This window comes from Pseudomonas sp. RIT-PI-AD (genome assembly GCF_025642785.1).
In the GTDB taxonomy this organism is placed as follows: domain Bacteria; phylum Pseudomonadota; class Gammaproteobacteria; order Pseudomonadales; family Pseudomonadaceae; genus Pseudomonas_T.
This window is the reverse complement of sequence record NZ_JANZKU010000003.1, coordinates 1-225,626: the sequence shown is the minus strand read 5'-3', so window position 1 is coordinate 225,626 and position 225,626 is coordinate 1. Positions and strand designations below refer to the sequence as shown.

General features: G+C 67.1%; 203 protein-coding genes, 3 tRNA genes and 1 pseudogene (1 of these 207 running past the window's edge). 91 read left to right on the top strand and 116 right to left on the bottom strand.

The features are described 5' to 3' along the window. Positions 1-208, top strand: partial view of a siderophore-interacting protein gene (locus OGL92_RS04105; protein WP_263140821.1) — the final stretch only. 743 nt of this gene lie to the left of the window's left edge; the window shows 208 of its 951 coding nt (coding positions 744-951); the start codon falls outside the window, past its left edge; it ends in the stop codon at positions 206-208. A 130-nt stretch (positions 209-338) separates the two neighbouring features. After that, positions 339-605: a DksA/TraR family C4-type zinc finger protein gene (locus OGL92_RS04100; protein ID WP_263140976.1), complete on the top strand. Its 267-nt coding sequence runs from the start codon at positions 339-341 to the stop codon at positions 603-605. Between the two features lie 8 nt (positions 606-613). Here OGL92_RS04100 and ureC read toward each other — a convergent pair whose 3' ends face one another. The 28 genes from ureC to OGL92_RS03960 form a co-directional block, all read right to left on the bottom strand. Further along, positions 614-2,314, bottom strand: a complete 1,701-nt coding sequence (gene ureC / locus OGL92_RS04095) for an urease subunit alpha (RefSeq protein WP_263140818.1) — start codon at positions 2,312-2,314, stop codon at positions 614-616. A gap of 255 nt (positions 2,315-2,569) precedes the next feature. Further along, the gene (locus OGL92_RS04090; protein ID WP_263140817.1) at positions 2,570-2,878 is read right to left on the bottom strand and encodes an urease subunit beta; all 309 of its coding nucleotides are present in this window, start codon (positions 2,876-2,878) and stop codon (positions 2,570-2,572) included. Then, entirely contained in the window at positions 2,875-3,408 is a 534-nt protein-coding gene (locus tag OGL92_RS04085; RefSeq protein ID WP_263140814.1) for a GNAT family N-acetyltransferase, read from the bottom strand. The genes OGL92_RS04090 and OGL92_RS04085 overlap by 4 nt, the downstream gene beginning before the upstream one ends. A 135-nt stretch (positions 3,409-3,543) precedes the next feature. Continuing rightward, positions 3,544-4,056, bottom strand: coding sequence for a GNAT family N-acetyltransferase (locus OGL92_RS04080; RefSeq protein ID WP_263140812.1), 513 nt, complete (start codon positions 4,054-4,056; stop codon positions 3,544-3,546). Positions 4,057-4,064: 8 nt separating this feature from the next. Continuing rightward, complete coding sequence (locus OGL92_RS04075) at positions 4,065-4,367, bottom strand: urease subunit gamma (protein ID WP_263140809.1); 303 nt, start codon at positions 4,365-4,367, stop codon at positions 4,065-4,067. 238 nt (positions 4,368-4,605) lie between these two features. After that, complete coding sequence (locus OGL92_RS04070; protein ID WP_263140974.1) at positions 4,606-5,460, bottom strand: urease accessory protein UreD; 855 nt, start codon at positions 5,458-5,460, stop codon at positions 4,606-4,608. A 29-nt stretch (positions 5,461-5,489) separates the two neighbouring features. Continuing rightward, positions 5,490-5,942, bottom strand: coding sequence for a GNAT family N-acetyltransferase (locus OGL92_RS04065; RefSeq protein WP_263140807.1), 453 nt, complete (start codon positions 5,940-5,942; stop codon positions 5,490-5,492). A 211-nt stretch (positions 5,943-6,153) separates the two neighbouring features. Further along, positions 6,154-6,852 carry an urea ABC transporter ATP-binding subunit UrtE gene (urtE, locus tag OGL92_RS04060; RefSeq protein WP_263140805.1) on the bottom strand — a complete coding sequence of 233 codons (699 nt, stop codon included), beginning with the start codon at positions 6,850-6,852 and terminating at the stop codon, positions 6,154-6,156. Between the two features lie 481 nt (positions 6,853-7,333). Continuing rightward, positions 7,334-8,194, bottom strand: coding sequence for an urea ABC transporter ATP-binding protein UrtD (gene urtD, locus OGL92_RS04055; protein ID WP_263140801.1), 861 nt, complete (start codon positions 8,192-8,194; stop codon positions 7,334-7,336). Then, positions 8,191-9,270, bottom strand: coding sequence for an urea ABC transporter permease subunit UrtC (urtC, locus tag OGL92_RS04050; RefSeq protein WP_263140798.1), 1,080 nt, complete (start codon positions 9,268-9,270; stop codon positions 8,191-8,193). Before urtC ends, urtD begins: the two co-directional genes overlap by 4 nt. Before the next feature lie 265 nt (positions 9,271-9,535). Next, positions 9,536-11,107 carry an urea ABC transporter permease subunit UrtB gene (gene urtB / locus OGL92_RS04045; protein ID WP_263140795.1) on the bottom strand — a complete coding sequence of 524 codons (1,572 nt, stop codon included), beginning with the start codon at positions 11,105-11,107 and terminating at the stop codon, positions 9,536-9,538. 229 nt (positions 11,108-11,336) lie between these two features. Next, a complete protein-coding gene (urtA, locus tag OGL92_RS04040; RefSeq protein WP_263140789.1) occupies positions 11,337-12,599 on the bottom strand; it encodes an urea ABC transporter substrate-binding protein in 1,263 nt (420 codons plus the stop codon). Positions 12,600-12,992: 393 nt separating this feature from the next. Beyond that, positions 12,993-13,589 carry a MarC family protein gene (locus OGL92_RS04035; protein WP_263140783.1) on the bottom strand — a complete coding sequence of 199 codons (597 nt, stop codon included), beginning with the start codon at positions 13,587-13,589 and terminating at the stop codon, positions 12,993-12,995. A gap of 71 nt (positions 13,590-13,660) precedes the next feature. Continuing rightward, entirely contained in the window at positions 13,661-16,444 is a 2,784-nt protein-coding gene (locus tag OGL92_RS04030) for a hybrid sensor histidine kinase/response regulator (RefSeq protein ID WP_263140781.1), read from the bottom strand. A gap of 162 nt (positions 16,445-16,606) precedes the next feature. After that, complete coding sequence (gene purD, locus OGL92_RS04025) at positions 16,607-17,899, bottom strand: phosphoribosylamine--glycine ligase (RefSeq protein WP_263140780.1); 1,293 nt, start codon at positions 17,897-17,899, stop codon at positions 16,607-16,609. Positions 17,900-18,059: 160 nt separating this feature from the next. Further along, on the bottom strand, positions 18,060-19,667 hold the full coding sequence (gene purH / locus OGL92_RS04020) for a bifunctional phosphoribosylaminoimidazolecarboxamide formyltransferase/IMP cyclohydrolase (RefSeq protein ID WP_263140777.1): 1,608 nt from the start codon (positions 19,665-19,667) through the stop codon (positions 18,060-18,062). 87 nt (positions 19,668-19,754) lie between these two features. Beyond that, the gene (gene fis / locus OGL92_RS04015) at positions 19,755-20,075 is read right to left on the bottom strand and encodes a DNA-binding transcriptional regulator Fis (RefSeq protein ID WP_263140775.1); all 321 of its coding nucleotides are present in this window, start codon (positions 20,073-20,075) and stop codon (positions 19,755-19,757) included. Then, the gene (dusB, locus tag OGL92_RS04010) at positions 20,072-21,067 is read right to left on the bottom strand and encodes a tRNA dihydrouridine synthase DusB (protein WP_263140772.1); all 996 of its coding nucleotides are present in this window, start codon (positions 21,065-21,067) and stop codon (positions 20,072-20,074) included. Before dusB ends, fis begins: the two co-directional genes overlap by 4 nt. Positions 21,068-21,235: 168 nt before the next feature. Next, positions 21,236-22,609 carry a DUF3426 domain-containing protein gene (locus OGL92_RS04005; RefSeq protein WP_263140769.1) on the bottom strand — a complete coding sequence of 458 codons (1,374 nt, stop codon included), beginning with the start codon at positions 22,607-22,609 and terminating at the stop codon, positions 21,236-21,238. 121 nt (positions 22,610-22,730) lie between these two features. Next, positions 22,731-23,618, bottom strand: a complete 888-nt coding sequence (gene prmA, locus OGL92_RS04000) for a 50S ribosomal protein L11 methyltransferase (protein WP_263140768.1) — start codon at positions 23,616-23,618, stop codon at positions 22,731-22,733. Positions 23,619-23,687: 69 nt separating this feature from the next. Next, the gene (locus OGL92_RS03995) at positions 23,688-24,122 is read right to left on the bottom strand and encodes a hypothetical protein (RefSeq protein ID WP_263140766.1); all 435 of its coding nucleotides are present in this window, start codon (positions 24,120-24,122) and stop codon (positions 23,688-23,690) included. After that, positions 24,116-24,727 (bottom strand): N-acetylmuramoyl-L-alanine amidase, encoded by a 612-nt coding sequence (locus OGL92_RS03990; RefSeq protein ID WP_263140761.1) that lies wholly within the window; start codon positions 24,725-24,727, stop codon positions 24,116-24,118. The genes OGL92_RS03995 and OGL92_RS03990 overlap by 7 nt, the downstream gene beginning before the upstream one ends. 303 nt (positions 24,728-25,030) lie before the next feature. Continuing rightward, positions 25,031-26,374: an acetyl-CoA carboxylase biotin carboxylase subunit gene (accC, locus tag OGL92_RS03985; RefSeq protein ID WP_263140752.1), complete on the bottom strand. Its 1,344-nt coding sequence runs from the start codon at positions 26,372-26,374 to the stop codon at positions 25,031-25,033. A 17-nt stretch (positions 26,375-26,391) separates the two neighbouring features. After that, the gene (accB, locus tag OGL92_RS03980; RefSeq protein ID WP_263140749.1) at positions 26,392-26,856 is read right to left on the bottom strand and encodes an acetyl-CoA carboxylase biotin carboxyl carrier protein; all 465 of its coding nucleotides are present in this window, start codon (positions 26,854-26,856) and stop codon (positions 26,392-26,394) included. A 23-nt stretch (positions 26,857-26,879) separates the two neighbouring features. After that, positions 26,880-27,323, bottom strand: a complete 444-nt coding sequence (gene aroQ, locus OGL92_RS03975) for a type II 3-dehydroquinate dehydratase (protein ID WP_263140746.1) — start codon at positions 27,321-27,323, stop codon at positions 26,880-26,882. Between the two features lie 113 nt (positions 27,324-27,436). Continuing rightward, positions 27,437-29,245, bottom strand: a complete 1,809-nt coding sequence (gene dsbD / locus OGL92_RS03970) for a protein-disulfide reductase DsbD (protein ID WP_263140744.1) — start codon at positions 29,243-29,245, stop codon at positions 27,437-27,439. Positions 29,246-29,368: 123 nt separating this feature from the next. After that, a complete protein-coding gene (locus OGL92_RS03965; protein WP_263140742.1) occupies positions 29,369-31,336 on the bottom strand; it encodes a methyl-accepting chemotaxis protein in 1,968 nt (655 codons plus the stop codon). An 81-nt stretch (positions 31,337-31,417) separates the two neighbouring features. Further along, positions 31,418-33,049 carry a PleD family two-component system response regulator gene (locus tag OGL92_RS03960; RefSeq protein ID WP_263140740.1) on the bottom strand — a complete coding sequence of 544 codons (1,632 nt, stop codon included), beginning with the start codon at positions 33,047-33,049 and terminating at the stop codon, positions 31,418-31,420. A gap of 344 nt (positions 33,050-33,393) precedes the next feature. Here OGL92_RS03960 and OGL92_RS03955 point away from each other — a divergent pair, with 344 nt between their 5' ends. From OGL92_RS03955 to speA, 4 genes are all read left to right on the top strand, one after another. Beyond that, positions 33,394-34,461 carry a DUF2333 family protein gene (locus OGL92_RS03955; RefSeq protein WP_263140739.1) on the top strand — a complete coding sequence of 356 codons (1,068 nt, stop codon included), beginning with the start codon at positions 33,394-33,396 and terminating at the stop codon, positions 34,459-34,461. Positions 34,462-34,464: 3 nt separating this feature from the next. Next, on the top strand, positions 34,465-35,007 hold the full coding sequence (locus OGL92_RS03950) for an NUDIX hydrolase (RefSeq protein ID WP_263140737.1): 543 nt from the start codon (positions 34,465-34,467) through the stop codon (positions 35,005-35,007). 176 nt (positions 35,008-35,183) lie between these two features. After that, positions 35,184-35,555, top strand: coding sequence for a translation initiation factor Sui1 (locus OGL92_RS03945; RefSeq protein ID WP_263140733.1), 372 nt, complete (start codon positions 35,184-35,186; stop codon positions 35,553-35,555). 133 nt (positions 35,556-35,688) lie between these two features. After that, positions 35,689-37,602 carry an arginine decarboxylase gene (gene speA, locus OGL92_RS03940; RefSeq protein ID WP_263140731.1) on the top strand — a complete coding sequence of 638 codons (1,914 nt, stop codon included), beginning with the start codon at positions 35,689-35,691 and terminating at the stop codon, positions 37,600-37,602. Positions 37,603-37,658: 56 nt separating this feature from the next. Here the strand turns inward: speA and OGL92_RS03935 are convergent, their stop codons facing one another. Then, positions 37,659-39,086: a PLP-dependent aminotransferase family protein gene (locus OGL92_RS03935; protein WP_263140729.1), complete on the bottom strand. Its 1,428-nt coding sequence runs from the start codon at positions 39,084-39,086 to the stop codon at positions 37,659-37,661. A 127-nt stretch (positions 39,087-39,213) separates the two neighbouring features. On the opposite strand from OGL92_RS03935, the gene OGL92_RS03930 reads away from it, so the two are divergent. After that, positions 39,214-39,645, top strand: coding sequence for a carboxymuconolactone decarboxylase family protein (locus OGL92_RS03930; protein ID WP_263140727.1), 432 nt, complete (start codon positions 39,214-39,216; stop codon positions 39,643-39,645). Between the two features lie 16 nt (positions 39,646-39,661). Here the strand turns inward: OGL92_RS03930 and OGL92_RS03925 are convergent, their stop codons facing one another. Continuing rightward, positions 39,662-40,231, bottom strand: coding sequence for a DUF2799 domain-containing protein (locus tag OGL92_RS03925; RefSeq protein WP_263140722.1), 570 nt, complete (start codon positions 40,229-40,231; stop codon positions 39,662-39,664). Next, positions 40,228-40,683, bottom strand: a complete 456-nt coding sequence (locus OGL92_RS03920; RefSeq protein ID WP_263140719.1) for a DUF2214 family protein — start codon at positions 40,681-40,683, stop codon at positions 40,228-40,230. Before OGL92_RS03920 ends, OGL92_RS03925 begins: the two co-directional genes overlap by 4 nt. A 120-nt stretch (positions 40,684-40,803) precedes the next feature. Between OGL92_RS03920 and OGL92_RS03915 the strand changes: the two genes are divergently transcribed. Beyond that, positions 40,804-42,162, top strand: coding sequence for a CoA transferase (locus OGL92_RS03915; protein ID WP_263140718.1), 1,359 nt, complete (start codon positions 40,804-40,806; stop codon positions 42,160-42,162). 3 nt (positions 42,163-42,165) lie between these two features. Here the strand turns inward: OGL92_RS03915 and OGL92_RS03910 are convergent, their stop codons facing one another. Continuing rightward, positions 42,166-43,503, bottom strand: coding sequence for an MATE family efflux transporter (locus OGL92_RS03910; protein WP_263140716.1), 1,338 nt, complete (start codon positions 43,501-43,503; stop codon positions 42,166-42,168). Positions 43,504-43,872: 369 nt separating this feature from the next. Here OGL92_RS03910 and OGL92_RS03905 point away from each other — a divergent pair, with 369 nt between their 5' ends. From OGL92_RS03905 to OGL92_RS03895, 3 genes are all read left to right on the top strand, one after another. Further along, positions 43,873-48,798: an alpha-2-macroglobulin gene (locus OGL92_RS03905; protein WP_263140715.1), complete on the top strand. Its 4,926-nt coding sequence runs from the start codon at positions 43,873-43,875 to the stop codon at positions 48,796-48,798. 82 nt (positions 48,799-48,880) lie between these two features. Next, positions 48,881-51,223 (top strand): peptidoglycan glycosyltransferase PbpC, encoded by a 2,343-nt coding sequence (pbpC, locus tag OGL92_RS03900; RefSeq protein WP_263140714.1) that lies wholly within the window; start codon positions 48,881-48,883, stop codon positions 51,221-51,223. A gap of 161 nt (positions 51,224-51,384) precedes the next feature. Then, the gene (locus tag OGL92_RS03895) at positions 51,385-53,838 is read left to right on the top strand and encodes a glycogen/starch/alpha-glucan phosphorylase (RefSeq protein ID WP_263140713.1); all 2,454 of its coding nucleotides are present in this window, start codon (positions 51,385-51,387) and stop codon (positions 53,836-53,838) included. A gap of 89 nt (positions 53,839-53,927) precedes the next feature. Here OGL92_RS03895 and OGL92_RS03890 read toward each other — a convergent pair whose 3' ends face one another. Together OGL92_RS03890 and OGL92_RS03885 are read right to left on the bottom strand one after the other, a co-directional pair. After that, positions 53,928-55,562 (bottom strand): methyl-accepting chemotaxis protein, encoded by a 1,635-nt coding sequence (locus tag OGL92_RS03890; protein ID WP_263140711.1) that lies wholly within the window; start codon positions 55,560-55,562, stop codon positions 53,928-53,930. Between the two features lie 157 nt (positions 55,563-55,719). Next, positions 55,720-56,166: a DMT family transporter gene (locus tag OGL92_RS03885; protein WP_263140708.1), complete on the bottom strand. Its 447-nt coding sequence runs from the start codon at positions 56,164-56,166 to the stop codon at positions 55,720-55,722. A 684-nt stretch (positions 56,167-56,850) separates the two neighbouring features. Here OGL92_RS03885 and OGL92_RS03880 point away from each other — a divergent pair. Continuing rightward, positions 56,851-56,988 (top strand): hypothetical protein, encoded by a 138-nt coding sequence (locus OGL92_RS03880; RefSeq protein ID WP_263140706.1) that lies wholly within the window; start codon positions 56,851-56,853, stop codon positions 56,986-56,988. 66 nt (positions 56,989-57,054) lie between these two features. After that, positions 57,055-58,026, top strand: a complete 972-nt coding sequence (locus tag OGL92_RS03875; RefSeq protein WP_263140703.1) for a leucyl aminopeptidase — start codon at positions 57,055-57,057, stop codon at positions 58,024-58,026. A 292-nt stretch (positions 58,027-58,318) separates the two neighbouring features. Here OGL92_RS03875 and OGL92_RS03870 read toward each other — a convergent pair whose 3' ends face one another. Next, positions 58,319-58,873 carry a DUF4136 domain-containing protein gene (locus OGL92_RS03870; protein WP_263140701.1) on the bottom strand — a complete coding sequence of 185 codons (555 nt, stop codon included), beginning with the start codon at positions 58,871-58,873 and terminating at the stop codon, positions 58,319-58,321. 302 nt (positions 58,874-59,175) lie between these two features. Between OGL92_RS03870 and OGL92_RS03865 the strand changes: the two genes are divergently transcribed. The 10 genes from OGL92_RS03865 (at position 59,176) to OGL92_RS03820 (ending at position 68,707) form a co-directional block, all read left to right on the top strand. Further along, positions 59,176-60,255: a methyl-accepting chemotaxis protein gene (locus tag OGL92_RS03865; RefSeq protein ID WP_346659482.1), complete on the top strand. Its 1,080-nt coding sequence runs from the start codon at positions 59,176-59,178 to the stop codon at positions 60,253-60,255. Between the two features lie 13 nt (positions 60,256-60,268). Beyond that, on the top strand, positions 60,269-60,634 hold the full coding sequence (locus tag OGL92_RS03860; protein ID WP_263140693.1) for a response regulator: 366 nt from the start codon (positions 60,269-60,271) through the stop codon (positions 60,632-60,634). 3 nt (positions 60,635-60,637) lie between these two features. Beyond that, positions 60,638-60,967 carry an STAS domain-containing protein gene (locus tag OGL92_RS03855; RefSeq protein WP_263140685.1) on the top strand — a complete coding sequence of 110 codons (330 nt, stop codon included), beginning with the start codon at positions 60,638-60,640 and terminating at the stop codon, positions 60,965-60,967. Further along, entirely contained in the window at positions 60,968-63,175 is a 2,208-nt protein-coding gene (locus tag OGL92_RS03850) for a chemotaxis protein CheA (RefSeq protein ID WP_263140683.1), read from the top strand. Positions 63,176-63,185: 10 nt separating this feature from the next. Continuing rightward, a complete protein-coding gene (locus tag OGL92_RS03845) occupies positions 63,186-64,823 on the top strand; it encodes a methyl-accepting chemotaxis protein (protein ID WP_263140681.1) in 1,638 nt (545 codons plus the stop codon). A gap of 10 nt (positions 64,824-64,833) precedes the next feature. Further along, positions 64,834-65,358 carry a chemotaxis protein CheW gene (locus OGL92_RS03840; protein WP_263140678.1) on the top strand — a complete coding sequence of 175 codons (525 nt, stop codon included), beginning with the start codon at positions 64,834-64,836 and terminating at the stop codon, positions 65,356-65,358. Between the two features lies 1 nt (position 65,359). Next, positions 65,360-66,172 carry a CheR family methyltransferase gene (locus OGL92_RS03835; RefSeq protein ID WP_263140677.1) on the top strand — a complete coding sequence of 271 codons (813 nt, stop codon included), beginning with the start codon at positions 65,360-65,362 and terminating at the stop codon, positions 66,170-66,172. Beyond that, positions 66,169-66,660 carry a chemotaxis protein CheD gene (locus OGL92_RS03830; protein ID WP_263140674.1) on the top strand — a complete coding sequence of 164 codons (492 nt, stop codon included), beginning with the start codon at positions 66,169-66,171 and terminating at the stop codon, positions 66,658-66,660. Before OGL92_RS03835 ends, OGL92_RS03830 begins: the two co-directional genes overlap by 4 nt. Further along, a complete protein-coding gene (locus OGL92_RS03825) occupies positions 66,657-67,751 on the top strand; it encodes a chemotaxis response regulator protein-glutamate methylesterase (RefSeq protein WP_263140673.1) in 1,095 nt (364 codons plus the stop codon). The genes OGL92_RS03830 and OGL92_RS03825 overlap by 4 nt, the downstream gene beginning before the upstream one ends. Positions 67,752-68,050: 299 nt before the next feature. Further along, the gene (locus OGL92_RS03820) at positions 68,051-68,707 is read left to right on the top strand and encodes a response regulator transcription factor (protein ID WP_263140671.1); all 657 of its coding nucleotides are present in this window, start codon (positions 68,051-68,053) and stop codon (positions 68,705-68,707) included. A 13-nt stretch (positions 68,708-68,720) separates the two neighbouring features. Here the strand turns inward: OGL92_RS03820 and OGL92_RS03815 are convergent, their stop codons facing one another. The 5 genes from OGL92_RS03815 to OGL92_RS03795 form a co-directional block, all read right to left on the bottom strand. Then, positions 68,721-69,341 carry a DUF4136 domain-containing protein gene (locus OGL92_RS03815; RefSeq protein WP_263140668.1) on the bottom strand — a complete coding sequence of 207 codons (621 nt, stop codon included), beginning with the start codon at positions 69,339-69,341 and terminating at the stop codon, positions 68,721-68,723. A 25-nt stretch (positions 69,342-69,366) separates the two neighbouring features. Then, the gene (locus OGL92_RS03810) at positions 69,367-70,116 is read right to left on the bottom strand and encodes a methyltransferase domain-containing protein (protein WP_263140664.1); all 750 of its coding nucleotides are present in this window, start codon (positions 70,114-70,116) and stop codon (positions 69,367-69,369) included. Then, complete coding sequence (locus OGL92_RS03805; RefSeq protein WP_263140656.1) at positions 70,113-70,418, bottom strand: nucleotide pyrophosphohydrolase; 306 nt, start codon at positions 70,416-70,418, stop codon at positions 70,113-70,115. Before OGL92_RS03805 ends, OGL92_RS03810 begins: the two co-directional genes overlap by 4 nt. Positions 70,419-70,487: 69 nt before the next feature. Next, positions 70,488-71,342, bottom strand: a complete 855-nt coding sequence (locus OGL92_RS03800; RefSeq protein ID WP_263140652.1) for a MaoC/PaaZ C-terminal domain-containing protein — start codon at positions 71,340-71,342, stop codon at positions 70,488-70,490. 194 nt (positions 71,343-71,536) lie between these two features. After that, positions 71,537-72,892: a 3-oxoacyl-ACP reductase gene (locus OGL92_RS03795; RefSeq protein ID WP_263140650.1), complete on the bottom strand. Its 1,356-nt coding sequence runs from the start codon at positions 72,890-72,892 to the stop codon at positions 71,537-71,539. 145 nt (positions 72,893-73,037) lie between these two features. Here OGL92_RS03795 and OGL92_RS03790 point away from each other — a divergent pair, with 145 nt between their 5' ends. From OGL92_RS03790 to OGL92_RS03775, 4 genes are all read left to right on the top strand, one after another. Next, entirely contained in the window at positions 73,038-74,315 is a 1,278-nt protein-coding gene (locus tag OGL92_RS03790) for an acetyl-CoA C-acetyltransferase (protein WP_263140648.1), read from the top strand. A gap of 103 nt (positions 74,316-74,418) precedes the next feature. Continuing rightward, the gene (locus OGL92_RS03785; RefSeq protein WP_263140647.1) at positions 74,419-75,225 is read left to right on the top strand and encodes a helix-turn-helix transcriptional regulator; all 807 of its coding nucleotides are present in this window, start codon (positions 74,419-74,421) and stop codon (positions 75,223-75,225) included. A gap of 88 nt (positions 75,226-75,313) precedes the next feature. Beyond that, the gene (locus OGL92_RS03780) at positions 75,314-78,832 is read left to right on the top strand and encodes a transporter substrate-binding domain-containing protein (protein WP_263140646.1); all 3,519 of its coding nucleotides are present in this window, start codon (positions 75,314-75,316) and stop codon (positions 78,830-78,832) included. 102 nt (positions 78,833-78,934) lie between these two features. Then, the gene (locus tag OGL92_RS03775; RefSeq protein WP_263140644.1) at positions 78,935-80,131 is read left to right on the top strand and encodes an HD domain-containing phosphohydrolase; all 1,197 of its coding nucleotides are present in this window, start codon (positions 78,935-78,937) and stop codon (positions 80,129-80,131) included. Between the two features lie 11 nt (positions 80,132-80,142). Here the strand turns inward: OGL92_RS03775 and OGL92_RS03770 are convergent, their stop codons facing one another. Both OGL92_RS03770 and OGL92_RS03765 read right to left on the bottom strand, forming a co-directional pair. Next, on the bottom strand, positions 80,143-80,430 hold the full coding sequence (locus OGL92_RS03770) for a DUF2218 domain-containing protein (protein WP_263140643.1): 288 nt from the start codon (positions 80,428-80,430) through the stop codon (positions 80,143-80,145). Between the two features lie 69 nt (positions 80,431-80,499). After that, positions 80,500-81,138: an NAD(P)-dependent oxidoreductase gene (locus OGL92_RS03765; RefSeq protein ID WP_263140640.1), complete on the bottom strand. Its 639-nt coding sequence runs from the start codon at positions 81,136-81,138 to the stop codon at positions 80,500-80,502. 111 nt (positions 81,139-81,249) lie between these two features. Here OGL92_RS03765 and OGL92_RS03760 point away from each other — a divergent pair, with 111 nt between their 5' ends. The 4 genes from OGL92_RS03760 to OGL92_RS03745 all read left to right on the top strand — a co-directional run bounded on the left by OGL92_RS03760 (position 81,250) and on the right by OGL92_RS03745 (position 84,758). Next, positions 81,250-82,143, top strand: coding sequence for a LysR family transcriptional regulator (locus OGL92_RS03760; RefSeq protein ID WP_263140637.1), 894 nt, complete (start codon positions 81,250-81,252; stop codon positions 82,141-82,143). A gap of 81 nt (positions 82,144-82,224) precedes the next feature. Further along, entirely contained in the window at positions 82,225-83,115 is an 891-nt protein-coding gene (locus OGL92_RS03755; RefSeq protein ID WP_263140635.1) for a PA4780 family RIO1-like protein kinase, read from the top strand. 126 nt (positions 83,116-83,241) lie between these two features. Further along, the gene (bfr, locus tag OGL92_RS03750; protein WP_263140630.1) at positions 83,242-83,706 is read left to right on the top strand and encodes a bacterioferritin; all 465 of its coding nucleotides are present in this window, start codon (positions 83,242-83,244) and stop codon (positions 83,704-83,706) included. Between the two features lie 170 nt (positions 83,707-83,876). Beyond that, a complete protein-coding gene (locus OGL92_RS03745; RefSeq protein ID WP_263140627.1) occupies positions 83,877-84,758 on the top strand; it encodes an EamA family transporter in 882 nt (293 codons plus the stop codon). A gap of 220 nt (positions 84,759-84,978) precedes the next feature. Here the strand turns inward: OGL92_RS03745 and OGL92_RS03740 are convergent, their stop codons facing one another. The 5 genes from OGL92_RS03740 to OGL92_RS03720 all read right to left on the bottom strand — a co-directional run bounded on the left by OGL92_RS03740 (position 84,979) and on the right by OGL92_RS03720 (position 91,561). Further along, a complete protein-coding gene (locus OGL92_RS03740; RefSeq protein ID WP_263140625.1) occupies positions 84,979-87,375 on the bottom strand; it encodes a TonB-dependent siderophore receptor in 2,397 nt (798 codons plus the stop codon). 155 nt (positions 87,376-87,530) lie between these two features. Then, positions 87,531-87,980, bottom strand: a complete 450-nt coding sequence (gene cueR, locus OGL92_RS03735) for a Cu(I)-responsive transcriptional regulator (RefSeq protein WP_263140623.1) — start codon at positions 87,978-87,980, stop codon at positions 87,531-87,533. Continuing rightward, on the bottom strand, positions 87,977-90,376 hold the full coding sequence (locus tag OGL92_RS03730) for a heavy metal translocating P-type ATPase (RefSeq protein WP_263140621.1): 2,400 nt from the start codon (positions 90,374-90,376) through the stop codon (positions 87,977-87,979). Before OGL92_RS03730 ends, cueR begins: the two co-directional genes overlap by 4 nt. Before the next feature lie 63 nt (positions 90,377-90,439). After that, a complete protein-coding gene (locus tag OGL92_RS03725; protein WP_263140620.1) occupies positions 90,440-90,970 on the bottom strand; it encodes a cytochrome b in 531 nt (176 codons plus the stop codon). 195 nt (positions 90,971-91,165) lie between these two features. Beyond that, positions 91,166-91,561 carry a hypothetical protein gene (locus OGL92_RS03720; RefSeq protein ID WP_263140618.1) on the bottom strand — a complete coding sequence of 132 codons (396 nt, stop codon included), beginning with the start codon at positions 91,559-91,561 and terminating at the stop codon, positions 91,166-91,168. A 162-nt stretch (positions 91,562-91,723) separates the two neighbouring features. On the opposite strand from OGL92_RS03720, the gene OGL92_RS03715 reads away from it, so the two are divergent. Then, positions 91,724-91,921 carry a cation transporter gene (locus OGL92_RS03715; RefSeq protein WP_263140616.1) on the top strand — a complete coding sequence of 66 codons (198 nt, stop codon included), beginning with the start codon at positions 91,724-91,726 and terminating at the stop codon, positions 91,919-91,921. Positions 91,922-91,952: 31 nt separating this feature from the next. Here OGL92_RS03715 and OGL92_RS03710 read toward each other — a convergent pair whose 3' ends face one another. Then, a complete protein-coding gene (locus OGL92_RS03710; RefSeq protein WP_263140613.1) occupies positions 91,953-92,585 on the bottom strand; it encodes a TetR family transcriptional regulator in 633 nt (210 codons plus the stop codon). 147 nt (positions 92,586-92,732) lie between these two features. Here OGL92_RS03710 and OGL92_RS03705 point away from each other — a divergent pair, with 147 nt between their 5' ends. The 3 genes from OGL92_RS03705 to OGL92_RS03695 all read left to right on the top strand — a co-directional run bounded on the left by OGL92_RS03705 (position 92,733) and on the right by OGL92_RS03695 (position 98,429). Then, positions 92,733-93,917, top strand: a complete 1,185-nt coding sequence (locus OGL92_RS03705; protein ID WP_263140610.1) for an efflux RND transporter periplasmic adaptor subunit — start codon at positions 92,733-92,735, stop codon at positions 93,915-93,917. After that, a complete protein-coding gene (locus tag OGL92_RS03700; RefSeq protein ID WP_346659481.1) occupies positions 93,914-97,069 on the top strand; it encodes an efflux RND transporter permease subunit in 3,156 nt (1,051 codons plus the stop codon). The genes OGL92_RS03705 and OGL92_RS03700 overlap by 4 nt, the downstream gene beginning before the upstream one ends. Positions 97,070-97,250: 181 nt before the next feature. Next, on the top strand, positions 97,251-98,429 hold the full coding sequence (locus tag OGL92_RS03695; protein ID WP_263140604.1) for a multidrug effflux MFS transporter: 1,179 nt from the start codon (positions 97,251-97,253) through the stop codon (positions 98,427-98,429). A 111-nt stretch (positions 98,430-98,540) separates the two neighbouring features. Here OGL92_RS03695 and OGL92_RS03690 read toward each other — a convergent pair whose 3' ends face one another. Together OGL92_RS03690 and OGL92_RS03685 are read right to left on the bottom strand one after the other, a co-directional pair. Continuing rightward, complete coding sequence (locus OGL92_RS03690) at positions 98,541-102,452, bottom strand: EAL domain-containing protein (RefSeq protein WP_263140600.1); 3,912 nt, start codon at positions 102,450-102,452, stop codon at positions 98,541-98,543. A gap of 128 nt (positions 102,453-102,580) precedes the next feature. Next, the gene (locus OGL92_RS03685; protein ID WP_263140597.1) at positions 102,581-103,594 is read right to left on the bottom strand and encodes a zinc-binding alcohol dehydrogenase family protein; all 1,014 of its coding nucleotides are present in this window, start codon (positions 103,592-103,594) and stop codon (positions 102,581-102,583) included. A gap of 158 nt (positions 103,595-103,752) precedes the next feature. Here OGL92_RS03685 and OGL92_RS03680 point away from each other — a divergent pair, with 158 nt between their 5' ends. Beyond that, entirely contained in the window at positions 103,753-104,679 is a 927-nt protein-coding gene (locus tag OGL92_RS03680) for a LysR family transcriptional regulator (protein ID WP_263140596.1), read from the top strand. 3 nt (positions 104,680-104,682) lie between these two features. Here the strand turns inward: OGL92_RS03680 and OGL92_RS03675 are convergent, their stop codons facing one another. The 3 genes from OGL92_RS03675 to OGL92_RS03665 form a co-directional block, all read right to left on the bottom strand. Then, positions 104,683-105,633, bottom strand: coding sequence for an adenosine deaminase (locus OGL92_RS03675; protein WP_263140594.1), 951 nt, complete (start codon positions 105,631-105,633; stop codon positions 104,683-104,685). Positions 105,634-105,715: 82 nt separating this feature from the next. Further along, complete coding sequence (locus OGL92_RS03670) at positions 105,716-106,684, bottom strand: 2-oxoglutarate and iron-dependent oxygenase domain-containing protein (RefSeq protein WP_263140592.1); 969 nt, start codon at positions 106,682-106,684, stop codon at positions 105,716-105,718. A 120-nt stretch (positions 106,685-106,804) separates the two neighbouring features. Further along, a complete protein-coding gene (locus OGL92_RS03665) occupies positions 106,805-107,887 on the bottom strand; it encodes a BMP family ABC transporter substrate-binding protein (protein WP_263140590.1) in 1,083 nt (360 codons plus the stop codon). Positions 107,888-108,092: 205 nt separating this feature from the next. Here OGL92_RS03665 and OGL92_RS03660 point away from each other — a divergent pair, with 205 nt between their 5' ends. Beyond that, on the top strand, positions 108,093-109,178 hold the full coding sequence (locus OGL92_RS03660; protein ID WP_263140588.1) for a calcium:proton antiporter: 1,086 nt from the start codon (positions 108,093-108,095) through the stop codon (positions 109,176-109,178). Between the two features lie 220 nt (positions 109,179-109,398). Here OGL92_RS03660 and OGL92_RS03655 read toward each other — a convergent pair whose 3' ends face one another. Next, entirely contained in the window at positions 109,399-110,760 is a 1,362-nt protein-coding gene (locus OGL92_RS03655; RefSeq protein WP_263140585.1) for an 8-oxoguanine deaminase, read from the bottom strand. A gap of 575 nt (positions 110,761-111,335) precedes the next feature. Continuing rightward, the gene (locus tag OGL92_RS03650; RefSeq protein ID WP_263140580.1) at positions 111,336-111,701 is read right to left on the bottom strand and encodes a MerR family transcriptional regulator; all 366 of its coding nucleotides are present in this window, start codon (positions 111,699-111,701) and stop codon (positions 111,336-111,338) included. An 80-nt stretch (positions 111,702-111,781) separates the two neighbouring features. On the opposite strand from OGL92_RS03650, the gene OGL92_RS03645 reads away from it, so the two are divergent. Continuing rightward, a complete protein-coding gene (locus OGL92_RS03645; protein WP_263140578.1) occupies positions 111,782-112,201 on the top strand; it encodes a hypothetical protein in 420 nt (139 codons plus the stop codon). Between the two features lie 232 nt (positions 112,202-112,433). Then, positions 112,434-112,826 carry a transposase gene (locus tag OGL92_RS03640; RefSeq protein ID WP_346659480.1) on the top strand — a complete coding sequence of 131 codons (393 nt, stop codon included), beginning with the start codon at positions 112,434-112,436 and terminating at the stop codon, positions 112,824-112,826. A gap of 148 nt (positions 112,827-112,974) precedes the next feature. On the opposite strand, the gene OGL92_RS03635 is transcribed toward OGL92_RS03640, so the two are convergent. From OGL92_RS03635 to OGL92_RS03605, 7 genes are all read right to left on the bottom strand, one after another. Next, the gene (locus OGL92_RS03635) at positions 112,975-113,901 is read right to left on the bottom strand and encodes an ABC transporter permease (protein ID WP_263140575.1); all 927 of its coding nucleotides are present in this window, start codon (positions 113,899-113,901) and stop codon (positions 112,975-112,977) included. Between the two features lie 53 nt (positions 113,902-113,954). Next, on the bottom strand, positions 113,955-115,058 hold the full coding sequence (locus OGL92_RS03630; RefSeq protein ID WP_263140574.1) for an ABC transporter permease: 1,104 nt from the start codon (positions 115,056-115,058) through the stop codon (positions 113,955-113,957). 163 nt (positions 115,059-115,221) lie between these two features. Further along, complete coding sequence (locus OGL92_RS03625) at positions 115,222-116,757, bottom strand: ABC transporter ATP-binding protein (protein WP_263140573.1); 1,536 nt, start codon at positions 116,755-116,757, stop codon at positions 115,222-115,224. Between the two features lie 553 nt (positions 116,758-117,310). Then, entirely contained in the window at positions 117,311-117,895 is a 585-nt protein-coding gene (locus OGL92_RS03620; protein ID WP_263140572.1) for a YigZ family protein, read from the bottom strand. A gap of 130 nt (positions 117,896-118,025) precedes the next feature. After that, positions 118,026-118,682, bottom strand: coding sequence for a TetR/AcrR family transcriptional regulator (locus OGL92_RS03615; RefSeq protein WP_263140571.1), 657 nt, complete (start codon positions 118,680-118,682; stop codon positions 118,026-118,028). A 124-nt stretch (positions 118,683-118,806) separates the two neighbouring features. Next, the gene (locus OGL92_RS03610; RefSeq protein WP_263140570.1) at positions 118,807-120,189 is read right to left on the bottom strand and encodes a solute carrier family 23 protein; all 1,383 of its coding nucleotides are present in this window, start codon (positions 120,187-120,189) and stop codon (positions 118,807-118,809) included. 183 nt (positions 120,190-120,372) lie between these two features. Continuing rightward, positions 120,373-121,293, bottom strand: a complete 921-nt coding sequence (locus OGL92_RS03605; protein ID WP_263140568.1) for a LysR family transcriptional regulator — start codon at positions 121,291-121,293, stop codon at positions 120,373-120,375. A 136-nt stretch (positions 121,294-121,429) separates the two neighbouring features. Here OGL92_RS03605 and OGL92_RS03600 point away from each other — a divergent pair, with 136 nt between their 5' ends. The 4 genes and pseudogenes from OGL92_RS03600 (at position 121,430) to OGL92_RS03585 (ending at position 125,890) form a co-directional block, all read left to right on the top strand. After that, a complete protein-coding gene (locus OGL92_RS03600; protein WP_263140567.1) occupies positions 121,430-122,776 on the top strand; it encodes an aspartate aminotransferase family protein in 1,347 nt (448 codons plus the stop codon). 1 nt (position 122,777) lies between these two features. After that, a pseudogene (locus tag OGL92_RS03595) lies at positions 122,778-123,069 on the top strand (cupin). 185 nt (positions 123,070-123,254) lie between these two features. Then, positions 123,255-124,748, top strand: a complete 1,494-nt coding sequence (locus OGL92_RS03590; RefSeq protein WP_263140566.1) for a CoA-acylating methylmalonate-semialdehyde dehydrogenase — start codon at positions 123,255-123,257, stop codon at positions 124,746-124,748. 674 nt (positions 124,749-125,422) lie between these two features. Beyond that, on the top strand, positions 125,423-125,890 hold the full coding sequence (locus OGL92_RS03585) for a GNAT family N-acetyltransferase (protein WP_263140564.1): 468 nt from the start codon (positions 125,423-125,425) through the stop codon (positions 125,888-125,890). Between the two features lie 211 nt (positions 125,891-126,101). Here the strand turns inward: OGL92_RS03585 and OGL92_RS03580 are convergent, their stop codons facing one another. The 6 genes from OGL92_RS03580 to OGL92_RS03555 all read right to left on the bottom strand — a co-directional run bounded on the left by OGL92_RS03580 (position 126,102) and on the right by OGL92_RS03555 (position 129,747). After that, entirely contained in the window at positions 126,102-126,497 is a 396-nt protein-coding gene (locus tag OGL92_RS03580) for a hypothetical protein (RefSeq protein ID WP_263140562.1), read from the bottom strand. Then, a complete protein-coding gene (locus OGL92_RS03575) occupies positions 126,498-126,857 on the bottom strand; it encodes a hypothetical protein (RefSeq protein ID WP_263140559.1) in 360 nt (119 codons plus the stop codon). It abuts the gene before it with no gap. Beyond that, entirely contained in the window at positions 126,854-127,471 is a 618-nt protein-coding gene (locus OGL92_RS03570; RefSeq protein ID WP_263140555.1) for a DUF2778 domain-containing protein, read from the bottom strand. The genes OGL92_RS03575 and OGL92_RS03570 overlap by 4 nt, the downstream gene beginning before the upstream one ends. A 337-nt stretch (positions 127,472-127,808) precedes the next feature. Continuing rightward, complete coding sequence (locus tag OGL92_RS03565; RefSeq protein WP_263140551.1) at positions 127,809-128,564, bottom strand: DNA-formamidopyrimidine glycosylase family protein; 756 nt, start codon at positions 128,562-128,564, stop codon at positions 127,809-127,811. Between the two features lie 161 nt (positions 128,565-128,725). After that, on the bottom strand, positions 128,726-129,073 hold the full coding sequence (locus OGL92_RS03560) for a zinc ribbon domain-containing protein YjdM (protein ID WP_263140549.1): 348 nt from the start codon (positions 129,071-129,073) through the stop codon (positions 128,726-128,728). A 143-nt stretch (positions 129,074-129,216) separates the two neighbouring features. Further along, positions 129,217-129,747: an LEA type 2 family protein gene (locus tag OGL92_RS03555; protein WP_263140547.1), complete on the bottom strand. Its 531-nt coding sequence runs from the start codon at positions 129,745-129,747 to the stop codon at positions 129,217-129,219. 268 nt (positions 129,748-130,015) lie between these two features. On the opposite strand from OGL92_RS03555, the gene OGL92_RS03550 reads away from it, so the two are divergent. Together OGL92_RS03550 and OGL92_RS03545 are read left to right on the top strand one after the other, a co-directional pair. Further along, positions 130,016-130,393 (top strand): BPSL0067 family protein, encoded by a 378-nt coding sequence (locus OGL92_RS03550; RefSeq protein WP_263140544.1) that lies wholly within the window; start codon positions 130,016-130,018, stop codon positions 130,391-130,393. Next, on the top strand, positions 130,380-130,721 hold the full coding sequence (locus OGL92_RS03545) for an STY0301 family protein (protein ID WP_263140541.1): 342 nt from the start codon (positions 130,380-130,382) through the stop codon (positions 130,719-130,721). Before OGL92_RS03550 ends, OGL92_RS03545 begins: the two co-directional genes overlap by 14 nt. Before the next feature lie 274 nt (positions 130,722-130,995). Here OGL92_RS03545 and OGL92_RS03540 read toward each other — a convergent pair whose 3' ends face one another. After that, complete coding sequence (locus OGL92_RS03540; protein WP_263140539.1) at positions 130,996-132,375, bottom strand: glycoside hydrolase family 5 protein; 1,380 nt, start codon at positions 132,373-132,375, stop codon at positions 130,996-130,998. Positions 132,376-132,525: 150 nt separating this feature from the next. Then, positions 132,526-133,317, bottom strand: coding sequence for an outer membrane protein OmpK (locus tag OGL92_RS03535; RefSeq protein WP_263140537.1), 792 nt, complete (start codon positions 133,315-133,317; stop codon positions 132,526-132,528). A gap of 500 nt (positions 133,318-133,817) precedes the next feature. Between OGL92_RS03535 and OGL92_RS03530 the strand changes: the two genes are divergently transcribed. Further along, complete coding sequence (locus OGL92_RS03530) at positions 133,818-134,825, top strand: SDR family oxidoreductase (protein WP_263140536.1); 1,008 nt, start codon at positions 133,818-133,820, stop codon at positions 134,823-134,825. Between the two features lie 150 nt (positions 134,826-134,975). On the opposite strand, the gene OGL92_RS03525 is transcribed toward OGL92_RS03530, so the two are convergent. Then, entirely contained in the window at positions 134,976-135,191 is a 216-nt protein-coding gene (locus tag OGL92_RS03525) for a TIGR02450 family Trp-rich protein (RefSeq protein WP_263140533.1), read from the bottom strand. Beyond that, on the bottom strand, positions 135,188-136,174 hold the full coding sequence (locus OGL92_RS03520; protein ID WP_263140528.1) for an FAD-dependent oxidoreductase: 987 nt from the start codon (positions 136,172-136,174) through the stop codon (positions 135,188-135,190). Before OGL92_RS03520 ends, OGL92_RS03525 begins: the two co-directional genes overlap by 4 nt. Positions 136,175-136,435: 261 nt before the next feature. Here OGL92_RS03520 and OGL92_RS03515 point away from each other — a divergent pair, with 261 nt between their 5' ends. Together OGL92_RS03515 and hemH are read left to right on the top strand one after the other, a co-directional pair. Continuing rightward, a complete protein-coding gene (locus OGL92_RS03515) occupies positions 136,436-137,344 on the top strand; it encodes a TIGR01777 family oxidoreductase (protein WP_263140523.1) in 909 nt (302 codons plus the stop codon). After that, a complete protein-coding gene (gene hemH / locus OGL92_RS03510; RefSeq protein WP_263140517.1) occupies positions 137,341-138,363 on the top strand; it encodes a ferrochelatase in 1,023 nt (340 codons plus the stop codon). The genes OGL92_RS03515 and hemH overlap by 4 nt, the downstream gene beginning before the upstream one ends. 60 nt (positions 138,364-138,423) lie before the next feature. Here the strand turns inward: hemH and OGL92_RS03505 are convergent, their stop codons facing one another. Continuing rightward, positions 138,424-138,864 carry a PAS domain-containing protein gene (locus OGL92_RS03505; RefSeq protein WP_263140515.1) on the bottom strand — a complete coding sequence of 147 codons (441 nt, stop codon included), beginning with the start codon at positions 138,862-138,864 and terminating at the stop codon, positions 138,424-138,426. 102 nt (positions 138,865-138,966) lie between these two features. Here OGL92_RS03505 and OGL92_RS03500 point away from each other — a divergent pair, with 102 nt between their 5' ends. Together OGL92_RS03500 and OGL92_RS03495 are read left to right on the top strand one after the other, a co-directional pair. After that, the gene (locus tag OGL92_RS03500) at positions 138,967-139,422 is read left to right on the top strand and encodes a flavodoxin (RefSeq protein WP_263140513.1); all 456 of its coding nucleotides are present in this window, start codon (positions 138,967-138,969) and stop codon (positions 139,420-139,422) included. Next, entirely contained in the window at positions 139,422-139,889 is a 468-nt protein-coding gene (locus OGL92_RS03495) for a cupin domain-containing protein (protein ID WP_263140509.1), read from the top strand. The genes OGL92_RS03500 and OGL92_RS03495 overlap by 1 nt, the downstream gene beginning before the upstream one ends. A gap of 58 nt (positions 139,890-139,947) precedes the next feature. On the opposite strand, the gene OGL92_RS03490 is transcribed toward OGL92_RS03495, so the two are convergent. Continuing rightward, positions 139,948-140,829 (bottom strand): LysR family transcriptional regulator, encoded by an 882-nt coding sequence (locus OGL92_RS03490; RefSeq protein ID WP_263140508.1) that lies wholly within the window; start codon positions 140,827-140,829, stop codon positions 139,948-139,950. A 113-nt stretch (positions 140,830-140,942) separates the two neighbouring features. Between OGL92_RS03490 and OGL92_RS03485 the strand changes: the two genes are divergently transcribed. From OGL92_RS03485 to OGL92_RS03460, 6 genes are all read left to right on the top strand, one after another. Next, on the top strand, positions 140,943-141,329 hold the full coding sequence (locus OGL92_RS03485; protein ID WP_263140506.1) for a CidA/LrgA family protein: 387 nt from the start codon (positions 140,943-140,945) through the stop codon (positions 141,327-141,329). Next, a complete protein-coding gene (locus OGL92_RS03480) occupies positions 141,319-142,005 on the top strand; it encodes an LrgB family protein (protein WP_263140504.1) in 687 nt (228 codons plus the stop codon). Before OGL92_RS03485 ends, OGL92_RS03480 begins: the two co-directional genes overlap by 11 nt. Positions 142,006-142,123: 118 nt before the next feature. Continuing rightward, complete coding sequence (locus OGL92_RS03475) at positions 142,124-142,891, top strand: class II aldolase/adducin family protein (RefSeq protein WP_263140966.1); 768 nt, start codon at positions 142,124-142,126, stop codon at positions 142,889-142,891. Then, entirely contained in the window at positions 142,891-143,838 is a 948-nt protein-coding gene (locus tag OGL92_RS03470) for an alpha/beta hydrolase (RefSeq protein ID WP_263140502.1), read from the top strand. Before OGL92_RS03475 ends, OGL92_RS03470 begins: the two co-directional genes overlap by 1 nt. A 56-nt stretch (positions 143,839-143,894) precedes the next feature. Next, on the top strand, positions 143,895-144,806 hold the full coding sequence (locus OGL92_RS03465) for an SDR family oxidoreductase (RefSeq protein WP_263140498.1): 912 nt from the start codon (positions 143,895-143,897) through the stop codon (positions 144,804-144,806). 98 nt (positions 144,807-144,904) lie between these two features. Further along, the gene (locus OGL92_RS03460; RefSeq protein ID WP_263140495.1) at positions 144,905-145,492 is read left to right on the top strand and encodes a nucleotidyltransferase family protein; all 588 of its coding nucleotides are present in this window, start codon (positions 144,905-144,907) and stop codon (positions 145,490-145,492) included. 74 nt (positions 145,493-145,566) lie between these two features. On the opposite strand, the gene OGL92_RS03455 is transcribed toward OGL92_RS03460, so the two are convergent. The 4 genes from OGL92_RS03455 to OGL92_RS03440 all read right to left on the bottom strand — a co-directional run bounded on the left by OGL92_RS03455 (position 145,567) and on the right by OGL92_RS03440 (position 149,744). Further along, positions 145,567-145,677 (bottom strand): DUF2474 family protein, encoded by a 111-nt coding sequence (locus OGL92_RS03455; RefSeq protein ID WP_263140492.1) that lies wholly within the window; start codon positions 145,675-145,677, stop codon positions 145,567-145,569. Further along, a complete protein-coding gene (gene cydB / locus OGL92_RS03450; RefSeq protein WP_263140485.1) occupies positions 145,677-146,681 on the bottom strand; it encodes a cytochrome d ubiquinol oxidase subunit II in 1,005 nt (334 codons plus the stop codon). The genes OGL92_RS03455 and cydB overlap by 1 nt, the downstream gene beginning before the upstream one ends. Beyond that, complete coding sequence (locus OGL92_RS03445; RefSeq protein WP_263140484.1) at positions 146,671-148,158, bottom strand: cytochrome ubiquinol oxidase subunit I; 1,488 nt, start codon at positions 148,156-148,158, stop codon at positions 146,671-146,673. The genes cydB and OGL92_RS03445 overlap by 11 nt, the downstream gene beginning before the upstream one ends. A gap of 461 nt (positions 148,159-148,619) precedes the next feature. Next, positions 148,620-149,744: a class I SAM-dependent methyltransferase gene (locus OGL92_RS03440; protein WP_263140482.1), complete on the bottom strand. Its 1,125-nt coding sequence runs from the start codon at positions 149,742-149,744 to the stop codon at positions 148,620-148,622. A 95-nt stretch (positions 149,745-149,839) separates the two neighbouring features. Between OGL92_RS03440 and OGL92_RS03435 the strand changes: the two genes are divergently transcribed. Next, a complete protein-coding gene (locus OGL92_RS03435; RefSeq protein WP_263140479.1) occupies positions 149,840-150,616 on the top strand; it encodes a ferredoxin--NADP reductase in 777 nt (258 codons plus the stop codon). A 33-nt stretch (positions 150,617-150,649) separates the two neighbouring features. Here OGL92_RS03435 and mscL read toward each other — a convergent pair whose 3' ends face one another. After that, the gene (gene mscL, locus OGL92_RS03430; RefSeq protein ID WP_263140476.1) at positions 150,650-151,090 is read right to left on the bottom strand and encodes a large-conductance mechanosensitive channel protein MscL; all 441 of its coding nucleotides are present in this window, start codon (positions 151,088-151,090) and stop codon (positions 150,650-150,652) included. A 94-nt stretch (positions 151,091-151,184) separates the two neighbouring features. Then, positions 151,185-151,934, bottom strand: coding sequence for an EAL domain-containing protein (locus OGL92_RS03425; protein WP_263140474.1), 750 nt, complete (start codon positions 151,932-151,934; stop codon positions 151,185-151,187). Between the two features lie 349 nt (positions 151,935-152,283). Between OGL92_RS03425 and OGL92_RS03420 the strand changes: the two genes are divergently transcribed. Further along, entirely contained in the window at positions 152,284-152,562 is a 279-nt protein-coding gene (locus OGL92_RS03420) for a DUF465 domain-containing protein (RefSeq protein WP_263140473.1), read from the top strand. Positions 152,563-152,681: 119 nt separating this feature from the next. Continuing rightward, positions 152,682-154,046 carry a DNA repair protein RadA gene (gene radA, locus OGL92_RS03415; RefSeq protein ID WP_263140471.1) on the top strand — a complete coding sequence of 455 codons (1,365 nt, stop codon included), beginning with the start codon at positions 152,682-152,684 and terminating at the stop codon, positions 154,044-154,046. A gap of 66 nt (positions 154,047-154,112) precedes the next feature. Here radA and OGL92_RS03410 read toward each other — a convergent pair whose 3' ends face one another. Further along, complete coding sequence (locus OGL92_RS03410) at positions 154,113-154,481, bottom strand: PilZ domain-containing protein (protein WP_263140468.1); 369 nt, start codon at positions 154,479-154,481, stop codon at positions 154,113-154,115. A gap of 220 nt (positions 154,482-154,701) precedes the next feature. Continuing rightward, positions 154,702-155,163, bottom strand: a complete 462-nt coding sequence (locus OGL92_RS03405; protein ID WP_263140463.1) for an isoprenylcysteine carboxylmethyltransferase family protein — start codon at positions 155,161-155,163, stop codon at positions 154,702-154,704. 120 nt (positions 155,164-155,283) lie between these two features. Between OGL92_RS03405 and OGL92_RS03400 the strand changes: the two genes are divergently transcribed. The 4 genes from OGL92_RS03400 (at position 155,284) to yjiA (ending at position 159,314) form a co-directional block, all read left to right on the top strand. Continuing rightward, on the top strand, positions 155,284-155,790 hold the full coding sequence (locus tag OGL92_RS03400; RefSeq protein ID WP_263140460.1) for a DUF3015 domain-containing protein: 507 nt from the start codon (positions 155,284-155,286) through the stop codon (positions 155,788-155,790). Between the two features lie 163 nt (positions 155,791-155,953). Next, entirely contained in the window at positions 155,954-158,020 is a 2,067-nt protein-coding gene (locus OGL92_RS03395; protein ID WP_263140452.1) for a carbon starvation CstA family protein, read from the top strand. A gap of 52 nt (positions 158,021-158,072) precedes the next feature. Further along, positions 158,073-158,276 carry a YbdD/YjiX family protein gene (locus tag OGL92_RS03390; protein WP_263140451.1) on the top strand — a complete coding sequence of 68 codons (204 nt, stop codon included), beginning with the start codon at positions 158,073-158,075 and terminating at the stop codon, positions 158,274-158,276. A gap of 51 nt (positions 158,277-158,327) precedes the next feature. Beyond that, the gene (yjiA, locus tag OGL92_RS03385) at positions 158,328-159,314 is read left to right on the top strand and encodes a GTPase (protein ID WP_263140449.1); all 987 of its coding nucleotides are present in this window, start codon (positions 158,328-158,330) and stop codon (positions 159,312-159,314) included. Positions 159,315-159,702: 388 nt separating this feature from the next. Here yjiA and glyA read toward each other — a convergent pair whose 3' ends face one another. After that, positions 159,703-160,956 (bottom strand): serine hydroxymethyltransferase, encoded by a 1,254-nt coding sequence (gene glyA / locus OGL92_RS03380; RefSeq protein WP_263140448.1) that lies wholly within the window; start codon positions 160,954-160,956, stop codon positions 159,703-159,705. Positions 160,957-161,072: 116 nt separating this feature from the next. Continuing rightward, the gene (locus tag OGL92_RS03375) at positions 161,073-165,191 is read right to left on the bottom strand and encodes an EAL domain-containing protein (protein WP_263140964.1); all 4,119 of its coding nucleotides are present in this window, start codon (positions 165,189-165,191) and stop codon (positions 161,073-161,075) included. A gap of 346 nt (positions 165,192-165,537) precedes the next feature. Between OGL92_RS03375 and ettA the strand changes: the two genes are divergently transcribed. After that, positions 165,538-167,202, top strand: a complete 1,665-nt coding sequence (gene ettA, locus OGL92_RS03370) for an energy-dependent translational throttle protein EttA (RefSeq protein WP_263140447.1) — start codon at positions 165,538-165,540, stop codon at positions 167,200-167,202. Between the two features lie 424 nt (positions 167,203-167,626). Here ettA and OGL92_RS03365 read toward each other — a convergent pair whose 3' ends face one another. The 3 genes from OGL92_RS03365 to OGL92_RS03355 all read right to left on the bottom strand — a co-directional run bounded on the left by OGL92_RS03365 (position 167,627) and on the right by OGL92_RS03355 (position 171,705). Then, positions 167,627-168,160, bottom strand: coding sequence for a gluconokinase (locus tag OGL92_RS03365; protein WP_263140445.1), 534 nt, complete (start codon positions 168,158-168,160; stop codon positions 167,627-167,629). A gap of 242 nt (positions 168,161-168,402) precedes the next feature. Continuing rightward, positions 168,403-169,629 carry an RtcB family protein gene (locus OGL92_RS03360; protein ID WP_263140442.1) on the bottom strand — a complete coding sequence of 409 codons (1,227 nt, stop codon included), beginning with the start codon at positions 169,627-169,629 and terminating at the stop codon, positions 168,403-168,405. Positions 169,630-169,890: 261 nt separating this feature from the next. Continuing rightward, positions 169,891-171,705 carry a DUF4105 domain-containing protein gene (locus tag OGL92_RS03355; protein ID WP_263140962.1) on the bottom strand — a complete coding sequence of 605 codons (1,815 nt, stop codon included), beginning with the start codon at positions 171,703-171,705 and terminating at the stop codon, positions 169,891-169,893. 249 nt (positions 171,706-171,954) lie between these two features. Here OGL92_RS03355 and OGL92_RS03350 point away from each other — a divergent pair, with 249 nt between their 5' ends. The 4 genes from OGL92_RS03350 (at position 171,955) to OGL92_RS03335 (ending at position 176,464) form a co-directional block, all read left to right on the top strand. After that, entirely contained in the window at positions 171,955-174,516 is a 2,562-nt protein-coding gene (locus OGL92_RS03350; RefSeq protein ID WP_263140440.1) for an AAA family ATPase, read from the top strand. Positions 174,517-174,705: 189 nt separating this feature from the next. Beyond that, the gene (locus OGL92_RS03345) at positions 174,706-175,047 is read left to right on the top strand and encodes a hypothetical protein (RefSeq protein WP_263140438.1); all 342 of its coding nucleotides are present in this window, start codon (positions 174,706-174,708) and stop codon (positions 175,045-175,047) included. Positions 175,048-175,254: 207 nt separating this feature from the next. Continuing rightward, the gene (locus OGL92_RS03340; RefSeq protein WP_263140436.1) at positions 175,255-175,749 is read left to right on the top strand and encodes a TIGR00645 family protein; all 495 of its coding nucleotides are present in this window, start codon (positions 175,255-175,257) and stop codon (positions 175,747-175,749) included. Between the two features lie 97 nt (positions 175,750-175,846). Continuing rightward, entirely contained in the window at positions 175,847-176,464 is a 618-nt protein-coding gene (locus OGL92_RS03335) for an FKBP-type peptidyl-prolyl cis-trans isomerase (RefSeq protein WP_263140433.1), read from the top strand. 272 nt (positions 176,465-176,736) lie between these two features. Here the strand turns inward: OGL92_RS03335 and OGL92_RS03330 are convergent, their stop codons facing one another. After that, positions 176,737-176,979: a hypothetical protein gene (locus tag OGL92_RS03330; protein WP_263140432.1), complete on the bottom strand. Its 243-nt coding sequence runs from the start codon at positions 176,977-176,979 to the stop codon at positions 176,737-176,739. A 132-nt stretch (positions 176,980-177,111) separates the two neighbouring features. Beyond that, the gene (locus OGL92_RS03325; RefSeq protein ID WP_263140427.1) at positions 177,112-178,080 is read right to left on the bottom strand and encodes a polyprenyl synthetase family protein; all 969 of its coding nucleotides are present in this window, start codon (positions 178,078-178,080) and stop codon (positions 177,112-177,114) included. Positions 178,081-178,323: 243 nt separating this feature from the next. On the opposite strand from OGL92_RS03325, the gene rplU reads away from it, so the two are divergent. From rplU to OGL92_RS03300, 5 genes are all read left to right on the top strand, one after another. Beyond that, positions 178,324-178,635 carry a 50S ribosomal protein L21 gene (gene rplU / locus OGL92_RS03320; RefSeq protein WP_263140417.1) on the top strand — a complete coding sequence of 104 codons (312 nt, stop codon included), beginning with the start codon at positions 178,324-178,326 and terminating at the stop codon, positions 178,633-178,635. Positions 178,636-178,674: 39 nt separating this feature from the next. Next, the gene (rpmA, locus tag OGL92_RS03315; RefSeq protein WP_263140415.1) at positions 178,675-178,932 is read left to right on the top strand and encodes a 50S ribosomal protein L27; all 258 of its coding nucleotides are present in this window, start codon (positions 178,675-178,677) and stop codon (positions 178,930-178,932) included. A 133-nt stretch (positions 178,933-179,065) separates the two neighbouring features. After that, positions 179,066-180,286: an Obg family GTPase CgtA gene (cgtA, locus tag OGL92_RS03310; RefSeq protein ID WP_263140414.1), complete on the top strand. Its 1,221-nt coding sequence runs from the start codon at positions 179,066-179,068 to the stop codon at positions 180,284-180,286. Between the two features lie 108 nt (positions 180,287-180,394). Beyond that, entirely contained in the window at positions 180,395-181,513 is a 1,119-nt protein-coding gene (gene proB, locus OGL92_RS03305) for a glutamate 5-kinase (protein WP_263140404.1), read from the top strand. A 22-nt stretch (positions 181,514-181,535) separates the two neighbouring features. Then, positions 181,536-181,991, top strand: a complete 456-nt coding sequence (locus tag OGL92_RS03300) for a CreA family protein (protein WP_263140961.1) — start codon at positions 181,536-181,538, stop codon at positions 181,989-181,991. A gap of 79 nt (positions 181,992-182,070) precedes the next feature. Here OGL92_RS03300 and rpsT read toward each other — a convergent pair whose 3' ends face one another. Next, on the bottom strand, positions 182,071-182,349 hold the full coding sequence (gene rpsT / locus OGL92_RS03295; protein WP_263140399.1) for a 30S ribosomal protein S20: 279 nt from the start codon (positions 182,347-182,349) through the stop codon (positions 182,071-182,073). 233 nt (positions 182,350-182,582) lie between these two features. Between rpsT and murJ the strand changes: the two genes are divergently transcribed. The 6 genes from murJ to ispH all read left to right on the top strand — a co-directional run bounded on the left by murJ (position 182,583) and on the right by ispH (position 190,035). Then, positions 182,583-184,121, top strand: a complete 1,539-nt coding sequence (gene murJ / locus OGL92_RS03290; protein WP_263140392.1) for a murein biosynthesis integral membrane protein MurJ — start codon at positions 182,583-182,585, stop codon at positions 184,119-184,121. Between the two features lie 106 nt (positions 184,122-184,227). After that, on the top strand, positions 184,228-185,184 hold the full coding sequence (gene ribF / locus OGL92_RS03285; protein ID WP_263140391.1) for a bifunctional riboflavin kinase/FAD synthetase: 957 nt from the start codon (positions 184,228-184,230) through the stop codon (positions 185,182-185,184). Further along, positions 185,181-188,012 carry an isoleucine--tRNA ligase gene (gene ileS / locus OGL92_RS03280; protein WP_263140388.1) on the top strand — a complete coding sequence of 944 codons (2,832 nt, stop codon included), beginning with the start codon at positions 185,181-185,183 and terminating at the stop codon, positions 188,010-188,012. Before ribF ends, ileS begins: the two co-directional genes overlap by 4 nt. A gap of 39 nt (positions 188,013-188,051) precedes the next feature. Next, positions 188,052-188,555, top strand: coding sequence for a signal peptidase II (gene lspA, locus OGL92_RS03275; RefSeq protein ID WP_263140385.1), 504 nt, complete (start codon positions 188,052-188,054; stop codon positions 188,553-188,555). Continuing rightward, positions 188,548-188,985: a peptidylprolyl isomerase gene (locus OGL92_RS03270; RefSeq protein WP_263140383.1), complete on the top strand. Its 438-nt coding sequence runs from the start codon at positions 188,548-188,550 to the stop codon at positions 188,983-188,985. Before lspA ends, OGL92_RS03270 begins: the two co-directional genes overlap by 8 nt. 105 nt (positions 188,986-189,090) lie before the next feature. Then, complete coding sequence (gene ispH / locus OGL92_RS03265; RefSeq protein ID WP_263140380.1) at positions 189,091-190,035, top strand: 4-hydroxy-3-methylbut-2-enyl diphosphate reductase; 945 nt, start codon at positions 189,091-189,093, stop codon at positions 190,033-190,035. Positions 190,036-190,409: 374 nt separating this feature from the next. Here the strand turns inward: ispH and OGL92_RS03260 are convergent, their stop codons facing one another. The 7 genes from OGL92_RS03260 to OGL92_RS03230 all read right to left on the bottom strand — a co-directional run bounded on the left by OGL92_RS03260 (position 190,410) and on the right by OGL92_RS03230 (position 197,578). Beyond that, a complete protein-coding gene (locus tag OGL92_RS03260; RefSeq protein WP_263140378.1) occupies positions 190,410-190,817 on the bottom strand; it encodes a type IV pilin protein in 408 nt (135 codons plus the stop codon). 2 nt (positions 190,818-190,819) lie between these two features. After that, positions 190,820-194,563, bottom strand: a complete 3,744-nt coding sequence (locus tag OGL92_RS03255) for a PilC/PilY family type IV pilus protein (protein ID WP_263140376.1) — start codon at positions 194,561-194,563, stop codon at positions 190,820-190,822. A 19-nt stretch (positions 194,564-194,582) separates the two neighbouring features. Continuing rightward, positions 194,583-195,134 (bottom strand): PilX N-terminal domain-containing pilus assembly protein, encoded by a 552-nt coding sequence (locus OGL92_RS03250; RefSeq protein ID WP_263140375.1) that lies wholly within the window; start codon positions 195,132-195,134, stop codon positions 194,583-194,585. Further along, positions 195,131-195,955: a PilW family protein gene (locus tag OGL92_RS03245; RefSeq protein ID WP_263140373.1), complete on the bottom strand. Its 825-nt coding sequence runs from the start codon at positions 195,953-195,955 to the stop codon at positions 195,131-195,133. Before OGL92_RS03245 ends, OGL92_RS03250 begins: the two co-directional genes overlap by 4 nt. A gap of 7 nt (positions 195,956-195,962) precedes the next feature. Further along, positions 195,963-196,469 (bottom strand): type IV pilus modification protein PilV, encoded by a 507-nt coding sequence (gene pilV, locus OGL92_RS03240; protein WP_263140368.1) that lies wholly within the window; start codon positions 196,467-196,469, stop codon positions 195,963-195,965. Beyond that, positions 196,466-196,957, bottom strand: a complete 492-nt coding sequence (locus tag OGL92_RS03235) for a GspH/FimT family pseudopilin (RefSeq protein WP_263140960.1) — start codon at positions 196,955-196,957, stop codon at positions 196,466-196,468. Before OGL92_RS03235 ends, pilV begins: the two co-directional genes overlap by 4 nt. Positions 196,958-197,068: 111 nt before the next feature. Then, positions 197,069-197,578, bottom strand: a complete 510-nt coding sequence (locus OGL92_RS03230; protein WP_263140365.1) for a GspH/FimT family pseudopilin — start codon at positions 197,576-197,578, stop codon at positions 197,069-197,071. 116 nt (positions 197,579-197,694) lie between these two features. Between OGL92_RS03230 and thiO the strand changes: the two genes are divergently transcribed. Further along, entirely contained in the window at positions 197,695-198,795 is a 1,101-nt protein-coding gene (gene thiO, locus OGL92_RS03225; protein WP_263140361.1) for a glycine oxidase ThiO, read from the top strand. Positions 198,796-198,802: 7 nt separating this feature from the next. Here the strand turns inward: thiO and OGL92_RS03220 are convergent, their stop codons facing one another. From OGL92_RS03220 to OGL92_RS03205, 4 genes are all read right to left on the bottom strand, one after another. Continuing rightward, entirely contained in the window at positions 198,803-200,143 is a 1,341-nt protein-coding gene (locus OGL92_RS03220) for a sigma-54 dependent transcriptional regulator (protein ID WP_263140356.1), read from the bottom strand. A gap of 2 nt (positions 200,144-200,145) precedes the next feature. Beyond that, positions 200,146-201,741: an ATP-binding protein gene (locus tag OGL92_RS03215; RefSeq protein WP_263140355.1), complete on the bottom strand. Its 1,596-nt coding sequence runs from the start codon at positions 201,739-201,741 to the stop codon at positions 200,146-200,148. Beyond that, complete coding sequence (locus OGL92_RS03210) at positions 201,731-201,970, bottom strand: PP0621 family protein (protein WP_263140958.1); 240 nt, start codon at positions 201,968-201,970, stop codon at positions 201,731-201,733. The genes OGL92_RS03215 and OGL92_RS03210 overlap by 11 nt, the downstream gene beginning before the upstream one ends. Positions 201,971-202,146: 176 nt before the next feature. Further along, positions 202,147-203,163: an outer membrane protein assembly factor BamD gene (locus OGL92_RS03205; protein WP_263140353.1), complete on the bottom strand. Its 1,017-nt coding sequence runs from the start codon at positions 203,161-203,163 to the stop codon at positions 202,147-202,149. Between the two features lie 147 nt (positions 203,164-203,310). On the opposite strand from OGL92_RS03205, the gene rluD reads away from it, so the two are divergent. From rluD to clpB, 3 genes are all read left to right on the top strand, one after another. Further along, on the top strand, positions 203,311-204,285 hold the full coding sequence (rluD, locus tag OGL92_RS03200) for a 23S rRNA pseudouridine(1911/1915/1917) synthase RluD (RefSeq protein WP_263140350.1): 975 nt from the start codon (positions 203,311-203,313) through the stop codon (positions 204,283-204,285). Beyond that, positions 204,285-205,025, top strand: coding sequence for a peptidoglycan editing factor PgeF (gene pgeF / locus OGL92_RS03195; RefSeq protein WP_263140348.1), 741 nt, complete (start codon positions 204,285-204,287; stop codon positions 205,023-205,025). Before rluD ends, pgeF begins: the two co-directional genes overlap by 1 nt. A 139-nt stretch (positions 205,026-205,164) precedes the next feature. Next, complete coding sequence (gene clpB, locus OGL92_RS03190; RefSeq protein WP_263140347.1) at positions 205,165-207,729, top strand: ATP-dependent chaperone ClpB; 2,565 nt, start codon at positions 205,165-205,167, stop codon at positions 207,727-207,729. Positions 207,730-207,793: 64 nt separating this feature from the next. Here the strand turns inward: clpB and OGL92_RS03185 are convergent, their stop codons facing one another. Next, entirely contained in the window at positions 207,794-208,126 is a 333-nt protein-coding gene (locus OGL92_RS03185; RefSeq protein ID WP_263140345.1) for a PilZ domain-containing protein, read from the bottom strand. A gap of 9 nt (positions 208,127-208,135) precedes the next feature. Further along, positions 208,136-210,391: a DUF1631 domain-containing protein gene (locus OGL92_RS03180; RefSeq protein ID WP_263140343.1), complete on the bottom strand. Its 2,256-nt coding sequence runs from the start codon at positions 210,389-210,391 to the stop codon at positions 208,136-208,138. A 205-nt stretch (positions 210,392-210,596) separates the two neighbouring features. Here OGL92_RS03180 and OGL92_RS03175 point away from each other — a divergent pair. From OGL92_RS03175 to OGL92_RS03165, 3 genes are all read left to right on the top strand, one after another. Next, positions 210,597-210,672, top strand: a tRNA-Asn gene (locus OGL92_RS03175). A gap of 9 nt (positions 210,673-210,681) precedes the next feature. Next, positions 210,682-210,758, top strand: a tRNA-Pro gene (locus OGL92_RS03170). A 9-nt stretch (positions 210,759-210,767) separates the two neighbouring features. Continuing rightward, positions 210,768-210,843, top strand: a tRNA-Lys gene (locus OGL92_RS03165). 233 nt (positions 210,844-211,076) lie between these two features. Here the strand turns inward: OGL92_RS03165 and OGL92_RS03160 are convergent. The 5 genes from OGL92_RS03160 to OGL92_RS03140 all read right to left on the bottom strand — a co-directional run bounded on the left by OGL92_RS03160 (position 211,077) and on the right by OGL92_RS03140 (position 217,046). Next, a complete protein-coding gene (locus OGL92_RS03160) occupies positions 211,077-211,706 on the bottom strand; it encodes a YdcF family protein (protein WP_263140339.1) in 630 nt (209 codons plus the stop codon). Position 211,707: 1 nt separating this feature from the next. After that, positions 211,708-212,379: an HAD family phosphatase gene (locus OGL92_RS03155; RefSeq protein ID WP_263140337.1), complete on the bottom strand. Its 672-nt coding sequence runs from the start codon at positions 212,377-212,379 to the stop codon at positions 211,708-211,710. A 1-nt stretch (position 212,380) separates the two neighbouring features. After that, positions 212,381-213,556: an MFS transporter gene (locus OGL92_RS03150; RefSeq protein ID WP_263140331.1), complete on the bottom strand. Its 1,176-nt coding sequence runs from the start codon at positions 213,554-213,556 to the stop codon at positions 212,381-212,383. A gap of 73 nt (positions 213,557-213,629) precedes the next feature. Further along, positions 213,630-215,351 (bottom strand): carbamoyltransferase C-terminal domain-containing protein, encoded by a 1,722-nt coding sequence (locus tag OGL92_RS03145; protein WP_263140329.1) that lies wholly within the window; start codon positions 215,349-215,351, stop codon positions 213,630-213,632. 447 nt (positions 215,352-215,798) lie between these two features. Further along, positions 215,799-217,046, bottom strand: a complete 1,248-nt coding sequence (locus tag OGL92_RS03140) for an MFS transporter (protein WP_263140320.1) — start codon at positions 217,044-217,046, stop codon at positions 215,799-215,801. Positions 217,047-217,187: 141 nt separating this feature from the next. On the opposite strand from OGL92_RS03140, the gene OGL92_RS03135 reads away from it, so the two are divergent. Further along, positions 217,188-217,640, top strand: a complete 453-nt coding sequence (locus tag OGL92_RS03135; RefSeq protein ID WP_263140317.1) for a helix-turn-helix domain-containing protein — start codon at positions 217,188-217,190, stop codon at positions 217,638-217,640. On the opposite strand, the gene OGL92_RS03130 is transcribed toward OGL92_RS03135, so the two are convergent. The 8 genes from OGL92_RS03130 to OGL92_RS03095 form a co-directional block, all read right to left on the bottom strand. Further along, positions 217,637-218,011: a VOC family protein gene (locus OGL92_RS03130; protein WP_263140313.1), complete on the bottom strand. Its 375-nt coding sequence runs from the start codon at positions 218,009-218,011 to the stop codon at positions 217,637-217,639. The two genes, OGL92_RS03135 and OGL92_RS03130, sit on opposite strands and share 4 nt — an antisense overlap. Before the next feature lie 76 nt (positions 218,012-218,087). Then, complete coding sequence (locus OGL92_RS03125) at positions 218,088-218,819, bottom strand: YafY family protein (protein ID WP_263140311.1); 732 nt, start codon at positions 218,817-218,819, stop codon at positions 218,088-218,090. Between the two features lie 216 nt (positions 218,820-219,035). Further along, a complete protein-coding gene (locus OGL92_RS03120) occupies positions 219,036-220,235 on the bottom strand; it encodes a CaiB/BaiF CoA-transferase family protein (protein ID WP_263140308.1) in 1,200 nt (399 codons plus the stop codon). A 180-nt stretch (positions 220,236-220,415) separates the two neighbouring features. After that, complete coding sequence (locus tag OGL92_RS03115) at positions 220,416-221,714, bottom strand: NAD(P)/FAD-dependent oxidoreductase (protein ID WP_263140306.1); 1,299 nt, start codon at positions 221,712-221,714, stop codon at positions 220,416-220,418. 60 nt (positions 221,715-221,774) lie between these two features. Further along, a complete protein-coding gene (locus OGL92_RS03110) occupies positions 221,775-221,948 on the bottom strand; it encodes a DUF3094 domain-containing protein (protein WP_263140304.1) in 174 nt (57 codons plus the stop codon). A gap of 30 nt (positions 221,949-221,978) precedes the next feature. Next, on the bottom strand, positions 221,979-222,467 hold the full coding sequence (locus OGL92_RS03105; protein WP_263140300.1) for an MOSC domain-containing protein: 489 nt from the start codon (positions 222,465-222,467) through the stop codon (positions 221,979-221,981). Beyond that, positions 222,464-223,090 (bottom strand): DUF1780 domain-containing protein, encoded by a 627-nt coding sequence (locus tag OGL92_RS03100; RefSeq protein WP_263140295.1) that lies wholly within the window; start codon positions 223,088-223,090, stop codon positions 222,464-222,466. Before OGL92_RS03100 ends, OGL92_RS03105 begins: the two co-directional genes overlap by 4 nt. Before the next feature lie 18 nt (positions 223,091-223,108). Further along, positions 223,109-223,531 carry a thermonuclease family protein gene (locus OGL92_RS03095; RefSeq protein ID WP_263140289.1) on the bottom strand — a complete coding sequence of 141 codons (423 nt, stop codon included), beginning with the start codon at positions 223,529-223,531 and terminating at the stop codon, positions 223,109-223,111. Between the two features lie 128 nt (positions 223,532-223,659). On the opposite strand from OGL92_RS03095, the gene OGL92_RS03090 reads away from it, so the two are divergent. From OGL92_RS03090 to OGL92_RS03075, 4 genes are all read left to right on the top strand, one after another. Further along, positions 223,660-224,082 (top strand): GNAT family N-acetyltransferase, encoded by a 423-nt coding sequence (locus OGL92_RS03090; RefSeq protein ID WP_263140281.1) that lies wholly within the window; start codon positions 223,660-223,662, stop codon positions 224,080-224,082. After that, positions 224,079-224,558, top strand: a complete 480-nt coding sequence (locus tag OGL92_RS03085; RefSeq protein ID WP_263140280.1) for an FAD/FMN-containing dehydrogenase — start codon at positions 224,079-224,081, stop codon at positions 224,556-224,558. The genes OGL92_RS03090 and OGL92_RS03085 overlap by 4 nt, the downstream gene beginning before the upstream one ends. Next, positions 224,555-225,244, top strand: coding sequence for an energy-coupling factor ABC transporter permease (locus OGL92_RS03080; protein ID WP_263140279.1), 690 nt, complete (start codon positions 224,555-224,557; stop codon positions 225,242-225,244). The genes OGL92_RS03085 and OGL92_RS03080 overlap by 4 nt, the downstream gene beginning before the upstream one ends. A 116-nt stretch (positions 225,245-225,360) precedes the next feature. Beyond that, positions 225,361-225,576: a hypothetical protein gene (locus OGL92_RS03075; protein WP_263140277.1), complete on the top strand. Its 216-nt coding sequence runs from the start codon at positions 225,361-225,363 to the stop codon at positions 225,574-225,576. Positions 225,577-225,626 lie beyond the last annotated feature (50 nt).

Below are 225,626 nucleotides of genomic sequence, written 5' to 3'. Positions count from 1 at the left end.
CGGCAAGCGTCGGCTCGAGGACATCGACCTGGACCAGCGGATTCTCTGGGAAAGCGCGTCCCGCGCCGACCGCGGCTTCTACGCCTGGGTCGCCGGGGAGTCGGCGGCGGTGATGGCCATCCGTCGCCACCTGATCGGCGAGCGTGGCCTGGACAAGCGCGCTTGCAGCTTCATGGGCTACTGGCGCCATGGCAAGCGGAACGACTGAGCCCGCGCATCGTCGGATTCCATAGGGGGCGGCCCGCGCCGCGAGCGGTAGCAAGCGGGTGGCGCTCCCCGGCGGCGGGCCGATCGGCGCGCCGACCCATCCGATGCAGAACGAACCCGTGGAGGACACCATGGCCGGAGGTTGGAGCAACGACGGCGCGGTGCAGGAACAAATCGACAGCACCCTGGCGGACGCCGTGCAGCGCGCCCGCAGCCAACTGCCCAAGGGCGAGAGCCTGACCCACTGCGAGGAATGCGACGCGCCGATCCCGGAAGCGCGGCGCCGGGCGGTACCGGGCGTGCGCCTGTGCGTGAAATGCCAGGCGGCCCACGACAAGGAGCAGGCGGCGTTCAGCGGCTACAACCGCCGCGGCAGCAAGGACTCCCAACTCCGCTAGATTCGGACTCAGAACAGGAAATAGCGCTGGGCCATCGGCAGCACCTCGGCCGGTTCGCACCAGAGCAGTTGGCCGTCGGCCTTGACCTGGTAGTTCTGCGGGTCGACCTCGATGTCCGGGGTGTAGTGGTTGTGGATCAGGTCCTTCTTCTGCACCGAGCGACAGCCTTTGACCACCCCGATGCGTTTTTTCAGGCCGAGCCGCTCCGGTACCCCGGCCGCCACGGCGGCCTGGCTGAGGAAGGTCAGGCTGCTGGCGTGCAGCGACCCGCCGTAGCTGCCGAACATGGGGCGGTAATGCACCGGTTGCGGCGTCGGGATGGAGGCGTTGGCGTCGCCCATCAGGCTGGCGGCGATCACCCCGCCCTTGAGGATCAGGGTCGGCTTGACGCCGAAGAACGCCGGGCGCCAGAGCACCAGATCGGCCCATTTGCCCACTTCGATGGAGCCGACCTCGTGGGCGATGCCGTGGGTGATCGCCGGGTTGATGGTGTACTTGGCGAGGTAGCGCTTGACCCGGAAATTGTCGTTGCCCGGGGCGTCCTCCGGCAGGGCGCCGCGTTGCTTCTTCATCTTGTCGGCGGTCTGCCAGGTACGGGTGATCACCTCGCCGACCCGGCCCATGGCCTGGCTGTCGGAACTGATCATCGAGAAGGCGCCGAGGTCGTGGAGGATGTCCTCGGCGGCGATGGTCTCGCGGCGGATACGGCTTTCGGCGAAGGCCACGTCCTCGGCGATGCTCGGATCGAGGTGATGGCAGACCATCAGCATGTCCAGGTGCTCGTCGATGGTGTTGCGGGTGAACGGCCGGGTCGGGTTGGTCGAGCTGGGCAGCACGTTGGGCAAACCGCAGGCCTTGATGATGTCCGGCGCGTGGCCGCCGCCGGCCCCCTCGGTGTGGTAGGTGTGGATGGTGCGGCCCTTGAACGCGCCCAGGGTGGTCTCGACGAAACCGGACTCGTTGAGGGTGTCGGTGTGGATCGCCACTTGCACGTCGTACCGGTCGGCGACCGACAGGCAGTTGTCGATGGCGGCCGGGGTGGTGCCCCAGTCCTCGTGCAGCTTGAGACCGATGGCGCCGGCCTCGATCTGCTCGATCAGCGGCTCCGGCAGGCTGACGTTGCCCTTGCCGGTGAAGCCGATGTTCATCGGGAAGGCCTCGGCGGCCAGCAGCATCCGCGCCATGTGCCAGGGGCCGGGGGTCACCGTGGTGGCGTAGGTGCCGGTGGCCGGGCCGGTGCCGCCGCCGATCAGGGTGGTGGTACCGCTCATCAGGGCTTCTTCGATCTGCTGCGGGCAGATGAAATGGATATGGCTGTCGATGCCGCCGGCAGTGAGAATCATGCCCTCGCCGGCGATGACTTCGGTGGCGCCGCCGATGGCGATGGTCACGTCCGGCTGGATGTCCGGGTTGCCGGCCTTGCCGATCGCGGCGATGCGCCCGTCCTTGAGGCCGACGTCGGCCTTGACGATGCCCCAGTGGTCGAGGACCAGCGCGTTGGTGATCACCGTGTCGACCACGTCGGCGGCGCACAGCTGGCTCTGGCCCATGCCGTCGCGGATCACCTTGCCGCCGCCGAACTTCACTTCGTCGCCGTAGGTGGTGAAGTCCTTCTCCACCTCGATCCACAGGTCGGTGTCGGCCAGGCGCACCTTGTCGCCGAGGGTGGGGCCGAACATGTCGGCATAGGCTTGGCGGGAAATCTTCATCTTTCCGATCCTTTGAGGGCTTGAGCGGATATCTGTGGGAGTGGCCTCAGCCACGGGCTGTTCTGTCGTGGCTAACGCCACTGCCACAGAGGTTGTTCATCTTTTCGCGGCTGAAGCCGCTCCCAGGTTTCAGGTGGCTCGTGGGTGGGGTTGGCCAAATCCATCTGGTTGCCGAAAGTAGGGTCGACCTGTGGGAGTGGCTTCAGCCACGAACTGCCTGTCATGGCTAGAGCCGCTCCTACAGAACCACGGTGATCACGCCAGGTCGCCCATCACGCGCCCGGCGAAGCCGAATACCCGGCGTTTGCCGGCCAGTTCGACCAGTTCGACCTCGCGGCTCTGCCCCGGCTCGAAGCGCACCGCGGTGCCGGCGGGGATGTTCAAGCGCATGCCGCGGGAGGCTTCGCGGTCGAAGGCGAGGGCATCGTTGACCTCGAAGAAATGGTAATGGGAGCCCACCTGGATCGGACGGTCGCCGCCATTGGCGACGCTGAGGCTCAGGGTGCGGCGGCCGACATTGAGTTCGATGTCGCCGTCGGCGATCTGGTATTCGCCGGGGATCATGGGCGGCTCCGGAGTTGTTTGTAGTAGAGGGCGGTGGGGTGGTAGCGGCCGTCGGGGTTGGCCGCGTAGTCGGGGATTTCGCCAACGCGCTGGTAGCCGAGTCGCCGGTAGAAGGGTTCGGCCTCGGAGCCCGCGAGGGTGTCCAGGTGCAGCAGGCCGCGGCCGAGCCCGGCGGCATGGGCCTCCAAGGCCTCCATCAGACGGCGGGCGATGCCGCGGCGACGGGTGCCGCGCAATACCAGCAGCTTTTGCACCTCGGCGCGGTTCAGGCCGTTGCGCTTGGTGGCGAGTGCCAGTTGCACGCTGCCGAGCACCTCGCTGCCCTCCAGCGCCACCCAGAGCGACACCTTGCCCTGGCCGAGGCCATCGGCGACTTCGTCCCAATAGGCGGCGATCTCCGCGTCGTCCAGGTCGGCGAGAAAACCCACCGAGGCCCCGCCGTCGACGCTGTCGCGTAACAGTTCGGCGAGGCCTGCGCGGTAGCGCGGGAAGTCCGCGGCGGCGATCCGTTTCAGGTCGAAGTCAGGCATGCGGGCTCCGGAACGAGGGGCATGGAAAGGGGGAGAGACCGTCGAGGCGCCGCCGTCGACGCCTTCGCACAGGGGGTCGGCGAGGCCGCGCGGTCGGGCGGGTAGTCGGCGGCGCCGCGCCGTTTCGGTTCGAGGTCAGGCATGCGCCGGCTCCAAGATGAGTTGCATGAAGGTCAGGTCCAGCCAGCGGTCGAACTTGTACCCGACCTCCGCCATCTGCCCGCTGACGACGAACCCGAGGCCTTGGTGCAGGCGGATCGAAGGGGCGTTGCCGCTTTCGATGGCGGCGACCATCACGTGCAGGCCCTGGGTCCGCGCGCGCTCGATCAGCGCCCGCATCAGGTTGGCCCCGATCCCCTGGCCGCGCCGTTCGGGGTGCACGTAGACCGAATGCTCCACGGTGTACCGGTAGCCCTGGAACGCACGCCAGGGACCATAGCTGGCATAGCCGAGGAACGCGTTCCCGGCATCCCGGGCGACCAGCACCGGGTAGCCCTGGGCGGTGCGTTCGGCGAGCCAGCGTCGACGGTCTTCCAGGTCCACCCGGGTTTCGTTCCAGATCGCCGTGGTGTGCTGCACCGCGTCGTTGTAGAGGGCGAGGATGTCCGGCAGGTCGGTGTCCCGGGCGTCGTCGAGGCGGCAGGTCATGGCGGGTCTCAGGCAATGGGCTGGTGCACGGTGACCAGCTTGGTCCCGTCGGGGAAGGTGGCTTCCACCTGGATTTCCGGGATCATTTCCGCCACCCCGTCCATGACTTGCTCACGGCTGAGCAAAGTGGTGCCGTAGTGCATCAGGGCGGCGACGGTCTGGCCGTCGCGGGCGCCTTCCAGCAGCGCGGCGGAAATCAGCGCCACGGCTTCCGGGTGGTTGAGCTTCACGCCTCGGGCCAGCCGCCGCTCGGCCACCAGGCCGGCGGTGAAGATCAACAGCTTGTCTTTTTCGCGGGGGGTGAGGTCCATCGATTGCTCCAGTCTTTGGGGCCGCCGGCTAGGGGCTTCCCGATTGCCATGGGGAAAGCGCCCGTGTCGGGCGCCTGGGGCCGGCTGAAAAATCAGCCCGGTCGAAAATACTCGGTGCCAACGGCGCCGCGCGGCTCGCAGGGCGAGGTTCCAGGGGAAGGCTGACTTCATCGAGCGCCGGCTCCAACGGCTTTCGACTCGATGGGCGATCCTTCGTATGGGCGGCTTGGCATGGACGCTAGGTGCTCCAGATCCGCGGCGCCAGCGCCGCGCGCCCGAGCAGGGCAGGGCGTAGCAGGCGCCAGAGTTCGATCAGCCAGGCGCGGGCGTGCAGCGCCTCGCGGGCGAGGCAGCGGGCGACGAGCAGGCCGGGCAGTTGGCTGAGGTCGCCGCGCAGCCGTCCTGGGAAAAGGCCGGCCTGTGCGCGGCAACGGTCGAGCAGCTCGGCGTCGATCTCGCCGCTGACCAGCAGGGTGGCGAACACCGGTTGGCCGGCGAGGCCGATGGGCGAATCCAGCAGGCCGTCGTCGCCCTCCAGGCGCTGCCGCTCGTGCCAGAGCAGGCGGCCGTCGCGGCGGATGTCCAACTGCGCCTGGAAGTGTCCGGCGGCGAAGCGCTCGCCGCAGGCCGGGCGGCCGAGAGCGACCATGTCCCAGTAGAACAGGCGGGCGTCCGTGGCCAGGTCGATGCGGGTTTCCAGTTCGGCGCGGGCGCCGGAAAACACGATGGTTTCCTGGGGCAGCCATTCCAGGGTGGCGCCGGCCTCGACGCGTAGGTTCAGCCGTTGCCGCGCGCTGGCGCCGGCGCGGTACCACTTGGCCGCGCCGGGGCTGGTGAGCTGGGCCCAGGCCTGGGGGCCGAGGCGGATGTCCAGGTCGAGGGTGTCGCCCCCGGCGATCCCGCCGGGTGGGTGCACGACGATGTGCTGGCACACCTCGGGGCCTTCCGGGTAGAGGTGTTTCTGCACCCGCAGCGGACCCTGATGACGGCGCATGACCGGCCGCGTGGCCGCGCCGACGCGGGCATAGGCCAGCTCCAGTTCGGCGTGCCAGGCGGGATGGAAGGGCGCGTTGGCGTCCAGTGCCGCCCGCACCGGCCAGGGGACGAGGCCAGCCTGCGCGGTCACGGCAAGGGTTTCCGCATGAACACCCGGGGAAAGCCGTCTTCCTCGCGGCGCGCGTATTCCCGGTAACCGGCCCGCTCGTAGAAAGCGATGTTCTCGCGCATGCGCTGGTGGGTATAGAGGTACAGCGAGGCGTAGCCCTGCGCCCTGGCGTGGCGCTCGGCGGTTTCCAGCAGGAAGTGGCCGATGCCGCGGCCCTGGCAGGCGGGGGCGACCGCCAGGTTTTCCAGCAGCAACCCTTCGTCGGTGACCTTGAGCACCAGCACGCCGGCCAGTTGCCCGGACCACTCCGCGAGGAAGACCTGCTGGCGCTCGATCGCCTGCGCGTAATCCTGGCCCATGGGCGCGGGCTCGCGGCCGAGGCGCGCGATCCAGGGCGCGTAGGCGTCGCGTACGCAGGTGGCGACGCGCGCGGCGTCCGCGGGAGTGGCTGGGCGTAGGGCGATGGGCATGCGCGGGGTCCTGGCTGTGGGCGTGACCGCTGGAGACGGCCGGCTCGGTTGGAGAGGGGGCGAGCGCGGCGGATGCGGGTCGCGGCGTGCGACCACCAACGCGTTCCGGGGCGGCCGTCGTGGCTGAGCGCGCCGCTGCATGGGCATCCCGTGGCGATCGGCCTCCGGGGCATGCTGCTCCCGCGCTCGGGGAATTGTCCACAAATTCACGTCAGATCGTCACCAAACCCCGCACCCCTTCCTGCGCCATGTCCGCCCCTCGTCCGCGCTGGACGATTTCGCCCCGCGCCATGACCAGGTATTGGTCGGCCAGCTCGGCGGCGAAGTCGTAGAACTGCTCCACCAGCAGGATCGCCATGTCGCCGCGGGCGGCGAGGGTGCGGATCACCCCGCCGATCTCCTTGATCACCGAGGGTTGGATGCCCTCGGTGGGCTCGTCGAGGATCAACAGGCGCGGTTGGCTGGCCAGCGCGCGGCCGATGGCGAGTTGCTGCTGCTGGCCGCCGGAAAGGTCGCCACCGCGACGGCCCCTCATGTCCAGGAGCACCGGGAAGAGTTCGTAGATGAACGCCGGCACGCGCGTCGCTTGGCTGCCGGAAAAGCGCGAGAGGCCCATCAGCAGGTTTTCCTCGACGCTCAGGCGCGGGAAGATCTCGCGCCCCTGGGGCACATAGGCGATGCCGGCGTTGACCCGCTGGTGCGGCTTGAGGCCGGCGATCGGCTTACCTTCCCAATTCACCGCGCCTTGCTTCGCCGGGATCAGGCCCATCAGGCATTTCAGCAGGGTGGTCTTGCCCACCCCGTTGCGCCCGAGCAGGCAGGTCACCTCACCCACCCGGGCCTCGAAACTCAGCCCGCGAAGGATATGGCTGCCGCCGTAGTATTGGTGCAACGCGTCGACTTGCAGCATGGGTACGTCCTCATGGCGCGGATGGCGCTTCACCCATCCACCGTCCGGGTTTTTGGTGGATGAAAAGAGCGTCATCCACCCTACGATCTCGCCTCCCGCCTCGGTGCGGGCATGTCTTGTAGGGTGGATGTCGCTTCACCCCTCCACCATTCGGTTTTGGTGGATGAAAAGAGCGTCATCCACCCTACGATCTCGCTTCCCGCCTCGGTGCGGGGTCATGCCCTGTAGGGTGGATGGCGCTTCACCCATCCACCATCCGGGGTTTTGGTGGATGAGAAGAGCGTCATCCACCCTACGATCTCGCTTCCCGCCTCGGTGCGGGCAGGTTTTGTAGTCTTGTAGGGTGGATGTCGCTTCACCCATCCACCATTCGGGGTTTTGGTGGATGAGAAGAGCGACATCCACCCTAGGATTTCGCTTCCCGCTTCGGTGCGGGGATGTCTTGTAGGGTGGATGGCGCTTCACCTCTCCACTAAACGGGCTAACGACCCAGGTAGACCTCGATCACCCGTTCGTCCGCCTGTACCTGTTCCAGCGAGCCTTCGGCCAGGACGTGGCCTTGGTGCAGCACGGTGACGTGGTCGGCGATGCTGCCGACGAAGCCCATGTCGTGCTCCACCACCATCAGCGAATGCTGGCCGGCGAGGCCTTTGAACAGTTCGGCGGTGAATTCGGTTTCGGCGTCGGTCATGCCCGCCACCGGCTCGTCGAGCAGCAGCAGCGGCGGGTTCTGCACCAGCAGCATGCCGATCTCGAGGAACTGTTTCTGGCCGTGGGAGAGCAGCCCGGCGGGGCGATCGCGCGAGGCGCCCAGGCGGATGGTGGCGAGCACCGCGTCGATGCGGTCGCGCTGTTCGCCCGAGAGCCGCGCGCGCAGGCTGGCCCACACCGACTTGTCGGCCTTCAGCGCCAGCTCGAGGTTCTCGAACACCGAGAGCGCCTCGAACACCGTGGGTTTCTGGAACTTGCGACCGATGCCGGCCTGGGCGATCTGCACCTCGCTCATGCGGGTCAGGTCGTAGGTCTCGCCGAAGTAGGCCTTGCCGCTGTCCGGGCGGGTCTTGCCGGTGATCACGTCCATCAGCGTGGTCTTGCCGGCGCCGTTGGGGCCGATGATGCAGCGCAGTTCGCCGACGCCGATGTACAGGGTCAGCGCGCGCAAGGCCTTGAAGCCATCGAAGCTGACCTCGATGTCCTCCAGGGTGAGGACGGTGCCATGGCGCACGTCCAGCCCCGCGCCGGCGCGCGAGCCCAGCCCCAGGGCGTCGCGGCCGCTGCCGCCGTCGAGGGTCGCGCCGGCCGCCGGCGGCAGCATGATCTCCGGGAGCGGCAGGGTTCTCATGATTCCCCCTTCTTGCGCCAGAGGCCGATCACGCCCGAGGGCAGGTACAGCGTCACCAGGATGAACAGCGCGCCGAGGAAGAACAGCCAGTATTCCGGGAAGGCCACGGTGAACCAGCTCTTCATGCCGTTGACGATGCCGGCGCCGAGCAGCGGACCGATCAGGGTGCCGCGCCCGCCGAGGGCGACCCACACGGCGGCCTCGATGGACTGCGTCGGCGCCATCTCGCTGGGGTTGATGATGCCCACCTGCGGCACGTAGAGCGCGCCCGCCAGGCCACAGAGCACGGCGGACAGCACCCAGACGAACAGCTTGTAGCCGCGCGGATCGTAGCCGCAGAACATCAGGCGGTTCTCGGCGTCGCGCAGGGCGGTGAGCACCCGGCCGAACTTGCTCCGCGCCAGCCGCCAGCCGAGCGCCAGGCTGGCCACCAGCAACGCCAGGGTGGCGAGGAACAGCACCGCGCGGGTGCCGGGCGCGGTGATGGCGAAGCCGAGCAGGGTGGTGAAGCCGGTGAAACCGTTGTTGCCGCCGAAGCCGGTCTCGTTGCGGAAGAACAGCAGCATGCCGGCGAAGGTCAGCGCCTGGGTCATGATCGAGAAGTACACGCCCTTGATCCGCGAGCGGAAGGCGAAGAAGCCGAACACCAGCGCCAGCACGCCCGGTGCCAGCACCACCAGGCACAGCGACCAGAGGAAACTGGAGGTGCCGTACCAGTACCAGGGCAGTTCGCGCCAGGCGAGGAAGCCCATGAACGCCGGCAGGCCGTCACCGGCGCTCTGGCGCATCAGGTACATGCCCATGGCATAGCCGCCGAGGGCGAAGAACAGGCCGTGGCCGAGGGACAGCAGCCCGGCATAGCCCCACACCAGGTCCAGGGCCAGGGCGACGATGGCGTAGCAGAGGATCTTGCCCACCAGGGTCAGGGTGTAGGCAGAGACCTGGGCCGGGTTGTCCGCCGGCAGCAGGGACAGCAACGGCAAGGCGGCGAGGATCGCCAGCGCCACGCCGAGGACGGCGAGGGTCAGGCGCGGGCCGGCCTTCTGCGCGGCGGTGAGGGTCAGCGGCTGGTTCATGGACGATGTCCTTCTTGGATGTCGGTCGCAGGCAGGGCGGGGCACCGGTGCGGTGTTTCCCTCACCCCCGCCCTCTCCCGGAGGGAGAGGGACCGCACGGGGCCTGCGTTCGAGGAAATCTGCCCTCTCGCTCCCATGGGGAGAGGGGCGCTGTCGAGTCCGCAGGATGGGACGAGCGCAGCGACGCCCATCGACGCGAGCGGGCGCAGCCGGTGGGTCGCTGAAGCGTGACCCCCCCTACGGGCTCGGGTGAGGGGCATCTGGCTCAATCGAGCACCCGGCCTTTCAGGGCGAAGAGGCCCTGGGGGCGTTTCTGGATGAACAGGATGATCAGCGCGAGGATCAGGATCTTGCCCAGCACCGCGCCGATCTGCGGTTCGAGGATTTTGTTGGCGATGCCCAGGCCGAATGCCGCCAGCACGCTGCCGGCCAGTTGGCCGACCCCGCCGAGCACCACCACCAGGAAGGAGTCGATGATGTAGCTCTGGCCGAGGTCCGGGCCGACGTTGCCGATCTGCGACAGCGCCACCCCGCCGAGCCCGGCGATGCCCGAGCCGAGGCCGAAGGCGAGCATGTCGACGCGGCCGGTGGGCACGCCGCAGCAGGCGGCCATGGCGCGGTTCTGGGTCACCGCGCGGACGTTGAGGCCGAGCCGCGTCCTGTTCAGCAGCAGCCAGGTCAGGACCACCACGCACAGGGCGAAGCCGATGATCACGATGCGGTTGTAGGGCAGCACCAGGTTGGGCAGCACCTGGATGCCGCCGGACAGCCAGGCGGGGTTGGCGACCTCGACGTTCTGCGCGCCGAACAGCAGGCGCACCAGCTGGATCAGCATCAGGCTGATGCCCCAGGTGGCCAGCAGGGTTTCCAGCGGGCGGCCGTAGAGATGGCGGATCACCGTGCGCTCCAGGGCCATGCCGATCGCCGCGGTGATGCCGAAGGCCACCGGCAGCGCCACCAGCGGATAGAACGCCAGGGCCTCGGGGGCCAGGCGCTGGAAGAGCATCTGCACCAGGTAGGTGGCGTAGGCGCCGAGCATCAGCATCTCGCCGTGGGCCATGTTGATCACCCCGAGCAGGCCGAAGGTGATCGCCAGGCCGAGGGCGGCGAGCAGCAGGATCGAACCCAGGCTCATGCCGGAAAATGCCTGGCCGAGCAGCTCGCCAATCAGCAGCTTGCGCTTGACCTGGGCCAGGCTGGTTTCCGCGGCGGTACGCACCCCGGCGTCCTGTTCCATCGCCGGGTCGAGCAAGGCTTCCAGGCGCGTGCGCGCCAGCGGTTGGCCGGTTTCGCCGAGCAGGCGCACGGCGGCGAGGCGTACCGCCGGGTCGCCGTCCACCAATTGCAGGTTGGCCAGGGCCAGGCTCAGGGCGGCGCGCACGGCGTCGTCCTGTTCGGCGACCACCCGTTGGTTGAGCAGGCCGAGCTGCTCCGGGCGCGCGCTCTTTTGCAACTGGCGGGCCGCGGCGAGGCGTTGGCCGGGGTCCGCGTCGAGCAGTCGATGGCTGGCCAGGGCGGTGTTGGCCAGGCCGCGCAGGCGATTGTTCAGGCGCAGCGGACGCGGCGTGCCGGTCGGCTCCGCGCCGCCGTCGGCGGGCCTGAAGGTGCCGTTGTCTTCGATGAACGGGACCTTCGCGCCGTCGGCGGCGAGGCGGCCGGCCTGCAACGCCTCGATCAGCGGCAGGCGCGCCGGCTCGGGGCCTGCCGCCCAACGTTCCAGCAGGTCCGCCTGCCGGGCCGGGGTGGCGCCGACGAAATCGCGGGCATCGCCGGCCCAGGTGGCGACCGGCAGCAGGAACAGGCAGGCGAGGATGAAGCGATGAAGAGCAGCGGCCATGTAGGTGTCCTTGAAAGCGCCAGTCACGCCGGGAACGATCCGAACGCTGCGTATCGAGCGGAAGGCCACCGACCGATCCGCCCGCAGGAACCGAACCCGCCTCGGCTCCAGCCCCGTGGGCGCGAGTTCACTCGCGAGCCGTCGTTCGCCACCCGCACGCGGCCCGCGGCGCGATGAAGGACAGTGGCCCTCTCGGTGTCCTTCATTACGCCGGTCATGCCGGGCCGGATCAGTTGCCCTTCACCGGATGGTCGGGCTTCTTGTCGTTGCCTTCGATGAAGGGGCTCCAGGGCTCGGCGCGAACCGGCCCCTCGGTCTGCCAGACCACCGAGAACTGACCGTCTTCCTGGACCTCGCCGATCATCACCGGCTTGTGCAGGTGATGGTTCTTCTCGTCCATCTTGAGGGTGTAGCCGTCCGGCGCGGCGAAGGTCTGCCCGGCCATGGCCTCGCGGACCTTGTCGACGTCGGTGGTGCCGGCCTTCTCGACCGCCTGGGCCCACATGTGGATGCCCACGTAGGTGGCCTCCATCGGGTCGTTGGTGACCACGGTATCGGCGTTGGGCAGCTTCTTGGCCTTGGCATAGGCCTTCCAGGCGGCGACGAAGCCTTCGTTCACCGGGTTATCCAGCGACTGGAAGTAGTTCCAGGCGGCGAGCTGGCCCACCAGCGGCTTGGTGTCGATGCCGCGCAGCTCTTCCTCGCCGACCGAGAAGGCCACCACCGGGATGTCGGTGGCCTCGATGCCCTGGTTGGCCAGCTCCTTGTAGAAGGGCACGTTGGAATCGCCATTGACGGTGGAGACCACCGCGGTCTTGCCGCCGGCGGAGAACTTCTTGATGTTGGCGACGATGGTCTGGTAGTCGCTGTGGCCGAAGGGGGTATAGACCTCTTCGATGTCCTTGTCGGCGACTCCTTTGCTGTGCAGGAAACTGCGCAGGATCTTGTTGGTGGTGCGCGGGTAGACGTAGTCGGTGCCGAGCAGGAAGAAGCGCTTGGCGGCGCCGCCGTCTTCGCTCATCAGGTACTCGACGGCGGGGATCGCCTGCTGGTTCGGCGCGGCGCCGGTGTAGAACACGTTGGGCGACATTTCCTCGCCCTCGTACTGCACCGGGTAGAACAGCAGGCCGTTGAGTTCTTCGTAGACTGGCAGCACCGATTTGCGCGACACCGAGGTCCAGCAGCCGAAGGTGACGGCGACCTTGTCCTGGGTCAGCAACTGGCGGCCCTTCTCGGCGAACAGCGGCCAGTTGGAGGCGGGGTCGACCACCACCGGCTCGAGCTTCTTGCCGAGCACGCCGCCCTTGGCGTTGATCTCGTCGAGGGTCATCAGCGCCATGTCCTTCAGCGAGGTCTCGGAGATCGCCATGGTCCCGGAGAGCGAGTGCAGGATGCCGACCTTGATGGTTTCCGCCGCCTGGAGCGACCAGGACATCCCCATGGCGGTGAGGGCGGCGGACAGGGTGAAAGCCTTGACGAAGCTACGACGCATGGTGCGATCTCCATTCACGGGTAATTCGTGGTGTCGGGCATGCCGCGCGCGGCCGATGAAGGCGGCCGGCGTTCTCGTGTGCCAAGGGCTTCAGCAAGAGCTGTGCCTCTTCCAGGGCCGGCCGGTGAATCGCCGCCGCCGAACGACGGCGGAACGGTCGCGCGAGCGCTCTGCCGCGGCCGTTGCCGGTGCGCGTGGCAATCGCCGGGGAGGGGAAAGGGGGGCGGCTGTCCGCCAGCGCGGAGGGCAGCGCGATGCCGGCCGCGGGCGGCTTGCACCACGGGGGTGCGGCTGCCCGACACTCGGTGCGGCGGTGACCTGTTCGCGGGCGTGCGGTGGAGGAAGGCGGGGCGCGCGACCGCGGACTGGCGTCGCTCGCCCCGGATTGGGCCGTCAGCCGACCATGTAGTTACGGATGCCGGTGAAGATGATCTGCGCCGCCAGGGCGCAGACGAACAGCCCCATCAGCCGGCTGACGATCTGCAGCCCCTGCTCCTTGAGCAGGCGCTCGAAGCGGTCGGACAGGTACAGCACCAGCCCCACGGTGACGCTGGCGATGAGGATCGCCGAGACCGCCAGCAGCTTGTCGTTCCAGTGCGGCTGGGTGGCGCCCATCACCAGCATGGCGCCGATGGTGCCGGGGCCGACGGTGAGCGGGATGGTCAGCGGGACGATGGTCACGTCCTGGTGCAGGTTGTCCGCCTGCACCGGCAACTTGCCCTGGGCCATGCCCAGGGCGGAGATGAACAGCACGCTGCCGGCGCCGATGCGGAAGGCATCGATGGTGATGCCGAACACGCTGAAGATGCCTTGGCCGAACAGGTAGAGCAGCAGGCTGGAGATCAGGGTGCCGGCGGCGACCTTCCAGGCCAGCCGCTTGCGTTCCTTCACCGTGTAGCCACGGGTCATGCCGATGAAGCAGGACAGCACGAAAAAGGGGCTGTAGAGCACCAGCATCTTCAAGTACAGGCTGAACAGCGTGGAAAGCATGGACGGCGACCCATGGGGGAGAGGCCGGCATTGTAGGGCCAACGGCCCATGCCTGTCCTCCCGCCGCGGTTTCAGGACGGCAGGGCGTCGCTCGGCTGGGGCGTGCGGCGGGCCTCTTTCTGGGCCACCCAGTGCTCGATCATTTCGCGTAGTTGGGACAGCTCCACCGGCTTGGCCATATGCCCGTCCATGCCCACTTCCCGTGCGCGCTCCTTGTGCTCGGCGAGGATGTGCGCGGTCAGCGCGACCACCGGCGTGCGCGGACGGTGTTCCAGGGCTTCCCATTCACGCAGGCGTTCGGTGGCGGTGAAGCCGTCGAGCACCGGCATCTCGCAATCCATCAGCACCAGGTCGTAGGGCTTGCGCTTCATCGCCTCCAGGGCTTCCTCGCCGTTGCTGGCGGTATCCGGTTGCAGGTTGAGCTTGCTGAGCATGCCGCGGATCACCTTGGTGGAGATGCTGTTGTCCTCCGCCACCAGGATGCGGAAGTCGTCCGGCACGTTCAGCGGAGTGCTCACCACCGGCTGGGCGACGCGGGTGGTGCCGCCGTTCTTGCGCTGCGCCAGTTCGTCGGCGAGGGTGGTCTTCAGGGTGTAGCCCGCCACCGGCTTGGCCAGGATGCGTTTGATCCCGGCATTGCGCGCGATGATCTTGCTCGGCGCGTTGCTGATCCCGGTGAGCATGATCAGCAGGATGTCGTGGTTCAGGCTCGGGTCTTCCTTCACCTTGGCGGCCAGTTGCATGCCGGTCATCCCCGGCATGTCCTGGTCGAGCAGCACCACGTCGAAATACTCGCGCAGGTGCGCCTTGGTCCGCAGCAGCGCCAGCGCCTCCTTGCCCGACGCCACCGCGCTGACCTGCACGCCCCAGGCGTTGCATTGCTGCACCAGCACCTTGCGGCAGGTTTCGTTGTCGTCGACCACCAGCAGGCGCGCGCCCTGCAAGGGGCTGTCCAGGTCGGCGGTGGGCTGCTCCAGGCGCTCGCTGTCCAGCGGCAGGGTCAGCCAGAGCGTCGAGCCCTGGCTGCCGGTCTGGATGCCGAACTCGCCGTTCATCAGGCGCACCAACTGGCGGGCGATGATCAGGCCGAGGCGGCCGCCCAGCTTGGTCGCGGCGAGGAAGTCCTTGCTGTGCAGCTCGGCGTTGAGCAAGGCGTCGCGTTCGTTGGCCTGCAGCGCCCGGCCGCTGTCCTGCACGGCGATGCGCAGGCGCGGCAGGGCGGCGGTTTCCAGGGCCACCACCAGCAGCACCTCGCCCTCGTCGGTCTGCTTGAAGGCATTGTCCAGCAGGCTGAGCACGGCCTGACGCAGGCGCGTCGGATCGCCGCTGATCACCCGCGGGACCTGCGGTTGCATGAAGCTGATCAGCTCGACCTTCTGCTGCTCGGCCTTGGCGCGGAAGATGTCCAGGCAGTCATCGATCAGGCCGTTGAGGTCGAACTGCACGTCGTCCAGCTCGATCTGCCCGGACTCCAGCTTGGAGATGTCGAGAATCTCGTTGATCAGGGTGAGCAATTCGTTGCCGGCGCTGTGGATGGTCTGCACGTAGTCGCGCTGCTTGGTCGACAGCGGCGTGCCCAGGAGCAGTTCGGTCATCCCCAGCACGCCATTCATCGGGGTGCGGATTTCATGGCTGATCTTGGCCAGGAAGTCCGCCTTGGCCTTGAGCTCGGCGGAGCTGGCGGCGAGATCGCGGCTGACGCTGAAGCGATCCTGGACGATGCGCCGTTGCCGCTCGCTGAGCGCCATGCTCAGCAGCAGGCCGCTGACCACGCAGGTGGCGAGCAGGCCGAAGGCCAGCCATTCCGACTCGACCCGCCAGTAGCCGAACAGCGCCGGCATGGCGCCGATGATGCTGCTGCAAAACAGCAGCATGGCCAGGCTGAACAGGCGCGCCGGGGTGTAGCCGTGGTGCCAGTGCTTCAAGGCCACCGCCAGGATGCTCAGGCCGGCGACGGCCGAGACCAGGTAGACCAACTGGGTGAAGCGCAGGCCGGTGCCCACCAGCAGCACCGCGCCGATCAGCAGCGCCACGACGAACTCGCCCAGCAGCAAGCGGGTCAGCGAGGCCTTCTTGCAGACGGTGCCGAAGAAGCTCGCGGTAAAGGCCATTGCACAGGCGATGGACAGCAGGATCGCCAGGTTGGTGATGTGCGGCAGCAGCGCCTGCCAGTCGCCGAGCCATGGCGAGCCGATCCCCAGCATGCTCAGCGCGCTGGTCAGCAGGCAGGCCTGGATCGCCGCTAGCCAGAGGCCGCTGGTGGCGCGGGCATAGCTGAAGCGCAGGAGGTTGTAGAGCATCAGCATGCCGATGGCGCCGAGCAGCAGGCCGAACAGCAGCGAGCGGCTGTCGTCGGCGGCCATGTCGGCGGCGGCCTGCAGGCTGATGCCGGGGCGCAACGGCTGTTCCGAGGCCAGGCGCACGTAGACGTCGAGGATCGCTTCGGAAACCGGCAGTGGCAGCAGGAAGTCGCGCCCGGGCAGGGGCCGGCTGGCGTAGGGGCGGCGGCTGCCGGTATGGGCCTGGGCCAGCAGTTCCTCGCCGCGCATCACGTAGAGGTCAAGGTAGGCGAGGTAAGGTGCGAAGACCCGGATCAGTTGCTCGTCCTGCTGGGGCGGCAACCGGTAGTGCAGCCACAGGGCGGGTTTTCCGCCGGACATGTACAGCCGGTCCAGCTCGGTGGGCGCGAATTGCGATTGGTAGCGGGGGGAGCGGATGTCGTCCAGGCCGAGGCCGGCGTCGGCATCGATCAGGAGTTCCCAGGGTTGAGTGTCGGCGGCCTGCGCCGTGACCTGGCAGATCGCGGCCAGCATGAGGCTGGCGATGAAACGGATGGCAATCCTGAGCCGACGCACGGGCAAGTCCCTTCGGGGTGAGTGGCCGGATTATAGCCAAGCCATTCGCACAGAGAATATGACAAAGGCGGGCGGCGCCGGCGTATCGCGCCCGAAGCCGCCCAGACGGCCACACTGCCTGAAGCGGTGGGCGGTCGGGCGGGCTTTACCCGATCTTTACCTTCAGTTTTCCCCGCGTTCCCGGGCGATCGCCCGGTAACCGATGTCGCTGCGGTAGAAACTGCCGTTCCAGCGGATCTTCTCCGCCAGGCGATAGGCTTGCCGCTGGGCCTCCGACACGCTGCGGCCGATGGCCGTGGCACAGAGCACGCGGCCGCCGGCGGTGACCACCCGGCCCGCCGCGTCCAGCGCGGTGCCGGCATGGAACACCTTGCCGTCCAGTGCCGCGGCCTCGGCCAGGCCTTCGATCACCTCGCCCTTGGCGTAGTCGCCCGGGTAGCCGCCGGCGGCCAGCACCACGCCGACCGTGGGCCGCGGGTCCCATTGCGCCTCGACCTTGTCCAGTGCCCGGGCCAGGGCGGCCTCCACCAGCAGCACCAGGCTGGATTCCAGGCGCACCATGATCGGCTGGGTCTCCGGGTCGCCGAAGCGGCAGTTGAACTCGATGACCTTGGGACGGCCGGCCTTGTCGATCATCAGCCCCGCATACAGGAAGCCGGTGTAGACGTTGCCTTCCTCGGCCATGCCGCGCACGGTCGGGTAGATCACCTCGTCCATCACCCGTTGGTGGACCTCGGCGGTCACCACCGGGGCCGGCGAGTAGGCGCCCATGCCGCCGGTGTTGGGGCCGCTGTCGCCGTCGCCGACGCGCTTGTGGTCTTGGCTGGTGGCCATCGGCAGGACATTCCTGCCGTCGACCATGACGATGAAGCTGGCTTCCTCGCCGTCGAGGAATTCCTCGATCACCACCCGCGACCCGGCCTCGCCGAAGGCGTTGCCGGCGAGCATGTCGCGCACCGCCTCCTCGGCTTCGGCCAGGGTCATGGCGACGATCACGCCCTTGCCCGCGGCCAGGCCGTCGGCCTTGATCACGATCGGCGCGCCCTTCTCCCGCAGGTAGGCCAGCGCCGGCGCGATCTCGGTGAAATTCTGGTAGTCGGCGCTGGGAATCCCGTGGCGGGCGAGGAAATCCTTGGTGAACGCCTTGGAACCTTCCAGTTGCGCCGCGCCGGCGGTGGGGCCGAAGCAATCCAGGCCGCGGGCGCGGAACAGGTCGACCACGCCCTTCACCAGCGGCGCTTCCGGGCCGACGATGGTCAGTTGCACGTGCTTCTCGGCGAAGTCGGCCAGTTGCTCCAGCGCCAGTACGTCGATGGCGACGTTCTCGCACTTGGCCTCGGTGGCGGTGCCGGCGTTGCCGGGGGCGACGAAGATTTTCTCGACGCGCGGGTCCTGGGCGACCTTCCAGGCCAGGGCGTGCTCGCGGCCGCCGCTGCCGATGATCAGTACGTTCATGGGTTTCTCCTTGGGGAGGCGGGCCGAAGGCCCGTTTGGTGGATAAGCGACGCGTTATCCACCCTACGAAAGGGGGCCGCGTAGGGTGGATGGCCGCAGTCATCCACCGTTACGTCAGTGGGGGTAGGGTGGGCGACCGGCGTTGCCCACCGTGGGTCCCTCAGTGCCTGAAGTGGCGCATGCCGGTGAATACCATGGCGATGTTCGCCTCGTCGGCGGCGGCGATCACTTCGCTGTCGCGCATCGAGCCGCCGGGCTGGATCACCGCGGTGATGCCGACCTTGGCCGCATTGTCGATGCCGTCGCGGAACGGGAAGAAGGCGTCCGAGGCCATCACGGCGCCCTGCACCGCGAGGCCGGCGTGTTCGGCCTTGATTGCGGCGATGCGGGCGGAGTTGACCCGGCTCATCTGGCCGGCGCCGACGCCGACGGTCTGCCGGTTGCGGGCGTAGACGATGGCGTTGGACTTGACGAACTTGGCCACCTTCCAGGCGAAGATCAGGTCGTGGATTTCCTGCTCGCTGGGCGCGCGGCGGGTCACCACCTTGAGGTCGTCGGCGCCGATCATGCCGATGTCGCGGCTCTGCACCAGCAGGCCGCCATTGACCCGTTTGTAGTCCCAGCCGGCGGCGCGCTCGGCCGGCCATTCGCCGCATTCGAGCAGGCGCACGTTGGCCTTGGCGGCGACCACCGCGCGCGCGTCGGCACTGACTTTCGGCGCGATGATGACTTCGACGAACTGGCGTTCGACGATGGCGCGGGCGGTGTCGCCGTCCAGCTCGCGGTTGAAGGCGATGATGCCGCCGAAGGCCGATTCGCTGTCGGTGGCGTAGGCCAACTCGTAGGCCTGGCGGATGCCGCCCTCGGCATCCGGCACCACGGCGACGCCACAGGGGTTGGCGTGCTTGACGATCACGCAGGCCGGCTTGACGAAACCCTTCACGCATTCCAGCGCGGCGTCGGTGTCGGCCACGTTGTTGAAGGACAGTTCCTTGCCTTGCAACTGGACGGCGGTGGACACGCTGGCCTCGCCCTTCTTCGCCTCGACGTAGAACGCCGCCTGCTGGTGCGGGTTCTCGCCGTAGCGCATGTCCTGCGCCTTGACGAACTGGGTGTTGAAGGTACGCGGGAAGACGCTGCGTCGTTCGGTGGAGAGCGTCTCCGCGCTGCGGTCGATGCCGCCGAGGTAGTTGGCGATCATGCCGTCGTAGGCGGCGGTGTGCTCGAAGGCCTTGAGCGCCAGGTCGAAGCGTTGGGCGTAGGTCAGGCCACCGGTGCGCAGCGCCTCGACGATGCCGGCGTAGTCGCCGACGTTGACCACGATGGCCACGTCCTTATGGTTCTTCGCCGCGGAGCGGACCATGGTCGGGCCGCCGATGTCGATGTTCTCGATGGCCTCGGCCAGGTCGCAATCGGGCTTGGCGACGGTGGCTTCGAAGGGATACAGGTTGACCGCGACCAGGTCGATCGGCTGGATGCCGTGCTGTTCCATCACCGCGCCGTCGAGGGCGCGACGGCCGAGGATGCCGCCGTGGATCTTCGGATGCAGGGTCTTGACCCGGCCGTCCATCATCTCCGGGAAGCCGGTGTAGTCGGCGACTTCCACGGCCTCGATGGCGTTGTCCCGGAGCAGCTTGTAGGTGCCGCCGGTGGAGAGGATTTCCACGCCGAGGGCGGCGAGCGCGCGGGCGAAGTCGAGGACACCGGTCTTGTCGGACACGCTGATCAGCGCGCGGCGGACGGGAAGGCGAAGGGTCTGGTCGGTCATGAAGAGTTCCACAGGGCTACAGGCTTTCTGGAGGCAGGTGCCGGGCCCGGAGCGACGCCGCCGCTGGCCGTCGCCTGCCGCCGCTTATCAGAGCAGGTCGTACTGCTTGAGCTTCTTGCGCAGGGTGCCGCGGTTCAGGCCCAGCAGCTCGGAGGCCTTGGTCTGGTTGCCTTTGACGTAATTCATCACGCTTTCCAGCAGGGGCGCCTCGACTTCGGAAAGCACCAGGTTGTACACGTCGGTGACTTCGGCGCCTTCCAGATGGGCGAAATAGTTGTGCAGCGCCTTCTCCACACTGCCGCGCAGCGTCTGGCCCTCGGCGGACGGCGCGTTCAGGTGTTGTTTCAGATTGCCGTTGTCGCTCACGGATGTTGCCCCATCAAAAAAATTTTCGCTCATCGTCGTCATGCGGCCGCCCCTTCGTTGTTATGGCAGTCGACGAAGAACTGTCGAATGCCGGCGCGTTGCTCGTCCGCGCGCTCCAGACGGTTGAACCGGGTGCGGAATTCCCTGGCCCCCGGCAACGTCGCCAAATACCAGCCGACATGCTTGCGGGCGATGCGGATGCCCATCGCCTCGCCATAGAAGGTGTGCAAGCCGGCCAGATGCTCCAGCAAAATGCCTTCCACTTCTCCCAATCCCGGTGCCGGCAGGTATTCGCCGGTCGCCAGGTAATGGACGATCTCGCGGAATATCCACGGTCGTCCTTGCGCCGCGCGACCGATCAGCAGGCCGTCGGCGCCCGTGGCGGCGAGGACCTGCGCGGCCTTGCGCGGCGAATCGATGTCGCCGTTGGCGAACACCGGAATCGACAACGCCTGCTTGATCGCGGCGATGTGCTCGTATTCCGCCTCGCCGGTGTACAGATCGGCGCGGGTCCGGCCGTGCACCGCCAGTGCCTGGATTCCGGAACGCTCGGCGATCCGCGCGATGGCCAGGCCATTGCGGTTCTGCCGATCCCAGCCGGTGCGGATCTTCAGGGTGACCGGCACGTCCACCGCGGCGACCACCGCCTCGAGGATCTCCGCCACCAGCATCTCGTCCTTCATCAGGGCCGACCCCGCGGCCTTGTTGCAGACTTTCTTCGCCGGGCAGCCCATGTTGATGTCGATGATCTGCGCGCCCAGCCTTACGTTGGCCCTGGCCGCTTCGGCCAGCATCTGCGGGTCGCCGCCGGCGATCTGCACCGAGCGCGGCTCGGGATCGCCTTCATGGGGCAGGCGCAGGCTGGACTTGCGGGTGTTCCACAGGCGGACGTCGCTGGTGACCATTTCCGAGACCACCAGGCCGGCGCCGAGGCGGCGGCAGAGCTGGCGAAACGGACGATCGGTCACGCCCGCCATGGGGGCGAGGATCACCGGGTTGGGCAACGTGTAAGGGCCGATGCGTACCGCCGACATGGGTCTTCCCTGCCTGTGGGGCCTGCGTTCAGTCGTTTTCGGGTGTTCGAAAAAGGGTGGGCATGATACCCGCTCTCGATGACCGGATAAAGGTCGTTTTGAACAAATTATGAACAGTAAAAAGCTTATCGCCAGCGGTTAGGAAGGCCCCTCCGAAAGGGCCGGGCGCTAGTCGGGAGAATGGAAACTCAGGCTGTAATTCACTGCTTGGTTACCCGGGTCGAGGATGTCCAGGGAAATATGGATCGGCGTTTGCGGCGGCATTTCGCTCTGCCCGGCCAGTTCGCCGCCGAGGTATTCGCCGGGCTTGAAGCGACGGCTGGCGAGGAGCTGGCCGCTGAGGTCGGCGAAGCGCAGCTCCAGCAGCGGGAAGGGCTGGGCGAAGGGCGCGCGGTTGTAGAGGATCGCATCCACCACCAGGGCACCGCTGAATTCCGGGTGGCTGCGCACCACCAGGTTGCTGCTCTTGATCAGCTCGATGTCCACCTTGGACGGCAATTGGCAGCCGATTTCCGGGCATATCTCTTCGAACCAGGGGCGGTAGCGGTCCTGGCGCGCCAGTTCGCCGTAGTGGTACCAGACGTATTGCCCGCACAGGGCCAGCAGGCCGATCAGGTTCAGCGCCGCCCAGCCGATCCAGCGGCCCCAGGGTTTCTTCGGGCGCTGCCAGTCGAGGTGCAGCGGCTCTTCGTTCAGGTTGAGCAGGCCCTCATCGCGCAGGGCCGGCTCGTGGCGTGGCCTGGCCGGGACGATCGGCTCGCTTTCCGTGCGTGCATCCGGGTCGTTCTCTTCCGCATCATCGTCGTCGCGGCGCGCGTGCAGCTCGCCCAGGCGCGGCGGTTTTTCCGGGTGCGCATCCGGCCGGGCGGACGGCTCGCCCGGCGGCATGGGCGTGTCTCGCCCGGGCTCGGCGATGGGGGGAGGCGGCGCCTTCGCCTGAGATATCCCGGGCGCTGCGGCCGATATCGGAGGTGCCGCACGGGGACCTTCCTCGCGCAGCAGGGCTTCGGCCCAGCGCTCGTCGTGGCGATCCGGGGCGGCCTCCTCGCGCTGGCCGAGCAGGCGTTCGGCGGTGAAGGGCGCGCGTTCCAGGGCGAGGAATTCCTGGGACAGTTGCAGTTCTTCGCGTTCCAGTTTGGCCAGCTCCTCGTCCAGGTCGAGGCTGTCCAGGTCGAGGTCGTCGTGAATCCACAGGGTATTGGGCGGTGCGTCCTTGGCTTTACCGGCCACGGAGGCCAGCGTGTCCTTCGGAGCCGGAGCCGGAGCCGGAGCCGGAGCCGGAGCCGGAGCCGGAGCCGGAGCCGGAGCCTTGGCGGGCGTGGCGGGCGCCGTGGAGGGCGGGGCAGCCGGTCGAGGCCTGGTTGCCTGCTGGGCGCCCGGACGGACCGCGGACACCGCATCGCTGAGCAACTGCTGCGCGGCGTTGTACACATGCAGGCAAGCGCCACAGCGGACCGCGCCATGGGCGGCGCCGAGCTGTGCCCGATTCACACGGAAGCTGGTGCGGCAATGGGGGCACTGGGTGACGAAGCTGTCGGTCATGCGGCGGTCCGTATAAAACGAGGCGCTAGTCTAGCGTAAGCGCCCGCGGCAGCGGCAAGCGGTGTGAAGACCAGGGCGGACGTACCGCCCCGCGTGCGGGGCAGGCCCCGGCGCATGGGGCTCATCGGGCCTGGCGGCGACGCCCGCTGATGCGTACCCAGCCATCCTTGTCGGCGGTGGGGTCGAGGTCGAACGCATCCGAGTAGGCCGCACGGACCTCTTCGGCCTGCTCCGCGAGGATGCCGGACAGTGCCAGCAGTCCGCCCGGTCGCACCAGGCCGGTGATCTGCGGTGCCAGCGCCACCAGCGGCCCTGCGAGGATGTTCGCCACCACCACCTCGGCGTGCTCGGCGGGCAGGTCGGCGGGCAGGTAGAGCGGAAAACGCTCGGGTTCGATGCCGTTGCGTCCAGCGTTGTCCCGCGAGGCTTGCAGTGCCTGGGGATCGATATCGGTGCCCACCGCGCGGCGGGCGCCGAGCAGCAACGCGGCGATGGCGAGAATGCCCGAGCCGCAGCCGAAATCCAGCAGCGTGCGATCCTTCAGGTCCTGGGCATCCAGCCATTCGAGGCACAGCGCGGTGGTTGGGTGAGTGCCGGTGCCGAACGCCAGGCCGGGATCCAGCAGCAGGTTCACCGCCTGTGGCTCGGGGGCGGCGTGCCAGCTCGGGACGATCCACAGGCGCCGGCCGAAACGCATCGGATGGAAGGCGTCCATCCAACTGCGCTCCCAGTCCTGATCCTCGATACGCTCCACCTGGTGGTCGGGGAGGGCGCCAGCGGTGAGCCACTGCAGATGGCTCAGCAGGCTGGCTTCATCGGTGTCGGCTTCGAACAGCGCCAGCAGGTGGGTGCGCGACCAGAGGGGCGTGGTGCCCAGGTCCGGCTCGAAGATCGGCTGGTCTTCGGCGTCCATGAAGGTCACCGAGACGGCGCCGACCTCGAGCAGGGCGTCTTCGTAGGTTTCCGCCTGTTCCGGGGTGATGGCGAGGCGGATCTGGAGCCAGGGCATTGCGGGAAACCTCGGGGCGAAGGGGCGGACGCCAGGCGCCCGCCCCCGGGCTGGAAAAAGGCGGCAACCTTACCAGACAAAGGGTTTCCAGCGACACTCCGGGCAGTACAGGTAGGTTTCCCGGCCATCTTCGAAGACCACCGACCCGGCCTGCAATTGATGAAGCGACCAGACCGCCTTGCTGCCGTCGACGAACTCCACCTTGCCGCTGGCGTAGCAGGGCGACCAGTCGAGGGTGTGCCAGTAGTCGTCGGCTTCGACCGCCTGGGTCTTGTCGAAGAAGCGCCGCACGGCCGCCTCGTCGACGACGAAGCCCGAGCAGTCCGCCTGGTCGCTCTCCGGGCCCTTGGCCCGCGCGGCGTTCTGGGTGATCTCCAGGCGCTGGACGGCCGCCAGCCCGGCGGGCTTCAGGCTGGGTTCGGTGCCGTCGTCCAGGGCATCGTCCTGGGCGCTGACGCAGGCGGCCAGCAGGCTGGCGCCGAATAACGCGATGAGTCTCACCATCTGGCCGTCGACGCCTCCGATTCGGTCTTGCGGGATACCGTGGGGTGACGGAACACCTCCATCATCGGCACGCGCAGGGTGGAAGAGATTTCTCCGATCAGCCATTTGAGGGATGCGTTCTGCGCATCGGTCACGGTGACGAAGTTCCGCTCCGCGGCGCCCGCGACCCGCCCGAAGGAGGGATTGGGCACGGTCTCGCCGACCAGCTCGATGCCGATGCTGTCCTGGTTCGAGGGGTAGCGGTCCGGTGCGGCCTTGGCCTGCTCGCGCAGGTGCTCGGCGCGTGGGTTGAAGCTTTGCAGGGCCTTGGTTTCGGCGGGGGTGCAGCGGTGTTCGACGACGCAGCGCGCGCGCAGGCGGCCGACGTGATTGGTGCGTTTGTATAGCGAGGCGGTCTGGTAGATGGTGCCGTCCTTGTCGATCAGGATGTGCGCACCGGCAACGCTGGTCTTGTAGCTGTTCAGGGAGGAAGAGGCGGAGGCGCCGCCGGTCTGGTGCACGATTATCCCGTTCACCACCGTCATGTCGCCGCGTTCGATGGTGGTGGCGCGTGCGAGGCGTACCCGCGGGTCCTGGATCATGCCTGCGGCATCGAGAGTCAACATACGCAATCTCCTTGAGGTATCCACGGATAGTGCCGGGGGGAGGCCGGGCCTGCCGCCGCATGTCGCGGAAATGTGATGCGTGTAGCAGTGTGGATGTGCAGTCGTTCCGTTTTTGCACGGCCCGCGGCGCCTCGACGTGAGTCTTCGTGCACAACGTCGACGGCGCAGGCGAATGGCGTTTCGACGCTCGCCGGGGCATCCGGTTCCCGTGGTGGCCGAGATCGGCGGACGGATCGGGCGCGGATAACGAAAAAGGAGCGGCAAGCCGCTCCTTTTTCTTTTCGCGTCAGGCGGCGGACCGCCTCACTTGATGCCGAGCTTGTGCTCGAGGTAGTGGATGTTCACGCCACCCCGGCAGAACCCCTTGTCCCGCGTCAGGTCGCGATGCAGCGGGATATTGGTCTTGATGCCGTCGACGACGATCTCGTCCAGCGCATTGCGCATCCGCGCCAGCGCTTCGTCCCGGTCGACGCCATAGCTGATCAGCTTGCCGATCAGCGAGTCGTAGTTCGGCGGGACCGAATAGCCGCTGTACAGGTGCGAGTCGACACGGATGCCGTTACCGCCCGGGGCGTGGAAGTACTTGACCTTGCCGGGGCTCGGCATGAAGGTCGAAGGGTCTTCCGCGTTGATCCGGCATTCCAGCGCGTGGCCGCGGATCACCACGTCGTCCTGGGTGTAGGACAGCTTGTTGCCGGCGGCGATGCTGAGCATTTCCTTGACGATGTCGATGCCGGTGACCATTTCGGTGACCGGGTGCTCGACCTGGACGCGGGTGTTCATCTCGATGAAATAGAACCGCCCGTTCTCGTAGAGGAACTCGAAGGTACCGGCGCCGCGGTAGCCGATCTCGATGCAGGCTTTCACGCACCGATCGAGGACTTCCTGGCGGGCGTCTTCGTCGATGCCCGGGGCCGGCGCTTCTTCCAATACTTTCTGGTGACGGCGTTGCAGCGAGCAATCGCGGTCGCCCAGGTGGATCGCGTTGCCCTGGCCGTCGGAAAGCACCTGCACTTCCACGTGACGCGGATTGGTGAGGAATTTTTCCAGGTAGACCATCGGGTTGCCGAACGCGGCGCCGGCCTCGGTGCGGGTCAGCTTGGCGGCCTTGATCAGCTCTTCCTCGCTGTGGACCACGCGCATACCGCGGCCGCCGCCGCCGCCGGCGGCCTTGATGATCACCGGGTAACCGACCTCGCGGCCGATCGCCAGCGCGGTTTCCTCGTCTTCCGGCAGCGGGCCGTCGGAACCCGGCACGGTGGGCACGCCGGTGCGCTTCATGGCGTCCTTGGCGGACACCTTGTCGCCCATCAGGCGGATCACATCGGCGGTCGGGCCGATGAAGGCGAAGCCGGATTTCTCCACCTGTTCGGCGAAGTCGGCGTTCTCGGCGAGGAAGCCGTAACCCGGGTGGATCGCCGTGGCGCCGGTGACTTCGGCGGCCGCGATGATCGCCGGGATGTGCAGGTAGGATTGCGCGGCGGGGGCCGGACCGATGCAAACGGTCTCGTCGGCCAGGGACAGATGCATCAACTCGCGATCCGCCGTGGAGTGTACCGCCACCGTCTTGATGCCCAGTTCCTTGCAGGCACGCAGAATGCGCAGGGCGATCTCGCCGCGGTTGGCGATCAGGACTTTTTCCAACATCGCAGGCTCTCCGCGGTTCAAACGATGGTGAACAGCGGCTGGTCGTACTCTACCGGCTGGCCGTTCTCCACCAGGATGGATTCGATCACGCCGCTGGTTTCGGCTTCGATGTGGTTCATCATCTTCATCGCTTCGACGATGCAGAGGATGTCGCCCTTCTTGACGCTCTGGCCGACTTCGACGAACGACGGCGTACTCGGCGAGGAGGCGCGGTAGAAGGTGCCGACCATCGGCGAGCGCACCACGTTGCCGTTCAGCTTGGGTGCGGCAGCAGCAGCAGCGGGGGCGGCGGCATCGCCGGCGGGCGCCGCCTGGGGCGCGGGGGCCGGTGCGGCCGGCGCGGCGTAGTAAGGTTGCGGAGCGAAAGCCTGTTTACTGTGGCGGCTGATACGTACCGACTCTTCCCCTTCGTGAATTTCCAGCTCGTCGATACCGGACTCTTCCAGCAGCTCGATCAGTTTCTTGACTTTACGGATATCCATTAATCATCAACTCCCAGGTGAGGTCAGGGGCGTTCTAGTTGTTCCAGGGCGGCCTCCAGGGCCAGGCGATAACCCGTGGCGCCAAGGCCGCAGATCACTCCCACGGCAACGTCGGAAAAATAGGAGTGATGGCGGAAGGGTTCGCGTTTATGCACGTTGGACAGGTGCACTTCGATGAATGGGATGCTCACCGCCAGCAATGCGTCACGTAATGCGACGCTGGTGTGGGTGAAGGCCGCCGGATTGATCAGGATGAAGTCGACGCCCTCGCCGCGGGCGGCGTGGATGCGCTCGATCAATTCGTACTCGGCGTTGCTCTGCAGATACAGCAGGTGGTGGCCCGCCGCGAGCGCGCGTTGCTGCAGATCCTGATTGATCTGCTCGAGGGTGGTGGCGCCGTAGACGCCGGGTTCGCGGGTGCCGAGCAGGTTGAGGTTGGGCCCGTGCAGTACCAGTAAGGTCGCCATGTGCTTGTCCTTGTTCTTTTCAGCCGCAAGACTATGCCGAAAGGTCTAAACCCTGTCCAGTTACCGACAGTTGACCGCACGATGGCAGTCATTTATGAACATTGTCTGACGACTCAGCGGCCAGCGGAGGCGCTGTCGAGGCGCCGGGCGAACGCCGCCGCGTCGATCTCGCCGACGACCCGCAAGGCGCTGCGCTCTTCGCCGTCGCGGGAGAAGAACTGGATCGCCGGCGGGCCGAACAGCCCGTAACGGTCCAGCAGCGCGCGCTGGGCCGGATCGCTGCGGGTGATATCGAAGCGGATCAGGCGGTAGCCGCCGAGCCGGGAGGTCACTTCCGTAGCGTTCAACACCTCGCGCTCGATCACCTTGCAGCTGATGCACCAGTCGGCGTACCAGTCCACCAGGACCGGTTGGCCAGCGCTCTTCGCGTCGGCCAGGGCCGCCTGCAAGGCCGCCGGCTCGCTGAGGTTCTGCCAGTCGCCGCTGCTGTTGGCCGCGCGCGCGGCGGTGCCGCTGGCAAGCATGGGGTGGCCGAAGGGGCGCAGCGGGTCGGTGGCCCCCTGGAGGGCGCCGATCCAGGCCGCCAGCGCATATACCAGCAGGAACAGCCCGAGCAATTGCGCCAAGCGCTGGCGGGTGGACTTCGGCGTGAACTCCAGGGCGCCGAGGAACAGCGCCACGCCGCCGGCGAGGGCGCCCCACAGGCCCAGGCTCAGCGAGCCGGGCAGTACCCGTTCGAGCAGCCAGATCGCCACCGCCAGCAGAAGCACGCCGAAGGCATTGCGCACCTGCACCATCCAAGTGCCGGTCTTCGGCAGCAAGGCGCCGCCGCCGGTGGCGAACAGCACCAGCGGCGCGCCCATGCCGAGGCCGAGGGCGAACAGCTTCAGGCCACCGCCCAGGGCGTCGCCACTGGCGCTTATATACAGTAGGGCGCCCGCCAGCGGCGCCGACACGCACGGCGATACCAGCAGGCTTGAGAGCACCCCGAGCAGCGCCGCGCCCCACAGCGAGCCGCCTTCGGCGCGCCCCGCCAGGCGGTCCAGGGGCTCGCTGGCCCAGCGCGGCAGGCGCAGTTCGAAGAGGCCGAACATAGCCAGGGCGAAGGCCACGAAGAAGGCGGCGAAGGGGATCAGGATCCACGGCGATTGCAGCCGCGCCTGCAGGTTCAGCTCCGCGCCGAACACGCCCATCAGCGCCCCCAGCACGGCGAAGCAGGCCGCCATCGGCAGTACGTAGGCGAGCGACAGGCTCAGGCCGCGGGCGCCGCCCACCTTTCCGCGCAGCACCACGCCGGAGAGGATCGGCAGCATCGGCAACACGCAGGGGGTGAAGGTCAGGCCGAGGCCGGCGAGGAAGAACAGCAGCAGTTCGTGCCAGCTCCAGGCCGTTGCGCCGCCCGTCGCGTTCGCGACTGGTGTCCGGGTCGCGGCGTCGTCGGGGGGCGGAGTGTCGGCCGTATCGCCGATGCGGATGCGCTCGGTCTCCGGCGGGTAGCAGAGGCCCTTGTCGGCGCAGCCCTGGTAGGTCACCAGCAGGGTGAAGGGACCTTTCGGGGCCTTTTCCAGGGGCAGGTCGACATCCAGCACCCCGTAGTACACCTCGACGTTGCCGAAGTAGTCGTCGGTCTTGTGCACGCCATCCGGCAATCGCGCGGCGCCCAGGGCGATATCCGCCGGTTCGGTGCGGAACTGGAAACGATGGCGGTAGAGGTAATAGCCCTCCGCGGTGATGAAGCTCAGCTTGATCGATTCGGCCGAGCTCGCCGCGAGGCGCAGGCGGAAGGCTTCGCGTACCGGCAGGAAGTCGCTGCTGTTGTTCAGCGGCGCACCCAGCGGGCTGGCCGTCGGGCGTTTGTCGAACAGGCCGGCCGAGGCGGGCAGGGCGACCAACAGGATGAGCAGGAGCAACAGGCGGCGCATGGCGGTCTCGCGAAAACGAAAATGCCCGGCATGATAACCAAAACGCCGCGCCGCGGTTGCGACCGTTGGGCACAGGGGATGGCGGGCGGCAACCTTCGCGCCCGCCGCCGGCGGGCGCGCAGGCTAGACCCGGAACGCCTCCACCGCGGTGCGCAGTTCGCTTCCCAGGCGCAGCAGGCGCTCGCCTTGTTCCCGGCCTTCGCCGATGTGCGCCAGGTTGTCGCCGCCCAGGCGATGGATGCGCTCGCTATGGCCGCGGATCTCGCCCACCGCGCCGCTCTGCTGGGCGGTGGCGTCGGCGATGCGCTCGGCCATGCTGGCGATGGTGCGGATCGCCGCGACGATCTCCTGCAAGGCGGCGTCCGCCACCGTCGCCTCGCCCGCGGTGGCCTCGGCGTGTTCGACCTGGGTGCGCATCGCCTGCACCGACGCCGTGGCGGCCTGCTGCAGGCGCGCGATCGATTGCTGGATTTCCCCGGTGGCGCCCGTGGTGCGTTGCGCCAGGGAGCGTACCTCCTCGGCGACCACCGCGAAGCCCCGGCCCATTTCCCCGGCCCGCGCGGCTTCGATGGCGGCGTTCAGCGCCAGCAGGTTGGTCTGCTCGGCGATCCCGCGGATCACCGTGAGGACCTTCTCGATGGCCGCGCTTTCGCCGGCGAGGCGTTCGATGGACTGGGCATTGCCCTGCACTTCTTCCACCAGGCTGCGCAGCCCGCCCAGGCTGCGACCTATCACCTCCTGCCCGCGCTCCACCGCGCCGCCCGCGTGGTGGCTGGCGTCGGCGGCCTGGCTGGCGTCGCCGGCGACTTGCAGGATGGTGGTTTCCAGAGCGCCCACCGCATCGCGGATCTGCGCGGTATCGCCGGCCTGGCGTTCGGCGCCGGCGTGCAGCCCACCACTGAGCTCGGCGAGGCTGCGACTGCTGCCGGCGACTTCCTCGGCATGCCCGCGGATGGTGCCGACCAGGTCCACTAGATACTGGCGCAGGCGTTCCAGGGAGGCCTCGATCTCGCGCAGCTCGCGGGTCTTGGTGTGCAGCAGGATCGGCTGGGAAAAGTCCCCCGCGGCCCAATGGGAGAGCGCCGGCACCAGGCGCTCGAGCACGCGGCCGAGGCGCCGTTGCAGGCGATCGATGAGCAGGGCGATGCAGAGAATCAGGCCGATCACCAGGCCTTGGCTGAGGCGGACCTCGCCTTGGATGCGGTTGTGTTCGGCACGCACCTGTGGTTCCAGCCCGGCCAGCGCCTGTTGCAGAGCTAGGACGCGTTCGGTGCTGGCCGTGGCCAAGGCGCCGCGCTGCCCGATCAGCTCGCGGGTGCGGCGAAGCTCGGCCGGGTAGCGTTGCAGCAGGCTGGCGAAATCGCGCTTGAGGGCGATGCCGCGGTCCTCCGCCTGGGGTTTGTCGGTGTCCTCGGTGGCCAGCCCGAGCAGCGCGGCGAAGCCTTCGGCGGCGGAGCCGGCCGTGTCCGCCACGCCCAGCGCGGGTAGCGTCTCCAGGCGTTGCGCCTGCTGCGTCAGCGCCGTCAGTTCGCGCTCGAGATCGGCGGCCAGTTCCTCGCGCCCGCTGTCCACCAGCTTGCCGCGGGCATGGGCGAGACGGGTCAGGTGCTGGGCGGCGGCGAACAGCGGGGTGCGGTAGGCCGCCGCTTCAGGCGTCGCTGCGCTATCCGCGTAGCGGGCCAGTTGGTCGAGGGTCCCGGCGAGTTCCCGCTCGGCCTGGACCAGCAGGCCCTGCGGGTCGCCGGCGAGTTTGCCGGCGGCGAGCAGGTCGCCGTCGACGAAGCTCCGCAGCTCATCGGCACTCGGGCGCAGGCGTTCCGCCAGTTCCGTGGGGAGCTCGTTCAGGGCGTCGCTCAATTCGGCCAGGGCGCGTTGCGCCGCCGTCTGCCGCAGCGCGTCGCCGCTGTTCAGGTAGGCCTGGACGTTGTCGGCCACCTCGTGCTGGAAGCGTTGCGACAGCTCGAGGTAGCGCTCCATGAGCAGGAAAGGGCGTTCCAGCGCGCGCTGCGACCACCACAGGGTGGCGCCGAGGGCGAGGCAGGCGCCGACCAGCAGCAGGGTATTGAGGGTGGTGAGCGATTTGAGACGCATTGGGCCTCGATCTCATGGGGAGAGGATCGGACCGACACGATATTGCGGAAAGATTGCCGAATGATGACGCTGTGAGCTACTTCACAGAATTTCGGGGGTGTCCCGGAACAGGGCGACCCGGTTGCGGCCGCCGTTCTTGGCCAGGTAGAGCGCGTCGTCGGCTTCCTTCGACAGGGTCTTGATGCCCATGTCCTCGCCCAGTTCGGCGATGCCGCAACTGAAGGTGCAACTCAGGTCGCCCGGCTGTGCCGGGTAGCGGATCTCGGCGAAGCGCCGGCGAATCTCGTCGAGCACCTTGAACGCCGCCTGGGCGTCGGTATCCGGCAGCACCACGGCGAATTCCTCACCACCGTAGCGGCCGATGTGGTCGGTCTTGCGCAGGCGTTGCTTGAGGAACAGCGCGAGGCTCTTGATCACCCGGTCGCCCATGGGGTGGCCGTAGGTATCGTTGACCTTCTTGAAGTGATCGATATCGATCATGGCGAACGACAGCGGCTGGCCGAAGCGCCGCGCGCGAAAGCGCGCATCCTCGAGCAGTTGCAGCGTATGGGTGTGGTTGAACAGCCCGGTCAGGCTGTCGCGCACCATTCGCGCCCTCAGGCTGCGGGCCCGCGAGGCGCGGGTGCGCACGGTGGCGATGAGATGGCGCGGCTTGATCGGCTTGGTCAGGAAGTCGTCGCCGCCCTCGCTCATGGCGTCGAGCTGCTTGTCCAGGTCGTCCTCGGCCGACAGGTAGATGATCGGTACGCTGACGTAGCGCTCGTGCTGGCGGATCACCTTGGCCAACTCGGTGCCGATGCAGCCCGGCATGTACATGTCGAGAATGATCAGGTCCGGCTGGAATTCGGCCAGCTCGCCCATCGCCAGGATCGGATCGGTGATCGCCCGGGTGACGATGCCGGCGCTGTTGAGCACCATCTCGGTATGGATCGCCTGGGCCTTCGAGTCGTCCACCACCAGCACCTTGAAGGGCTCGTAGTGGGCGGTGCGGGTGAGCATCTCGACCTTTTCCAGCACGCTCGAGGCGTCGATGGTGCCGGTGAAGAATTCCTGGCCGCCGGCGCGCACCGCGGCCAGCCGGGTCGGGGTATCGGTTTCCTCGTGGCTGAAGAACAGCACCGGGATCTTGTGTTCCAGCCCGTGCTGCGCCTTCTCGGCCAGGTCCAGGCCGACGCCGTTGCCGTCGAAATCCACTTCCATGACGATCACCGCCGGATGACGCTCGGCCATGGCCGCGCGGAACGCGACGGCGTCGTCGCAGCTCTGCGCGCTCAGCCCGAAGAAATCCAATTGCTGCACCAGCCGCTCGGCGCGCTCGCGATCCTGCAAGGCCAGGTATACCGGCTTGCGCAGCGGCGGCAGGGAGGTTTGCTCGAATTGATCGCTGTGGCGCAGGCCGGTGCGCGACAGGCGCTGCATCAATTGATTGAGGTCGGTGATCAACGCGCTGGTGAGCCGCCCGCGATTGGCGCGTACCTGTTGCAGGCAACGCTCGATGTCCTGGGCCAACTGGATATGTTCGGTCTGCGCGAAGCGTTCGGCGTAGCGCAACAGGCGCAGGTTGGCTTCGATCATCTCGGCCATGTCGCCGGGATTCCACTCGACGCGCTGCAAGCGTTGCCAGACCTCCAGGACATGGCGGGCCTGGTGGATAACCCGCTGGGCGAAGTGGTACTTGAGACGATCCCGGCTGGGGTCTTCTTGCTCGGTCATGGCCCGGCTTCTTGGGTGCATTGCGTGCTTATATACTGCGCCAAGTGAGACGACTTGCAACAGAAGTGTCTGCACCTGTCCGCGAGCAACCTGGTGATGGCGCTATGCTAGCACTTTGCTCCGCCATACATCAGTACCACCGATCAAATTCGCCCTGCTCGCGGGGGGCGGACGCCCACCGGGGGATTTTTTCGCGGCGCCGGGCCGCGAGCCCGCACCCTTCCGGTGGCGCCGCTTCGATCGAGCCCGCGCTTTTTGCCCTTGCTTATAGTTCGGCCGCCACGGCAACCCTCGCGCGCGCCTGTGGTCGAACCCCCGAACACGTGATCAATAGGATATTTGCCATGCTGGATTGGAAGAACCGCACCGGCGACGCGCAAGACCGCGCGCCCGACTCCGTCGACGGCACCCGCCATAGCACCCGGGGAACCTGGGTGGTGCGCACCCTCGGCATCCTGATCGGTCTCTACCTGTTGGTCACCCTGGTGATCGGCTGGTATTGGAGCCAGGAGCCCGCCCCCTTTGCCGTGCAGCAGAACACCCAGGCCGCCGCGGAGAGCGCCAAGCGCCAGATGGTCACGGGCTACACCACCGTGGAAACCCTCAAGCGCGTCGCCAGCACCCTGCTGGACAAGGACGGCGGTTACCTGGCGAACGACCTGGCCCCCCCGGGCCTCTGGCTCGACAACATGCCCAGCTGGGAATACGGCGTACTGGTCCAGGTCCGCGACCTGACCCGGGCCCTGCGCAAGGATTTCGCCCGTTCGCAATCGCAATCCACCGAGGACCCGGACCTGACCAAGGCCGAGCCGCGCTTCAACTTCGACAACAAGAGCTGGGCGCTGCCGGCGTCGGAGTCCGAGTACCGCGAAGGCATCAAGTCCCTCGACCGCTACCTGGCGCGCCTGTCCGCGCCGCAACAGTCCAACGCGCAGTTCTATGCCCGTGCCGACAACCTGAACAACTGGTTGGGCGACGTGGCCACCCGCCTCGGCTCGCTGTCCCAGCGGCTGTCGGCCAGCGTCGGCCGGGTGCGCCTGAACACCGACGTGAGCGCCGAGGAGGTCAAGCCCGGGCAGGTGCCGCAGGTTCGCGAGGAAACCGTCGAGACCCCCTGGTTGCAGATCGATAACGTGTTCTACGAGGCCCGTGGCCAGGCTTGGGCGCTGTCCCACCTGCTGCGCGCCATCGAAGTGGATTTCGCCGACGTGCTGGCGAAGAAGAACGCCACCATCAGCGTGCGCCAGATCATCCGCGAACTGGAGGCCGCGCAGGAGCCCATGTGGAGCCCGATGGTGCTCAACGGCAGTGGCTACGGCATCCTCGCCAACCATTCCCTGGTGATGGCGAACTACATCTCGCGGGCCAACGCCGCGATCATCGACCTCCGTCAGTTGCTCGAACAGGGCTGAGCCGTGGAGGGTTGGAGCGCCGCCGAAGCGGCTCACCGCGCGGCATCGGACGCCGAATTGATCGCCTGGGTGGACGAGCAGGACCGCCCCCTGGGCGGCCTGCCGCGCGCCCAGTTGCGCGAACGCGGCCTGATCGGCCGAGGCACCTTCATCCTGTTGTTCAACGGCCGCGGCGAGCTCTGCGTGCAGCGGCGCACCCTGAGCAAGGCGGTCTACCCCGGCTACTGGGACGTGGCCGCCGGCGGCATGGTCCTCGCGGGCGAGTGTTATGCCGAGTCCGCGCACCGCGAGCTGGAGGAAGAGCTCGGTATCGCCGGTGTCCAGTTGCGCGAACACGGGCGTTTCTTCTTTTCCGAGCCGGGCAACCGGCTCTGGTGCTCGGTGTTCTCGGTGCAGACCGATGCCACGCTGTTGCTGCAGGCCGAGGAGATCATGGAGGCGCGCTTTATGAGCATCGAAGCGGTGGCGCCGATGGCGAACCGGGAGCCGTTCTGCCCCGACTCGCTGCAAGCCCTGCAGCTTTACCTGGCCTCCGCTCACGGCTGAGCGGGGCAGGGGCCGGAATGATGAATTTGCGCTTAGCATTCGCCGGCTTTGTCGGTAAACTCCGCCGCCTTTCCAACCCGCGCCGCCTGGCCGGGTGCGCCGCCCCTGCCTGAGTGGGGCTTCGCGGTCGGCAACTGCCGGCCAGTCGCTATCCTGACCCCTACGAGGAACCCCCGGTGGTCAAGAAAGCTTCGTCGTTTTCCGCCCTCGGCGGCCTGGTTTATTCCACCGACAGCGGCCGGCACTGCCCGTCCTGCGGCAAGCCGCTGGACGCCTGTATCTGCAAGCAGACGTCCCTTCCCACCGGCGACGGCATCGCCCGCGTGCGGCGCGAGACCAAGGGGCGGGGGGGCAAGACGGTCACCTCGGTGAGCGGAGTGCCGCTGGCCGAGGCCGAGCTGAAGACCCTTGCCACCGAGCTGAAGCGCCGCTGCGGGACTGGCGGCTCGCTTAAGGACGGGGTCATCGAGATCCAGGGCGATCAGGTCGAACTGCTGCTGGCGGAGCTCGCCCGACGTGGCCTGAAAGCCAAGAAGTCCGGCGGCTGAGCCGCGGCCTCCTAAACTAACCGCGTCGCCACGCGGTCAACACCCAGACGTCACACCAACGATTCAAACTGCTCCGACTCGCCCGATCCGTTCCGGCGGGTCGGAGTCATTCGACAGCCCACAGGGGGAGACGATGTCCGCACGACGTACGCGCAAAGACGATGGCAGCAGCTGGACCGTGGCCGACAGCCGCAGCGTCTACGGCATCCGCCATTGGGGCGCCGGCTATTTCGCCATCAACGAGGCGGGCCGCGTCGAAGTGCGCCCGAACGGCGCCAACAGCGCGCCCATCGATCTGTTCGCCCAGGTCGAGCAACTGCGCGAAGCCGGCCTTTCGCTGCCCTTGCTGGTGCGCTTCCCGGACATCCTGCAGGACCGCGTGCGGCAATTGACCGGCGCCTTCGATGCCAACATCGCGCGCCTGGACTACCGCAGCCAATACACTGCCCTGTATCCGATCAAGGTCAACCAGCAAGAGGCGGTGGTGGAAAACATCATCGCCACGCGCAACGTCTCCATCGGCCTCGAGGCCGGCTCCAAGCCGGAGCTGCTGGCGGTGCTGGCGCTGGCGCCGAAGGGCGGCACCATCGTCTGCAACGGCTACAAGGACCGGGAATTCATCCGCCTGGCGCTGATGGGGCAGAAGCTCGGGCATAACGTCTTCATCGTCATCGAGAAAGAGTCCGAAGTCCAACTGGTGATCGACGAGGCCGCCAGCGTCGGCGTCGCGCCCCAGGTCGGCCTGCGCGTGCGGCTGTCGTCGCTGGCCTCGTCGAAGTGGGCGGATACCGGCGGCGAGAAATCCAAGTTCGGCCTGTCCGCCGCGCAATTGCTGGCGGTGGTCGAACGCTTCCGCGGCGCCGGCCTCGACCAGGGGATTCGCTTGCTGCACTTCCACATGGGCTCGCAGATCGCCAACCTGGCCGATTACCAGCACGGGTTCCGCGAGGCCATCCGCTATTACGCCGAGTTGCGCAGCCTGGGCCTGCCGGTGGACCACATCGACGTCGGCGGCGGCCTCGGCGTGGACTACGACGGTACCCATTCGCGCAACGCCAGCTCGATCAACTACGACATGGACGACTACGCGGCGGTGGTGGTCGGCATGCTCAAGGAGTTCTGCGACGCCCAGGACCTGCCGCACCCGCACATCTTTTCCGAGAGCGGCCGGGCGATGACCGCGCACCACGCGGTGCTGGTCATGCAGGTCACCGACGTGGAGCGGCACAACGACGAGGTGCCGCAGATCGACGACCCGCAGGCACTGCCGCAGATCGTGCGCTGGCTGGTGGAGATGCTCGGCCCGACCGACGCCGAGATGGTCACCGAGACCTATTGGCGCGCCACCCATTACATGAGCGACGCCGCGACCCAGTACGCCGAGGGCAAGCTGAGCCTGGCCGACAAGGCGCTCGCCGAGCAGAGCTACTTCGCCATCTGCCGGCGCCTGCACAACCAGTTGAAGGCGCGCCAGCGCTCGCACCGGCAGGTGCTCGACGAGCTCAACGACAAGCTGGCGGACAAGTACATCTGCAACTTCTCGGTGTTCCAAAGCCTGCCGGACACCTGGGCCATCGATCAGGTGCTGCCGATCCTGCCGCTGCACCGCCTCGGCGAGGAGCCCCTGCGCCGCGCGGTGCTGCAGGACCTGACCTGCGATTCCGACGGCAAGATCAAGCAGTACGTGGACGAGCAGAGCATCGAGACCAGCCTGCCGGTGCACGAGGTGCGCGAGGGCGAGGACTACCTGCTCGGGGTGTTCCTGGTGGGCGCCTACCAGGAAATCCTCGGCGACATGCACAACCTGTTCGGCGACACCGATTCGGTAAACGTCTATCAGCACGAGGATGGCAGCGTCTACCACGCGGGCATCGAGACCCACGACACCATCGAGGACATGCTGCGCTACGTGCACTTGTCGCCGGAGGAATTGATGACCATGTACCGCGACAAGGTCGCCAGCGCCCGCCTCAGCGCCCGTGAGCGCACCCAGTACGTGGACGCCCTGCGCCTGGGCCTGACCCGCTCGTCCTACCTGTCTTCCTGAGTCGTCCGCGTCCCCCCGAGGCCCGCTCCCGAGCGGGCCTTTTCATGTCTGGCCGTTCAGGTCCAGCCGAGCGCCGCGCCCAGGCGTTGCGCCAGTCCGTCCGCCTGCCCGGAGTCGGTGACCTGGGTGAAGCCCAGCAGCAGCCCCGGCGTGCCGCGGGCTTCGCGCGTCCAGCGCGACAGGGCATGCACGGCCAGCCCCTGGGCGTTTGCGCGGTCGGCCAGGGCGCCATCCTCGGTGCCCGCCGGCAGGTACCCCAGCAGGTGCATGCCGCCCGCCTGCAGCTCCAGGCGCAGGCGATCGCCGAAGCGCGTGGTCAAGGCCTCCGCCAGGTAACCGCGGCGTTGTGCGTAGAGGCTGCGCATCCTTTTCAGGTGGCGGGCGAAATGGCCCTCGACGAGGAAGTCGCAGGCCGTCGCCTGCAGCAGGTCCGGGCAGGCGTGATGGAACAGCGCGGCCTGGCGTGCGAAACGCTCGACCTGGCCGGCCGGGACCACCAGGTAGGCCAGGCGCAGGCCGGGGTAGAGCACCTTGCTGAAGGTCCCGGCATAGAGCACCCGGTCGTGACGGTCGAGGCTCTTCAACGCCGGCAACGGACGGCCGAGGTAGCGGTATTCGCTGTCGTAGTCGTCCTCGACGATCCAGGCGTCGCGGGACGCCGCCCATTCCAGCAGGGCGAGCCGGCGCGGCAGCGACAGGGAGACGCCGAGCGGGCTCTGGTGCGCCGGCGTCACCACGGCGAAGCGGGCATGCTCGGCTCGCGCCCGGCCGGCCTCGACGCACAGGCCGTCGGCGTCCACCGGTACCGGGACCAGGCGCATGCCGGCGGCTTCCAGCAGGTCGCGGGCGTGGATGTAGCCGGGGTCCTCGAACCAGCAGGCGTCGCCGGGTTGCAGCAGGCTGCGGCAGATCAGGTCCAGCGCGCCCCGGTAGCCGGCGGTGATGAACACCTGGGCGGGCTCGCAGAGGATGCCGCGGGAGATTCCCAGGTAGGTGGCGACGGCCGCGCGCAACGGCGCGAAGCCACAGGGGGCGGGGTAGTCGAGCCCGCCGTTGCCCAGGCTGCGCAGGTGCCGGGCGGCCAGACGCGTCCAGAGCTTGCGCGGGAAAGCGTCCAGCGCCGGCAGGCCCAGTTGGAACGGCGCCACCGCGCCATCCATGGGGTTCGCCAAGGGCGCGGAGCGGGCTGGCGGCGTCGGGCCGGCCTCCACCGGAACCAACAGACCGGGCGCCACCCGGGTGCCGGCCGGTCCGCGGGCGAGAAGGTAGCCTTCGCCGGCGAGCAGTTGGTAGGCCGCCTCCACCGTGCCCCGCGCCAGGTTCAATTCGCTGGCCAGCGCGCGCACCGACGGCACCCGGTCGCCCGGACGCAGGCGCCCCTGGGCGATGGCCTCGCGAAAACGCTGGTAGAGCTGCTGGTAGAGGGGTGTCGCCCGCTCGCGCTGGAGTTGGCCGAGCGCGTCGTCGCTGAAGGTGCGTGCCATGTCCCAGGAGTTTCTTTCGATCTTGGTCCTGTCGACTATGCCATGGCCGGCCTAGAGTGACGGCAGTTTTTGCGGCGCGCCAGCGGGTCCTGGGCCGCCGCCTTCCCTTACCACCGAGGAGTCACCCATGAGCAGCCTGCGTTTGCCCTATCAGGAATTGTCCCCCGAGGCCTACCGAAGCCTGGTGGGGGTGAAGAAGGCCCTGGAGCAGAGTCGTCTCGGCAAGCCGCTGATCGAGCTGGTCTACCTGCGGATTTCCCAGATCAACGGCTGCGCGTTCTGCCTGGAGATGCATGCCAAGGCGCTGCGCGCCTCCGGCGAGGCCACGGAGCGCCTGGACGCGCTGGCCGGCTGGCGGGTCAGCGGGCGTTTCAGCGAACGCGAGCGCGCCGCCCTGGCCTGGGCCGAGTCCCTCACCCACATCGCCCAGAGCAACGCCCCGGACGCCGACTACCGGCCGTTGGAGGCGCTGTTCGAGCCGGCGGAAATCGCCGACCTGAGCGTCGCCATCGCGCTGATGAACGCCTTCAACCGGCTGGCGGTCGGCCTGCGCCAGTGAGCGCGGGCACGCGGCTTCAAGGCGCGAGCATCTGCATGTCCAGCATCTGGTTGCGCAGGGCGTCGCGCAGGTGGCGCTGGTACCTCAGCTGACGTCGCCAGTGGTCGCGCCGGTCGTCGTCCTTGGCCTCGTGCAGGCGTCGTTCCAGGCGGTCGATCTCCGCCTCGTTGTCGCGCAACGCCTGTTGGGTGCGATAGATCAGCAACCCGGCGCGCTGGTAGTGGAAGAACTCGCGCTCGCCGGGTTGGCCGACGCAGACGTAGCCGGCGCGATCGTCGCCGTACAGGCCGCGGTACCAGCCGCGCTCGGCGGTGCAGAAAGCCGGAATCCCGGCCTTCCAGCCGTCCAGGTAGGCGCTGGCGTCAGGCCGTACGCCGACTTCGCCGCAATCCCGGCGATAGGCGTCCAGGCGGGTGCGGGGCCAGCCGTCGTTGCCGTCGCGCAGCCCGACCCGGCGCCAGTCGGCCGCGCGGCACTGTTCCGGCGACATGCTGGCGCAACCGTCGAGCAACGCCGCGAGCAGGACGAGCGGGATCAGTGCGCCACGAACCCGAGGGGCGGGGCGGCTCAGGCTGGAAAGCCTCACGGGGCGATACCGAGGCCGCGGGCCATCAGGGTCGCCAGCAGGGGCATGAGCATCAGCAGCAGCAACTCCAGGCGGATCGCCGCGATCACCCGGCGGCCGCGTCGCGCACTCACCTCGGGCAACCTGCCGGCACGCAATTCGCGCCGCCAGCCGAGGAAGGTGAGGGTCGGCAGCAGGGAGACCAGCAGCACCAGCAGGAACAGCCCGGCCTTGGCGTGGAACAGCAGGTTGTGCAGGTAGTACGTGGAGCCCTTGGCGAACCACAGCAGCCGCGCCACCCCGCTGGCCAGGACCAACGCCGCGCTGGCCCCGTAGGCGATGTCCACCCGCGCCAGGTCGCGCGCGCGGTCGAGGTCGAGCGGCAGGCGGAACAGTCGGTGCTCCAGGGTCAGCAGGGCGAACAGGATGAAGATCGACAGGTAGTGCAGGTAGGCGGCGAGCGCTTGGGCCATGGTGGGTTCCTTCGGGCGTGTCCGGCGGCGCGAAAACCGGCCTGTCGGCTACGAGCGCTCAGACAGGTCGACTTTCACCGAGGTCTCGCGTGCAATGGGCGTTCACTCGGAGGCGTCATGATGTCAGAACTTCTCTCCACTATCGAAGCTTCGCTGGACCTGCCGCCCCTGCCCGATGGCGCGCTGCGGATCGATGGCGAGGGTGCCTTGCCCTCGGCGTTCGCGGTGACCGAACTGGCCACGGCCAGCCTCGCCGCAGCGGGGTCTGCGGTGTCGTCCTTGTTGCGCGGGCGTACCGGCGAGCCGGCCGAGGTCAGGGTCGACCGGCGCCTGGCCTCGTTCTGGTTCGCCGGTTCGATCCGCCCCCGCGGCTGGAGCGTGCCGCCGGCCTGGGACCCGCTGGCCGGCGACTACGCCACCCGTGACGGCTGGATTCGCCTGCACACCAACGCCCCCCACCATCGCGCCAGCGCCGAACGGGTGCTCGGCCGTTGCGCCGATGCCGAGGCCCTGGCTGCGCGAGTGGCGGGCTGGACCAAGGGCGACCTGGAACGCGCCATCGTCGAGGCCGGTGGCTGCGCCGCGGAGATGCGCAGTTGGCAGGCCTGGAAAACATATCCCCAGGGCCGCGCGGTGAACGCCGAGCCGTTGGTGTGGCGCGAGAGCGGCGAGCCGGCCGCCGGCAAGGCCTGGACCGGCAGTCGCGAACGGCCCCTGGCGGGCATCCGCGTGCTGGACCTGACCCGCGTGCTCGCCGGTCCGGTGGCCAGCCGCTTCCTGGCCGGCCTCGGCGCCGAGGTGCTGCGGATCGACCCGCCGGGCTGGGACGAGGCCGCGCTGGTCCCCGAGGTCACCCTGGGCAAGCGCTGCGCGCGCCTCGACCTGCACGATCGCCACGACCGCGCGACGTTCGAGAGGCTGCTGGCCGACGCCGACGTGATGCTGCATGGCTACCGCGCCGATGCCCTGGAGCGACTCGGCTACGGCGCGGCGCAACGCCGCGCCCTGGCGCCGACATTGGTGGACGTGAGCCTGAACGCCTATGGCTGGAGCGGTCCCTGGCGCAATCGCCGCGGCTTCGACAGCCTGGTGCAGATGAGTTGCGGGGTGGCCGAGGCCGGCATGCGCTGGCGCCAGGCCGAGCGCCCGCTGCCGCTGCCGGTACAGGCGCTCGACCACGCCACCGGTTATCTGATGGCGGCTGCGGCCATTCGCGCGCTGAGCGAGGCGTTCGAGCGGGGTTGCGGCGGGTCCGCGCGCTTGTCCCTGGCGCGTACCGCGCGGCTGCTGGTGGAACGGGGCGCGGGCGAGAGCCTGCCGCTGCGCGCGGAGGACGCCGACGACCGCGAGCCGGCCCTCGAGGCCAGCGACTGGGGACCGGCGCAACGGCTGCGCGCGCCGCTGCATATCGCCGGGCTGCCGCTGCGCTGGTCGCTGCCGGCGCGTCGGCTGGGTTCGGCCGCGCCGGCCTGGAGCTGAGGTCTAGGCGGCCAGCCAGCCATCGCGCCGTGCCAGGCGCCAGGCGAAGCCACCCAGGCAGAGGCCGCGGATCGCCATGAACGCGAGGAACGCCAGCCACAGGCCGTGGTTGCCGAGCCCCTGCAACAGCCAGCCCAGCGGCAACCCCAGGGCCAGGGCGATGAGCATGGCGTCGCGCATTTCCCGGGCGCGGGTGGCGCCGATGAACAAGCCGTCCAGCAGGTAGCTCCAGACCGCCACCAGCGGCAGCACGGCGAGGTAAGGCAGGTAGCTCCGCGCCACCTGGCGGACCTCGCCGATATCGGTTTGCAGGTCGACCAGCAGGCCGCCGCCGAGCGAAAAAGCCAGGGCGAAGGCGGCGCTGGCGAGCAGCGCCCAACCGCCGGCCACCACCAGGGTGCGGTACAGCGCCGGACGGTCGCGAGCGCCGATGGCGTGGCCGCACAGGGCCTCCACGGCATGGGCCAGGCCATCCAGGGCGTAGGCGGTGAGCAGCAGGCCGTTGAGCAGCAGGGCATTGGCCGCCACCGTAGTGTCCCCCAGGCGCGCGCCCTGCACCGTCACCAGGAAGAACACCGCCTGCAACGCCAGGGAGCGGATGAAGATGTCGCGGTTCACCGCCAGCAATGGCCGCCAGGCCATCCAGCGACGCAACGCCGACCAGTCCGGGCGCCCGGGAAAGCGTCGCAGCGCGCCACGGGTCAGGAGCAAGCCGAGGACCGCGCCGCTCCACTCCGCCAGGACCGCCGCCCGCGCCGCGCCGACCACGCCCCAGTCCAGCCCGAGCACGAACCACAACGACAGCGCGGCATTGCTCAGGTTGGTCAGCAGCAGGATCGCCAGGGGCGCGCGGGCGTTCTGCGTGCCGAGGAACCAGCCGACCAGGGCATAGTTGGCCAGCGCCGCCGGCAGGCCGAACCGCCGCGTGTGGAGGAACTCGCGGGCCAGTCCGTCGAGCTCCGCCGAGGGGTTCATCAGGCCCAGGGCCGCCCCGCCGAAGGGAATCGCCAGGACCCCGAGCAGCAGCGCCAGGCCCAGGCCGAGCGCCAGGCCTTGCAGCAGGATCTGCCGCAGCGCGCCGCCATCGCGACGCCCGGCCGCTTGCGCGGCGAAACCGGTGGTGCCCATGCGCAGGAACGTCAGCACGCCGACGATCAACATGTACAGGCTGCTGCCCACCGCCACGGCGCCGAGTTGGTGGGCATGGGGCAAGTGGCCGACCACCGCGCTGTCCACCAACGCCACCAGGGGCACGGACAGATTGGACAGAATCATCGGCGCCGCCAGCGCCCGGACCCGTCTATGGGTAGGGGCGTGGCGCCAGGCGTGTAGCACATTCATGCGAGGCTCCTGTGGGCCGCGCAGTATACGGGCCCGGCAGCCCGCGACGCAGGTCGCGGCCGTTCTGGTTATTGCGAGATGTGCTCGATAAAGCCCGCGCCCGTCCCCGCCTTACGGCCGCGCGCATGTCGAGCATGACCAACTAAGAACTCGAGAAAGCCTCCAAGGCGCACACCGCTCCCGCGCGGCGCCTTTAATCGCGCCGGGTGCCCCCGGCGGACTTCTCGCCGCTACCGTTCCATGCTCGAATAGCCGCCGCGCCGATCCTTTGCCTCGGGCTGTGGGCTGCTTCACCCGCTTCGCGTCCCCCGGCCTTTATCATGGCGACCCCGGTACCACCGCCACCCGCCTGTCCCCCTGGAGACTGCGATGCAGAAAAAAGGCCTGTTCCTGGCCCTCGTCCTGGCGCTGCTCGGCGCCTGCGATTCGTCCACTCCGCCGGCCCAGACCCGGCAGACGCCCACCTCCACCGAGCAGGCCGCCGGGCAACCCGCGGCCGATCGGGGTGCGGCGCGTCCGGCGCTGGACGTGGCGGCGCTGGCCAAGCGCTTCGCCGGTCGCGAACTGAAGGTGGTCGACGTGTCCGAGGTGCAGGTCGAGGGCGCCAGCGCCCTGTCGCTGACCTTCTCGGTGCCGCTGCAGGCGGACCAGGATTTCTCCGCCAAGCTGCACCTGGTCGACGCCGAGAGCGGTAAGGTCGATGGCGCCTGGGAACTCTCCGACAACCAGCAGGAGCTGCGCCTGCGCCACCTGGAGCCGCAGCGCAAGCTGGTGCTGACCGTCGACGCCGGGTTGCGCGCGGTCAACGACCAGACGCTCGCCCAGGCCTTCGACGCGCGCCTGGAGACCCGCGACCTGAAGGCCACCGTCGGCTTCGCCAGCCGCGGCTCGCTGCTGCCGACCCGGCTCGCCGAGGGCCTGCCGGTGATCGCGCTGAACGTGGACAAGGTGGAGGTGGAATTCTTCCGCATCAACGAAGCCTCGCTGCCGGCCTTCCTCGGCCGCTGGGGCGCGCGCGGCAGCCTCGACTACTGGGAGTCCAAGGAAATGCTGCCGATGGCCGAGCTGGTATATGGCGGCCGCTTCGACCTGAAGCCGGCGCGGAACACCCGCGAGACCCTGCTGCTGCCCATCGCCGGCATCGAGCCGCTGAAGAAGCCCGGCGTCTACGTCGCGGTGATGCGGCCTTCCGGCAGCTACGACTACTCCTTGCCGGCGACCCTGTTCACCCTCAGCGACATCGGCCTGTCGGCCCACACCTACCAGAACCGCTTGGACGTCTTCACCCAGGCGCTGGAGGGCGGCAAGGCCCAGGGCGACGTCGAGCTGACGCTGCTGGACAAGGACGGCCACGTGCTGGAAAGCGCCAAGACCGACGCCGAGGGTCACGCGCAAATGGCCCTGCCGGCCAAGGCCGATGTGTTGCTGGCGCGCAAGGACGAGCAGACCAGCCTGTTGCGGCTGGCCGCCCCGGCCCTGGACCTCGCCGAGTTCGACATCGCCGGCCCGGCCAGCCACGCGCTGCAGTTCTTCGTGTTCGGCCCCCGCGACCTCTACCGCCCCGGCGAGACGGTGCTGCTCAACGCCTTGCTGCGCGACGCCGACGGCAAGCCGGTGGCCAGCCAGCCGGTGAGCGTCGAGCTGCACCGCCCGGACGATCAGGTCAGCCGCCGCTTCGTCTGGTCCGCCGACAAGGACGGCTTCTACCAATACCAACTGCCGTTGTCCGGCGAAGCGCCCACCGGCCGCTGGCAACTGCTGTTCGACCTGGGCGACGGCAATCGGCAGATGTACGAATTCCTCGTCGAGGACTTCCTCCCCGAGCGCCTGGCCCTGGAGCTGAAGGGCAGCGATGCGCCCCTGCGGCCCGGCGAGAATGCCAACTTCCAGGTGGAAGGCCGTTACCTGTACGGCGCGCCGGCCTCCGGCAACCGCCTGAGCGGCCAGGTCTACGTGCGCCCGCTGCGCGACGCGGTCGAGGCGCTGCCCGGCTACCAATTCGGCTCGGTGAGCGAGGAAGAACTCAGCCAGGACCTGGAACTGGACGAAAGCACCCTGGACGGTGAGGGCAAGGGCAGCATCGACCTGGAAAGCCGCTGGGCCGACGTCAAGTCGCCGCTCAAGCTGATCCTCCAGGCCAGCCTGCAGGAGTCCGGCGGCCGGCCGATCACCCGCCGGCTGGTGCAGCCGGTATGGCCGGCCGAGCGCCTGCCCGGCCTGCGCGCGCTGTTCGACGGCGAGGAAGTCGACGCCGACAGCCAGGCCTCCTTCGAATTGTTGGTGGCGGACGCGGCCGGCAACAAGCTCGCCGCCGACAACCTTAAGGTGCGGCTGGTCCGCGAGCGCCGCGACTACTATTGGAATTTCTCCGACAGCGACGGCTGGAGCTACCACTACAACGAGAAGTACCTGACCCTGAGCGAGGAAAGCCTGAGCATCGCCGCCGGCGACACCGCCAAGGTCAGCTTTCCGGTGGAGTGGGGCCCCTACCGGGTGGAAGTGGAAGACCCGGACAGCGGGGTGATCAGCAGCCTGCGCTTCTGGGCCGGTTACCGCTGGCAGGACAACGCCGAAGGCGGCGCCGTGCGTCCGGACCAGATCAAGCTGGCCCTGGACAAGCCGGCCTATGCCGAGGGCGAGACCGCCCAGGTCACCCTGACCCCGCCGGCCGCCGGCAGCGGCTATCTGCTGGTGGAGTCTGCCGAGGGGCCGCTGTGGTGGCAGGCGGTGGACGTGCCGGCCGAAGGCAAGCGCTTCGAGATCCCCATCGCCAAGGAGTGGGCGCGCCATGACCTCTACGTCAGCGCCCTGGTGATCCGCCCCGGCGAGCGCAAGGCCAACGTCACGCCCAAGCGCGCGGTCGGCCTGTTGCACCTGCCCCTGGAGCGCGCGCCGCGCAAGCTGGCGTTGAACCTGGATGCGCCGGCCAAGATGCGTCCCAACCAGCCGCTCAAGGTGAAGATCCAGGCGAAGAACGCCGACGGCAGCCCGGCGCACAACGCCCGGGTCCTGGTGGCGGCGGTGGACGTGGGTATCCTCAACATCACCCGTTATCCGACGCCGGACCCCTATGCCAGCCTGTTCGGCCGCAAGGCCTACGGCATCGATCAGCGCGACGTCTACGGGCAACTGATCGAGGCCGGTCAGGGCCGCCTCGCCAGCCTGGCCTTCGGCGGCGACGCCGCCCTGGCCGGCGGCGGCAAGCGTCCGCAGACCAGCCTCACGCTGGTTGCCCGCCAGGCCGAACCGGTGACCCTGGACGAACGGGGCGAAGGCGAAGTCAGCCTGGACATTCCCGACTTCAACGGCGAACTGCGGCTCATGGCGCAGGCCTGGACCGACGAGCGCTACGGCATGGCGGAGGCCAAGACGGTCGTCGCCGCGCCGCTGGTCGCCGAACTGGCGGCGCCGCGTTTCCTCGCCGGCGGCGACCAGACCCGCCTGGCCCTGGACCTGACCAACCTCTCGGGCGCACCGCAGACCCTGCAGGTGCAGCTCGCCAGCGAGGGGCAGTTGAGCCTGGATCAGGACGCCAGCCAGACGCTGAAGCTCGCCGAAGGCCAGCGCAGCACCTTGCAGATACCGGTGCATGCCCTCGGCGGCTACGGCCAGGGCACCTTGCGGGTGACGGTGCAGGGCCTCGACCTGCCGGGCGAAAGCCTGCCGCCGTTCAGCCGCAGTTGGACCCTCGGCGTGCGCCCGGCGTACCCGGCCCAGGTGCAGCAATTCCGCGCGGTGCTCAAGGGCGAGGGCTGGACCCTGCCGGCCGGCACCCTGGGGCAGTTCGAGCCGGCCGGGCTGGAGGGCATGCTGGCCCTGTCCAGCCGTCCGCCGCTCAACCTCGGCGAGCAGATCCGTGCCCTCAAGGCCTACCCGTACGGCTGCCTGGAACAGACCACCAGCGGTTTGTTCCCCTCGCTCTACGCCGACGCCGCCAGCCTCGAACGCCTCGGCCTGCAAGGCGAGCCCGAGGCGCAGCGGCGCGGCTCGATCGAGCTGGGCATCGAGCGCCTGCTGGGCATGCAGCGCTACAACGGCAGCTTCGGCCTCTGGAGCGCCGACAGCGAAGAGGAATACTGGCTGACCGCCTACGTCACCGACTTCCTCCAGCGCGCCCAGGAACAGGGTTTCGCGGTACCGCCGGAGGCGCTGAAGAAGGCCAGTGAGCGGTTGCTGCGTTACGTACAGGACAGCTCCCTGCTGGAGGTGAATTACAGCTACAACACCGAGCACACCCGCTTCGCCATCCAGGCCTATTCCGGCTATGTGCTGGCGCGCAGCCGCCAGGCGCCCCTGGGCAACCTGCGCGCACTGTTCGACAAGCGCAGCGACGCCCGCTCGGGGCTGCCGCTGGTGCACCTGGCGGTGGCGTTGAAGCTGATGGGCGACGCTCCCCGCGCGGAACAGGCGTTGCAGGCCGGGCTGATGGTCAAGCGTGCCAGCGACGACTGGATGAGCGACTACGGCAGCCGCCTGCGCGACCAGGCGCTGATCCTCGCGTTGCTGGAGGAAAACGACCTGGCGGCGGATCGCCGCGAGGAGCGGCTGTTCGACCTGGCCGACGACCTGGCCGGGCGGCCCTGGCTGTCCACCCAGGAGCGCAACTCGCTGTTCCTCGCCGGTCGCGGCCTGCTCGGCAAGCCGGAGAAAGCCTGGACCGCCACGCTGAGCGCCGGCGGCCAGCAGCGCGAACTGAGCGACAAGCAGCCCGGCCTCACGCTGCAAGGCCCGTTGCTCGCCGAACCGCTGGGGTTGAGCAACCCCGGTAGCGAGCCGCTGTACCAGCAACTGACCCTCTCCGGCTATCCGCTGAAAGCCCCCGCGGTCAGCGGCGAGAACATGAGCATCGAGCGCAGCTACCTGGGCACGGACGGGCGTCCACTGGACCTCGAGGCCCTGGAGAGCGGCGAGCTGGTGCTGGTGCATCTGGCGGTGAAGGCCAAGGAACGGGTGCCCGATGCGCTGGTGGTCGACATGTTGCCGGCCGGCCTGGAACTGGAGAACCAGAACCTGGCGCAGAGCTCGGCGAGCCTGCAGGACGCGGGCGGCGAGGTGAAGAACTGGCTGCAATCGATGCAGGACAACACCTTGGTCAAGCACCAGGAGTTCCGCGACGACCGCTACGTCGCCGCCCTCGACTTGGACGGCTACAGCACCCAGCACCTGCTCTACCTGGCGCGGGCGGTGACCCCCGGCAGCTACCGGGTTCCGCCGCCGCAGGTGGAGTCCATGTACCGGCCGAACTGGCGGGCGGTGGGCGCCAGCCAGGCGCAACTGGTGGTGAAGGGGCGGTGAGCCGCCGACCGACCGGCGCCGTGGGCACGGGCCCGGGTCCGTCGCTCCACGGCGCGCCGTGCCTCGCGGGTTTCCGGAGGCGATGAACCGGGCGCGTGCGGCGCGTGTGTTGCGTCGCCCCTGGATCGCCTTGCCGTTGCTGGCGATGCTCCTGCTGGTGGGCGCCGACCGGCTGTTCCCGCTGCCATTGCCGGGCGACGACCTCGCCCGGGTGGTGCTGGCCGAGGACGGCACGCCGCTCTGGCGCTTCGCCGATGCCAATGGCGTCTGGCGTTATCCGGTGGCGGTGCACGAGGTCTCGCCCTATTACCTGGATGCCTTGCTCACCTACGAGGATCGCTGGTTCTACCGGCATCCCGGGGTGAATCCCCTGGCGCTGCTGCGCGCCACCTGGCAGAACCTCAGCGGCGGACGGGTGCTGTCCGGTGGCAGTACCCTGTCGATGCAGGTGGCGCGTCTGCTCGAACCCCATGCCCGCAGCCTGCCGGGCAAGCTGCGCCAACTCGGGCGTACCCTGCAACTGGAATGGCACCTGTCGAAGGAACAGATCCTCACCCTCTACCTGAATCGCGCGCCCTTCGGTGGCACCTTGCAGGGCGTGGCGGCGGCCAGTTGGGCCTACCTGGGCAAGTCGCCGGCGCACCTTACCCGTGCCGATGCGGCGCTGCTCGCGGTGTTGCCCCAGGCACCCAGCCGGCTGCGCCCGGACCGCTATCCGCAGCGTGCGCAACTGGCCCGCGACAAGGTGCTGCGGCGCCTGGGAGAGTTCCAGGTATGGCCCGAGGGAACCGTCCGCGAGGCCCTGGAGGAACCGGTGCTGCTGGCGCCGCGGCGGGAGCCGAGCCTGGCGCCGCTGCTGGCGCGACGGCTGAACGGCGCGGGCAACCCGCCGCTGATCCGCACCACCCTCGACGCCACCTTGCAGCGCCGCCTGGAGGATCTGCTGCTGGGGTGGCGCAGCCGCCTGCCGGAACGCACCTCGGCGGCGATCCTGGTGGTGGAGCACGGCAACATGGCGGTCCGCGGCTATGTCGGCTCGGTGGACATGGGCGATGCCAAGCGCTTCGGCCACGTCGACATGATCACCGCGCTGCGCTCGCCGGGCTCGACCCTCAAGCCGTTCCTGTACGGCATGGCCCTGGATGCCGGGCTGATCCATTCCGAATCCCTGCTGCAGGATGTGCCGAGACGCTATGGCGATTACCGGCCCGGTAACTTCTCCTCGGGTTTCAGCGGGCCGGTGTCGGCCAGCGAGGCGTTGGCCACTTCACTCAACCTGCCGGCGGTGCAGCTGCTGGAGGCCTACGGGCCGAAACGCTTCGCCGGCGAGTTGCGCAATGCGGGGCTGTCCCTGGTGCTGCCGCCCCTGGCCGAACCCAGCCTGGCGCTGATCCTCGGCGGTGCCGGCACCCGCCTGGAGGACCTGATCACCGGCTACAGCGCCTTCGCCCGCCAGGGCCGCGCCGCGCGCGTACGCCTGCAACCCCAGGACGCGCTGGGCGAGCGCCGCCTGCTTTCGCCCGGCGCCGCCTGGATCGTCCGGCGCATCCTCTCCGGCCAGGCGCGCCCGGATCGCGACCCGCGTGCGAGCCTGACCCAGCGCCCGCAGCTGGCCTGGAAGACCGGCACCAGCTACGGCTTCCGCGATGCCTGGGCGATCGGCATCGGCCCGCGCCATCTGATCGGCATCTGGATCGGCCGCCCCGACGGCACCCCGGTGCCCGGCCAGTTCGGCCTCGCCTCGGCGGCGCCGCTGCTGATGCAGGTGCACGACCTGCTGGTCAACCGCGACGCCCAGCGCGGCCTGCCGGTCCCGGACGATCCGCAGCCGGCGAGCGTGGGGGTCGCGGCGATCTGCTGGCCGCTGGGCCAACCCCTCGAGCGCAGCGACCCCAACTGCCGGCGCCAGCGCTTCGCCTGGACCCTGGACGGCACTACCCCGCCGACCTTGCAGGCTGCCGACCAGCCGCTGGGTCTGGGGTTGCAGCAAGTCATTTGGATCAATGAACAGGGCCTGCGGGTCGACCCCGCCTGTGCCGGTGCCCGGCCGCGCGACCTGACGCTCTGGCCGGCGCCGCTGGAACCCTGGCTGCCGCGACGCGAACGGCGCAGCGCCCGTCTGCCGGCGGCGGATGCGCAGTGCCCGCCGCAGCAGTCGGGCCAGGTCCCGCCGCTGTCGATCGTCGGCATCCGCCCGGGCGACCGCCTGCGCCGACCCGGCGGCAGCGTCGAGGCCTTGCGGCTCAAACTCGGCGCGCTCGGCGGCAGTGGGCGGCGCTGGTGGTTTCTCGACGGCGCGCCCCTGGGCGAAAGCGCGGTGGAGGACAGTTTCGCCCTGACCCTGGCCGCGGCCGGGCAGCACCAGCTCAGCGTGCTCGACGAAGCCGGGCAGACCGCCCGCGTGGAATTCAGCCTGGGCGAGTGAGCCGGCGCCCGACGCCGAGCGCGCAACCGCCGGCCAGATGCGCTTTACTGGAGGGCTGGCAGCTCTATTCCGCCTCGTCCAGAACCGGCTCCTGCGGGCCCGGTCGAACCCCGGAGGCGCTCCGTGCCATCTTTTCCTTCTTGCTTGCGAGGTCAACGCCGATGTCAGACGAACCGCTCACGCCCAATATCGACCAGGTCGCGGCCTTCCGCATGGCCGTGTTGTCGAAGCTCGCCTACGCGGTGGGCAAAGACCCCGAGCACGCCACCGAACACGACTGGTTCGAGGCGGTCGCCCTGGCCACCCGCGATCACATGGTGGATTTCTGGCTGGACAACCATCGGCGCGTGCTGCGTAAGAAACAGAAGCGCGTGTACTACCTCTCCCTGGAATTCCTCATCGGCCGGTTGCTGTTCGACAGCCTGAGCAACCTCGGCCTGCTGGACATCGCCCGCGCCGCCCTGGCGGAAGTGGACGTGGACCTCGATCGGATCCGCACCCTCGAACCGGATGCCGCCCTGGGCAACGGCGGCCTCGGCCGGCTGGCGGCCTGTTTCATGGAGAGCATGGCCTCCCTCGGCGTCGCCGCCCACGGCTACGGCATCCGCTACGACCATGGGTTGTTCCGCCAGGTGATCGTCGACGGCTGGCAACAGGAGCACACCGAGAACTGGCTGGATTTCGGCAACCCCTGGGAGTTCGAACGGCCCGAGGTGGTGTACAACGTCGGCTTCAGCGGCAGCGTGAACACCGTGCTGGATGCCCAGGGCCAGCCCCGGCAGATCTGGCATCCGGGCGAGACGGTACGCGCCGTGGCCTACGACACGCCGGTGGTCGGCTGGCGCGGCGCCAGCGTCAATGCCCTGCGCCTGTGGCGCGCCCGTGCCACCGAGGAGCTGCACCTGGACCGTTTCAACGCCGGCGATCACCTCGGCGCGGTGGCCGACGTCGCGCGGGCGGAGAGCATCTCGCGGGTGCTTTACCCCGCCGACAGCAACGAGGCCGGCCAGGAGCTGCGCCTGCGCCAGGAATACTTCTTCGTCTCCGCCTCCCTGCAGGACCTGCTGCGTCGCCACCTGACCCAGCACAGCACGCTGCTCAATCTGCCCGAGCAGGCCGCCATCCAGCTCAACGACACCCACCCGTCCATCGCCGTGGCCGAGCTGATGCGCCTGCTGGTGGACGAGCACGGCCTGGACTGGGAAAAGGCCTGGGAGCTGACGGTCAGCACCCTGTCCTACACCAACCACACCCTGCTGCCGGAGGCGCTGGAGACCTGGCCGGTGTCGCTGATGGAGCGCCTGCTGCCGCGGCACATGCAGATCATCTACCTGATCAACGCCTATCACATCGATGCGCTGCGTGCCCAGGGCCTGGACGATTTCGAGCTGCTGCGCTCGGTGTCGCTGATCGAGGAGGGCAACGGTCGCCGGGTGCGCATGGGCAACCTGGCGTTCCTCGGCTCCCACAGCATCAACGGGGTGTCCGCGCTGCACACGCAATTGATGCGCGAGACGGTGTTCACCGATTTGCACCGGCTCTACCCCCAGCGCATCAACAACAAGACCAACGGCATCACCTTCCGCCGCTGGTTGCAGCAGGCCAACCCCGCCCTGACCACGCTGCTGCGCGAGCACCTGGGCGACGCCGTGCTGGATAACCCCGAGGAAGCGCTGATCCGCCTGGAGCCGCTCGCCGAGAAAAGCACCTTCCGCAAGCGCTTCATCGAGCAGCGCCGGCAGAACAAGGTGGCCCTGGCCAAACTGGTGCAGGAGCGCATGGGCATCACCCTGAACCCGGACGCGCTGTTCGACGTGCAGGTGAAGCGCATCCACGAGTACAAGCGGCAACTGCTCAACCTGTTGTCCACCGTCGCGCTGTACCAGGCGATTCGCGCCGAGCCGACCACCGACTGGGTGCCGCGGGTGAAGATTTTCGCCGGCAAGGCGGCCGCCAGCTACCACCAGGCCAAGCTGATCATCAAGCTGGCCAACGACATCGCGCGGATGGTCAACCACGACCCGACGGTGCGCGGTTTGCTCAAGGTGGTGTTCCTGTCCAACTACAACGTCAGCCTGGCGGAAAGCATCATCCCGGCGGCGGACCTCTCCGAGCAGATTTCCACCGCCGGCATGGAAGCCTCCGGCACCAGCAACATGAAGTTCGCCCTCAACGGTGCGCTCACCATCGGCACCCTCGACGGGGCCAACGTGGAGATGTGCGAGCGCATCGGTGCCGACAACATGTTCATCTTCGGCCTCACCGCCCAGCAGGTCGGCGTGCACAAGCGCAACGGCGACTACAACGCCGAAGCCATCATCGCCGCGTCGCCACGGCTGAACGAGGTGCTCCTGGCGCTGCGCAGCGGGGTGTTCTCGCCGGACGATCCGGGGCGCTACGTGTCCCTGGTGGACGAACTCACCTGGAACGACCGCTTCCTCGTCTGCGCCGACTTCGATGCCTACTGGGACGCGCAGCAGGAGGTGGAAGCGCTCTGGCGCCAGCCCCAGCGCTGGTGGCGCGCGGCTGTCCTGAACACCGCCCGCACCGGCTGGTTCTCCTCGGACCGGACCATCCGCGAGTACGCCACCGAGATCTGGCACGCCCTGGAGTGAGCCGCGCCCACGGCCGAGGCGCTCGTCGAACGAGCGCTTCGGCAGGGGGCGTGCGGTTGGCGGGTATCGTTTAGCCGGAGCGGGCCGGGCTAGCGGGCATCGACGCGGAAGCGGTTGGTCAGCTCGCGCAGGCGACTGACGATCTGCGCCAGGGTCTGGCTGCTCTGGTCGATGTGATTCACCGCGTCCTGGGTGGATTGGGCGACGTCGCGGATGTTCACCAGGTTGCGATTGATCTCCTGGGCCACCGAGGTCTGTTCCTCGGTGGCGCTGGCGATCTGGGTGTTCATGTTCATGATGGTGTCGACCGCCTCGCTGATGCTGCGCAGCGCGGTGTCCGCCTGGGCGGCGTCCTCCAGGGTCTTGTGGGCTTTCTGCTGACCCTGGCTCATGGCGCTGGCGGCCTCGCGGGCACCGCGCTGCAAACGCTCGATCATCTGCTGGATTTCCGCGGTCGACTGCTGGGTGCGCTGCGCCAGCGAACGCACCTCGTCGGCCACCACCGCGAAGCCGCGGCCCTGCTCGCCGGCGCGGGCCGCTTCGATGGCGGCGTTCAACGCCAGCAGGTTGGTCTGTTCGGCGATGCCGCGGATCACGTCGAGCACGCCGCCGATGGTGTCGCTGGCATTGGCCACATCGGTCACCTGCAGCGAGGTGTCCTGCAACTCGCTGGACAGCTCGGTCACCGCGTTCAGGGTCTGGCCGACCACCTTGCTCCCGGCATTGGCCTCCTTCTCGGCGTTCAGCGCGGCCTGGGCGGCGCTGGCGGCGTTGCGCGCCACTTCCTGGATGGTCTCGGCCATCTCCGTGGTGGCGGTAGCCACCTGATCGGTTTCCAACTGCTGGCGGTCCATGTCCTTGCGTGTCTGCAGGGTCACCGCGCTGAGCTCCTCGCTCTGCCCGCGCACTTGTTCGGTCAATTGCTGCAGCGCCGCCATGGCCTCCATGAAGCGTTGCAACATGCTGTTGTAGGCCAGCGCCACGCTGCTGATCTCATCCTTGCCGCGCACTTCCAGGCGGGTGGTCAGGTCGGCGTCGCGCTCGGACTGGCGCAGGGCGGCCAGCAGGCCGGCCAACGGCAGGGTGACGCTGCGCGCCACCAGCCAGCCGCAGGCGATGGTGAGCAGCAGGATCAAGCCCACCACCAGCAGCATCGCGTTGCGCACGTTGTGGTACACGCCCTCGGCCTTCAGCCGCGTCGCCTTGGCTTCGTCGAGCTGCACCTGGATCAGCGCACCGATACTGGCGGTGATCGGGTCGATGCTGCGGTAGAGCGGGCCATTGAAATCGCCCAGGGTGCCTTTCAGCGGTTCGGGCGCGCTTTCCAGGAAGGCGATCAGGCGCTGGATGTCCTGGTTGGCGGGCTGGAAGCGTTGCACCGCTTCGCTGGACAGGCGACGCTCGTTTTCGGCCAAGTGGGTGGCCTGATAGGCCTGCCAGAGGCTGTCGATCTCGTGTTGGGCGGTCTTCAGGTTGTCCAGGGCTTGGCGCTTGTCGAGCAAGCCGTGGTCGGCCTTGTTCGCCGTGTCGATGATGTTGACCGCGTAATAGTCGCTGATCTTCTTCAATTGCTGGAGCGGCACGACCCGATCGTCGTACAACTGGCCCACGCCGGCGTCGATGCGGGAGAAGCCGTTCAACGCCAGCACCAGCAGCGCGAGCATGGCCAACATCGGCAGGACCACCATCACCAGCATCCGGTAGGCCACTTTCAGGTTGTTCATCAGTCGATACCTCGATCCGTTATGAGTCGCCGTCCGTTGCCATGATGCTGGCTCCCGTATGCCAGTCTGGTCAGGGTTTGCAAAGTTGTCAGGGAAATTATCGAAACGGTTGCTGGCGCAAGGCCATGCCACGTGCCTAGCCGCCGAGCGGTCTTGCTCAACCGCGCCGGATCAACCAGACGCCGCCGAGGATCAACGCCAAGCCTGCCATCTTCATCAGGCTGGCGGGCGCCTCGCGGTAGCCCGCCCAGCCGAAATGATCGAGCATCACCGCCATGCTCAATTGACCGGCGAGCACCAGCACCATGAACAGCAGCGCGCCGATCCGTGGGCCGGCGAAGGCCGCCGTGGCGATGAATACCGCGCCGAGCAGACCGCCGCACCATTGCCACCACTGCACCCCGCGCAGGACGGCGAAGCTCGGCAAGTCCCGCTGGACCAGCACCACCAGCAGCAGCGCGACGGTGCCGACGCTGAACGACACCAGCGCGGCGCACATCACGCTCGACACCTGCTTCGCCAGCAGGCCATTGATACCGGCTTGCAGGGGCAGGAAAGCGCCCGCGATGAAGGGCAGTACCAGCAGCCACCAAGCAATGGGCATGAACGTTCTCCGTGGAAGAAAAGGGGCCGCAGAGTATGCATCAGGCTGCGTGGGAAAAGCCGCCGGGCCCAGGCGAAACGATGAGTATCGCCACCGACTCCCGGTTCCGCGACGGGCCGTGGTGCCGCGGGGTTCGACCAGGCCGGAGACGGAAAAGAGCACGAATTATCTCCCCCAGCGATTGTGTGAACAGAAGAGCCAATCACCTCTAGCAATGGCGTCGAACTGTTTATATGGCTGGGTGAAGTTGTCGTTTCAGTCATCAAAAAACATTTCGGCTTTGTCGGCCAAGTTCGTTGGAAAAGGATTAACCCCAGTTCGCCAATCGAAAGTTAGGTTGATGTCATTCTGAAAGCCAGTGGCTGCCAACCTGCCATTCGTGTCGCTGAAAAAACAAAGGGAAAGTTAATAACCCGATGATTTGAAAAGCAAACCAGAGAGTTCAGCAAAGATTTTTAATGGGGTAGAGTTTTCTTTCAATGCCTTGATTAATAGTGGTTTTTATTTTGCGCAAAGATTGAATAAAACATCGCAGGATACTATCGATAAATTTTTCTTTGCATTACTCAGGAGGCTGCACTAGTTTTTTCCTCGCTTGCTGACCAAGGTGGTCAGCGTGCTTTCCCTGCGGTGCCGCCAATGGTCCCGCTCACTCGGCAAGTACGTGAATTAAGGAGATCCAACATGCAAACAATCGAACAAGTCCGCGACGAAGAACTGCAACTGGACGAATGGTTCGAGGCAGAAACCCATGACGCGGCCGTGGAAATGATGAAGAACGAAGCCGTGGTGCCTTTCGGCACCGCGATGTGGCCGTTCTAACATCCACGTAGGCGAACGCGGCAGGCCGCGTTCGCCTTTTTCGTCATCGCACCAGGGAAGGCATCAATGGACCGCAAGCGCGCCATCGAGCATTTTCTTCACTATCTCCCCCACCATCCGGCGATCGGCGGCCGTTCGCCGGCGTCGATCCTCATCGGCCATACCCAGGCCTACGCGAATCTGGTGGGGCATCTGATCGAATCCTCCGCCTCCAGTGCCGGGTTGGTGTTCCAGGCCATGGATCTGGACGACACCCCGACCGAGCGACTGGCGGCGGCCATCGTCGAGGCCGACCTTTATATCTTCTTCTACGACGCCTCCACCTTGCCCAACCCGCGCGCCGAAGGGCCTTCCTTCATCCGCGCCCTGCAACCGGTGATTTCCGAACATTGGAAGAAGTCGCTGCTGTTCAAGGACTATGGCGACTTCTTCTACGACACCTTCAGCGTCGCCCCCGCGCGCATCGCCGACCTGAACGCCGCGCTGATCGACCGCATGAGCCAGGGCGAGGTGCTGAGTTTCACCGATCCGCATGGTTCCCACTTCGAGGCCTCGCTGCGGGACATGAAGAAATGGACCAACATCAACGGGGTCGGCAACTACGACCTGGCCCCGGGCGAGATCGCCACCCACAGCGAAACCATCAATGGCCACGTGAGGTTCGTCGGCACCTTCCTCGGCACCATTCCGTTCGCGCGCAAGTACGGCGTGCTGGAAACGCCCCTGGAAATGTGGATCGAAAACTCCACCATCAGCCGCATCGCCACCGAGGTGCCGGGCCTCGAACAGGACTTCAACAAGTACCTGGACGCCAACCCGTCGAACCGTCGGATCGAGGAGCTCGGCATTGGCACCAACGAAGGCGTGAAACACTTGTATGCGCGCAACGCCGGTTTCGAGGAGCGGCACTGCGGCCTGCACCTGGGGTTGGGAGGCGGGGCCAAGGGCAGCCATCACCTGGACCTGATCTTCGACAGCGGCACCCTGGCGGTCGACGATCAGGTGGTGTTCAGCGACCGCTCGGGCTATCTGGTCTGAGTTCGTGCCGCGCGGCCTGGAAGCCCTGGATTCCGAGGCCGACTTCGGTGGTGGGGGACATCCAGCCCTTGGCTTTTCACCCGCGATCCCGCTCCAGACCTGGGCGCCTTCAAGGGGGCTGGCATGCGCGTCATGACGGCGGCGCCGGCGACCTACTCGGAAATGCTCGAAAGAGCTCGAGGATGCTGCGACCGTCAGTCATGGAGGGCCTCCACCTGCACCTGCTGCCAGGCACGGAGGAAGTCGCCGCCCCATAGCGGGCGGGCCTCACGCCGACGGGGCGGCGCCTGCCTCAGCGACGGGGCGGGTATTGCGTGAGCAGGCGGGTGACGATCTTGCGAATGGCGGCCTCGCGCTCCGCGGGATTCTGCGGCGTGGTACGCAGGACCTGCTCGGACGAGGCGCGCCAGACCAGCTTGCCGTCCTTGCCGTCGAAGAAGTCCAGTTGCAAGGTGCCGACCTTGTAGTCGAGGGTGCGGGTTTCGCTGTAGCCGGGGCCACCCCAATAGCCGCCCCAGGGGCCGCCGTAGTTGGTGGCGACCTCTTCCTGGCGATCCTCGACGATCAGCCAGGCCTGCACCTTCAGGTCCGCCTGGACGTTGGCGGGCGCGGCGCGCAGGCCACGCTGGTCGAGCTGGGTCTCCACGGCGCTGCGGATGCGCTGCCCGGTGAGGTCGCTTTCGACGCGCGGGTCGTCGGGGCGGTAGCGCACCGCCGGGGTCTGCCAGGCCCAAGTGTGGTAGGCCGCGAAATCCCGCGTGGCGTCGTAGTCCGGCGAGACCGGCGGAGTACTGCAAGCGGCCAGGGCCACCAGGGTCACCGCCAGGGCGGTGGTGCGGAACGACATGACTCATCTCCCGGCCGGCTGTACGGCATGCCGGCACAACGTGGACGACTGAACGGCGACGGACCCCATCCCGAGGGACCGGAATTCCGCCCGCGCTGGCGGCGGCGTGCCCTCGAATCAGGGCTGGCGCCTTTAAAGGCTCGGACTGCGGATCCGACCGTTGGTTGCGCCCCTTGCACGCCCTTAGACGGCATCGGGGATAACCCCTAGGGGACTATCGGGGATACCCCGATACACCTGATATCAAGGCGCAACTATGGTGGAAGTAATTCCAATCCGGCACAAGGAGAAGCGCCTTGTTTGTGTACTTCGGACTCTGGCTCGCCCTCGCCGTCACCGCGGCGGGCATCGTGCTACAGGTGAGCTGGCTGGCCGGGCTGGGGTGCGCCTTCGGGGCCTTGGCGGCCATCGGACTCTGGTGGTGGCGCCGCCCGGTCGAGGCGGCGCCGGAAGCCATCGTCGCCGTCGAACCTCCCGCGCGCCGGGACATCGAGCCCCTGGTCACCGGCGTGCTGCCCATCTGGAGCGAAAACATCGATCAGGTGCGGCACCTGGCCCAGCACAACATCCGCCAATTGTTCGAGCGGTTTTCCATGCTCAGCGGGCGCCTGGAAAACACCCTGGCCAGCTCCGAGGAGGTCATCGGCCGCGGCGGCGTCGGCGACAGCCTGCGCCTGGCCAACAGCCGCCTGACCGAGGTGATCGACGCCTTCCACCGCGCCAGCGAGCGCAAGGGCGAATTGTTCGCCACCATCGCCCACCTCGACAGCTACGCCACCGAACTGCAACAGATGTCCAAGCTGGTCCAGGACATCGCCAGCCAGACCAACCTGCTCGCGCTGAACGCCGCCATTGAGGCCGCGCGGGCCGGCGAATACGGGCGAGGCTTCTCGGTAGTCGCCGACGAGGTGCGCAAGCTCTCCACGCTGTCCGCCGAGACCGGCCATCGGATGGGCGAGAAGGTCAACGAGATCAACAAGGCGATCCGCGCCACCGTATCCGCCACCGACGAATTGAGCCAGAGCGAAAAGAGCAATCTGGACTACCTTGATGAAGTCGCGGGTCAGGTTATGACACGCCTCAGTGAAAACCTCGAATCGCTCTCCGAGTCGTCGCTGCACTTGCAGCAGGACGCTCGCACCACCCAGAGCGACATTCAGGAAATCATCGTCAGCCTGCAGTTCCAGGATCGCTCCGACCAGATGCTCGATCACTTGCAGATCGATATACAACGCATGGTCAGCGCCATCGGCGAGCAGGACGTGAGCATCGAGAATCCGGCGCTCTGGTTGCGCGAGCTGCGCGACCGGTTCACCACCGATGAAGAGCGCCATGGCCGGCGCGGCACGGGGTCGGCCAACAGCGACGTGACCTTCTTCTAGGAGTAAGAGCCCCATGAGCAAGACCATCCTTATCGTCGACGACTCCCTGTCCATGCGCCAACTGGTGAAGATGACCCTGACCGGCGCCGGGCACCAGGTCATCGAGGCCAGCGACGGACGCGACGCGCTGACCAAGCTCAACGGCCAGAAGATCAACCTGATCATCAGCGACGTGAACATGCCCAACCTGGACGGCATCGGCCTGGTCAAGGAGGTCAAGGCGCGCAACGAATACCGCTTCACCCCGATCATCATGCTCACCACCGAGAGCGAGCAGGGCAAGAAAGCCGCCGGCCAGGCCGCGGGCGCCAAGGCCTGGATCGTCAAACCCTTCCAGCCGCAACAATTGCTCGCCGCCGTCGAAAAACTGGTGGGCTGACCCATGCTGATCCTGCGGTCCGACCCGACCGGCCAACCCGCCTCGCTCGCCCTGAGCGGCAGCCTGACCATCTACGAAGTGAAACAGGCCCACGATGAAATTCGCGCGGCGCTGGCCGCCGGCGAACGGCATTGGCAACTGGACCTGAGCGAGCTGGAGGAACTGGACAGCGCCGGCGCCCAGCTCCTGCTGGCGCTGCAACGCCATCTGCACGGCCTGGACGGCCAGCTGGACGTGCGCAATCCCGGGGACGCCGTGCTGGAACTGCTCGAATTGCTGCACCTGCAGTCCTTGTACCCCGACCTGCTGCCCGCCAGCCCCGAGGAGCGATGAATGCTTAACGGAGAGCAATGGACCCAGCTGTTGCAAAGCTTCCTCGAAGAGGGCCGCGACCTGCTCAAGCAGGCCGAGGAATGCCTGCTGGTGCTGGATGGCGACCTCGCCGACGAAGAGGCCATCAATGGCCTGTTCCGCGCCATGCATACCCTCAAGGGATCGGCGGGACTGTTTTCCCTGACGCCGGTGGTGGCCTTCACCCACCAGTTGGAAAGCCTGTTGATGGCGGTGCGCGACGGCGAGCGCAGCCTCACGCCCACCCTGATCTCGCTGATGCTGCGCTGCCTCGACGAGCTGGGCGCGATGATCGGCCATATCAACGTGGAAACCGGCACGGTCGACGGTATCGACGAAGTGCTGCAGACCCAGTTGCTGAACGCCCTGGCCGCCGAAATGGGCGAGCAGGGCGCGAGCCTGCCGACGCCCGCCGAGCCGCGGGAGGGCCAGGTGCAGCGCGCGCCGGGCGGCAGCGAAGGCGCCTGGCACATATCCCTGCGCTTTTCCGCCGATCTCTACCGCAACGGCTTCGATCCGGCCGCTTTCGTACGCTACCTCACCCGCCTGGGCGAGGTCATCCACCTCGAGGTGCTGGACGAGAACCTCCCGGACTTCCATCAGATGGACCCGGAATCCTGCTACCTGGGCCTGGAAATCTCGCTACGCAGCGCCGCCAGCAAGGCGGAAATCGAAGAGGTCTTCGAGTTCATCCTGGACTTCTGCAAGTTGCGCATCCTGCCACCGGAAAGCAGCCTGAGCGACTACGTGCAACTGATCCGCGAGTTGCCGGAGACCGACGAGCGCATCGGCAGCATCCTGGTCGCCAGCGGCCTGCTCACCGAGCACGAGCTGGGCAAAGGGCTGGCCTTGCAGGCGGAGGCCGAGGAGCCGCGCGCGCCCCTGGGCAGCGTGTTGGTGGAGGCCGGCATGGTCGCGCCCATCGCGGTCAACGCCGCGCTGGAGAAGCAACAGGTCGCGCGCGAGCGACGGGCCCAGGAATCCAGCCTGATCAAGGTCGCCGCGCACAAGCTCGACGAGTTGATCAACTTGGTGGGCGAACTGGTCATCAGCGCGGCGGGCGCGCAGATGCAGGCCCGTGCCCACGGCCAGGCGAATTTCATCGAGTCGACCCAGACGGTCAATCAGCACGTCGAGCAGATCCGCGAAGCCGCGTTGAAATTGCGCATGATCGAAATCGGCGACACCTTCAATCGCTTCCACCGGGTGGTGCGCGACGTCAGCCAGGAGCTGGGCAAGAAAATCCGCCTGGAAGTGCGCGGTGCCGAGACCGAGCTGGACAAATCGGTCACCGACAAGATCGCCGACCCGTTGACTCACTTGGTGCGTAACGCCATCGACCACGGCATCGAATCCTCCGAGGAACGCTTGGCCGCGGGCAAGTCCGCGGAAGGTCACCTGCAGCTCAACGCCTACCACGAGTCGGGGATGATCGTGATCGAGGTGAGCGACGACGGGCGTGGCCTGAACACCGCGCGCATCCGCGAGAAGGCCGTCGAAAAGGGGCTGATCGATCCCCAGTCCAATCTCAGCGAGCACGATATCCACCTGCTGATCTTCGCGGCCGGCTTCTCCACCGCCGACAGCGTGTCCAACCTCTCCGGTCGTGGAGTCGGCATGGACGTGGTGCGCAGCGCCATCGACCAACTACGCGGCACCGTCGAGATCGAGTCGCGTCCGGGCCTGGGCTCCACCTTTCGTATCCGCCTGCCGCTGACCCTGGCGATCATCGAGGGCTTCCTGGTGGGCCTGGGCGGGGAATACTTCGTCATCCCCCTGGACATGGTCACCGAGTGCATGGAGCTGGGCAGCGAACCGCTGATCGACGGCACCTACGGCTATCTGAACCTGCGCGGCAAGCCCTTGCCCTGCATCGACCTGTCGGCGCATTTCGATCTGCCGGCCAGCGAAACCCGGCGACGCAACATCGTAGTGGTCAGCCAGGGAAGACAGCACGCCGGGCTGATCGTCGATCAGTTGCATGGCGAGCTGCAAACCGTGATCAAGCCCCTCGGCCTGTTGTTCCAACATCTTCAGGGCATCAGCGGCTCCACCATTCTCGGCTCCGGGCAAGTCGCCCTGATCCTCGATATCCCCAGCTTGTTCCGTCAGTTGCAGACCCTGGTCGACAACGGCACTACGGAATCCCGCCTACCTCAGAACCGCCAGGAGCTTCTGCCGAGGCTTTAAGGAGATACCCATGCAATTCATTCGCGACATGAAAATCGGCTTCCGGCTGACCGCGGGCTTCCTGCTGGTGGTGGCGCTGACGGTGGCGGTCGGTGTGATCGGGATCCGCAACCTGAGTCAGGTCAACGACCTGACCGACAAGATGTACAACCAGGACCTGGTCGGTCTGAGCGACCTGCAACAGGCGAACATCCAACTGATCGTCATCGGTCGTTCGCTGCGCGGCAGCCTGCTGGCCTCGACCGTCGCCGAACGCGAGGCCGCGGCCGAAGCCACCCAGAAGGCCATCCGCGAGACCCACGCGCTGATCGACAAGGCGAGGCCCGCGTTCGTCTCGGCAGAGGGCAAGGCCATGTTCGCGCGCATCGAAGGCCCCCTGAAGGAGTACGAGGCCATGGTGCAGCGGGTGCTGCAGATGCACATGCAGTCCGGCAACCTGCAGGAAGCCAACGAGATCACCCAGGCGATCCCGGATATGGCGCAGCGGGGCAATGCCGTCGATTCGATCATGACCGAGGTGGTCAACTTCAAGCAGAAACGGGCCAGCGACGCCAACGACCTGATCACCGAGATCTACCTTGAGTCGAGGACCCAGATGATCATCCTGATCGTCATCGCCGCCTTGCTCGGCTTCGGTATTGGCCTGCTGGTCACCCGCAGCATCAGCCGGCCGCTCAACCAGGCGGTCAAGGCCGCCGACCAACTGGCCATGGGCGATCTGGGCGTGGAGCTGGTGTCCACCTCCAAGGACGAGACCGGCCGCCTGCTGAACTCCATGAAGAACCTCATCGAACGCCTGCGCAGCATCATGGGTGACGTGCGCAGCGCCGCCGAGGCGCTGTCCTCGGCGTCCGAGCAGGTCAGCGCGACCTCGCAATCCCTCAGCCAGGCCGCCAGCGAACAGGCCGCCAGCGTCGAGGAGACCACCGCATCGGTGGAGCAGATGACCGCGTCCATCGCGCAGAACACCGAGAGCTCGAAGATCACCGATGGCATCGCCGGCAAGGCCGCCAACGATGCGGTCCAGGGGGGCGGGGCAGTCGGCGACACGGTGCGGGCGATGAAACAGATCGCCGACAAGATCGGCATCATCGACGACATTGCCTACCAGACCAACCTGCTGGCGCTCAACGCCGCCATCGAGGCGGCGCGCGCGGGCGATCACGGCAAGGGCTTCGCGGTAGTCGCGGCAGAGGTACGCAAATTGGCCGAGCGCAGCCAGGTCGCGGCCCAGGAAATCGGCCAGGTCGCCGCCAGCAGTGTGCAGCTCGCCGAACAGGCCGGGCGCCTGCTGGACGAAATCGTACCGAACATCCAGCGCACGTCGGACCTGGTGCAGGAAATCACCGCGGCGTCCCAGGAGCAGAGCAGCGCCGCCGGGCAGATCAACATCGCCATGGGTCAGATGAACCAGATCACCCAGCAGAACGCCTCCGCGTCCGAGGAATTGGCGGCCACCGCCGAGGAAATGAACGCCCAGGCGGGTCAGTTGCAGGAAATGATCGGCTTCTTCCGCTTCGATGGCTCGGCTTCCCCGGCGCCGCGCCCCCCGCTGCGCGGCCGGACCTATGCCGAGGCGCCGCCGCGGATGAGCAAGCAACAGCACGACTCGCTAACCGACGACAGCCAGTTCGTCCGCTTCAATTGAGGGCGCCGCGATGAACCGTGCAGTTCAACCTTTCGGCGACGCGTCCGGCGTGGCGGAGAGCCATAGCGTCCAGCACCTGTCGTTCCGGGTGCGTCAGGCGAGCTATGCCCTGCCCATCGATCTGGTCCGGGAAATCATCGAGTACGGCGAGATCACCACCGTGCCCATGATGCCGTCCTTCATTCACGGGGTGATCAACCTGCGTGGCAACGTGGTGCCGGTGCTGGACCTCGCCGCTCGATTCGGCTTCGAGCTCACCGTGCCGGGCAAGCGCACCTGCATCGTGATCATCGAGCTGAGTCTCGACGACCAGCAGCAGCGCATCGGCCTGGTGGTGGATGCGGTGGACGCGGTGCTGGACATCACGCCCGGCGAGGTGGAGCCGCCGCCGCCGTTCGGCGCCGGCATCCGCACCGACTTCATCCTCGGCATGGCGCGGCGCGAGCAGACGTTCACCATCATTCTCGACATGCGCAGGGTGCTGTCGCTGGACGATATCCGCCAGCTCAGCCTGGCGGCCGGGCAGGGAGGTTGAGATGAGCAGCGGATTGCAGATGCCGCCCCTGGGCGACGCCGAGTTCCAGCGCTTGCAACGCCTGATGGCCGAGGTGTCCGGCATTCGCATGGCGGACCACAAGCGTTCGCTGGTGGCCGGGCGGCTGATGAAGCGCCTGCGTCATTTCGGCCTGTCCAGCTACGGCGAGTACCTGAATCTGCTGTCCGACGCCAACCACGTCGCCGAGCGGCGCCTGGTGGTGGACCTGCTCACCACCAACGAAACCTACTTCTTCCGCGAACCCAAGCATTTCGATTTCCTCAGCACCTGGCTGGCCTCGCGTCGCGCCCCGGTGCGGATCTGGAGCGCCGCCTGCTCGTCCGGCGAGGAGCCCTATACCCTGGCCATGGTGGCGGCGGAGCACGCGGTCGGCAACGACTGGTCGATCTTCGCCAGCGACCTCAGCCAGCGCATGCTGGAAAAGGCCGCCACCGGCATCTACGACCTGTCCCAGGCCCAGCATTTCCCCGCCGGCTGGCTGCACAAGCACTGCCTGCGCGGCGTCGGCGAGCACGAGGGAAGTTTTCGGGTGAGCAGCAAGTTGCGCGAGCACGTCAGCTTCCGCGAGATCAACCTGACCCACAACCTGCCCGAGCAAGTCGGCCCCTTCGATGCAATCTTCCTGCGCAACGTGCTGATCTATTTCGAGTCCGCGGAGAAGTGCGCCATCGTCGGCCGGCTGATCCAGCGCCTGCGGGAGGACGGCCTGCTGTTCATCGGCCACGCGGAAAGCCTGCACGGTTTCGACCTGCCCCTGCGCAGCGTGCAGCCTTCCGTTTACCGCCGGCTATGAGCGAGAAACGCTTCCTGCGTCCGGGCGAGTATTTCTTCGGCCTGCACGAGGGCAGCGTGGCCACGCTGCTCGGCTCCTGCGTGTCCATCACGCTCTGGCATCCGCGCCGGCGCCTGCTGGCGTTGACCCATTTCCTTTTGCCGCGCGACCCCCAGGGCATTCTCGTCTACGACACGCGCTATGGGGTCGGTGTGTTCCACCGGTTGCTGCGCGACATGGCGGTGTTCGGCACTCATCCGGCGGAGTACCGCAAGGGCATCTATGGTGGCGGAAGCCTGCTGGGCCACGACAAGGAGCCGCGAAGCCGGGTCGGCCGGCAAAACATCGAGTTCGCCCAGGAACAGTTCGAGATCCTCACCTGGAGCGCCGATCACTACGATCTGGATGGCAGTGACTATCGCCGGTTGAGCATCGACGGCAGCAGCGGCCAGGTGGACTGCCAGCGGCTGAGCTGGAAGTCCGCCACTTTCGCAGGGAGAAACACGTGATCAAGGTATTCATCGTCGACGACTCGGCGCTGGTACGGCAGGTCCTGACCAGTTGCCTCGACAACCACCCCGGTATCCGGGTGATAGGGCAGGCCGCCGATCCTCTGTTCGCGCTGGAGAAAATGCGCCGCGAATGGCCCGACGTACTGGTCCTCGACGTGGAAATGCCGCGCATGGACGGCATCACCTTCCTGCGCAAGATCATGGCCGAGCGGCCGACCCCGGCGATCATCTGCTCGACCCTCACCGAGGCCGGCGCGGCAATTACTTTGGAGGCGCTCTCGGCGGGCGCCGTGGGCATCTTCACCAAAGCGCGCCTGGGGTTGAAGGAAAGCCTGCAGCAACTTTCCGGCGAGCTGATCCGCCAGGTGGAGCAGGCGGCGCGGGCCCATCCCCAGGCTTTCGCCAACCGCAACGGCGCGCCGTCGACCGCGCCCGCGGTCGCCGCGCCGGCCAGTCCGGCGCCCGTGACGGGCGAAGTGTTCGCCACCACCGACCAGGTGGTGGCGCTCGGCACCTCCACCGGCGGCACCCAGGCGCTGGAGTTCGTCCTGCGCCAATTGCACCGCGACTGCCCGGGCATCGTCATCGTCCAGCACATGCCGGAGAAATTCACCGCGGCGTTTTCCCAGCGCCTCGACCAGTTGTGCCAGATCGAGGTACGCGAAGCCTGCCATATGGACCGCGTCCACTCGGGGCTGGCGTTGGTCGCGCCCGGCGGCAGGCACATGCAGCTCAAGCGCAGCGGCGCGCAGTATTTCGTGGAGGTGCACGACGGCCCGACGGTGAATCGCCACAAACCCTCAGTGGACGTGTTGTTCCGTTCGGTGGCCAAGCACGCCGGGCAGAACGCCCTGGGCATGATCATGACCGGGATGGGCGACGACGGCGCCCGCGGGCTGCTGAGCATGCGCGAAGCCGGCGCACGCACGGTGGCCCAGGACGAAGCCAGTTGCGTGGTTTTCGGCATGCCCAAGGAAGCGTTGCGCATGGGCGCCGCCGAGGTCGTCGAGCCCTTGTCCGCCTTCCCCAGGCTGATTCAACTGTTCGGCCGCCAGGGCGCCGATCCGCGCCGGCCCGGGCCGCGTTGAGCACCCTGGTCCGCCTGCCTGAAAAAATCGCCTACCCTGTAGGGGACGCCCGGCGCATTGACTCGCTCGGGCGAGGTCGAGGTGTGCGAAGGGCCGTTCGAGTCCTGTGGTCCACCCTCTCCCCGAAAACGGCTTGGAAACCAGGATGAATGAGCAAATGGACGCGCGCCATTCGTCGCTCCGTGCCGCCGGGCCCCGAGTGCCAAAGGCTCTGTCCGGTCGAATTTCATGAATAGGGTAGCGCACGGCAAGCGGCCGGGACGCCACCGGTATTTAGGTGTTTATCCAGGCGACTGCTTATGACCTGTCGAATCTTGCTGGCGGACGATCACGCCCTTGTCCGTGCGGGCATCCGCGCCTTGATCGAAGACTTGAACGGCTATGAAGTGGTGGGCGAGGCCGAGGATGGCGGCGAGGCGGTCGACCTGGCCGATGCGCTGCAGCCGGATATCGTCCTGCTGGACATTTCCATGAAGCGAATGGGTGGCATCGAGGCCCTGCACCAGTTGGCCAGCCGCTCGCCTTCCAGCAAGGTGTTGATGCTGTCCATGCACACCGGCTCGGAGATGGTGTTGAAAGCCCTGCAACAGGGCGCCCACGGCTACCTGTTGAAGGACAGCGCAATCATCGAACTGCGCCTGGCCCTGGAGGCGGTACGCCGGGGCGACCGCTACCTGAGCTCGGCCATCGTCCAGCCGGTGATCGAGATGGCCGTGCAGCATGCTCCCGCCGGGATGAGCACGGACGCCAGCCAGTTGCTGACGGCGCGCCAGGTGGAAATCCTGCGGCTGATCGCCCGCGGCGAATCGACCCGCTCCATCGCCACCGGCCTGGGCCTGAGCGTGAAGACCGTGGAAACCCATCGCGCGCAGATCATGCACCGGCTGAAGATCCATGACGTGGCCGGGCTGGCGCTGTTCGCCGTGCGCGAAGGGATCATCCAGCTGGACGACTGAACCGCCGCTCGCCTCAGCGCGGCGGGTAGTGGGCCAGGGCGGCCTTGACCGCCTCGCGCAGGGCATTCGCCCGCTCGCGCGCGTCGCCGCCCGGCCGGCTTTCTCCGGCGCCGCTCCAGATCGGTTGCCCGTCGCGCGCATCGTAGAAATCGATGCGCACCACCGCGACCTGCTCGGTATAGGTGCGTACCACCGGGGCGCCGCTCCAGGCGCCGTAGCGATCGCGCGCGTAGCCGCCCCTCCCGTAGTAACCGCCCCCGCCGTAATACCCGTCGTCGTAGTCGGAGACCTGGCGCAGACGCTGTTCGAGGTGGATATCCGCGCTCACCAAGAGGTCGGCGGGCGCGCCGTCGCGGGCGGGGCGCAACCCTTGCTGGTCGAGCCCCGCCGCTACCGATTCGCCTATCGCTTCGCCGCTGGCCCAGGTGTCGCCGGCCGGCAGGCGGGCACCGCGCCAACTCCAGCTGCGGTAGCGCGCATAGTCGCGGGGCGCCGCCGGGTAGGCGCTGCGGTCGAAGGTGGTGGCGGCCTGGGGCGGGGCCGGTGGCATCGGTCGCGATTGGGCGACGTAGGGATTGGGGCTCTGGCAGGCGGCCAAGGCCAGTGGGAGCAGCAGGGCAAGACAGGATTTCATCGCAGCGGACCTCATCGTCGATGCCTCAGAGCGGCCGGCAGACCCAGTGCAGGTAGCGGCCCAAGCCGGCGAAGGCCGGATGGCGGCGGTGGGCCAGTTCCATCTCCAGCAGGTCGGCCGGGTCCGCCTTGGCCTGGAACTCCGCGGGCATGTAGTCATGGAATACCCGTACGCCACTGCGGCTCTCGATCCGCCAGGCGGTTTCCAGGTGCGTCGCCAGTTGCCGCGGGTCCTGGGGCCGTTGCGGCGTCAGGCTCTGGCCCTCGCCGGCGAAGTGCGCCTGGCGCAGCTTGCGGAAATGGCCCTTGAGCAGGTTGCGATAGATCAGTGCGTCCTTGTTGTAGAAGGCCAGCGACAGCCAGCCATCGGCGGCGGTCAGGCGGCGCAGGGTCGGCAGGATCGCCAGGGGCTCGGCGAGCCACTCCAGCACTGCGTGGCAGAGCACCAGGTCGTAGTCGCCCTCGAGGCGCTCCGGCAACGCCTGCCAGGGCGCTTGCAGGAAGCTGGCCTGCAGGCCGGCGGCGGCGAATCGTTCGCGGGCGCCTTCGAGCATTGGCGCGGCGGGTTCGGCGAGGGTGACGTCGTGGCCCCCTTCGGCCAGCCACAGGGCCATGTGACCCAGGCCGGCGCCGACGTCGAGAATCCGCAGGGGGCGTTCCGGCAGGGCCTCGAGCAGGTCCGCCTGCAGTACCGCGAGACGGATCTCGCCCTTGGCGCCGCCGTAGATTTTCTCGGCGAAGCGGGTCGCCAATTCGTCGAAGTGGCGGTCGCTCATGGGCAGAAGCGCCTTTCGCTGTCAGCCAGTTTGGCGCGGACCGCCTGTTCCATGTCGATGCCGAGCTCGGTGCACAGGAGCAGCAGGTACAGCACGATGTCGCCGACTTCCTGGGCGGCGTGGGCCCGTTGGTCGGCGGGCAATTGGCGGGACTGCGCCTCGGTGAGCCACTGGAAGATTTCCACCAGCTCGGCCATTTCCACGCTGGCGGCCATCGCCAGGTTCTTCGGGCTGTGGAAGGGTTTCCACTGGTTGCGGTCGCGAATGGCGTGCAGGCGTTCGGTGAGTTCGCTGAGGTTCATGGGGCGCTCCTGGAAGCCGCATAGCTTCGGCCCGGCCGAGGCATCCTGCAAGCCCGGGCCCGTCGCGGCTCAGCCCACCTGGTGCCAGTTACCGCTCATGTGCGGCACCTCGTCGGCACCGCGAAGGCTCAGCTGGCCGTGGGGCGCCGGCGCACTGGCATAGAGGCGGGCTTCGCCGGGCAGCAGCAGGGGTTTCTGGAAGCGCACCTCGACCACGTAGCCCGCGCGCGGCAGGCGGTCGCTCAACGAGGCCAGGGCACGGGCCTTGCTCCATAGGCCATGGGCGATGGCGCGGGGGAAGCCGAACAGCTTGGCGCTGGGGGCCGAGAGGTGGATGGGGTTGTAGTCGCCCGAGGCCCGCGCATAGGCCCGGCCGGTGTCGGCCGGTACCGTCCAGCGATCGATCTCGGTGAGTTCCAGCGGGTCTTCCTGCGGCCGCTCGATGATCGGCCCGGGCACCTTGGCGCCTCGGCAGAGAATCCGGCTCTCGCCTTCCCAGAGCAGCCCGAGCTGATCCTCCAGGCGGATCAGCAGGCTGAACAGCGCGCCTTTCTCGTGGGGCTGGAGGTTGTTCGCCTGCACGCTGACCACGAACGGACCCTCTCCGCCCAAAGGGCGAATCACCCGAATGCGATTGCTCAGGTGCACCAGGCCGAGCAGTGGGAACGGGAAGTCCGGCTCGGTGAGCAGCTTCATTTGCAGCGGAAAGGCCAGGACGTGGGGAAAGGTCGGCGGCAGCATGCCGGTGTCGGCGAAACCGCATACCTCGCGGTAGCGTTTCGCTTGCATCGGATCGACGCGGACCTGCGTACGCAAGCCGAAGGTCGGAAGCGTCGTCCCGTGGATGCCCCGTCGCAGCGCGGCGCGCAGGAACAGTCCGGGAAGCGGGGGGGAACTGGGCAGGTCGCGCCATTCGATGGCCATGGACTAACTCCTCAAAAAACGACGGCCGGCGGCTGGGCCGGCTCTGAATGCGACGAGGACCTCGGGGGCGCTTCAGGCGCCTCTGCGGCCGGCAGGCGTCAGCGAGCGTGCGACGCGGCTCCCGCGCGACCAAACCGCCGTGGGACGGCCCGGCAGCGACGGGCCGGCCGCGAGCTTGCGCGCCCGGGACATCCTCAGGCGCCGATCAGGCTTTGGCCACAGACCCGCAGGACCTGGCCAGTGACGGCGCCGGACGTGGGCTGCACCAGCCAGGCGATGGCTTCGGCGACGTCTTGCGGCAGGCCGCCCTGGCCCATGGCGTTCATCCGTCGCCCCGCCTCGCGCACGGTGAAGGGCATGGCGGCGGTCATGTGGCTCTCGATGAAGCCCGGCGCCACCGCGTTGATGGTGATGGCGCGTTTCGCCAGTTCTAGTTCCCAGGCCTGCACCAGGCCGATCAGCCCCGCCTTGCTCACCGCATAGTTGGTCTGGCCGAAATTGCCGGCGATGCCGCTGGTGGAGGACACCACCACCACGCGGCCGCCGTCGCGCAAGGTGCCGTGCTCCAGGAGGGCCTGGGTCAGCACCTGGGGCGCCTTGAGGTTGACGTCGATCACCGCGTTCCATTGCGCCTCGCTCATCTTCGCCAGGGTCTTGTCGCGAGTGATGCCGGCGTTGTGCACGACGATATCGATACCCTCCGGCAGCGCCGTCACCAGGTCCTGCGGGGCTTCGTCGGTGGAGATGTCCAGGCACAGGCTGCGTCCGCCCAGGCGCGCGGCCAGGGCGTCGAGGCTTTCCCGCGCCTGGGGCACGTCGAGCAGGATCACCTCGGCACCGTCGCGCGCCAGGGTCTCCGCAATGGCCGCGCCGATGCCTCGCGAGGCCCCGGTGACCAGCGCTCGCCGGCCCGCCAGCGGGCGGGTCCAGTCGTCCACCTGGCCGTCGTTGGAGGCGAGCCGCACGACCTGTCCCGAGATGTACACGCTCTTGGGCGAGAGGAAGAAACGCAGCGCGCCTTCCAGGCGGTCTTCCGCGCCTTCGCCGACGTAGAGCAGTTGCACGCCGCCGCCATGGCGGATTTCCCGGCCGAGGGAGCGGGTGAAGCCTTCGAGGCTGCGCTGGGCGCTGGCGGTGAAGGGGTCGGCGAGGGTTTCCGGCGGACGCCCGAGCACCACCACCCGCGGGCAGGGCGCCAGGGCCTTGAGGGTCGGCTGGAAGAAGTCGCGCAGGCGGATCAATTGGTCGGTGTTCACCAGGTCGCTGGCGTCGAAGACGATCGCCTTGAGCTTGGGCCCGTGCTCGGCGGTCCAGCGTGGGCGTTCGAAGCGGCCCTCCTGGTCGGCGTAGCTGGAATCGGTGAGCCGGTTGAGCAGGCCGGCGGCGGCTTTCGCCAGGGGACCTTCGCCGCCGATCAGCAGCGCGCCGTCCACCGGTCGGGTTCGCCCGGCCATCCAGCGTTCCAGGTGCACCGGCGCCGGCAGGCCGAGGGCGCTCACCAGACGATGGCCGACGGAAGAGTTGGCGAATTCGATATAACGGTCGGACATGGAACGGGCTCCAGGGTAAAGGCTCCAACGTGTTGACCACGCCATGCCGCCACTCGTTTCATGTGCCGGGTCGTGCCGCACGGCCGACCGTCGCCATGGGCCGGGGGCGCCAGTCCGTGAGGCATCATTTTCGCGAGGAGTCAGCATGACCCAGTTGCGCAGGGTCGCCATCGTCGGCGGCAACCGTATCCCGTTCGCCCGTTCCAACACCCAATACGCCACCAGCAGTAACCAGGAAATGCTCACCGCGGCCCTTGAAGGCCTGATCGAACGTTACGACCTGCATGGCCTGCGGCTCGGCGAGGTGGCGGCGGGAGCGGTGCTCAAGCATTCCCGCGACTTCAATCTGACGCGCGAGTGCGTGCTGGGCTCGCGCCTGTCGCCGGAAACTCCCGCCTACGACCTCCAGCAGGCCTGCGGCACCGGCCTGGAGGCCACGCTGATGGTGGCCAACAAGATCGCCCTCGGGCAGATCGAGTGCGGCATCGCCGGTGGCGTCGACACCACCTCGGACGCGCCCATCGCGGTCAACGAGGGGCTGCGCCGGATCCTCCTCCAGGCCAACCGCGCCAAGGGCACCGGCGACAAGCTCAAGGCGCTGCTGCAGATCCGACCCCAGCACCTGGTCCCGGAGCTGCCGCGCAACGGCGAGCCGCGCACTGGCAAGTCGATGGGCGAGCACTGCGAGCTGATGGCGCAGACCTGGCAGATTCCCCGCGACGAGCAGGACCGCCTCGCCTGGGAAAGCCACCGCAAGCTCGCCGCGGCCTACGCCGAGGGTTGGCAGAACGACCTGCTGACCCCCTTCCGGGGCCTGACCCGCGATCAGAACCTGCGGCCGGACATCGAGCTGGACACACTTTCCACCCTCAAGCCGGTGTTCGAGAAAGGCGCGCGGGGCACCCTCACCGCCGCCAACTCCACGCCGCTGACCGACGGCGCCTCGGTGGTGCTGCTGGCCAGCGAAGAATGGGCGCAGGCTCGCGGCTTGCCGGTGCTCGCCTATTTCCGCGATGGCGAGGCGGCGGCGGTGGACTTCGTGCAGGGCAAGGAAGGCTTGCTGATGGCACCGGTCTACGCGGTGCCGCGCTTGCTGGCGCGCAACGGCCTGAGCCTGCAGGACTTCGACTACTACGAAATCCACGAGGCCTTCGCCGCCCAAGTGCTCTGCACCCTCAAGGCCTGGGAGGACGAGGCGTACTGCCGCACGCGGCTGGGCTTGAGCGCGCCGCTGGGCGCCATCGATCGCAGCCGGCTGAACGTCAAGGGCAGTTCCCTGGCGGCCGGGCATCCCTTCGCCGCCACCGGCGCGCGCATCGTCGCCAACCTGGCCAAGCTGCTGGCGGTGGCCGGGGAGGGTCGTGGCTTGATTTCGATCTGCGCCGCCGGTGGCCAGGGGGTGACGGCGATTCTCGAGCGTTGATCCACCGCGCGGGGCGCCAGCGGCGGCGCCCCAGCGTTGGCGGCCCTTGTAGGGAACGGAAGACGAGGGGCAGACTGACGCTTTCCGGCCATTCGAGCGCGTTATGTCGTCCAACGGACAAGCCGACCTGCAACGGTCGATCCCTCTCCTCGGCGCCTTGCCGCGTCCGCTCTATGCCCGCGCGGAAAGCCTGTGGGCCGGTTCCTGGACCGCTCGGCACCGGCATCCCTGGGTCCAGCTGTCCTATGCCATCAGCGGGGTACTCGGCGTGCACACCGCCGCCGGCAGCTTCTTCGCCCCGCCCCAGTGGGCGGTCTGGGTGCCCGCGGAGCTGGAGCACGAGGTGTTCACCTCGATGCATGCGGAAATGCGCAGCCTCTATATCCGTCGCGACGCCTGCACCTGGGCACCGCCGCGTTGCCGGGTGCTGGAAGTGACCGGCCTGACCCGCGAACTGATCAAGCAATTCTGCCGCTTGCCCAGCGAGTATCCCGAGGGCGAGAGCGCCGAGTCCCGGCTGGTCGGCGTGCTGCTCGATCAACTGGCGGCCGCCCCCGAGGCCGGCTTTTCCCTGCCCATGCCCGCCGAGGGGCGTTTGCGCGGCCTCTGCGGCGAACTGCTGAAGCAGCCGGACCTGGCTTGCAGCCTGGGCGAATGGGCGCGCCGCGCGAACACGTCGGAAAAGACCCTGATGCGGGCCTTCCAGCGCGAAACCGGCATGAGTTTTCGCCAATGGCGGCGGCGCCTGCGCCTGCTCAGCGCATTGCAGCCCCTTGAGGGCGGCGCCAGCGTCACCCAGGCCGCGCTGGGCTGTGGCTATGAGTCGCCGTCGGCGTTCATCGCCGCATTCCGCGAGCTGTTCGGCGCGACGCCGGGCGAATTGTTCCGCCGCCCGGAGGGCTCCGGCTGACGGCGCGCGCGTTGCGCGCGCAGGCGGCTACGCTTGAGAACGTGATCGCGATGGGGGCGCCAGGCCGGCGCGGGAATGAGGGCATGGCATGACGGGAATCGGCACACGTGTGGGGCTCGGGGCCTGCCTGTGGGTATGGCTGGCGCTGGCCTTCGCCTCGTTGGCCCCGCTCCAGCCGCCGCTCAGCGTGGGCGAACGGGCGTTGCTGGCCGCGCAGGCGCCGTTGCGGGTCGGCGTGGTGAAGGGCGGCTGGCCGCCGTTCGAGCTCTACCGAGAGGGGCGTTTCCAGGGGATCAGCGCCGAATACCTGGAGCGGGTCGCGCAACACCTGGGGCTGCGCCTGGAGACCGTGCCCCTGGCGAGTTGGGAGGAGGCGCAACAGGCCATGCGCGACGGCCGCGTCGACCTGTTGACCTCCATGGCCCGCACTCCCCGGCGCGAGGCCTCGCTGGTGTTCAGCACGCCTTACCTGAATAGCAGCAACCTGATCGTCGCCCGCCGTAACAGTGCCCTGCAGGGAGTCGAGGACCTGGCCGGCAAGCGAGTGGCCATCGAGCGCGGCTATGTCCTGCAGGACGAGCTCGCCGCCCGCGTACCCGGTATCCGTCTGGTGGTGCGCGAGGATACCGAGGCCGCCTTGCGTACCCTGATGGCCGGCGAAGCCGACGCCTATGTCGGCGACGCCATCGTCGCGCGTTACCTGATCGGCGAGTTCACCCTGAGCGACCTGGAGCTTCGCGGCGAGGTCGGCTTCGGTGCCAGCGAACTGCGTTTCGCCCTGCGCCGCGACCTGGCGCCCCTGGTGCCGCTGATCGACCGCGCGCTGGCGAGCCTGAGCCGCGACGAGCGCCTGGCGATCCAGGAGCACTGGCTGCCGCCGCTGACCGAGTTCAATTGGAGCAAGGCGGCCCAGGTCGCCTGGCCCTACGCGTTGGCGCTGGCGGCGCTGATCCTCCTGGTGCTGCTGTGGAACCGCTGGCTCAGCGTGCAGATCGTCGAGCGGCGCCGGGCGGAGGCGGAAGCGCGGCGCCAGCGCAGCATGTTGCTGGCGTTGCTCGACGCGATACCCGACCCGATCTGGTACAAGGACCCGCAAGGTCGCTACCTGGGGATGAACCAGGCGTTTGCCGACCTGCTCGGGCGGCCCATCGAGGAACTGATCGGCGCCGACGACCGCCAGCTGTTCGGCGGCTGGCGCGCCCAGGACGCCATGGCCCGCGACCTGGCGGCGATGTCGGTGAGCGTGCCCCTGGAGGACGAGGTCTGGCTGACCTACCCGAACGGCCGCCGGGTGCTGTTCGACAGCCTGCTCAACGCCTTCCACGACGAGCGCGGCGCGTTGCTCGGCACCGTCGGGGTGAGCCGCGACATCACCGCGCGCAAGCAGAGCGAGGAAGCCCTGGAGCGGGCCAAGGAACTGGCCGAGGAGGCCGCGCGGCTGAAGACCCGCTTCCTCGCCAATATGAGCCACGAGATACGCACCCCGCTCAACGCCATCATCGGCATGTCCCACCTGTCCCTGCAGACCGCCCTGGAACCGCGCCAGCGCGATTACCTGAACAAGATCCAGCAGGCCGGCCAGCACCTCCTGGCGATCCTCAACAACGTTCTCGACCTGTCCAAGATCGAGGCCGGCAAACTGATCGTCGAGCGCATCGAGTTCGATTTGCAGGCGGTGCTGGAGAACCTCTCCGGGCTGATCGGCGACCGCGCCACGGCCAAGGGCTTGGAACTGCACTTCAACGTCGACCCGCAGGTGCCCTTGCAGTTGATCGGCGATCCGCTGCGGATCGGGCAGATCCTGATCAATTTCAGCAACAATGCGGTGAAGTTCACCGAACGCGGCGAGATCGAGGTGATCGTGCGCGGCGAGGCCCTGGAGCACGACCGCCTCACCCTTTACCTCGCCGTGCGCGACACCGGCGTCGGCCTCGCTCCCAGCCAGGTGAACCGCCTGTTCGAGTCCTTCCAGCAGGCCGACGACTCCACCACGCGGCAGTACGGCGGCACGGGGCTCGGGCTGGCGATCAGCAAGAGCCTGGCCGAAGCCATGGGCGGCAGTGTCGGGGTCGACAGCCGGCCCGGCGACGGCAGCCTGTTCTGGTGCCGCCTGCCCCTCGGCATCGCCCCGCACCAGCCCCGCGAGCGCCAGACGCTGCCGGACCTGCGGGGACGGCGCGCCCTGGCGGTCGAGGACGCTGCCCGCGACCGTCCGGTGCTGCGCGATCTGCTCGCCTCCCTCGGCCTGCGCGCGGAGGTGGTGGGTTCGGGGCGCCAGGCGCTGAGCGAAGTCTGGCAGGCGGCCCTGGGCGGCGATCCCTTCGAGGTGCTGCTGATCGACCGGCGCAGCGCCGACCTGGACGGGGCCGAGGTGGCACGGCGCGTGCTCGCGCTGGAGTTGGACCCACCGCCGCGCCTGCTGCTGGTCACCGCCCACGAGCGCGACGCGGTGGCGGAGGCGGCGCGCCAGGCGGGAATCGAGGAAATCCTCACCAAGCCCCTGAGCGTGCCGACCCTGTACGAAGCGCTGATGCGCAGCCTGGGCGTCGCCGCCAGTCCCGAATGGCGTCCGCCCCTGGACGATCCCGGCCCGGCCGGGATGCACGACGCGCGCGTCCTCCTGGTGGAGGACAACGCCCTCAACCGCGAAGTGGCCGGCGAACTGTTGCAGCAACTCGGCCTGCGCATCGACTTCGCCGAGGACGGCGAGCAGGCCGTGCAGCGCCTGCGCGAATGCGCCGCCGGCGAGTACGCCCTGGTGTTGATGGACATGCAGATGCCGCGCCTGGACGGGGTCGGGGCCACCCGCACCCTGCGCCGCGAACCGCGGTTCCGCAACCTGCCGATCGTGGCCATGACCGCCAACGCCGACGCGGCGGACCGCGAACGCTGCCTGGCCGCCGGGATGAACGACCACCTGGCCAAGCCCATCGAGCCGGAACTGCTGCGCCGCACCCTGGCCCGCTGGTTGACGCTGCCGAAGCTCGACGCCGTGATGGACGAGGCCGCCTCTTCGCTGCGCCTGCCCGGGGTGGACGTGGCCAGCGGTCTACGCCGGGTGCTGGGCAAGGGCAAGGCCTACCGCCGCCTGCTGCAGCGTTTCCTCGAGTCGCAGCACGACTTCCCCGAACGACTGCGCGCCTGTCTGCAGGCCGGGCGCCTCGACGAAGCCGAGCGGCTGGCCCACAGCTTCAAGGGGGCGGCGGGGAATCTGGGCGCCCTCGAGTTGCAGGAACAGGCCGAGCGGCTGGAGTGGGCGCTGAAGAAGGGGCTCCCGGCGGACGAGGTGGAAACCTTGCTCCAGCCCCTGAGTCCTACCCTACACGCCTTGCTGCGGGCGATCGAAAGCCAGTTGCAAGGCGCGCCCGATGCGCCGCCGCAGGACGTCGACGAGGCGGCCTTGCAGGTGCTCTGCGAACGCCTGGCGGAATTGCTCGACGATGACGATCCCCGCGCCGGGCATCTGTTCGAAGCCCAGGGCGGCTTGCTGCGCAGTGCCTTCGCCAGCGATTACGGCGCCCTGGCGGGCGCCTTGCACGGCTATGCCTTCGACCGGGCGCTGGCGATCCTGCGTGAAGCCGCGGCGCGCCGCGGACTGACGTTGTAGCCGCGCGGTCGGGACGGGCGAGGCGGCGGATAGGCAAGGCGGTCCGGCGGAACACCGCCGGGTGCGATATTCAACCCAGGAGGCGCGGCAACGCGGACGCCAATGGAAGACATGCTCGACAGACCCGACCAACCGGCGATTCTGGTGGTGGACGACACCCCCGAGAACCTCGAGCTGATGAGCGAGTTGCTGTTGCTCGACGATTACCGGGTCAAGGTCGCCAGCAGCGGCACCAGTGCCCTGCGGATCGCCCTGGAAATCCCCCAGCCGGACCTGATCCTGCTGGACATCATGATGCCCGGCATGGACGGCTACGAGGTCTGCCGGATGCTCAAGGGCAACCCGCTCACCACCGCCATCCCGGTGATCTTCCTCACCGCCAAGAGCGCGATGGAGGACGAGCAACTGGGCCTCGACGTCGGCGCGGTGGACTACATCGCCAAGCCGATCAGCCCGCCGGTGGTGCTGGCGCGGGTGAAATCCCACCTGCAGCTCAAGGCCACCGCCGACTTCCTGCGCGACAAGAGCGAATACCTGGAGCTGGAAGTGAAGCGCCGGACCCAGGAAATCCAGCGTCTTCACGATGCCACTATCGAGGCCATGGCTGCCCTGGTGGACATGCGCGACAGCCCCGGCGGGCGGCGCCTGCTGCGCATCGAGCGCTACGTCTGCCTGCTGGCCGAAGCTTTGATCCGACGCGACGGTTTCGTCGGCGAGCTGGGGCTGGAGGACATCGAGGTGCTGGGCAAATCGGCGCTGCTCCACGATATCGGCAAGGTCATCCTGCCCGATCGCGTGCTGCTCAACCCCGGCGCGCTGGATGCCGAGGACCTGGCGATCCTCCATCGCCACCCGCTGGCGGGGCGCGATGCGCTGCTGATGGCGGAGCGACGCTTCGGCGGTTCGGCGGATTTCCTGCATTACGCCAAGGAAATCACCTATGGCCACCACGAGCACTGGGACGGCAGCGGCTTCCCCCAGGGGTTGCGCGGCGAGGCCATCCCGCTGTCGGCGCGGATCGTCACTCTGGCCTATCACTACGACCGCCTCACCAGCCGTCACCCCTATCATTCGCCGCTGGCGCCGGAAGAGGCGGCCCTTCAGATCGAGGCCGGCAGCGGCAGCCTGTTCGATCCGCAACTGGTCGAGGTGTTCGCCGAGGTGACCGAGCAATTCGCGGTGATCGCCCGGCACCTGGCCGATACCGATCGCTCGCTGAACAACGGCTTGCAGCGGATCGAGCAGTCCCTCGCCGAGACCATCGAGCTGGAGCCTCCGCCGCCGTCAGCGGAGGCCTGACGCGGCGCCGGTTACGCCGGCCGCCAGTCCAGGGCTAGGGCTTCCTGCCAGGCGAAGCGCTCGAAATGGCTGGCGAGGACCTGCTTGAGCCTCTCCAGGTCCTCCAGGTTGGAGCTGTCCGCCCGCAGGCTCAGCCCATTGGCCTGCGCGCGTAGCGAACCGACGCCGAAGGCGAATTCGATGCGACCCTGCTGGTCGTCATGGGTTACCGGGATTTTGTGGGCGAAGTGCTTGCACAGGCGCCCGATATAGCGGGCCGGGCGATCGGTGACGACGAGGGCGATGGCGCTGTAGGTCATGGGGTTTTCCTTGGCAGAGGACGGGGCCGGGCGCGCCGCCGAGGGTGGCGCGCGCCCTGGGTGGGTCGATCAATAGCCGACGGTGAAGCGGCGGCGCCTGTGCTGCGGATGCTCGGTTTCGTCGAGCAGCGCCACGGCCAGGTCGGCCACCGAGATATGCGCCGGCTGCTCGCCCGCCATCAGCAACTCGTCGCCGCCCAGGCGGAAACGACCGCTGCGCGCGCCCGGCTCGAGGCGTGCGGGAGGCGAAAGGAAGGTCCAGTCGAGACGGGTTTCCGCTTGCAGCGCGTTCAGGGCCTGGCGGGCGCCCTCGGCACCCTCCTTGTAGGCGGCCGGGAAGCCCTCGCTGTCGATCAATTGCAGGCTCGGCGCGACGTACAGGCTGCCGGCGCCCCCGACCATCAGCAGGCGCACACCCGCCTGGCGGCTGGCGTCGATGATCGCCTGGCTGCCGCGGACGAACAGCGCGCGGATGTCCGCCTCCGCCCAGCCGGGGTTGAAGGCGCTGAGCAGAGCCTCGTGGCCGGCGAGCAGGGTGGCCAGGGCGGAGCTGTCGTAGGCGTCGCCGCGGACGACGGTGAGGTTCGGATGCTGCGAGAGTTTTTCCGGGTGGCGGGCGATGGCCGTGACCTGATGGCCGCGGTTCAAGGCTTCTTCGAGCAGTGCGGCACCGACGAAACCGGTGGCACCGATAAGGGCGATTTTCATGGAGAACTCCGGGCACTAGGGTGCGTCAAGGAAAGAGGTCGCTATGATCGCAATGGGCAATGCGCGGAAAAAGCGGCTAAAACGCCTTGCACAGTTAAGCGGAGCTTCACAATGCAGCAGCTCAAACGCATGGTGGTATTCGCCACCGTGGTGGAAAAAGGCAGCATGGTGGCGGCCGGCGAAGCCCTCGGCATGTCGGCTTCGGCGGTCAGCCAGCAGATCCGCAAGCTGGAAGCCAGCACCCAGGTCAGCCTGTTGCACCGCACCACCCGCAAGCTGACCCTGACCGAGGCGGGTGCGATCTTCTATCGCAGTTGCGCGGAGGTGCTGGAGCACGCGCGCCAGGCCGAGCAACGCATGGCCGAGTTGCGCGATGCGCCGGTGGGCGAGCTGCGCATCGCCGCGCCGGTGGGGTTCTCCGGGCGGCCGATGACCGACGCCCTGGCGCCGTTGTTGCAGGCCCATCCCGGGCTGAGCCTGCGGCTGTTCTTCCAGGACGAACAGATCGACCTGATCGAGCAGCGCATCGACCTGGCGATCCGCGTCGGCCAGCTCGACGATTCGAGCCTGGTGGCGCGGCACCTGGGCGACGCCTCGATGCTGCTATGCGCGTCCCCGGCCTATCTGGACGCCCGGCCGCCGATCCAGCGTCCGGAACAGTTGCTCGGCCTGGACTGGCTGAGCCTGGGCGACGAACGCCCGGCCCAGCAATTGGCGCTGCGGCATGCCGGCAGCGGCGAGCGGCAACGGTTGCGCATCGAGAGCCGGGTGGTCTGCAACAACATCCTCTCGTTGCGCCAGTTCACCCTGGCGGGCATGGGCGTTTCGTTGCAACCGCAGATGGAAATCCGCGAGGAACTGGCCAGCGGCCGTCTCCAGGTGCTGCTGCCGGAGTGGCATTTACCGGCGCTCGGCATCTACATTGTCACGCCCCGGCGCGACGCGCAGCCGGCGAAAGTACGCTATGCGATCGCGGCCTTGCGCCACAGTCTGCTCAGCGACTGAAGCGCACCCCGTGCGGCAGGCGGCGGATTGCCGTATAACGTCCGGCAGAACCGGCGAAGCAAGGACCCCGAACGAAAGCGCATGAAGACTCCAAAACGCATCGAACCCCTGGTCGAAGACGGTCTGGTCGACGAAGTACTGCGCCCGCTGATGAGCGGAAAGGAAGCCGCCGTGTACGTCGTGCGCTGCGGCGACAAGCTGCGCTGCGCCAAGGTCTACAAGGAAGCCAACAAGCGCGGTTTCCGCCAGGCCGCCGAGTACCAGGAAGGCCGCAAGGTCCGCAACAGCCGCGACGCCCGTGCCATGGCGAAGGGCTCCAAGTACGGGCGCAAGGAACAGGAGGACGCCTGGCAGAACGCCGAAGTGGCCGCCCTGTTCCGCCTGGCGAATGCCGGCGTGCGGGTGCCCAAGCCCTACGACTTCCTCGATGGCGTGCTGCTCATGGAGCTGGTCACCGACGGCGCCGGCGACGCCGCGCCGCGTCTCAACGACGTCGACCTGCTGCCCGAGGACGCCCGGGAGTTCCATGCCTTCATGATCGGCGAGATCGTCAAGATGCTCTGCGCCGGCCTGGTACATGGCGACCTCTCGGAATTCAACGTGCTGCTCGACCCCTCGGGCCCGGTGATCATCGACCTGCCCCAGGCGGTGGACGCGGCGGGGAACAACCACGCGCTGCGCATGCTGGAGCGGGACGTCGGCAACATGACCGCCTACTTCGGGCAGTTCGCCCCCGAGCTGCTCGGTACCCGCTACGCCCGGGAAATGTGGGCGTTGTACGAGGCCGGCCTGCTCACTCCCGACAGCGTGCTCACCGGCGAATACGACGAGCCGGAGGAGAGCGCGGACGTCGAGGCGGTGATGCGCGAGATCAAGGATGCGCTGGCCGAGCAGGCGCGGCGCGAAGCCGCCCGTGCCGAGGAAGATGCGCCGGCCGAGCGCGAGCCTCCGCCGCCGCCCTGGCAGCAGTGACCTTCCCTGGTCGGCCCGATGCGGGCCGACGACCGCACACCGGTAAGCCGCCGGCGCTTGACCCCGGTCAGCACGCGCAGGATGCTTTCGCCGTTGAATCGATTTTTTTCCCAAAGGACTCATGACATGCAAGGTCAGGCGGAAGTCGTCGAATACCTCAAGGATCTGCTGCGCGGCGAGCTGGCCGCGCGGGATCAGTATTTCCTGCATTCGCGGATGTACGCGGACTGGGGCTTCGGCAAGCTCTACGAGCGGATCAATCACGAGATGGAAGAGGAGACCCAGCACGCCGATGCGCTGCTGCAACGCATCCTGTTCCTGGAAAGCACCCCGGACATGACGCCCAAGCCGCTGAACGCCGGCAGCACGGTGCCGGAGATGCTGCGCAACGACCTGATGCTGGAGTACGAAGTGCGCGCCGCCTTGAGCAAGGGCATCGCCCTCTGCGAGCTGCACCGCGACTACCCGAGCCGGGACATCCTGCAGGCGCAGCTCAAGGATACCGAGGAAGATCACGCCTACTGGCTGGAGCAGCAGCTCGGCCTGATCGACCGCATCGGCCTGGAAAACTACCTGCAAGCCCAGTCCTGAGCCGCGCGCCGGTCATCGGCGTCCCGGGCGGGAAGCGCCGCCCCGGCGCAGGGGCGGAGCGGACCGCGCGCGCTTTCCGGCGCGCGCCGGCTTCTGTTACTCCTCAGCTGTATCCATAGGCTTTGCGGCGGGGCTGCTAAGGTGCACCGGCATTTTTGCCGGAGTTTCCCATGTCTTTTCCGCATATCCTGCTCGCCTTGCTGGTCACCCTCATCTGGGGCGTGAACTTCGTCGTCATCAAGGTCGGCCTGCACGACTTCCCGCCCTTGCTCTTCTGCGCGCTGCGCTTCGCCCTGGCGGCTCTGCCGCTGCTGATCCTGCGTGGACCGATGCCGGCGCCGTTCTGGCGCATCGTGCAGATCGGCGTGTTGCTCGGGGTGATCAAGTTCGGCCTGTTGTTCGTCGGCATGCACCTGGGCATGCCGGCCGGGCTGTCGTCCCTGGTGCTGCAAAGCCAGGTGTTCTTCACCGTGCTGATCGCCGCCCTGGTGCTCGGCGAGCGTCCCAGCCGGCGCGCCTGGTGCGGGTTGGTGCTGGCCGCGGGCGGCCTGCTGCTGATCGCCAGCGAGCGGCCCCTGGGCGATAGCCTGCTGGCGTTCTCTCTGGTGGTGGTCGCGGCCCTGGCCTGGGCCTTCGCCAATATCGCCACCAAGCGCTCCGGTGCACAGGACATGCTGCGCCTGATCTGCTGGGTGAGCCTGATCCCGCCCTTGCCGCTGCTGGCCCTGTCCTGGGTGTTCGAAGGACCCGAGGCGATCCTCGGCGCCATGCGCGGGATCACCTGGAGCGGGGTCGGCGCCTTGCTGTACATCGCGTTCTTCGCCACCACCGTGGGCTTCGCGCTGTGGAGTTTCCTGCTGCGTCGCTACCCGGCCAGCCTGGTGGTGCCGTTTTCCCTGGCGGTGCCGATTTCCGGACTGCTGTGCGGCTGGCTGCTGCTGGACGAGCAACTGAGTACCCGCGCCCTGCTGGCCTGCGGGCTGGTGTTCGTCGGGCTGGCGATTACCATCCTGCCGGCCCAGTTGTGGCGACGGAAACGCGCCGCGCTCTGACGAAGGGCCTCCTGCTTCGCGCGCTGGGCGAAGAGGGCAACCGGGGAGCCATGGACGGAACCCTTCGTTCGCGGCCCAGGGCTCCGGGCGTTGGCTGGCGAAGCCGCCGAGCGCAGGGGATCGATACGGAGGGGATCGAGCGAGGCGCCCGCGTTCGAAGCGGGCGGCGGGTCGTCGCCGATGGGAAGGCCGGTCGGCCTCCCCCTCGGTCATCGGTGGGTTACAGCGACCACTTCACCGTCAGCATCGCGTTGCGCGGTTCGCCGTAGATCATGTTGGTGTTGCCGCCGATCCCTGAGTAGTAGCGCTTGTCGAGGACATTGTTGAGGTTCAGGCGCGTGTCGACGTGCTCGCTGACCTTGTAGCCGACCATCATGTCCACCAGGGTGTAGGCGTCCTGCTCGACCCGCCAGGCGCTGCTCCCCGCTCCGCCTTCGTTGTAGATGGCGTTCTGCGCGTTGAGGCTGCCGCCGACGCGCCAGCGTTCCAGGTCGCCGGGCAGGGTGTAGGTGGTGGAGAGCTTGAACAGGTGGCGCGGCTGGTCGGTGTCGAACAGCTTGCCTTCGTTGGCCTTGTTGGTGTCCTTCTTGTACTTGGCTTCGACGTAGGTGTAGCCGGCGCTCAATTGCCAGTGGTCCGTCAGGGCGCCGGTCAGCTCCATGTCGATGCCCTGGCTGCGCACCTTGCCGGCCGCTTCGTAGCAACTGACGGCCGGGTAGCCGGGGCAGTTGAACGCTTGGTCGTCGAGCAGCTTGGCGCGGTTTTCCTGGTCGACCTGAAACAGCGCGGCGCTGGCGTTCAGGGCGCCGTCGAAGTAGGCGCCCTTCAAGCCGACCTCGTAGTTCTTGCCGGTCATCGGCTCGATGACCTCGCCGCTGATGTCCACGTTGTTCTGCGGCTTGAAGATATCGGTGTAGCTGGCGTAGACCGAGTAGGTGTCGTTCAGGTCGTAGATGACGCCGGCGTAGCGGGTGACGTTGCGGGTGATGGTGTAACCGTTCTGCGGCTTGGTCACGTTGTTGCTCATGTTCTCGCCTTCGTAGTCATACCAGTCCAGGCGGCTGCCCAGGATGACTTTCAACGGGTCGGCGAGGTTGAGGCGGGCGGTGGCGTACACGCCGTTCTGCTCGGCGTCGGTCTTCAGGCCCCAGCCGCGTAGGTAGTAGTTGGGTTTGGCGACGCTGCCGGAGTCCCAGCGGAAGGGGTCGAAATTGGTCGAGGTGGTGCCGAAGCCGCCGTGGCCGTCGAAGGATTCCTCGCGATTGCTCGCGCCGATCACCAACTCGTGGGTACGGCCGAGCAACTGGAAGGGGCCGGAGGCGTAGGCGTCGTAGCTGTCGTGGTCGTTGGTGTAGATGTAGCGACCGCTGCCCTGGGTGAGGGTGTCGCCGGAGTAGCCCAGGTAGGAGCCGAGCATGTCGATGCGGCCCCACAGCTTGCTGCCGGCCAGGCGCATTTTCCAGCCGTTGTCGAAGCGATGCTCCAGTTCGCTGAAGAGGAAGGTATTGGTGGTGTCCCAGTAGGCCCAGTCGCTGCCCATGTAGGCCGAGCGCGACAGGTGCAGGTCGCTGCCGTCGCGGGCGGTGGGCAGGCCGCCCCAATCGGAGCCCTTGTTGTCGTTCTGGTAGGACGCGCCGACGGTCAGGGTGGTGGCGTCGGTCAGGTCGGCCTCGCCGATGGCATAGAGCAGGCCGCGCTGGCTTTCCCCGACGTCCTGGTAGCTGTCCTTGTCCTGGTAGGCGCCGACGACCCGCCCGCGCAGGCTGCCCGAGTCGTTGAGCGCGCCCGAGACGTCCAGTTCGGTGCGATAAGAGTCCCAGGTGCCGGCGCTGCCGGTGACGCTCGCTTGCGGGGTGACGGTCGGGCGCTTGCGCACCAGGTTGATCGCCGCCGCCGGGTTGCCGGCGCCCTGCATCAGGCCGGTGGCGCCGCGGACGATTTCCACGCGGTCGTACATCGCCATGTCGGCGGCGGAGATCACGTCCTGGGTGTAGGTGGAGAGGCTGGTGGGCAGGCCGTCGTACATGATGTTGTCGACGGTGAAGCCGCGGGCGACGAAACGCTGACGCTCCGGGCCGTATTTCTGCAGGGTCACCCCGGTGGTGTTCTTCACCACGTCGTTGAGGTTGTTCATCGCCTGGTCGTCCATGCGCTGGCGAGTGATCACGGTGACCGACTGCGGGGTCTCGCGGACCGACATGTTCAGCTTGGTGGCGGTCTGCATGGCGCCGGTGGTGTAGGAGCGGCTGCCTTCGGTGATCGCACTGCCGGCCACGTCGGCCTGGCCGGTGACGTTGACGCTCTGCAATTGCATGGCGTCCGGCTCGGTCGCCGAGACGCTGGCGATGCCGCCTTGCAGGCTGCCGTTCAGACCGGAACCGGCGAGCAGTTGCGCCAGGGCCTGCTGCGGTTCGAGCCGGCCTTGCACGGCCGGAGCCTGGCGACCGGCGACTTCGCTTTGGGAGAAGGCGACTTTCAGGCCGGTTTCCTGGCCGAAGCGGACCAAGGCATCGGCGAGAGGCTGGGCCGGCAGGTCGATCTCGACCGGAGCGGCCCAGGCGTTCGCGGAGAGTCCCAGGGCCAGGGCGGCCAGGGTGTTGAGCGTATGAGTGCGCATGGGGATTCCTGGTATTGGCAGTGCATCCCTGTCGTGTCCGAGCCGACCGCTCCAGTGACGGCGTTAGAACCGCTGCGTGCTACCAGGTGAAGAAAGGCGCCCGCATTGGGGGCGCAAGAGTAAAGTCTCGGTAAAAAGCTGTAAATAAGAATTCATTACATTTGACATTTCATGTCGTTCGTCAGCGATTCGCTTTTGCGCGTTTTCGCCTCGCAGCCGCCGCCGGCCAGGTCGCGGAGGATCGGGCAGTCCGGGCGCGCGTCGCCCTGGCAATGGCTGACCAGCTCGCTGAGGGTGTCGCGCAATCCGCTGAGCTCGGCGATCTTGCGGTTCAGCGTGTCGATATGGGCGCCGGCCAATGCCTTGACGTCGGCGCTGGCCCGCTGGCGGTCCTGCCACAGGGCCAGCAATTTGCCGACCTCTTCCAGGGCGAAGCCCAGGTCCCGGGCCCGCTTGATGAACGCCAGGACGTGCAGGTCGTCCGCCGCGTACTGGCGGTAGCCGCTCTCGCTGCGCCCGGCCGCCGGGAGCAGGCCGATGGCTTCGTAGTAGCGGATCATCTTGGCGCTGAGGCCGGACTGCCGGGCGGCTTGGCCGATGTTCATCGCGAGGCGTCCTCGAAGTGGGGTGTCCAGGTCTTCAGCAGCAGGGCGTTGCTCACCACACTGACGCTGGACAGTGCCATGGCGGCCCCGGCGAGCACCGGATTGAGCACGCCGAAGGCGGCCAGGGGGATACCCACCAGGTTGTAGACGAAGGCCCAGAACAGGTTCTGGCGGATCTTCTCGTAGGTGCGCCGGCTGATTTCCAGGGCCGCCGGCACCAGGCGCGGGTCGCCGCGCATCAGGGTGATTCCGGCGGCGTGCATGGCCACGTCGGTGCCCCCGCCCATGGCGATGCCGACGTCCGCCGCGGCCAGGGCCGGCGCGTCGTTGAGGCCGTCGCCGACCATCGCCACGCGGCGGCCCTGGGCGGTGAGCGAGGCGACGGTGGCCGCCTTGTCCGCCGGCAGCACCTCGGCGTGCACGTCCTCGATGCCCAATGCGTCGGCCACCACCCGCGCGCTGCCGCGGTTGTCGCCGGTGATCAGGTGATTGCGGATGCCCCGCGCCCTCAGCGTGGCGATGGCTTCCGCGGCGCCCGGCTTGAGCGAGTCGCCGAAGGCGAAGAGGCCGAGCAGGCGGGGCTGCGGGTGCAGCTCCAGCAGCCAGGACAGCGTGCGGCCCTCGGCTTCCCAGGCCGTGGCGGCGTCCAGCAGCGCGCCGGGCGCCTGGCGCTGCTCGTCCAGCAAGCGGCGATTGCCCAGGGCCAGCGCGCGCTCGCCGATGCGCCCCTGGATGCCACGGCCGGCGAGGGCCTGGCTGTCGGTCACGGCATCGAGGGTCAGGCCGCGTTCGGCGCAGGCGTCGAGCACGGCCTTGGCCAGCGGGTGCTCGCTACCCCGTTGCAGCGCGCCCGCCAAGGCCAGGGCCTGGGTTTCGTCGTCGGCGGCGAGGTGGATCAGGCGCGGCTCGCCCGAGGTGAGGGTGCCGGTCTTGTCGAAGGCCACGTCGGTCACCCGGTAGGCCACCTCCAGGGCGCCCGCGTCCTTGATCAGGATGCCGTGGCGCGCCGCCACGCCGGTGCCGGCCATGATCGCCGTCGGCGTGGCCAGGCCGAGGGCGCAGGGGCAGGCGATCACCAGCACGCTGACGGCGTTGATCAGCGCGTGCTCGAGCCCCGCCCCGGCCAGCAGCCAGCCGAACAGGGTGAGCAGGGCGATGCCGATCACCGTGGGGACGAACACCTCGCTGACCCGGTCCACCAGTTTCTGGATGGGCGCCTTGGCCGCCTGGGCGTCCTCCACCAGGCGGATGATCCGCGCCAGCACGCTTTCCGCGCCCAGGGCGGTGGCGCGCACCAGCAGGCGACCCTCGCCGTTGAGCGCGCCCCCGGTCACCGGGTCGCCGGGCGCCTTGGGCACCGGCAGGCTCTCGCCGCTGATCAGCGCCTCGTCGGCGTGGCTCTGGCCTTCGACCACCTCGCCGTCCACCGGAATCCGCTCGCCGGGCTTGACCCGCAACAGGTCGCCGAGCCGCAGGTCGGCGATGGCCACCTCTTCTTCCTCTCCCTCGCGGACCCGTACCGCACGCTCCGGGCGCAAGGCTTGCAGGGCGCGGATGGCATCGCCGGTCTGTCGCTTGGCGCGGCTCTCCAGGTACTTGCCCAGGCGCACCAGGGCGATCACCACCGCCGAGGCTTCGAAGTACAGGTGCGGCATGTGCCCCGGCATGGCGCGCCACCACAGGTACAGGCTCAGGCCGTAACCGGCGCTGGTGCCCAGGGCGACCAGCAGATCCATGTTGCCGGCGCCGGCGCGCACGGCGCTCCAGGCGGAGCGGTAGAACCGCGCGCCGAGGATGAACTGCACCGGCGTGGCCAGGGCGAACTGCACCCAGGCCGGCAGCATCCAGGGCAGGCCGAACCCGCCGGCGACCATCGGCACCACCAGCGGCAGGGAAAGCGCGAGGGCCAGGACGATCGCCCAGCGTTCGCGGTCGATCTTCTCGGCCGCCGGCGATGCGGGCGCCGATTCGGGCAGGCGGGCCTGGTAGCCGGCGGCTTGCACCGCGGCAATCAGGTCCGCCGGTTGGAGTGCGCCGAGGGTCTCGACGCGGGCTTTCTCGCTGGCCAGGTTCACGCTCGCCCGATGCACCCCGGGCACCTTGGCCAGGGCCCGTTCGACGCGGCCGGCGCAACTGGCGCAGGTCATGCCGTCGATGTTCAGTTCGAGCGATTGCAGCGGCACCGCGTAGCCGGCTTTTTCCACCGCCTGGAGCAGCGCGTCGGCGGCGTCCTCCGGGGCCAGGACGCGGGCGCGCTCGCTGGCCAGGTTGACGCTGGCGGCGCTGACGCCCGCTACCTGGCGCAAGGCGCGCTCGACGCGCCCGGCGCAGGAGGCGCAGGTCATGCCCTGGATGGGCAGGTCGAATTCGTGGGGGGCGGTGGCTGGGGTGGGCATAGGGCGTCCTCCGGAGAAGTCCACCCTATGGTCAGGCTTGCCGTCGTGGCAAGGTCAATCCCGTCAGCGCGGCTTGGCCACCGGCAGCATGCCGTGGAGGACGCCGTCGCGGCGGGCGTAGTGGTGCCAGAGCGCGATGCCGGCGTGTCCGAGGATCAAGGCGAACAGCAGGTATTGGGCGGTGACGTGGAATTGCTTGGCCAGGGCGCGGGTGCCGTCGGCCAGCGGCAACGGGCCGATTTCCACCAGCCAGAACAGGTTCACCGGGCGCTTGCCGAAGATCAGCCCGGTCAACGGCATGGCCAGCAGGAGCAGGTAGAGCAGGGCATGCCCGGCCTTGGCGGCGAATTGCTGGAAGCGTGCGTCGGTCGGCAGCAACTGCGGCGCGCCATGGCGCGCGCGCACCACCACCCGCAGCAGGGTCAGGAGCAGCACGGTCAGCCCGAGGGACTTGTGCAGGGTGAAGACCCCGCCCTCGCCGCCGAGGAAGGGTGCGAAGAAATCGCTGCCATAGGGCAGGGCGATGATCGTCAGGACCAACAGGGCGCTGAGCCAGTGCAGGGTGATTTGCGGGGTGGAATAGCGTGCGTGCATCGAAAAAGCTCCTCATCGTTCACAGGGAAGGCCGGCGGATGAACGCGCGCGGGAAAAAGCCCGCACAAATCCGGTCGGTCCGTTGCCCGCAAAGGACTCCCTGAAGCCGGACGGGGTTCCGCCGCGGCACCGGGAGATCCCGTGCAGGATGTTTTCGCGCCGCCCGTTGCGTTCCTTCCGGGCGAGCGCGACGGTTCACAGATTAGCCGGTACCAGGTACAGGCCGTTGGTATTCGCCGCGATGCGGTACTTGCGGATCTGTCCGGCGCGCAGGCTCACCGATTGCTGGCTGTATTGCTCGAAGCCGGAATTGCAGGCGCCCTGGCCGACAATGCCGAGGCGGATCAGGGTCTCGCCCGGCGGCAGGTTGAACGACACCGATTGACCCTGGTAGAGGCGCGCGGCCAGGCGATCCTGCACGTACAGGCCGATCTCGCAACTGGTGGAGACCTCCAGGCGGTCGCGGGTCACCATCAGCACTCCATAGTCGAAGTCGGTGGGCGTGTTGAGCGGCGCATAGGGGGCGTTCTCCGCGGCGGCGGACAGCGAGACGGCGAACAGGGCTGCGAGACTCGGACGGATCCAGCGCATGACAGGGCGACTCCGAAGGATGCGAAAGCGAAACCACAGGCTCAGCTTGGTCGAGTGTCGGGGCCTCGACAAGCCTCTTCGTGGGAACCGGTGCGGCGTCCCTTGACCTTACCCTCGTGTCAGGGTGAAAACTCCAGGGGTCATTCAAAAGAGGAATTCCCCATGCAAACGTTCAAGGTGCAAGGCATTTCCTGTGGCCACTGTGTGCGCAGCATCACCCAGGCGATCCAGGCGCTCGAGCCGTCCGCACAGGTGCAGGTGGATATCGCCGGCGGCGAGGTGAAGGTGGAGAGCGCGTTGAGCGCCGAGCGGATCGTCGCGGCGATCTCCGCCGAGGGCTACCCGGCCCGGGCCGCCTGAGCCGGGCCGGCGTGCCGTCGAGGCGCGCCGGTCAGGCGCCGGGACGGTCCCAGTCGCGGACCATCCCGCGGAACTGGATATCGAACAGGGCGCGGACGTCGAACTGCGAGCCGACCAGGTCGGCATCCCGCGTCCAGTCGGTGAACACCCCGATGATCAACGCGTGCAGCGAGCGCGCGCCGACCTGCGGGGTCACCCCCGGACGCAGGCGACCGATGCAATCCTTGCGTTTCAGCAGGTCCTCCACCATCGAGATGAAGGCGTTGATGAAGGCATTGTTGCGTTCCTCGGCCTCGCGCAGTTCGTCGGTGAACTCGCAGCGGTGCAGCAGGATGGTCAGGATGCGCCGTTTCTGCTGGTCCTGGACCAGGCCTTCGATCGATGCCACGCAGAGCTCGCGCAGGTTCCACAGCGGGTCCGCGCCGGCGCAGCCCGCCAGGCGCTCGGCCAACTGCTCCGGCGGCAGGCGGACTTGGTCGAGCATGGCGTGGAACAGGTGCGCCTTGTTCTGGAAGTGCCAGTAGACCGCTCCGCGCGTCACGCCCGCGGCACGGGCGATCTGTTCCAGGGTGGTGTGCGATACTCCCTTTTCCAGAAACAATTGCTCGGCGGCCGCCAGGATGGCGACACGGGTCTGTTCGGCTTGTTCTTTGGTTCGACGCATGCGGGGTTCCATCAGCGGATGGGGACTTACAAAAGGATGGATTGTATGGGCTTGAGCCGTCCTTTTCCGTTTACAAGCGTGAATGTATGTAACAGCATGTCACCTTTTCCCGCAAAGCTTTCGTGCCCCCTCTTGGGAGATGTCTCTATGCTCGCTCGCTCCGTTCCCCTTGCGCTCTCGGCCATCGCCCTGAGCCTGCTGCTCGATCCGAGCGCCCGCGCCCAGGATCAGGCAGGGGCGGCGGCGCCTCCCGCCGAGGTGCTGGTGGAAACCGCCCGAGCCAAGGATTTCCCGCTGGTTCAGGAGTATCCCGGCCGGACCGCCGGGTACAAGGAAGTGGAAGTGCGCGCCCAGGTCAGCGGCATCCTGGTGGAACGTGCCTACCAGGAAGGCAGCAAGGTGAAGAAGGGCCAGGTGCTGTTCCACATCGACCCCCGCCCCTACCAGGCGGCGCTGGATCGCGCCAAGGGTGCGCTGGCCCAGGAACAGGCGCGTTTCCGCCAGACCGACCGCGACCTGAAGCGCATCCGCCAGTTGCAGGACCGCGGCTTCGCCAGCGGCAGCGAGCTGGACAACGCCATTTCCAATTTCGAGCAGAGCAAGGCCAACATCGAGGCGGCCAAGGCCGAGGTGCAGGCACGGCAGATCGACCTGGACTACACCACGGTGAAGTCGCCGATCTCCGGCATCACCAGCCGCGAGGTGCGTTCCGAGGGCAGCCTGGTGGCCGCCAACGACGCCAATTCCAGCCTGCTCACCCAGGTCACCCAGCTCGACCCGCTGTACGTCAACTTCGCCTACCCCGACCTGGAGATCGAGCGCATGCGCACCGACCTGCAGGACGGCAGCCTGAAGATGCCGGCGGACGGCAAGCTGGTCGCCGAGATCAAGTTCGCCAATGGCGCGGACTACGGTTCCGTCGGCCACGTCGACTTCACCGACAGCCTGATCACCCGCGGCACCGGCACCGTCAGCGCCCGCGCCAGCGTGCCCAACCCGGAGCAGACGCTGCTGCCCGGCCAGTTCGTGCGGGTGGTGGTGAAGGGGCTGGTCTACCCGAACGCCATCGCGGTGCCGGAGAAGGCGGTGTCCCAGGGCCCGCAGGGCACCTTCGTGTACATCGTCGACGGCGACGGCAAGGCCCAGGCGCGCCCGGTGAAGACCGGCATCACCGCCGAGCACCGCTGGCTGATCAAGGAGGGCCTGAAGGACGGCGACCCGGTGATCATCGAGGGCGGCACCAAGCTGCGGCCCGGCAGCCCGGTCAAGGTGGTCCAGCCCGACCCGTCCGGCGCGCAACCGGCCAAGGCGGCCGAGGGAGCGGCCTCGTGATCTCGCGTTTCTTCATCGACCGGCCGCGCTTCGCCACGGTCCTCTCGATCATCATCGCCATCGCCGGCCTGGTGGCCATGCGCGGCCTGCCGGTGGCGCAGTACCCGGATATCGTGCCGCCGCAGGTGGTGGTCCAGGCCAACTACCCGGGCGCCAGCGCCGAGGTGATCGCCAGCACCGTGGCGGCGCCCCTGGAACAGCAGATCAACGGCGTGCCGAACATGATCTACCAGAACTCGGTGGCGTCGAGCAGCGGCCAGTTGCGCATCACCGTGTCCTTCGAAGTGGGCACCGACCCCGACCAGGCCACCATCGACGTGAACAACCGCGTCGCCGCCGCCGAGGCCAAGTTGCCCGAGGAAGTCCGCCGCCAGGGCGTCCAGGTGCAGAAGCGCTCGGCGTCGATCCTCCAGGTGGTGACCATGTACTCCCCGGACGGCAGCCGCGACCCGCTGTTCCTCAGCAACTACGCGCTGATCAACGTGATCGACGAGATCAAACGCTTGCCCGGCGTCGGTGATGCCTCGCAGTTCGGCGCCAAGGACTACTCGATGCGCGTCTGGCTGCGTCCGGACAAGCTGGCGCAGTACGGCATGACCCCCAGCGACGTGGCCGAGGCCATCGGCGGGCAGAACTCGCAGTTCGCCGCGGGCAGCTTCGGCCAGCAACCCATGGGCGAGGCCCAGGATTTCACCTACACGGTGACCACCCAGGGCCGCTTCGCCGATACCGCCGAGTTCGAGAACATTCTCCTGCGCACCGACGCCAACGGCGCCAGCCTGCACCTGCGGGACGTCGCCCGGGTGGAACTGGGCGCCAAGGACTACGCCTTCAACGCGACCCTCAACGGCCAGCCCGCCGCCGCCTTCGGGATCTACCTGCAACCGGGCGCCAACGCCCTGGATACCGCCGCCGCGGTGCGCGACGCCATGCAGCGGATGTCCAAGCGCTTCCCCGAGGGCGTGGCGTTCCGCATTCCCTACGACACCACTCACTTCGTCCAGGCTTCCATCCACGAGGTGGTGAAGACCTTCTTCGAGGCCATGGCCCTGGTGGTGCTGGTGGTCTTCATCTTCCTGCAGAACTGGCGCGCCACGCTGATCCCGATCCTGGCGATCCCGGTGTCCCTGGTGGGCACCTTCGCCGGCATGTACATGCTCGGCTTCTCGATCAACCTGCTGACGCTGTTCGGCATGGTGCTGGCCATCGGCATCGTGGTGGACGATGCCATCGTGGTGATCGAGAACGTCGAACGGGTGATGCGCACCGACAACCTGAGCCCCCGCGAGGCGGCGATCAAGGCGATGGGCGAGGTGACCGGGCCGATCATCACCATCGTGCTGGTGCTCTGCGCGGTGTTCGTGCCGGTGGCCCTGCTCGGCGGCCTGGCCGGGCAGATGTACCGCCAGTTCGCGATCACCATCGCGATTTCCGTGGTGATCTCCGGGATCGTCGCGCTGACCCTCAGCCCCGCGCTCTGCGCGGTGCTGCTCAAGCCCGGCGAGCACGAGCCGGCGGCGCCGTTCCGCTGGTTCAACCGTCACTTCGAGCGGGTCACCCGCGGCTACAGCGCCGGCGTGCGCTTCTTCGTCCGGCGCGCCCTGATCGGCCTGGCGCTGTTCGCCGGGATGATCGCCATCACCGTATGGATCTTCGGCCGGGTGCCCAGCTCGCTGGTGCCGGACGAGGACCAGGGCTACATCATCAGCGCCTATTACCTGGCGCCGGCGGCCTCCCTCGACCGTACCGCCAAGGTGACCGCCGACGTCACCCAGCGGCTGATGGAAAACGAGGCGGTGGCCAACGTGGTGACCTTCACCGGCTTCGACGTGCTGAGCTTCGGCCAGCGCTCCAACGCCGGCGTGTCCTTCGTCCCGCTGAAGGACTGGGAAGAGCGCACCCAGCCCGAGCTGGACGCGCGTAACTTCGTCCGCACGGTGATGGGCATGGGCTCCGACGAGACCAAGCGCAACGCCACGGTGCTGGCGTTCAACCCGCCGCCGATTTCCGGCATGAGCACCACCGGCGGCTTCGAGGCCTACATCCAGGATCGTGCCGACCACGGCACCGCCGGCCTCGCCGAGGTCAGCCGCAAATTCACCGAGGCGGCGGCCAAGCGGCCCGAGCTGGCCGGGGTGCGCAGCACCTTCGACGCCAACATCCCGCAGTACTACGTCGACCTCGACCGCAACAAGGCGCGCGCCCTCGGCGTCCCGGTGAACGACGTGTTCGTCGCCATGCAGAGCACTTTCGGCAGCTTCTACGTCAACGACTTCACCCTCTACGGGCGCACCTTCCAGGTCAGCATGCAGTCGGAGTCGGAGTTCCGCAGCAAGCCGGAGGACCTGAGCCAGGTGTTCGTCCGCGCGCAGAGCGGTGAGATGATCCCGTTGAGCGCCCTGGTCACCGTGCGTCGCGTGCTGGGGCCGGACACCTTCGAGCGGTTCAACGTGTACCCCTCGGCGAAGGTCATGGGCAGCCCGGCGCCCAGCTACAGCTCCGGCCAGGCCTTGCAGGCGGCGCAGGAAGTGGCCGACGAGGTGCTCGGCGACGACTACAGCCTGGCCTGGACCGGTTCCGCCTACCAGGAGGTGAAGACCCAGGGCTCCGGCAGCACCGCGTTCATCTTCGGCCTGGTGATGGTGTTCCTGATCCTCGCCGCGCAGTACGAGCGCTGGACCCTGCCGATCGCGGTGATCACCGCGGTGCCCTTCGCGGTGTTCGGCGCGATCCTCGCCATCTGGCTGCGCGGCATCGCCAACGACGTGTACTTCCAGGTGGGCCTGGTGACGTTGATCGGTCTCGGCGCGAAGAACGCCATCCTGGTGGTGGAGTTCGCCGTGCTCTGCCGCCAGCAGGGCATGGGCATCCGCGAGGCGGCGCTGGAGGCGGCGCGCCTGCGCTTCCGGCCGATCGTGATGACCTCGCTGGCGTTCATCCTCGGTGTCGTGCCGCTGGCGATCAGTGCCGGCGCCGGTTCCGCCAGCCGGCACTCGATCGGTACCGGGGTGATCGGCGGGATGCTCGCCGCCACCGCCGTGGCCATGTTGTTCATCCCGATGTTCTTCGTGCTGGTGGAAACCCTCGGCGAGCGCTTCGGCAAGGGCAAGCGCCAGGCCGTCGCGCCGACGTCCCCCGGCGGGCATCCGTGAGCCCCGCGCCGGACCCTCGCGGAGCGGGCGGTACTCCCTCGCCGCTCCGCGGGGCCCGGCCGGCGGCGGGTACGCCGGCGCGGGCGTTCCGTCATCCCGTCCGGCCGGACCGGCGAACGCCACGGCGGATCGGGCGTCAGGGAAAGGTAGCCTGCGTTTCCCGTGTTTTTCTGGATACCCCATGAATCTGAGAGTTTTGCTGATCCTCGGCGCGCTGAGCGCCTTCGGCCCCATGGCCATCGATTTCTACCTGCCGAGTTTCCCCGCCCTGGCCCTGGCCTTCGGCACCGATGTCGAACACGTGCAAATGAGCCTGGCCGCCTACTTCATCGGCCTGGCCATCGGCCAGCTGGCCTACGGGCCGCTGGCGGACCGCTTCGGCCGGCGCCGGCCGCTGCTGGCCGGGGTGACGCTGTTCACCCTGGCGTCCCTCGCCTGCGCCCTGGCGCCGAGCCTGGAATGGCTGATCGCCGCGCGCTTCGTCCAGGCGCTGGGGGGCTGCGCGGGCATGGTGATCTCCCGTGCCGTGGTGCGCGATCTCTGCGACCCGGTGAGCTCGGCCAAGGTGTTCTCGCAGCTGATGCTGGTGATGGGCCTGGCGCCGATCCTCGCGCCCTTGGCGGGCGGGCTGCTGCTGGACAGCTTCGGCTGGCCGTCGATCTTCGTGGTGCTGACGCTGTTCAGCGCGCTGAGCGGCATCGGCGTCGCCCTCTGGCTGCCGGAAACCCTGAACCGCGATCACCCGGTGGCGCCGCTGCGCGGCGCCCTCGGCGAATACAAGCGGCTGTTCGGCGACCGCTCGTTCATCGCCTATGCGCTGACCGGTGGCGTGGCGATGGCCGGGATGTTCGCCTACATCGCCGGTTCGCCCTTCGTGTTCATCCAGCTCTACGGCGTGCCGGCCGAACACTACGGCTGGCTGTTCGGCAGCAACGCGGCGGGGTTCATCCTGGTGGCGCAGATCAACGCGCGCCTGTTGCGCTGGCGCGGCCCGGCCTATTGGCTGCGGCGCATCGTCTGGGTCTACCTGAGCTGCGCGGTGGCGCTGCTCGGCCTGGCGGCGTTGCACACCCAGGCCTTGTGGCCGCTGCTGATCCCGCTGTTCGGCTGCATCGCCAGCCTCGGCTGCATCATCCCCAACGCCTCGGCGTGTGCCATGGCCGGCCAGGGTCGCCATGCCGGCAGCGCCTCGGCCTTGCTCGGGTGCCTGCAGTTCGGCGTGGCCGCCCTGGCGGCGGCGATGGTCGGCGTGCTGCACGATGGCAGCGCGCTGCCCATGGCGCTGGTGATCAGCGTCTGCGGGGTGGTCGCGGTTATCGCCGCCCTGACGACCGCACGCCTGACCACCCCGATGCAGTGAAGGCGGGCGCGCGCGATCCCTCGCGGATCGCCGGAGCGTCCTTGAAAGACCCGCTCGCCGTGGGCGAACCCGGCTGTAGCGAGTGGCGGGTGGCCCGCCGGGCCCGCCGGGCTAGAGAATGCGTGGCGCCAGGGGGCGTGAGCGGGGGCGCTGGCGCAACCAGGCGACGAAGCCATCGGGCGGCAGCGGCGGGCTGAACAGATATCCCTGACAGCGTTCGCAGCCGAGCTTTTTCAAGGCCGCGAGTTGCGCGGGTGTCTCCACCCCTTCGGCGATCACCCGCAGGTCCAGGCTGTGGCCCAGGGCGACGATGCTGGCGACCAGGCGCAGGTTACAGTCGTCCATCGGCACGTTGTGCAGGAAGCTCTGGTCCACCTTCAAGGTGTCCAGGGGGAAGCGCCGCAGGTAGGCCAGGGACGAATAACCGGTGCCGAAGTCGTCCACCGCCAGGCTCACCCCCAACTGCTTCAGTCCGGCCAGGGTCTGTTGCGCCAGGGTGGCGTTGTCCATCAAGGCGCCCTCGGTGATCTCCAGCTCCAGGCAGGCGGCCGGCAGGCCGCTGGTTTCCAGGGCCCCGCGCACCTGCCCGAGCAGTTCCGGCTGGCGGAACTGGCGCGGCGAGAGGTTCACCGACAGGACATCCAGCTGCAACCCGCTCTGCCGCCAGTCCTGCATCTGCTGGCAGGCCTCGCGCAGTACCCAGGCGCCGACCGGCACGATCAGGCCGGTATCCTCGGCCAGCGGAATGAAGTCCGTCGGCGACACCAGGCCGTGCTCGGTCTGCCAGCGCAGCAGCGCCTCGACGCCAAGGATGGCACCGCTGGCCGCGTCCACCAGAGGCTGGTAATGCAGGACGAACTCGCCCTGGCGCAGGGCGCGGCGCATCCGCGACTCCAGTTCCAGGCGGGTACGCGCGCGCTCGGTCAGGGCTTCGGTGTAGAACCTGAAGGTGTTGCGGCCTTCCGCCTTGGCCTGGTACATCGCCGCATCGGCGTTGCGGATCAGGTCGTCGCAGTCGCGCGAGTCGTCGGGGTACAGGCTGATGCCGATGCTGGCGCCGAGGTAGGCCTCGCGGTTGTCGGCGAGGATGAACGGGCTTTCCATCAGGCTGAGCAGGGAGCGCGCCACCCGCGCGGCTTCCTCGGGCTGGCGCAGGTTCTCCAGCACCACGAGGAATTCGTCGCCGCCCAGGCGGGCGAGGATGTCGGTTTCGCGCAGGCGCTCGCGGAAGCGCCCGGCGGCGGTGGCCAGCAACTCGTCGCCGACCTGGTGGCCGAGGCTGTCGTTGATGGTCTTGAAGTGGTCCAGGTCGAGGAAGAGCACCGCCACCCGTTCGTGGCGGCGGTGCGCGGTTTCCAGTGCCTGGGTCAGCCGCTCGTGGCCGTAGAGGCGGTTGATCAGGCCGGTGAGCGGGTCGTAGTGGGCCATCCGCGCCAGGCGCTCCTGGCTTTCCTTGAACGAGCTGATGTCGGTGAACACCAGGACGAACTGCGGGTTGTCCGCCGGGCAGTCGCGCACTCGACTGGCGTTCAGCCACAGGGGGATCAGCGAACCGTCGGCGCGGCGGCTCCACAGCTCGCCCTGCCAATGCCCCTGCTTGCGCAGGGTGCGCCAGAGCTCGCGGTAGTCGCGGCGGTCATCGGCGCCGTTGAGGGTCAGCGGCAGGCGCTGGCCGAGGGCCTGTTCGCCGCTGAGGCCGGTGAGTTCGTCGAACGCCGGGTTGGCGGCGAGGATGCAGCGCCGGTCGTCGATCACCAGTACCGCCTCGCGGGTGCTTTCGAACACGGTGGCGGCCTGGCGCAACGCCTCTTCCTGGCGTTTTTGCGCGCTGATGTCCTGCAACACGGCGATCAGGTAGTCCGGTGCGCCCTGGGCGTCGCAGACCAGGGTGGCGTTCAGGCTCATCCACAGCAGGCTGCCGTCGGCGCGCCGGTAACGCGCCTGGAGGGCGTAACGGCTACGCGTGCCGGCGAGCAGGTGGCGGTCGCCTTCGAGGATGCCCGGCAGGTCCTCGGCGTAGACCAGGCGCTCCATGCGCTGGTCGAGCAGCGCCTCGCGGGGGTAGCCGAGCATCTGGCAGAGCAGGTTGTTGACCCGCAACCAGCGCCCGTCGAGGGATTGGTGGACGATGCCCACGGCCGCATGTTCGAAGATCGCGCTGAAGCGCCGCTCGCTGGTTTCCCGCTCCGCCTGCAAGCTCTGCTGACCGATGGCGAGCACCACCAGGCGGCTGAATTCGGTGACCAGGGCGATGTCCTCGTCGCTCGGGCGGCGGGTCTCGTTGTAGTAGACCCCGAGGGTGCCGAGCACTTGGCCGGCGTCGTCCTTGAACGGCAGCGACCAGGACGCATGCAGGCCGCAGCGGGCGGCCAGCTCGCGGTAGCGCGCCCAGTCCGGATGGCGCTGGATGTCCTCGGCGATGGTGATCTCGCCGCTGAGCGCGGCGTGTCCGCAGCAGGCGGCCCCGGTCGCCACCGGCAGGCGCGCCAGCTTGGCTTCGCAAGCGGCCGGCAGGCTGGGCGAGGCGTGCACCCGCAGGTGCTGATGGTCGGCTTCCATCAGCATCACCCGCACGTGCATGTGCGGGCCGAGGGTTTCCAGGCGCTGGGCAATGTTCAGCAGGATGGCGTCCAGCGGGCTGCGCTTGAGCAGCTCGTCGAGCACGGCGTTGCGCGCTTCCTGGATTTCCAGGGCCTGGTACTTGGCCTGGATGTCGCTGAGGCTGCCGCGCAGGCCGCCGTTGTCTTCGTCGCGCCCCAGTTGCAGTTCGACCCAGCGCAGGCGCCCATGGGCGCAGCGCAGGCGGCATTCGCCGGACCAGGACGCGCCGGTACCGGCGAGCAGCGCGGCGCCCTGCTCGGCGATGCGCGCGGCGTCTTCCGGGTAAAAGAACTGGATCAGCGGCAGGCCGAGGCTGGCGCGTTCGCAGTGGCCGCTGAGGGTGGTCCAGGCCGGATTGAGGAAGCTCAGGCAGCCCTGGCCGTCGAGCAGGAAGATCGTCTCGTTGAGGCGGTCGACCAGTTGCCGGTGGCGGCGTTCGCTGACCAGCAGCGCGGCATGGGTGGCCTTGTGCAGGCTCAGGTCGATGTCGACCCGGTAGAGCTCCGGGCGGTCGTGGCGGTTGTGCAGGATCAGGTGGCTGGAATACACGGTCAGCGGCGTGCCGTCGCGGTGCTGCTGGGCGGACTCGGCGGCCGGGATCGCGAGTCCGCCGATCATCCAGCGGTCGATGGCCTCGGCGGTCCGTTCGCGCAGCGCCGGCGGCACGATGAGCGCCTCCAGGCGCTGGCCCATGGCCTGGGCCACGCTGTAGCCGTAGAGCTGCTCGCTGGCCTGGTTCCAGTAGATCACCCGGCGCTCGCGGTCGTAGCCCTGCACGGCGATCCGCGGCGTCTGCTCGAACAACTGGCGGAAGCGCTGCTCGCTTTCCCGCAGGGCCTCTTCGTCGCGCTTCTGCGCGCTGATGTCCTGCAAGGTGCCCAGGGCGCCGTTCTCGCAGGGCTCGCCGCGCAGGCACAGCCAGCGGACCGGCTGGTCGCCGGGGCGGTTCAGGCGCGCGTTGACCATCAGCGCGTGGCGTTCCCTGCGCAGGGCGGCCAGCGCCCGGCGCACCGCCCCGCGGTCGGCGGGATGCAGCCAGGTGACGAAGGTTTCCGGGTCCTTGACGACGGTGCCCTCGGGGCGCTCGAGGATTTGCAGCGCTTCGTCGGAGAAATGCAGCGTGTCGGTGTACCACCACAGGCCGAGGTCGGCATCCCGTTGTGCTTGGCGCAGGTACAGGGTCTGGGCGCGCAGGTCGCCCAGCAGGCGGACCTGGCGGGTCTGCCCGTGACGATTTGTGAGGTAGATCAGCGCGCTGCTGAGCAGGACGAAGGCCAGGCCCTTGAGGGATTGCAGGCTGGTGCGGGTGTCGCTGTCGAGCACCCATCGGCCGATCAGGTGATCGCCGATCAATACCCAGCCGGCGCTGAACAGCAGATACACACAGGCGAGACGGAGCGACTGGGACGAGTCGATGCGCATCCTGGCTCCTCGAATGGCCGGGTGCCCCGAACGTGAGGTTCCGGGGTCAAGGCGAGAGTCTAGACCCGCCCGGCACAATTCGCCGCGACCCGTCGTCCGGACGGCGCCGCTCGCCGTCGGACCCTGGCCTAGAAACCTTCCAGGACGATCTTGCCCTTCGCGGTGCCGCTTTCCAGCAGGGCGTGGGCGCGCCGCAGGTTGGCCGCGTCGATACGCCCGAAGCGCTCGGCGAGGGTGGTGCGCAACACGCCGCTATCGACCAGCTCGGCGACGCGCTCCAGCAGCCGGTGCTGTTCGATCATGTCGGGGGTCTGGAACAGCGAGCGGGTGTACATGAGCTCCCAGTGCAGCGACAGGCTCTTGCGCTTGAGCTTGCTTACGTCGAGGGTGGCCGGGTCGTCGATCAGCGCCAACTTGCCCTGGGGTGCCAGTGCCTCGACGATTTGCTCCAGGTGCTGATCGGTGTGGGTCAGGCTGGCGACGTGGGTCACCGAGCCGACGCCGATGCGCTGGAGCTCTTCGTGCAGTGGGCGGCGGTGGTCGATCACATGGTGCGCGCCGAGCTCGCGCACCCAGGCCTGGGTCTCCGGGCGCGACGCGCTGCCGATCACCGTCAACCCGGTGAGTTGGCGGGCGAGCTGGGTGAGGATCGAACCGACGCCGCCGGCCGCGCCGACGATCAGCAGGCTCTGGCCCTTGGACGTCGGGCCTTCGGCGATGCCCAGGCGTTCGAAGAGCAACTCCCAGGCGGTGATCGCGGTCAGCGGCAGGGCCGCGCTCTGGGCGAAATCCAGCGAACGCGGGCGATGCCCGACCACGCGCTGATCCACCACGTGCAATTCGCTGTTGGCCCCCGGCCGGTCGATCGCGCCGGCATAGAAGACTTCGTCGCCGACCTGGAACAGGTCTACCTCGGCGCCCACCGCCTTGACCACCCCGGCGACGTCCCAGCCGAGCACCTTGGGCTCGCCGTTCTCCGGCTGGACGTTGCGGCGGATCTTGGTGTCCACCGGGTTCACCGAGATGGCGCGGACCTCCACCAGCAGGTCGAGGGGGCCGGGCGTGGGCTCGGGCAGGTCGATGTCCAGCAGGGACTGAGGATCGTCGGTGGGCAAGGACTGGCGGTAGGCGATGGCTTTCATGGCGTGCTCCGATAGGCAGGGGAAGGGGCGAGAAGCGCGCTTCGACGACTGGACGAAGCGACTTTGCAGGCCGCTTGGGGACGGACTCCATGCTCGGCTATTTCGCTACGAAGAAAAACCCGCTACTAAAGCGAGAGTCTTTCAACGGAATTTTGATAATGCTGCGCCTGGACGATCTTCAGTTGTTCGTACGCACCGCCGAATGCGGCAGCCTGTCCGCCGCCGCGCGCCTGCTGGAATGCTCGCCGGCGGTGGCCAGCGCGGCGCTGAAACGCCTGGAGCGGCAGTTGCAGACCCGCCTGTTGGTGCGCTCGACCCGCAGCTTGCGGCTGACCGCGGAGGGCGAGCAGTTCCTCGTGCACGCCCGGGCCGCCCTGGTCAGCCTGGAGGAAGGGCGCCAGGCGTTGCACGGCGCGCGCGCGGAGATCGGCGGGGTGCTGCAACTGGCGGCGCCCTCGGATTTCGGTCGCAACGTGCTGCTGCCCTGGCTCGACGACTTCCAGCTCGAGCACCCCGGCCTGACCCTGCGGCTGTTGCTCAGCGACCATGTCGCCGACCTGTTCCGCGCACCGGTGGACATCGCCCTGCGCTATGGCGAGCCGGAAGACTCCAGCCTGGTGGCGCTGCCGGTGGCCCCCGGCAACCGCCGGGTGCTGTTCGCCGCGCCCGGCTATTTCGCCCGTCAGGGCAAGCCGCGCCAGGTGGAAGACCTGGCGCGGCACAACTGCCTGCTGTACATGCTCGGCGGACGGGTCCACGACCAGTGGCGCTTCACCGCGGGCCGGCGACTGCTGGAGGCGAAGGTGAGCGGCGACCGCCTCAGCGACGACGCCGACGTGGTGCGCCGCTGGGCCCTGGCCGGTCGCGGGCTGAGCTACAAGTCCTGGCTGGACGTGGCCGGCGACCTGGCGGCCGGGCGCCTGGAACTGGCGCTGGAGGAACTGCGCGGTGAGGCCGCGCCGCTGAACCTGATCTGCGCCCATCGCGCCCAGTTGAGCGAGCCGGTGCGGCTGCTCCAGGCGTTCCTCCGCCAGCGCTGCGCCGAGCTGTTGGCGCGTGCGCCCTGGGCCGAGCGCCCGGCCTGAGCCTCAGCGCACCAGGCGTGCGTCGAGGCTGTTCTGTGCCAGGCGCCGGGCCTGCTCCTCGGTCATCCCGAGGCTGTCGTGCAGGGCCTGGAAGTTCTCGGTGACGTAGCCGCCGAAGTAGGCCGGGTCGTCGGAGTTGACCGTGACCTTCACCCCGCGCTCGAGCATGTCGAGGATGGTGTGCTGGTTCATGTCTTCGAACACGCACAGCTTGGTGTTCGACAGCGGGCAGACGGTCAGCGGGATCTGCTCGTCGATCAGCCGCGCCATCAGCCGTTCGTCCTCGAAGGCGCGCACGCCATGGTCGATGCGCGACACCTGGAGCAGGTCCAGGGCTTCCCAGATGTAGGCCGGCGGGCCTTCCTCGCCGGCATGGGCGACGGCGGCGAAGCCCTCGGCGCGGGCGCGGGCGAACACCCGCTGGAATTTGCTCGGCGGGTGCCCGACCTCGGAGCTGTCCAGGCCCACCGCGATGAAGGCGTCACGGAACGGCAGCGCCTGGTCCAGGGTGCGTTGCGCGGCGTCCTCGGACAGGTGGCGCAGGAAGCTGAGGATCAGCCCGCTGCCGATGCCCAGCCGCGCGCGGCCGTCCTTAAGGGCGCTGGCGATGCCGGTGAGCGCCACCTCGAAGGCGATGCCGCGGTCGGTGTGGGTCTGCGGGTCGAAGAAGGGCTCGGTATGGATCACGTTCTGCGCCTTGCACTTCTCCAGGTACGCCCAGGTCAGGTCGTAGAAGTCCTGCTCGGTGCGCAGCACGTCGGCGCCCTGGTAGTAGAGGTCGAGGAACTCCTGCAGGTTGTTGAAGGCGTAGGCCTTGCGCAGGGCCTCGACGTCGTTCCAGGGCAGGGCGATCTTGTTGCGCTCGGCCAGGGCGAACAGCAGTTCGGGCTCCAACGAGCCCTCCAGATGCAGGTGCAGTTCGGCCTTGGGCAAGGCGTTGAGCCAGTCGTACATGGTCGGTTCTCTCTCAGGCGATGGGCGTCAGTTTAACCGCTCGCCCGCCCGGCGTCGGCTGGCCCGGCGCCGGGCCAGCCGACTAGCGGGGCGCCGTTGGCTCGCGGCGATAGGCGTAGGTGGCGGCGAAGCGCGACAGCAGCCAGTCGGCGCAGGTGGTCGGCGGGTAGCGCGGCGGGTTGGCGGCATCGGCGCACCCGGGCAGGCAGGCGATCTCGGTGTCCGGGTGCGGTTCGGCGAAGAACGGCAGGGCGTAGCGGTCGATGCCCAGCGGGCTGATCACCCGGTGCGGGGTCGAGGTGTAGCGGTCGTTGCTCCAACGCGCCAGCATGTCGCCGATGTTGACCACGTAGGTGCCGGGGATCGGCGGGGCGTCCAGCCAGTGCCCGTCGCGGCTGCGCACCTGCAGGCCGCCGGCCTGGTCCTGCTGGAGCAGGGTGATGCAACCGTAGTCGGTGTGCGCGCCGGCGCCCGGCTGGTCGGCGCTGCTGGCGCTGGCCCGCGGCGGATAGTGGATCATCCGGAAGACGCTGGCCGGCTGTTCGAAGCGCCGGTCGAAGAAGTCCCGCTCGACGCCCAGGGCCGGCGTCATGGCGCGCAGCAGGGTTTGCGCCAGGGCTTGCAGGTCGGCGTAGTGGGCGTCGAGCAAGGCGCGCCAGCCGTCCAGTTGCGGATGGCGATTGGTGCCGCGCAGGGGTTTGCCGGCGAGCACCTCGGGGTGCGACGCCGGCAGGTCCAGGCCCATGTCGAAGGTTTCCTTGAGGTCGCTGGGCAGCCCGGGATCGAGCTGCTCGGTGGCGATGGCGCCGTAGCCGCGATGGTGGCGGGTGCGGGTGATGTCGATCCGCAGCTTTTCGTCCAGCGGCAGGGCGAAGAAGCGGCGCGCCGCGTCAAGCAGCGCGTCGAGGCGCGCGGCGGGAATCGGATGGCCTTCGATGTAGAAGAAACCCCAGTCGCGGCAGGCCGCGTCGATCCGTTCGGCGACGCGCGCCCAGGCGCTGGCGTCGGGCCGGTACAGCGGGCTGATGTCGATGATCGGCAGTGCGTTCATGCGGGCTCCTGAACGGCGGGCACGGGCCTTCCCGTGCCGGTGGTGAAAGGCGGGCGGGGCGGCACGGGAAGGGCGCCGCCGCCCGGCCGCGATTGCGGCGTAGTGCGATCGTTTCGCCGCCTACTGCGGCAACTGGGCCTGGATGCCCTGCACGTAGTAGTTCATCCCCGCCAGGTCGGCGTTGCTCGCGGTAACGCCCTCGGCGATGCGCAGCGTTCCGCTCTGGTCCTTGATCGGGCCGGTGAAGGGGTGGAATTCGCCGGACTTGATCCGTGCGATCAGCGCTTCCGCCTCGCCCTTGACCTCGGCCGGCACCAGGTCGCTGATCGGCAGCTCGATGGTGCCGTCGCTCAGCCCGCCCCAGAAGTCCTGGGGCTTCCAGGTGCCGTCGAGGACCGCCTGGGTGCTTTGCAGGTAGTGCGGCGCCCAGTTGTTGACGATCGAGGTGAGCACCGCCTTCGGCCCGAAGTGCGCCATGTCCGAGGCGTAGCCCACGGAGTAGACGCCGCGTCGCTCGGCCGCCTGGATCGGCGCGGGGCTGTCGGTGTGCTGGAAGATCACGTCGGCGCCCTGGTCGATCAGCGCGTTGGCGGCGTCGGCCTCCTTGCCCGGGTCGAACCAGGAGTTGACCCAGACCACCTTGATCTCGGTGCCGGGGTTGTAGGCGTCCAGGGCCAGCTGGATGGCGTTGATGTCGCGGATCACCTCGGGGATCGGGAAGGAGGCGACATAGCCGACCTTGCGGCTCTTGGTCATCTTCGCCGCGAGGAACCCGCCGACGTAGCGGCCCTCGTAGGAGCGCGCCAGGTAGGTGCCGAGGTTCTTGTCCTGCTTGTAGCCGGTGGCGTGCTCGAAGGCCACCTTGGGGAACTGTTTGGCGACTTTCAGCGTCGGGTTCATATAACCGAACGAGGTGGTGAAGATCAGGTCGTAACCTCCCTTGGCCATGTTGCGGATGACCCGCTCGGCGTCGGCGCCCTCGGCGACGTTCTCGACGAAGTGGGTTTCGATCCTGTCGCCGAGCTGCGCCTGGATCGCCTGGCGGCCCTGCTCGTGCTGGTAGGTCCAGCCATGGTCGCCGACCGGCCCGACGTAGACGAAGCCGACCTTGAGCGGATCGGCGGCGAAGGCGGCGAGGCTGCCGCCGAGGCCAAGGGCGGCCACCAGGCCGCGCAGCAGGCGGAAAGGGGAAGGCTTGTGCATGAGGGGTGGGACTCCTGTGGAAGGTTGCCGGTGTCGAGAGGCGCAAGGGCGATTGCAAAAAATTGACCAACTGGACAAATAGCCCTGGCGCGCGCTTCGCGCGGCCGGCGGGCTCGATCGGCGGCTCGCGCCTGGTGCGCATCCGCCGCGGCCCGCCTCCAACTGGTGCGAACCGGGGCGCAGCGAAGAAAGGGATCGGCAGCGCATGCTCAGCTTCTTGAAAGACGAAGGTTTTCTCCTCCTCGCCGGCTGCGCCACGGTGCTCGCCTATGCCGTCGAACCGGCGCTGCTCGACAACGGCCGGGTGGTGGCGCTCTCGGCGGCGCTGGCGCTGATCGCGGCGATCGTCTGCGCCTCGCTGCGGGTGGCGCACCACGCCGAAGTGCTCGCGGAAAAGGTCGGCGACCCCTACGGCACCATGATCCTCACGCTCTCGGCGGTGCTGGTGGAGGTGGTGGTGCTGGGCATCGTGATGAGCCACGAGCCCTCGCCGACCCTGGCGCGCGACACCATCTACGCGGCGGTGATGCTCGACATCAACGGTATCCTCGGTCTGGCCGCGCTGATGGGCGGGTTGAAGTACGGCGAGCAGGCCTACAACGACGACTCGGCGAAGTCCTACGGGGTGATGATCATGACCGCCATGGGCATTTCCATGGTGGTGCCGGAGTTCATCCCCGCCGGCAAATGGCATGTCTATTCGCTGTTCACCATCGGCGCGATGCTTACCCTCTACGCGCTGTTCCTGCGCATGCAGACCGGCCCCCACAGCTACTTCTTCAGCTACAGCTACCCGCAGAAGAAACGCCCCCGCGAGGGTGTGCCGGACGTCGCCGGCAGCGCGCGGCAATCGATTCTCTGGCTGGTGGTGGGGGTGGCGCTGATCGGCGCCCTTGCCGAAGTTATGGCCAAGGCGCTGGGGATCGGCCTGCGCGGCAGCGGCGCCCCGCCGATCCTCGCCGCGCTGCTGGTGGCGGCGATCTCCGCGGCCCCGGAAATCCTCACCGCCCTGCGCGCCGCCTTGGCCAACCGCATGCAGTCGGTGGTCAACATCGCCATGGGCGCCTCGCTGTCCACGGTGATCCTCACGGTCCCGGTGATGGAAGCCCTGGCCCTCTACACCGGCCAGCCCTTCCAGATGGCCATGACCCCGGTGCAGACGGTGATGGTGGCGATCACCCTGGTGGTCGCCGCGATCAACCTCAACGACGGCCAGACCAATGCCATCGAAGGCATGACCCACTTCGTCCTCTTCGCCACCTTCATCATGCTGAGCCTGATCGGGTTGTGAGGTCGTGGCTCACCTAACCTCCGGGCGGGCTGGCCCAGTGAATGGGCTTTGGGCTAGGGCTGAATCATCTCGGTGGATGAGGAAAGCGTCATCCACCCTACGGGTGTGGGGTGTGCGTAGGGTGGATGAGCTTCACCCATCCACCAGGCAGAGCGTCCTGGGGCAGTGAGGGTGATCGCCGCGTGTGTCTGCGCGGTGGATGAGGAAAGCGTCATCCACCCTACGGGTGTGGGGTCAGGAGGGTCTTGGCCGCTTCGCGGTGGTGGGCGATCAGGGCTGGGAGGTCGAGGCCTTCGACCTGGCCGTCGATCACGCGCCAGTGGCCGCCGACCATCACCCGGTCGGCCCGGTCGGCGCCGCACAGCAGCAAGGCGGACAACGGGTCGTGGCTGCCGGAGAAGCGCAGTTCGTCGAGCTTGAACAAGGCCAGGTCGGCCTGTTTGCCCACCGCCAGCTCGCCGATGTCGTGGCGCCCGAGCAGCCGGGCCGAGCCACGGGTGGCCCAACCCAGGGCCAGTTCAGGGGTGATGCGTTCGGCGCCGTAGCGCAGGCGTTGCAGGTACAGCGCCTGCCTGGCTTCGAGGATCAGGTTCGAGGCGTCGTTGGAGGCCGAACCGTCGACTCCCAGGCCGATCGGCGCGCCGGCCGCTTCCAGCTCCAGGGTCGGACAGATCCCCGAGGCCAGGCGCATGTTCGAACTGGGGCAGTGGCAGACGCCGGTGCCGGCGGCGCCGAGGCGGGCGATCTCCCGGGCGTCGAAGTGGATGCCGTGGGCCAGCCAGGTGCGCGGGCCGAGCCAGCCGACGCTGTCCAGGTAATCCACGGTGCGCAGGCCGAAGCGCTGCCGGCAGAAATCCTCTTCGTCCAGCGTCTCGGCCAGGTGGGTGTGCAGGCGCACGTCCTCGGCCTCGGCCAGGGCGGCGCTGGCCCTCATGATCTCGCTGGTCACCGAAAACGGAGAGCAGGGCGCCAGGGCGATCTGGATGCGCGCGCCGTCGCCGCGCTCGTGGTAGCGGCGGATCAGCCGCAGGCTGTCGTCGAGGATGACTTGGCCGTCCTGCACGGTCTGCTGCGGCGGCAGTCCGCCATCCTGTTCGCCGAGGCTCATCGAGCCGCGGGTGAGCAGGGCGCGCATGCCCAGGGCCCGCACCGCTTCGACCTGCACGTCGATGGCCTCCTCCAGGCCCTCGGGGAACAGGTAGTGGTGATCCGCCGCGGTGGTGCAGCCGGAGAGCAGTAGCTCGGTGAGCGCCACGGTGCTGGCTACCGCGAGCTTTTCCGGGGTCAGCCGCGCCCACACCGGGTAGAGCCTCTTCAGCCAGGGGAACAGCGGCTGGTTGACCACCGGTGCCCAGGCGCGGGTGAGGGTCTGGTAGAAGTGGTGGTGGGTGTTGATCAGCCCTGGCAACACCACGTGCTCGCGGGCGTCGAAGACCTGCTGGCAGGGCGTGGCGGGCGCTTCCCCGGTGGCCAGCAGTTGCACGATGAGGCCGCCCTCGATCACCAGCCCGCCCGCGGCGGCGCGCGGGTTGGCGGTGAACAGGGCGAGGGGGTTCTTGATCCAGATACGGGTGGCAGCCATGGGCCGGCTCCTCTGATGGGTTCAGGTTCGCCAGCTCAGTGTTGCCCTGTCTGCTGATCCAGGGGCGCCGGTGGGCGCGGGGGCGACGATAACCCGTGCCCCGGCGTTTGTCAGCCCCGTCGGGGAGGCGTCGGTTGGGGTTCGCTGGCGCCCGCGACCCGCGTTCTGTCCCGGGCGTCGAGCGAGGAGAAATCAGGCACGGCCCTCGCTGTGATGAGCATGCCGAGGCGCGTTTTGCCGAGGATTTACCGAGCGAGCCTCTCTGGCGCAGAACCCGAGGGCGGGCAGTTGCGGGCGTGTCCCGGCCCTGGACGGAGGTGCGTCGGCCCGTCGAAGGTGAGATTCCCGGCATCGATTCGGTCTGGAGGTCGTCGAGCGGAGGGCGAGCGAAGACGAGTCGACGTGCGGTTCTCGCGCTGTGAATGAGCATGCCGAGGCGGTTCTTGCCGAAGCTTCATCGAGCGCGGTATCCCTGGTGCAAAACCCAAGGTCCGCCGAAGGCGCGATCGGTCCTGGCCTTGCGGATGCCCCTGGGGTTCTTGCGTGGCGCTGACATCGATCCGCTGGCGGGGCGCTCAGGCCAGCGCATCCTCCCGCCGCAGCGGGCAGTCGCTGCCCAGGCGCCCGCGCAGTTCCTCGCGCAGGTGCTGGAGCGCCTCGATCTGCTGGTCGACCCGCGCCAGCTTGTCGCCGAGCAGCAGCCGCACGGCGGTGTCCGGGTCGGCGGCGCGCTCGACGCCGGCGAGGTTGGCACCCACCTCGGCCAGGCTGAAACCCAGGCGCTGCGCGGTCTTGATGTACAGCACCCGCTGTGCGGCCGCCGCCGGGTAGTCGCGATAACCGTTGGCCGCGCGACGCGACGCGATCAGCCCCAGGCGTTCGTAGAAACGCAGGCTGTCGCAACTGACCGAGGCGATTCGCGCCAATTCACCGATACGCATGGAGACTCTCCGGAGGGCTTGACCCTGGAGCTTACTCCAGGCTTTAGCCTGCGCGCTTCCCCCACCTTAGAGGATTCGCCATGTGGAACCCGCGGCACTACCGACGCCTGGTTCGCGCCAGCGCGGGATACGACCTGATCGTCACCGTCGCCTTCTCCACCCCCTGGACCTTCGCGCTGCTGCACGGCGCATTGCAGGGCATCGCCCGCGCACTGGACCTGCCCGGCGAACTCGGCGACTTCGGTCCGGTGCAGGTGCTGATGGCCAACCTGATGGGTTCCATCGTCTGCGTCTGGTCGGTGTTGCGGATCCGCGACCCGCAGCGGCGCTACGGCCGTTATGACGCGGCCGGGCGCGGCCTGTTCGCGCTCTGGCAGGCCTATGCCTTGAGCCAGGGCGCCAGCCTGGTGCTGCTGCCCTTCCTCCTCGCGGAGATCGCCTGGGGCGTGGCGCAGGCGTTGCCGGTGAGGCACCACGCACATTTGCGAGGGGAGGAGTGAGGGAGTGGGACGCGATGGTGCGGCTGTGTTGCTGATCGACGTGGATGAGGGTGTTTTTCGCGGCTGAAGCCGCTCCCAGGGTGCGGTGGTCGAAGGGAGGCTATGCGGGTGGGCGTGGCTTCAGCCACGATGCTTGTCGACTCATCTGGAGGGCAATGGAATGCCTGTCTCGATCCCCGCGTACTCGCGGGATCTACGCAAAGGTCGTCATTCGGAACCTGGCCGCTGCTATTTGCTGACCACTCGCACCGCGCGCCGTGAACCCTTTTTCACCCAGTACACCGCCGCGCGGCTGCTGGTCGGAGAGATGCGCGCCTTGCATGAAGGCGAGCAAGTGGCGTCGCTGGCCTGGGTGGTGATGCCGGATCACCTGCATGGCTTGGTACGGGCGCGAGCCCTCGGGCTGGACGAGCTGATGCGCCTGCTCGAGGGGCGTAGCGCCCGGCGGATCGACCAACACCTGGGTCTGCGTGGCGCGGTCTGGCAGGACGGCTACCATGACCGCGCGTTGCGGCGAGACGAGGACCTGCGCGACGTCGCCCGCTATGTGCTGGCCAATCCACTGCGGGCAGGGCTGGTAAGGCGGATTGGCGACTATCCCGGGTGGGATGCGGTGTGGTCGTAGAGTCCCTCTTCGCGGCTGAAGCCGCTCCCACGACAGAAATATCCCCGCTCGTGGGAGCGGCTTCAGCCGCGAAAACATCCCCAAGAGCTGGAAGAACAACCGTCCCCCAGCCCACCCGTGGGAGCGATTTCAGCCGCGAAAAAACACCTTACCTCCCCGCCTTCCAGGGCTCGCCCAGGGATGCCGGCGCATAGAGGCGGGTCTTGAGGGCGTCGCGGGAGAGCAGCACCAGTACCAGGATGGTGGCCACGTAGGGCAGCATCGCCAGCAGGTTGGCCGGGATCGCCAGGCCGACGCCCTGGGCCACCAGATGGAGGATGCTGGCCAGGCCGAACAGCCAGGCGCCGAGCAGCACGCGGAACACCCGCCAACTGGCGAATACCACCAGCGCCAAGGCGATCCAGCCGCGCCCGGCGGTCATGTTCTCCGCCCACATGGGGGTGTAGGCCAGCGACAGGTAGGCGCCCGCCAGGCCGGCCATGGCGCCGCCGAACAACACCGCCAGCAGGCGCACCCCGCGCACCGGCAGGCCGAGGGCACTGGCGGCGTCGGGATTTTCGCCGACGGCCTGGAGGATCAGGCCGACCCGGCTTTTCAGCAGGCACCCGGCGACCAGCGCGAACAGGGCGAAGGACAGGTAGACCAGCACATCCTGGGTGAACAGCATGTGCCCGAGCAGCGGGAGGCGACTCAGGCCCGGCACGGCGAGGGGCTCGAAGCCCGCCAGGGGCTTGCCGACCCAGCCCGCGCCGACGAACGTCGACAGGCCGACGCCGAAGATCGTCAGGGCCAGCCCGCAGGCCACCTGGTTGGCGTTGAGGCCGAGCGCCACCAGGGCGAACAGCGCGGCCAGGAGTATGCCGGCGAGGCAGGCGAAGAGCACGCCGAGCCAGAGGCTGCCGCTGGAGAAGGCGACGATGAAGCCGATCGCCGCGCCGAACAGCATCATGCCTTCCTGGCCGAGGTTGAGCACGCCGCTCTTCTCGCACACCAGTTCGCCCAGGGCCACCAGCAGCAGCGGCGTGCCAGTGCGCACCATGGCGTAGAGCAGGGGGGACAGGGAATCGATATCCATGGATCAGGCCTCGGCCGGCGCGGGGCGCGCGATGGGGGAACGGGTAGGGCGCTTCATGGGGTCGCGGCCTGGGCGCGCGCCACCGGGACCCGGCGGCGCCAAGTGCGCAGGCGCGGCCGGTAGAGGATCAGCACGTCGCAGGCGAGCAGGAAGAACAGCATCATGCCCTGGAACAACTGGGTGATCGCCTGGGGCAGGTTGGCGGCCATCTGCGCGTTCTCCCCGCCCAGGTAGAGCAGCGCCATCAACAGGCTGGCGAAGAGGATGCCGACGGGATTGAGGCGGCCGAGGAAGGCCACGGTGATCGCCGCATAGCCGTAGCCCGGCGACACCTGCGGGACCAGTTGGCCGATGGGGCCGCTGACCTCGCCGACCCCGGCCAACCCGGCCAACCCGCCGCTGATCGCCAGGGTCAGCCAGACCAGGCGCTTCTCGCGGAACCCGGCGAAGCCGGCAGCGCGGCGGTCGAGGCCGAGCACCTTGATCTGGAAGCCGAGGAAGCTCTTTTGCAGCAGCACCCACACCGCCACCAGCGCCAGCAGGGCGAAGTACAGCCCGAGGTGCACCCGGCCGTCCTCGAACAGCGCCGGCAGGCGGCTGGCGTCGCCGAACATCGCCGATTCGGGGAAATTGAAGCCAGCGGGGTCCTTCAGCGGGCCGTGGACGCAGAACAGCAGCAGGTTCAGGGCGATGTAGTTGAGCATGATGGTGGTGAGGATTTCGTTGGCGTTGAAGCGCGTGCGCAACCAGGCCGCCAGGCCCGCCCAGGCGGCCCCGGCGAGGGTGCCGGCGGCCAGCACCAGGGCCAGCGCGGCGCGGCTTTCCCAGGCGATGAGTTGGAGCGCCACCGCGCTGCCGGCGAGGGCGCCGAGCAGCAACTGGCCCTCCGCGCCGATGTTCCAGATACGCGCCCGGTAGGCCACCGCCAGGCCCAGCGCGCAGAGCAGGATCGGCAGCGCCTTGACCAGCAGCTCGGAGAGCCCGTAGAGGTCCGAGACCGGCGCGATCAGCAGCGTATGCAGGGTGGCCAGCGGCGGGTGACCGAGCACGGCGAACAGCAGCGCGCCGCCGAGCAGGGTGAGCAGCCCTGCCAGCAACGGGGACGACACCAACAGGGCACGCGAAGGGCAGGCGCGCGGTTCCAGGATCAGGGGCATAGGAGACTCACGTCAGGCGGCTTGGATGAATCGGGCGGGCCGGATGCTCCGTCGCGGAACGCTGTCGGGTCGGAGAGCGAACCCGGCCGGCAACGGAGGCGACCCCGACAGGGCGTGCGAAGGACGGGCGCGCGGTTCCGGGTCGCGGGCATAGGAACTCACGTCAGGCGGCTTGGGAGGCGTCGAACTGGCCGGCCATCCAGCGGCCGACCTCCTGGGCGCTCACCTCGGCGCGCGGCTTGAGCGCCGACAGGCGTCCGCCGCAGAGCGCGCCGAGGCGGTCGCTGATCTGCAGCAGTTCATCCAGGTCCTCGGACAGGACCAGGATCGCCGCGCCGGCGTCGCGCAGGGCGATCAGCGCCTGGTGGATCGCCGCCGCGGCACCGACGTCGACGCCCCAGGTCGGATGAGCGGCGACCAGCAGCTTCGGCTGCTGGAGGATTTCCCGGCCGAGGATGAATTTCTGCAGGTTGCCGCCCGACAGGCTGCGGGCCTCCGCCGCGGTATCCGCGGGTCTCACCGCGAAGCGCTGGATGATCGCCTCGGCGAAGGCCCGTACCTGGCCTTGGCGGATCAGCCCGCGGTTCAGCAGCCCCTGTTGGAAGCCGGTGAGCAGGGCGTTGTCGCCCAGGCTCAATTCCGGCACCGCGCCGTGGCCGAGCCGTTCGGCGGGGACGAAGGCCAGCCCCAGGCGCCGCCGGGCGTCCGGCCGCAGGTGCCCGACCGTTCGCCCGGCGAAACGGATCGCCTCGGCCGCGCGGCCGCGCAGGCGGCATTCGCCGGAGAGCAACGCGAGCAATTCGTCCTGGCCGTTGCCGGCGACCCCGGCGATGCCGACGATCTCGCCGCTGCGCACTTCCAGGGAGACTTCCCGCAACGACATGCCGAAGGGGTCGGGGTTGGGCCAGTCCAGCCGCTCCAGGCCGAGGAACGCGGCGCCGCCGCTGGCCTGCGGGTAGCGCGCCTGCAAACCCTCGGCGTCGCCGACCATCAGCCGCGCCAGTTCCAGGTCGCTGCAGGCGGCCGGCACGCAGTGCCCGGATACCCGGCCGCCACGCAGTACCGTGGCCTGCTGGCAAAGGGCGCGGACCTCGCCGAGCTTATGGCTGATGAACAGGATGCTGCAGCCTTCGGCGGCCAGCCGGCGCAGGGTGGCGAACAGGTCCTCGGCTTCCTGGGGCGTCAGCACCGAGGTCGGTTCGTCGAGGATCAGCAGGCGGATGTCCTGCATCAGGCAGCGGAGGATTTCCACCCGCTGGCGCTCGCCGATGGACAGCCCGTGCACCAGGCGCTGCGGCTCCAGCTCCATTCCGTAGCGTCGCGCGACCTCGCGGATGCGCGGCTCCAACTGGCGCGGGGTCCCGGCGGCCCGACCCAGGGCCAGGGCGATGTTCTCCGCCACGGTGAGCGTCTCGAACAGCGAGAAATGCTGGAACACCATGCCGATGCCGAGGGCGCGCGCCTGGGCCGGGTCGCGCACCCGGATCGGTACGCCGTTCCACAGCAGCTCGCCCTCGTCGGCGGCGACCACCCCGTAGATGATCTTCATCAGCGTGCTCTTGCCGGCACCGTTCTCGCCGAGCAGCGCATGCAGCTCGCCGGGCTGGATGCACAGGTCAATGCGATCGTTGGCCAGGCAACCGGGGTAACGCTTGCTGATCGCGCGCAACTCCAGGCGCGGGGGAGGGGGCGGGGCCATGTGCGTATCTCGGAAGGCGACGGATGCCAGGGCGTAGCAAAAAACTGGCCAGGAGGTCAGAAAGCCCGGCGTCGCGGGCTGGCGTCCAAGCGCGGCTCGGAATGGCGGGCTGGTTGCCCGTTGCTGGTGCGCGTCCGGCTACTTCGGTGCAGGGGTTGGCGAAGATTCGTCCAGTGTCCGGAAAAGCCCGCCCGATCTGCTTCCGGTACATTCGTCCCAGGCTTATCCACAGGCTTGTCCCCGTCTTTCGTGGACAAGCGAGACGCGCGCCAGGCGTTCCGTGGCGCTTGCCCGGGGCGCGCGCGTCCGACGTAGAAAATATCGATGGATCAGGTGGTTAGCTGTGGCAAAAGCGCGCAGCCGAGTGCGTTTGGCGAAAATCCGCGCAATCCGCGCGAGGCCCCGCCGCATGCAGGGCGCAGCAGCCTATCCCGGCCTTATCCACAAAACTGTGCACAGAATGTGTGGGCAGTTTTTTCCGCGCGCGGGATACACGACTTGCGCGTCCTCGGGGATCGATGCAAGGGCGCTCGCGATCCGGGCGCGGCCGCGCTCAGAGCAGGCGCAGGCGCGAGCGGCCCCGGCTGATGTCGCCCAGCCAGCGGTCCAGGGGGATGAGCTGCGCCTCCGGCACTGCCAGTACCAGGTCCACGCCCTCGGCGCCATAGGTTTCGCCCTCGACCAGGGCGGCGAACTCCACCAGGCGGGATTGCAACAGCGGCCATTCGGAAAAGCCGCAACGGCAGCCTGCCCGCACCCGGGGCAGCAGCGCCAGGCGCTCGCCGCCTTGCAGGCATTTGGCCGCGCTGCCGCCATAGGCCCGCGCCAGGCCGCCGGTGCCCAACGGAATACCGCCGTACCAGCGAATCACCAGCAGCACCACCCGGTCGCACCCCTGCCCGTCGAGCGCGGCGAGGATCGGTCGGCCGGCGGTGCCGCCGGGTTCGCCATCGTCGCTGAAACGGTACTGCTCGCCGAAGCGCCAGGCCCAGCAGTTGTGGGAGGCGGTGGCGTCGCGGCGAGCGGCGATGAACGCCTGGGCTTCGGCCTCGGCGTTCAAGGGGGCGGCGAGGGCGAGGAAACGGCTCTTGCGAATCTCTTCGCGGTATTCGCAGGGCGCGGCCAGGGTGAAAGGCATGGGCGAATTCCAGCGGGGCGGACGGCGATTGTGCCCGGCTTCGCGACGGTTGGCTGCGGCCTGGCGGGGAGCGCCGCGGCCTGGCGGGCCTTCGCGACCGGCGGCCCCGCGCCCGCCAGGCGCGGCGTGGTCAGGCGGGCGGGGTCAATCCGCAGCCCTTGAGGATGATGCGGATCAGGTTGTCGCTGGCGGCCTCGAAGTCCTGGCGGGTGAGCTTGGCGCGACCGGTGACCCGGCAGATCTGGGTGGCGAAGTCGGCGTAGTGCTGGGTGCTGCCCCAGAGCAGAAAGATCAGGTTCACCGGGTCCACCGGGTCCATCTTGCCGGCGGCGATCCAGCCTTCGAAGACCTGCGCCCGTCCGCTGAACCAGGCGCGGTAGTCCTGGCTGAAATGCGCGCTCAGGTGTTCGCCGCCGCTGATCACTTCCATGGCGAAAATCCGCGAGGCCTGCGGGTTGCGCCGGGAAAACTCCATCTTCGCGCGGATGTAGCGGCTCAGCGCCTCGGCCGGGTCGTCGTCCACGCTCAGCGCGTTGAAGGTGCCGTCCCAGAGCTCGAGGATGTTGCTCAGCACCGCGACGTACAGCCCCAGCTTGTTGCTGAAGTAGTAGTGCAGGTTGGCCTTCGGCAGCCCGACCTTCTGCGCGATGGTGTTCATGCTGGTGCCTTTGAACCCGTGGCGGGCGAATTCGTCCTCGGCGGCGGCGATGATCGCTTCTTCGTTTTTCTGCCGAATGCGCCCGGCGGGTTTGCCGGCGGCACGGTGCGCGGGTACGTCGAGAGTCATGGAGGCGGTTCCGGATCGATGGGACGGAGCGGTTGCACAGATACCCCAGCGCCGCACGCGAAACAAGCGCGGCACGCCGAAAAGCGCTGCCGGCTCGAGCGTCGCGCCGGGTGGTGCAGCCGGTTCAGAGAATAGCTTCGTCTCCCGCGGTCCGGATGGCCTCGGCGGGCTTTTCGTCCGGCAGCGCCAGGTTGAGCAGGAGGGCGGTGAGGCCGCCGCAGGTGATCGCCGAATCGAACAGGTTCTGCACCAGCTTGGGCAGGTGCTGCAACAGCGTCGGCTGCGCCGCGATGCCCAGGCCGACGCCGAAGGACGCGGCGACGATCAGCATGTTGCGCCGGTCCAGGCGGGTCTGGGCGAGGATGCGGATGCCGGCGGCGGCGACGCTGCCGAACATCACCAGGGTGGCGCCGCCCAGCACCGGCTTGGGTATCTGCTGCAGCAGCGCGCCCAGCGAGGGGAACAGCCCGAGCAGGAAGAGCAGGGCGCCGATGTACAGGCCGACGTGGCGGCTGGCCACCCCGGTCATCTGGATCACCCCGTTGTTCTGCGCGAAGGTGGTGTTGGGGAAGGCGCTGAAGGTGGCCGCCAGCAGGCAACTGACGCCGTCGCCGAGCACGCCGCCCTTGAGCCGCGTCAGATAGCCGGGGCCGGCGATGGGCTGGCGCGAGAGCAGGCAGTTGGCGGTCAGGTCGCCCACGGTTTCCAGGGTGCTGATCAGGTAGATCAGCGCCACCGGCAGGAAGGCGCTCCAGTCGAAGGCGAAACCGAAGCGGAATGGCGTCGGCAGGCTGACCAGCGGCAGGTCGGGCAGCGGCTGGGGTACCAGCGTGCCGCCGAGCCAGGCGGCCAGGCTGCCCAGGGCCAGTCCGCCGATGATCGCCGAGAGGCGCACCCAGGGGTTGGCGGAGCGGCTCAGCAGGATGATCGTGACCAGCACCAGGGCACCCAGCGCCAGGTTGCCCGGTGCGCCGAAGTCCGCGGCGCCGAAGCCGCCGCCCAGGTCGGTGATGCCGACCTTGATCAGGCTGATGCCGATCAGGGTGATCACGATGCCGGTGACCAGCGGCGTGATGGTCCGCTGCAGGCGCCCGATGCAGCGGCTCAGCAGGACTTGGACGAAGGCGCCGAAGAAGCACACGCCGAAGATCATCGCCAGGATCTCTTCGGCGCTGCCGCCGCGGCTCTTCACCAGGAAACCGGCGGACAGCACCGCGCCGAGGAAGGCGAAGCTGGTGCCCTGCAGGCAGATCATCCCGGCGCCGATGCCCAGCGGCCGGCGCGCCTGGATGAAGGTGCCGACGCCGGACACCATCAGCGCCATGCTGATCAGGTACGGCAGGTGCGCGCCCAGGCCGAGCACGCCGCCGATCACCAGGGGCGGGGTGATGACCCCGACGAAACTGGCGAGCACGTGTTGCAGCGCGGCGAGCAGGGCCGGGAGGGCGGCGGGGCGGTCTTCCAGGCCGTAGATCAATTCGGAGGGGGTGACGGATTCGGCGTGCATGGGAGCCTCGGCAAGGGGCGACGCCCAGGGCGGCGTCGGACGGATGCCAGCCCATTGCAAAAAGCTGTCCAGCCGAACAGGTTCGCCCGGCGCCCGCGCGGCAGGGAGCGGGCCGGACCGCCGCCGCGGCGGCGCTGCACCAAGGCGTGGCGACCGCGTTTCCGGTGCGCCATCGGGTGGCACTCAGGCGGTGGCGGCCAGGGCGTCGAGGAAGCTTTCCAGCACCAGGTGCGGGCGGCGCCCCTTGCGGGTCACCGAGGCCAGGCTGAGGTCGTAGAAGCGCGTCGCCGGCTTCAGCGCGCGCAAACGCCCCTGCTGCACCCATTGCCGGGCGTAATGGTCCGGCAGGTAGCCGATGTAGCGCCCGGTGAGGATCAGGAACGCCATGCCTTCGCGGTCCGAGGCGCTGGCGTCGCACCTCAGCGCCTGGTACTGGGCCTGGGCGTCGGCGGGCAGGCGGAAGGTCGGCGCGATGGCGGCCTGGGCGTTCAGCCGCGCGTCGTCCAGGCTGGCGTCGTCGGCGTAGAACAGGGGGTGGCCGACCGCGCAGTAGAGCAGCGAGCGCTCGTCGTAAAGCGGCTGGTATTCCAGCCCGGCCAGGGCCGCCGCCTGGGGCACCACGCCGACGTGCAGGCGGCCGTCGAGCACGCCCTGCTCCACTTCGCCGGGCGGGGTCATGCGGATCTGGATGCGCACCTCCGGGCCCTGTTCCTTCAGCCGTGCCAGGGCGTGGGTGATGCGCATGTGCGGCACCGTCACCAGGTTGTCCGTGAGGCCGATGTTCAGCTCGCCGCGCAGGTGGCGGTGCAGGCCGTTGACCTCGGTGCGGAAAGTCTCCAGCGCCCCCAGCACCCGCAACGCCGCCTGGTACACCTCGCGGCCTTCCTCGGTCAGGGCGAAGCCGGCGCGGCCGCGCTGGCACAGGCGCAGGCCGAGGCGCTGTTCGAGGTCGCTCATCTGCTGGCTGATCGCCGAGCGGCCGATGCCCAGGGGTCCCTCGGCGGCGGAGAAGCCGCCGCACTCCACCACGCTGCGGAAGAGCCGCAACAGGCGGACGTCGAAGTCGCTGACCTGGGCGAGAACGTCGGCGCGACGCAAATTCATTGTTTAGTGCTCGCTAAACCAAGGATCGGAAAAATCGGATTTTAGCGACTCTAAGCCCGTGTCACCTTGGCGGCAACTGGCGGAGCCCCGGTGCCGGGCGTCGCTTCGCTTTCCTCACCATGCCGCGAGGTCTTCCATGAACATGCCGCAAACCGCCACGCCGCCGCAGGGCGCATCGCTCAAGCTCGACGCCCACTGGATGCCCTTCACCGCCAACCGCGCCTTCCAACGCGATCCACGGATCGTCGTGGCCGCCGAAGGCAGCTGGCTGACCGACGACCAGGGCCGCAAGATCTACGACAGCCTGTCCGGCCTCTGGACCTGCGGCGCCGGCCACAGCCGCAAGGAAATCCAGGAGGCGGTGGCGCGCCAACTGGGCACCCTGGATTATTCGCCGGGCTTCCAGTACGGCCATCCGCTGTCCTTCCGCCTGGCGGAAAAGATCGCCGACCTGCTGCCCGGGTCGCTCGACCATGTGTTCTTCACCGGTTCCGGCTCCGAGTGCGCCGACACCGCGGTAAAAATGGCCCGCGCCTACTGGCGCCTGAAAGGCCAGGCCAGCAAGACCAAGCTGATCGGCCGTGCCCGCGCCTATCACGGGGTCAACGTCGCCGGCACCAGCCTCGGCGGCATCAACGGCAACCGCAAGCTCTACGGCCAACTGATGGACGTGGATCACCTGCCCCACACCCTGCAACCGGGCATGGCCTTCACCCAGGGCATGGCCGAGACCGGCGGCGTCGAACTGGCCAACGAGTTGCTCAAACTGATCGAGCTGCACGACGCCTCCAACATCGCCGCGGTGATCGTCGAGCCGATGTCCGGCTCCGGCGGGGTGATCGTGCCACCCAAGGGCTACCTGCAGCGCCTACGGGAAATCTGCGACCAGCACCACATCCTGCTGATCTTCGACGAAGTCATCACCGCCTTCGGCCGCATGGGGGCCTACACCGGCGCCGAGTACTTCGGCGTCACCCCGGACATCATGAACATCGCCAAGCAGGTCACCAACGGCGCCGTGCCCCTCGGCGCGGTGGTCGCCAGCCGCGAGATCTACCAGACCTTCATGAACCAGGCGACGCCGGACTACGCCGTCGAGTTCGCCCATGGCTACACCTATTCGGCGCATCCCGTCGCCTGCGCCGCCGGCCTCGCCGCGCTGGAGTTGCTGGAGCGGGAAAACCTGGTGCAACGGGCGGCCGAGCTGGCGCCGCACTTCCAGCGCGCCTTGCACGGCCTCAAGGGCAGCCGCCACGTGGTGGACATCCGCAACTGCGGCCTGGCCGGCGCCATCCAGCTCGCGCCCCGCGACGGCGACGCCATCGTGCGCCCCACCGAGGCCGGCATCGCCCTGTGGAAGGCCGGTTTCTACGTGCGCTTCGGCGGCGACACCCTGCAGTTCGGGCCGACCTTCAACGCCAGGCCGGACGAGCTGGACCGCCTGTTCGACGCCGTCGGCGAAACCCTCGGCCGGGTGGATTGAAATGGCCACGCGGACGGCCGTCGTGGCCCATGGGCAAGCCGATAACGACGACCTGGACTTCGTCCCCGGTGTGCAGGCCGGCTGGCCTCGTCACGGCCACGACCATGGGGTGATGCCCTGACCGACGGCGCGCTGTGCCTGGAAACCGCCGACGCGAAAAACCGGCGAGCCTGGTCGCCGGCCAGTCCTACTTCCGCAAGGCCGGCGTCGAGCACAACCTGATCAACGCCGGCGAGCAAGAGGTCGTCTTCATCGAGACCGAACTCAGGAGGATGCACGCCGAGGCGGGTTAGATATGCCCCTCTGCTGCTAGATAGCCCATGGCGGATGAAAGGAGCGTCATCCGCCCTACGGGGATTCATTCGCCGAAGTCGTGTTGACCCGTAGGGCGGATGCCGCTTTTTCCATCCGCCACCCGACGATGCTTCGTCCGATAAGCGCGTCCTCCACCGTACCGATTCGTTAAACGGAGATTGATATGAGCACCATCCCGCACCTGATCGACGGCGAACGGGTCGTCGCCGGCCGCAGCGCCGAGGTCTACAACCCTTCCACCGGCGAGGCGATCCGCTGCGTCGGGCTGGCTGACCGCGCCACCGTGCGATCGGCCATCGATTCGGCCCAGGCGGCGTTCCCGGCCTGGCGCAACACCCCGGCGGCCAAGCGCGCCCAGGTGATGTTCCGCTTCAAGCACCTGCTCGAAGAGCACGAGGCGGAGATCGCCGAGTTGATCAGCCAGGAACACGGCAAGACCCTCGAGGACGCCGCCGGCGAACTCAAGCGCGGCATCGAGAACGTCGAGTACGCCTGCGCCGCCCCGGAAATCCTCAAGGGCGAGTACAGCCGCAACGCCGGACCGAACATCGACGCCTGGAGCGACTTCCAGCCCCTGGGCGTGGTGGCCGGGATCACCCCGTTCAACTTCCCGGCGATGGTCCCGCTGTGGATGTACCCGCTGGCCATCGCCTGCGGCAACTGCTTCATCCTCAAGCCGTCGGAGCGCGACCCCAGCTCCACTCTGTTCATCGCCGAACTGCTGCATCGGGCCGGCCTGCCCAAGGGCGTGCTCAACGTCGTGCATGGCGACAAGGAAGCCGTGGACGCGCTGCTGGAGGCGCCGGAGGTCAAGGCCATCAGCTTCGTCGGCTCAACGCCCATCGCCGAGTACATCTACAGCGAGGGCGCCAGGCGCGGCAAACGCGTGCAGGCCCTGGGCGGCGCGAAGAACCACGCGGTGCTGATGCCCGACGCCGACCTGGACAACGCCGTCAGCGCCCTGATGGGCGCCGCCTACGGCTCCTGCGGCGAGCGCTGCATGGCCATCTCGGTGGCGGTGTGCGTGGGCGATGCGATCGCCGATGCGCTGGTGGAAAAACTCGTCCCGCAGATCCAGGCCTTGAAGATCGGCGCCGGCACCGCCTGCGGCCTGGACATGGGGCCGCTGGTCACCGGCGCGCACCGCGACAAGGTCAGCGGCTACGTCGACGAGGGCGTGCGCGCCGGCGCCGACCTGGTGGTGGACGGCCGCGGGCTGCAGGTCCCCGGTCACGAGGGCGGCTTCTTCCTCGGCGGCTGCCTGTTCGACCGGGTGACCCCGGACATGCGCATCTACACCGACGAAATCTTCGGCCCGGTGCTGTGCATCGTCCGCGTCGGCAGCCTCGAAGAGGCGATGTCGCTGATCAACGCCCACGAATACGGCAACGGTACCTGCCTCTTTACCCGCGACGGCGAAGCGGCCCGGCTGTTCTGCGACGAGATCGAAGTGGGGATGGTCGGCATCAACGTGCCGCTGCCGGTGCCGGTGGCCTACCACAGCTTCGGCGGCTGGAAACGCTCGCTGTTCGGCGACCTGCACGCCTACGGCCCGGACGGCGTACGCTTCTACACCCGCCGCAAAGCGATCACCCAGCGCTGGCCCCAGCGCGCCAGCCACGAAGCCGCGCAGTTCGCGTTTCCCAGCAATCGTTGAACGCCGACCGCCGGCCCACCCCGCCGCTCGCACCCCGTAGGTGGATGGCGCTTCACCATCCACCGCCACGTTCTGTCGGTGGATGAAAAGAGCGTCATCCACCCACGGATATCCCATCCGCGGAGCCGGACGGAATCGTAGGGTGGATGCCGCTTCACCCATCCACCGCCACGTCCTATCGGTGGATGAAAAGAGCGTCATCCACCCACGGATATCCCATCCGCGGAGCCGGACGGAATCGTAGGGTGGATGTCGCTTCACCCATCCACCGCCACGCCATATCGGCGGATGAAAAGAGCGTCATCCACCCTACGGATATCTCACCCATAGAGCCGGACCGACAGTCTTCCTTATTACGTGCTCTCTATACCGAACTGCGTGGCCGCAGTTCGAATATCTTGAAAGATCCAAGGGTGCAGTTTTGAAGTCAATCCGTCCTCGGTTGCCCAGGCGTTAAGGCTTATAACGAAGCAGAACAGGGGGGTTCACCATTTTGCAGTCGCGGCCTTTTGTCTTCTTGAATGAATCGATGGAGGTTTGCATTACTCCAGACGTTATTTAATATCGGTAGTCCCTCGATTGATTACTTTAGAACGTTCCAATCGATCGGGCATCGTGAACTAAGTAGATCTTATGATAGTGACGGGCCCCCTGGCGCCAGCCGTGGCGACGTTATGGTTACTCTCGATTGGCTCGAGCAGCATATGCAGCACAGCGCTGAATTAGCGCGTTGGATCCACACCCAATTCCCCTACGAGTTCGCCGACCAGCCACTTGCCGACTGGCAGGGGGAGTTTTCCGCCGGACAGCGGTCGAGAGCGTGGCGCAGCCTCATCGCCCTCGAGGACGGGCGCCTGCTCGGCAGCGCCAGCCTGGCCCTCGACGATTTGGCGCAACGCCCCGACCTGGGCCCCTGGCTGGCCTGCGTGTTTGTGCGCCCGGAATGCAGAGGCCAGGGGCTGGCCGAACGGCTGATCGAAGGCATCTGCCGGGACGCTGCGGCTCAGGGGCACCGGCTGATTTATCTGCATACGCGCGATCGGGCGGACTACTACGGGAAACGCCGCTGGCAAACGCTGGAAACCTTCGAGGCCTGGGGCGAAACGCATTCGCTGATGTATCGGGAGTTGCTCCCGATATAGATAACGCGGGCAGGCACCATATCGCATGCGGTTGGCGCGGGCAGGGCAACATGGGTGTTCAGGACCGCGCCACTGTTCCAGCAGAAGTTGGCTGGATTGCGCAGATCGATGTCTGCGCACAGGTGCCGACTCTGGAAATGAGCAGGACAGGGCATTGATAAACTGGATTTCGGCCGAGATGTCGAGTCCGGGTCCAGAGCCAGGTGTCCGGTCAATTTGTCTTGCGGAATTTCCTGAAGCAATAAGCGGCCGCAGTCCAGATTCGATGGCCTATCCAAGTGAGTAACAGCGGCAGGATGGAGCCGAAGCCCGCTACATAGAACATCCAATCGACTTCATCTGAATTTATATTACTTATCCAGTACCACTTGTGGTGCTGGTCGACGCTGAAGGCGAGGGAGAACAGGACCGCGCTCAGCACCATTCTCATTAAGGTGGGCTTCCAGAAAAGCGAGAATAACCAGCTGAATAAAAATTCAGCCAAGTCCGCATGCTCAGGGTTGCCGATGAATAGGCGAAATAGGGAGTAGACGTCTATCGAGAAAGCACTATAGCCGACGGCATATACAATTGCTGTTGTCAGGGCTTGCCTTCTTCGAAGGAGCATTTATCGGCTTTTACTCGATTTGCGGAACGCTTTCCAAAATCCAAATCCGATCCAACTTATGATCAGCGGCAGAATAATACCCAGGCCGGCAATCAATGTCAGGTCGCCCATTTCTTCGGACTTTGGCTCACTTAACCAATACCAGTGCCGGTGCATGTCCAGGTTGAATGCGATGGAGTAAATTATTTCGCTTGCGATAATACCTATTATTGTTGGATTCCAAATGACTGAAAATATTAGTCCGCAGGTAAAAGCACAGATGATGCCGTAATCGGCATCATCGAACGCCAAGCGTCCCGCAGAGAATGCAACTACAGAAAATATAACGTAGGAGCACGCATAGAAAAGAGGATTGTTCATGGCAGTACTTCCACTTCGATGATTCCAATGGCGCGTCGAATTGTATCGACCACGTACCGGGTGTTTCGATCGCCACTGAGCCCGCCACCGATATCTATGCAACCGGCTGAGCCTGGATATATCCCGCCATGCAGGAAGAAATTATCCCGGCCGTAAGTCATCGTCTCTGGCTCAGGGTGCAAGCGGACTCGGAACGATCCCCAGTCAGCCCATCGATAAATGGTTCTGACGGTGCTGAACAATGTGCCCTGTGCCGATAGCTCATGGGGCTTGATGAAATATTTACCGACCGGTAACGGCCCGGTGCTCTTGAGCATTTGGCAAAGTACTTCAGCCTTGTTCATGCATGACTCTGGGCGTCCGCTGGTGGCGCGCAGAGTGCGGCAATCGTACCGGGATACGACGGTCAGTGTCCCGCTGGATATCTGGAAGGAGAAGGATATGGTTTCGCTCCGGCCGAATAGTCGCAGTTGGCCGTTCTGCAATCCGTACTGTTCGGGCCTGACATCTCCGTTGAGTACGCCTGGCTTGAAGGCATTCCGCCCGATGAAGGTGTCGGTAGGGCAGGTCAGCGTTTGCCTGCCAAGCGGGCCCGGTATTCTGAAACCAGCCATGATCGTCCTTGATGAGTCCCGCCATTTACGGCTTTGTTCGATGAGAGTGAGGAGGTGCTTGCGGCAGGACGCTTTCGATAAGCGTCTCGCCACTTGACCGGCGCGCACTTTATCAATGAATCCGTCCAGCTCCTGTGAACCTTTTCTCAAGGATCGAAGGTGACCGATTCGCGTCGTCGCGCAATGGATGTGCGGGCCCGAACCGCCCTGGCGCGATTGGTCGTATTGGTTTCAGCGAGTCCGGCGAGCGGGCCTGAAAGATGAGGGTCGGCGAGGCGACAAATCATCCGCTGCTTGGGTGAACCGTCACCGCCAGGCGCGCCTATGAAGCGCGGCGCTATTGCCCGGCGGTGTCCTTGTCCGTGCCGTAGCGCTTCTGGCAGCGCTCGCAGAAGTAACTCTGCCGCTGGGTCTTGCCCAGCTTGGCCTTGCTCAGGGGAATGGCGCAGCGCGGGCAGGTGCGCTGGCGGTGGGCTTGCCAGTGTTTCTTCAACTCGAACGCTTTCTTCCAGGCGAGGAAGTCGAAGGCGTATTGCCGGGTCTGCTCCACCAGCTCGCGCAGTTTGGCCGCGGGGAGGGCGCCGAGCGGGGAGAGCGGGTGCACGCGGATGCGGAACAGCACCTCGTTCTTGAAGATGTTGCCGGCCCCGGCGAATACCTTCTGGTCCAGCAGGGCATCGCAGACCAGGGTCTCCGGCATGGCGCGCAGCTTGCGCCGCGCCGCCGCCGCGTCCCATTCATCGGACAGGGTGTCTTCCGACCAGTCGTAGTGCAGTGCCAGCGGCTCATCGATGATCGTCACCGAACAGGCATAGAGGTTCAGTTCGCCATTGGCGAAGCCCAGGCTCAGGCGCGGCGGGCTGTCCTTGCGTTCGTCGATGCGATAGCTGCCGAACAGCAGCAGGTGCACGCGCACCGAGAAGTCCGGCAGTTCGATGAGGAAATGCTTGCCCCAACTGCGGACCGCCACCACGGTCTGGCCGAGCAGGCGGTTCTGGTCGATCTTGCTGTTGCCTTCGACGCGCTGGATGGTCTGGCCGGCGAACTTCGCGGCGTCCTCGCGCATGATGGCGATGCTGGGACCTTCGGGCATGACGGTTCTCGGACGGTGGCTGACTGTCAGTGGACCGGGCCGAAGGGGCAGGAGTTGCCGCCGTCCGCCCTGTGGCAGGGTCGGCGGCGGCGAATGGGCGAAGGGGGAGGCGAGTGGGACGTCGGACCGAGGCCCGCGCCGGGCGATCCGGCGCGGGGTGCCTAGACCTTGCGCACGAATTCCGACTTGAGCTTCATCGCGCCGATGCCGTCGATCTTGCAATCGATGTCATGGTCGCCGTCGCACAGGCGGATGCCCTTCACCTTGGTGCCGACCTTCACTACCAGGGACGAGCCTTTGACCTTGAGGTCCTTGATCACCGTCACGGTGTCGCCGTCCTGCAGGACGTTGCCGACGGAGTCCTTGATCACCTTGTCGCCTTCGGCGGCCGGCGTTTCGCCGCTGGCGTCGGCGGACCACTCGTGGGCGCATTCCGGGCAGACCAGTTGGGTACCGTCTTCATAGGTGTATTCGGAATGGCATTTGGGGCAGGCGGGCAAGGTGCTCACGGAGACTCCTCGAATCGTGAAGGGCTAAAAACCGTGGATTGTATAAGGTTTTAACCGGCCGACGGGAACTGCCGGCGGCGGCGACCGATCGCGCGTCCCTGTGGCGCGGTCGTCTTCGCGGGTGGCGGGCGTATCGGCTACCGTCAGGGCGCGGCCAGGGACGCCGGCCAATCCAAGACGCCGGTATCGCTGAAGCGCCGGCTGCCCAGCAGGCCGTCGTTGAGCTTGCCGCTCAGCCGGTAGGGCAGGCCCTTGCCCGGCGGCTGGTCGGCCATGCCCCAGGCCTGGCGCACCGCCGAGAAGGCGGACAGGCTCAGCGGAACGCTGAGCACGGCTTCGCCGAAGCGCGGTACCTGGCCATGCTGGTCGCTGACGCCGCTGGCCAGGCGCCGGCCGTTGACGTTCAGGTCGAGGGCGACGCCGTCGTAGTCGATGGCGGCATCGTTGGGGTTCTGCACCCGCAGTTTCACCGCGAAACGCAGTTCCAGGTCCTGGCTCGGCAGCGGCTCGAGGCCGACCAGGTCGATGCGCAGCGGGTCCTGCGGGAACAGGCTGGCGCAAGCGCCCAGGCCCAGCGCCAGGAAGCCGCTCAGCAGCGCGCGCGCGAGCCGCGCGGGGCCGGAACAGGCGTTCCTGGCGAACGCTCGGGCGGCGCGGGGGAGGGGGTGCTTCATGACGAACTCCGCGACGGTAGGGTCTTGCATGGGACCGGTGCCCGCGGGATTCGCTCAGTGGCTGCGCCCGCCATCCTTCCGCGGTGGATGGCCTGGCCCTTGGCCAGCGCCGCGCAGGGGTGCGCTGCATCACAAAACATCGAACCTCCGGCGCCTCTTCGATCTCGAATGGGCCAAGATACCGGACCGGTCGACGAACGCCGTCGGGCGACAGGCCGGAGGGGCGCGTGCGACGTGCGCAGACGGACTCGACAAGGACATCCAGCGAATGGCCTACCTGGCAAGAAATGCGGCTTCATACATCGGTCAATCCATCGGCACCGGACATTGCGTGCCTTACGTGCAGGTGGCGGCTGGTGCGCCGCTCACGGCGAACTGGAGGCGGGGCGAGCGGGTCAAGGACCTCAGCGAACTGACCAGCGGCACGGTCATCGCCACCTTCGACGACGACGGCCGCTACGGCAGCCGCAAGGACGGCACCAGCCATGCCGCGATCTTCGTGCGGCGCACCGGTGCCGGCATCATCGTGCTGGACCAGTGGATCACCAACGGTGTGCGCAAGGCGGTGAGCGAACGGTTGATCCGCTTCAACAACACCGCCGCCAAGAAAATCAACAATGGAGACGAATACTATGTCGTCGAATGATGCCCGCCCCCTGCTGTCCGCGCTGTTCGGCCTGATGCTGCTGACGGGTTGCGCCCACGCCGAGATCGCCTGTCCCGCCAAGGCCGCCGCCGGTGGCGTCCTGAGCGGCGCCGAGGTGTTCGACGGGCCTCCCGAGGAACTCGCCAGCCTGGTGCCGGATGGCGAGGATGGGGTGTCCTGGGACCTCAAGGGGTACCACGACAGCCCCCGCGAACTCTATCTGGTCTGCGAATACGCCGATGGCGCGAAGCAGAACATGCTTCTGCCGAAGGACGTGAGCGAGTGCACGGTGCAGGGCAAGGGCGAGGTCAGCGCCCGCTGCAACTGAGGCGTTTCGAGCGGGCGTCGGTCCGCTTCCCGGGCGCGGGATGACCGGCATCTCCTCGCCCTTCCGTTGAACGGCCCCTCGCCCCCGCGATGGGCCGTTCGTTACCCGAGTGCTCCTTCCTCCCCAATTCGAACCGCTTGGGCTGATCGTTCGTGTCCGATTGGCCGAGGCTTCGGCGTGGCCGGGCGCTGGGCGGATGGTGCTTACCTCCAGCCCGCTCGAGGTGCGTCGCGAACCGGGGAGCGCCGTGCCCGTGGCGATCCCCGCGCTTTCGTCAGGCCGGAATCTGCAGGTTCGGCAGGCGCACCGTGAAGAAGGGTTTCACCGCATTGATGTTCGCCTTCACCGGGACCGTGCTGGTGTTGCTGTCCTTGGACAGGCCCAGCTCGTCGTCGTCGGGGAAGCCCGGACCGAAGCACCACTGCGCGTTCATCACGTGCTTGGCTTGCAAGTGCTTGAGCAGGTTCACCGTGGCCACGTAGGCGCTCTGGTTGCCCTCGGGGTAGCCATGCTCGCCGAGGAAGCCGCGCTTGCCGTACTGCTGCAGCGCCTCGATGAAGGGCTGGACCATCAGCACGCCCTGGTTCGGGTCCACCACCTCGTTGCGGTTCCGCCACTGGCCGCCGCCACTGCCCTTGTTGTCCAGGTAGTTGTGCGCCTCGTAGACGATCTGGTTGTAGGGATCGGGGATGTCGAACAACGGCATCGAGTACTGCTTCCACATCAGGGCGCTGGCGAACTCGTTGCCGCAGATGAACAGGTTGTGCTGCTTGTCCTGGTAGATGATCGCCGCCGCACAGCGGTTGGCGGTTTCCAGCCAGTGCGCGCGCATGTCGAACGGGCTGCCGTCGGCGTTCAGTTCCTTGCCGGTGTAGGGTTCGTTCATGATCCCCCAGCCGAGGATCGCCGGGTGGTCGCGGAAGCGCTTGACGATGCGCATCCACAGGTCCGGCAGGCCGTCCAGGGTGTAGAGCTGGCAGCCGGCGGTGCCGATGATGCGGTTCTCGTAGAGCCGCAGGGCGCCGTCGCGGGAGTCGAAGTGGCCGATGTAGTCCAGGTGGGCATTGAGCCGGTAGGCGTTGCCCCAGGTCGCCTGGGCGGTCAGGTCGCCGACCACCTTGCCTTGCGGGTCGAGCACCTGGTAGCTGGCGTTGCGGGTGTAACCGCGCAGCTCGGCGACCTTGGTCGGCAGGCGCATGAAGTCGTGCAGCTCGAGAATGGCCTTCTTGCCGCGTGCCTGGAGCAGGTTCAGGACCTGCTCGATCTCCTTGCAGTAGCGCTCGATCAGCGGGAAACCCTGGCTCTGGGTGAGGCGGGCGGCGGTGACGGGCAGGCGGAAGAACGGGCAGTCGCCGGCGGCGACGATGTGCTTGTCCTCCGGGGTGCGGTAGTGGGTGCCCAGTTCGGCATTTTCCACATAGCTGTTGAGCGACAGCCCGGACAGGTTGAGCCCGGCGAACACCTGGGTGTTGGCCGCGGCGGCCGGCGTCGCCGCCATGCCGGCGCCGGCGCGCCCGAGCAGCAGGCCGCCGAAGGTCAGGCCCAGGCCCTTCATCAGCGTCCTGCGGCTGAGGTCCAGGCCGAGCGGTCTGGCGGTTTCGCGTTCGGCCTGCGTGGTTTCGGGGGGAAGGGACGGGTGATCGAAGTGGGACATGGGGCGCTCCTGCACGGGAATCCTGGGACGCCGCGCGGGAGGCGCGGTCGGTCCCGAATTCTGTGACAGGGCGCGTGGTCCGTCTGCGACCCAGTGCTCAAACGCGAGATCGGCCGCGATGCCGCGCAGGGGCACCTGGCCGGGCGCGGCTCAGAAATGCACCTTGAGCAGCAGGCTGGCGGTGTTCTGGTCGGTCCCGCCGAGGATCTCGTCGCCCAGGTAGCTGCGGTTGTCGATCCCGTACTTGTCCTTCCAGTAGTCGTATTCCAGGCCGACGTAGAAGTGCTTGACCCCCCAGCCCATGGCCTTGCCCAGGTCGTACTTGATCTGCGGGTTGAAGTGCAGGTTGGCGTGGTAGCTGTCGTCGTTGTCCACCACCCAGTCCATGTAGCCGTCGATCAGCAGGTCCGAATTGCCCAGCGGCAGGGTGTAGCCCCAGACCGGGGTGATCTGCCAGACGCCGCGCCCGTCGCGGTCGCCGTCCGGTCGGCGGTAGTAGGTGTTGATCTGGAAGTAGTCGAAGCCGGGTACCTTGAGGTCCACCGCCGGGCCCAGCAGGTAGGCGTCCACGTCATCCTCGCCGAACTCGTAGGTGGCGGCGAGCAAGACATCCTCGATCGGGCCGAACTCCAGCTTGCGGTCCAGCAGTTTGCCGAAGGACAGGCGCGGGCTGATCTCGCCATAGAAGGTGCGGCTGTCGTTGGCGCCATTGCGGCCGCCGTTGTAGTGGATCGAATCGACGAAGAGGAACAGGTCGCCGATGCTCCAGCCGCTGGCGTGCTCGAAGGTCAGCGTCTGCTGGATCGCCGGATCGATCTTGAAGTCCTTGCCGTACAGGTAGGTCAGGCTATTGTCCTGCCATTGCAGGACGTCGCCGGCATGGGCCTGGCCGCCCAGCAGCAGGGCGCCGCCGAGGCTCAGCAGGGAGAGGGGACGATTCATCGGGTGCGCTCCTGGTGCGTTTCTCTTTTTTTACCTGTCCGAACGGTCAGGCCTCGGCGGGCAAAGCAAGAAGGGCGCCAAAACCCCGGATCGGTAGGGAAGGCACCCGGATTTTCCGCGCAGGCCCATGGGTGAGCGGGCGGCGACGAAAACGGTGAAACCCATGCCTCTCCCGGACTCCCCGAAATCGGGCGGATTTTGATCGATCGAACAGTTTCTGCCTTGTCCTGGAGCAAGCCTGTGTCGCCTGGAAACGCTTGCTCGTGTTCGTGGGGACGATTTCCCCGGGCGTGCGCGAGCGGCTTTTCGCGCCCCTCCTTGGTGGCGCGGTGGCGGCGGCCGGGGCCGGGCGAATCGGCGGGAACGTTGTGGCAGAGCGGGGCGTCTACCCCAGTCATGCCCCTGCATGGACCAGGGGCATTGTGGCGCGGCCATCGGCCAGCGCGGCGGAGGAACCGCCGTGGCGTCGCGCCTTCCCACGTTCTTACAAGGAGCCCGACATGAAACCAAACGAAATCTCCGCTTCCCGGCGCAAGCTGATGCAAGGTGCCGCGGTGACGCTGGCCGCCACTGTGGCGGCCCCGGCCTTCGCCCAGAGCGGTGGGGCGGAACAGGCGCCCAGCGTACCGCCGCTGCGCGATCCGAAAAGCGGCTATCCGCGCCCGCCGTTCAAGGCGCAGACCCAACCCTGGCCGGGCCTCGCCGGCAAGATGGACCCGCGCCCGGATCACGGCGAAACCAGTTACCGTGGCAACAATCGGCTGGCCGGGCGCAAGGCGCTGATCACCGGCGGCGATTCCGGCATTGGCCGGGCGGCTGCCATCGCCTACGCCCGCGAAGGCGCCGACGTGGCGATCAACTACCTGCCGGACGAAGAGCCGGATGCGCGGGAAGTGATCGAGCTGATCCGCAAGGACGGCCGCAAGGCGGTGGCGATTCCCGGCGACATCCGCAACGAAGCCTTCTGCCGCGAGCTGGTGGAGAAGGCGGCGAAGGCGCTCGGCGGCCTGGACATCCTGGTGAACAACGCCGGTCGCCAGCAGAGCCACGATTCCATCCTCGAGATCAGCACCGAGCAATTCGACTGGACGTTGAAGACCAATCTCTACGCCATGTTCTGGATCACCAAGGCGGCGATCCCGTTGATGCCGGAGGGCTCGGCGATCATCAACACCGCCTCGGTGAACGCCTACGACCCCTCGGAGAACCTGGTGGACTACGCGATGACCAAGGCCGCCATCGCCAACTTCAGCAAGGGTTTGGCCAAGCAGATGGCCAAGCGCGGCATTCGGGTCAACGCGGTGGCGCCGGGCCCGTTCTGGACCGCGCTGCAAGTGTCCGGCGGGCAGACCCTGGAGAAACTCAAGGACTTCGGCGGTGAAACCCCCATGGAGCGGCCGGGGCAACCGGCGGAGATCGCGCCCATCTACGTGTTACTGGCGTCCACCGAAGGCAGCTACATCACCGGACAGGTCTTCGGGGCGTCCGGCGGCAAGGGCCAGCCCTGAGGCGCACCCGCGCCCTAAGGGCATAGGGCCACGACCGGTTTAGCGGGGCGGGCCAGGGGCGTCTGCCGCTGGGCCCCTGGTCCGCGCGCGACCCCCGCCGCCGGGCCAAGCATCCGGCCCGCTCGTGGGCCGGGCAGGCCGGCGGGGCGCTCAGCGCCAGCCGATCCGCCAGTGGGCGTCGTCGCGTAGCGCGCGCCAGTCCAGGCGTTGGCTGCGCCGGGTGAGCACCGCCTGCAATTCGATCTCCCGTAGCACGCCTTCCTCGTCGTGGAACAGTTCCGTGACCAGGAAATGCTTCTCCCGCTGCCGCGGCAGCGTCGCGGTCCATTTGGACAGCAGCAGCTTGCGCGGGTCGAGGCGCCTCATTGCCGGTGTTCGAGCAGGCGCCGCGCGGCCTCCTGCCCGCTCAGCCAGGCGCCCTCGACACGGCCGGACAGGCACCAGTCGCCACAGGCATAGATGCCCAGGTCGGCGTCCGCCAGGGCGCCCCACTGGTGCGCCTGGGCGGGCCGCGCATAGAGCCAGCGATGCGCGAGGGTGAAGCTCGAGGGCGGCACCGCGCAGCCGATCAGCTCGGCGAAGGCGCCGTGCAGGTGTTCGATCACGGCGTCCTTGGGCAGGTCGAGATGCTGGCGGCTCCAGGCGCTGCTGGCGTGCAGCACCCAGGTGTCCGGCTGGGTTTCGCGCCCCGGCCGGCTGCGGGTGCGCGCCAGCCAGTCGAGCGGGCCTTCCTGGACGAAACAGCCGTCCACCCGGGTATCCAGGGGCGTATCGAAGGCCAGGGCGACCGCCCAGGTCGGTTCCATCTGCACGCTGGCGGCGGCCGCGGCCAGCTTCGGCGCGGCGGCGAGCAGGGCGGTGGCCTGGGGCGCCGGGGTGGCGATCAGCACATGGCTGAACGGGCCATGGGTGACGCCTTCGGCATCTTGCAGGTGCCAATGGCGTTCGCCGCGGAAAACCTCGGCGATGCGGCAGGCGAAGCGCACCGGCAGGTCGCCGAGCAGGCCACGGGTGATGGCGCTCATGCGCGGGGTGCCGACCCAGCGCTCCTGCTCGTCCGGCGAGTGGCTGAGCAGGCCGCGGCTGAAGTTGTACAGGCTAGGCGACCATTGCGCTGCCCAGCCGCGTTGCCGCCACTGGGCCACGACATCGGCGAAGCGCCGGTCGCGGACGGTGAAATATTGCGCGCCCAGGTCGAGCACGCCGATGTCGCTGCGCTTGCTGCCCATGCGACCGCCACTGCCGCGGCTTTTCTCGAAGAGTTGGATGTCCAGGCCGGCGGCATGCAGCGCATGGGCGGCGGAAAGGCCCGCCAGGCCGGCACCGATGATGGCGATGGGTGTACTCATAGTTACCTCGTTGGCAGGAAGGTCGTCCGGCATTGCTACTCAATGCCTCGGACCACGGCGCGCCCGATTCATCGGCTCGCCGACTCCACCCGAACGCGACCGCGCGGGCCCGTTCGGCGTGCGGCACTTCCTGGCGCCGCAAGCGGGTGTGATCGAGAATAGCGTATTCACCCGTGCGCTATGTTTATACAATAGCTGTACATAAAACTTAATTTGTATAATGTCGCTGGAGTCCCAGGACGGCAACCGGCAAGGAACGACATGCACATTCTATTGACGGGCGGCACCGGCCTGATCGGTCGCGGCCTGTGCCGGCGCTGGAGCGCCGAGGGCCATCGGTTGACCGTCTGGAGCCGCGACCCGGGCTCCGTCGCCGCGCGCTGCGGCGAGGGCGTACGCGGCATCGGTCGGCTGGAGGATTACGGCGACGATCCCCTGGACGCGGTGGTCAACCTGGCCGGCGCGGGTATCGCCGATCGCCCCTGGAGCCAGACCCGCCGCGCGCTGCTGCGGGCCTCGCGGCTGGCCCTCAGCAAAAGCCTGGTGGCCTGGCTGGCGCAACGGCGGTCGGGTCCGAGCCTGTTGTTGTCCGGCTCCGCAGTGGGCTGGTACGGCGACGCGGGGGATGCCGAGCTGGACGAGTCCAGCCCGCCCCGCGACCAGGGCTTTGCCAGCCGCCTGTGCGCCGACTGGGAACGCATCGCCCTCGCCGCCGAAACCGCGGAGATGCGGGTGGTGGTTCTGCGGACCGGGCTGGTCCTGGCGCGCGAAGGCGGTTTCCTCGCGCGTCTGTTGCCGCCGTTCCGGCTGGGCCTGGGCGGCCGCCTCGGCCAGGGGCGCCAATGGATGCCCTGGATTCACCTGGCGGACCAGATCGCCCTGATCGATTTTCTCTTGCGGCACCCGCAGGCGCGCGGTCCCTATAATGCGTGCGCGCCGCAACCGGTTCGCAACCGCGACTTCACCCGCGCGTTGGCGCGGGCCCTGGGCCGCCCGGCGTGCCTGCCGCTTCCCGCCTGGCTGCTGAAGGCGGGCCTGGGCGAATTGTCCGGGCTGTTGCTCGGCGGTCAGCGGGTCGTACCGCTGCGTGCCCTGCAAGCCGGTTTCGTTTTCCGTTTCAACACGCTGGAGTCGGCGCTGGCCGACCTGCTTTCCGAGGACGCCCGATGACCGAACACGCTCTGCTGCTGGCCAACCTGGGCTCGCCGGCCTCGCCCGAGGTGCCCGACGTACGCCGCTACCTCGACGAATTCCTCATGGACCCCTACGTGGTCGACCTGCCCTGGCCGCTGCGGCGCCTGCTGGTCTCGCTGATCCTGATCCGCCGGCCGGCGCAGTCCGCCCATGCCTATGCGTCGATCTGGTGGCCGGAAGGCTCGCCGCTGATCGTCCTCAGCCGACGCTTGCAGGAGGCGATGAAGGCGCGCTGGACCCAGGGGCCGGTGGAGCTGGCGATGCGCTACGGCGAACCCTCCATCGAGCGGGCGCTGGTCGGCCTGGCCCGCCAGGGCATTGGCCAGGTGACCCTGGCGCCGCTGTACCCGCAGTTCGCCGACAGCACCACCACCACCGCCGTGGAGGAGGCCCTGCGGGTGATCCGCGAGCAGGGGCTGAACCTGCAGGTGTCGGTCCTGCAGCCGTTCTACGACCAGCCCGAGTACCTGGACGCATTGGTGGCCAGCGCCCGGCCGTACTTGCAGCAGGATTTCGATCACTTGCTGCTGAGCTTCCACGGCCTGCCGGAGCGGCATATCCGCAAGCTGGTCCGCGACCCCGGCCACGACCTGCGCGCACCGAGCAGCGCCGAGGTGCGCGACGACGTGCTCGCGGTCTGCTACCGCAGCCAGTGCCTGCGCACCGCCGAAGCCTTCGCCGCGCGCGCCGGCCTGCGGCCCGAGCAATGGTCGGTGTCCTTCCAGTCGCGCCTCGGCCGCGACAAGTGGATCGAGCCCTACACCGAGGCGCGCCTGGACGCGCTGGGCAAGCAAGGGGTGAAGAAACTGCTGGTGATGTGCCCGGCGTTCGTCTCCGACTGCATCGAGACCCTGGAGGAGATCGGCCAGCGGGGTCTCGAGCAATTCCGCGAAGCGGGTGGCGAGGAACTGGTGCTGGTGCCTTGCGTGAACACCCACCCGGACTGGGTCGCGGCCCTGGATACCCTCTGCCGGCGCGCGCCGGCGATGCTCTGAGGGCTCGCCGGTGTTCCGCGGCGGCGCGTGGCGCCGCGATTCCGCCGGGTGCGCGAAGGGTCAGTCGACCGCGAAGCGCGCCTTGAGGGCGGCGAGCTCGGCTTCCAGCTCGCGTACCCGCCGTTGCGCCTCCACCTGCTCGCTGACGTCCTTCTGGATGCCGACGTAGTAGGTCAGCCGATCGCTTTCGTTGAACACCGGGGTGATCGACAGCTCGTTCCAGAAGGCGCTGCCGTCGCGGCGATAGTTGCGGATGATCTGCCGGCACGGTTGCTGGCGCTGGATCGCCTTGCGGATCGCGGCGATACCGGTCTGCTCGTGCTCGCCGTTCTGCAGGAAGCGGCAGTCCTGGTAGAGGATGTCGTCGCGGGCGTAGCCGGTGAGCCGCTCGAAGGCCGGGTTGGCGTAGATCAGGATGTTGTCGTCGCCCTCCTGTTCGGCCACCACGATGCCGTCGTTGGAGGCGTCGATCATCCGTTGCAGGAGCGTCGCGTTGATCATCGGTCGTTACCTGAAGTGCCAGTGCGGGGATTCTAAAACATCGGGACGGGCTGTCCACTTGCGGCATACTGCCCGGCGTTTCGCTTGGTTTGGGAGTTTTCGATGAAGATCGCCATTCTGTCCGGTTCGGTCTACGGCGCCGCCGAAGAGGTCGCCCGACACGCCCAGCGCCTGCTCGGCGCCGCCGGGTTGGAGACCTGGTATCACCCGCGCGCCGGCCTCGACGAGCTGTTGGCCTTCGCCCCCGAGGCGCTGCTGGTGGTCACCTCCACCACCGGCATGGGCGAATTGCCGGACAACCTGCAACCGCTCTACCACGCCCTGCGCGACCGCCTGCCGGCCTGGTCCGGGCGGCCCGGCGCGGTGATCGGCCTGGGCGATTCCAGCTACGGCGATACCTATTGCGGCGGCGGCGAGCAGATCCGCGAGCTGTATGCCGAGATGGGCATCCTCGAGGTGCTGCCGATGCTGCGCCTGGACGCCAGCGAAAGCGTCACCCCGGAAACCGACGCCGAACCCTGGCTGGCCGAACTGATCGGTCTGTTGCGCGGCCGCTGATGGACCCGCGCGCCGCCGAACTCATCGAGCGCCTGGCGCTGACCGCGCATCCCGAAGGGGGCTACTACCGGCGGGTCTTCGAGTCGGTGCAGCGCCTGCCCGGCGGGCGCCGCTGTTCTTCGGCGATCCTCTTCCTGTTGCCCGCCGGCGTGGCCAGTCGCTGGCACCGGGTGGACGCCGACGAGCTGTGGCATTTCTATGAAGGCGAGCCCCTGGAACTGTTGGTCGCCGAGACCCCGCACAGCGTGCGGCGCGAGCGCCTCGGCCCGGTGGACGAGCGGAGCCTGCCGCAACGGGCGGTGCCGGCCTGTGCCTGGCAGGCGGCGCGATCGCTGGGCGCCTACGCGCTGGTGGGGTGTACGGTGGCGCCGGCGTTCGACTTCGCCGGTTTCCGCCTGCTCGCCGACGATCCCCAGGCGCAGTTGGAATGGCCGCTGCTAAGCGGCCCCTACGCCGAGTTGATGTAGCCGATCCTGCGCCCGCAGCCGGGCGTCCAGGCGCCCTTGCAGGCGCCACGGGCCCGCTTCAGGCCGCGGGGGTCTCCCGCAACAGCGCGAGCCAGGCCCGCGCCGCGTGGGACAGGTAGGCGCCGCGCCGCCAGATAAAGGCGATGTCCCAGCGCAAATCCGGCGATTCCAGGGTCAGGCGCACCACGCCCGGGCGCTCCAGCGCACGGGCGACCACCCGCGGCAGCAGCACCACGCCCTGGCCGGCGGCCACCAGGGCGACGAGGAAGTCGGCCTGGCCGCTGCGGCCGCCCTCGCGGGGGACGAAGCCGGCCTGGCGGCAGGCTAGCAGCAGGCGGTCGTTGAGGGTGAAACTCTGCTGATAGAGCAGGAAGGGCGTCTCGGCCAGGCGTTCCAGCGGCAGGCTGGCACAGCCGGCCAGTGGGTGATCGGCGGGCAGCAGGATATCCAGCGGCTCGTTGCAGAAGGGCTGGCAGGCGAACTGCGGGTCGTCCGGCTGGAGCCCCGCGCCGAGGTCGAGCTCGCCGTTCAGCACCGCCTGCTCGATGCCCTTGCTGCCGGCCTCGACCAGTTGCACCGAAATCTGCGGATAGCGCCGGCGGTATTCGGCGAAGGGCGCGGCGAACAGGGCATCGCTGCCGAGCATCGGCAGGCCCAGGCGCAACTCGCCCTGGGCCAGTTGACTGAGGTCGTCCAATTCGCTCAGCAGCTCCTGGCGCAGCCTCAGCAGGTGTTCGGCATGGCGCTGCACCACCTGGCCGGCATCGGTCAGGCGAACCTGCGGGCCCAGGCGCTCCAGCAAGCGCACGCCGAGGCTGTGTTCGAGCTGCGCGACTTGCTTACTGATCGCCGACTGGCTGGCGTGCAGGACCTTGGCCGCCTGGGTGAAGCCGCCCTGGCGCACCACCTCGGCGAAGCTGCGCAGGTGTTTGAACTCCATGAAGACCTCATCGATGGGGTGGTATTCCGCTTTGGAATCCGAACGAGTCTAACAATTCGCTTTTGGGATGGTAGACGGCTTTTTACACTGCAGGCTCCTTCGAGGCCGCCGCCATGAATCTTGTGCGCTTCCTGCGTTTCACCCGTCTCTGTGCCGAACTCGCAGCCCTGCTGGGGCTTTACGGGTTCGGTTGCGCCCTGGCCGCTTGGTTGCACTGGCCGATCCCCGGTGGCGTGGTGGGGCTCGGCCTGCTCCTCGCCGCCTTCGCCAGCGGCTGGGTCGAGCCCGCGGCCCTGCGCCTGGGCGCCGGCCTGCTGATGGCGGAAATGCTGCTGTTCTTCATTCCCGCCCTGATGAGCCTGCTGGATTACGGCGCGCTGCTGCGCCAGAGCGGCTGGCGCATCCTGCTGGTGATCGGCAGCAGCACGCTGCTGGTGATGCTCGCCACCGCGCTGACGGTGGAGGCGGTCTGCCGCTGGGGGCCGCATCATGAGCCTTGAACCCATGCCGCTGTTCTGGCTGGCCCTGACCCTCGGCGGCTACCTGTTCAGCCGGTGGTTATACCGGCGCAGCGGTCGTTACCTGCTGTCGCCCCTGCTGCTGGTGCCGGCCTTGCTGTTGGCGGTGGCCGTGCCCTTGCGCACCGGCTATGCCGAATACGCCAGCAACACCCACCTGTTGATGCTGTTGCTCGGCCCGGCGACGGTGGCGTTCGCCGTGCCCATCTGGGAGCAGCGCGCCTTGCTGGCGCGGCATTGGCCGGCTCTGTTGCTGGGCATGCTGGCGGGCAGCTCGGTGGCCATCGCCAGTTCCTGGGGACTGGCCAATGCGCTGTCCCTGGACGGCGCGGTGAGCCGGTCGTTAGTGCCGCGCTCGATCACCACGCCCTTCGCCATGCCGGTGGCCCGCGACCTGGGCGGTATCCCCGAACTGACCGCGGTGTTCGTCATGCTCACCGGCGTGTTCGGCGCCCTGACCGGCGGCCTGCTGCTGAAGTGGTTGCCGCTGCGCAGCAGCCTGGCGCGTGGCGCGCTGTTCGGCGTCGGGGCCCACGGCGCCGGCGTGGCGCGGGCCCACGAGGTGGGCGGCGAGGAGGGCACGGTGGCCGGACTGGTGATGGTGCTGATGGGGCTGCTCAACCTGTTCGCCGCGCCGCTGCTGGCGCACTGGCTGTGAGGCTGACCCACAGGGCCACTAAGCTGGCTGCCAAGGCGACTACCCTCGGCAGGAGCGACCGCTAGACTCCAGGGCACAACGACAAGATGCCCAGGAGGCCCGATCCGTGAACGCTCAAATGCCCTTTCCGTCCCCGCTGGAAAACCAGGTGTCCGCCGCCGAATGGCAGGCCCGCGTCGACCTCGCCGCCTGTTACCGGCTGATCGCCCTGTATGGCTGGGACGACCTGATCTTCACCCACATCTCGGCCAAGGTGCCCGGCACCGAGGATTTCCTGATCAACCCCTACGGGCTGATGTTCCATGAAATCACCGCCTCCAGCCTGGTGAAGGTGGACCTGGAGGGGCGCAAGCTGATGGACAGCCCTTACGAGATCAACCCGGCCGGCTACACCATCCACAGCGCGGTGCACGAAGCGCGGCCGGACGTCGGTTGCGTGCTGCACATCCATACCGCCGCGGGCATCGCCGTGTCGGCGCAGAAGCAGGGCCTGCTGCCGTTGTCCCAGCAATCGCTGTTCGTGCTCGCCAGCCTGGCCTACCACGGCTACGAGGGCGTGGCCCTGCACCACGAGGAGAAGGCGCGGTTGCAACGGGACCTGGGGGAGAAGAACTTCATGATCCTGCCCAACCACGGCCTGCTCACCGCCGCCGGCAGCATCGCCGACGCCTTCCTGATGATGTTCACCCTGCAACGCGCCTGCGAGATCCAGGTGCTGGCCCAGGGCAGCGGCGCCGAACTCATCCACATCCCGCAGCAGGTGCTCGACGGCGCCAAGGCGATGATCGCCGGGGTGATGCGCAGCCCGCAGGGCATGGGCGGCGCGCTGCCCTGGCCGGCCCTGCTGCGCAAGCTGGATGCGCAGAACCCGGGCTACGCCGCCTGATGGCGCTGCCCGGCATCGCCCTCGACGCCTGGCGCGCCGCCGGCCACGACCTGGATCTGGGCGGGCGGCGCATCCGCTACTGGTGCGCCGGAGCGGAGGACGCCGAACCGTTGTTGCTGATCCACGGCTTCCCCACCGCCAGCTGGGACTGGCACCGCCTCTGGCAGCCGTTGGCGCAGCGCTACCGGCTGCTGGCCTGCGACATGCTCGGTTTCGGCGATTCGGCCAAGCCCCGCGGGCATGCTTATAGCCTGCTGGAACAGGCCGACGTGCAGCAGGCGCTGCTCGCTCACCTGGACATCCGCCATCCGCTGCATCTGCTGGCCCACGATTACGGCGACAGCGTCGCGCAGGAATTGCTGGCGCGGCACGAGGAGGGACGGCTGCGCCTGGCCAGTTGCGTGTTCCTCAACGGCGGGCTGTTCCCGGAGACCCATCGCCCGGTGCTCAGCCAGAAACTCCTGCTCGGCCCGCTGGGTCCGCTGGTGGGTCGCCTGTTCAACCGCCGCAGCCTGGCGCGCAATTTCCGCCGGATATTCGGCCCGGACACCCAGCCGAGCGAAGTGGACCTGGACGCCTACTGGCGGCTGATCGCCGAGCACGACGGCCCGGCGGTGATGCATCGCTTGATCCGCTACATCCCCGAGCGGCGCGTCCAGCGCGAGCGCTGGGTGACGGCGATGCAGCGCACGCGGGTGCCGCTGCGGGTGATCGACGGGGCGCTCGATCCGATTTCCGGCGCGCACATGGTGGCGCGCTACCGGGAATTGATCGTCCCCGCGGACAGCGTGCTGCTGGACGGGATCGGCCATTATCCCCAGGTCGAGGCGCCGGAGGCGGTGCTGGCGCATTACCTGGCGTTCCGCGAAACCCGGGCTCGATTGGCGGGAGAGGGTCCATCCCCCGGCCTTATCGACGGGTATTCAGCGCCGCCGTCTTCGTTGTGAGCCCGGCGCGGCCTGGCGACACTCCGGGTCTTTCCCCCTCGCCAGGAGTGCGTCCCATGCGTGAAGCCGTCCGTTTCGAAGACCAGGTCGTGATCGTCACCGGAGCCGGCGGCGGCCTCGGCCGCGACCACGCATTGCTGTTCGCCCGGCACGGCGCGCGGGTGGTGGTCAACGACCTGGGCGGCAGCACCCACGGCGAAGGCGCCAATGCCTCGGCGGCCGACAAGGTGGTCGCGGAAATCCGCGAGGCCGGCGGCACCGCGGTGGCCAGCCACGACTCGGTGACCGACGGCGAGCGCATCGTCCAGGCCGCCCTGGACAACTTCGGCCGCGTCGACGTGGTGGTGAACAACGCCGGGATTCTCCGCGACAAGACCTTCCACAAGATGGAGGACGCCGACTGGGACCTGGTCTACCGGGTTCACGTCGAGGGCGCCTACAAGGTCACCCGGGCCGCCTGGCCGCACCTGCGCGAGCAGAACTACGGGCGGGTGATCTTCACCGCCTCCACCTCCGGCATCTACGGCAACTTCGGCCAGAGCAACTACGGCATGGCCAAGCTCGGGCTCTACGGCCTGACCCGCACCCTGGCCATCGAAGGCCGCAAGAACAACATCCTGGTCAACGCCATCGCGCCCACCGGCGGCACCCGGATGACCGAAGGGCTGATCCCGCCCCAGGTCTTCGAGCAACTCAAACCCGAACTGGTCAGCCCGCTGGTGGTGTACCTGGGCAGCGGCGCCTGCCAGGACACCTCTGGGCTGTTCGAGGTGGGCGGCGGCTGGATCGGCAAGGTCCGCTGGGAGCGCAGCCTCGGCGCCGGTTTCGACCCGCGTGCCGGCTTCAGCCCGGAGGACGTGGCCGCCCAGTGGCAGCGCATCTGCGACTTCGAGGGCGCCGCCCACCCGGCGGACAACCTCGAGGCGCTCAAGGAAATGATGGAGAACCTGCAGCGCTACGCCTCCTGAGTGCGGAACCGGCGGTAGGGTCCATGGCAGGCTGCCGGCGATGAGGGCCGCCGATGCCGCGGGTGTCGTCCGCGGCGCGCCCTGGGTAGACTGCCGGGATGCTGCCTGACACCGATGTGATCGCCCTGATTCTCGCCGCCGGACGCGGACGCCGCTTCGGCCGCGACAAGCGCCTGGCGCGCCTGCCCGACGGCACCCCGTTACTGGCCGCCAGCCTGGCCCAGGCACGGCGCTGCTTCGCCGAGGTGGCGGTGGTGCTGCGCGAGGACGACGACGCCCAGGCCTTGGGCATCCCGGCGGAGGTGCGGGTGATCCGCTGCGCCGAGGCCGACTTGGGCATGGGTCACAGCCTGGCGGCCGGTGCCCGCGCCCTGCGCGAGCGCCCCGCGCGGGCACTGGCGGTGCTGCTCGGCGACATGCCCTGGATCGCCGAAGGCAGTCTCAGGCGCCTGGCGTGCGCCGCCGAGGCTACACATATCCTGTTTCCCCGCTACCGCGGCGAGCGCGGCCATCCGGTGCTGTTCGGGCGGCTCTTCTGGGGCGCGCTGGAGACCCTGGAGGGCGACCGCGGCGCGCGCGAGCTGCTGCAGGAGCGGCCCGAGTGCTGCGTCGCGATCGACCTCGACGATCCTGGCGTGCTGCGCGATGTCGACAGCGAAGCCGCCCTGGCTCCGGAAACCTCCTGAGCTGGGCGGCGCTTATGGATGCGCGGCTCGCCGGCTGGTTCGCGGCGGCGCGGTTAGGGCCTTCGAGCCGGCGCTCAGGCCAGGCCCATGCCCAGCTTGATCAGGTAGGCCAGCGCGGTGACCGCCAGCACGCCGCCCAGCCAGAGCCCGGCGAACCAGGCCAGGCGCTGCCACAGCGGGCGCATCAGTGGTACCCCTCGCCCAGCTTGATCTTGCCGCGGAACACGTAATAGCTGTAGGCCGTGTAGATCAGGATGACCGGCACCATGAAGGTCACGCCCACCAGGGTGAACGCCTGGCTTTTCTCCGGTGCCGACGCTTCCCAGATGCTCAGCGACGGCGGCACGATGTTCGGCCACACGCTGATCGCCAGGCCGGCGTAGGAGAGGGCGATCAGGGTCAGGGTGAGCAGGAACGGCTGCTTGTCCGCGCGCACCGCCACCGCCCGCACCAGCCCGAGCACGGTGATCGCCACCAGGGTCGGCACCGGCATGAAGTAGAACAGGTTGGGCAGGGTGAACCAGCGCTGGGCGATGGCCTGGTGGGCCAGCGGCGTCCACACGCTGACCACCGCGATGAATAGCAGCAGCACGCAGGTCAGCGGCACCACCAGCTTGTACATGTGGCGTTGCAGGCGGCCCTCGGTCTTCATGATCAGCCAGGTGCAGCCCAGCAGGGCGTAGCCGCAGAGCAGCGCCGCGCCGCAGAACAGCGGGAAGGGCGCCAGCCAGTCGAAGGCGCCGCCGGCGTAGGCGCGGTTGGCCACCGGGATACCGTCGATGAAGGCGCCCAAGACCACGCCCTGGGCGAAGGTGGCGACCATCGAACCGCCGATGAAGGCCGCGTCCCACACGTAGCGGGTGCGCTTGGCCTTGAAGCGGAACTCGAAGGCCACGCCGCGGAAGATCAGCGCGATCAGCATCAGGATCAACGGCAGGTAGAGCGCCGTCAGCACCACCGAGTAAGCCACCGGGAAGGCTGCGAACAGGCCGGCGCCGCCGAGCACCAGCCAGGTTTCGTTGCCGTCCCAGATCGGCGCCACGCTGTTCATCATCACGTCGCGCTCTTCGTGGTCGCGGATGAACGGGAAGAGGATGCCGATGCCCAGGTCGAAGCCGTCCATCACCACGTACATGAAGATGCCGAAGCCGATGATGGCGGTCCAGATCAGCGGAAGATCAATGGTCATCGCCGCGCTCCTTGTCGTTCGAGGGATGCATGCCCCGGTCCTCGGCGGCGACCCCGGGACCGTCGTCCACGTCGTCGTCGGCCGCGGAGATCGGTCGCGCCGGCGTGCGGGTGTGTCCCGGCCCGCCGTCCGGTCCGCCGGACTGGCGCGGATCGATGCTGCCGGCGCGTTGCGGCCCCTTGCGCATCATCCGCAGCAGATAGGTGATGCCCACGCCGAACACCGCCAGGTAGACCACCACGAAGGCGCTCAGGGTCAGGCTCATCTGCCCGACGCTGTGGTTGGACACCGCGTCGGAGGTGCGCAGCAGGCCGTAGATCACCCAGGGCTGGCGGCCCACTTCGGTGGTCACCCAGCCGGCGAGCAGCGCCAGCAGGCCGGCGGGGCCCATCGCCAGGGCCAGCCAATGGAACGGCCGCGCCTCGTAGAGGCGACCGCGGGCGCGCAGGTACAGGCTGATCACGCCGCAGAGGATCATCAGCAGGCCGAGGCCGACCATCACCCGGAAACTCCAGAACACGATCAGCGAATTCGGCCGGTCTTCCTTGGGCCAGGCCTTCAGGCCCTTGATCTCGCCATCGATGTCGTGGGCCAGGATCAGGCTGCCGAGGCGGGGAATGCCCAGGGCATAGCGGGTGGTTTCGGCCTGCATGTCGGGGATGCCGAACAGCAGCAGGGGGATGCCGCGCTCGGTTTCCCAATGGCCTTCGATGGCGGCGATCTTCGCCGGCTGGTGCTTGAGGGTGTTGAGGCCGTGGAAGTCGCCGACCACCGCCTGTACCGGGGCCACCAGCAAGGCCATCCACAAGGCCATGGAGAACATCACCCGGGTCGCCGGATCGCGCTTGCCCTTGAGCAGGTGCCAGGCGCCGGTGGCGCCGACGATGAACGCGGTGCTGAGGAAGGCGGCGATGGCCATGTGCGCCAGGCGATAGGGGAAGGATGGGTTGAAGACGATGTCGAACCAGCTCTCTGGGTAGAACACCCCGTCGACGATGCTGTAGCCCTGCGGCGTGTGCATCCAGCTGTTGGACGAGAGAATCCAGAAGGTGGAGATCAGGGTGCCGATGGCCACCATCAGGGTGGCGAAGAAGTGCAGGCCTTTGCCGACCTTGTTCAGGCCGAACAGCATGATCCCGAGGAAACCGGCCTCGAGGAAGAACGCGGTGAGCACCTCGTAGGTCAGCAGCGGCCCCATGATGCTGCCGGCGCGGGCCGAGAGCTCGCTCCAGTTGGTGCCGAACTGGTAGCTCATCACCACCCCGGACACCACGCCCATGCCGAAGGTCACCGCGAAGATCTGCAGCCAGAACCGGTAGAGGTCGTAGTAGACGTCCTTGCGGGTCTTCAGCCAGAGCCCCTCCAGCACCGCCAGGTAACTGGCCATGCCGATGCTGATGGCGGGGAAGATGATGTGGAAGGAGATGGTGAAAGCGAACTGGATACGGGCCAGTTCAAGGGCGCCCAGGCCAAGCATGCATATCCCCTAGGGTGTGTTGATCTCGGTCAATCATCCGCGCTTTTCGCGCATAGGCGCAGCGGGCCGATTGTCGCAGGTGGCGTTTCCGCGCGGGTCATGGATTGGTTCGCCCGCTTCCGTTGGAGTTCCCGATGTTTCTGCGCGGGCCAATCGCGCGCGCCAGGGGCGGACACCGGGACGACTGCCCGATTGGCTTCGGCAGCCCCCATCGGGAGCGCGGGCCCATGGAAATCCACCGCCGCTTCACCCCTCCGGCCGCTTGCCACGCGCAATCCGTAGGGTGGATGACGCTTCACCCGTCCACCGCACCATGGCCCCCAAGCCCGCTGCCAACCTCGAAAGCCCGTACGGCGCGGCCGCCACCTGTCCGCCACCGCGAAACAGGCGCTTGAGTCCGTAGGGTGGATGGCGCTTCACCCATCCACCGCACCACGGAATACCCCCGTGCCTGCCCGCGACTACTTGGTCGCCCGTAACACCACGAACTTCGGCGTGGCCGCCACCTGCTCGACGCCGCGGAACAGGCGCTTGAGCTTGGCGTGGTAGCCCAGGTGGCGATTGCCGACGATCCACAGCTCGCCGCCCTTGACCAGGGCGTTCCGGGCCTGGGTGAACATGCGCCAGGCGAGGAAGTCGCCGACCACCTGCTGCTGGTGGAACGGCGGGTTGCACAGCACCAGGTCCAGGGAATCGGCCGCTTGCGTGGCCAGGCCGTCGTCGGCGTGGATATCCACCGGGCGCTCGCCGAAGGCGGCGCGCCAGTTGGCGCGCGCCGATTGCACGGCCATGTAGGACTCGTCCACCAGGGTCAGCCGGGCCTGGGGATTCCCCAGGGCATAGACGATGCCGAGCACGCCGTTACCGCAGCCGAGGTCCGCCACCCGCAGCTCGCCCAGCGCCCGCGGCAGGTGCGGGAGGAAGGCGCGGGTGCCGATGTCCAGGCCCTCGCGGCAGAACAGGTTGGCGTGGTTGAGCAGCTCCAGCGGTGGCTGCTCCAGCCGGTAGCGGGTCGGGTAGGGCGATACCGGCGCGGGCTTGGCGTCGGGGGTGGCGAACAGCAGGCGCGCCTTCTTCACCGCCAGGCTGGCCTGCACCGGCCCGACGTAGCGCTCCAGCAGATCGCCGGCGGCGCGCGGCAGGTGCTTGATCATGCCGGCGGCGACCACCCGGGCGCCCGGCGCCAGCCGGCCATGCAGGCGTATCAGCTGTTCCTCCAGCAGGGCCAGGGTCTTCGGTACGCGGATCAACACCCGGTCGAACGGACCCTCCGGCGTTTCGCTGGCGGCGACGAAGCTGACCGCCTGCGCAGCGAGGCCATTGCGCGCCAGGTTTTCGCCCAGGGCGATCCGGGCCAGATGGGAGTCGCCAGCGCTGGTGAGCCGGACCCGGCCGGCCAGGCTGCACGCCAGCGCGCCGAAGCCGTCGTTCAGCACCAGCACGCGCTCGGAGCCCTCGAGTCCGCTGTCGTGCAGGTGGTTGAGCAGGTATTCGTCGGCGGCGTCGAACGCCTGCAAAGGGTCGCCGGCCCGTTCGGGATGGCGGCGCAGGTCGAGGGTCGCCAGGGGCGTGGTCAGAATAGGCATGTGAACTGGTGGTTTTTATCCGGCGGGGTTTACGCGAGACTGGCGCGCATATCCAAGGCACGCCCGACGGCGGCCCTGCATCAGGAACGCGAAGTATGACCGCCAGCGAAGAGAAGTTCACCCGCCAGACCCTGCTCGACGTGCAGACCCTCACGCCCAGCCTGTTCACCCTGCGCACCACCCGCGACCCCGGCTTCCGCTTCCGCGCCGGCCAGTTCGCCCGCCTCGGCGTGACCAAGGCCGACGGCAGCGCGGTCTGGCGGGCCTACTCCATGGTGTCGGCGCCCCACGACGACTACCTGGAATTCTTCTCCATCGTGGTGCCGGGCGGCGAGTTCACCAGCGAGTTGTCGCGCCTACGGGTGGGCGACGAACTGCGCGTGGACCGCCAGGCGTTCGGTTTCCTCACCCTCGACCGCTTCGTCGACGGCCGCGACCTCTGGCTGTTGTCCACCGGCACCGGGCTGGCGCCCTTCCTGTCGATCCTCCAGGACTTCGAGGTGTGGCAACGCTTCGAGCGGATATTCCTGGTCTACAGCGTGCGCGAGGCCTGCGAGCTGGCCTACCAGCCGCTGATCGCGGGCTTGGGCGAGCGCGACTACCTGGCCGAACACGCCGGCAAGCTGCGCTATCTCCCGCTGGTGACCCGCGAGACCCATCCCGCGGCGCTGCACGGGCGGATCACCACCCTGCTGGAGAACGGCGAGCTGGAGCGTGCCGCCGGGCAGGTCCTGGAACCCGAGCACTCGCGGATCATGCTGTGCGGCAACCCGCAGATGATCGAGGACACCCGGGCGCTGCTCAAGGCCCGCGACCTGCAACTGTCCCTCAGCCGTCGGCCGGGCCAGGTGGCGGTGGAAACCTATTGGTGAGGACGCGCCCGGTCGCGACCGGGCGGGGGACGATCAGCGTTCGCCTTCGGGCATGTCGCGGGCGACCGGCGCCTGTTCCTGTTCGACGCGCGCCTTGAGCAGGTCGCGGATTTCCGCCAGCAGCACCTGATCCTTGGTCGGCGCCGTGGCCGCCGGGTGGGTGTGGTGCAGGCGGTTGATGAATTTCACCCCGAGGAAGATGGCGAAGGCCACGATCAGGAAGTCGATCACCGACTGGATGAACTTGCCATAGGCCAGCACCACCGCCGGGGTGTCGCCCTGGGCCGCCTTGAGGACGATCGCCAGGTCGGAGAAATCCACTCCGCCGATCAGCAGGCCCAGCGGCGGCATGATCACGTCGCCGACGAACGAGGAGACGATCTTGCCGAAGGCGGCGCCGATGATGATCCCCACCGCCATGTCGACCACGTTGCCCTTGACGGCGAATGCCTTGAACTCATTGATGAAACTCATCCATTACCCCCTGTGTGGCGTTTTCGTTGAGGTTTCCACGCGTCGCGACGACCGTGGGTGAACCTGTGGATCGGACCGCGCGGGTCCGGTGCGTTCACTCGGGATAGGCCACGTCCGGCAACCCCTGGAACAAAGGTCGGGCGAATAGATAGCCCTGGAACAGCTCGATCCCCATGGCGCGCAGGGTGTCGTATTCCTCGCGGCTTTCCACTCCCTCGGCGATCACCGCGATGCCCAGGCGCCGGCACATGTCCAGGGTGCCCTCCACCAGGACTTGGCGCACGTTGTCGCGGTCGATGCCGCGCACCAGCCCCATGTCCAGCTTGAGCAGGTCGGGCTGGAAGTCCGCCAGCAGATTGAGGCCGGCGAAGCCGGCGCCGAAATCGTCGATGGCGGTGAGAAAACCGCGCGCCCGGTAAGCATGCAGGATGGCGCAGAGGTGATCCAGGTCGAGCACCTGTTCCTGTTCGGTCACCTCGAAGATGATCCGTTCCAGGGGAAAGTGCGCCCGCTGCGCCGCTTCGAGCGTGGCGCGGATGCAGGTCTCGGCGCGGTAGACCGCATTGGGCATGAAATTGATCGACAGCCGCGCCGGGATCTGCAGGCGGGCTCCCCATTCCACCGCCTTGATCCGGCAGCGCTGGTCGAAGCGATAGCGATTGTCCGCGTTGACCCGGGCCAGGACGCTGGCAGCGCCTTCCCCGGCGGGGCCGCGCACCAGGGCTTCATGGGCGAAGACCTTGCCCTGGGCCACGTCGATGATGGGTTGGAACGCCATGCTCAGGGAAAGGTCGTCGTCCTCGGGGAGATCCCGACAGGCCGAACAGGAGGGGGAATCGGACATGCGCCAATGCTCCTTTGGAGTGTGCGAAGGACGGCAAACGTCGGCGCCCGCGCGAAACCCAGGGGCGTCCGGCGGAAACCAGGCTCGTGAACCGGCGGCCTGAAGGACGGTTTCCCGGGCGATCTATGCAGAGACCCGGTGAGTCCGGCGAAGTTTAACCCGGAACGCGCTCTTCAGTGGCTCATGGCTAGCATGGGAGGTGCGCGGTCTGCCCAGGCCCGGAGCCTTCGCGTGGTGGGCGACGGACGGCAGGACGGGCCGCCGACGATGGGCGTCGGTTTGATCCGGATCAATGGCGCGGCATCCCCGGGCCGTTAGGCTGGGAAAAACCTTCAAGGAGAGCCCCTTCATGCACGTCGAACATCATCCGCTGGTCCAGGACTTCCCCGAACTGCGCGCCGAGCTGCATGCCTTGCGCCAGGGCGACGCCGCTTTCGCCCGCCTGGCCGAGGAGTACGAGGCCCTGGACAAGCGCATCTGCCGGGTCGAGGACGGCGTGGAGTCGCTGAACGACGATGCCCTCGGCATGCTCAAGCAGCAGCGCGTGGTGCTCAAGGATCAGGTCGCGCGCCAGCTCAAGCGCTCCGTCGGCCAGTGCTGCGGCTGCGGCGGCGGGTGCCGCGGCTGACCGGTTGAACGCCCGGCCCGGCCCTCGCCGCTGAGCGGCGGCCGGATGCGTCGCGGGGCGCTTCGTGGCGTGCTCCGACAGCCTGTATCATCGGCTCCTTTGCCTCGAGGGAGTCCGCCATGGCCAAGGCCAAGCGCATGTACGGCTGCACCGAATGCGGCGCCACCTTTCCCAAATGGGCCGGCCAATGCGCCGAGTGCGGCGCCTGGAACACCCTGGTGGAGACCGTGCTCGAAGGTGCCACCGCCACGCCCAGCGGCCGTGGCGGCTGGACCGGGCAGCAGGCCCAGGTCCGCACCCTGGCGGAGGTCAGCATCGAGGAGATGCCGCGCTTCTCCACCGCCTCGGCCGAACTCGACCGCGTGCTCGGCGGCGGCCTGGTGGATGGCTCGGTGGTGCTCATCGGCGGCGACCCCGGTATCGGCAAATCGACCATCCTCTTGCAGACCCTTTGCAATATCGCCACGCGCCTGCCCGCCCTCTACGTCACCGGCGAGGAGTCCCAGCAGCAGGTCGCGATGCGCGCGCGTCGGCTGGACCTGCCCCAAGACAAGCTGAAGGTGATGACCGAGACCTGCATCGAAACCATCATCGCCACGGCGCGCCAGGAGCGGCCCAAGGTCATGGTGATCGACTCGATCCAGACCATCTACACCGAGCAACTGCAATCCGCGCCCGGCGGCGTCGCCCAGGTCCGCGAGAGCGCGGCTTTGCTGGTGCGCTTCGCCAAGCAGAGCGGCACCGCGATCTTCCTGGTGGGGCACGTCACCAAGGAGGGCGCCCTGGCCGGCCCGCGCGTGCTGGAGCATATGGTGGACACCGTGCTCTATTTCGAGGGTGAATCCGATGGGCGCCTGCGCTTGCTGCGCGCGGTGAAGAACCGTTTCGGCGCGGTCAACGAGCTGGGCGTGTTCGGCATGACCGACAAAGGCCTCAAGGAGGTTTCCAACCCGTCGGCGATCTTCCTCACCCGCGCCCAGGAAGCGGTGCCCGGCAGCGTGGTCATGGCCACCTGGGAAGGCTCGCGGCCGATGCTGGTGGAGGTTCAGGCGCTGGTGGATACCAGCCACTTGGCCAATCCGCGGCGGGTCACCCTGGGCCTCGACCAGAACCGCCTGGCCATGCTGCTGGCGGTGCTGCACCGGCACGGCGGCATCCCCACCTACGACCAGGACGTGTTCATCAACGTGGTGGGCGGGGTCAAGGTGCTGGAGACCGCGGTGGACCTGGCCTTGATGGCGGCGGTCATCTCCAGCCTGCGCAACCGGCCGCTGGAGCACGACCTGCTGGTGTTCGGCGAGGTGGGGTTGTCGGGTGAGATCCGCCCGGTGCCGAGCGGCCAGGAGCGCCTCAAGGAGGCCGCCAAGCATGGATTCAAGCGGGCCATCGTGCCCAAGGGCAATGCACCGAAGGAAGCGCCCCCCGGGTTGCAGGTGGTGGCCGTGACGCGTCTCGAGCAGGCGCTGGACGCGCTGTTCGAGTGAGGTCGCCGCGCGCGTCGTCGGACGCGTTCGCCAACGGTCGTCGGCGGCGTCCGGCCGCCGAGCCGATCAGGCGTCGCCCAGGGCCGCCAGTTCCCGTTCCAGCAGGGCTTCGTCGCCCAGGTTGAGCTCCACCAGGCGCCGCAGGTGGCTGATCGAGTCGAGGTCGATGTGCCGGCAGATGAAGCCGAGCTGGCCATCCTGGGTGCGCGTGAGCTCCACTTCCATTTCCACCACGGTGTCTTCGGTCAGCGCGATCCGTGCGATGAACGGCTGCGCCGGGTCGCCGTCCCAGTCGGCCGGGCTGTGCACCAGCAAGCCCTTGAGCGAGAGGTCGTGGAGCTCCACCGACCACCGCTTGGCACCCTGGCTGAGTTGTGTGTCGGCGTCGAAAGCGAAGCGGTGGAAACGCCTGCGCTCGTTGGCTGTATCACTCATCACGGAACACTCCTGTATGGATTCATCCACTATAGACAAGGCCGCCCCGGCTTACCGCCGCAGACGACGCCGTGCCGACGGCGCAGTCGCGGCGCGAAGAGGCTTGTCGTGCCGGCGATCTTCCCACAAGCGCCAGGTGGCGCGGCGGAAATCCTCCACATCCGCGCATGAATTCGCGCGTGGCGTGCGGTGCCCGAACGCGGGCGAGGCGGCGTGGGGGTCAGATCCAGCGACGGACGCGCAGGCAGTAACGGCGGTAGGTGTCGCCGAAGCAGCGCTCGAGAAAGGCTTCGTCGCGGCGGATCACGTCCCTGTTCATCCAATACAGAAGGACCGGCAGCAACAGCCAGGGCCAGAGGTCGCCGAGCAGGCAGGCGAGGCCGCAGTAGGCCAGGGTATCGCCCAGGTTGATCGGGTTGCGCGAAAAGCGGAACGCTCCGCGCTGCAGCAGCTCTAACGGCTTACCATTGGTGCCCGAGGTGGTCGAGTGCCGTTTCATCGACCGGATGGCCCAGAAGGAGAACGCCTGCCCTCCAGCGATCAGCAGGTAGCCCAACCCGCGCGTCCAGGCGTCGTCGGGAAGGGGGATCGGGACGCTCGCCGTCAGTGTGCAGGCGATCGTCAGGAACAGCAGGTAGATCAGGGGCGGCGCCAGGGTGGCGCGCTCTTGCGGGCTGGGCATGCGGACTCCGGAACGGGACGGGGACAAAGAGTTGCGACCCTGTCATGCATTGACAGTTCTGCGGCCTTCGCCAAAGCTCCAGTGGCAGTACAATTCTTCTAATGATTGCGGAGTGCAGATATGGACAACCGACTGCTGAGTAAAGCGTTGTTTGCGGGTCTTCTGAGCGTGGCGAGCGTAGCGGCACATGCCGACGCCGCAGGTGGCAATGGCTGTGGCTGGGGCAACATGTTGTTCGAAGGTCAGCGCGGTCTCGCGCCGCACTTCCTCGCCACCACTACCAACGGCACCTCCGGTAACGCCACCTTCGGCATGACCTCGGGCACCAACGGCTGCGATACCAATGGCAAGCTGGGCTACAACGGCCGCTCGATGCTGGCCATGAACGGCATGCTGGACAACATCGCCGAAGACATGGCCCAGGGCCGTGGCGAAGCGTTGGACGCCTATGCGACCCTGCTGGGTATCGAAAAAGGCGACCGTGCGCATTTCGCGCAAGTCGCCCAGCAGAACTTCGGCGATATCTTCAGCGCGCCGGACGTCACCGGTGACCAGGTATTGGCCGCCACCCTGGACGTGATGAGCCGCGATCAGCAACTGGCCCGTTACGCCAAACAGCCAGCCTGATACCGCAACGTGAAAAGCCGGGCCTCGCGCCCGGTTTTTTTATGGCCGAGAGATAGGCACCGGGCCCATGCCGGCGCCACGCTCGACCAAGGTGGGATACCTTAACCCCGGGGACGCGCTAGACTTGGGCGGCAGCTTGTCTGACCAATCCGGGGAGTAGTCGATGAACCATAACAATAGCCTGCTGCGCCACCTGCCTTGGGCGGTGCTGGCGATAGTCGGAGCCTGTGCCTTGGGTGTCGTGGCCTTGCGCCGCGGCGAAGCCATCAATGCCTTGTGGATAGTGGTCGCGGCGGTCGCCCTCTATCTGGTCGCCTACCGGTACTACAGCCTGTTCATCGCCAACCGGGTGATGGAACTGGACCCCAGCCGCGCCACACCGGCGCTGCTGAACAATGACGGCCTGGATTACGTACCGACCAACAAACACATTCTGTTCGGCCACCACTTCGCCGCCATCGCCGGCGCCGGACCGCTGGTGGGGCCGGTACTGGCCGCGCAGATGGGCTACTTGCCCGGCACCCTCTGGCTGATCGCCGGGGTGGTGCTCGCCGGGGCGGTACAGGATTTCATGGTCCTGTTCATCTCCACCCGCCGCAATGGCCGCTCGCTCGGCGAACTGGTGCGCGAGGAAATGGGCCAGGTGCCCGGCACCATCGCCCTGTTCGGCGCCTTCCTGATCATGATCATCATCCTCGCGGTGCTGGCGCTGATCGTGGTCAAGGCCCTGGCGGAAAGCCCCTGGGGCATGTTCACGGTGCTGGCGACCATTCCCATCGCGATGTTCATGGGCATCTACATGCGCTACATCCGCGTCGGGCGGATCGGCGAAATCTCCGTCGTCGGGCTGATCCTGCTGCTCGGTTCGATCTGGCTCGGCGGCCAGGTGGCGGCCAGCCCCGAGTGGGCGCCGGTGTTCACCTTCAGCGGGGTGCAGATCACCTGGATGCTGATCGGCTATGGCGCGGTCGCCTCGGTGTTGCCGGTCTGGCTGTTGCTGGCGCCGCGGGACTACCTGTCCACCTTCCTCAAGATCGGCACCATCATCGCCCTGGCCATCGGCATCCTGATCGTCATGCCCGAGCTGAAGATGCCGGCGCTGACCCAGTTCACCGACGGCAGCGGCCCGGTGTGGAAAGGCGCGCTGTTCCCCTTCCTGTTCATTACCATCGCCTGCGGCGCGGTGTCCGGCTTCCATGCGCTGATCGCCTCGGGCACCACGCCCAAGCTGCTGGCCAGCGAGGCCCACGCCCGTTACATCGGCTACGGCGGCATGCTGATGGAATCCTTCGTGGCGATCATGGCGATCGTCGCCGCCTCGGTGATCGAGCCCGGCATCTACTTCGCCATGAACAGCCCCGCCGCGCTGGTCGGTGCCGACGTGCAGACGGTGGCGGCGACGGTCAGCGGCTGGGGCTTCGCCATCACCCCCGAGCTGTTGCAGGCCACCGCCCGCGATATCGGCGAGAACACCATCCTGGCCCGCGCCGGCGGCGCGCCGACCCTGGCGGTGGGGATCGCGCAGATTCTCCACCACGTGCTGCCGGGCGAGAACACCATGGCGTTCTGGTACCACTTCGCGATCCTGTTCGAGGCGCTGTTCATCCTCACCGCGGTGGACGCCGGCACCCGTGCCGGACGTTTCATGCTCCAAGACCTGCTGGGCAACTTCGTGCCGGCGCTCAAGCGCACCGAATCCTGGGGCGCCAACATCGTCGGCACTGGCGGTTGCGTCGCCCTCTGGGGCTGGCTGCTGTACCAGGGCGTGGTCGATCCCCTGGGCGGGATCAACACCCTGTGGCCGCTGTTCGGCATCTCCAACCAGATGCTCGCGGGAATCGCCCTGATGCTGGCCACCGTGGTGCTGATCAAGATGAAGCGCCAGCGCTATGCCTGGGTCACCATCTTGCCGGCCGCCTGGCTGCTGGTCTGCACCACCACCGCGGGCCTGATCAAGCTGCTGGATCCGAGCCCGGCGGTGGGCTTCCTCTCCCTGGCGAAGAAGTACAGCGACGCACTGGATGCCGGCCAGGTACTGGCGCCGGCCAAGGACATCGGCCAGATGCAGCACGTGATCTTCAACGCCTACACCAACGCGGGGCTGACGGTCCTGTTCCTGCTGGTGGTGTTCAGCGTCCTGTTCTATGCCATCAAGGTCAGCCGCGCGGCGCTCGCGCAACCCGCGCGCAGCGACCGCGAAAGCCCGTTCCAGCCGATCCCCCACGCGTGAACGCGAGGGGGCGCACTCCGGTGCGTCCCCTCGCCCGACCAGGAGTCGAACGATGTTCAACGACCTCAGCCGCATGGGCAAATACCTCGGCCAGGCGGCCCGCATGCTGGTGGGCATGCCCGACTACGACACCTACGTCGAACACATGCGCAAGACCCACCCCGAGCAGACCCCGATGAGCTACGAAGCCTTCTTCCGCGAACGCCAGGACGCGCGCTACGGCGGTGGCAAGGGGCGCCCGATCCGCTGCTGCTGAGCCTTTCCGGCCTCCGCGGCTTCCCGCCCCTACGTCCATAACCGGAGCCCCATGCCGACCACGCCCATTCCCGTCACCGTCCTCAGCGGCTTCCTCGGCGCCGGCAAGACCACCTTGCTGCGTCATCTGCTCAAGGCCGAACACGGGCTGAAGATCGCCGTGATCGAGAACGAATTCAGCGACACGCCCATCGACGGCCACCTGCTCGGTGGCGAGCCGGTGCAGGTCATGACCCTGGCCAACGGCTGCGTCTGCTGCAGCATCCACGTGGAGCTGGAGAAAGCCCTCTACCTGCTGCTCGAGCGCCTGGACGGCGGCGAGCTGGCCTTCGACCGCCTGGTGATCGAGTGCACCGGGATGGCCGACCCGGCCCCGGTGGCGCAGACCTTCTTCGTCGACGAGGGCTTGCGCGAGCGCTACCTCCTCGACGGCATCGTCACCCTGGTGGACGCCGCCCATGCCGGCTTCCAGCTCGACCTGGCCATCGCCCAGGCCCAGGTGGGCTTCGCCGATCGCCTGCTGGTGAGCAAGCGCGACCTGGTGGACGATGCCACCTTCGATGCCCTCTGCCAGCGTTTGCGGTGGATCAACCGGCGCGCGCCGATCCGCCTGGTGGAACAGGGGCGCATCGACCTGGCCGAATTGCTCGACGTGCGCGGTTTCAACCTCAACGCCGACTTCGGCGAAGCCCTGAAACCGACACCTGCCCTGCGCCCGGTGTCGGCGCCCGGGGCAACCCTGGATCGCATTTCCACCCTGGTGTTGCGCAGCGAACGCCCGCTGGACCTGGAGCGCCTCAGCGCCTTCATGGAGGTCCTGCTGGAGCGTCACGGCAACGCGCTGCTGCGCTACAAGGGTTTGCTGAACATCGCCGGGGAGGCGCGCCGCATGGTGTTCCAGGGTGTCATGCGGCTCTACGGCTTCGACTGGGACAGCGCCTGGGGCGCCGACGAAGCCCGGGAAAGCGTGATCGTGTTCATCGGCGACAACCTCCCGGAGGACAGCATCCGCGAAGGCTTCCAGCGCCTCTCCGACTGAAGTCGCGCGGTGTGGGCGAGGCGCCTGGCCCGAGGTCTTCGCCCTGCAAGGCGCATGTCCGGCTCGAATCCTTCGGGCCCGCGCCGATGAACAGTCCCTGCCGCTGCGCCGGCGAGCGCCTTTCGCGGCTGCACATGAGCGAGCGCGCCGGCAAGCGTCGCCCGCTTTGGATGGGGCGTGACGAGGGCCGCTGCTGCGTACCCAGATGGGCAGAGGGCGCGATCCAAGTGGAGAGGGACGGCGTCGTCCACTGCGCGCGGGGATTATGGGCGTCGCACTTCCACGCGCCGGTAACGGGCGTTCAGCGCGCCGGTCGATTCCGTCCAGCTCATGCCGCGACCAAGAAAAAGCCCGGCGAATGCCGGGCTTTTTTCCTCTTGCGCGATGCTTAGCGGCCGTACACCGGCAGGCGCTCGCAGACGGCCTTGACCTGCTCGCGGATGCGCGCTTCGGTGTCGGCGTCACCCAGCTTGGCGAGGATGTCGCAGATCCAGCCGGCCAGTTCGCGGCATTCGTCTTCCTTGAAGCCACGGGTGGTCACCGCCGGGGTGCCGATGCGGATGCCGGAGGTGACGAAGGGCGACTGCGGGTCGTTGGGCACCGAGTTCTTGTTCACGGTGATGTGGGCGCGGCCGAGGGCGGCGTCCGCGTCCTTGCCGGTGATGCCCTGCTTGATCAGGCTGAGCAGGAACAGATGGTTTTCCGTGCCGCCGGAGACCACGTCGTAGCCGCGCTCGATGAACACCTGGGCCATCGCCTTGGCGTTCTTCACCACCTGCTGCTGGTAGGTCTTGAATTCCGGTTGCAGGGCTTCCTTGAAACACACCGCCTTGGCGGCGATCACGTGCTCCAGCGGGCCGCCCTGGCCGCCGGGGAACACCGCGGAGTTGAGCTTCTTCTCGATCTCGGGGTTGGCGCGCGCCAGGATCAGGCCGCCGCGCGGGCCGCGCAGGGTCTTGTGGGTGGTGGTGGTGACCACGTCGGCGAAGGGGATCGGGTTCGGGTAGACGCCCGCCGCGACCAGCCCGGCGACGTGGGCCATGTCGACGAACAGGTAGGCGCCGACCTTGTCCGCGATCTCGCGGAAGCGCGGGAAGTCCAGCACCTGCGAATAGGCGGAGAAGCCGGCGACGATCATCTTCGGCTTGTGCTCCACGGCCAGCCGCTCGACTTCGTCGTAATCGATCAGGCCGTTGCCGTCGATGCCGTACTGCACCGCGTTGTACAGCTTGCCGGAGGAGGACACGCCGGCGCCGTGGGTCAGATGACCGCCGTGGGCCAGGCTCATGCCGAGGAGGGTGTCGCCGGCCGAGAGGAGGGCCAGGTAAACCGCCGAGTTGGCCTGGGAGCCGGCATGGGGCTGGACGTTGGCGTAGTCGGCGCCGAACAGTTGCTTGGCGCGGTCGATGGCGATCTGCTCGACCACGTCGACGAATTCGCAGCCGCCGTAATAGCGCTTACCCGGGTAACCCTCGGCGTACTTGTTGGTCAGCACCGAACCCTGGGCTTCCATCACCGCCGGGCTGGTGTAGTTCTCCGAGGCGATGAGCTCGATGTGATCTTCCTGGCGCTGGGCTTCTTGCTCCATGGCGGCGAATAGATCGGCATCGTAGCGGGCGAGGGTCAAATCACGGCTGAACATGGCAATCCCCTGAGGCATTCAGTTGGGAGGGTAGGAAGGGGCGCGATTCTAACCCATAGATCCGCCCCTGGCACATGAACGCCGGTCATGGCCGGGGCAAGGGAGATTCACCTGGATCAGTTGAGGACGAACAGCGCCGTGCCGCTGAACTGCGCCTCCAACTGCCTGGCCGGCATCGGGCGGCCGAACAGGTAGCCCTGCACCTCGTCGCAGTCGTGCTCGCGGAGGAAATCGAGTTGCGCCTGGGTTTCCACGCCCTCGGCGATCACCGAGAGGTTCAGGCTGTGGGCCATGGCGATGATCGCCCGGGCGATCTGCGCGTCCTGTTCGCCATGGGGCAGGCCGTCGACGAAGCTGCGGTCGATCTTCAGCACGTCGATGGGGAACTGCTTGAGGTAGTTCAACGAGGAATAGCCGGTGCCGAAGTCGTCCACCGCCACGCACAGGCCGAGGCGCTTGAGGCCGACGAGGATCTGCAGGGTCTCGCCGACGTCGCGCATCAGGATGCTTTCGGTCAGTTCCAGCTCCAGGCAGGCGGGCGGGATGCCGCTGCGTTCGAGGGTCGCGGCGATCCGCGCGCCAAGCTGGCCATCGGCGAACTGACGGGCCGAGAGGTTCACCGAAATTTTCGGCACGCGGACCTTGGCGGCGTGCCAGGCGGCCATCTGCCGACAGGCCTCGGCGAGCACCCAGTCGCCCACCTGGACCACCAGGCCGAGCTCCTCCAGGACCGGGATGAACTCGGTCGGCGGCACCAGCCCGCGGGCGGGATGGCGCCAGCGCAGCAGCGCCTCGACACCGGTCAGGCGCTTGCCGTTGCCGCTGAACTGCGGCTGGTAATAGAGCATGAACTCGCCGCCTTCGAGGGCGTGGCGCAGGTCGCTTTCCAACTCCAGGCGCTCCAGGGCGCGGGCGTTCATGTCGGTCTGGTAGAACTGGAAGTTGTTCTTGCCGCGCTCCTTGGCGTGGTACATGGCGGTGTCGGCGTTCTTCATCAATTGGCTCAGCTCGCGACCGTCCTGGGGGCTGAGGGCGATGCCGATGCTGGCGGTGACGAAGAACTCGCGGCCTTCGAGGACGAACGGGCGCGCCAGGCTGGCGAGAATCTGCTCGGCGACGTGGATCGCGCGGTTCAGCGCGCCCTCGCGGCTGGAGCGCGGTTGCAGCAGCAGGGTGAACTCGTCGCCGCCCATGCGCGCCACGGTGTCGTCGTCCGCCACGCAATCGGTCAGGCGCAGGGCCACGTCCTTGAGCATGCGGTCGCCGGCGGCATGGCCGAGGGAGTCGTTGATCGGCTTGAAGCGGTCGAGGTCGAGGAACATCAGCACCACCCATTCCTGGTTGCGCTCGGCGTATTGCAGGGCAGTGTGCAGGCGGTCCTGGAACAGGGTGCGGTTGGGCAGGTGGGTGAGGGCGTCGTAATAGGCCAGGCGGTGGATGCGCTGCTCGCTGGCCTTGCGTTCGCTGATGTCGCTGAAGAAGCACACGTAGCTGACCAGGTCGCCTTCGTCGTCGTGCACCGCGGTGATGCCCACCCAGGACGGGTAGGTGTCGCCCTGGCGGCGTTTCAGCCACACCTCGCCCTCCCAACTGCCGCGCTGGTTGAGCTGGCTCATGATGTAGTTGAGGTGGTTGGCCTGCTGGCGATCCGCGGTGAGCAGGGTCGGTTGCTGGTCGAGCACCTCGGCGCTGCCATAGCCGGTGATCCGGCTGAAGGCTTCGTTGACCTGGACGATGTAGCCGGCCGGGTCGGTGACCAGGATCGCCGCGGTGGAGTGCTCGAATACCGTCGCGGCCATGCGCAGGTCCTTTTCCGCGCGGCGCTGCTGGCTGATGTCGCGACCGACCCCGAGGATGCCCTCGAAGCTGCCGTGCTCGTCCCACATCAGCATGATCCGCAGTTCCACCGGGATCTTGCGGCCGTCGGCGCGCAGGCAGTCGAAGAGGAACAGCTGGGGCCCCAGGCCGCGGCGCAGGTCGGCCAGGCGCTGCGGGTCGCCGAGGGCGTTGCGCACGCGCTCCAGCAGGACGAACAGGCCGTTCAACTGGCGCGGGTTGGCAGCGGTGCCGATGAAATTGTTGGCGATGATCCAGTCGCTGCTGTAGCCGAGCACCGGCTGCACCGAAGGGCTGACGTAGTTCAGTTGCAACTGCCGGTCGGAGGTGAAGATCACGTCGCTGATGCTTTCCGCCAGCAAGCGGTAGCGGCGCTCGCTTTCGCGCAGGGACTCGCTGGCCTCGATCTGGTCGGTGATGTCCTTGGCCACCCCGATCAGCCGGCTGACCCGTCCCCGGGCGTCGCGGCTCAGGGCCTGCTCGCGGATGTCGAACCAATGCCAGCGGCCGTTGCGATGGCGCAGGCGCAACTGGTATTGCAGGAGCTGGCCGTCGCCGATCACCTGTTGCAGGTTGAGCATGCGGCGGTACAGCTCGGCGTCGTCCGGGTGGAGAATCCGCTCCCACAGGCGATCCCCCAGGGTATTCAGTTCTTCCCAGTCGTAGCCCAGGTCGGGGCCCAGGCGGTTGTTGCTGAACAGCACGTGCTGGTCGTTGACCGCGTGGACGTACAGGGTGTCCGGCACCGCGCGGGCCACGTCCGACCAGAAGCGCTCGCGCTCGATCAGCGACAGTTCGACGTGCTTGCGCGCGGTGATGTCGCTCAGGCTGAGGGTCACCGCGTGCAGGTCCTCGCCCGCTTCCGGCAGGCGCAGCACCAGCCACAGGTGGCGCTCCTGGCCCTTCGCGGTGAGGATGCGGGTTTCCAGTTCGACCAGTTGCTGGCCGCCGAACAGCGCGGCGATCAACTGGAAACGCACCCCGCCGATCCGTAACTTGGTGCGATTGATCAGGCACTCCCAGGCCTGGTCGATCTCGGATACCTCCAGCAGGCGCAGGGCCACCTGGTTGGCCTCGGTCATGCGCAGGCGGCGCAACAACTCGCCGTGGCGCTGCGGGTGCTTGCCCAGCCACTCGGCCAGGTCGTCGGCGTTGCGCAGGCCGAGGTGCATGAGGTGATCGTGGAGGGGCACCAGGTCGAGGACGCAAAGCGCCACGCCGCTGTCCTCGAAGATGTTCTGGTAGCGCCGGCGGGTCTCCCTGAGGACCTGCAGGGATTGCTGCTCTTCGGTGACGTCGCGCAGCACCCAGGCATAGCCGAGCGGCCGCTCGCCCTCGCTGAGGGTGCTGCGGGTCACTGTGAAGAGGCGCCGGCGGCCGGCCTCGACCAGGCTCACCAAGTCGCCGATCTGCCCGGTATTGGGCTCGCGCAGGCGTTGCGGGTCGAGATCCGGCAGCAGGTCGAGCAGGTGGCGCTCGCGGACCGGCACCTCGCCCGCTTCGAACAGCGCTTCGGCCTGGGGGTTGAGATAGCTCAGGCGACCTTCGAGGTCGCTGACCAGCACCCGTTCCTCGATGGCGCCGAGGGCGCTGCCGGTCTGCCGCAGCGAGTCCCGCGACGCGGCGTTCAAGGCGTGCAGGCCCTGTTGCTCGCGCAGCAGGCGATACAGGACGAGCAGCGCCAGCAGCGCACAGAGGCCGTACAGGACCAGCTTGCCGCCCAGCTCCGCGAGAATGCGCGCGCGTGCGCGGGCCTCGTCGTAGAGCCCGCGCAATTGCCAGTCGCTGCCGGCCAGGGCGATCGCCGGCAGGCGGGTGGCCGCTCCGGGCGCGGCGGCGTCGCCCGGTAACGGCTCGCCGCGCTGCGGGAGCAGGCGCCGGCCCGAGCTGTCCTCCAAGACCCAGCCCTGGGCATCGGTCGGAGTGTCCGGCAGCCAGGCGTCCAGGGCGCGCGGGCCGAGGCGCAGCGCCCATTGGCCGGCGTCGCCCCGTGCCAGCAGCAGGTAGAGCTGTTCGCCCCGGGGATCGAAGGCGAAGCGATAGGATGCCTGTCCGCTCCCGCGCGCCAGGTCCGCCAGCGGTTGCCGGTCCTTCGGCGGACCCTCGCCGCCTTGGGCGCGGCCGTTCGCGTCCAGCCAGATCAGTTCTTGCAGGTCGGGGAACAGCACGCGGAGGTTTTCCAGGGGCAGGGCGGGCGTCGCCGCGGCCTGCGGGGCGAGGCTCCGTTGCAGCATGGCGCTCGCGGCCCGCGCGGCGAACGCCATGCGTGCCTCCAACTGCGCGGCCGTTACGCGGCTGGATGCCTCGGCGTGCTGGCGCAGATGCGCCTGGGCCTGCAGGTATTCGTGGCACACCTGCCAGAACAGCAGGGTGAGCAGCATCAGGATCGCCAGCGCCATCCGCAGCGGGCCGTTCGACACGAACCGCACGAAGCGTCCCGCGGGATCGCCGGGTGTTCTGTGGGGCGTGTACGAAAGGGGTCTGGGCACTGGATATCCTGCAATGACGCGGCTCGGCAGGACGGGCCTGACGTCGGATGGAGGGCGCGGGGGGCGGCTAGCATGCCCGGACTCGGGGCAAAGTGCCAGTATCGCCCGGCGAGCGGTTTGCCCTGCCCGGTGCATTCCGGTAGCTTTGCCGCACGTGCGCGCGCATGAGCGTGCTACCTCTCAGGGCCGCCGCCCCGGCTGTGACAAACCGCGGCGGCTGCCCCTTTGACTGTAGACAAGGTAAAACAAGGTCATCATGGCTCAGTACGTTTACACCATGCATCGGGTCAGCAAAGTCGTGCCCCCGAAGCGGGAAATCCTCAAGGACATCTCTCTTTCTTTCTTTCCCGGCGCCAAGATCGGCGTGCTCGGCCTGAACGGCGCGGGCAAGTCCACCCTGCTGCGGATCATGGCCGGCGTCGACACCGAGATCGACGGCGAAGCGCGGCCGATGCCCGGCATCAATGTCGGCTACCTGCCCCAGGAACCGCAGCTCGACCCCCAGCAGACCGTGCGCGACGTGGTGGAGCAGGCGGTGGGCGCGATCAAGCAGGCCCAGGCGCGCCTCGACGAGGTCTATGCCGCCTACGCCGAGCCGGACGCCGACTTCGACGCCCTGGCCGCCGAGCAGGCCAAGCTGGAAGCCATCCTGCAGGCCTCCGACGGCCATAACCTGGAACGCCAGCTGGAAGTCGCCGCCGACGCCCTGCGCCTGCCGCCCTGGGATGCCCGCATCGAGCACCTGTCCGGCGGCGAGAAGCGCCGGGTGGCGCTGTGCCGGCTGCTGCTGTCGGCGCCGGACATGCTGCTGCTCGACGAACCGACCAACCACCTGGATGCCGATTCCGTCGCCTGGCTGGAGCACTTCCTCCACGACTTCCAGGGCACCGTGGTGGCGATCACCCACGATCGCTACTTCCTCGACAACGTCGCCGGCTGGATCCTCGAGCTGGACCGTGGCCACGGCATCCCCTTCGAGGGCAATTACTCCGGCTGGCTGGAATCCAAGGCCGCGCGCCTGGCCCAGGAAGCCAAGCAGGAATCCTCGCACCAGAAGGCCATGAAGGCCGAGCTGGAGTGGGTGCGCCAGGGCGCCAAGGCACGCCAGTCGAAATCCAAGGCCCGCCTGCAACGCTTCGAGGAAATGCAGTCCCAGGAATTCCAGAAGCGCAGCGAGACCAACGAGATCTACATCCCGGCAGGTCCGCGCCTGGGCGACAAGGTCATCGAGTTCCACAACGTCAGCAAGGGCTATGGCGATCGCGCCCTGATCGACGACCTGTCCTTCAGCGTGCCCAAGGGCGCCATCGTCGGCGTGATCGGCGGCAACGGCGCGGGCAAATCCACGCTGTTCCGCATGATCATGGGCAAGGAGCAGCCGGATTCCGGGCGTATCGAGATCGGCGACACCGTGCAACTGGCCAGCGTCGACCAGAGCCGCGACAGCCTGGAAGGCAACAAGACCGTCTGGGAGCAGGTGTCCGACGGGCTCGACCAGATCCGCATCGGCAACTACGAGGTGCCGTCCCGTGGCTACGTGGGGCGCTTCAACTTCAAGGGCGCCGACCAGCAGAAGTTCGTCAAGGATCTCTCCGGCGGTGAGCGCGGCCGCCTGCACCTGGCGCTGACCCTCAAGCAGGGCGGCAACGTGCTGCTGCTCGACGAGCCGTCCAACGACCTCGACGTGGAAACCCTGCGCGCGCTGGAAGAAGCGCTGCTGGACTTCCCCGGCGCCGCCATCGTCATCTCCCACGATCGCTGGTTCCTCGACCGGATCGCCACGCACATCCTGGCCTACGAGGACGACTCCCAGGTGGTGTTCTTCGAAGGCAACTACACCGAGTACGAAGCCGACCGCAAGAAACGCCTGGGCGACGCCGCCGCGCAGCCGCACCGGGTGCGTTACAAGAAGCTGGCGTAAACGCCTGCACGATCCGCGACGGGGCCGAAAGGCCCCGTTTTCATGTGCGGGTTCAAGAATGCGGAGAGAAGGGCGCCGGTTGAGGGGGAAGGCTGCCGGCGTAGCGGACGCGCACCGCCTCGACGATCGTCGTGCCGGCGGATGGATGCCCTTCGACGATCGGTGGCTCGTGCGCCTGTGGGAGCGAATTCGTTCGCGGAGTGGCTTGAGCGGTTCCAGGCGGGTTCGTCGTCTGGGCGGCAGCATCGCGGATGAATCCGCTCCCACGGGGTTTAGCGCGATGCGCGGCAAGGTGCCTCGTCGGTGTCGGGGGCGCCGTCGGCGGTGGGATCGAGGGCCAGCGAAGGGTTCGAGAACCCCGCGTCGATTCAAGCGGCCCGAGCGTGACGAAGCGCCTGTCGGGGCTTCGCGCGCGGCGACGTCGTCAGGGCTGTGGCAGTCGCTCGATGCGCCGGGCGAGGTCTTCGACGAGCTCTTCCACGCTCAAGCGAATGTCCAGGGTCCAGGCTTCCGCCGGTCCGGGCCGTTCCAGGGCCTGTAACTGGCTGTTCAGCAGGGCGGGGTCGAAGAAGTGACCGCTGCGGCCGCCGAGACGCTCGGCGAGCAGGTGCTCCGGCCCGTCGAGGAACACCATCAGGAGGTTCTCGTCCTCGCGTCGCAGCAGGTCGCGATAGGCCCGCTTCAGCGCCGAGCAGGCGAAGACGTGGCGGCCGCCCTCGCGCTGGCGTGCCTCGATGGCGGCGCGCATATCGCGCAGCCAGGGCTGCCGGTCCTCGTCGGTGAGGGGGATGCCGTGGGCCATCTTGGCCTTGTTGGCCGCGCTGTGGAACTCGTCGGCGTCGGAAAACCCGCAGCCCAGGCGTCTGGCGAGGCGGCTGCCGATGGTGGTCTTGCCGCTGCCGGATACCCCCATCACCAGGATGGTCTGGACGCAGCGCTGCGGTTCGGGGGATGTCATGCGCGCCTGTCTCCTTCGAGGGCGAAAGCGCCATTCGCTCGCCAACCCCGACCGATAGTCGCCGCCCCATCGCGCTCGGTCAACCACGGCAGACCACGCCCCACCGCATGGCATGGCATGGCACTCGCTCGGGCGCTGCTCCAAAACGATGGGCGGGTCAGGGCCCTCCGTCTCCAAGCGGAACGCCACTTCGCAGGCGAGCCCGGCTCCGCGCGCCTTGCATCGAAGGCATCACCGCTTCGTCAGCCCTTCACGCACACCACCTGGCGGAGCCTGTGCACCACTTCCACCAGGTCGCGCTGGGCGTGCATGACGCGCTCGATGTCCTTGTAGGCCATGGGGATTTCGTCGATCACGTCCACGTCCTTGCGGCATTCCACGTGGGCGGTGGCGCGAATTTGGTCTTCCAGGGTGAAGGTCTTCTTCGCCTGGGTCCGGCTCATGCTGCGCCCGGCCCCGTGGCTGCACGAGCAGAACGCCTCCGGGTTGCCGAGCCCGCGGACGATGAAGCTGCCGGCGCCCATGGAGCCGGGAATGATGCCCAGCTCGCCCTGCTGCGCCGAGACCGCACCCTTGCGGGTCACCAGCACCTCGCGGCCGAAGTGTCGCTCTTTCTGCACGTAGTTGTGGTGGCAGTTCACCGCTTCCAGCTCGGCCTCGAAGGGCTTGGCGATGACCGAGCGGGCCGCGGCGATCACCGCCTGCATCATCAATGCACGGTTCTGCCGGGCGAAGTCCTGGGCCCAGCCCACCGCTTCCACGTAGTCGTCGTAATGCCGGCTGCCTTCTTCGAAATAGGCGAGGTCGCGGTCCGGCAGCGTGGCGAGGTGCTGGCGCATGTCCGCCTGGGCCCGCTCGATGAAATGGCTGCCGATGGCGTTGCCGACGCCTCGCGAGCCACTGTGCAGCATGAACCAGACGCGCTGGGCCTCGTCCAGGCAGACCTCGATGAAATGATTGCCGGTGCCCAGGGTCCCCAGGTGCCTGCGGTTGTTGGTGTTGAGCAGACGCGGGTATTTGTCGGTGATCCGCTTGAAGCGCCCGGCCAGCGGTGCCCAGGCGCGGTCGACCGATTCGGGGACCTGGTCCCAGGCGCCGATGTCGCGCTTGCCGCGACCCAGGCTGCGTCCATGGGGCACGGCCCTTTCGATGGCGCTGCGCAGGCCGCGGAGATTGTCCGGCAGGTCGCCGGCGGTGAGCGAGGTCCGCGCGGCGATCATGCCGCAGCCGATGTCCACGCCCACGGCCGCCGGGATGATGGCGCCCAGGGTAGGGATCACGCTGCCGATGGTGGAGCCCTTGCCCAGGTGGACGTCCGGCATCACCGCCAGGTGCTTGAAGATGAACGGCATCCTCGCGGTGTTCATCAGTTGCCGGCGGGCGTCGTCTTCCACCGCCACGCCCTGGGTCCAGAGCTTGATCGGTTTGCCATCGGCGACCTCGAGCAGTTGATAGCTATCGGCGTTCATCCGGGCTCCTGCATATCTGGGGTCTCATGAGCTGACTGCGGACAGGGGCAGCACACCGGGCTGACCGGCCTTCCCCAGGCTGGCGCCCCCGTCGCGCCTAGGGCAATAGAGCCGAACCGCGCGGGCGAGTTGCAGCCCTGGGGCGAGCCGTCAGCGCCTGGCGTCGCTCGGCGCGCCTTTTGGGGCGGGGGCCTACGAGGCCGCCGATCAGGCCGGCGCGTCGCCGGAACGGAGCACGCGCGGCGCCGACGATCCAGGGCCTCAGTAGTGGTACCACTTCATTTCCAGCATCACCTCGTTCTGCGCGCCGCCGATGTGGCTGAACGACCGATTCGCCGAGAGGCGCAGGCCGAGGTTGCGCGAGAGCTCCCACTGCTGGTTGAGGGACAGGCTGCGGCGCACTTCGCCGGTATTGAAGTAGTCGCCCTTGGCTTCCAGGCTGAGGTTGCCCAGCGGATTGCGCCACAGCAGGCCGCCGTCGAAGCCGGCCGCGCCGGCGATGAACGGCGCGAAATCGCCGTTGTGTTCGACCCGCGCGGTGGCCATGGCGAAGGCCAGGGTTTCCTCGCCCAGCAGCCAACTGCCGCCCGCGCCCCCGTTGATGTGGCTGACCAGGGTTTCGTCGCCGTCGTGACCCGGTACCCGTTCCAGGCCGCCCGCGACCTGCCAGGACCAGGGTTGCAACAGCGCGGTGCGCGGCGTCAGCGAGCGGATGGTGGCGAAATCCAGGCGTTGCAACTGCCAGTGGTTGCCTTCGTACTGGCGCAGCTTGAGCTGGGCGATCTCGATCTGCGCGCCCAGCGGGAAGCCGCTGAGGTTGTCTTCCAGGTCGTGGTAGGCCATGCGCAGGCCGTATTCGGCGAAGGCCTCGCCGTCGCGGCTGCCGGCGCCGAGCTGCCAGGTGCGCGACTCGTGGCCGTTCTCCGGCAGATCGGGGCGCTCGACGTGCAGGGGCGGCGGCGGGTTGCGGTTGATCGCCTGCAACAGCTTGAAGCTGCGGGTGCTGCGCGCCGCGTCGCGTTCGGCGCCGCTGGAGCGGTAGCGCAGCAGGCGGAAGGCGGTGTCCTGGATCAGCGCGCGGCGCTCGGCCGGCAGGGCGAGGAAGTCCGGCTGGGTCAGCAGGCTGTCGTCATCGGCCAGGCGCAGGGCGCGCGCCTGCTCTTCGGCGTCCAGCGGCTTGGCCCGTGCCTGCAATTCCTTTTCCCGCGACGGCCGGTAATCGATGCGTTCGATCAGCCCGGCGTCCTGCACCGCGCGTACGGTGTCGGTGGGAATCGCGGTGATCGGGAAGTGCTGGGTCAGCTCGACGCCGGGGCGGGCGATTTCCAGCAACTCGAGCAGGCGGAACGAGCAGTTCTCGTCGAAGAAGTAATAGTCGAAGCGGATCTGTTTGAGCTCCCAGACGTGCTCGACCATCCGCCCGGTTTCTTCCGGGGTCAGGTTCAGCCGGTATTCCCACAGGTCGCGATTCTCCAGCCGGCTGTATTCGCCGAGCTTGTCGCTGTAGGGGACCAGGGCGAACAGCCCCGGATAACCGCCCATCAGGCCCTTCCAGGCATAGAGGATGCTGTTGTCCATGCCCTCGATGAAGGCGCCGAAGTTCAACGCATAGCTGAGCAGGGCGGTGTTGTGGCTGTCGACGTCGGCCTGGTCGACCCGCAGCAGGGTGTGGCCGAACATCGAGGACGGGCTATTCAGGTAGGCGGCGGGAAACACCAGCACGGTGCTGTTGGGGTTGACGTCGACGTACCACTTGCGGAACTCGGCACAGGCCGGCTGCGGCAGGTCGTTCAATTGCAGGCGTTCGCGCAGCCAGCGGGTGCGCGCCGGGTAGACACATTGGGCATGCCGGTCGCCGAGGCTGGCCGGGGCGTACAGGGCCTCAAGGGTCGCGGCGAGCTCGGCCGCGGGGTTCCGGGCGCCCTCGGCCGAGAGGAAGAACCGCGGGTCGTCGACGTAGCTGCGCCAGCCGCCGAGCTTGGCGGTTTCGTAGTGGCCCAGGGATATCCAGTAAGGGTCTTCGGCGAGGCGCGCAAGACGCGGTTCGGCGGTGGCCGCGTGGCAGGTGGCGTGCAGGAGCGCGCCGAGGCTGAGCGTGAGAGACGCCAGGGTCCGTTTCAAGTCGCTGTTCTTTTTCGAAGGGCGGGGCGGCGGAGCTTTGCCAAGGGGCGGCCCGCTGTCAAGCGACACGCGCCGCAGGCTGCCGATCGGCGGCGGGCGGCGCACCGGCGGGGCGGGCGGCATCGGCCTTGCCACTGGCGCGCGGGCGGCGCCAGAATGACGCCATCGCCCATGAGGCCGCGTAGCGCCCAGTAAGGACCCCCGATGCCCAAATCCGTTGCAGCCAGCCTGCGGCTGGCGCCCGATGCGCTGACCCGTCCCTTCGATCCGAACCAGTTCGCCTTCAAGACCACCGATGACCTGGAACCTTTCCGCGGCGTGCTTGGCCAGGAGCGCGCGGTGGAGGCCCTGCAATTCGGCGTGGCGATGCCGCGCCCCGGCTACAACGTGTTCGTCATGGGCGAGCCGGGCACCGGCCGCTTTTCCTTCGTCCAGCGTTACCTGAAGGCCGAGGCCAAGCGCCTGGAAACGCCGGCCGACTGGGTCTACGTCAATCATTTCGACGAACCCCGCGAGCCGCGCGCCCTGCAACTGCCGCCGGGCGAGGCGAGCGCCTTCATCGACGACCTCAACACGCTGATCGACAACCTGCTGTCGACCTTCCCGGCGGTCTTCGAGACCCCGACCTACCAGCAGAAGAAGAGCGCCATCGACCGCGCCTTCAACCAGCGCTACGACCGTGCCCTGGACGTCATCGAGCGTCTCGCGCTGGAGAAGGACATCGCGTTGTACCGCGACAGCACCAATATCGCCTTCACCCCGATGAAGGACGGCAAGGCGCTCGACGAGACCGACTTCGCCCAGTTGCCGGAAGAGGAACGCGAGCGCTTCCACGAGGACATCTCCGGCCTCGAGGAACGCCTCAACGAGGAGCTCGCCAGCCTGCCGCAATGGAAGCGCGAGTCCAGCAACCAACTGCGCCAGTTGAACGAAGAGACCATCACCCAGGCGTTGCAGCCGCTGTTGTCGCCACTGTCGGAGAAATACGCGGAAAACGCCGGCGCGGTCGCCTACTTGCAGGCCATGCAGGTGTTCCTGCTGAAGACCGTGGTCGAGCAACTGGTGGACGAGAACCGCGGCGATGCCCAGCGCCGGCAGATGCTCGAGGAGCAGTACTGCCCCAGCCTGGTGGTCGGCCATCCCGCCAGCAGCGGCGCGCCGGTGGTGTTCGAACCGCATCCGACCTACGACAACCTGTTCGGCCGCATCGAATACGGCAACGACCAGGGTGCGCTGTTCACCAGCTATCGCCAACTGCGCCCGGGTGCCCTGCATCGGGCCAACGGCGGCTTCCTGGTGCTGGAGGCGGAGAAGCTGCTGGGCGAACCCTTCGTCTGGGAAGCCCTGAAGCGCGCCTTGCAGTCACGCCAGTTGAAAATGGAGTCGCCGCTGGCCGAGCTGGGTCGGCTCGCCACCGTGACCTTGACGCCCCAGGTGATCCCCCTGCAGCTCAAGGTGGTGATCATCGGTTCGCGGCAGCTCTACTACACCCTGCAAGACCTGGATCCGGACTTCCAGGAGATGTTCCGCGTGCTGGTGGACTTCGACGAGGACATCCCGCTCGGCGAGGACAGCCTGGAGCAGTTCGCCCAACTGATGAAGACGCGCACCTCGGAAGAGGGCATGGCGCCCCTGACCGCGGCGGCGGTGGCGCGGCTGGCGACCTATAGCGCGCGCCTCGCCGAGCACCAGGGGCGCCTGTCGGCGCGCATCGGCGACCTGTTCCAACTGGTCAGCGAGGCGGACTTCATCCGCCAACTGGCCAGCGAGCCGGTCACCGACGTCGGTCACATCGAACGGGCACTCAAGGCCAAGGCCACCCGTACCGGCCGGGTGTCGGCGCGGATCTTCGACGACATGCTGGCCGGGGTGATCCTGATCGACACCGACGGCGCCGCGGTGGGCAAGTGCAACGGGCTGACCGTGCTGGAGGTGGGCGACTCGGTGTTCGGCGTGCCGGCCCGGATTTCCGCCACCGTCTATCCGGGCGGCAGCGGCATCGTCGACATCGAGCGCGAGGTCAACCTGGGCCAGCCGATCCACTCCAAGGGGGTGATGATCCTCACCGGTTACCTGGGCAGCCGCTACGCCCAGGAATTCCCCCTGGAAATCTCCGCGAGCATCGCCCTGGAGCAGTCCTACGGCTACGTCGACGGCGACAGTGCCTCGCTGGGCGAGGTCTGCACGCTGATTTCCGCGCTGTCGCGCACCCCGCTGCGCCAATGCTTCGCCATCACCGGTTCGATCAACCAGTTCGGCGAAGTGCAGGCGGTCGGCGGGGTCAACGAAAAGATCGAGGGCTTCTTCCGCCTCTGCGAAGCCCGCGGCCTGACCGGCGAGCAGGGGGTGATCATTCCGCAGGCCAACGTCGCCACCCTGATGCTCGACGAGCGCGTGTTGCAGGCGGTGCGCGCCGGACAGTTCCATGTCTACGCCGTGCGTCAGGCCGATGAGGCGCTGAGCCTGCTGGTCGGCGAGCCGGCCGGCGCGGCGGACGAAAAGGGCCGCTTCGCCAAGGGCAGCGTCAATGCCCGCGTGGTCGAACGCCTGCGGGAAATCGCCGAGATGGGTCTGGAAGACGAGGACAAGGGGCCGGCGAAGGCGCTCGCCGGCGAACTCGGGCAAACCGTCGCCGCGGTTCCCGAGGAGCCGCGCCAGGGACCGCGCAAGCGCCCGGAAAAGACGCCGGTCCAGCCTCCGGTGAAAGCGCCGACCAAGCCACGCAAGGCACCGCCCAAGGAAAAGCCGGCCGGCCCCGTCGTCTGAAACCGGACTGGCGCGGCCACCTGCTCAGAGACTGAGCAGGTGGCGTCGGCGCTGATCCTGCGCCGCGTCCAGCGGCTTTTCCTCGCACCACCCACAGGGTTATCCACAGAAGCTGGGGACAAGCGGTACGCTTTTCCCAGGCAGGTTGCGGGTGTAGGCTGAGCCCTGGACTTCGCGAGGAATGCCAGCATGCCGCGCAACCTCAGCCTGACCCGCCAATGCCTCGGCCTGGTCACCCGGATCGAGTGCGTGATCCGTCCCCTGGCCGGCGAGCGAGGACTCTGGACCCTGATCTTCGCCGCCGGCATGGCAGGCGAGCAACCCTCGGTGATCAAGGCGCAGGGCCCATTCCACGGGCCTTTCGTCGCGGAATCCATCCTCGCTTCGATCGTCGAGTGCCTGACCGAGCTGGGGTACGCCGAGGCGCGTGACCTGCCGATCTGGCGTCTGCACCTGCTGGCCGAACTGCGACGCCTGAACGAGCGACGCCGTCCCCACCTGGGCGATTACCAGTTCCGCCCAGAGCGCTAAAGCGTAGCTTTTGCACGATGTGCCACAGCCCACGCCGCGCCGTTCCCACAGCCGTTCATCCCAACCCCGTCCACAGTTTTATCCACAGCGAACGGGGATAACTTTTGCAACGTTTTTAGCGCGCGTTTCGCCCACGCTCTGGCTCGATCAGGGCAGGCGCTGGGTATACTCGCGGCCGTTTTTTGTCATCTGCGAGCTCGGTCGTCCATGGAACGTTTTCTGGAAAATATGATGTATGCCTCCCGCTGGCTGCTGGCACCGATCTACTTCGGCCTGTCGCTGGCGCTTCTCGCGCTCTGCCTGAAGTTCTTCCAGGAAGTGGTGCACATCCTGCCCCACGTATTCGAGAAGACCGAGGCCGAGCTGATCCTGGTGTTGCTGTCGCTGATCGACATGTCCCTGGTCGGCGGCTTGCTGGTGATGGTGATGTTCTCCGGCTACGAGAACTTCGTGTCGCAGCTGGACATCGACGACGGCAAGGAAAAGCTGAGCTGGCTGGGCAAGATGGATTCCGGTTCGCTGAAGATGAAGGTCGCCGCCTCCATCGTGGCCATCTCGTCCATCCACCTGTTGCGCGTGTTCATGGATGCGCTCAATACGGGTAACGACAAGATTTTCTGGTACGTGGTGCTGCACATGACGTTCGTGATCTCGGCCTTCGCCATGGGTTATCTGGACAAGCTGACCAAGCACAGCCACTGACCGCCGCTGCCGGGGCGTCGAGGTGCTGGATGGAGCGCGGTGCGCGCGCCGGCCTGTGCTAGGCTGTCCGGCCTTTTTCGCCAGCGGAGCACCGCCCATGTCCGAACTCAACCTTTCCACCGACGAAGCACGCGTCAGTTACGGTATCGGGCGTCAGCTCGGCGACCAGATCCGCGACAACCCGCCGCCCGGCGTCGACCTCGACGCGGTCATCGCCGGCCTGCGCGATGCGTTCCACGGCCAGGACAGCCGTGTCGATGGCGCCACGCTTTCCGCCAGCTTCAAGGTGATCCGCGAGCGCATGCAGGCTGAATCCCAGGCCAAGGCCGAAGCGCTGGCCAGCCAGGGCAAGGCTTATCTGGTCGAGAACGCCAAGCGTGACGGCGTGACGGTACTGCCGTCGGGCCTGCAATACGAAGTGCTGGTGGCCGGCGACGGCGCGCGGCCGTCCCGGGACGACCAGGTGCGTACCCACTACCACGGCACCCTGATCGATGGCAGCGTGTTCGACAGCTCCTACGAGCGCGGTCAGCCGGCCGAGTTTCCGGTGAGCGGGGTCATCGCCGGCTGGGTGGAGGCATTGCAGTTGATGAACGCCGGCAGCAAATGGCGTTTGCACGTTCCCAGCGAACTGGGCTACGGCGCTCAGGGGGCGGGCAGCATCCCGCCCCATAGCGTGCTGGTGTTCGACGTGGAGCTCCTGGACGTTCTCTAGGCGCCGTACGAGAAGTGCCTGCGCGCGATGATGCTGCGTTAAAAGCAGGCTCAGAAGGCTCATTTACAGCACGTAAACTCGGCTTCTTTACCTGTTTTTGCCTCGCCTGATCCTCGCTCGGCGACTTTTACAGACCCTAGGACTGCCCTCCAGGCGTGTCCGGGCAAGCCTTCCGTGGCTTGCCCGGACACGGCGGGGCATCTTGCCCCGTTCGTGCGTCGCCCTCCCGGGCGGGCGACGCACAGCCGACGCGTCCTGCGTCGGGCGAAAGATCAGTGCAATTCCCCTTGCGGTCGCAACGCCCGCGCATAGCAGAACAGGAACAGGCTGCGCACCATTTCCTTGAGCACCGAGGGTTCGCTGGAATTCAGCCCGGCCAGATCCAGATCGCCCTGGTCGCGCAGTTCGTCCAGTGCGTCCTCTTCGAGTACGGCGCACACTTCCCCGGTTTCACGGTGGAGGATGCGCAGGTAGGGATGCGGGCGGTCCAGCCAGGCATCGATCAAATAGGTCATGACTCATCTCCTTGTTCGTCGTAGAGATGAGAATAATTCTTATTACACAAATGGCAAGGCGTAAATCGCCCATTCGTCGTCCGGGCATGAAAAAGCCCGTCACCGGGACGGGCTTGCATGGCCCACGAAAAGTCAGTGGGTGCGGGCGACGGCGAACCGGCTGAGTTCGATGAGGGCTTCGCGGTATTCGCTGGGGGGCAGGGCGTCGAGGCAGGCGATGGCCCGCTCGGCATAGTCCTGCGCCAGCTTCGCCGTGTAGTCGAGGGCGCCCGCGGCTTCCACCGCGGCGCGGATGCCCTCGAGGTCCTGGCTGCCGCCTTGCTGGATCGCCTGGCGGACCATGGCGGCCTGCTCGGCGGTACCTTCGCGCATGGTGTAGATCAGCGGCAGGGTCGGCTTGCCTTCGGCGAGGTCGTCGCCGACGTTCTTGCCTAGGGTGCCGGCGTCGCCCTTGTAGTCGAGCAGGTCGTCCACCAATTGAAAGGCGATGCCCAGGTGATCGCCGAAGGTCCGCAGCGCCTCGCGCAGGGTCGGCTCGGCGTCGGCCAGGGCGGCGGCGCTGTGGGTGGAGGCCTCGAAGAGCATGGCGGTCTTGCCGCGGATGACTTCCATGTAGGTTTCTTCGCTGGTGCTGGCGTCGCGTATCTTCGACAGTTGCAGCACTTCGCCTTCGGCGATGATCCGGGTGGCTTCCGACAGGATGCGCATGACCGGCATCGAGCCCAGCTCGACCATCATTTCGAAGGACCGCGAATAGAGGAAGTCGCCCACCAGCACGCTGGGGGCGTTACCCCACAAGGCATTGGCGGTGGAGCGGCCGCGGCGCATGCCGGACATGTCGACCACATCGTCGTGGAGCAGGGTGGCGGTGTGCAGGAACTCGATGGTGGCGGCCAGCAGGCACAGGTCGTCGCCATGCCGCCCGAGGGCCTTGCCGCACAACAGCACCAGCAGGGGACGTAACCGCTTGCCGCCCGCCGAGATGATGTAATCGCCGATTTTTTCGACCAGGGGAACGCGGGAAGCGAGTTGTCGACGGATGATGCCGTCGACGGCGGTGAAGTCGTCCGCCACCACGCGGTAGAATGCCTGGGGTTGCATCAGCGACAGGTGCTCCTGAGAGGTTGCGCGGCATGCTAGGGGCCGGGTCAGGGGCTGTCAAGGCGAGCACGGACGAGGCTTGCGGAGCGCCACCCGCTTGCGTACAATCGCGGCCCCTGAACTTCCTTGGGCATTTTCCTGCCTTACGCAATTGCACGGGCATCCATTTCGCCCCATGCAGCCATGCCGGCCACTTCCTCTTTCTATAAAGCGCCGGGTGAGCAGGTTTAACGGAGAAAATCCATGTACGCAGTAATCGTTACCGGTGGCAAGCAATACAAGGTCGCCGAAGGTGAATACCTCAAGATCGAGAAGCTCGAGATCGCTACCGGCGAATCCGTGACGTTCGATCGCGTTCTGCTGGTCGGCAACGGTGATGCCGTGCAGATCGGCGCCCCTGTCGTCGCCGGCGCCACCGTCGTTGCCGAAGTGATCGCTCAAGGTCGTCACGATAAAGTGCGCATCATCAAGTTCCGTCGTCGTAAGCACCACATGAAGCGCCAAGGCCATCGTCAGTGGTACACCGAGATCAAAATCACCGGTATCCAAGCCTGATTCATTCGGCTCGGTTCCCCTTATTTGGAGGCTTGACTCATGGCACACAAAAAAGCTGGCGGTTCTACCCGCAACGGTCGCGATTCGGAATCTAAACGCCTTGGCGTGAAGATGTACGGCGGCCAGGTCGTCAAGGCCGGCAACATCCTCGTGCGTCAGCGCGGCACCAAGTTCCACGCCGGCTACGGCGTCGGTCTGGGCAAGGATCACACCCTCTTCGCGAAAATCGAAGGCGTGATCAAGTTCGAGACCAAAGGCGCTTTCGGTCGCAAGTACGTGAGCATCGTCGCGGCCTGATCGCGGCTCTGCTGGAAAAGCCCTGTCTCGCGACGGGGCTTTTTTGTTTCTGTGTCGCGGAAACCGAGCATTCGGCTTCCTGTATCCTATGTCCTTTGTTTTTTGACCCGTCGTCGTGGCGGGAGGCGTCCCCATGAAATTCGTCGATGAAGTATCCATTCACGTAAAGGCCGGCGACGGCGGCAACGGTCTCATGAGTTTCCGTCGCGAGAAATTCATCGAAAAGGGCGGTCCCAACGGCGGTGACGGTGGCGACGGCGGTTCGGTTTACCTCGAGGCCGACGAGAACCTGAATACCCTGGTGGACTACCGCTATACCCGCCGTTTCGATGCGCAGCGCGGCGAGAACGGCGGTAGCAAGGATTGTACCGGGCACAAGGGCGAGGACCTGATCCTGCCGGTGCCGGTGGGGACCACCATCATCGACGCGTCGACCCAGGAAATCATCGGCGACCTGACCAAGGCTGGCCAACGCCTGCGCGTGGCGCAGGGTGGCTGGCACGGGCTGGGTAATACACGCTTCAAGTCGAGCACCAACCGTGCACCGCGGCAGACCACTCATGGCAAGCCGGGCGAAGCGCGCGACCTGAAGCTGGAGTTGAAGGTACTTGCCGACGTCGGTCTGCTCGGCCTGCCCAACGCCGGCAAGAGCACCTTCATTCGGGCTGTGTCGGCCGCCAAGCCCAAGGTGGCGGATTATCCGTTCACCACGCTGGTGCCGAACCTCGGCGTAGTCAGCGTGGGGCGCTACAAGAGCTTCGTGGTCGCGGACATTCCCGGGCTCATCGAGGGCGCGGCGGAGGGCGCAGGCCTGGGCATTCGTTTCCTCAAGCATCTGGCGCGCACGCGTTTGCTGCTTCACTTGGTGGACATGGCGCCGCTGGACGATAGCGATCCGGCCGTCGCGGCCGAGACCATCATCCAGGAGCTCGGGCGCTTCAGCCCGGCGCTCACCGAGCGCGATCGCTGGCTGGTGCTGAACAAGGCCGACCAGTTGCTCGACGAGGACCGCGATGCGCGTGTCCAGGCGGTGATCGAGCGCTTGCAGTGGGATGGTCCGGTATTCGTCATTTCTGCCCTGGAGCGCGAGGGAACCGAGGCGCTCAGCCAGGAGATCATGCGCTATCTCGACGAGCGCACGCTGCGCATGGCCGAGGAGCCGGGTTATGCCGAGGCCTTGGCGGAGCTCGACCAGCGTATCGAGGACGAGGCTCGCGCGCGGCTGCAGGCTCTGGACGATCAGCGTGCCCTGCGTCGCGCCGGCTTGAAGAATGTCGATGCGCAGGACGACGATGAGGATTTCGAGGACGAGGAAGACGACGGCGAGGGTCCGGAAATCTTCTACGTACCCTGATCGGTTCAGGTCTGGATGGCGCGGTATCGCTGGCGCGCCGCGTAGGATTGTGGCGGGCGACGTGAGGCGTTATCCGTCGATGAGGGTTCGGATCGATAGGGCGGAATCATGCGGGACAAGGTGACGGGTGCGCGGCGTTGGGTGGTGAAGATCGGTAGTGCGTTGCTGACTGCCGATGGGCAAGGGCTCGATCGCGCCTCGATGTCGAGGTGGGTGGAGCAAATGGTGGCATTGCGCGACGCCGGGATCGAGTTGGTGCTGGTGTCCTCCGGGGCGGTGGCGGCGGGCATGAGCCGGCTGGGTTGGAGTGCACGGCCAAAAGCCATGCACGAGTTGCAAGCGGCTGCCGCGGTGGGGCAGATGGGCCTGGTGCAGGCCTGGGAGTCGAGTTTCGCCGAGCATGGCCGGCATACCGCGCAGGTTCTTCTGACCCATGACGACCTTTCGGATCGCAAGCGCTACCTGAATGCCCGCAGCACCCTGCGTGCGCTGGTCGAGTTCGGGGTCATCCCGGTGATCAACGAGAACGACACCGTGGTCACCGATGAAATCCGCTTCGGTGACAACGATACCCTCGCGGCCCTGGTGGCCAATCTGGTGGAAGCCGATCTGTTGGTGATCCTCACCGACCGCGACGGCATGTTCGATGCCGACCCGCGCCACAATCCCGATGCCCAGTTGATTTTCGAGGCGCGTGCCGACGATCCCGCGCTGGATGCGGTGGCGGGCGGCACCGGCGGTGCGCTCGGGCGTGGCGGCATGCAGACCAAGTTGCGCGCGGCGCGGCTGGCGGCACGCTCAGGCGCGCACACGGTGATCGTCGGCGGGCGCATCGAGCGGGTGATCGCTCGTCTCGCCCAGGGTGAGCGCCTGGGTACGCTGCTGGCGCCCGAGCGCGGTCCGCTGGCGGCGCGCAAGCAATGGCTGGCGGGGCATTTGCAGACGCGCGGCACGCTGGTGCTGGACGCCGGCGCCGTCAAGGCGCTGGTGGGGGATCGCAAGAGTTTGCTGCCGGTGGGGGTGCGGGCGGTGCAGGGCGGTTTCCGTCGCGGTGAAATGGTCGTCTGCATGGCCGAGGATGGTCGCGAAGTGGCGCGCGGACTCGCCAACTACAGTGCTGCCGAGGCGCAGAAAATCGTCGGTCAGTCTTCCGATGCCATCGAAAAGCTACTGGGTTACGTCGGTGAGCCCGAACTGGTTCATCGCGACAACCTGATCCTGGTTTGAGCACGAGGCGACTATGCGCAAGATGAGGGCGTTGAAAGGGCTGCTGGGGATGACCCTGGCGTTGCCGCTGCTGGCTTCGGGCGAGCAGATCGGAGAGGTGTCCACGGTGTTCAAGTGGCTGGGACCCAACGACAAGGTGGTGGTCGAGGCCTTCGACGATCCGAAGGTGGAGGGGGTGACGTGTTATCTGTCCCGGGCCAAGACCGGCGGCGTGAAAGGCGGCCTGGGCTTCGCCGAGGATCGCGCGGAGGCGTCCATCGCCTGTCGCCAGGTTGGCCCGGTCCGATTCCTGTCGGAGCTCAAGGATGGCGAGGAGGTATTCAAGGAGCGCACTTCGCTGGTGTTCAAGACCATGCAGGTGGTGCGTTTCTTCGACAAGAAGCGCAACGCCCTGGTGTATCTGGTCTACAGCGACCGGGTGATCGAGGGGAGTCCGCAGAACGGTATTTCCGCCATCCCCATCATGCCCTGGCATTGATCCGCCTCGGTTGCGCGGGGTGCGATAATCCAGGCAATAAAAAACCGGCCCTGAGGCCGGTTTTTTATCGAGCGCTCGCTTAGGCGGCTGCGGCTTCGCCGAGGGCCTTGATGTGAGCGTTCAGGCGACCCTTGTGACGGGCGGCCTTGTTTTTGTGGATGATGCCCTTGTCGGCCATGCGGTCGATCACTGGGACTGCCAGGGTGTAGGCGGTCTGGGCTTTCTCCAGGTCTTTGGCGTCGATAGCCTTGACCACGTTCTTGATGTAGGTACGTACCATGGAGCGCAGGCTGGCGTTATGGCTACGACGCTTCTCAGCCTGTTTAGCGCGTTTTTTGGCAGAAGGTGTATTGGCCACCGTCAAGCTCCTCGAAAACTGGGGGATTACCGAATAAATAAGGCGGCAGATCATGCCGACAGCTAAGGGCGATGTCAAGCCAATTCGCTTTACATTGCGCTGGCCGGCCCAGTGGGCCGCCGTTACACTCGGCGACCTCCACTCTAGTCGGCGCAAGCCGGCAAGTCTGGCAGAAAACGACGGGCCTTGTCCCGTTTTTCAGTCCTTGTCGTGTCGCCGAAGAAACCCTCGCCATGAACCTACTCAAATCGCTCGCGGCCGTCAGCTCCCTGACCATGGTGTCCCGCGTGCTCGGTTTCGTCCGCGAAACCATAGTGGCGCGCATGTTCGGCGCGGGAATGGCCACGGATGCCTTCTTCGTCGCGTTCAAGCTACCCAACCTGCTGCGGCGGATTTTCGCCGAGGGCGCGTTCTCCCAGGCGTTCGTGCCGATCCTGGCGGAGTACAAGAGCCAGCGCGGGGAGGAGGCCACCCGGACCTTCGTCGCCTACGTCACCGGCCTGCTGACCCTGGTGCTGGCGCTGGTCACCCTGCTCGGGGTGGTCACCGCCCCCTGGGTGATCTGGGCCACCGCGCCCGGTTTCGTCGACAGCCCGGAAAAATTCGAACTGACTTCGTCGATGCTGCGGGTGACGTTCCCCTACATCCTGCTGATTTCGCTGTCGTCCCTGGCGGGCGCCATCCTGAACACCTGGAACCGCTTCATGGTGCCGGCATTCGTGCCGACCCTGCTGAACGTCAGCATGATCGGCTTCGCGCTGTTCCTCACGCCGTATTTCCATCCGCCGGTGATGGCGCTGGGGTGGGCGGTGCTGGTGGGCGGCGTGCTGCAACTGCTTTATCAACTGCCGCATCTGAAGAAGATCGGCATGCTCGTCCTGCCACGCCTCAACCTGCGGGATAGCGGCGTCTGGCGGGTGATGAAGCAGATGCTGCCGGCGATCGTTGGGGTGTCGGTCAGTCAGATCTCGCTGATCATCAACACCATCTTCGCGTCGTTCCTTGCGCCCGGATCGGTGTCCTGGATGTACTACGCCGATCGCCTGATGGAGCTGCCGTCCGGAGTGCTGGGCGTGGCCCTGGGGACCATTCTGTTGCCGGCGCTTTCGCGCACCTATGCCAAGGACGACCGCCACGAATACTCGCGCCTGCTGGATTGGGGGCTGCGCCTGTGTTTCCTGCTGGCGCTGCCCTGCGCGCTGGCGCTGGCGATCATCGCGGAGCCGCTGACGGTCTCCCTCTATCAATATGGCAAGTTCACCGCCAGCGACGCGCAGATGACCCAGTACGCCCTGATGGCTTACTCGGCCGGGCTGCTCGGCATCATCCTGGTGAAGGTGTTGGCGCCCGGCTTCTATGCCCGCCAGAACATCCGTACGCCGGTGAAGATCGCGCTGTTCACCCTGGTCGCCACCCAATTGATGAACCTGGTGTTCATCGTTCCCTTGCAGCACGCGGGGCTGGCGCTGGCCATCGGCCTGGGAGCCTGCCTGAATGCCGCGTTGTTGTTCTGGCAGATCCGCAAGTTGAAGCTGTTCGAGCCGCAGCCGGGCTGGAAGCCGTTCCTGTTCAAGCTGGTGGTGGCGGTGTTGGTGATGAGTGGCGTGCTGTTGGGACTGATGGCCTGCATGCCGCCCTGGGATCAGGGTGGCATGTTCCTGCGCTTCCTGCGCCTGGGCGGGTTGGTGGCGGCGGGTGGCGCGGCTTACTTCGCCATGCTGGCCTTGCTCGGGTTCCGCCTGCGCCACTTCTCTCGCCAGGCCGTTTCGTAGCCGGCGCGGTTTTTTTCGATGAGGCGACGCGGCCGAGGGTAGCCGCGCCTGTTGTCGCCAGGCCGGTGTGCGTATAATCGACCACTTTGTGAGCAAGAAGCGCGTTATGCAGTTGGTCCGAGGCCTCCAGAACCTGCGGCCCACCCATCGAGGGTGCGTCGCCACCATCGGTAATTTCGACGGCGTGCACCGTGGCCACCAGGCCATTCTCATGCGCTTGCGCGAACGCGCGGCCGAACTGGGCCTGCCCAGCTGCGTGGTGATCTTCGAGCCTCAGCCCCGTGAATTCTTCGGCCCGGAAACCGCTCCGGTGCGGGTCCTGCGCCTGCGGGACAAGCTGGAGTTGCTGGCCGCCGCCGGAGTGGACCGGGTCTTGTGCCTGGCCTTCAACCGGCGTTTGCGCGAGCTGAGCGCGGCGGAGTTCGTGCATACGGTGTTGGTGGACGGCCTTGGCGTACGGCACCTGGAGGTCGGCGACGATTTCCGCTTCGGTTGCGACCGGGCGGGCGATTTCGCCTTCCTCCAGCAGGCCGGTGCGCTGCAAGGCTTCACCGTCGAGGAGGCCGCCACGGTGGAGCTGGACGGGCGACGGGTCAGCAGCACGCGCGTACGCGAAGCGCTGGCGTCCGCGGATTTCGCCGCGGCCGAGCAGTTGCTCGGGCGACCCTTTTCCATCGCCGGGCGCGTGCTGCACGGGCAGAAACTGGCCCGCCAACTGGGCACGCCCACCGCGAACATCCAGCTCAAGCGGCGGCGCGTCCCGCTGACGGGCGTCTATGTGGTCAGCGTGCTGCTCGATGGCAGGCGCTGGCCCGGCGTGGCCAATATCGGTGTGCGACCCACCGTCCAGGGAGATGGCCGCGCGCACCTGGAAGTGCATCTGCTGGATTATCGAGGCGACCTCTACGATCGCCGGCTGAGCGTCACGTTCCATCACAAGCTGCGCGATGAGCAGCGATTCGCCTCCCTGGAGGCGCTGAAGACGGCGATCCACGCGGACACTGCCGCCGCCCGAGCCTATTGGCAGGCGTTACCCCTTGATGACGAGCCTGGACTGACATGAGCGATTACAAAGCGACTCTCAATCTGCCCGAAACGGCGTTTCCGATGAAGGCCGGTCTGCCTCAGCGCGAGCCGGAGATTCTGCAGCGCTGGGACAGCATTGACCTCTATCGGAAGCTGCGGCAGATCGGCGAGGGTCGCCCGAAGTTCATCCTGCATGACGGCCCGCCCTACGCTAACGGCAGCATCCATATCGGGCATGCGCTGAACAAGATCATCAAGGACATGATCGTCCGCTCCAAGACCCTGTCCGGCTACGATGCGCCCTACGTACCGGGCTGGGACTGCCACGGCCTGCCGATCGAGCACAAGGTGGAGACCACCTTCGGCAAGAACCAGCCGGCCGACCTCACCCGCGAGCGTTGCCGCGCCTACGCGACCGAGCAGATCGAAGGGCAGAAGGCCGGGTTCATCCGCCTCGGCGTGCTCGGCGACTGGGACAATCCCTATCTCACCATGGACTTCGCCAACGAAGCCGGCGAGATCCGCGCCCTGGCCGAGATCGTCAAGCATGGCTTCGTGTTCAAGGGCCTCAAACCGGTGAACTGGTGCTTCGATTGCGGCTCGGCGCTGGCCGAGGCGGAAGTGGAATACCAGGACAAGAAGTCCGACGCCATCGACGTCGCCTTCCCGGTGGAAGACGCCGACAAGTTGGCGGCGGCGTTCGGCTTGCCGGGCCTGGCCAAGCCGACCAGCATCGTCATCTGGACCACCACGCCCTGGACCATCCCGGCGAACCAGGCGCTCAACGTGCACCCCGAATTCGAATACGCCCTGGTGGATACCGGCGAGCGCATTCTGCTGCTGGCTGCCGAGCTGGTGGACAGCTGCCTGCAGCGCTATGGCCTGCAAGGCCAGGTGATCGCCACCGCGCAGGGCGAGGCGCTGGAGCTGATCCGCTTCCGCCACCCGTTCTACCCGCGCCTGTCGCCGATCTACCTGGCCGAGTACGTCGAACTCGGCGCCGGGACCGGTATCGTCCACTCGGCCCCGGCCTATGGCGAAGACGACTTCCGTACCTGCAAGCAGCACGGGATGAGCAACGACGACATTCTCAGCCCGGTGCAGAGCAACGGCGTCTATGTCGAGTCCCTGCCGTTCTTCGGCGGCCAGTTCATCTGGAAGGCCAATCCGAACGTGGTGGCCAAGCTGGAAGAGGTCGGTGCCCTGCTCAAGCACGAGGTCATCACCCATAGCTACATGCACTGCTGGCGGCACAAGACGCCGCTGATCTACCGCGCCACCGCGCAGTGGTTCATCGGTATGGACACCCAGCCGGACCAGGGCGCCACGCTGCGCGAGCGCGCCCTGGCGGCGATCGAGCAGACCGAATTCGTCCCCGCCTGGGGCAAGGCGCGCCTGCACGGCATGATCGCCGGGCGCCCTGACTGGTGCATCTCCCGCCAACGCAACTGGGGCGTACCGATTCCGTTCTTCCTACACAAGGAAAGCGGCGAGCTGCATCCGCGCACCGTCGAGCTGATGGAGGCCGTCGCCCAGCGAGTCGAGCAGGCCGGTATCGAGGCCTGGTTCGCCCTCGACGCCGCCGAGCTGCTCGGCGAAGACGCCGCGCAGTACGAGAAAATCAACGATACCCTGGACGTCTGGTTCGACTCCGGGACCACCCACTGGCACGTGCTGCGCGGTTCCCATCCGCTGGGCCATGCCAGCGGTCCGCGCGCCGACCTGTACATGGAAGGCTCGGACCAGCATCGCGGCTGGTTCCACTCCTCGCTGCTGACCGGCTGCGCCATCGACGGCCACGCGCCCTACAAGGCGCTGCTGACCCACGGCTTCACCGTGGACGAGAACGGTCGCAAGCAATCCAAGTCCCTGGGCAACGTGATCGCGCCGCAGAAAGTCACCGACACGCTGGGCGCCGACATCCTGCGCCTGTGGGTCTCGGCCACCGACTATTCCGGCGAAATGGCGGTCTCCGACCAGATCCTCCAGCGCAGCGCCGACGCCTACCGGCGCATCCGCAATACCGCGCGTTTCCTGCTCTCCAACCTGAACGGCTTCGATCCGCAACAACACCTGCTGGCGGCCGGCGACATGCTCGCCCTGGACCGTTGGGCGGTGGATCGCGCCCTGCTGCTGCAACGGGAAATCGAGGACGCCTACGGCGAGTATCGCTTCTGGAACGTCTACCAGAAGGTGCACAACTTCTGTGTGCAAGAACTCGGCGGCTTCTACTTGGACATCATCAAGGACCGGCAATACACCACCGCCGCCGACAGCGTGGCGCGCCGCTCCTGCCAGAGCGCGCTGTTCCACATCGCCGAGGCCCTGGTGCGCTGGATCGCGCCGATCCTGGCATTCACCGCCGACGAGCTGTGGCAATACCTGCCCGGCGAGCGTAACGAGTCGGTGATGCTCAACGGCTGGTATGGCGAGCTGAGCGCCTTGCCGGAAGGCATGGAGCTCAATCGCGAGTTCTGGGCCGAGGTGATGGCGGTGAAGACCGCGGTCAACAAGGAACTGGAGAATATGCGCGTGGCCAAGGCCATCGGCGGCAACCTGCAAGCCGAAGTGACCCTGTTCGCCGACGCCGGCCTGGCGACGACGTTGAGCAAGCTGGGCAACGAGCTGCGTTTCGTGCTGATCACCTCCACCGCCGAGGTCCAGCCCCTCGCCGCGGCACCCGCCGAAGCCACGCCGACCGAGGTGCCGGGCCTGTCCCTGAGAATCCTCAAGTCCGCCCACCCCAAGTGCGCCCGTTGCTGGCACCACCGCAGCGACGTCGGCATCAGCGCGGCCCATCCGGAAATCTGTGGGCGCTGCGTGGAAAACATCGAGGGTTCGGGCGAGGTTCGCCACTATGCGTAATGGCCGTTCGATGAGCCCCGCGCGCCGGGAGTTGACGCTATGAGCGCGCGCTTCGGCAAGTTGCCCTGGCTGTGGATCAGCGCGCTGGTGTTCGTGCTCGATCAGGTGAGCAAGAACATCGTATTGAATAACCTGCCTTATTTCGGCCGGGTCACGGTGATTCCCGGGTACTTCGACTGGACGCATATCTACAACACCGGCGCGGCCTTCAGCTTCCTGTCGGACGAATCCGGCTGGCAACGCTGGTTGTTCGCGCTGATCGCGATCGGCGTCAGCGCCATGCTGGTGGTCTGGATGAAGCGCCTCAAGGCGCATGAAACCTGGCTGGCCGTGGCCTTGGCGCTGGTGCTGGGGGGTGCCCTAGGCAACCTGTACGACCGCATGGTGCTCGGCCATGTGGTGGATTTCATTCTCGTGCATTGGCACGACCTCTACCGTTTCCCGGCCTTCAACCTGGCCGACAGCGGTATCACGGTGGGCGCGGTGATGCTCGCCCTGGACATGTTCCGTTCCAAGAAAACCGGAGAACCCGCCCATGACTGAGCCGCGAATCGGCCAGGACAGCCAGGTCACCCTCAACTTCGCGCTCAAGCTGGAGTCAGGCGAGGTGGTGGACAGCACCTTCGACAAGCAGCCGGCCACCTTCACCGTGGGCGACGGCAGCCTGCTGCCCGGTTTCGAGCTCGCCCTGTTCGGTCTCAAGGCTGGCGACAAGCGGGTTCTGCCGGTCGCGCCGGACCAGGGCTTCGGCCAGCCGAATCCGCAGAACGTGCAGGTGATGCCCCGCGGCCAGTTCGATGACATGGAGTTGTCGGAGGGCCTGCTGGTGATTTTCAACGATGCCGCCAACGCCGAGTTGCCCGGGGTGGTGAAGGCCTTCGACGCGAACAGCGTCACCGTCGACTTCAACCATCCGCTGTCCGGCAAACTCCTGACTTTCGAGGTGGATATCCTCGACGTGAAATCGCGGTAACCTGTCCGCCATCCGCCCAAGGGCGGGCCGGGAAGGGCGAATGCCCTTCCTGCCGGTACCGCCCGAGTCACGCCTTGGTTTCACCGCGCCGATACGAGGCCTTCCATGCAAATCAAACTCGCCAATCCCCGTGGTTTCTGTGCCGGTGTCGACCGCGCCATCGAAATCGTCAATCGGGCACTGGAAGTCTTCGGGCCGCCCATCTACGTGCGCCACGAGGTCGTGCACAACAAGTTCGTCGTCGAGGACTTGCGTGCCCGCGGCGCGCTGTTCGTCGAGGAGCTGGACCAGGTGCCCGACAATGTCATCCTCATTTTCAGCGCCCATGGGGTTTCCAAGTCGGTACGCGAGGAAGCCGATCGGCGTGGCTTGAAGGTCTTCGACGCGACCTGCCCGCTGGTGACCAAGGTGCATATGGAAGTGGCGCGCTACAGCCGCGACGGCCGCGAATGCATCCTGATCGGCCACGAAGGCCATCCGGAAGTAGAAGGCACCATGGGCCAGTACGATGCCCGGAACGGCGGGGCCATCTACCTGGTTGAGGACGAGGAGGACGTCGAGCGCCTGCTGGTCCGCAATCCCGAGACCCTGGCCTTCGTAACCCAGACCACGCTCTCCATGGATGACACCAGTCGTGTCATCGATGCGCTACGCCAGCGTTTTCCGAGCATCGGCGGGCCGCGCAAGGACGACATCTGCTACGCCACCCAGAACCGTCAGGACGCCGTGAAGCAGCTTGCCAGCGAGTGCGATCTAGTACTGGTGGTGGGCAGCCCCAACAGCTCCAACTCCAACCGCCTGCGCGAACTTTCCGAACGGATGGGCACTCCGGCCTACCTGATCGACGGCGCCGAAGACATGCAGCGGGGATGGTTCGATGGCTGCAGGCACATCGGCATTACCGCCGGCGCTTCCGCGCCCGAGGTGCTGGTGCGCGGTGTCGTCGAGCGCTTGCGCGCCTGGGGGGCCTCCGGCGCCGAGGAACTGGACGGGCGCCCGGAGAACATCACCTTTTCCATGCCGAAGGAGTTGCGGGTCAGGGCGATTTGAACTGCAAGCGCTGCGTATTCCGCTGCAGTATCCAGCGTAGCTGTGACGCCCACCTGTCAGGCCGCACCTGACTTACTGCAAGTAGCCGAGCTTGCAAGGGCATGCGTGCATCACCTGAGCCGATAAAGCGTATAGGATCAGGAGTCGCGGTGTGTAGCTATCAATGACGACAATTCAAAGGTCGCAGCAATCTGGCGACTCGATACGTAAAAAAAGCGCTGCTTCACGGAATGATGACCGTAAGAAGCTCGCATTAGCCCTCTGCGTTTCGCGGACGAAAGACGATTGCCATCACGCAAACGGATCAACGACTTTCGCAAAAGGTCGAGTGAACGAGTTTCCGCCCCATTGCTGAGGCGGAATCGGAGAAGCATTTACTTCCAGCAATCCGCCAGATCGGCGGTTCCTGTTTTGCTACGCACCCCAGCTTGATTCAACCCGAGAATGGCGCATTTCTTGTCGCGGGTCTGCGAGCCCGTGGGCGTAGCAGTCAGGGTGTAAGTTGTGCTGGTCACATTACTGACCGACAGTGTGTAGAGCTTATTGGCAGAGTCGGCGTTCATGCCCAGTTTGGCCACAGTATCGGCATAACTGTTGTTCTGGGCGAAGTAGCGCTCCTCGCGGGCCGCCGCATCGCTGAGCAATGCCTGCCCTTCCGAGCGATTGCTGCGGATCACATATTCTTGATAACTCGGATAGGCAATCGCAGCGAGTATGCCGATGATCGCCACCGTGATCATCATTTCCACCAGGGTGAAGCCCCGTGCCGTATTGCTTCGCATGATCAGTTCTCTTCTTCAGGTATGACTTGCCAGCTTTGGCGGCCACTCGAGTTGGGTCCGTAGTAGACCTTGGTATCTTCGCCAGAACTGAACAGCTGATCGCCGCTAAGAGTGAATCCCCCAGGGGAGCTCAGTTTCCGGCTGGATACGACGGCGCTGTTATAGGTGTCTTTCGAATCGACTTTGTCACTACCGTCCAGATCGAAGACGCTAAAAGTCGTACGAGCCCCAGAATAGGGGTTAATGCCGTATAGCCAAGTCTCCACCCCATCTTTGCAGGGATCGTTGTTAGGGGTCAGGGTGCTGAACAGCAACACTTGTCCACGGGCGGCCATGGGGTTGATCAGCATTTCGCCGGCCTTTGTGCTGCCTACTTGCAGATCCATCAACCAGCCCCATTGATTCACGCTGCTGTCCGCTGTTAATGGCGTGGCATTGGCTTTGTACCAAGTCGGCTTGCTTTCACTGACCAGACGGATCTCGTTGGTCGTGCCATTGATATTGGCATTAGCCTGGGTGGTTATGGTTTGGTTCAGTAAGCTACTTCGAGTAATGGTAGGAGGGTTGCCGGTCACCTCTGCCTTGGTTTTTCTGTCCCAGATTGCATAGACAGATTGGGCTCGCGTGGTGTTGACGTTGCCGTCGGTGCCCTCGAAATACTTACCGGTACCAAAGATCACCAAGTATCCCAATTGCGTCGGATGACGCACCAGAGACGGGGGCGCAGTAATGGGTTGTGCTGCGCCATTGGTACTATCTACGGCCGTGAACAAGGGCTTGCCGTTGTACGACGCCTTGATGTCCGCTGCCGTAGCGGTACCTATGACGCTCGACGCGAACGGATCGGCGGAAGCCGTGGATTTGGGGCTGAAGAGATCGAAGCGCCACAGGTTGCCCTGCAGGTCACCGGCATAGGCGTAATCTGCAATTCCATCACTGTTGTTGTCGGCCAGGCGGGTACTGGAAAGCCCGTTCGCCTTCGTGGCGTCTCCAGTCACCACCACTTCTTTGACCAGTGTGCCATTCTGCACATCGATCACGAACAGCGCCGCTTTATCGGCAGCGGCGCCCGTTTGGTTGCCGTAACCGTTACCCACCACCACCGCCCATTTGCCAGTATGCAGGCGAGCTACGGTCGGCTGCGGGAAGCTGTAGCCGAGATCATCGTGGGTGAACTCCCAAAGCAATTTGATGCTTGTGGGGTCCGTGACATCCAGAGCGAATAGAGAGCGGCCGCCGCCGCGCAGGGTACCGATCAGCACGGTATGCCAAGCACCGCTGTAGTACACGTCCGAGACCACCGGCGTACCATCCACATAGTAGCGATGCCCCCCGGACTGGTAGTTTTGACCGGACAGGCGATACAGATTCGGCATCACGGCCGTGGGAATGAAAGCGAAGGCTTCTGTGCCTGCGTCCGCGCTAGTGCCCGCCTTGAACCCATGCAACATGCCATCGTTGGCACCCACGTAAACCATGGAAGTGCGCTTGGCCTGTTGCTCTTGGTATGCCTTGTAGGCTCCTGCGCTGCCGTCGACTTTGTCCGCTAGGTAGGCCAGGTATTGGGCGCCCGATACCAGAACGGGAGATGAGTTCACAATGTCGCCCAGCACGCTGTTGCGTTGACGCAAGCTACCGCTGTTGAGCCCCTCCTTGCTGCGCTCGCCCCGCACGTAGTTGACGCGGTCCTCGCCGCGATTATCCGTCGCAGAACCGGTACTGTCCGGGTTGATATTGAAATAGGCCTTTTGGGCGTCCGTGAGGTTTCCCCAAGTGAAGTCCTGCAGTTTACTACCCGAGGCCGCAGCCATCTTGACCGTGCGAGCGGCGGTCAACTTACTTTTCGCACTCCAGGAAAGAGAGCGGGAACCCGAACTATTCAAGCTGTATTTCTTTAGATCACCACTCCAATCATCGCTGGAAAATTCGGTTTCATAGACTTCGTATGCATTGGCGCCGCTGACCTGGCTGGCGGAGACCGAGGGTCGGCTCGCCGAGGTGGTGTAGTTACCGATGCGGTTCAAGATATCGCTGAACGCCTGGACCACTTTGTCCGGGCTATCGCCGTTAAAGAACTCGCCCCGCGAGTTGACCGCTGCGTGCCACAGGTCATAGACGTTGTTGCTGCTATTGGCCTCAGCTTTAGGCCAACTGGCTGTACCTGCCTTCAGCGCCTCATAACCCGCACCGCCATAGGTTTCCCCGGTCCAGGGAATACTGGAGTTGTTGAGCGATGAGCCGAGGCCCAGACCTATGGTGAAGTTCACCATGTGCTGCCAGGTGGCCGGGTCGTTCCTCGGATCCCAGTAGCGCTTGTCAGGATCGGTATTGGGGGCAGTGACCGTAGGTTTGACCAAGTTGGCCAATCCGGATCGGGCATCCGTGTACCAATACTTGAAGGCTAAGTCCGCCAGCGTGTTCTCAGTGCTGTCCTTGAATGGCGTGCGCGCAGCGTAAGACGTGTTATCGGGCAGCGAAACCGAAGATCCATCCGTGTTACCCACGGTTATGCTGTTCGCGTTCCACATCCCGTCGGTCATCATTACATGGAAGCTGGGACGGCATCCGTAGATGGGTGACTGGACTGAAGTCCCCCTGCCGCCAGTACTGGTTAGTGGGTTTGGATCGTAGTACCAAGGCTCCTCCGTAGCGAGAAAGTCCCCCGCCCGTTTCATAGCCGCGTGAAGGTTGGTGCCTTGGTCGAATTTGATTGTGGGGAGCCAGTTGAAGAAGTTACCCCGATGGTAAGTGGTAAAGCGGCGAAAATAATTGGAGTTGCAACTGCCGGTCAGGCTGGCGCAGTTACCCAGGGTCTGCCAGGTCAGGCGTATGGATGTCGGCAACCCATTGAACGCCAGGTTCGCGGCGCTCAAAGTGGCTAGGCTACGAACGCGATAGAAGGAATACCAGATGGCAAAGTTGGTACGCTCATCTTTTCCCGCGCTCGTATCGTCTGCACGCAAGGTGCCTGAGGTGGAAGTAACGAAGACCAGACGATAGCAATTGTCATCGGCATTGGAGCGGGTGCAGCCACTCTGGCTCTGGTCGTACACGTAGTAATAGGCGGGCCCGCCCATCTGAGTGAGGTTGACCGTGAATGTGCTGCCGGACTTGCTGCAACTGGGCGTCTGGAAATTGGTAGCCGTAGCGGTGCAGGAGGCTGTGTATCTCGAGCTGGTGTCCGTGACGTTGAAGGTGATTCCGGATGCGCTGGTTTGGGAACCGGTACGGGTCGTAGTGAGAGTGAAGTCGGCAGCAGGGTTTTGCGCCAATCGAGTGCTTGTATTGCTATAGCCATAGGTGGAACCAATGCCCCCGGTGGGATCGTAGCTCCAGCCAACTTGATAGTTATTGCTCAGGTTCAATGAGCCCGTAGTACTGCTCGCATTGAAACCGTTGTTCCACGCCTGGGTGAAACTGGAACTGTATGACGTTGTGGCTGGACTGCCATCGCTATTGAATTTGATGGGGACTTGGTAGGTCACGTCAGGGTTGTAATACATGGGGTTGAAGTCGGCCGACTTCGCTCTTCGGGTAGCGCCCACCCCACTGATGTCATCGGGCACGAATGCCCAACGCATACTGCCAGAGTCATCCAGGGTGAGAATCAGGTTGGGGGCTACGCTGTCTGACAGGACCAGCGGTTTCTGGCTGATGTCCAGAAGTGTGGCTTGGGCCTGCGGTATGCCGAGGGTGAGGAAAAAGCCGATAAACCCGGGCAGCAGGGTTGTAATTTTGTTTCGCATGGTCATGTTTTCCTCACGCTCAGTTGAACACTTTGGCGGTAGTCGAGCGCAAATTGGTCGTGCGTTGCGTTTTGGTATTGGTGGTCCGGGCGTTCACTTCATATCGAAATGTGCCGATGCCTTGCATCATGTTTCCGTACTCGGGGTTTTCAGCTTCGCCGGATTCGCTGCCTGCGGGCGCCATCAGTGCATACCACTCAACAGTGGAATCGCTGGGCAGCGTGGTGTTATCGGCAGGCGCATAGGCGCGGTGCTTCCCCGTGGTGTCGAAAAGTTGGGCATAGGTGGGGTTGTCCGCGAGTAGGCAAGGCAGGGTGGACGTGCAGGTCGAAGCTGCTTCGAGCGGTTTCAAGGGCTGGGTGACTTGCCCTTCGCCCTCACGAAGTCCCGCTTCGGCGAAGTTGAGTAATTTCTGCTGCTCCACGAAGTTTCCAGTGACCCGGGACTCCAATGTCACTTCGCGTATGCTCGACAGGGCCAGCAGAGTGATTACCAGCAAGACGATCAGTGCGATGAATAAGGCCGCACCTTTTTGTCGCTGCGGTAAACGACGATTGACTGCACTTCTCATGGCATCAGATTCCTCAACATTACCGTGCCCTGGCTTACTTGATAGAGCTGGCCTTTATCGGCGGTCTTCAAGGTATTCACTTCGCTATCCGTCGCGCCGGTCAGGGCCTTCCAGTTCGCCAATGCGCTGGACGCATCGACGGAGTCCCGCAAGTTGGGATTGCTGCTACGCATCAAGGCTGTATAGCGAATCGAGAGAATCGGCGCGGTGGTGCTGGCTTTGGTATAGCTGAGCACCGCTCTCGGCTCTGTGTTGCTGCCGATACCCAGTTCGAAGCGCAGGTCGGCTACGTTGCTCAGCAGTGTGGCAGTGGCCGAGGCCAGTTTGACGGCTCCCGTTTCATCCACATGGGTGCTGGTGCACATCAAGTCATTGCCGTTCAGGTAGAGCCTTTCGATGAAGAACTCTTTGGCCGTGGTGTAGGGATTCGCGATATCCGTGAGGTTGGCTGGCAGATTGCCCAGGCAGTCCCGGTCCTGCTTGTCCCGCGGTTGATAGCGAATGCAAATGGAGCTGGCACTGTTGTACGCCACGCCGGCTCCTGCCGAGAAATCACACCCCGAAGCAGAAACCGTCGGAAACGCGACATCCGTGGCGGTATCGGGTCTGCGCCGATATCCGGCCTTGGCCAGCTCCTGCTGGAGGAGCAAGAGGGTGAAGCGGCTGCCTTCCTGGTTTTCCGCCTGGTTCTGCTGGAAGGTATAACTACGCTTGTTGTCGATATAGATCTGTGTGACGCCAAGGATCAGGAAAGAGCTGATAGCCAAGGCCACCATTAGCTCCACCAGCGATAGGCCGGATTGATATTTTTTGCTTTTCATAAGAATCCTAAAGCTGGGTGCGCAGACGGTAATAGCAGACGGCCGCATCTGGATTGCCGTCCAGGCACTCGCCTTTCTTGACGCTCCAGGCAAGCTGTATCTCGACGGCGGAGCCTTCGTTCGCGCAGACGTTCGGAGTCTTGGAACGGCAGATATACATTTCCTTGGCCAAGCTGCTTGCGCCTGGTAAGGATTTGACGACCTTGTTTTGCCAGCAGGCCAACTGCTTTGCAGGTGTGTCGGGAGTCGTCTTACACTCGGCATCCGTTGCCGCCGTGAAGGCGCTGTCCTTCGCCTTGTAAAAGTCGGAGCTGTCCGGCAACCCCTGGGGCATGGCACGCATCAGCTCGATGAGGTCGTTGGCCAGCGCTGCGGCGACATTGCGCTGCACAGAATCCTGAGTGTATTGGATGGTGCGTCCCTGCATGGCGACCATGCCGAGCACGCCGATGCAGATCAATACCAGCGTGATGAGTATTTCGATCATGCTGAAACCGCGGTTCGTCTTGTTCATGGTGTGCAGGTGCTCATATCGGTGCCACCGGCGTCCTTTTTGCCTCGGGGGAACATGCGGATGCTGCCGCTGCTCTGGATGAGCGTGGTGAACCCGCTGGCGGCCTGATCGTTGTAGCAGGTCAGAATGGTTGCGGCGGTGGCCGTTCCGTTCCAATTGAATACGATGTTGTCCGGTTTGGACTTGGTAACGGTGTTCGCGGGTTGTGCAAGGGTGCGCAAGGATGTGCTGTCAGCGTCCGTGCACTTTTTTTTGATCATCCAGGATCCGTTCTTCAGGCAGGCGGACATGCTTGCGCGGTTCTGCACCGCCAGGCTGCGGGCATATTGCAGCAAACCGTAGACCTCGTTGCTCGCCGCCTGGGTACGGTTGTTATTGATGAACTGAGTGAAGCTGGGTACCGCCAGGGCGGCGAAGATACCCAGCAAGCTGACGGTGATCATCAACTCTATCAATGTGAATCCGGCCAACTTGTTAGCGGATGGCATCCAGAAGACCTCAAAGCTATTTGGGACGATGATGCTCAAGCCGCGGACGAATGTCCCGCAGCGGGGGATGACCGGGTTCAGCCGTGGGACGACTGGTGAGGCCGCGTCGCTTCAGTTGCAGGAGGTCTGGGGATTCTGCCCCTGCTCCAGACCCTGCACGCGGCGAATTCGGCCCTGGCGGTTGAGCACGAGTTGCGAAACAACTTTCCCTTGACGGTCGCAGAAGAAGAACCGGCCATTGCCGAGTGGGGCGGTCCCGTTGCCTTGAAAGCGGATGCGCGACGAGGCGCCGGTCCAAGCCAGCCGATCCTGGACACCGAGGCGGTACTGCTTCAGAAGTCGCTGATCCGAAGCGAAATGGCTGACCCAGCCGCTTTGCCAATCGTCATCGCAGGTCTGGCCATCGGCAGATCCGCATACTTCTATGGCGCGGTTGTGCAGTACGCTATCAGCCCTTGCGCTGTTCAGATGCGCCTGGAGTTGATCGCGTAGGGCTTCCAGACGTGTCCGTTCCACCCATTGCCCGAAAGCGGGCAATGCCAGGCTTGCGAACACTGCGAGTAAGGCGAGGCAGAAAAGCAGCTCGATGAGGCCGAGCGCCTTTTGATGGGCGTGATGCATGAGCACGGTCCTTGTGCAGAGAGTGATGGAGCGGCTTTCCTTAGCCGCCCATTGTTTCTAGCGCAAAGGCCAAGTCTGTCAATAGCGCATCATTTTTGGTCATAGAGCGAGCAGTAATGACGAAGATCTTGGTGGTGGGTGGTGGAGCTATCGGTTTGTTGTCCACCTGGGCGCTGGCGCGGGCCGGACTGGATGTGGTGTTGCTGGAAAGCGGCGCGACGGGCAGAGAGGCGTCCTGGGCCGGAGGTGGGATCGTCTCGCCGCTCTATCCCTGGCGTTACAGCCCGGCGGTAACGGCGCTGGCGCACTGGTCTCAGGCGTTTTATCCAGAGCTGGCCGAACAGCTCCTGGAGTTGACGGGGGCCGATCCGGAGGTTCATGTCACCGGCCTTTTTTGGCTGGATCTGGAGGATGAGACCGAGGCATTGCTGTGGGCGCGGGCACAAGGCAGGGCTCTTCACCCGGTAGATATGGCGGCGGTACGCGGCGCTGTGCCGGTATTGGGCGAGGGGTTCAATCGTGCGATCCACATGCCAGGCGTGGCCAACGTGCGAAACCCGCGACTCGTGTCGGCCCTGCGACTCGCATTGGAGACCTTGCCGAACGTGACCATCGAGGAGCATTGCGCGGTGAGCGGATTCCTCCACCGAGGCGGGCGTGTGAGCGGTGTGCAGACCTCGGGGGGCGAACGCGAGGGCGATGCCGTGCTGGTCGCGGCGGGCGCCTGGAGCGGTGATCTTCTGGCCAATCTGGGCCTGGCCCTGCCGGTGGAGCCGGTGAAAGGGCAGATGATCCTGTACAAGTGCGCGGCGGATTTCCTGTCCAGCATGGTGCTGGCCGGGGGGCGCTACGCCATCCCTCGACGCGACGGACACATCCTGGTGGGCAGCACCCTGGAGCACGTTGGGTTCGACAAGCGTCCCACGGACGAGGCATTGGCCAGCCTGAAAGCGTCGGCCGAAACCCTGCTGCCAGACCTGATCGGTGCTTCAGTAGTCGGTCATTGGGCGGGGTTGCGCCCGGGCTCGCCGGACGGCATTCCTTTCATCGGCCCCGTGCCCGGCTTCGAGGGCTTATGGCTGAACTGCGGCCATTACCGCAACGGGCTCGTCCTGGCGCCTGCGTCCTGTCAATTGCTGACCGACCTACTGTTAGGGCAAGAGCCCATCGTAGATCCTGAGCCCTATGCGCCGACGGCGCGGCTCAGTGTACGTTAGGCGCGACTCAATCGATCCCCAGCTTCTTCAGGCGATAACGCATCGAGCGGAAGGTGAGGCCCAGGCGCTGGGCGGCGGCCGTGCGGTTCCAGCGGGTTTCCTCCAGGGCCTGCATGATCAGCTTGCGCTCGATGTCCTCGAGGTAGTCTTCGATATTGTCCACCTGGGCGAGAGACGCCTCGCCGCCCTCGCTGGTGCAGGGCGCATCGGTCAGGCGCAGGTCGTCCTGCTTGATCCGGTCGTCCTCGCACAGCGTGTAGGCGCGCTCGAGCATGTTCTCCAGTTCGCGCACGTTACCCGGGAAGCGATAGTTCTTCAGCTTCTCCAGGGCGTCGGGAGTCAGCTCGGCGGGGCTCAGTCCGCTTTCCGCGGCCAGGCGCTTGAGCATGGTTTCGGCGAGTTGCGGAATGTCCTCCCGGCGTTCGCGCAGAGGGGGCACGCGCAGTTCGATCACGTTGAGACGGTAATACAGGTCCTGGCGGAAACGTTCGGCGCTGACCTCGGCGGCCAGGTCCTTGTGGGTGGCGCTGAGGATGCGCACGTCCACCACCATTTCCTGCTGCCCGCCCACGGTGCGCACGGCTTTTTCCTGGATCGCCCGCAGCAGTTTCACCTGCATGGGCAAGGGCAGGTCGGCCACCTCGTCGAGGAACAGCGTGCCGCCGTTGGCCGCCTGGAAAAGTCCTTGCTTGTCCTCAATGGCGCCGGTGAAGCTGCCTTTCTTGTGGCCGAAGAATTCGCTTTCCATCAATTCCGAAGGGATGGCGCCGCAGTTGACCGGGACGAAGGGCCGGTCGGCCCGGGGGCCCTGCTCATGGATCAGCCGGGCGACCAGCTCCTTGCCGCTGCCGGATTCGCCGCTGATGTACACCGGTGCCTGGCTGCGGGCCAGTTTCTGCACCTGCTTGCGCAGCTCGCGCATCGGCGGCGAGTCGCCGAGCAGGCGGCTGTCCTCGCTGTTTTCCGCGGGGGTGGCGCTGCGCAGGCGCAGGGCGGTGGCGACCAGTTCGCGCAGGCGGGTCAGGTCCACCGGTTTGGTGAGGAAGTCGAAGGCGCCGGCCTTGAGCGCATTGATCGCGGTTTCCAGGCTGCCATAGGCGGTGATCATCGCCACCGGCACCTGGGGGTGGCGCTGCTGGATGTGCTGGACCAGTTCGAGGCCGCTGCCATCGGGCAGGCGCATGTCGGTCAGGCACAGGTCGAAGGGTTCGCGGGCCAGCCACTCGCGGGCTTCCTTGACGTTGCGGGCACTGCGGGTATCGAGCTTCATGCGCCCGAGGGTGATCTCCAGCAGCTCGCGAATATCGGGTTCGTCGTCGACGATCAGGGCTCTCTGGCGGGTGGTCATGGTCAGCTCAGCTTGCGCGGGTGGGCGAAGGTGATGCGGAAGCAACTGCCGCTCCGGCCTTCGCGCGGTTTGTAGTCGAGGCGGGCCTGATTGCTTTCGCACAGCTCGCGGGAAATGTACAGCCCCAGCCCCGTGCCCTTGTTCTCGGTGGTGTAGAAAGGTTCGAAGAGGTGGTGCAGGTGCTCCGCCGAAACGCCGGGGCCGTCGTCCACGACTTCCAGCACCGGCAGCTCGCTCTCCGCATCGCGGAACAGGCGCAGCCAGACCTGGCCTTTCGGGTTGCATTGGGCACTGTAGCGCATGCCGTTCTGCACCAGGTTGGTCAGGACCTGGGTCAACTGGTGGGGGTCCATGCGGGTCTGCACGGTGCCGGCGCCGGTTTCCAGGTGCAGGATTTGCTGGGCGCTGGCGGAGTTGCGGAACTCGCTGGCGAACCGGTGCAACCAGTACTTCAGGTCGAGCAACTGCGGTTCCGCCTGGCGCCGCCGCGACAGTTGCAGGACGTTCTCGATGACCAGATTCATCCGCCGCGAATGATCCTGGATGATCTGTGCCAGGCGCCGGTCGGCCGCGTCCAGTTCTTCGGATTCCTGCAATAGCTGTGCGGCATGGCTGATCGCGCCCAGCGGATTGCGGATTTCGTGGGCGATGCCGGCGGTGAGGCGGCCCAGGGAGGCGAGCTTGAGCTGCTGCGCCTGCTGGGCAATCTGCGAGACGTCTTCGAGGAACACCAGGGTATGGGTCTGCTCGCCGCGCTGGAGGGCGATGAAGCTGGATTGCAGCACCGGCGATTCGGCATGGATCTGTAGCGTCGGAGGGCGCATCGCTGGGTTGTGCAACCAGTCTTGCAGGCGCTTGATCAGTTCAGGGCAATGGGGGTCGAGAATCTTGCCCGCCAATTCGTCCTGGCCGAGCATGCTCAGGGCGCCGTCGTTGGCCAGCAGCACGCGATGTTGGGCGTCCAACACCAGGATGCCGGTGCGCATGCGTTGCAGGATGAGCGCGTTCAGCGCTTCCAGGTTGGCGACATCGGCGGCGCGCTGTTCGGCGAGTTTTTCGCTGTATTGCAGGCGGCGGCTGATGCCCTGGACGAACAGGGCCGCGGCGAAGCACAGGGCGCCCAATGCGCCGGCTTGCAGGTACTGGCTGGCCGCCGCCGGGCGGCTGAGGCTCATGTAGAAGGTGAGGTAGATCAGGCCGCTGGCCGCGACCGCCGCGATCAGCAGGCCGATGCGGCCGCGCAGGAGGATGTTGGCGATCGCGACGGCGACGATCAGCAGGTTGCCTATGCCGCTCGGGGTGCCGCCGGCGGCGTAGAACAGCGCGGAGAGCAGGATCACGTCCACCAGCGCCAGGCTGAACACCTGCAACAACCGCCGCGGGCGCTGCACCAGCACCGCCACCACGCCGTTGAAGATCAGGTAGAACCAACTGCCGTAGCGGAACAGCTCTTCCTGCACCAACTCCAGCAATTGGTTATCCAGGTCGCTGGAGATCAATAACACCAGCGCCAGGCCGATGGCCAGGCGATAGAAGTGATAGAGGCGAATGATGCGCTGGCCTTGCGGACTCGCCAGGGTAAGGTCTTCAGCGTTCACCGGTGGCGCTGTCCTGGCGCAGGTGGGCCTGGCTGCAATACCAGCGCTCATGCTCGGGCAGCGCATGACGGCGGGGCAGGTGAACGCCGCAGAGCGTGCAGCGCACCATGGGCTCCGCGGGCTCCGTGTCCGGTGTGGACGGAGCGGGGCGGGGCGCCTTGAGGCGACGCCAGAACCACAGGGCGGCGGCGATAATCGCGACCCAGAACAATAGGCGGAACAAGCCGATACTCTCGCTCAAGTTGACAGGCAGGCAGTGTAGACAAGTGGGCAGCGGGCGCCCAGCGTCGCGAAGGGGCGGTGGCCCCGGGGATCAGGCCGGCAGGTGCTTCGCGAGAGGGCTGCGGGATTGAAAAAGGAGGCCGCTGCCTCCTTCTTCGATGCCAGGAATGGGCGGGGAACAGGTCAGTCGAAGACGCCGAAGGTCATGTAGCTGAACCAGGAGCGGTCGCTGTTGTTGGCGCGGGCTTCGTGCTCTTCCTCGCGGACTTCGTCCTGGTTTTCCGGCAGCAGCTCGGACGGGATTTCTTCCTGGGCGTCCTCGTACTGCTTGATGACATCCTGGCTCGCGCGGGTCTGGCCCGGCGGCAGCGGATCGTCGTTCTCGATCAGACCGAGGGTCGCCTTGGCCAGCCAGGAGCGGTTGTCGGCATCCTGCTCGCGCATCACGAACTTGCCGTCTTCCAGGCTCGGGTGGTCCGGGTAGTTCAGTTTCAGGGTTTCCAGGCTGGTCGCCGCCAGGTCGTCCATCGCCAGGTGCTGGTAAGCCTCGGTCATCACCGCCAGGCCATCGCCGACCGCCGGACTTTCCTGGAAGTTCTCCACCACGTAGCGGCCGCGGTTGGCGGCGGCCACGTAGGCCTGGCGCTTCAAGTAGTAATGCGCGACGTGGATTTCATAGGCGGCCAGCAGGTTGCGCAGGTAGACCATGCGCTGTTTCGCGTCGGGGGCGTAGCGGCTGTTCGGGTAGCGGCTGGTTAGCTGGGCGAACTCGTTGTAGGAGTCGCGGGCGGCGCCGGGGTCGCGCTTGGTCATGTCCAGCGGCAGGAAGCGCGCCACCAGACCACGGTCCTGGTCGAAGGAGGCCAGGCCCTTGAGGTAATAGGCGTAATCGACGTTGGCGTGCTGCGGGTGCAGGCGGATGAAACGCTCGGCGGCAGACTTGGCGGCCTCCGGCTCGGCATTCTTGTAGTAGGCGTAGATCAGTTCCAGCTGAGCCTGTTCGGCGTAGCGGCCGAAGGGGTAACGCGATTCGAGGGCCTTCAGCTTCGCGACGGCGCTGGTATAGCCCTTGCTGTCCAGGTCGGCCTGCGCTTGCTGGTACAGCTCGGCCTCGCTCAGGTTCTCGTCCACCACTTCCTTGGAGGAACACGCGGCGGTAAGGGCGAGGATGGCGATCAGCAGCAGGTGTTTCACTTGCATAGCGGCTTGCGTCCCTGTGACGGCTGGCTGTCTTGGGCGGAGCCGTCCTGTTATGATGGGCGCCCCGGTTCTCCCGGGACAAAGACGCCGTATTTAACCACAAGCGCGTGGCCGAAACCAAAGGCTACGCCCCCGCCCTTTCCGAGCATGTCGCAGATTAACAAACAGGCCATTCACCTTCGCGCCGAAGTACCTTTCGATCTGGGCGGTCAACGCCTGGACCAGGTGGCTGCGCAACTCTTCGACGAGCACTCGCGTTCGCGTCTTTCCGCCTGGATCAAGGACGGGCAACTCACCGTCGACGGCGCCGTGCTGCGCCCCCGCGACCCGGTGCACGGCGGCGCCGTCCTGCTGCTGGAGACCGAGGTCGAAGCGCAGGGCGAATGGAAGGCGCAGGACATCGCGCTGAACATCGTCTACGAGGATGAGCACCTGCTGGTGCTGGACAAGCCCGCGGGGTTGGTGGTCCATCCGGCCGCGGGGCATGCCGACGGCACCTTGCTCAACGCGCTGCTGCACCATATTCCCGAGGTGATCAACGTCCCCCGCGCGGGCATCGTCCACCGGCTGGACAAGGACACCACCGGATTGATGGTGGTGGCCAAGACCCTCGAAGCCCACACCAAGCTGGTGGCGCAGTTGCAGGCGCGCACCGTCAGCCGCATCTACGAAGCCATCGTGATCGGCGTGATCACCTCCGGCGGCAAGATCGACGCGCCCATCGGCCGCAGCTCGCAGCAGCGTCAGCGGATGGCGGTGATCGCCGGCGGCAAGGCGGCCGTCACCCACTACCGGGTCCTGGAGCGCTTCCGTTCCCATACCCATACTCGGGTCAAGCTGGAAACCGGACGGACCCACCAGATCCGCGTGCACATGAGCCACATCGGCTTTCCGCTGGTGGGCGATCCGGCCTATGGCGGGCGCTTCCGTATCCCGCCGGCGGCCAATCCCTCGCTGGTGCAGCAACTCAAGGAATTCCCACGGCAGGCGCTGCACGCGCGTTTCCTCGAGCTGGATCATCCGGTCGACGGCAAGCGCATGAAGTGGGAGTCGCCCCTTCCCGAAGACTTCACCTGGCTGTTGAGCTTGCTGCGCCAGGACCGCGAGGCCTTCGTCGGCTGATGGCCGACCCCTGGCTGATTCCAGACTGGCCGGCGCCCGAGCGGGTGCGCGCCTGCGTGACCACCCGCTTCGGCGGCATCAGCCAGGCGCCTTTCGACACTTTCAACCTCGGCGATCATGTCGACGATCTGCCCCGGGCCGTCGCCCACAACCGTGGGCGCCTGGTCGAGACCTGGGGTTGCCGCCCGGCCTGGTTGCGCCAGGTGCATGGCGTGCGGGTGGTCGAGGCCGATCCCGCTCAGGTCGAGGAAGCCGACGCCAGTTGGAGCGCCACGCCCGGCGTCGCCAGCGCGATCCTGACGGCGGATTGCCTGCCGGTGCTGTTCTGCGACCGCCAGGCCACCCGGGTGGCCGCCGCCCATGCCGGCTGGCGCGGGCTCGCCGCTGGCGTGCTGGAAAACACCCTGGCAGCTCTAGCCTCGGCTCCTGAGGACGTCATGGCCTGGCTCGGACCGGCCATAGGCCCGCTAGCCTTCGAGGTCGGCCCGGAAGTGCGCGAGGCCTTTCTCGCCGCCCATCCGCAGAGCGCCGAGGCCTTCCGGCCGAGCGCCAATCCCGGACGGTTCATGGCCGATCTCTACCAGCTTGCGCGCATTCGCCTGCGTGCCTGCGGCGTGACCGCGGTGTACGGCGGCGGCCTCTGCACGTTCGACGATCCGCGTTTCTACTCCTACCGGCGTGCCGCCCGCACGGGACGTTTCGCTTCCTTGATCTGGCTGGCCGAGGCCGCCGACGCCTGACCCCGGGCTTTCAGGCGCCCGTTGCGTGCGGCGCCCTTGAACCGGGCGGAAAAGGCCTCATCTATCCTGCATCTCGGCGGGTTCTCGTGTGTGGGGTGTCCATCGCTCCGGCCCGCTCTATAAAAGGAAGGGTGACTCCATGCGAATCGATCGTTTAACCAGCAAGCTGCAACTGGCCTTGTCGGACGCCCAGTCCCTCGCCGTCGGCCATGACCACGCGGCCATCGAGCCGCTGCATTTGCTCCAGGCCTTGCTCGACCAGCAGGGCGGCTCGATCCGTCCGTTGCTGATGCAGGTCGGCTTCGACATCCCTGGGCTGCGCCAGGCGCTGACCCGGGAAATCGACCAGTTGCCGAAGATCCAGAATCCCACCGGCGACGTGAACCTCTCTCAGGACCTGGCACGCCTGCTCAACCAGGCTGATCGCCTGTCGCAGCAGAAGGGCGACCAGTTCATCTCCAGCGAACTGGTATTGCTCGCCGCGATGGACGACAGCACCCGCGTTGGCAAGCTGTTGCTCGGCCAGGGCGTATCGAAGAAGGCCCTGGAGAACGCGGTGAGCAATCTGCGCGGCGGCCAGGCGGTGAACGACCCCAACGCCGAGGAATCGCGGCAGGCCTTGGACAAGTACACCGTCGACCTGACCAAGCGCGCCGAAGAGGGCAAGCTCGACCCGGTGATCGGCCGCGACGACGAAATCCGCCGCACCATCCAGGTCCTGCAACGGCGGACCAAGAACAATCCGGTGCTGATCGGCGAACCCGGCGTGGGCAAGACCGCCATCGCCGAGGGGCTGGCCCAGCGCATCGTCAATGGCGAGGTGCCGGACGGGCTCAAGGACAAACGCCTGTTGGCCCTGGACATGGGGTCGCTGATCGCCGGGGCGAAGTTCCGCGGCGAGTTCGAGGAACGCCTGAAGGCCGTGCTCAACGAGCTGGGCAAGCAGGAGGGCCGGGTGATCCTGTTCATCGACGAGCTGCACACCATGGTCGGCGCCGGCAAGGCCGAGGGCGCGATGGACGCCGGCAACATGCTCAAGCCGGCCCTGGCGCGGGGCGAGCTGCATTGCGTCGGCGCCACCACGCTCAACGAATACCGCCAGTACATCGAGAAGGATGCCGCGCTGGAGCGGCGCTTCCAGAAGGTGCTGGTGGACGAACCCAGCGAAGAGGACACCATCGCCATCCTGCGCGGCCTGAAGGAGCGCTATGAGGTGCACCACGGGGTGTCCATCACCGATGGCGCGATCATCGCCGCGGCCAAGCTGTCCCATCGCTACATCACCGACCGCCAGTTGCCGGACAAGGCCATCGACCTGATCGACGAGGCCGCCAGTCGCATCCGCATGGAAATCGACTCCAAGCCGGAAGCCCTGGACCGCCTGGAGCGCCGGCTGATCCAGTTGAAGATCGAGCGCGAGGCTTTGAAGAAGGAAGACGACGAAGCCACCCGCAAGCGCCTGCTCAAGCTGGAGGAGGACATCGACAAGCTGGAGCGCGAGTTCGCCGACCTGGAGGAGATCTGGAAGTCGGAGAAGGCCGAGGTGCAAGGCTCGGCGCAGATTCAGCAACGCATCGAACAAGCCAAGCTGGAGCTGGAGGCGGCGCGGCGCAAGGGCGATCTCAACCGCATGGCCGAGCTGCAGTACGGGGTTATCCCCGACCTGGAGCGCAGCCTGCAGATGGTCGACCAGCACGGCAAGCCGGAGAACCAGTTGCTGCGCAACAAGGTGACCGACGAGGAAATCGCCGAAGTGGTTTCCAAGTGGACCGGCATCCCGGTGGCCAAGATGCTCGAAGGCGAGCGCGACAAGCTGCTGAAGATGGAAAGCCTGCTGCACCAGCGGGTGATCGGCCAGGACGAGGCGGTGGTGGCGGTGGCCAACGCCGTGCGGCGCTCCCGTGCCGGTCTCGCCGATCCGAACCGGCCGAGCGGCTCCTTCCTGTTCCTCGGCCCGACCGGGGTCGGCAAGACCGAACTGTGCAAGGCATTGGCCGAGTTCCTCTTCGACACCGAGGACGCCATGGTGCGCATCGACATGTCGGAGTTCATGGAGAAGCATTCCGTGGCCCGCCTGATCGGTGCGCCGCCGGGGTACGTCGGCTACGAAGAGGGCGGCTACCTGACCGAGGCGGTGCGCCGCAAACCCTACTCGGTGCTGTTGCTCGACGAGGTGGAGAAAGCCCATCCGGACGTCTTCAACATTCTCCTGCAAGTGCTCGAGGATGGCCGGCTGACCGACAGCCACGGACGCACGGTGGACTTCCGCAATACGGTGATCGTGATGACCTCCAACCTGGGCTCGGCGCAGATCCAGGAACTGGTCGGCGATCGCGAAGCACAGCGGGCGGCGGTGATGGATGCGGTGAGCAACCACTTCCGCCCGGAATTCGTCAACCGCATCGACGAGGTGGTGGTCTTTGAACCCCTGGCCCGCGAGCAGATCGCCGGGATCGCCGAAATCCAGTTGCAGCGGCTGCGCAAGCGTCTGGCGGAGCGTGAGTTGAACCTGGAGCTGTCCAGCGAGGCCTTGGACAAGTTGATCGCGGTGGGTTACGACCCGGTGTACGGCGCACGCCCGCTGAAACGGGCGATCCAGCGCTGGATCGAGAACCCGCTGGCGCAACTGATCCTCGCCGGCCAGTTCCACCCCGGCGCCGAAATCAGCGGCCGGGTGGAGAACGACGAGATCGTCTTCGTCTGATTTCTGCCCTTGGAAAAGCCCCGCCTGGCGGGGCTTTTTTCTGCCTGCCGACCGAGGGTCCGGCTCAGAGCAGGCGGAGGAGGGTGTCCAGCGCCGCAGCCTGATCCTCGGCCAGGCCGGTGATATGGAAGCCGGCCCAGCAATGCCGGCCATCGGCTCCGGGGCGGTTCCACAGGCATTCGGCGTCCAGCTGGATATCGGCGATTCCGGCCAGGGGTTCGACCAGCACCAGGCGACAGCGCCACACCGAGTCGGTCTCGGCGGGATGTTCGCCGAACAGCAGGAAGCCTTCGCGGGTGAGGTCCACGACCCGCCCCAGACGCCGCGGCGAATCGCGATCCTGGACCTCCAGATGCAGGCCGGTGGGGAAGCGTGCGGACTGCCGGCGTTCGTTCATGGGCTCTCCTCAGTCGGGCTGGCGGGCACGGCCGGTGATGCGTTTGAGCGCGCGATAGATGGCCTCGAGGGCGCGGTCCATCAGGGGCGCGCGACGTTCGCTGGGTAGGCGACGCACCCGGCCGGACTCCATGTCCCGGGCCAACTGGTCGACCGCCTTGACCGCGACCCGCTGGCCGCGCCGGTCGACGAACATGTAGTTGCGCGTGGTGGGGCTGAACCAGGACAGCTTGAGCTGTCGCGGTGGCTGGCTGTCGGCGAATTCGAACCAGGTGCCGAATTCGGCCTGGCGCAGCTCCTCGACGAATGCCAGGGCGCGAGCCGAGAGCGCTTCCTCGGGCGGTCCGGGTGTCACGGCGGGTTCGTCGCCGCTCGGTTCGGCACCCGTCGTCGCCAGCGGCAGGGAGCGTTCGGTCTCCGCGGCAGGCCCTGGCGGGGCCGTGGCGACAGGCTCCCGGGCTTCGAGGAGGTTGCGCAGCAGGCGGCGGATCTCGTCGTCGTGATAGCCGCCGAGCAATTCCAGACCTTCCCGCAGGTCGGTGAGCAAGGCCTGGTACGAATCCGGTTCGAGGGTGTTTCCCGCGTCGTACTCGGCCAGCCGCTCGGCCACCGCGACGGTGTGGCTCCATTCCGCGCCGTCCGCGCCGTGGCGCAGCTGGACGAACGCCAGTACATCCACCCAGGTACGTTCGAGGAAGTCGCGAATCGGCGAGGCGGGCCGGTGCTGCTCCAGCGTCGCGGCGATGCGGCTGCCGGCCGCATGGCGTGCGTCGAGCAATCGGTCGCGGCCTTTCACCGCTTCCACCGCGCGGCGTTCGCGCAGGGCCACCCGGTGTTCGAGCCGGGCTACCTGGGTTTCGAAGTCGGCGAGGAGACGCTCGAACAGGCCGAGGTCGCCGTGGTATTCATGGATCACCCGGCCCACCAGGTCGCGCAGCGTCGCCAGCAGGCCGCTTTCCTCTTCTTCTTCGCCGTACAGAAGGGCGGCCCGGGCCATGGCGTTCAGCAAGGCTCGCGCGGGATGGTCGGGCTGGGTGAAGAGGGCCTGGTCCTGCAGGGCGATGCGCAGGTAGGGCGTATGCAAATGGGACAGCAGGGTCTTGTAGGCGTCGGGAATGCCGTCGTCGTCCAGGATGAAGTCGAACAGCATGCCGATCAGGTCGATCACGTCGGCTTCGCGTTCCCTCAACTTGCGCGGGTCCGGCCGGGCGCTCTGGTCTTCCAGGCGGCGCTGCAGTTCGGCCTTGAAGCCGGCGACGCGCTGCGGACGTTGCAGGCGCAAGGCCAGATCCTCGGCCGACTCCCGTTGCAGCCGATTGAGCACATCCAGCAGTTCGCGATTGCTGTAGGTGCCGCTGGCGCTGCGCGGCCCGAGGCTGGCGATTCCCTGGGTATCGGCGGACAGCGGGACATCGCCGGCCTGCCGCCGGCATTCGTCGAGCAGGGCGGCCAGGCTGACGAGCAGGGTGTCGGGATCGATCGCTTCCGATGGCGGCGGCGATGTTTCCGCCGGGGAGGCCGCGGACGCGCTGTCGGCCCGTCGTTCGCGGCCGACGGCGCGGTCCGGCGCAGGGCGCGCAGCCCCGTACTTCAGCTCGGGCAGCACCCCGGCCTCGATGAGGCGCGCGTTCAAGGCGTCGTACAGACCATCGAGGCTGTGCATCACCTGCTGATCGAAGAGCATATAAAGGATGGTCTTGATCCGCAGGGGGAAGGGTTCCGCGGCGAGCGTATCGCGAAAGGCCTGGGCAAGGGCCAGGGGACCCAGCGGATTGTGCCGCTCGCCATTGACCTCCCGCTCGTTCAGCTTGGCCAGGCGCTTGTCCAGGGCGTACAGCGCATGCGCGCAGCGCGAGCCGACCCGGCCGGCCATGCCGGCGACCAGCAGGGTTTCCTCGTACTCTTCCTTCTGCACCAGCGTCAGGCGCTCGGCGTCCAGTTCGAGGGGCGCGAGCTGGGCGGGCTTGCCTTCGAGGAAATCGGCGAAACCGTGGGCGACGTTCTGGTGATAACGCCGCTCCATATGCGGGCGCTGCTTGCGGATGTCGCGCAGATTGTCCAGGAACAGCGTCTGCACCCGGTTGTTCTCGGCCTTGTCGGCGCACTCGAACAGGGTATCGTCGGCGTGGACGAACACCGCGGAAAGGCGTTCGGCCAGATGGTTCATCGCCAGTTTGCGGCAGCTCTGCGCCAGCTCGCCGAGACGTGGCCGGATGCCACGGCTGGCCACTGTGGAGAGGGAAGGGGGCTTGTCCTGGTCGCTCATGGACTACCGAGCCGGCGCGCTGCGCGCGGACACGTCCTGTGTGGTGTCGTGGGCGCACAGATATAGCAGCCGACCGGATAACTGCAAAGCACTGTCTTGATTCGCTTTTCAAAGGGTTGACAGACGCTTCGGGAACCGTAAAATGGCGCGCCTCTGATACGGGAAACGCTAAACCGGTCCCGCGAAGAGCATGGAAGGCAGACGTTCCGCGATAGCTCAGTCGGTAGAGCAAATGACTGTTAATCATTGGGTCCCTGGTTCGAGTCCAGGTCGCGGAGCCAACTTCCTGCCGGGGTATAGCGCAGTCCGGTAGCGCGCCTGCTTTGGGAGCAGGATGTCGGGAGTTCGAATCTCTCTACCCCGACCACTTCTTGCAGGGTCGTTAGCTCAGTTGGTAGAGCAGTTGGCTTTTAACCAATTGGTCGTAGGTTCGAATCCTACACGACCCACCATTTAAGACATCGAAGCGGCCCGCCTTTCTGGCGGGCCGCTTCGTTTGTGCCCCATCGTTCTCGAGGGGCCCGCGCATGCCGCCTCCCAATAGCTTTCACCGGATTTGTCTCGACCTCGCGGCGCCCACGCCTTAGGTTCTCCCGCCTGCCGGCGGCAAGGGTGGCCTGCTCTCAGGCCAGGGGCGATCCTCAGCGCATCGCCAGGGCGACCCGCCTCGCGCCCGCGGGCCTTGTCATTTGATCAGGTGATGATCGAACCCTTGCTCCACCAGGTACTCCCAGGCCGCCTCGACCTCCTCCGGTATCGCCTGCTTGACCTGAAACCCCCTCTGCGGGTAGAGCTTGATGCGTTGCACATCCCCGACCATCTCATCTATCACCCCCAGCACCCCCACCTGATTGGAGATCTGCTCTGGAAAGCCATAGTCCGGCGCATCCACGTAGGCTTCGAGCCCCGGCCACTGGATGGGTAGGGTCAGCGCCACGCGACGGATCGAGTTCGGCTTGGTGAGGAAAGTCGCCCGCTTCACCCGGGGGAACATGGCCTTGGCGAAAGCGATGTTTTCGGCGAAGTTGGTGGCCCGCGCCTCCAGGCTGAACTGTTCGGGCCTGATGCCCAGCGCCAAGGCTCGCCGGGCGAACACGTCGGCCTCGGCCTCCTCCCACAGGTGGCGGGTCCAGTTGCCGGTATTGCCGGTGAACAGCAGGTGCGGGGCGACGCCTTTGCCCAGCAATTCACAGGCGTAGTCGCAGACCCGCAGATCGTAGGAGCCGCAGACGACGATCAACTCACAGGCCGCGTGTCGGCGCCCGGCGGAGAGGAAATCCCAGAGGACGGCGGCGTGACGCAGGGTAGGGGTCATGTCAGGCGAATCTCCGGGAAGCATGGGCGCCGATGAATAACCCGCCGCCGTCGAAGGCATGGGTCGATGTCCGGGCCTGCGCGACCGGCAGTGCCTCGAAGTCGGCGTACACCGCGGCCGCGCCGCCATCGGTCACCAGAGTGGGATCGCCGCCGATGGCCAGGCACAGCGCCCCGCTGTCCACCGCCGACCTCACCCCGCTGAGGGAGTCCTCGAACACCAGGCACTCGTGGGGCGGCCGATCCAAACGTTGCGCCGCCAGCCGGTAGCAGTCGGGCGCCGGCTTGCCGGCGTCGACGTCCTCGCGCGAGACCACGCAGTCGAACGTGTCTTCCAGCTCATGCTGGCGCAGCACGTGCTCGATACGCGCGGGCCAACTGCTGGTCACCAACGCCAATGGCACCGCGCCGTCGCGCAACTGGGCGATCAGCTTCGCCACCCCGGGCACCAGCGAGCAGTCCCCGACTTCCTCGATAGCGTCCACCCGTCTTTTGATGCGGCGGCGTTGCGCCGGATCGAAGTCGGCGAACAGCCTCTGCAGGGTGTATTCGCCCGGTCGGCCATGAATGTGTTCATGGATGAACGCCGGGCTGACCGCGATCCCCTCGCTGCGGGCGACGCTGACCCAGGCCCGCTCGATCAACTCGCGTGACTGGATGAGTACGCCGTCCATATCAAAGCAAACGGCCGTAAATGTTCGTGCTGTCATGGTTCGAGCTTCGCATCTTCTGATAGGCGATCAAGGCCAGCAGGCTCCCGACCAAGGCAAAGAGGGCCATTACGTAGTAGGAGCCGGCCGGCATCGTTTCGTACAGGTAGCCGGCGAACGGAGTGGCCAGACCCATCGGCAAGGCAACGGCAAGGGAATAGTAGACGCCCTGGGTGAACACCTGGATGTCCTGCGGCGCATGGTCGCGAATGAACCGCATGATCGCCGAGTGATAGGCGGCGAAACTCAATGCGTGCATGCACTGCCCCAGCACGATGAGCGACGTCGCCTCGCCGTTGGAAAGAAACGCCCAGCGCACCGCCGCGCAGGCGCTGGAAAACATCACCAGGGGGAGCGGGGAACAGCGCGCCAGGATCTTGTTGGAGAAGGCGAAGTAGGTGATCTCCGCCAGCACCGCCACGGACCAGAATATCCCCACCGCCGTCGAGGAATAGCCCTTGACGCCCCAATTGATGGACGCCGTGGAAAAGTACAGGGTGTGGCTCAACTGGATGAAGCTAGCCGCCGCGATGGCCAGCAGCAGGCTGCTGTTCTCGAACAGGCGCGTCCAGTCGGGCCGCTTGATGGCGCGGGTCGCCGGCGGTGCGGGTTCATCGGCGATCCGCCGGCGCAACCACAGGCAGCCCAGCGCGGTGAACACCATGCTGGCGGCGATCACGATGGGTACCCAGGATTGGCCGTAGCGCGTGAACAGCATGCCGCCCAAGGTCGACATCAGGATGAAGGCGGACGAGCCCACGGCCCTGACCCAGCCGTAATTCTGCAGGGCTTGCTGGTCGCGCTTGAGCAGGTACGACTCGGACAATGGCAGCACCACCATCCACAGGCCGCCGAACAGGATGCTCACGGCGACGAACGCGTAGAGGTGTGCGGGCAGGAAATAAAACAGCAACGTGCACGCCGCCGCCGAGAATCCCAGGATGGCGGCCAAGCGAATCTGGTCGACCCGCCAGTCCGCCACGTAGGTGATCAACACCCCGCTGACGACCTGGGGCCAATAGGCCGCCGCGATCAGCAAGCCTATCTGGCTGGTGCTGAAGCCCAGGGAATCCAGCCAGGTGGGCCAGAACGGATAGATGATCCCCTCGGCCGCGAAGAATCCGAAAAATATCAAATACATGCAGTAACCACGGAAAGTTCCTTGAAGACGGCTCCTTGAAAAGGGCTCCCTGGGGGAGCCCGGGCCTATCGGGTCATTCGAAGCGTTGCAGGGCGAAACTGTTCTTGCCTCGGCGCCAGACGATCAGCGACTCGCTCATGACCAGCAGGTCGATCATGCCTTCCTCGAGCGCCGCCAGCGCATCCTGGGAAGAACAGACGATCGGCTCTTCGTGGCGGTTGAACGAGGTGTTGATCAAGGCTGACTGTCCCGTCCGGTCGTGCCAGGCGGTGAGCAGCCGGTGCATGAACCTGTCCGCCTGGGGCCGGATCACCTGCGGCCTGGCGGTACCATCGATGTGCACCACGGCCGGGCTGGCCTCGATGAACTGCGGATGGCAATCGTAGGTCATGGTCATGGTATCGGCGGCGACCTGGTCCTCGGTCCAGCCGATATAGCAGTGCGGCGCCTGCTCGATGGCCGTCACCGGCCCGAAGGGCATGAACTCGGTGCGGTGCATGCGCTTGTTGAGCCAGTCGTTCACCTCGGCATCCTTGGCGTGATAGACGATGCTGCGGTTGCACAGCGCACGCGGGCCGAATTCCATCTTGCCCTTGAACATGCCCAGCACCTGGTTTTCCAGCAGCGCCTCGACCAGGACCTCGATGAGGTTGGCAGGGTTGTGATAAGCCAGTTGCGGATAGTCGCGGTTTATCAGGTTGATGTTCTGGGATTGAGTCCGGGCCTCGGGGCCGAGGGTCATCGCTGGGTTCCTGAAACGGGTGCCGTTCTTCAGGTAAGCCGTCCCCACTGCCGCCGCCAGGGCCAAGCCGCCGTCGCCCATGCAGGGCAGCACATAGACGTTCTTCACCGCGGGAATTTCGCGCAGACGCTGGTTGAGCTTCACGTTGCCGAATACGCCGCCGGCCAGGCAAAGGTTGCTGCTGCCGCATTGTTCCAGGTGGTGGGTGACCACGGCGACCAGCAGGTTTTCCGTGTGACGCTGCACGGCGGCCGCGATGTCCTCGGGCTTCTCCTTGGCCAGCAGGTTCTGCAGGGAATCGCTGTAGCCTTGGTACGACGGCAGGAACAGCTCGCCGCATTCGGCTTTGATGCGCCCGTCCTCGAAGCGGATCATCCGCTGCATGACCCCCAGCAGTTTTTCCGGATCGCCGAAGGCCGCGAGGCCGGTGATCTTGCCTTCATGACGGTTAGGCTTGTAACCCAGCAGATGGGTGATCCGGCCATAGAAATAACCGAGGCTGTCTATGCTCGTTTCACGCTGCAGTACCCTGGCTTCGTGGGGGCTGTAATAGGTCAGGGTCAGCGACTGGAAATCGCCGCGCCCATCGCAGGTCAGGGTCAGGGCGTCATCGAAAGGCGAACAGACATAGGCGCCCAGGGCGTGGCATTCATGGTGATCGATGTAATAAGCCTTGCCGGTCAGGCCCTGCGTCGAAACGAAGTCGTCGAACTCCGCTCTTTTCTCTTTATCGTTGTTTATTTCATCGGTGATGCGCTTGCGAAAGAGCGCAAGCCCTTCCGGGTTGTGTCTGACTTCATCGACGATGCGATCGAAATACAGGGGGAGATGTTTGTCGGCATTGAAGCCGGCATTCCATCCATAGGCGACGTAATCGATATCCCGGAGGGTCATGCCGGCCTGGCTCAAGACGAATTCGATGGATTGGGTCGGCCAGATCCGATGATCCTTCACACGGGTGAAACGCTCTTCGCTTACAGCCGAGAGAATCTGGTCATCGCGGACCAGGCAGGCACCCGACAAATCATTATTGGTAATACCTAAAACGATCATAACAACCTCCTTGTTCTCGCCAATTTAATAACCACCAGGGGTGGTACGGCATCACTCCGAAATCATCCCCTGATTTCAAACCCGCTGGCCCGAAGGCCGCTGACGCCCGATCTAGACACCTCTAGATCATCGAGACGTTCCCAGCCTAGCACCTCACCCGAAAGATGTCGGATCGACCGCTATACCGAGTGGTGGCCTTCTTATTCCGAACGTCACTCGGCTTGCATCGAGGATGCGTGCTGGGTGTGCCGATAGTCGGGGTTCTTCATTACGCTTCGGTGACGGCCCGGATAGCGGGGGTCATTACTTCCAGGGCAGTCGCGCCTCCGGGCGCGACCCGCGCAGGGAGCACGCTTCGGGACGACCCGCCGGCCGTTGCAGATCCTATCGGCGGCGGCCGGCCGCTCGGGCAGCCTCCGCAAGGGCGGGTCATCCCTTCGCGACCCTTCAGCCGGGGAGGCGAGCGCTGGCCGCGGCGGGCATGATGCGCAGGGTCGCGGCCCAGAAGGCCAGGGCGAGCAGGCTGACACCGGCGCCCAGCGCGCAGACGCCCTGCCAGCCCGCGAGGACATAGACCTGGGTGGCGCCGATCGCGCCGAGGCCGCTGCCCAGGGCGTAGAACAGCATGTAGCACCCTACCAGGCGGCTATGGGCCTCCGGTGGGGTGCGCAAGATCAGGCTCTGGTTGGTGACGTGCAGCGCTTGGCCGGCGAGGTCGAGCAACAGCACACCCAGTACCAGGGCCCACAGGTGCCTGTCGCCCAGCGCCAGGGGCAGCCAGCAGAGGGTCAGCAGGAGCAGCGCGGCGCCGCTGGTCCATTGGCCCAGGCCGCGGTCTGCCCAGTGCCCGGCACGCGCGGCGGCCAGCGCACCGAGGACCCCGACCAGGCCGAAGGCGCCGATCGCGCTGTGGGAAAAGGAATGGGGAGGCGCGCTCAGGGGCAGCACCATCGCACTCCAGAAGATGCTGAAGGCGGCGAACATCAGCAGCGCCAGCATGCCGCGGATCTGCAGGACGCGCTGGCTCAGCAGCAGGCCGAGCATCGACCCCAGCAGGCGCCCGTAGGACAGGTGCGGGCTGGGCGAACACTGGGGCGGAAGCATTCGCCAGAGCAGCGGCCAGAGCAGCAGTGCCAGCGCCGCCGAGCTGAAATACACCGCCCGCCAGCCGCCCAGGTCGGCGACCCAGCCCGCCAGCGCGCGAGCCAGCAACAGGCCGATGACCACGCCACCCTGGGCCGCGCCCACCACCCGACCCCGTTCCCCCGGTGCCGCGCAACTGGCCGCATAGGCGATCAGGCCCTGGGTCATGGCCGTGCCCAGCAGGCCCACCGCGAGCATCCCGGCGAACAGGGCGAGGGGCGAAAAGGCGCTGGCCACGGCGACCAGCGCGGCGCTCAGGAAAAACAGTTGCGCCAGCATCAGGCGGCGCCGATCGAGCAGGTCGCCCAGGGGAACCAGCAGCAGCAACGCCAGCGCGCAGCCCGTCTGGGTCAGGCTGACCACGCCGCCGATGGCGCCCTGGGCGATGCCGAACTCTTCCGCCAGGGCGTCCAGCAGGGGTTGTGCGTAGTAGACGTTGGCCACGCTCAGCGCACAGGCCACCGCGAACAGCATCACCCGTGCCGAGGCCATTGGCGGGGCGCCTTCATCGACGAGGCCGGGCGGCGCATGGGGAGTGGAAAGAGGAATCATCGCAGGCTCCTTTTGGTTTCAAATAAAAACCAGATGGCAGCCTAGGTCGATGAGTTTCGAAATGCAACCGCTTTCGGGGTGACGCCTGCTCGCGCGTCGATTCGCGTGTTACCGTGCGGCCGTCGATTTCCAGGAGGTTCCATGGTCACGCGCAAGATCCAGGCGGCGACGCCTTGCCCCGTGGCGCGGGCGCTCGACGTCATCGGCGATCGCTGGTCGCTGCTGATCGTCCGCGACGCCTTCGATGGCCTGCGGCGTTTCGGCGAGTTCCAGAAGAACCTCGGCGTCGCCCGCAACATCCTCAGCGACCGCCTGCGCGCGCTGGTGGAAAGCGGGGTGCTGGCCATCGCCCCGGCTTCCGATGGCAGCGCCTATCAGGAGTACGTGCTCACGGACAAAGGCGAGGACCTGTTCAAGGTGGTGGTGGCGTTGCGCCAATGGGGCGAGGCGCAGCTGTTCGAGCCGGGCGAGGCCCGCTCGGTGCTGGTCGAGCGGGCCAGCGGCGATCCGGTCGGCCCCTTGCTGTTGCCGGGCCGCGATGGCGCGGCCCTGACGTACGCCGCCACCCGGGTGGACAAGGCGGCCGACGGCTAGGGCAGCGTCAAGGCGAACGCCCGCAGGCGGTGCCCGTCCGGGTCGAGGCCGACGAAGGTGTAGCCGAAGTCCAGCGAGGTGGGCGTCTGGGCCATCGTCACGCCACGGCGCGACCACTCGGCGTACAGGGCGTCCACGGCCTGCGCGTCGGCCACCGGAAAGCCCAGCTCGCCGTGATCCCCGGAAGCGGGCCGGGCGTCTGGCTTCACCGTCGGCCGCGCCCAGAAGCCGAGTTTCGTTCCGTTGTCCAGGACGAACAGGGTAAAGCCGGGAGAGGACTCCACCGGCGTCTTGCCCAGCAGGTCGGCATAGAAAGCGGCGCTGGCGAGAGGGTCCTGCACGTACAGCAGGAGATAACGGGGATCGGTCATGTCGGCGCTCCATAGGGTGAGGAAGGCAACCCCGGCGATTTGCCGGTGCCTGCGCGCAGCCTAGGCCGGTCCACTGTCAGTTTTCGTCAGCAGCCCCGCTCGTCGGCGCCTTGCCGTGGGGTCGGGGTTCGCCGATGCCCTGGCTCTGCCGCCATGCCTCGATCAGCGATTGCCGGTTGCGCGGGTAGCGCTGCTCGCACAGCGTCATGTGCTCGATCCGGTCCAGGCGGAAATGACGGAACCCCTGGCGCAGTTCGCACCAGGCCACCAGCATTCGCACTTGCTCGAAATACCCCAGCGCGAACGGCCAGACCCGTCGCGAACTGGAGGTTTCCCGCTGGTCGCGGTAGCGGATGTCCAGCTTGCGTTCCTGGCGGATGGCGCGGCGCAGGGTCGGCAGGTCGACATCGCCCTCCAGCACCGGCTGACCGGGGCCGACCAGCAGGCCCGCGTCCAGGGTGTCGCGCAAGCGTTCGGGAAGTACCGCCGCGATCTTCGCCAGGGCGTCTTCGGCGGCGGCGGCCAGGCGCGGGTCGCCGCGCCGGACGACCCAGCGCGAGCCGAGCACCAGGGCTTCGATTTCCTCGTCGGAGAACATCAACGGCGGCAGCACGAAGCCGGCCCGCAGCACGTAGCCCAGGCCGGGCTCGCCTTCGATGGGCGCACCCTGGGCCTGTAGCGTGGCGATGTCGCGGTACAGCGTGCGCAGGCTGATTCCGGACTGGGCCGCCAGGGCCGCGCCGGTGATCGGGTAACGATGGCGACGCAGGATCTGCAGCAGATCGAGCAGGCGTTGGGCGCGGGACATGGCGGGTCGACAGGAAGGGACGGGCGTCTATCTCACCCGCCCTGCACGCGCCTGGCAAGGGGAGCGGTTTCAGGCTGCCCGAGTCGCGTGCCGCTGCAGGCCCGCCCGGATCAATGACTCGGCTCACCGGGCCGCGATGCGGAGAAAACCAACGGGGGGCATGCAGGTTTCGCTGCGCGGCCCATCCTGCTGGGCGCGCGCGTGCTCATCAAGGCCTCAAATGATGCCGCGTTCGCGCAGGCCCTGGCGCTGCGCCTCGCTCAGGCCGAGCCCGGCCAGCACGTCGTCGGTGTGTTCGCCCAGGCGCGGACCGCCGGCGCCGATGCGGCCCGGGGTGCGGCTGAGCTTGGGCAGGACGCCCGGCACCTTCAGCGGGCCGGTGGAGGTCTGCACCTGCTCGATCATCCGCCGTGCCAGGTAATGCGGGTCGGCGACGATATCGGCGGCGGTGTAGGGGTAGCCTGCCGGCACCCGGGCGGTTTCGAGCGCTTCGATCACCTCGTCGCGGCTGCGTTGGCGGGTCCACGCGGCGATGGCCACGTCGATGCGTTCGGCCTGTTCGCTGCGCCCGTCGTTGTGCGCCAGGCGCGGGTCCTCGGCCAGGTCGGGGCGGCCGATCAGGCTCATCAGGCGCTTGTAGATGCTGTCGCCGTTGCCGGCGATCAGGACATAGGCGCCGTCGTTGCAGGGATAGGAGTTGGACGGGGTGATGCCGGGCAGGGCGCTGCCGGCCGGTTCGCGCACATAGCCGAAGGCGTCGTATTCCGGCACCAGGCTTTCCATCATGGCGAACACCGACTCGTAGAGCGCCACGTCGATCATCTGGCCCAGGCCGCTGCGCTGACGCTCCTGCAAGGCCAGCAGCACGCCGATCACCCCGTACAGCGAGGACAGCGAATCGCCGATGCTGACGCCGACGCGCACCGGCGCCTGGCCGGGATGACCGGAAAGGTGGCGCAGGCCGCCCATGGCTTCGCCGATCACGCCGAAGCCCGGCAGGTCGCGGTAGGGGCCGGTCTGGCCATAGCCGGAGATGCGCAGCATGATCAGCCGCGGGTTGAGCGCGGCCAGGGCGTCCCAACCCAGCCCCCAGTCCTCCAGGGTGCCGGGGCGAAAGTTCTCCACCAGAATGTCGGCCTCGGCGACCAGGCGGCGCACGATGGCCTGGGCCTCGGCCTGCTTCAGGTCCAGGGTCAGCGAGTGTTTGTTGCGCGACTGCACGTGCCACCAGAGCGAGGTGCCGTCCTTGATCTTGCGCCATTTGCGCAGCGGGTCGCCGACGCCAGGCGGTTCGATCTTGATCACGTCGGCGCCGAACTCGCCGAGCAGCTTGCTGGCGAAGGGGCCGGCGATCAGCTGGCCCATTTCAATGACCTTGAGGCCCTGCAAGGGCAGGCTGCCCGATTCCCGCGTCATAGGCGTACTCCTTCGAGGATGCGACGCAGCATGGAACAGTCGCGCGCGCCGGGCAAACGCTGGATCGCCGCCTGCCGTCGCGCCAGGGATGCCGGAAGACCCCGGTATGCGCCCTTCGCCGTGCCGCAAGGCTCTGGACGAGCGTCCGCCCCGCCGCTCGGGCGAAGCGGACCGTGCCGGTCAGTGCAGCTTCAGGCGCGGGTCGGTGCTGCGGCCGATGCGGTCGCTCAGCATCAGCAACAGGGTGCGGAAGGGACCGTACAGGGCCACCTGGTGCATCCGGTAGAGCGAGATGTAGAACATCCGCGCCAGCCAGCCTTCCAGCTTCACGCTGCCCATCAGGTTGCCCATGAGATTGCCCACCGCGCTGAAGCTCGACAGCGAGATCAGCGAACCGTAATCGCGGTAGACGTAGGTTTCCAGCGGCCGCCCTTCGAGACGCGCCTTCAGCGAGCGGACCAACAACGAGGCCTGCTGGTGGGCCGCCTGGGCGCGGGGCGGCACGTTATGTGCGCTGCCGTCGCCGAGCGGACAGGCCGCGCAGTCGCCGAGGGCGAAGATCGCGTCGTCGCGGGTGGTCTGCAGGGTCGGGCGCACCACCAGCTGGCCGAGCCGATTGTTCTCCAGGCCATCCAGGTCCTTGAGGAACGCCGGTGCGCGGATACCGGCGGCCCACACCTTGAGGCTGGCGGCGATTTCCCGGCCGTCGCGGGTCTTCAGGCCCTCGGCGGTGACCTCGCTGACCGCGGTATCGGTAAGCACGGTGACCCCCAGTTTCTCCAGGGTCTGGCGCACCGGCCGGCCGATGCGCTCGGGCAGCACCGGCAACACCCGGGGCCCGGCCTCCAGCAGGGTGATGCGCATGTTTTCCGGCTGGATGCGGTCCAGCCCATAAGCAGCCAGTTCATGGGCGGCGTGATGCAGCTCGGCGGCCAGCTCCACGCCGGTGGCGCCGGCGCCGATGATGGCCACGCTCATCTTGCTGTCGTCCAGGCGATTGGCGTGGGCGCGCAGGTAGTGGCTGAGCATCTGCCGGTGGAAACGTTCGGCCTGGGCGCGGGTGTCGAGGAAGATGCAGTGCTGCGCGGCCCCCAGGGTGCCGAAGTCGTTGGTCATGCTGCCGACCGCCAGCACCAGGGTGTCGTAGGCCACCTCGCGGGCGGGCACCAGTTCGCGGCCGTCCTCGTCCAGGGTCGCCGCCAACTGGATCGCCCGGCGCTCGCGATCCAGCCCGCTCATGCGGCCGAGCTGGAACTCGAAGTGGTTCCACTTGGCCTGGGCCACGTAGTTGAGTTCGTTCTCGGTGGCGTTCAGCGAGCCGGCCGCGACTTCATGCAGCAAGGGTTTCCACAGGTGCGTCAGGTTGGCGTCGGCGAGGATCACGCGGGCTTTGCCGCGCTTGCCCAGGCTCCTACCCAGACGGGTAGCGAGCTCCAGGCCGCCGGCGCCGCCGCCGACGATCACGATGCGATGGGTCATGGGATGCACTCACAAGGCTTGGGAAATCCGGGGGCGTCGCGGGCGAGCGCAGGAGGCGGCTCATAGCACCAGGCGACTGATGAGGCGGCTGAGCAGGCCGAGGGCGATGACGATCAGCAGCAGGATCAGCATCAACCGCCAGGGGCGGAAGGGCTGCCGCTCGACCCGGTGCTGAGGCGCGCTCAGGTAGAGGTCGACCTTTTGCTGGTCATCGGGGCTCAGGCGGCTGGTCATGGAAGGCCTCACTTGATAGTGGGAGTCATTCTAGTCGGGCAACGCCTCGACGCCTACGCCATCGTCGAGGCGGATGATGCCGCCGCTCAGGACCCGTGCGGTGATCCCGCCGTGGCCGCGCACCGCCTGGAAGGTGCCCTTGCCGAGGCGTTCCTCCAGCCGCGCGCAGGGCTGGCACCAGCCGGTGGTCTCGAGGATCGCGCCGCCGATGCGGAAACGCCGACCTTTCAGGCTGAACAGATTGATGCCGCTGATCGCGAGGTTGCGGCGCAGATCGATGGGCAGGACCGGCTTGCCGAGCAACCCGGCGATCACTTCCAGGTGTTCCCACTGGATCAGCGTGACCTGGCGGGCGTTGCGCGGGCCGGGGCGGGCGTGGTCGCCGGTGAGGCCGGCTTCGCGGCGGGCTTCCACTGCGTCCAGCTCGAGCATCGCGCCGCGGGATTCCGGGCGCACGCCGATCCAGTGCACCCGGCCACGTTGTGGCACCTCGGCCAGCAGGGCCTGCAACGGACTCACAGGCCGACCCCCACGTCGAAGAGCACGCTGCGGCCGAGGTTATGGCGGAGGAAGTCCGGCGCGTCGGGGTGGGCGAACAGCACCCGGGCGAAGGTGGGCCCGACCAACGACAGCGAGCGCCAGCCCTGGCGGAGGAAGTCGGAGGGCGGCGGGAAGGGGCTGTTGAAGTCCAGCACGACGCGCTTGAGATTGACGAAGGCGATCAGGTCGAGCTCGCCGAGTTCGAGGCGGCGCTCGCCGTAGTTATGGGCTTTTTTCTGCAGGGTGGGCGCCAGTCGATTGAGCAGTTCGCTGGCGGGAATGCGCTTCGGTCGCGCCTCGCGGCGCACCAACTGGCTGAGGGAAAACGCGTTGCGCCGGCGGGTGAGCTCGGCACGCCATTCTTCGTTCAGGCGGCGTCCGGCGTCGAGCACGAAGAACACCTCGAAATTGGCGTTGCGGAACAGCACGTCCGGCGGTTCCGTACCGCCGCCGAACTCCTCCAGGCGGTGCGGCAGGTTCAGGGCTTGCAGCAAGCGCTGGCATACCCAGCGCTCGCGTTCCCATTTGCGCGCATTGGAAAGGAAGTCATTGGCTTGCTCGGCCTGGCGGGTGAGCAGGCGCAGGTAGTCGGACTCGTCCATGCAACGGAGCTTAGCCCGCTACCAGGGCGATTTGGTACCCCCGTCGTAGGGTTTCGCCAGGCCAGCCTTCAGCAGCAGGCCGCCGAGGCTCTGACCGTCCACCCAGACCTCGGCCAGCAGGCGGAAATACTTGTCGCGGCGAATATTGCGCAACTCGATGCGCTTGGCTCCGCGTAGCCGTGCGACGCTGAACTGCTTGGCCAAGCGTGCCAGCTCGCGCACCCGCGGCCGGTTGTCACGCATCTCCGGCGTATCGATGCCGTAGAGCCGCACCGGGACCCGCAGGCCGACCACCGGCGGCCAGCCACGGATGGTGGCGCGGAAGGTGTCGCCGTCGTAGATGCTGGTGATCTCGTCCACCACCACCTGGCCGTAGGTGTCGTCGCGGGCCAGCGTCGGGGCACAGATCGCCATGAAAAACATCAGAAAAAACAATCGCATGAGTTGTCCCCAAGGTCGCGAAGGGGCGCCACTCTAGCGAAAAGCGGCATGCGCGTCGCGACATTCGTACGCACGGGCCGCGCCGTGCGGCGGTGTACACTGCGGCTTTGTCCGAGGGTGCCGAAACCATGCTGATCCGTCCGGTCGTGCCCGCCGACCACGCCGCCTTGATCGAACTCTGGCAACGCATGGAGGGCCTGCGACTACGCCCCGACGACGCGCTCGCGCCCTTCGTCGCCTACCTGGCGCGCAACCCGGGCTTCAGCCTGCTGCTGGAGGAGCGCGGCGCAGTGGTGGGCAGTCTGATGGCGGGCCACGACGGGCGTCGTGGGTATCTGCAACACCTGGCCGTGGACTCTCCCTATCGGCGGTTCGGCTGGGCTACCCGCCTGCTCGACGAAGCTTTGGCTCGGCTGGCGGCCGCGGGCATCGAGAAGTCCCACGTCTTCGTCCTCGACGAGGCGCCGCAGGCGCGGGCTTTCTGGGCGCGGCAACCCGGTTGGGGCGAGCGCACGGATATCCGGGTGTTTTCCACGGGAGGACGTCGATGAGAAGCGGCTGGGTATTGATCCTGCTGGCCTTGAGCGCGGGAGCTTGGGCCATCGAGCCCGGCGAACGCCTCGCGCCCTGGACCCTGCTCGATCAGCACGAGCGGGCCTATAGCCTCGACGATCAGGTTCGGGTCTTGCTGGTGGCGCGCAGCATGGCCGGCGCCAAGCTGGTCCAGGCTGCCTTGGCGGAGCGGCCCAAAGATTATCTGGAGCGTCGCCACGGGGTTTTCGTCGCCGACATCAGCCGCATGCCGGGGCTGGTTTCGCGGCTGTTCGCCCTGCCGGCGATGCGGGATTATCCCTACCGGGTCATGCTCGACCGCGATGCGCGGATCGCACCGCGCTACATGGCGACGGAGGAGGGCGTGATGGGCCTGTTCCTGCGCGACGGCGTGCTTCGGGAGAGACGCCTGCTGGGCTCGGCCGCCGAGGTGACGCAGGCGCTGGAGTCGGACGCCCAGGCGGTCGCCCGGTGATCGCCGCCACGCTGCTGTCCCAGGAAAGCCTCAGCCTGGGCTGGGCGCTCTATCTACCGGTGCTCGGCTGGGCGACCTGGCGGGCACCCTGGCTGGAGCTGTTCAGCGACCTGCGCCGGCAGCACCTGGTGTTCGGCACCGTGCTGGTGTTGTTCCTGCTGTGGATGGTGCGCCGGGACTTCGATTCCGGCGTGTCCTTCCACTTCATCGGCATGACCGCGGTGACGCTCTTGCTGGATTGGCCCTTCGCGATCCTCGGGGGGCTGGTGGCGCAACTGGGGCTGGTGATCCTGGGCCGGCAGGACCTGGCGGCCGTCGGCATCAACGGCGTGCTGTTGGTGCTCCTGCCGGTGCTGATCACCGAGCTCTGTGCGCACTGGGTGGAGCGTTTCCAGCCGCGCAATCTGTTCGTCTACATCTTCTGCTGCGGGTTCTTCCCGGCGGCGCTGGCCGCGCTGATCTGCACGCTGGTCGGCCTCGGTGTGCTGTGGATCGACGGCCTGTTCCCGATGCCACCCTGGCTGGAGGATTTCGCCGGCTACCTCTGGTTGGTGATGTTTCCCGAGGCCTTCATCAACGGCACTGCGATCACCGCGCTGGTGGTGTTCTGCCCGGACTGGCTGGAAACCTTCAACCGCTCGCGTTACCTGCAAGCGCCCTGGAAAGACGACGACAAATCGCGCTGATGCCGGGGGATTCACCGCTTCGATGACGTTCCCCGAGCGCCTTGGCGATTGACCTGGATCAGCCGGGCGCCTTTCCAGTCGCCCATGATGCGGGGATCACTACGGGAGTCATGGGAATGGACGTATACGGTTGGGCCAAGCAAGCGCTGGAGGAAACCCTGGAGCAGGCGCGGCGGCAGGGGTTCGACGACGGGCTGGCATTGCGCGCTCTGCTGGGTACCTTGGTCAGCCGCAGCAAGGAGACCCGTTCCGCCGCGGACCTGGCCGCGGAGCTTCTTTTCCTGGCGGACAACCTGGACGACGAGCGCGATTATGGGTTCATGCGGCCCTGAAGTCGGGAGCACGCTGCGCCCGGACGATCGATCCGCAAAAAAGAGGTGAG

Coding starts and splice junctions, on each gene's coding strand:
- OGL92_RS04100 (WP_263140976.1), top strand. CDS start 339: ATGGCCGGAGGTTGGAGCAACGACGGCGCGGTGCAGGAACAAATCGAC.
- ureC (WP_263140818.1), bottom strand. CDS start 2,314: ATGAAGATTTCCCGCCAAGCCTATGCCGACATGTTCGGCCCCACCCTC.
- OGL92_RS04090 (WP_263140817.1), bottom strand. CDS start 2,878: ATGATCCCCGGCGAATACCAGATCGCCGACGGCGACATCGAACTCAAT.
- OGL92_RS04085 (WP_263140814.1), bottom strand. CDS start 3,408: ATGCCTGACTTCGACCTGAAACGGATCGCCGCCGCGGACTTCCCGCGC.
- OGL92_RS04080 (WP_263140812.1), bottom strand. CDS start 4,056: ATGACCTGCCGCCTCGACGACGCCCGGGACACCGACCTGCCGGACATC.
- OGL92_RS04075 (WP_263140809.1), bottom strand. CDS start 4,367: ATGGACCTCACCCCCCGCGAAAAAGACAAGCTGTTGATCTTCACCGCC.
- OGL92_RS04065 (WP_263140807.1), bottom strand. CDS start 5,942: ATGCCCATCGCCCTACGCCCAGCCACTCCCGCGGACGCCGCGCGCGTC.
- urtE (WP_263140805.1), bottom strand. CDS start 6,852: ATGCTGCAAGTCGACGCGTTGCACCAATACTACGGCGGCAGCCATATC.
- urtD (WP_263140801.1), bottom strand. CDS start 8,194: ATGAGAACCCTGCCGCTCCCGGAGATCATGCTGCCGCCGGCGGCCGGC.
- urtC (WP_263140798.1), bottom strand. CDS start 9,270: ATGAACCAGCCGCTGACCCTCACCGCCGCGCAGAAGGCCGGCCCGCGC.
- urtB (WP_263140795.1), bottom strand. CDS start 11,107: ATGGCCGCTGCTCTTCATCGCTTCATCCTCGCCTGCCTGTTCCTGCTG.
- urtA (WP_263140789.1), bottom strand. CDS start 12,599: ATGCGTCGTAGCTTCGTCAAGGCTTTCACCCTGTCCGCCGCCCTCACC.
- OGL92_RS04035 (WP_263140783.1), bottom strand. CDS start 13,589: ATGCTTTCCACGCTGTTCAGCCTGTACTTGAAGATGCTGGTGCTCTAC.
- purD (WP_263140780.1), bottom strand. CDS start 17,899: ATGAACGTACTGATCATCGGCAGCGGCGGCCGCGAGCACGCCCTGGCC.
- purH (WP_263140777.1), bottom strand. CDS start 19,667: ATGACCGACCAGACCCTTCGCCTTCCCGTCCGCCGCGCGCTGATCAGC.
- fis (WP_263140775.1), bottom strand. CDS start 20,075: ATGACGACGATGAGCGAAAATTTTTTTGATGGGGCAACATCCGTGAGC.
- dusB (WP_263140772.1), bottom strand. CDS start 21,067: ATGTCGGCGGTACGCATCGGCCCTTACACGTTGCCCAACCCGGTGATC.
- OGL92_RS04005 (WP_263140769.1), bottom strand. CDS start 22,609: ATGACCGACAGCTTCGTCACCCAGTGCCCCCATTGCCGCACCAGCTTC.
- prmA (WP_263140768.1), bottom strand. CDS start 23,618: ATGCCCTGGCTCCAGATCCGCCTCGCCATCACCCCGGAACAGGCGGAA.
- OGL92_RS03995 (WP_263140766.1), bottom strand. CDS start 24,122: ATGGTGAGACTCATCGCGTTATTCGGCGCCAGCCTGCTGGCCGCCTGC.
- OGL92_RS03990 (WP_263140761.1), bottom strand. CDS start 24,727: ATGTTGACTCTCGATGCCGCAGGCATGATCCAGGACCCGCGGGTACGC.
- accC (WP_263140752.1), bottom strand. CDS start 26,374: ATGTTGGAAAAAGTCCTGATCGCCAACCGCGGCGAGATCGCCCTGCGC.
- accB (WP_263140749.1), bottom strand. CDS start 26,856: ATGGATATCCGTAAAGTCAAGAAACTGATCGAGCTGCTGGAAGAGTCC.
- aroQ (WP_263140746.1), bottom strand. CDS start 27,323: ATGGCGACCTTACTGGTACTGCACGGGCCCAACCTCAACCTGCTCGGC.
- dsbD (WP_263140744.1), bottom strand. CDS start 29,245: ATGCGCCGCCTGTTGCTCCTGCTCATCCTGTTGGTCGCCCTGCCCGCC.
- OGL92_RS03965 (WP_263140742.1), bottom strand. CDS start 31,336: ATGCGTCTCAAATCGCTCACCACCCTCAATACCCTGCTGCTGGTCGGC.
- OGL92_RS03960 (WP_263140740.1), bottom strand. CDS start 33,049: ATGACCGAGCAAGAAGACCCCAGCCGGGATCGTCTCAAGTACCACTTC.
- OGL92_RS03955 (WP_263140739.1), top strand. CDS start 33,394: ATGCTGGATTGGAAGAACCGCACCGGCGACGCGCAAGACCGCGCGCCC.
- speA (WP_263140731.1), top strand. CDS start 35,689: ATGTCCGCACGACGTACGCGCAAAGACGATGGCAGCAGCTGGACCGTG.
- OGL92_RS03935 (WP_263140729.1), bottom strand. CDS start 39,086: ATGGCACGCACCTTCAGCGACGACGCGCTCGGCCAACTCCAGCGCGAG.
- OGL92_RS03930 (WP_263140727.1), top strand. CDS start 39,214: ATGAGCAGCCTGCGTTTGCCCTATCAGGAATTGTCCCCCGAGGCCTAC.
- OGL92_RS03920 (WP_263140719.1), bottom strand. CDS start 40,683: ATGGCCCAAGCGCTCGCCGCCTACCTGCACTACCTGTCGATCTTCATC.
- OGL92_RS03915 (WP_263140718.1), top strand. CDS start 40,804: ATGTCAGAACTTCTCTCCACTATCGAAGCTTCGCTGGACCTGCCGCCC.
- OGL92_RS03910 (WP_263140716.1), bottom strand. CDS start 43,503: ATGAATGTGCTACACGCCTGGCGCCACGCCCCTACCCATAGACGGGTC.
- OGL92_RS03905 (WP_263140715.1), top strand. CDS start 43,873: ATGCAGAAAAAAGGCCTGTTCCTGGCCCTCGTCCTGGCGCTGCTCGGC.
- pbpC (WP_263140714.1), top strand. CDS start 48,881: ATGAACCGGGCGCGTGCGGCGCGTGTGTTGCGTCGCCCCTGGATCGCC.
- OGL92_RS03895 (WP_263140713.1), top strand. CDS start 51,385: ATGTCAGACGAACCGCTCACGCCCAATATCGACCAGGTCGCGGCCTTC.
- OGL92_RS03890 (WP_263140711.1), bottom strand. CDS start 55,562: ATGAACAACCTGAAAGTGGCCTACCGGATGCTGGTGATGGTGGTCCTG.
- OGL92_RS03885 (WP_263140708.1), bottom strand. CDS start 56,166: ATGCCCATTGCTTGGTGGCTGCTGGTACTGCCCTTCATCGCGGGCGCT.
- OGL92_RS03880 (WP_263140706.1), top strand. CDS start 56,851: ATGCAAACAATCGAACAAGTCCGCGACGAAGAACTGCAACTGGACGAA.
- OGL92_RS03875 (WP_263140703.1), top strand. CDS start 57,055: ATGGACCGCAAGCGCGCCATCGAGCATTTTCTTCACTATCTCCCCCAC.
- OGL92_RS03870 (WP_263140701.1), bottom strand. CDS start 58,873: ATGTCGTTCCGCACCACCGCCCTGGCGGTGACCCTGGTGGCCCTGGCC.
- OGL92_RS03860 (WP_263140693.1), top strand. CDS start 60,269: ATGAGCAAGACCATCCTTATCGTCGACGACTCCCTGTCCATGCGCCAA.
- OGL92_RS03855 (WP_263140685.1), top strand. CDS start 60,638: ATGCTGATCCTGCGGTCCGACCCGACCGGCCAACCCGCCTCGCTCGCC.
- OGL92_RS03850 (WP_263140683.1), top strand. CDS start 60,968: ATGCTTAACGGAGAGCAATGGACCCAGCTGTTGCAAAGCTTCCTCGAA.
- OGL92_RS03845 (WP_263140681.1), top strand. CDS start 63,186: ATGCAATTCATTCGCGACATGAAAATCGGCTTCCGGCTGACCGCGGGC.
- OGL92_RS03840 (WP_263140678.1), top strand. CDS start 64,834: ATGAACCGTGCAGTTCAACCTTTCGGCGACGCGTCCGGCGTGGCGGAG.
- OGL92_RS03835 (WP_263140677.1), top strand. CDS start 65,360: ATGAGCAGCGGATTGCAGATGCCGCCCCTGGGCGACGCCGAGTTCCAG.
- OGL92_RS03830 (WP_263140674.1), top strand. CDS start 66,169: ATGAGCGAGAAACGCTTCCTGCGTCCGGGCGAGTATTTCTTCGGCCTG.
- OGL92_RS03820 (WP_263140671.1), top strand. CDS start 68,051: ATGACCTGTCGAATCTTGCTGGCGGACGATCACGCCCTTGTCCGTGCG.
- OGL92_RS03815 (WP_263140668.1), bottom strand. CDS start 69,341: ATGAAATCCTGTCTTGCCCTGCTGCTCCCACTGGCCTTGGCCGCCTGC.
- OGL92_RS03810 (WP_263140664.1), bottom strand. CDS start 70,116: ATGAGCGACCGCCACTTCGACGAATTGGCGACCCGCTTCGCCGAGAAA.
- OGL92_RS03805 (WP_263140656.1), bottom strand. CDS start 70,418: ATGAACCTCAGCGAACTCACCGAACGCCTGCACGCCATTCGCGACCGC.
- OGL92_RS03800 (WP_263140652.1), bottom strand. CDS start 71,342: ATGGCCATCGAATGGCGCGACCTGCCCAGTTCCCCCCCGCTTCCCGGA.
- OGL92_RS03795 (WP_263140650.1), bottom strand. CDS start 72,892: ATGTCCGACCGTTATATCGAATTCGCCAACTCTTCCGTCGGCCATCGT.
- OGL92_RS03790 (WP_263140648.1), top strand. CDS start 73,038: ATGACCCAGTTGCGCAGGGTCGCCATCGTCGGCGGCAACCGTATCCCG.
- OGL92_RS03785 (WP_263140647.1), top strand. CDS start 74,419: ATGTCGTCCAACGGACAAGCCGACCTGCAACGGTCGATCCCTCTCCTC.
- OGL92_RS03780 (WP_263140646.1), top strand. CDS start 75,314: ATGACGGGAATCGGCACACGTGTGGGGCTCGGGGCCTGCCTGTGGGTA.
- OGL92_RS03775 (WP_263140644.1), top strand. CDS start 78,935: ATGGAAGACATGCTCGACAGACCCGACCAACCGGCGATTCTGGTGGTG.
- OGL92_RS03770 (WP_263140643.1), bottom strand. CDS start 80,430: ATGACCTACAGCGCCATCGCCCTCGTCGTCACCGATCGCCCGGCCCGC.
- OGL92_RS03765 (WP_263140640.1), bottom strand. CDS start 81,138: ATGAAAATCGCCCTTATCGGTGCCACCGGTTTCGTCGGTGCCGCACTG.
- OGL92_RS03760 (WP_263140637.1), top strand. CDS start 81,250: ATGCAGCAGCTCAAACGCATGGTGGTATTCGCCACCGTGGTGGAAAAA.
- OGL92_RS03755 (WP_263140635.1), top strand. CDS start 82,225: ATGAAGACTCCAAAACGCATCGAACCCCTGGTCGAAGACGGTCTGGTC.
- bfr (WP_263140630.1), top strand. CDS start 83,242: ATGCAAGGTCAGGCGGAAGTCGTCGAATACCTCAAGGATCTGCTGCGC.
- OGL92_RS03745 (WP_263140627.1), top strand. CDS start 83,877: ATGTCTTTTCCGCATATCCTGCTCGCCTTGCTGGTCACCCTCATCTGG.
- OGL92_RS03740 (WP_263140625.1), bottom strand. CDS start 87,375: ATGCGCACTCATACGCTCAACACCCTGGCCGCCCTGGCCCTGGGACTC.
- cueR (WP_263140623.1), bottom strand. CDS start 87,980: ATGAACATCGGCCAAGCCGCCCGGCAGTCCGGCCTCAGCGCCAAGATG.
- OGL92_RS03730 (WP_263140621.1), bottom strand. CDS start 90,376: ATGCCCACCCCAGCCACCGCCCCCCACGAATTCGACCTGCCCATCCAG.
- OGL92_RS03725 (WP_263140620.1), bottom strand. CDS start 90,970: ATGCACGCACGCTATTCCACCCCGCAAATCACCCTGCACTGGCTCAGC.
- OGL92_RS03720 (WP_263140618.1), bottom strand. CDS start 91,561: ATGCGCTGGATCCGTCCGAGTCTCGCAGCCCTGTTCGCCGTCTCGCTG.
- OGL92_RS03715 (WP_263140616.1), top strand. CDS start 91,724: ATGCAAACGTTCAAGGTGCAAGGCATTTCCTGTGGCCACTGTGTGCGC.
- OGL92_RS03710 (WP_263140613.1), bottom strand. CDS start 92,585: ATGCGTCGAACCAAAGAACAAGCCGAACAGACCCGTGTCGCCATCCTG.
- OGL92_RS03705 (WP_263140610.1), top strand. CDS start 92,733: ATGCTCGCTCGCTCCGTTCCCCTTGCGCTCTCGGCCATCGCCCTGAGC.
- OGL92_RS03695 (WP_263140604.1), top strand. CDS start 97,251: ATGAATCTGAGAGTTTTGCTGATCCTCGGCGCGCTGAGCGCCTTCGGC.
- OGL92_RS03690 (WP_263140600.1), bottom strand. CDS start 102,452: ATGCGCATCGACTCGTCCCAGTCGCTCCGTCTCGCCTGTGTGTATCTG.
- OGL92_RS03685 (WP_263140597.1), bottom strand. CDS start 103,594: ATGAAAGCCATCGCCTACCGCCAGTCCTTGCCCACCGACGATCCTCAG.
- OGL92_RS03680 (WP_263140596.1), top strand. CDS start 103,753: ATGCTGCGCCTGGACGATCTTCAGTTGTTCGTACGCACCGCCGAATGC.
- OGL92_RS03675 (WP_263140594.1), bottom strand. CDS start 105,633: ATGTACGACTGGCTCAACGCCTTGCCCAAGGCCGAACTGCACCTGCAT.
- OGL92_RS03670 (WP_263140592.1), bottom strand. CDS start 106,684: ATGAACGCACTGCCGATCATCGACATCAGCCCGCTGTACCGGCCCGAC.
- OGL92_RS03665 (WP_263140590.1), bottom strand. CDS start 107,887: ATGCACAAGCCTTCCCCTTTCCGCCTGCTGCGCGGCCTGGTGGCCGCC.
- OGL92_RS03660 (WP_263140588.1), top strand. CDS start 108,093: ATGCTCAGCTTCTTGAAAGACGAAGGTTTTCTCCTCCTCGCCGGCTGC.
- OGL92_RS03655 (WP_263140585.1), bottom strand. CDS start 110,760: ATGGCTGCCACCCGTATCTGGATCAAGAACCCCCTCGCCCTGTTCACC.
- OGL92_RS03650 (WP_263140580.1), bottom strand. CDS start 111,701: ATGCGTATCGGTGAATTGGCGCGAATCGCCTCGGTCAGTTGCGACAGC.
- OGL92_RS03645 (WP_263140578.1), top strand. CDS start 111,782: ATGTGGAACCCGCGGCACTACCGACGCCTGGTTCGCGCCAGCGCGGGA.
- OGL92_RS03635 (WP_263140575.1), bottom strand. CDS start 113,901: ATGGATATCGATTCCCTGTCCCCCCTGCTCTACGCCATGGTGCGCACT.
- OGL92_RS03630 (WP_263140574.1), bottom strand. CDS start 115,058: ATGCCCCTGATCCTGGAACCGCGCGCCTGCCCTTCGCGTGCCCTGTTG.
- OGL92_RS03625 (WP_263140573.1), bottom strand. CDS start 116,757: ATGGCCCCGCCCCCTCCCCCGCGCCTGGAGTTGCGCGCGATCAGCAAG.
- OGL92_RS03620 (WP_263140572.1), bottom strand. CDS start 117,895: ATGCCTTTCACCCTGGCCGCGCCCTGCGAATACCGCGAAGAGATTCGC.
- OGL92_RS03615 (WP_263140571.1), bottom strand. CDS start 118,682: ATGACTCTCGACGTACCCGCGCACCGTGCCGCCGGCAAACCCGCCGGG.
- OGL92_RS03610 (WP_263140570.1), bottom strand. CDS start 120,189: ATGCACGCCGAATCCGTCACCCCCTCCGAATTGATCTACGGCCTGGAA.
- OGL92_RS03605 (WP_263140568.1), bottom strand. CDS start 121,293: ATGAATTTGCGTCGCGCCGACGTTCTCGCCCAGGTCAGCGACTTCGAC.
- OGL92_RS03600 (WP_263140567.1), top strand. CDS start 121,430: ATGAACATGCCGCAAACCGCCACGCCGCCGCAGGGCGCATCGCTCAAG.
- OGL92_RS03590 (WP_263140566.1), top strand. CDS start 123,255: ATGAGCACCATCCCGCACCTGATCGACGGCGAACGGGTCGTCGCCGGC.
- OGL92_RS03585 (WP_263140564.1), top strand. CDS start 125,423: ATGGTTACTCTCGATTGGCTCGAGCAGCATATGCAGCACAGCGCTGAA.
- OGL92_RS03580 (WP_263140562.1), bottom strand. CDS start 126,497: ATGCTCCTTCGAAGAAGGCAAGCCCTGACAACAGCAATTGTATATGCC.
- OGL92_RS03575 (WP_263140559.1), bottom strand. CDS start 126,857: ATGAACAATCCTCTTTTCTATGCGTGCTCCTACGTTATATTTTCTGTA.
- OGL92_RS03570 (WP_263140555.1), bottom strand. CDS start 127,471: ATGGCTGGTTTCAGAATACCGGGCCCGCTTGGCAGGCAAACGCTGACC.
- OGL92_RS03565 (WP_263140551.1), bottom strand. CDS start 128,564: ATGCCCGAAGGTCCCAGCATCGCCATCATGCGCGAGGACGCCGCGAAG.
- OGL92_RS03555 (WP_263140547.1), bottom strand. CDS start 129,747: ATGAAGCACCCCCTCCCCCGCGCCGCCCGAGCGTTCGCCAGGAACGCC.
- OGL92_RS03550 (WP_263140544.1), top strand. CDS start 130,016: ATGGCCTACCTGGCAAGAAATGCGGCTTCATACATCGGTCAATCCATC.
- OGL92_RS03545 (WP_263140541.1), top strand. CDS start 130,380: ATGTCGTCGAATGATGCCCGCCCCCTGCTGTCCGCGCTGTTCGGCCTG.
- OGL92_RS03540 (WP_263140539.1), bottom strand. CDS start 132,375: ATGTCCCACTTCGATCACCCGTCCCTTCCCCCCGAAACCACGCAGGCC.
- OGL92_RS03535 (WP_263140537.1), bottom strand. CDS start 133,317: ATGAATCGTCCCCTCTCCCTGCTGAGCCTCGGCGGCGCCCTGCTGCTG.
- OGL92_RS03530 (WP_263140536.1), top strand. CDS start 133,818: ATGAAACCAAACGAAATCTCCGCTTCCCGGCGCAAGCTGATGCAAGGT.
- OGL92_RS03525 (WP_263140533.1), bottom strand. CDS start 135,191: ATGAGGCGCCTCGACCCGCGCAAGCTGCTGCTGTCCAAATGGACCGCG.
- OGL92_RS03520 (WP_263140528.1), bottom strand. CDS start 136,174: ATGAGTACACCCATCGCCATCATCGGTGCCGGCCTGGCGGGCCTTTCC.
- OGL92_RS03515 (WP_263140523.1), top strand. CDS start 136,436: ATGCACATTCTATTGACGGGCGGCACCGGCCTGATCGGTCGCGGCCTG.
- hemH (WP_263140517.1), top strand. CDS start 137,341: ATGACCGAACACGCTCTGCTGCTGGCCAACCTGGGCTCGCCGGCCTCG.
- OGL92_RS03505 (WP_263140515.1), bottom strand. CDS start 138,864: ATGATCAACGCGACGCTCCTGCAACGGATGATCGACGCCTCCAACGAC.
- OGL92_RS03500 (WP_263140513.1), top strand. CDS start 138,967: ATGAAGATCGCCATTCTGTCCGGTTCGGTCTACGGCGCCGCCGAAGAG.
- OGL92_RS03495 (WP_263140509.1), top strand. CDS start 139,422: ATGGACCCGCGCGCCGCCGAACTCATCGAGCGCCTGGCGCTGACCGCG.
- OGL92_RS03490 (WP_263140508.1), bottom strand. CDS start 140,829: ATGGAGTTCAAACACCTGCGCAGCTTCGCCGAGGTGGTGCGCCAGGGC.
- OGL92_RS03485 (WP_263140506.1), top strand. CDS start 140,943: ATGAATCTTGTGCGCTTCCTGCGTTTCACCCGTCTCTGTGCCGAACTC.
- OGL92_RS03480 (WP_263140504.1), top strand. CDS start 141,319: ATGAGCCTTGAACCCATGCCGCTGTTCTGGCTGGCCCTGACCCTCGGC.
- OGL92_RS03475 (WP_263140966.1), top strand. CDS start 142,124: ATGCCCTTTCCGTCCCCGCTGGAAAACCAGGTGTCCGCCGCCGAATGG.
- OGL92_RS03470 (WP_263140502.1), top strand. CDS start 142,891: ATGGCGCTGCCCGGCATCGCCCTCGACGCCTGGCGCGCCGCCGGCCAC.
- OGL92_RS03465 (WP_263140498.1), top strand. CDS start 143,895: ATGCGTGAAGCCGTCCGTTTCGAAGACCAGGTCGTGATCGTCACCGGA.
- OGL92_RS03460 (WP_263140495.1), top strand. CDS start 144,905: ATGCTGCCTGACACCGATGTGATCGCCCTGATTCTCGCCGCCGGACGC.
- OGL92_RS03455 (WP_263140492.1), bottom strand. CDS start 145,677: ATGCGCCCGCTGTGGCAGCGCCTGGCCTGGTTCGCCGGGCTCTGGCTG.
- cydB (WP_263140485.1), bottom strand. CDS start 146,681: ATGACCATTGATCTTCCGCTGATCTGGACCGCCATCATCGGCTTCGGC.
- OGL92_RS03445 (WP_263140484.1), bottom strand. CDS start 148,158: ATGCTTGGCCTGGGCGCCCTTGAACTGGCCCGTATCCAGTTCGCTTTC.
- OGL92_RS03440 (WP_263140482.1), bottom strand. CDS start 149,744: ATGCCTATTCTGACCACGCCCCTGGCGACCCTCGACCTGCGCCGCCAT.
- OGL92_RS03435 (WP_263140479.1), top strand. CDS start 149,840: ATGACCGCCAGCGAAGAGAAGTTCACCCGCCAGACCCTGCTCGACGTG.
- mscL (WP_263140476.1), bottom strand. CDS start 151,090: ATGAGTTTCATCAATGAGTTCAAGGCATTCGCCGTCAAGGGCAACGTG.
- OGL92_RS03425 (WP_263140474.1), bottom strand. CDS start 151,934: ATGTCCGATTCCCCCTCCTGTTCGGCCTGTCGGGATCTCCCCGAGGAC.
- OGL92_RS03420 (WP_263140473.1), top strand. CDS start 152,284: ATGCACGTCGAACATCATCCGCTGGTCCAGGACTTCCCCGAACTGCGC.
- radA (WP_263140471.1), top strand. CDS start 152,682: ATGGCCAAGGCCAAGCGCATGTACGGCTGCACCGAATGCGGCGCCACC.
- OGL92_RS03410 (WP_263140468.1), bottom strand. CDS start 154,481: ATGAGTGATACAGCCAACGAGCGCAGGCGTTTCCACCGCTTCGCTTTC.
- OGL92_RS03405 (WP_263140463.1), bottom strand. CDS start 155,163: ATGCCCAGCCCGCAAGAGCGCGCCACCCTGGCGCCGCCCCTGATCTAC.
- OGL92_RS03400 (WP_263140460.1), top strand. CDS start 155,284: ATGGACAACCGACTGCTGAGTAAAGCGTTGTTTGCGGGTCTTCTGAGC.
- OGL92_RS03395 (WP_263140452.1), top strand. CDS start 155,954: ATGAACCATAACAATAGCCTGCTGCGCCACCTGCCTTGGGCGGTGCTG.
- OGL92_RS03390 (WP_263140451.1), top strand. CDS start 158,073: ATGTTCAACGACCTCAGCCGCATGGGCAAATACCTCGGCCAGGCGGCC.
- yjiA (WP_263140449.1), top strand. CDS start 158,328: ATGCCGACCACGCCCATTCCCGTCACCGTCCTCAGCGGCTTCCTCGGC.
- glyA (WP_263140448.1), bottom strand. CDS start 160,956: ATGTTCAGCCGTGATTTGACCCTCGCCCGCTACGATGCCGATCTATTC.
- OGL92_RS03375 (WP_263140964.1), bottom strand. CDS start 165,191: ATGGCGCTGGCGATCCTGATGCTGCTCACCCTGCTGTTCTGGCAGGTG.
- ettA (WP_263140447.1), top strand. CDS start 165,538: ATGGCTCAGTACGTTTACACCATGCATCGGGTCAGCAAAGTCGTGCCC.
- OGL92_RS03365 (WP_263140445.1), bottom strand. CDS start 168,160: ATGACATCCCCCGAACCGCAGCGCTGCGTCCAGACCATCCTGGTGATG.
- OGL92_RS03360 (WP_263140442.1), bottom strand. CDS start 169,629: ATGAACGCCGATAGCTATCAACTGCTCGAGGTCGCCGATGGCAAACCG.
- OGL92_RS03350 (WP_263140440.1), top strand. CDS start 171,955: ATGCCCAAATCCGTTGCAGCCAGCCTGCGGCTGGCGCCCGATGCGCTG.
- OGL92_RS03345 (WP_263140438.1), top strand. CDS start 174,706: ATGCCGCGCAACCTCAGCCTGACCCGCCAATGCCTCGGCCTGGTCACC.
- OGL92_RS03340 (WP_263140436.1), top strand. CDS start 175,255: ATGGAACGTTTTCTGGAAAATATGATGTATGCCTCCCGCTGGCTGCTG.
- OGL92_RS03335 (WP_263140433.1), top strand. CDS start 175,847: ATGTCCGAACTCAACCTTTCCACCGACGAAGCACGCGTCAGTTACGGT.
- OGL92_RS03330 (WP_263140432.1), bottom strand. CDS start 176,979: ATGACCTATTTGATCGATGCCTGGCTGGACCGCCCGCATCCCTACCTG.
- OGL92_RS03325 (WP_263140427.1), bottom strand. CDS start 178,080: ATGCAACCCCAGGCATTCTACCGCGTGGTGGCGGACGACTTCACCGCC.
- rplU (WP_263140417.1), top strand. CDS start 178,324: ATGTACGCAGTAATCGTTACCGGTGGCAAGCAATACAAGGTCGCCGAA.
- rpmA (WP_263140415.1), top strand. CDS start 178,675: ATGGCACACAAAAAAGCTGGCGGTTCTACCCGCAACGGTCGCGATTCG.
- cgtA (WP_263140414.1), top strand. CDS start 179,066: ATGAAATTCGTCGATGAAGTATCCATTCACGTAAAGGCCGGCGACGGC.
- proB (WP_263140404.1), top strand. CDS start 180,395: ATGCGGGACAAGGTGACGGGTGCGCGGCGTTGGGTGGTGAAGATCGGT.
- OGL92_RS03300 (WP_263140961.1), top strand. CDS start 181,536: ATGAGGGCGTTGAAAGGGCTGCTGGGGATGACCCTGGCGTTGCCGCTG.
- murJ (WP_263140392.1), top strand. CDS start 182,583: ATGAACCTACTCAAATCGCTCGCGGCCGTCAGCTCCCTGACCATGGTG.
- ribF (WP_263140391.1), top strand. CDS start 184,228: ATGCAGTTGGTCCGAGGCCTCCAGAACCTGCGGCCCACCCATCGAGGG.
- ileS (WP_263140388.1), top strand. CDS start 185,181: ATGAGCGATTACAAAGCGACTCTCAATCTGCCCGAAACGGCGTTTCCG.
- lspA (WP_263140385.1), top strand. CDS start 188,052: ATGAGCGCGCGCTTCGGCAAGTTGCCCTGGCTGTGGATCAGCGCGCTG.
- OGL92_RS03270 (WP_263140383.1), top strand. CDS start 188,548: ATGACTGAGCCGCGAATCGGCCAGGACAGCCAGGTCACCCTCAACTTC.
- ispH (WP_263140380.1), top strand. CDS start 189,091: ATGCAAATCAAACTCGCCAATCCCCGTGGTTTCTGTGCCGGTGTCGAC.
- OGL92_RS03260 (WP_263140378.1), bottom strand. CDS start 190,817: ATGCGAAGCAATACGGCACGGGGCTTCACCCTGGTGGAAATGATGATC.
- OGL92_RS03255 (WP_263140376.1), bottom strand. CDS start 194,563: ATGCGAAACAAAATTACAACCCTGCTGCCCGGGTTTATCGGCTTTTTC.
- OGL92_RS03250 (WP_263140375.1), bottom strand. CDS start 195,134: ATGAGAAGTGCAGTCAATCGTCGTTTACCGCAGCGACAAAAAGGTGCG.
- OGL92_RS03245 (WP_263140373.1), bottom strand. CDS start 195,955: ATGAAAAGCAAAAAATATCAATCCGGCCTATCGCTGGTGGAGCTAATG.
- pilV (WP_263140368.1), bottom strand. CDS start 196,469: ATGAACAAGACGAACCGCGGTTTCAGCATGATCGAAATACTCATCACG.
- OGL92_RS03235 (WP_263140960.1), bottom strand. CDS start 196,957: ATGCCATCCGCTAACAAGTTGGCCGGATTCACATTGATAGAGTTGATG.
- OGL92_RS03230 (WP_263140365.1), bottom strand. CDS start 197,578: ATGCATCACGCCCATCAAAAGGCGCTCGGCCTCATCGAGCTGCTTTTC.
- thiO (WP_263140361.1), top strand. CDS start 197,695: ATGACGAAGATCTTGGTGGTGGGTGGTGGAGCTATCGGTTTGTTGTCC.
- OGL92_RS03220 (WP_263140356.1), bottom strand. CDS start 200,143: ATGACCACCCGCCAGAGAGCCCTGATCGTCGACGACGAACCCGATATT.
- OGL92_RS03205 (WP_263140353.1), bottom strand. CDS start 203,163: ATGCAAGTGAAACACCTGCTGCTGATCGCCATCCTCGCCCTTACCGCC.
- rluD (WP_263140350.1), top strand. CDS start 203,311: ATGTCGCAGATTAACAAACAGGCCATTCACCTTCGCGCCGAAGTACCT.
- pgeF (WP_263140348.1), top strand. CDS start 204,285: ATGGCCGACCCCTGGCTGATTCCAGACTGGCCGGCGCCCGAGCGGGTG.
- clpB (WP_263140347.1), top strand. CDS start 205,165: ATGCGAATCGATCGTTTAACCAGCAAGCTGCAACTGGCCTTGTCGGAC.
- OGL92_RS03185 (WP_263140345.1), bottom strand. CDS start 208,126: ATGAACGAACGCCGGCAGTCCGCACGCTTCCCCACCGGCCTGCATCTG.
- OGL92_RS03180 (WP_263140343.1), bottom strand. CDS start 210,391: ATGAGCGACCAGGACAAGCCCCCTTCCCTCTCCACAGTGGCCAGCCGT.
- OGL92_RS03160 (WP_263140339.1), bottom strand. CDS start 211,706: ATGACCCCTACCCTGCGTCACGCCGCCGTCCTCTGGGATTTCCTCTCC.
- OGL92_RS03155 (WP_263140337.1), bottom strand. CDS start 212,379: ATGGACGGCGTACTCATCCAGTCACGCGAGTTGATCGAGCGGGCCTGG.
- OGL92_RS03150 (WP_263140331.1), bottom strand. CDS start 213,556: ATGTATTTGATATTTTTCGGATTCTTCGCGGCCGAGGGGATCATCTAT.
- OGL92_RS03145 (WP_263140329.1), bottom strand. CDS start 215,351: ATGATCGTTTTAGGTATTACCAATAATGATTTGTCGGGTGCCTGCCTG.
- OGL92_RS03140 (WP_263140320.1), bottom strand. CDS start 217,046: ATGATTCCTCTTTCCACTCCCCATGCGCCGCCCGGCCTCGTCGATGAA.
- OGL92_RS03135 (WP_263140317.1), top strand. CDS start 217,188: ATGGTCACGCGCAAGATCCAGGCGGCGACGCCTTGCCCCGTGGCGCGG.
- OGL92_RS03130 (WP_263140313.1), bottom strand. CDS start 218,011: ATGACCGATCCCCGTTATCTCCTGCTGTACGTGCAGGACCCTCTCGCC.
- OGL92_RS03125 (WP_263140311.1), bottom strand. CDS start 218,819: ATGTCCCGCGCCCAACGCCTGCTCGATCTGCTGCAGATCCTGCGTCGC.
- OGL92_RS03120 (WP_263140308.1), bottom strand. CDS start 220,235: ATGACGCGGGAATCGGGCAGCCTGCCCTTGCAGGGCCTCAAGGTCATT.
- OGL92_RS03115 (WP_263140306.1), bottom strand. CDS start 221,714: ATGACCCATCGCATCGTGATCGTCGGCGGCGGCGCCGGCGGCCTGGAG.
- OGL92_RS03110 (WP_263140304.1), bottom strand. CDS start 221,948: ATGACCAGCCGCCTGAGCCCCGATGACCAGCAAAAGGTCGACCTCTAC.
- OGL92_RS03100 (WP_263140295.1), bottom strand. CDS start 223,090: ATGGACGAGTCCGACTACCTGCGCCTGCTCACCCGCCAGGCCGAGCAA.
- OGL92_RS03095 (WP_263140289.1), bottom strand. CDS start 223,531: ATGCGATTGTTTTTTCTGATGTTTTTCATGGCGATCTGTGCCCCGACG.
- OGL92_RS03090 (WP_263140281.1), top strand. CDS start 223,660: ATGCTGATCCGTCCGGTCGTGCCCGCCGACCACGCCGCCTTGATCGAA.
- OGL92_RS03085 (WP_263140280.1), top strand. CDS start 224,079: ATGAGAAGCGGCTGGGTATTGATCCTGCTGGCCTTGAGCGCGGGAGCT.
- OGL92_RS03075 (WP_263140277.1), top strand. CDS start 225,361: ATGGACGTATACGGTTGGGCCAAGCAAGCGCTGGAGGAAACCCTGGAG.